The organism is Anaerobacterium chartisolvens, from assembly GCF_003337415.1.
Taxonomy (GTDB): Bacteria; Bacillota; Clostridia; order Acetivibrionales; family DSM-27016; genus Anaerobacterium; species Anaerobacterium chartisolvens.
Map to the genome: position 1 here is coordinate 1 of NZ_QPJT01000008.1, position 179263 is coordinate 179263.

158 protein-coding genes and 1 tRNA gene are annotated in these 179263 nt (G+C 42.4%); 49 read left to right on the forward strand and 110 right to left on the reverse strand.

Features of this window, described 5'->3' with window-relative positions:
- Positions 1-702: 702 nt before the first annotated feature.
- Positions 703-2796: a glycoside hydrolase family 9 protein gene (locus DFR58_RS08235; protein ID WP_114297352.1), complete on the forward strand. Its 2094-nt coding sequence runs from the start codon at positions 703-705 to the stop codon at positions 2794-2796.
- A 117-nt stretch (positions 2797-2913) separates the two neighbouring features.
- Positions 2914-5787, forward strand: a complete 2874-nt coding sequence (locus DFR58_RS08240) for a glycoside hydrolase family 9 protein (RefSeq protein WP_114297353.1) — start codon at positions 2914-2916, stop codon at positions 5785-5787.
- A gap of 280 nt (positions 5788-6067) precedes the next feature.
- Here the strand turns inward: DFR58_RS08240 and DFR58_RS21800 are convergent, their stop codons facing one another.
- From DFR58_RS21800 to DFR58_RS08265, 5 genes are all read right to left on the reverse strand, one after another.
- Positions 6068-6220, reverse strand: a complete 153-nt coding sequence (locus tag DFR58_RS21800; protein WP_170138083.1) for a hypothetical protein — start codon at positions 6218-6220, stop codon at positions 6068-6070.
- A 92-nt stretch (positions 6221-6312) separates the two neighbouring features.
- Positions 6313-7524: a polysaccharide deacetylase family protein gene (locus DFR58_RS08250; RefSeq protein ID WP_207659164.1), complete on the reverse strand. Its 1212-nt coding sequence runs from the start codon at positions 7522-7524 to the stop codon at positions 6313-6315.
- 292 nt (positions 7525-7816) lie between these two features.
- Complete coding sequence (locus DFR58_RS08255) at positions 7817-9259, reverse strand: radical SAM/SPASM domain-containing protein (protein ID WP_207659167.1); 1443 nt, start codon at positions 9257-9259, stop codon at positions 7817-7819.
- A gap of 76 nt (positions 9260-9335) precedes the next feature.
- Entirely contained in the window at positions 9336-9515 is a 180-nt protein-coding gene (locus DFR58_RS08260) for a hypothetical protein (RefSeq protein WP_114297357.1), read from the reverse strand.
- 85 nt (positions 9516-9600) lie between these two features.
- The gene (locus tag DFR58_RS08265) at positions 9601-10104 is read right to left on the reverse strand and encodes a GNAT family N-acetyltransferase (protein ID WP_114297358.1); all 504 of its coding nucleotides are present in this window, start codon (positions 10102-10104) and stop codon (positions 9601-9603) included.
- A 157-nt stretch (positions 10105-10261) separates the two neighbouring features.
- On the opposite strand from DFR58_RS08265, the gene DFR58_RS08270 reads away from it, so the two are divergent.
- Both DFR58_RS08270 and DFR58_RS08275 read left to right on the forward strand, forming a co-directional pair.
- The gene (locus DFR58_RS08270) at positions 10262-11080 is read left to right on the forward strand and encodes a hypothetical protein (protein WP_114297359.1); all 819 of its coding nucleotides are present in this window, start codon (positions 10262-10264) and stop codon (positions 11078-11080) included.
- Between the two features lie 258 nt (positions 11081-11338).
- On the forward strand, positions 11339-12106 hold the full coding sequence (locus DFR58_RS08275; RefSeq protein WP_114297360.1) for a class I SAM-dependent methyltransferase: 768 nt from the start codon (positions 11339-11341) through the stop codon (positions 12104-12106).
- A gap of 321 nt (positions 12107-12427) precedes the next feature.
- Here DFR58_RS08275 and DFR58_RS08280 read toward each other — a convergent pair whose 3' ends face one another.
- The 14 genes from DFR58_RS08280 to DFR58_RS08345 all read right to left on the reverse strand — a co-directional run bounded on the left by DFR58_RS08280 (position 12428) and on the right by DFR58_RS08345 (position 25554).
- Positions 12428-13150 carry a YetF domain-containing protein gene (locus DFR58_RS08280; RefSeq protein ID WP_341457392.1) on the reverse strand — a complete coding sequence of 241 codons (723 nt, stop codon included), beginning with the start codon at positions 13148-13150 and terminating at the stop codon, positions 12428-12430.
- A gap of 118 nt (positions 13151-13268) precedes the next feature.
- Positions 13269-13880, reverse strand: a complete 612-nt coding sequence (locus tag DFR58_RS08285; protein WP_114297361.1) for a YhcN/YlaJ family sporulation lipoprotein — start codon at positions 13878-13880, stop codon at positions 13269-13271.
- Between the two features lie 234 nt (positions 13881-14114).
- Entirely contained in the window at positions 14115-15032 is a 918-nt protein-coding gene (locus DFR58_RS08290; RefSeq protein ID WP_114297362.1) for an RluA family pseudouridine synthase, read from the reverse strand.
- A 29-nt stretch (positions 15033-15061) separates the two neighbouring features.
- Complete coding sequence (lspA, locus tag DFR58_RS08295; RefSeq protein WP_114297363.1) at positions 15062-15523, reverse strand: signal peptidase II; 462 nt, start codon at positions 15521-15523, stop codon at positions 15062-15064.
- Positions 15524-15573: 50 nt separating this feature from the next.
- Positions 15574-17238, reverse strand: coding sequence for a peptide ABC transporter substrate-binding protein (locus DFR58_RS08300; protein WP_114297364.1), 1665 nt, complete (start codon positions 17236-17238; stop codon positions 15574-15576).
- Positions 17239-17266: 28 nt separating this feature from the next.
- On the reverse strand, positions 17267-18037 hold the full coding sequence (gene pgeF / locus DFR58_RS08305) for a peptidoglycan editing factor PgeF (RefSeq protein WP_242987469.1): 771 nt from the start codon (positions 18035-18037) through the stop codon (positions 17267-17269).
- Between the two features lie 297 nt (positions 18038-18334).
- Entirely contained in the window at positions 18335-18598 is a 264-nt protein-coding gene (locus DFR58_RS08310) for a stage V sporulation protein S (RefSeq protein WP_114297365.1), read from the reverse strand.
- 122 nt (positions 18599-18720) lie between these two features.
- Positions 18721-19506, reverse strand: coding sequence for a TIGR00282 family metallophosphoesterase (locus DFR58_RS08315; protein WP_114297366.1), 786 nt, complete (start codon positions 19504-19506; stop codon positions 18721-18723).
- A 126-nt stretch (positions 19507-19632) separates the two neighbouring features.
- On the reverse strand, positions 19633-21219 hold the full coding sequence (gene rny / locus DFR58_RS08320) for a ribonuclease Y (RefSeq protein WP_479722734.1): 1587 nt from the start codon (positions 21217-21219) through the stop codon (positions 19633-19635).
- Positions 21220-21243: 24 nt separating this feature from the next.
- Positions 21244-21453, reverse strand: coding sequence for a hypothetical protein (locus tag DFR58_RS08325; RefSeq protein WP_170138084.1), 210 nt, complete (start codon positions 21451-21453; stop codon positions 21244-21246).
- Positions 21454-21786: 333 nt separating this feature from the next.
- The gene (gene folD, locus DFR58_RS08330; RefSeq protein WP_114297369.1) at positions 21787-22641 is read right to left on the reverse strand and encodes a bifunctional methylenetetrahydrofolate dehydrogenase/methenyltetrahydrofolate cyclohydrolase FolD; all 855 of its coding nucleotides are present in this window, start codon (positions 22639-22641) and stop codon (positions 21787-21789) included.
- A 77-nt stretch (positions 22642-22718) separates the two neighbouring features.
- Positions 22719-24677 carry a YgiQ family radical SAM protein gene (locus tag DFR58_RS08335; protein ID WP_114297500.1) on the reverse strand — a complete coding sequence of 653 codons (1959 nt, stop codon included), beginning with the start codon at positions 24675-24677 and terminating at the stop codon, positions 22719-22721.
- 85 nt (positions 24678-24762) lie between these two features.
- Positions 24763-25125, reverse strand: a complete 363-nt coding sequence (locus tag DFR58_RS08340) for a sulfite exporter TauE/SafE family protein (protein WP_114297370.1) — start codon at positions 25123-25125, stop codon at positions 24763-24765.
- Between the two features lie 57 nt (positions 25126-25182).
- Positions 25183-25554: a sulfite exporter TauE/SafE family protein gene (locus DFR58_RS08345; protein ID WP_114297371.1), complete on the reverse strand. Its 372-nt coding sequence runs from the start codon at positions 25552-25554 to the stop codon at positions 25183-25185.
- A gap of 239 nt (positions 25555-25793) precedes the next feature.
- Between DFR58_RS08345 and DFR58_RS08350 the strand changes: the two genes are divergently transcribed.
- Complete coding sequence (locus tag DFR58_RS08350) at positions 25794-27320, forward strand: alkaline phosphatase (protein WP_114297372.1); 1527 nt, start codon at positions 25794-25796, stop codon at positions 27318-27320.
- Between the two features lie 121 nt (positions 27321-27441).
- Positions 27442-28620, forward strand: coding sequence for a YibE/F family protein (locus DFR58_RS08355; protein ID WP_114297373.1), 1179 nt, complete (start codon positions 27442-27444; stop codon positions 28618-28620).
- Between the two features lie 7 nt (positions 28621-28627).
- Here DFR58_RS08355 and DFR58_RS08360 read toward each other — a convergent pair whose 3' ends face one another.
- The 5 genes from DFR58_RS08360 to DFR58_RS08380 form a co-directional block, all read right to left on the reverse strand.
- The gene (locus DFR58_RS08360; protein WP_114297374.1) at positions 28628-29299 is read right to left on the reverse strand and encodes a sensor domain-containing protein; all 672 of its coding nucleotides are present in this window, start codon (positions 29297-29299) and stop codon (positions 28628-28630) included.
- Positions 29300-29638: 339 nt separating this feature from the next.
- Positions 29639-30379, reverse strand: coding sequence for a PilZ domain-containing protein (locus DFR58_RS08365; protein WP_170138085.1), 741 nt, complete (start codon positions 30377-30379; stop codon positions 29639-29641).
- Between the two features lie 221 nt (positions 30380-30600).
- A complete protein-coding gene (locus DFR58_RS08370; RefSeq protein WP_114297376.1) occupies positions 30601-32337 on the reverse strand; it encodes a glycosyl hydrolase in 1737 nt (578 codons plus the stop codon).
- A gap of 364 nt (positions 32338-32701) precedes the next feature.
- Positions 32702-36469 (reverse strand): phosphoribosylformylglycinamidine synthase, encoded by a 3768-nt coding sequence (locus tag DFR58_RS08375; protein WP_114297377.1) that lies wholly within the window; start codon positions 36467-36469, stop codon positions 32702-32704.
- 193 nt (positions 36470-36662) lie between these two features.
- Positions 36663-37901: a methyl-accepting chemotaxis protein gene (locus DFR58_RS08380; protein WP_114297378.1), complete on the reverse strand. Its 1239-nt coding sequence runs from the start codon at positions 37899-37901 to the stop codon at positions 36663-36665.
- Positions 37902-38409: 508 nt separating this feature from the next.
- Here DFR58_RS08380 and DFR58_RS08385 point away from each other — a divergent pair.
- Both DFR58_RS08385 and DFR58_RS08390 read left to right on the forward strand, forming a co-directional pair.
- The gene (locus DFR58_RS08385) at positions 38410-38964 is read left to right on the forward strand and encodes a helix-turn-helix domain-containing protein (protein WP_114297379.1); all 555 of its coding nucleotides are present in this window, start codon (positions 38410-38412) and stop codon (positions 38962-38964) included.
- Between the two features lie 29 nt (positions 38965-38993).
- Positions 38994-40646 (forward strand): AMP-binding protein, encoded by a 1653-nt coding sequence (locus DFR58_RS08390; protein ID WP_114297380.1) that lies wholly within the window; start codon positions 38994-38996, stop codon positions 40644-40646.
- Positions 40647-40724: 78 nt separating this feature from the next.
- Here DFR58_RS08390 and htpG read toward each other — a convergent pair whose 3' ends face one another.
- Positions 40725-42635 carry a molecular chaperone HtpG gene (htpG, locus tag DFR58_RS08395; protein WP_114297381.1) on the reverse strand — a complete coding sequence of 637 codons (1911 nt, stop codon included), beginning with the start codon at positions 42633-42635 and terminating at the stop codon, positions 40725-40727.
- A gap of 296 nt (positions 42636-42931) precedes the next feature.
- On the opposite strand from htpG, the gene DFR58_RS08400 reads away from it, so the two are divergent.
- Positions 42932-43993, forward strand: coding sequence for an AI-2E family transporter (locus tag DFR58_RS08400; protein ID WP_114297382.1), 1062 nt, complete (start codon positions 42932-42934; stop codon positions 43991-43993).
- Positions 43993-45156 (forward strand): DUF116 domain-containing protein, encoded by a 1164-nt coding sequence (locus DFR58_RS08405; protein ID WP_114297383.1) that lies wholly within the window; start codon positions 43993-43995, stop codon positions 45154-45156. The genes DFR58_RS08400 and DFR58_RS08405 overlap by 1 nt, the downstream gene beginning before the upstream one ends.
- Positions 45157-45188: 32 nt before the next feature.
- Here the strand turns inward: DFR58_RS08405 and DFR58_RS08410 are convergent, their stop codons facing one another.
- Positions 45189-46031, reverse strand: a complete 843-nt coding sequence (locus DFR58_RS08410) for an aminotransferase class IV (protein ID WP_114297384.1) — start codon at positions 46029-46031, stop codon at positions 45189-45191.
- 243 nt (positions 46032-46274) lie between these two features.
- Here DFR58_RS08410 and DFR58_RS08415 point away from each other — a divergent pair, with 243 nt between their 5' ends.
- From DFR58_RS08415 to DFR58_RS08420, 3 genes are all read left to right on the forward strand, one after another.
- Positions 46275-46631, forward strand: coding sequence for a hypothetical protein (locus DFR58_RS08415; RefSeq protein WP_114297385.1), 357 nt, complete (start codon positions 46275-46277; stop codon positions 46629-46631).
- Positions 46632-46691: 60 nt separating this feature from the next.
- Positions 46692-46841, forward strand: coding sequence for a hypothetical protein (locus DFR58_RS21805; protein ID WP_170138086.1), 150 nt, complete (start codon positions 46692-46694; stop codon positions 46839-46841).
- Positions 46842-46994: 153 nt separating this feature from the next.
- Positions 46995-47525, forward strand: a complete 531-nt coding sequence (locus DFR58_RS08420; protein WP_114297386.1) for a C40 family peptidase — start codon at positions 46995-46997, stop codon at positions 47523-47525.
- A gap of 5 nt (positions 47526-47530) precedes the next feature.
- On the opposite strand, the gene DFR58_RS08425 is transcribed toward DFR58_RS08420, so the two are convergent.
- Positions 47531-47800 (reverse strand): hypothetical protein, encoded by a 270-nt coding sequence (locus DFR58_RS08425; RefSeq protein WP_114297387.1) that lies wholly within the window; start codon positions 47798-47800, stop codon positions 47531-47533.
- Positions 47801-48071: 271 nt separating this feature from the next.
- Here DFR58_RS08425 and DFR58_RS21810 point away from each other — a divergent pair, with 271 nt between their 5' ends.
- The 6 genes from DFR58_RS21810 to DFR58_RS08445 all read left to right on the forward strand — a co-directional run bounded on the left by DFR58_RS21810 (position 48072) and on the right by DFR58_RS08445 (position 51358).
- Entirely contained in the window at positions 48072-48218 is a 147-nt protein-coding gene (locus tag DFR58_RS21810; RefSeq protein ID WP_170138087.1) for a hypothetical protein, read from the forward strand.
- Between the two features lie 110 nt (positions 48219-48328).
- Positions 48329-48403, forward strand: a tRNA-Thr gene (locus tag DFR58_RS08430).
- Between the two features lie 196 nt (positions 48404-48599).
- Positions 48600-49457, forward strand: coding sequence for a KilA-N domain-containing protein (locus tag DFR58_RS08435; RefSeq protein ID WP_114297388.1), 858 nt, complete (start codon positions 48600-48602; stop codon positions 49455-49457).
- Entirely contained in the window at positions 49442-50026 is a 585-nt protein-coding gene (locus DFR58_RS22365) for a hypothetical protein (protein WP_242987472.1), read from the forward strand. The genes DFR58_RS08435 and DFR58_RS22365 overlap by 16 nt, the downstream gene beginning before the upstream one ends.
- A gap of 44 nt (positions 50027-50070) precedes the next feature.
- Positions 50071-50451 carry an abortive infection family protein gene (locus DFR58_RS22370; protein ID WP_242987475.1) on the forward strand — a complete coding sequence of 127 codons (381 nt, stop codon included), beginning with the start codon at positions 50071-50073 and terminating at the stop codon, positions 50449-50451.
- 67 nt (positions 50452-50518) lie between these two features.
- A complete protein-coding gene (locus DFR58_RS08445; RefSeq protein ID WP_114297389.1) occupies positions 50519-51358 on the forward strand; it encodes a Cthe_2314 family HEPN domain-containing protein in 840 nt (279 codons plus the stop codon).
- A gap of 67 nt (positions 51359-51425) precedes the next feature.
- On the opposite strand, the gene DFR58_RS08450 is transcribed toward DFR58_RS08445, so the two are convergent.
- The 3 genes from DFR58_RS08450 to DFR58_RS08460 all read right to left on the reverse strand — a co-directional run bounded on the left by DFR58_RS08450 (position 51426) and on the right by DFR58_RS08460 (position 53058).
- On the reverse strand, positions 51426-51794 hold the full coding sequence (locus DFR58_RS08450; protein WP_114297390.1) for a type II toxin-antitoxin system death-on-curing family toxin: 369 nt from the start codon (positions 51792-51794) through the stop codon (positions 51426-51428).
- Positions 51791-52033, reverse strand: coding sequence for a type II toxin-antitoxin system Phd/YefM family antitoxin (locus tag DFR58_RS08455; RefSeq protein WP_114297391.1), 243 nt, complete (start codon positions 52031-52033; stop codon positions 51791-51793). Before DFR58_RS08455 ends, DFR58_RS08450 begins: the two co-directional genes overlap by 4 nt.
- Positions 52034-52179: 146 nt before the next feature.
- Positions 52180-53058, reverse strand: a complete 879-nt coding sequence (locus tag DFR58_RS08460) for an Rpn family recombination-promoting nuclease/putative transposase (protein WP_114297392.1) — start codon at positions 53056-53058, stop codon at positions 52180-52182.
- Between the two features lie 580 nt (positions 53059-53638).
- Here DFR58_RS08460 and DFR58_RS08465 point away from each other — a divergent pair.
- The 3 genes from DFR58_RS08465 to DFR58_RS08475 all read left to right on the forward strand — a co-directional run bounded on the left by DFR58_RS08465 (position 53639) and on the right by DFR58_RS08475 (position 62423).
- Positions 53639-56032, forward strand: a complete 2394-nt coding sequence (locus DFR58_RS08465; RefSeq protein WP_170138088.1) for a LuxR C-terminal-related transcriptional regulator — start codon at positions 53639-53641, stop codon at positions 56030-56032.
- A gap of 97 nt (positions 56033-56129) precedes the next feature.
- Positions 56130-56369, forward strand: coding sequence for a DUF2442 domain-containing protein (locus DFR58_RS08470; RefSeq protein ID WP_114297394.1), 240 nt, complete (start codon positions 56130-56132; stop codon positions 56367-56369).
- A gap of 42 nt (positions 56370-56411) precedes the next feature.
- Entirely contained in the window at positions 56412-62423 is a 6012-nt protein-coding gene (locus DFR58_RS08475) for an S-layer homology domain-containing protein (RefSeq protein WP_114297395.1), read from the forward strand.
- A 109-nt stretch (positions 62424-62532) separates the two neighbouring features.
- On the opposite strand, the gene DFR58_RS08480 is transcribed toward DFR58_RS08475, so the two are convergent.
- Positions 62533-64059, reverse strand: a complete 1527-nt coding sequence (locus DFR58_RS08480; RefSeq protein WP_114297396.1) for a transcriptional regulator — start codon at positions 64057-64059, stop codon at positions 62533-62535.
- 252 nt (positions 64060-64311) lie between these two features.
- Between DFR58_RS08480 and DFR58_RS08485 the strand changes: the two genes are divergently transcribed.
- Positions 64312-68157 carry an S-layer homology domain-containing protein gene (locus DFR58_RS08485; RefSeq protein WP_114297397.1) on the forward strand — a complete coding sequence of 1282 codons (3846 nt, stop codon included), beginning with the start codon at positions 64312-64314 and terminating at the stop codon, positions 68155-68157.
- An 87-nt stretch (positions 68158-68244) separates the two neighbouring features.
- Here the strand turns inward: DFR58_RS08485 and DFR58_RS08490 are convergent, their stop codons facing one another.
- Complete coding sequence (locus DFR58_RS08490) at positions 68245-68997, reverse strand: SGNH/GDSL hydrolase family protein (protein ID WP_114297398.1); 753 nt, start codon at positions 68995-68997, stop codon at positions 68245-68247.
- A gap of 248 nt (positions 68998-69245) precedes the next feature.
- Between DFR58_RS08490 and deoC the strand changes: the two genes are divergently transcribed.
- Positions 69246-69911 carry a deoxyribose-phosphate aldolase gene (gene deoC / locus DFR58_RS08495; RefSeq protein ID WP_207659171.1) on the forward strand — a complete coding sequence of 222 codons (666 nt, stop codon included), beginning with the start codon at positions 69246-69248 and terminating at the stop codon, positions 69909-69911.
- A 106-nt stretch (positions 69912-70017) separates the two neighbouring features.
- Here the strand turns inward: deoC and DFR58_RS08500 are convergent, their stop codons facing one another.
- From DFR58_RS08500 to DFR58_RS08530, 7 genes are all read right to left on the reverse strand, one after another.
- Positions 70018-71328, reverse strand: coding sequence for an amidohydrolase family protein (locus DFR58_RS08500; protein WP_114297399.1), 1311 nt, complete (start codon positions 71326-71328; stop codon positions 70018-70020).
- Positions 71329-71383: 55 nt separating this feature from the next.
- A complete protein-coding gene (locus DFR58_RS08505) occupies positions 71384-72199 on the reverse strand; it encodes a methyltransferase domain-containing protein (RefSeq protein ID WP_114297400.1) in 816 nt (271 codons plus the stop codon).
- 37 nt (positions 72200-72236) lie between these two features.
- The gene (locus tag DFR58_RS08510; RefSeq protein WP_114297401.1) at positions 72237-73481 is read right to left on the reverse strand and encodes an adenosylhomocysteinase; all 1245 of its coding nucleotides are present in this window, start codon (positions 73479-73481) and stop codon (positions 72237-72239) included.
- 477 nt (positions 73482-73958) lie between these two features.
- Positions 73959-74795, reverse strand: a complete 837-nt coding sequence (locus DFR58_RS08515) for a purine-nucleoside phosphorylase (RefSeq protein WP_114297402.1) — start codon at positions 74793-74795, stop codon at positions 73959-73961.
- Positions 74796-74925: 130 nt separating this feature from the next.
- The gene (locus DFR58_RS08520) at positions 74926-76314 is read right to left on the reverse strand and encodes a SpoVR family protein (RefSeq protein WP_114297403.1); all 1389 of its coding nucleotides are present in this window, start codon (positions 76312-76314) and stop codon (positions 74926-74928) included.
- 35 nt (positions 76315-76349) lie between these two features.
- A complete protein-coding gene (gene yhbH, locus DFR58_RS08525) occupies positions 76350-77546 on the reverse strand; it encodes a sporulation protein YhbH (RefSeq protein WP_114297404.1) in 1197 nt (398 codons plus the stop codon).
- Positions 77547-77594: 48 nt separating this feature from the next.
- Complete coding sequence (locus tag DFR58_RS08530; protein WP_114297405.1) at positions 77595-79523, reverse strand: PrkA family serine protein kinase; 1929 nt, start codon at positions 79521-79523, stop codon at positions 77595-77597.
- Between the two features lie 380 nt (positions 79524-79903).
- Between DFR58_RS08530 and DFR58_RS08535 the strand changes: the two genes are divergently transcribed.
- Positions 79904-81502 carry an MSCRAMM family protein gene (locus DFR58_RS08535; protein WP_207659173.1) on the forward strand — a complete coding sequence of 533 codons (1599 nt, stop codon included), beginning with the start codon at positions 79904-79906 and terminating at the stop codon, positions 81500-81502.
- A 35-nt stretch (positions 81503-81537) separates the two neighbouring features.
- Here the strand turns inward: DFR58_RS08535 and DFR58_RS08540 are convergent, their stop codons facing one another.
- From DFR58_RS08540 to DFR58_RS08555, 4 genes are all read right to left on the reverse strand, one after another.
- Positions 81538-81867 (reverse strand): hypothetical protein, encoded by a 330-nt coding sequence (locus DFR58_RS08540; protein WP_114297407.1) that lies wholly within the window; start codon positions 81865-81867, stop codon positions 81538-81540.
- A gap of 106 nt (positions 81868-81973) precedes the next feature.
- Positions 81974-83341, reverse strand: coding sequence for a TrpB-like pyridoxal phosphate-dependent enzyme (locus tag DFR58_RS08545; protein ID WP_114297503.1), 1368 nt, complete (start codon positions 83339-83341; stop codon positions 81974-81976).
- Between the two features lie 113 nt (positions 83342-83454).
- Positions 83455-85248: a B12-binding domain-containing radical SAM protein gene (locus DFR58_RS08550; protein WP_114297408.1), complete on the reverse strand. Its 1794-nt coding sequence runs from the start codon at positions 85246-85248 to the stop codon at positions 83455-83457.
- Between the two features lie 54 nt (positions 85249-85302).
- Positions 85303-86508 carry a D-alanyl-D-alanine carboxypeptidase family protein gene (locus tag DFR58_RS08555; protein WP_114297409.1) on the reverse strand — a complete coding sequence of 402 codons (1206 nt, stop codon included), beginning with the start codon at positions 86506-86508 and terminating at the stop codon, positions 85303-85305.
- A gap of 394 nt (positions 86509-86902) precedes the next feature.
- Here DFR58_RS08555 and DFR58_RS08560 point away from each other — a divergent pair, with 394 nt between their 5' ends.
- Both DFR58_RS08560 and DFR58_RS08565 read left to right on the forward strand, forming a co-directional pair.
- Entirely contained in the window at positions 86903-88288 is a 1386-nt protein-coding gene (locus tag DFR58_RS08560; protein WP_114297410.1) for a DUF342 domain-containing protein, read from the forward strand.
- Positions 88289-88500: 212 nt separating this feature from the next.
- A complete protein-coding gene (locus DFR58_RS08565; protein WP_114297411.1) occupies positions 88501-89748 on the forward strand; it encodes an MGDG synthase family glycosyltransferase in 1248 nt (415 codons plus the stop codon).
- 52 nt (positions 89749-89800) lie between these two features.
- Here the strand turns inward: DFR58_RS08565 and uraA are convergent, their stop codons facing one another.
- Entirely contained in the window at positions 89801-91153 is a 1353-nt protein-coding gene (gene uraA, locus DFR58_RS08570) for a uracil permease (protein WP_114297412.1), read from the reverse strand.
- Positions 91154-91327: 174 nt separating this feature from the next.
- Between uraA and DFR58_RS08575 the strand changes: the two genes are divergently transcribed.
- Complete coding sequence (locus DFR58_RS08575; protein WP_114297413.1) at positions 91328-91501, forward strand: alpha/beta-type small acid-soluble spore protein; 174 nt, start codon at positions 91328-91330, stop codon at positions 91499-91501.
- A 61-nt stretch (positions 91502-91562) separates the two neighbouring features.
- On the opposite strand, the gene DFR58_RS21815 is transcribed toward DFR58_RS08575, so the two are convergent.
- On the reverse strand, positions 91563-91706 hold the full coding sequence (locus DFR58_RS21815) for a hypothetical protein (RefSeq protein WP_170138089.1): 144 nt from the start codon (positions 91704-91706) through the stop codon (positions 91563-91565).
- Between the two features lie 236 nt (positions 91707-91942).
- Between DFR58_RS21815 and DFR58_RS08580 the strand changes: the two genes are divergently transcribed.
- Positions 91943-93292: a TrkH family potassium uptake protein gene (locus DFR58_RS08580; RefSeq protein WP_242987477.1), complete on the forward strand. Its 1350-nt coding sequence runs from the start codon at positions 91943-91945 to the stop codon at positions 93290-93292.
- 456 nt (positions 93293-93748) lie between these two features.
- On the opposite strand, the gene DFR58_RS08585 is transcribed toward DFR58_RS08580, so the two are convergent.
- The 10 genes from DFR58_RS08585 to DFR58_RS08625 form a co-directional block, all read right to left on the reverse strand.
- On the reverse strand, positions 93749-94351 hold the full coding sequence (locus DFR58_RS08585; RefSeq protein WP_114297415.1) for a class I SAM-dependent methyltransferase: 603 nt from the start codon (positions 94349-94351) through the stop codon (positions 93749-93751).
- A 91-nt stretch (positions 94352-94442) separates the two neighbouring features.
- Entirely contained in the window at positions 94443-94742 is a 300-nt protein-coding gene (locus DFR58_RS08590; RefSeq protein WP_114297416.1) for a nitrous oxide-stimulated promoter family protein, read from the reverse strand.
- 200 nt (positions 94743-94942) lie between these two features.
- Positions 94943-95365, reverse strand: a complete 423-nt coding sequence (locus tag DFR58_RS08595; RefSeq protein WP_114297418.1) for a hypothetical protein — start codon at positions 95363-95365, stop codon at positions 94943-94945.
- Positions 95362-96885, reverse strand: coding sequence for a Y-family DNA polymerase (locus DFR58_RS08600; protein ID WP_114297419.1), 1524 nt, complete (start codon positions 96883-96885; stop codon positions 95362-95364). The genes DFR58_RS08595 and DFR58_RS08600 overlap by 4 nt, the downstream gene beginning before the upstream one ends.
- A 313-nt stretch (positions 96886-97198) precedes the next feature.
- Positions 97199-98077, reverse strand: a complete 879-nt coding sequence (locus DFR58_RS08605) for an AraC family transcriptional regulator (protein ID WP_114297420.1) — start codon at positions 98075-98077, stop codon at positions 97199-97201.
- On the reverse strand, positions 98061-98252 hold the full coding sequence (locus DFR58_RS21820; RefSeq protein ID WP_207659175.1) for a hypothetical protein: 192 nt from the start codon (positions 98250-98252) through the stop codon (positions 98061-98063). The genes DFR58_RS08605 and DFR58_RS21820 overlap by 17 nt, the downstream gene beginning before the upstream one ends.
- A 26-nt stretch (positions 98253-98278) precedes the next feature.
- Positions 98279-99610, reverse strand: coding sequence for a HAMP domain-containing sensor histidine kinase (locus DFR58_RS08610; protein ID WP_170138091.1), 1332 nt, complete (start codon positions 99608-99610; stop codon positions 98279-98281).
- Positions 99607-100302, reverse strand: coding sequence for a response regulator transcription factor (locus DFR58_RS08615; RefSeq protein WP_114297422.1), 696 nt, complete (start codon positions 100300-100302; stop codon positions 99607-99609). Before DFR58_RS08615 ends, DFR58_RS08610 begins: the two co-directional genes overlap by 4 nt.
- Positions 100303-100326: 24 nt before the next feature.
- The gene (locus DFR58_RS08620; RefSeq protein WP_114297423.1) at positions 100327-103359 is read right to left on the reverse strand and encodes an efflux RND transporter permease subunit; all 3033 of its coding nucleotides are present in this window, start codon (positions 103357-103359) and stop codon (positions 100327-100329) included.
- Positions 103359-104570: an efflux RND transporter periplasmic adaptor subunit gene (locus DFR58_RS08625; RefSeq protein ID WP_114297424.1), complete on the reverse strand. Its 1212-nt coding sequence runs from the start codon at positions 104568-104570 to the stop codon at positions 103359-103361. Before DFR58_RS08625 ends, DFR58_RS08620 begins: the two co-directional genes overlap by 1 nt.
- Before the next feature lie 333 nt (positions 104571-104903).
- On the opposite strand from DFR58_RS08625, the gene DFR58_RS08630 reads away from it, so the two are divergent.
- From DFR58_RS08630 to DFR58_RS08655, 6 genes are all read left to right on the forward strand, one after another.
- Positions 104904-106067 (forward strand): ABC transporter substrate-binding protein, encoded by a 1164-nt coding sequence (locus tag DFR58_RS08630; RefSeq protein WP_114297425.1) that lies wholly within the window; start codon positions 104904-104906, stop codon positions 106065-106067.
- Between the two features lie 208 nt (positions 106068-106275).
- Entirely contained in the window at positions 106276-107157 is an 882-nt protein-coding gene (locus DFR58_RS08635) for a branched-chain amino acid ABC transporter permease (protein ID WP_114297426.1), read from the forward strand.
- A gap of 9 nt (positions 107158-107166) precedes the next feature.
- Positions 107167-108147: a branched-chain amino acid ABC transporter permease gene (locus tag DFR58_RS08640; protein ID WP_114297427.1), complete on the forward strand. Its 981-nt coding sequence runs from the start codon at positions 107167-107169 to the stop codon at positions 108145-108147.
- Positions 108148-108151: 4 nt separating this feature from the next.
- Positions 108152-108937: an ABC transporter ATP-binding protein gene (locus tag DFR58_RS08645; protein WP_114297428.1), complete on the forward strand. Its 786-nt coding sequence runs from the start codon at positions 108152-108154 to the stop codon at positions 108935-108937.
- Positions 108930-109634, forward strand: coding sequence for an ABC transporter ATP-binding protein (locus DFR58_RS08650; protein WP_114297430.1), 705 nt, complete (start codon positions 108930-108932; stop codon positions 109632-109634). Before DFR58_RS08645 ends, DFR58_RS08650 begins: the two co-directional genes overlap by 8 nt.
- Positions 109635-109638: 4 nt before the next feature.
- Positions 109639-110286 carry a CBS and ACT domain-containing protein gene (locus DFR58_RS08655; protein ID WP_114297431.1) on the forward strand — a complete coding sequence of 216 codons (648 nt, stop codon included), beginning with the start codon at positions 109639-109641 and terminating at the stop codon, positions 110284-110286.
- A 157-nt stretch (positions 110287-110443) separates the two neighbouring features.
- On the opposite strand, the gene DFR58_RS08660 is transcribed toward DFR58_RS08655, so the two are convergent.
- From DFR58_RS08660 to DFR58_RS08675, 4 genes are read right to left on the reverse strand one after another with little or no spacing between them, the layout of a single operon-like run.
- On the reverse strand, positions 110444-111238 hold the full coding sequence (locus DFR58_RS08660; RefSeq protein WP_114297432.1) for an ABC transporter ATP-binding protein: 795 nt from the start codon (positions 111236-111238) through the stop codon (positions 110444-110446).
- Positions 111225-112151: an ABC transporter permease gene (locus DFR58_RS08665; RefSeq protein ID WP_114297433.1), complete on the reverse strand. Its 927-nt coding sequence runs from the start codon at positions 112149-112151 to the stop codon at positions 111225-111227. The genes DFR58_RS08660 and DFR58_RS08665 overlap by 14 nt, the downstream gene beginning before the upstream one ends.
- 17 nt (positions 112152-112168) lie before the next feature.
- Positions 112169-113173: an ABC transporter substrate-binding protein gene (locus tag DFR58_RS08670; RefSeq protein ID WP_114297434.1), complete on the reverse strand. Its 1005-nt coding sequence runs from the start codon at positions 113171-113173 to the stop codon at positions 112169-112171.
- Positions 113174-113230: 57 nt separating this feature from the next.
- Positions 113231-113650 carry an aminoacyl-tRNA deacylase gene (locus DFR58_RS08675; RefSeq protein ID WP_170138092.1) on the reverse strand — a complete coding sequence of 140 codons (420 nt, stop codon included), beginning with the start codon at positions 113648-113650 and terminating at the stop codon, positions 113231-113233.
- An 872-nt stretch (positions 113651-114522) separates the two neighbouring features.
- On the opposite strand from DFR58_RS08675, the gene DFR58_RS08680 reads away from it, so the two are divergent.
- Positions 114523-114714: a hypothetical protein gene (locus DFR58_RS08680; protein ID WP_114297437.1), complete on the forward strand. Its 192-nt coding sequence runs from the start codon at positions 114523-114525 to the stop codon at positions 114712-114714.
- A 6-nt stretch (positions 114715-114720) separates the two neighbouring features.
- Here DFR58_RS08680 and DFR58_RS08685 read toward each other — a convergent pair whose 3' ends face one another.
- The 3 genes from DFR58_RS08685 to DFR58_RS08700 all read right to left on the reverse strand — a co-directional run bounded on the left by DFR58_RS08685 (position 114721) and on the right by DFR58_RS08700 (position 117781).
- Complete coding sequence (locus DFR58_RS08685; protein ID WP_114297438.1) at positions 114721-115602, reverse strand: hypothetical protein; 882 nt, start codon at positions 115600-115602, stop codon at positions 114721-114723.
- A gap of 55 nt (positions 115603-115657) precedes the next feature.
- Entirely contained in the window at positions 115658-116386 is a 729-nt protein-coding gene (locus tag DFR58_RS08690) for a class I SAM-dependent methyltransferase (RefSeq protein ID WP_242987480.1), read from the reverse strand.
- 699 nt (positions 116387-117085) lie between these two features.
- On the reverse strand, positions 117086-117781 hold the full coding sequence (locus DFR58_RS08700; protein ID WP_207659178.1) for a hypothetical protein: 696 nt from the start codon (positions 117779-117781) through the stop codon (positions 117086-117088).
- A gap of 249 nt (positions 117782-118030) precedes the next feature.
- Between DFR58_RS08700 and DFR58_RS08705 the strand changes: the two genes are divergently transcribed.
- Genes DFR58_RS08705 through DFR58_RS08715 form a run of 3 tightly spaced genes read left to right on the forward strand, consistent with a single transcriptional unit; the run spans position 118031 to position 119453 of the window.
- Positions 118031-118372 carry a DUF3796 domain-containing protein gene (locus DFR58_RS08705; RefSeq protein WP_170138093.1) on the forward strand — a complete coding sequence of 114 codons (342 nt, stop codon included), beginning with the start codon at positions 118031-118033 and terminating at the stop codon, positions 118370-118372.
- Positions 118373-118374: 2 nt separating this feature from the next.
- A complete protein-coding gene (locus DFR58_RS08710) occupies positions 118375-118584 on the forward strand; it encodes a helix-turn-helix transcriptional regulator (RefSeq protein WP_114297443.1) in 210 nt (69 codons plus the stop codon).
- Entirely contained in the window at positions 118581-119453 is an 873-nt protein-coding gene (locus DFR58_RS08715; protein ID WP_242987482.1) for a M23 family metallopeptidase, read from the forward strand. The genes DFR58_RS08710 and DFR58_RS08715 overlap by 4 nt, the downstream gene beginning before the upstream one ends.
- 91 nt (positions 119454-119544) lie before the next feature.
- On the opposite strand, the gene DFR58_RS08720 is transcribed toward DFR58_RS08715, so the two are convergent.
- Together DFR58_RS08720 and DFR58_RS08725 are read right to left on the reverse strand one after the other, a co-directional pair.
- The gene (locus tag DFR58_RS08720; protein ID WP_114297445.1) at positions 119545-120384 is read right to left on the reverse strand and encodes a CvfB family protein; all 840 of its coding nucleotides are present in this window, start codon (positions 120382-120384) and stop codon (positions 119545-119547) included.
- A gap of 81 nt (positions 120385-120465) precedes the next feature.
- Positions 120466-120660: a YwbE family protein gene (locus DFR58_RS08725; protein WP_114297446.1), complete on the reverse strand. Its 195-nt coding sequence runs from the start codon at positions 120658-120660 to the stop codon at positions 120466-120468.
- A 572-nt stretch (positions 120661-121232) separates the two neighbouring features.
- Here DFR58_RS08725 and DFR58_RS08730 point away from each other — a divergent pair.
- Complete coding sequence (locus DFR58_RS08730; RefSeq protein WP_114297447.1) at positions 121233-121730, forward strand: peptidoglycan-binding domain-containing protein; 498 nt, start codon at positions 121233-121235, stop codon at positions 121728-121730.
- Between the two features lie 467 nt (positions 121731-122197).
- Positions 122198-123100 (forward strand): AraC family transcriptional regulator, encoded by a 903-nt coding sequence (locus DFR58_RS08735; protein ID WP_114297448.1) that lies wholly within the window; start codon positions 122198-122200, stop codon positions 123098-123100.
- A 124-nt stretch (positions 123101-123224) separates the two neighbouring features.
- Here the strand turns inward: DFR58_RS08735 and DFR58_RS08740 are convergent, their stop codons facing one another.
- The 3 genes from DFR58_RS08740 to DFR58_RS08750 all read right to left on the reverse strand — a co-directional run bounded on the left by DFR58_RS08740 (position 123225) and on the right by DFR58_RS08750 (position 125075).
- Entirely contained in the window at positions 123225-123815 is a 591-nt protein-coding gene (locus tag DFR58_RS08740) for a class I SAM-dependent methyltransferase (protein WP_114297449.1), read from the reverse strand.
- Positions 123805-124347: an ECF transporter S component gene (locus DFR58_RS08745; RefSeq protein ID WP_114297451.1), complete on the reverse strand. Its 543-nt coding sequence runs from the start codon at positions 124345-124347 to the stop codon at positions 123805-123807. Before DFR58_RS08745 ends, DFR58_RS08740 begins: the two co-directional genes overlap by 11 nt.
- 452 nt (positions 124348-124799) lie before the next feature.
- Entirely contained in the window at positions 124800-125075 is a 276-nt protein-coding gene (locus DFR58_RS08750; protein ID WP_114297452.1) for a DUF6794 domain-containing protein, read from the reverse strand.
- Between the two features lie 125 nt (positions 125076-125200).
- Between DFR58_RS08750 and DFR58_RS08755 the strand changes: the two genes are divergently transcribed.
- Both DFR58_RS08755 and DFR58_RS08760 read left to right on the forward strand, forming a co-directional pair.
- Positions 125201-125425: a helix-turn-helix domain-containing protein gene (locus DFR58_RS08755; RefSeq protein WP_114297453.1), complete on the forward strand. Its 225-nt coding sequence runs from the start codon at positions 125201-125203 to the stop codon at positions 125423-125425.
- Positions 125426-125757: 332 nt separating this feature from the next.
- A complete protein-coding gene (locus DFR58_RS08760; protein ID WP_114297454.1) occupies positions 125758-126231 on the forward strand; it encodes a hypothetical protein in 474 nt (157 codons plus the stop codon).
- A 173-nt stretch (positions 126232-126404) separates the two neighbouring features.
- Here the strand turns inward: DFR58_RS08760 and DFR58_RS08765 are convergent, their stop codons facing one another.
- The 10 genes from DFR58_RS08765 to cdaA all read right to left on the reverse strand — a co-directional run bounded on the left by DFR58_RS08765 (position 126405) and on the right by cdaA (position 137535).
- Positions 126405-127073: a GyrI-like domain-containing protein gene (locus tag DFR58_RS08765; protein ID WP_114297455.1), complete on the reverse strand. Its 669-nt coding sequence runs from the start codon at positions 127071-127073 to the stop codon at positions 126405-126407.
- A 52-nt stretch (positions 127074-127125) separates the two neighbouring features.
- Complete coding sequence (locus DFR58_RS08770; protein WP_114297457.1) at positions 127126-127317, reverse strand: hypothetical protein; 192 nt, start codon at positions 127315-127317, stop codon at positions 127126-127128.
- A gap of 46 nt (positions 127318-127363) precedes the next feature.
- Positions 127364-128026, reverse strand: a complete 663-nt coding sequence (locus DFR58_RS08775) for a CatA-like O-acetyltransferase (protein ID WP_114297458.1) — start codon at positions 128024-128026, stop codon at positions 127364-127366.
- On the reverse strand, positions 128026-128607 hold the full coding sequence (locus DFR58_RS08780) for a helix-turn-helix domain-containing protein (protein ID WP_114297459.1): 582 nt from the start codon (positions 128605-128607) through the stop codon (positions 128026-128028). The genes DFR58_RS08775 and DFR58_RS08780 overlap by 1 nt, the downstream gene beginning before the upstream one ends.
- 565 nt (positions 128608-129172) lie before the next feature.
- Positions 129173-129922 carry an AAA family ATPase gene (locus tag DFR58_RS08785; RefSeq protein WP_114297460.1) on the reverse strand — a complete coding sequence of 250 codons (750 nt, stop codon included), beginning with the start codon at positions 129920-129922 and terminating at the stop codon, positions 129173-129175.
- Positions 129923-129971: 49 nt separating this feature from the next.
- A complete protein-coding gene (gene glmS / locus DFR58_RS08790) occupies positions 129972-131795 on the reverse strand; it encodes a glutamine--fructose-6-phosphate transaminase (isomerizing) (protein WP_114297461.1) in 1824 nt (607 codons plus the stop codon).
- 545 nt (positions 131796-132340) lie between these two features.
- The gene (gene glmM, locus DFR58_RS08795; protein ID WP_114297462.1) at positions 132341-133690 is read right to left on the reverse strand and encodes a phosphoglucosamine mutase; all 1350 of its coding nucleotides are present in this window, start codon (positions 133688-133690) and stop codon (positions 132341-132343) included.
- Between the two features lie 92 nt (positions 133691-133782).
- Positions 133783-135375, reverse strand: coding sequence for an NAD(P)/FAD-dependent oxidoreductase (locus DFR58_RS08800; protein WP_114297463.1), 1593 nt, complete (start codon positions 135373-135375; stop codon positions 133783-133785).
- A 34-nt stretch (positions 135376-135409) separates the two neighbouring features.
- Positions 135410-136660, reverse strand: coding sequence for a CdaR family protein (locus tag DFR58_RS08805; protein ID WP_114297464.1), 1251 nt, complete (start codon positions 136658-136660; stop codon positions 135410-135412).
- Positions 136657-137535: a diadenylate cyclase CdaA gene (gene cdaA / locus DFR58_RS08810; protein WP_479722733.1), complete on the reverse strand. Its 879-nt coding sequence runs from the start codon at positions 137533-137535 to the stop codon at positions 136657-136659. Before cdaA ends, DFR58_RS08805 begins: the two co-directional genes overlap by 4 nt.
- A 609-nt stretch (positions 137536-138144) precedes the next feature.
- On the opposite strand from cdaA, the gene DFR58_RS08815 reads away from it, so the two are divergent.
- The 4 genes from DFR58_RS08815 to ylbJ all read left to right on the forward strand — a co-directional run bounded on the left by DFR58_RS08815 (position 138145) and on the right by ylbJ (position 142688).
- Positions 138145-138714: a hypothetical protein gene (locus DFR58_RS08815; protein ID WP_114297466.1), complete on the forward strand. Its 570-nt coding sequence runs from the start codon at positions 138145-138147 to the stop codon at positions 138712-138714.
- A 139-nt stretch (positions 138715-138853) separates the two neighbouring features.
- Positions 138854-138988: a hypothetical protein gene (locus DFR58_RS22485; protein ID WP_278278803.1), complete on the forward strand. Its 135-nt coding sequence runs from the start codon at positions 138854-138856 to the stop codon at positions 138986-138988.
- Between the two features lie 604 nt (positions 138989-139592).
- Positions 139593-141212: a cellulase family glycosylhydrolase gene (locus tag DFR58_RS08820; RefSeq protein ID WP_114297467.1), complete on the forward strand. Its 1620-nt coding sequence runs from the start codon at positions 139593-139595 to the stop codon at positions 141210-141212.
- Between the two features lie 297 nt (positions 141213-141509).
- Positions 141510-142688, forward strand: coding sequence for a sporulation integral membrane protein YlbJ (gene ylbJ, locus DFR58_RS08825; RefSeq protein ID WP_114297504.1), 1179 nt, complete (start codon positions 141510-141512; stop codon positions 142686-142688).
- 202 nt (positions 142689-142890) lie between these two features.
- On the opposite strand, the gene DFR58_RS08830 is transcribed toward ylbJ, so the two are convergent.
- Positions 142891-143748: an HNH endonuclease gene (locus DFR58_RS08830; RefSeq protein WP_114297468.1), complete on the reverse strand. Its 858-nt coding sequence runs from the start codon at positions 143746-143748 to the stop codon at positions 142891-142893.
- Between the two features lie 361 nt (positions 143749-144109).
- Here DFR58_RS08830 and DFR58_RS08835 point away from each other — a divergent pair, with 361 nt between their 5' ends.
- A complete protein-coding gene (locus DFR58_RS08835) occupies positions 144110-144379 on the forward strand; it encodes a recombinase family protein (RefSeq protein ID WP_170138094.1) in 270 nt (89 codons plus the stop codon).
- Between the two features lie 156 nt (positions 144380-144535).
- Here DFR58_RS08835 and DFR58_RS08840 read toward each other — a convergent pair whose 3' ends face one another.
- The 30 genes from DFR58_RS08840 to DFR58_RS08985 form a co-directional block, all read right to left on the reverse strand.
- Positions 144536-144973, reverse strand: a complete 438-nt coding sequence (locus tag DFR58_RS08840) for an ATPase (protein WP_114297470.1) — start codon at positions 144971-144973, stop codon at positions 144536-144538.
- Positions 144974-145002: 29 nt separating this feature from the next.
- The gene (gene coaD / locus DFR58_RS08845) at positions 145003-145488 is read right to left on the reverse strand and encodes a pantetheine-phosphate adenylyltransferase (RefSeq protein ID WP_114297471.1); all 486 of its coding nucleotides are present in this window, start codon (positions 145486-145488) and stop codon (positions 145003-145005) included.
- A 58-nt stretch (positions 145489-145546) separates the two neighbouring features.
- The gene (rsmD, locus tag DFR58_RS08850; protein WP_341457394.1) at positions 145547-146119 is read right to left on the reverse strand and encodes a 16S rRNA (guanine(966)-N(2))-methyltransferase RsmD; all 573 of its coding nucleotides are present in this window, start codon (positions 146117-146119) and stop codon (positions 145547-145549) included.
- A 53-nt stretch (positions 146120-146172) separates the two neighbouring features.
- A complete protein-coding gene (gene recG / locus DFR58_RS08855; protein ID WP_114297473.1) occupies positions 146173-148269 on the reverse strand; it encodes an ATP-dependent DNA helicase RecG in 2097 nt (698 codons plus the stop codon).
- A 193-nt stretch (positions 148270-148462) separates the two neighbouring features.
- Positions 148463-149071, reverse strand: a complete 609-nt coding sequence (gene vanX, locus DFR58_RS08860) for a D-Ala-D-Ala dipeptidase VanX (RefSeq protein WP_114297474.1) — start codon at positions 149069-149071, stop codon at positions 148463-148465.
- Positions 149068-150108: a D-alanine--(R)-lactate ligase VanI gene (gene vanI, locus DFR58_RS08865; RefSeq protein WP_114297475.1), complete on the reverse strand. Its 1041-nt coding sequence runs from the start codon at positions 150106-150108 to the stop codon at positions 149068-149070. The genes vanX and vanI overlap by 4 nt, the downstream gene beginning before the upstream one ends.
- Positions 150101-151069 (reverse strand): D-lactate dehydrogenase VanH, encoded by a 969-nt coding sequence (gene vanH / locus DFR58_RS08870; protein ID WP_114297476.1) that lies wholly within the window; start codon positions 151067-151069, stop codon positions 150101-150103. Before vanH ends, vanI begins: the two co-directional genes overlap by 8 nt.
- Positions 151070-151394: 325 nt before the next feature.
- Complete coding sequence (locus DFR58_RS08875; protein WP_114297477.1) at positions 151395-152369, reverse strand: D-alanyl-D-alanine carboxypeptidase family protein; 975 nt, start codon at positions 152367-152369, stop codon at positions 151395-151397.
- A gap of 110 nt (positions 152370-152479) precedes the next feature.
- Complete coding sequence (locus tag DFR58_RS08880) at positions 152480-153619, reverse strand: lipid II:glycine glycyltransferase FemX (protein WP_207659184.1); 1140 nt, start codon at positions 153617-153619, stop codon at positions 152480-152482.
- Between the two features lie 93 nt (positions 153620-153712).
- On the reverse strand, positions 153713-154849 hold the full coding sequence (gene vanS / locus DFR58_RS08885) for a vancomycin resistance histidine kinase VanS (protein WP_207659186.1): 1137 nt from the start codon (positions 154847-154849) through the stop codon (positions 153713-153715).
- A complete protein-coding gene (vanR, locus tag DFR58_RS08890) occupies positions 154827-155525 on the reverse strand; it encodes a VanR-ABDEGLN family response regulator transcription factor (protein WP_114297478.1) in 699 nt (232 codons plus the stop codon). The genes vanS and vanR overlap by 23 nt, the downstream gene beginning before the upstream one ends.
- Before the next feature lie 192 nt (positions 155526-155717).
- A complete protein-coding gene (locus tag DFR58_RS08895) occupies positions 155718-156920 on the reverse strand; it encodes a DNA-methyltransferase (RefSeq protein ID WP_114297479.1) in 1203 nt (400 codons plus the stop codon).
- 6 nt (positions 156921-156926) lie between these two features.
- Positions 156927-157643: an ApaLI family restriction endonuclease gene (locus tag DFR58_RS08900; RefSeq protein ID WP_242987485.1), complete on the reverse strand. Its 717-nt coding sequence runs from the start codon at positions 157641-157643 to the stop codon at positions 156927-156929.
- A gap of 99 nt (positions 157644-157742) precedes the next feature.
- The gene (locus DFR58_RS08905) at positions 157743-158936 is read right to left on the reverse strand and encodes a M24 family metallopeptidase (RefSeq protein WP_114297480.1); all 1194 of its coding nucleotides are present in this window, start codon (positions 158934-158936) and stop codon (positions 157743-157745) included.
- Between the two features lie 363 nt (positions 158937-159299).
- Positions 159300-159737, reverse strand: coding sequence for a VOC family protein (locus tag DFR58_RS08910; protein ID WP_114297481.1), 438 nt, complete (start codon positions 159735-159737; stop codon positions 159300-159302).
- A 235-nt stretch (positions 159738-159972) separates the two neighbouring features.
- The gene (locus DFR58_RS08915; protein ID WP_114297482.1) at positions 159973-161340 is read right to left on the reverse strand and encodes a phosphopantetheine-binding protein; all 1368 of its coding nucleotides are present in this window, start codon (positions 161338-161340) and stop codon (positions 159973-159975) included.
- Positions 161341-161607: 267 nt separating this feature from the next.
- Entirely contained in the window at positions 161608-161799 is a 192-nt protein-coding gene (locus DFR58_RS08920) for a hypothetical protein (protein ID WP_114297483.1), read from the reverse strand.
- Positions 161800-161879: 80 nt separating this feature from the next.
- Complete coding sequence (locus DFR58_RS08925; protein WP_114297484.1) at positions 161880-163613, reverse strand: sulfate adenylyltransferase subunit 1; 1734 nt, start codon at positions 163611-163613, stop codon at positions 161880-161882.
- A 73-nt stretch (positions 163614-163686) separates the two neighbouring features.
- Positions 163687-164487, reverse strand: a complete 801-nt coding sequence (cysD, locus tag DFR58_RS08930; RefSeq protein ID WP_114297485.1) for a sulfate adenylyltransferase subunit CysD — start codon at positions 164485-164487, stop codon at positions 163687-163689.
- A gap of 12 nt (positions 164488-164499) precedes the next feature.
- Positions 164500-164814 carry a 4Fe-4S dicluster domain-containing protein gene (locus DFR58_RS08935; protein ID WP_114297486.1) on the reverse strand — a complete coding sequence of 105 codons (315 nt, stop codon included), beginning with the start codon at positions 164812-164814 and terminating at the stop codon, positions 164500-164502.
- Positions 164798-166486: an adenylyl-sulfate reductase subunit alpha gene (locus DFR58_RS08940; protein WP_114297509.1), complete on the reverse strand. Its 1689-nt coding sequence runs from the start codon at positions 166484-166486 to the stop codon at positions 164798-164800. The genes DFR58_RS08935 and DFR58_RS08940 overlap by 17 nt, the downstream gene beginning before the upstream one ends.
- Before the next feature lie 46 nt (positions 166487-166532).
- On the reverse strand, positions 166533-167402 hold the full coding sequence (locus tag DFR58_RS08945; RefSeq protein WP_114297487.1) for a 4Fe-4S binding protein: 870 nt from the start codon (positions 167400-167402) through the stop codon (positions 166533-166535).
- Between the two features lie 22 nt (positions 167403-167424).
- Complete coding sequence (locus tag DFR58_RS08950) at positions 167425-168162, reverse strand: ABC transporter permease (RefSeq protein ID WP_207659187.1); 738 nt, start codon at positions 168160-168162, stop codon at positions 167425-167427.
- Entirely contained in the window at positions 168131-168970 is an 840-nt protein-coding gene (locus DFR58_RS08955; protein ID WP_114297488.1) for an ABC transporter ATP-binding protein, read from the reverse strand. The genes DFR58_RS08950 and DFR58_RS08955 overlap by 32 nt, the downstream gene beginning before the upstream one ends.
- 33 nt (positions 168971-169003) lie before the next feature.
- The gene (locus DFR58_RS08960; RefSeq protein WP_114297489.1) at positions 169004-170041 is read right to left on the reverse strand and encodes an aliphatic sulfonate ABC transporter substrate-binding protein; all 1038 of its coding nucleotides are present in this window, start codon (positions 170039-170041) and stop codon (positions 169004-169006) included.
- A gap of 149 nt (positions 170042-170190) precedes the next feature.
- A complete protein-coding gene (gene cysK, locus DFR58_RS08965; protein ID WP_114297490.1) occupies positions 170191-171126 on the reverse strand; it encodes a cysteine synthase A in 936 nt (311 codons plus the stop codon).
- Between the two features lie 134 nt (positions 171127-171260).
- Positions 171261-172400: a trans-sulfuration enzyme family protein gene (locus tag DFR58_RS08970; RefSeq protein WP_114297491.1), complete on the reverse strand. Its 1140-nt coding sequence runs from the start codon at positions 172398-172400 to the stop codon at positions 171261-171263.
- A gap of 12 nt (positions 172401-172412) precedes the next feature.
- Positions 172413-173546, reverse strand: coding sequence for a trans-sulfuration enzyme family protein (locus DFR58_RS08975; protein WP_242987488.1), 1134 nt, complete (start codon positions 173544-173546; stop codon positions 172413-172415).
- A 253-nt stretch (positions 173547-173799) separates the two neighbouring features.
- Positions 173800-175089: a homocysteine synthase gene (locus DFR58_RS08980; protein WP_114297493.1), complete on the reverse strand. Its 1290-nt coding sequence runs from the start codon at positions 175087-175089 to the stop codon at positions 173800-173802.
- 27 nt (positions 175090-175116) lie between these two features.
- The gene (locus DFR58_RS08985; protein WP_114297494.1) at positions 175117-175566 is read right to left on the reverse strand and encodes an RrF2 family transcriptional regulator; all 450 of its coding nucleotides are present in this window, start codon (positions 175564-175566) and stop codon (positions 175117-175119) included.
- Between the two features lie 700 nt (positions 175567-176266).
- On the opposite strand from DFR58_RS08985, the gene DFR58_RS08990 reads away from it, so the two are divergent.
- Entirely contained in the window at positions 176267-177364 is a 1098-nt protein-coding gene (locus DFR58_RS08990) for a CehA/McbA family metallohydrolase (protein ID WP_114297495.1), read from the forward strand.
- Between the two features lie 449 nt (positions 177365-177813).
- Here the strand turns inward: DFR58_RS08990 and DFR58_RS08995 are convergent, their stop codons facing one another.
- On the reverse strand, positions 177814-178326 hold the full coding sequence (locus DFR58_RS08995; protein WP_114297496.1) for a DUF5991 domain-containing protein: 513 nt from the start codon (positions 178324-178326) through the stop codon (positions 177814-177816).
- Positions 178327-178344: 18 nt separating this feature from the next.
- On the reverse strand, positions 178345-179178 hold the full coding sequence (locus DFR58_RS22155) for a transglycosylase SLT domain-containing protein (protein WP_207659192.1): 834 nt from the start codon (positions 179176-179178) through the stop codon (positions 178345-178347).
- Between the last annotated feature and the right edge of the window lie 85 nt (positions 179179-179263).

Here is a 179263-nt window from a genome sequence, read left to right on the forward strand (position 1 = left end):
TTATACACTAAAAATATTATTTTTTCAAGTGTTTTTGGAATAAAAAAAGCGCGTATTTGCGCCGATTTCCTGAGTTTTGTATGCTGGTTTCTCCTAAAAAATTATGGTGTTAAAGTCTAAAGACGGGAAATAGCTTTGTAGGAAAGTAAACATCCCCCCTCTGCCCAAACCTTAGTATACTCAGGTTTGGGCAGTCCTACGTATACACATCCATCATCTGAAGGATGCTGTCTTCCGTGGTTTCATAAAAATTTATTTGAAAATTTCAGCATATTAAGATATACTATCAATAGCATATAAAAATTGGAAGCGTTATGCAACTTATAATTGCTATCTGCTTCTCTGCTCTGGTTTGGGACAGGCAGTAAAAGGCGAGGAATGCCGGCAAGTTCAGTACAAGCATTATTTGAACGGAAAGAAGGTGAAAATAAAACAAAATCAAAGGATTCCCCGTTAAAATCATTTGACAAGAGCACAACATACAGCAAACGCCTCACAATTTCCATCCTTTTAAGGCCGCCGGTTCGCAACAGTTTCCGCGCAACCTGCCAGTTCTTATATTACACACACCCATATTTACATATGCACAAAATCCGCCTGATAATTCCTGCCACAGCTTAACAGCAGCCATATTGTCATTAGACGCAATTCCAGATTACAAAAGATAAAATTCACATTTCAAAAATTTAAGGGGGTTAAGAGATGAAAAGGATAGGTGTACTTATCCTGCTTATCATTTTTTTGGTAGGCATGATTCCACAATCAGTTATGTCTCAGGAGGAAACAAATTTTAACTACGTCGATGCATTCGCCAAGTCAATTCTGTTCTACGAAGCAAACTGGTGCGGTCCTGATGCAGGAAACAACAGGATAAAATGGCGCGGCCCATGTCATGTTGATGACGGCAAGGACGTTGGGCTCGATCTTACAGGAGGGTTTCACGACTGCGGAGATCATGTCAAGTTCGGGCTGCCTCAATGCGCTTCAGCTTCCACTCTTGCATGGGCTTACTATGAGTTCGAGGATGCTTTCATCGCAAAAGGTCAGGATGAGTATATGTTGAATATTTTAAAACACTTTTGCGACTACTTCATTAAATGCTTTCCAAACAAAACAACATTTTATTATCAGTTAGGTGACGGAGATGTAGACCATCAATACTGGGGTCCGCCTGAGTTGCAGACAAATGACAGGCCTGCCTACTATGTGGCAACGCCTTCAAACCCCGGTTCTGATGTGGCGGGAGATGCCGCAGCGGCACTGGCGCTCATGTACTTGAACTATAAGGACAAGGATGCCGCATACGCCGAAAAATGCCTGACTTACGCAAAGGATCTTTATACCTTCGGCATGACCTATAGGGGAAACAGTAAGGGGCAAAGCTACTACCTCCCCAGAGATTACCTGGACGAGCTTATGTGGGGCTCAATATGGCTGTATGTTGCAACAGGTGATGCCGTATACATGGATAATGTCGAAAAGCTTATGGTTGAGAAAAACATCAGCGGCGATAACTCCTTTAACGACCACTGGACACAGTGCTGGGACTATGTCATGACAGGAGTGTTCACAAAGCTTGCAACACTTTCACCCAACCCAAAATACAAGGCAATCGCAGAGGAACATATGGATTACTGGCAGAACAGGATAACAACTACTCCCGGAGGCATTAAATATCTGGACAGTTGGGGGGTTTGCAAGTATCCTGCCGCAGAAAGCATGGTTCAGCTTATATACTACAAGGAAACCGGCGAAAAGGATCAAAAATACCTTGACTTTGCAAAGGGCCAAATCGACTATATCCTTGGCAAGAACCCCAACAAAATGTCTTACATGGTGGGCTTCGGCGATAACTATCCCAAATTTCCCCACCACAGAGCGGCAAGCGGAATGCTTGAAGGCCCTCCCGCCGACGAAAAGAAGGAATCACCCGAGAGACATATACTGTATGGCGCTCTCGTTGGCGGAGCGGACATAAACGATGAATACCATGACAACGTGAACGAGTACGTCTATTCTGAAACAGGTTTGGATTACAACGCAGGGCTTGTAGGCGCACTGGCCGGAATGTCCAAATACCTTGGAGAGGATCAGCTTCCCGAACCCATTCCCGGCATTGAAGGCCAACCCACCAAATACTACACTGAAGCTAAAATATACAAGGAAAATTCAGAAGGCGTTACTATTGACCTTAATTTGTACAATATTGCCACATCCCCTCCACAATACGAAGCCGACTTGTCCTATAAGTATTTCATGGACTTATCGGAATATACTTCAATAGGAATTAATCCCTCCAAATTCACCACCAAGGTGTACTATTCGCCTGCCAACGCTCAGATATCTTCAATTAAGCCGTGGGATGAGGAGAAGAATATTTATTATGTAGAAATAACCTTCCCGAACAGCGCGCTGTATGCGAGAACCTATGTGCAATTTGCCGTTTACAATTATGAAAATAAGCTGTGGGATCCTTCAAACGACTTTTCTGCGGCAGGCTTAACCAGCACCTATACTAAAATGGAGAACATTCCTATATACAAGAACGGTGTTAAGGTCTACGGTAATGATCCATCAGGTGGGGCAGACATTTTGTATGGAGATTTAAACAATGACGGGCAGGTAAATTCAGTTGATTTTGCTCTTCTAAAGAAATACCTGTTGGGCATGGGGGATGACGGAATAATTTTGGAAAATGCAGACGTTAATAAGGACGGAACGGTAAACTCAATAGATTTTGCCAATCTAAAGCTATATTTGCTCGGTAGAATTGATAAACTACCTGTCGGTAGCTAGCTAACCGTAGGTAGTTAGCTGCCCCATAACACCTTATTTGCATTTATCGGTTTACTGGGAATTTATTGTGTTAAAAAAGCACGAGTAAAATATTGTTTTTAAAGGAGGCAGTTAAAAATGTACAGTGTGCAAAACAAAAGTAAAGGAAGGCCTATCAAAAGGCGAGGGATGCTGTCAATCCTTTTGCTGGTTGTCATGATTTTCGGACAGCTTTTTACATCGGGTGCGATAGCGGCAGAAGCATCTCCCTGGTCCTTTACACCCGCCGAGGGCTGGGAGAATTACAATCACTTTAATTTTGCCGAAGCCCTGCAAAAATCACTTTATTTTTATGATGCTGAAAAGTGCGGTGCCGCCGCCGGCTATGACAAGGGCGGAAGGCTTGAGTGGAGGGGCTCCTGCCATGAAGGGGACGCCAATATCCCATTTGAGAATACAAACCTTTCGGATGCTTTTATACAAAAGTACAGAAGCATACTTGATCCCGATGGAGACGGAACAGTGGATGTACACGGAGGCTTCCACGATGCCGGAGACCATGTGCGGTTCGGACTTCCTCAGAGCTATACCGCCGGCACCATGGGATGGGGCTTTAATGAGTTCAGGGACGCCTTCAAGGCAATAGGTGAAGAGGAGCATATGATTGAGCTTCTAAAGGAATTTACCGATACCTTCCTGCGCTGCTCCTTCCTTGATGAAAGCGGGGATATCATTGCTTTCTGCTACATGGTAGGAGAAGGAGATGAGGATCATTGCTACTGGGGCCCGCCGGAGCTGTATCCGGAACAGTTCACCAAATCCAGACCCGCGGATTTTGCTACTGCCGAAACCCCCGGGAGTGATGTTTGCGCCAGCACTTCAGCAGCACTTGCAACCTCTTATTTGAATTTTAAGGATGATGAGCCTGAATACGCAGAGAGGTGTCTGACTGTGGCAAAGGCCTTGTATGATTTTGCAAAGAAATACAGGGGTAAAGCTGCCGGTGACGGCTATTATACCTCCGATTATGATGAGGATGAGCTGGCATGGGCTGCGGCATGGCTATATGAGTGTACCGGGAACATAGACTATATAAGGGATATAGATTCGGTTGACGCCAAAGGAAACTACACAGGGTATATGAAAAGAATAATCCCGGAGACTTACAATACCAATACCTGGTATAACTCGTGGGTGCATTGCTGGGATGCCGTATGGGGAGGAACCTTCCTAAAGCTGAATCAACTGATTCCTGATAATGAATTGTTTGATTTTATCGCCAGATGGAATGTAGAGTATTTGTCGGGCGGAATGGCAAAGCACCAAGACCCCAATGACAAGAATTATGCCAAGCCGTCGCCCGCCGGGTATACGATGATTAACGGCTGGGGATCTGCCCGTTACAACACCGCGGCTCAGCTCTCGGCGCTTGTATATATGAAAAACCATCCTGAGAGGACGGACTTCGGGGCGTGGGCAAAAAACCAAATGGAATACATCATGGGAAGAAACCCCATGGGCTACTCATATATAGTGGGCTACGGCTATGAACAGGGTCTGCCTTCCGCAAAGCATCCCCACCACAGGGCGGCTCATGGTTCAAAAACAAACAGCATGAACGACCCCGAGGAGCACAGGCATATTTTATGGGGAGCCTTGTCCGGTGGACCTGATGCAAGTGATTACCATATAGATTCAACTACCGAATATGCCTACAATGAGGTTGCCGTCGACTATAACGCCGCCTTCGTCGGTGCGTGTGCAGGTCTGTACCAGTACTACGGAGAGGGGCACCAGCCGATACCAAATTTCCCGCATAAGGAAGAAAGAACCGACGATTACTATTGTGAGGCGCGTATAGAAAGGGAAACGCACGACAGTACGCAGATAGTTTTAAAAATACATAACGAATCCAGTCAGCCTCCCCATTATGAAACAGGAATGATGGTTAGATATTTCTTTAATATAAGTGAGTTCCTAAAGCACGATCAGAGTATAGATGATGTGATATTTGCTATTGAATATGACCAGCAGATTTCCATGCAGCAGGACCCTATTAAATACAGAGGGCCTTTTAAATGGGACGAAGGTGGTACATACTATTATGAATTCGACTGGAGCGGAAGCAAAATATACGGCGACAGAGAGCTGCAAATTTCGTTCAGGGCAAAGCAGGACTCCAGTTACCTTACCCACTGGGATCCTACAAACGACTACAGTAGAAAGGGCGTTACAGGAACTTATGCCTTAACTCAAAATATTCCCTTATATTTGGATGGGGTTAAGGTATACGGTGAAGAGGCGCCCAAGCTGGATCCTATCCCCGACGACGAGGACCCCGACCCTACTCCGCCATCAATCAGCGTCTCCTACAAAGGCGGAACAATTGATTCCACTAAAAATGTAATAAGGGCAACAATAAACATTAAAAACACAGGAACCTCCACTATAGATTTATCGGATATAAAGGTACGCTACTGGTTTACAAGCGACGGAAACCAGCAGAACTCCTTTACATGTGAATACGCAGTCTTCGGGGCTGAAAAGGTAAAGGGCAATTTATCGGGTATAAGCAATCCTGTTCCCAATGCCGACACGTATTGCGAAATCTCATTTGCAAATGGCGCAGGTAAGCTCGCACCGGGCGGAAGTACCGGGACAATACCATTCAGAATAGAAGGCGCATCGGACTACAATCAGAAAAATGACTACTCGTTTGATTCTGCCATGGCAGATAGCTTCGGGGATAACAACAAAATTACAGCTTATGTGAAGGGTGCTCTGAAATATGGAATTGAGCCCGTCGCATCGGGCGGAATTGCCGGCGATGTCGACAATAACGGAACTGTTGACTCAATCGACTTTGCAATTGTTAAGAAATACCTGCTTGGATCCATTGAGCTAGACCAGGAGGCTTATAGCAGAGCAGATGTGAATGGAGACGGCAATGTTAATTCCGTCGATGTCACATTACTTAAAATGTATATCCTTGGCACCATAACTTCATTTTAGTTAAATTAGGATACAAACCATCTAAAAGCGATGTAAAATAATTTCCGGAAGAATAATTTCCCCGGAATGCGTGACCGGGATATAATTTAAGCTAACTAAAATCACAAGCGCCTTCTACAGGTATATATGCTTTTATAGTTAGAGTAGAAATTATTCTGGAGGATATTATTTTACATCCTCCGTTATCCGATATGTAAAAGCCTAAACTATATAGTTTAAAAAACAAATAAGGCGCTTGCTGCCCGGCATTTTCCCGGTAACAGCAAGCGCCTTTGTCATTTTAAACGGGCCTTGCCTTTTCCTTTCCGTTCTTTGCCTTGCCCTGTATTTCAGGCACAGGCGGCAAGTCATTTTTAGGGATATGAGTTTTATGATTGCTCTCGGTTCCATGAGGATCTTTGGGGTCGGGTCTTCTCATTCCTGCTTTCGCCATTGATTCATCTCCTTTTGCTGCTTCTGAAAATATAATATAAAAATAGTTTTTCTTAAGCTTAGAATAATTATGCCCTTTTCTGTTACAGGTCACTATTTGGCTACATTGGTCCATAATCTGTACTTTACATTGGGGTTTACACCCTTTTGCTCAAACATCTCACTCACCGTCACAAAGCTAAATCCCTTGTCCAGCAATCCCTGTATAATAGCATCGAGTGCGTCAACAGTCTGTGTATTTCCGTAAAAATCGTGAAGAAGTATAATATCTCCCTCCCGGACACTATTAAGAATTGCTGCCGCTCTGGCCTCCGCACTAACTGAAGGCTCCCAATCGTTGCAGGATATTCCGCAGATAAAGGGAAGCTCAATGGTTTCATACATTGTGTTGCTTATTGACATATACGGCGGCCTGAAGAATTTTGGCCATACTCCCACAGCATGGTATATTGCGTTACTGGTTTTATTTATCTCATCCGTTATTTGAGCAGCGGTCATCCCGCTCATATAGGAATGAGTCCAAGAATGATTATTAATTTCGCATCCCAAGCTTAATTGTCTTTGCAGTATGGACTTTGTCTCGTCGTTTATATTTTGCCCGATGACAAAGAATGAGGCGGTTATGTTATATTGCTCAAGCTTGTCAAGTATAAGTGATGTTACGGGGCTTGGGCCGTCATCAAAGGTCAATGCTATAAGCTTTGCGTTGGAATTAAACTGCGTGGTAACCTGTAACGCACTGCTCGCAGGGGAGAGATTCCCGGCCGCATCTCTGGCAATCACTGTAAAGCTGTATAGAGTACCCGCATTTAAGCCTGTCACAGTATAGCTTGTTGTATAGCTTGTTCCTGCCGGTACCCCGTCCTTATAAATTTCATAGCCCGTCACACCCAAATTATCGGAGGATGCGGACCATTTAAGAGCCACGGAATTGACAGTCTTTGAAGTGCACTCAAGTGCCGTCGGTGCTGTAGGCGCCTCGGTATCGCCGGAATTGCCATAAGGCAGAGTGTCTATTATACCCAGCAGGTACTGTTTCATTATGGCAAAGTCAATCGAATTTACTGAATTGTCGATATTAAGATCCAGACTGCTGATATATGTATATCCCGGTGTAAGCAAATACTGCTTGAACCACGCAAAATCCGACGAATCAACATCTCCGTCATTGTCGCAGTCCCCGTAAATCAACGCGGCACCCAATGATGTGCCATCTGCTGAAGTACCTAAAGAAGCAGGACTGCTTAATGCAGCGGAAGCAATTCCAGAGGGTGCCGCTGCTGTCAAAATTAATGCTATGCCCATAACAAATGCTCCTATTCGCATCATTTTCCCCAACCTAAACATTTAACATACATCTCCCTTATTTTTATTAGGGGACGTCAGACTGTGTGAAAACCCTAAAATTGTTTGGAAAATTCCAGCTTGTCACCGCTGCGGCATCATGGGGTACGGTTCTTCTGCTTTCCTTTCAGTCCTACGCTGCGCTACGGAAGCATAAGAATCCGTCCCCAAGATTCCTCCGCTGTTTTTCTGCAAGGACAAAGCTTTACAATTTCATTCAAAATAGTTTTCACACAGCCTGCCGTATCCCCTGTTACGTCTGACGTATTCCATCCTTGCTCTGGTACGGGCAATCCGCCGGAGCGTCAAAAACAGTGTTAAAGTTCGATAAAGAATCCCTGTAGCAATAGCCCTTTTCAAAATGACATGTTTCAAAATAAATACATTTTTCACATGCCGTATCTTTAAACATATCTCTCGGAGCATATAAGAAATCTCTGATACTATTGGAATTCCATATTTCCACAACGCTGGAATCCAATAAATTTCCCATTGTAAATTCCGTTTTGTGGGGAATCTGTTCACATAGCATTATATCTCCATTAGGCTTCATACGCATACTTGTGCGGCCTCCGGAGCATATGGAACGGTTTTCCCACTGTTCCTTGCTTTTTCTTATGGGAGCACCGGTATTTTTATCCTCCTGAAATGTAAATTTTAATTGCGGATACTCCTTGCGCAGTGCCCCAGCAGTTTCAATCAGCCTCAGCTTATCCTCAAACGACAGGAATAGGCTGTCATCATGTCTGAAAAAGCTTCTTCCATAATGGACAAATTGAAATTCTTCAACTCCCAGAGGATAAAACTTTTCTACCAATCCTCTTGCAGCACCGGCATTGTAGCTTGTCAGAACACATTTTATTCTTGGGTATACTCCTGCTTTCACACAGTTCTTTACACTGTCCACACTTGTTTCAAGATAATTCCTTCGCTTGACAAGGAAGCTTGCAATTTCACTATCAGCACTGTCAATGCTTATTTGCAGAATTCTCTTCAAATGCGGCTTTGCATCGCGTATTCCGATACCGAGTGCTGCAAGCCTCTCCGCTGCTTCATATGTAATATGAACCTTGGTTGAAAGAAAAAAGACAAATTTATGATTAACCATTTCCTCTAATATTTGAAATGCATCCCATCGGGTAAAGACATCTGCTCCACCTACATCTACGATATATATATCATTTTCATAAAGATCCTTAATAATGCTCTTTATTTGATTAAAATCCAGCTCCCTGCAAGGCAGTCTTTCGGCGTAGCAATATATACAATCCGTTGCACAATTATTTGTTATTTCCAGACTTACAGATATTGGTCTTTCCAGGCGATTGACAGGAAAGCTGTAGCTTTTAAAATCCGGCACCAAATCACTGCCGTCGGTAAATGTAGGACTTAACTCTCCATCCTCTGAAACAAACTCGCTTTTCTCTAAAATATCCATTACTCTTGTAAAAATACAGGTAAGATCGTTGATGCTTTCCTGACTGGCATTATTAATGTCAAGCCAGTAGCGATAAATTTCAATTTTTGTATTCTGTCCGTTGAAAAACGGAACTATTATAGCCTCAACAGGAGACAAAACCTTGTATATGACTTCTGCAGTTATACATTTATATACTACCAGATTTTTAACATCATTCCTAATGCGCCAAGGTGAAATTACTTTTGGTTTGGAATCGGGACTAGAAATAGGTTCCATCCCGGCACTTAATAAACTATTATCTTTTAGCATAGCTTCCTCTTAAATAATGTCCTTTATATTACATTTTTAAACACTACTTTCCTCCGGGTATACACCCCTCCAGACAGCCTCCCGGGCAATCAACCTTACATCCGTTAGGACAATCGGAATTCATTTTCGTAATATAATCTGTATTCAGCCTAAATGCTGAGGCTTGAAAAGATTCCTTTAACCTTAAAGCAAGAAGATCCATATCGGTTGTTTTATCGTTCATGCCTTCCACCTCCCTTTCATCACATCTTTTACCATCACGCCGTATTATTTACAGTTTATTATATAAAATCCCAAATGTCAATTATCTAATCCTTATTTGCAACATGAACAACCTGTTTTTCACCAAATTTCTCAAAATATTTATAAAACTGCAATCCTATTTTATTAGCAACTTTTTGTGAGGGGGTATTCCGCACTGTGCAGTATGAAAATATTTTAGGATAATTTAAAACTTCAAATGCATATTTTTTACAGGCAAGAGCAGCTTCCGTTGCAAATCCCTTATTACAATATTCTTTAATAATATGAAAGCCGATCTCTGGTACTGCCTCATCGTCTATATTTTGCATTGTTATGCCGCAATCGCCAATAAACACATCACCTTCTCTTAATATTACACCCCATAGTCCATGCTTATATTTTTTATAGTTTTCAATATTCCATTGAATCCACCCTTCTACCTTTTCTTTACTAAACGGCGCGGGATAGTATTGCATAGACTCAGGATCAGAAAGGACTTTCATTAATTCTTTTGTGTCAGCAATTTGCAGCTCCCTCAGATACAGTCTTTCTGTTTCAATTATTTTCATTATCAATCACCGCTTTCGTCTATTATAATAATCAAATGCCTTGCAGATAAATATTATATCATAACCTTAAAAAATAGAAAAATCTTCCCATATTAAAGGAATATTGATATAATGTTTGTACTACTGTTATAATATATTTCGAATGGGGAGAGCAGATTTGAGGAAAAGTAAAGGACTTTTAACCGTCGTAGCTGCTGTTTGTTTCATCTTGGGATGTTTATCTCCACATCAAGCTTATGCACTTTCGAATACACTTACTACAGATAAAGTTTTAGTCTCTGAAAAGGATACAAAAAACAAATCCGATTCTCAGACCGAAGAGGCTGGCTTAAAAGAAGGCCAAGATACCGATGACCCCGACGACCATACTACCGGGCCGGCTGTTACGGAATCGGCAGAAAATTCAGGAAGTCCTGATGAAAACACTTCCTCGCAGAATATTGATACTGACGATAATGTCCCGAAAAGTGATGATAAAGCTGATCTCAAGGATGATACCAAAAATTCCGACAAGGTTGATGAGAATTTATGGTACAGCAAGAAGAACCCAATGCAAAAAGATCATCAGAAGCTGCTGTGGGATTGTTGCCAAAAAAGAAATATTGATTATATTGATATGCTGGCTCTTATTTATACCGAGAGCAATTTCAATGAAAAATGCACTACAGGCAAATATCACGGCTATTTTCAAATAAGCACTGGAAACTGTGCAAACCTTGCTGCCACACTTAAAACCAAAAATAAACCCCTTGACGGAACAATTAACATTAATTGGGGAACTGCCATGTACGGTTGGATATTGGCAGACAAGAGGGTTAAAGGATTGGAAGGAAAAAAGAAGCGGGACATTGCTTTGTCCATATACCAGAGAGGAACCGGAGGATATGACAAGCACGGTATCAGCACAAAATTTCTGGATATATATTATGAAAAAAGATCCATTGCGGTTCAATGGTATGAAACAAAAAATAAATAGTTGGATATTGATGAAATTTTGTTTTCATGCATTGTCCTGTGTCGGAAAAGTCATGGCTGTTCCTCAAAAAATCAACGAATTCCTTTGGGATATCCCCGTTCACACAAGATGTGATGTCAACAACTCCGTCACATTGCTATGTCGATTTTTTGTTTCTGTATCGTTTAGAAGGGAGCCTTTATAAAAGAAGTAGGGTATAATTGAATTATGATAAGGAGTAAAACAAAAGGTATAATCACAAAATAAGGAGTATGAACAATGGAAGAAATAACAATCCACGAATTTGAATTTGCCCTCATCAATGAATTTTTCACAGAGCTTGAACGGCAGGGACCCGGCAGTCCTGAAGAAACCATCAGGGCATTAGGTTTTATCGGTAACCTTTCAAACAAAACAAAAATTGCCGATTTAGGCTGCGGCACAGGCACTCAAACAATGGTTCTGGCACAAAATACAGAAGCAACCATCACCGCCCTCGACCTTTATGCCGGTTCTATTGATAAGCTTAACGCAACAGCGGGAAAGCTTGGTTTGCAGGACAGGGTAAAAGGTATTGTCGGTTCAATGGATAATTTGCCGTTTCAGAATGAAGAATTTGAGCTTATATGGTCTGAGGGGGCTATTGCCAATATAGGTTTTGAAAAGGGCTTGAATCACTGGAAGGGGTTCCTCAAAAAAGATGGTTATATTGCCGTAACATATGAGTCATGGTTTACTGACGAACGCCCTGATGAAATTGAGAAGTGGTGGGTGGACGCAGTTCCTGAAATCAGCACAATAGCGCATAATATTTCCATCATGCAAAAAACAGGCTATATTCCTGTTGCCGCATTTACGCTGCCTGAAAGTTGTTGGATAGACAATTATTTTATCCCGCAAAAAGCAAGACAAGAGGAATTTTTGAAAAAACATAGGGGGAATAAAATCGCTGAGGATATGATTGCATTTATGAAGCGTGAGGCAGACTTATATTTAAAGTACAAGCAGTATTATGGATATGTATTTTATATTGGGAAAAAGATATAAATTAATCTCTTGTAAGTGTACAGCGACATCAGACTGGGCTAAAATAGCAAAAATATTAATTTTATTTATATTAAATTTAGCAGTAGATTACCGTGCTATTTGACAATCATTTACAGTATATACATTAGAGAGGTTGAAAGAGTCCTTTAAACCTTTCAATCTCTTTAATATTTCCTTATAATTCCTTGTTCTCACTAGTTCTGTAATCTCAACTATAAAATAATCCGAAGTCTAATTTGTATAGTCAATTGTAACACATATCGATTTAATTATATTAACCAATTCTTGAAGTGTTAGCACAGTCTGGCGTACCTCCATACTCTAATGCCTAAGATTATGAATATCTTTTGTGTCTCCCAAACCTGTTGATATATAAAGCTGGCCTTCTGTATTAATGGAAGCAAAGAACACGCTCTCTAAAGAGTCGATGTTTTTTTCCTTTAATTTGGTCACCAGCCAATCCACATCGAGCTTAAGTTGACTTAGGTTCTCTTCATAAACTTCTCCTTCAACAATCAAAGGAATCGAAAGACCCTTATATTCTGTGTTTACTTTTATCTCCTTAGCAGTAATAGGCTGATACTGAGATTTTTTGAGTACGCTGATTTGTCCTGTAGATTCTACTACAGCAAATTCTACTTCATTTACATCAAAAACATTTTTTTCTCTTAGCATCATCAAAACATTATCAATACTATACTTGATTTTTTTTAGATTAGCTTTTACAAATTGTCCATTCTCTATTACAATAACAGGCTCAAAAGTTAGCATATGTCCTATTTTTTTATTTTTCATAATCACTACGCTATATACATATTGTATTCCAACCAGCAATATAACGGCATATGCAGTCGGGAGATGTTGTATCTCCGGATCCGCTATGTCTGCTCCAATAACTGCTCCTAAAGTAATGATTACGATAAAATCAAAGATTGGCAGCTCCCCCATTTTTCTTCTGCCCGCAATCAATGTTACAATTAAAGCAAGTATCATGATTGTTATTACCCTCATAGTTACTACTAAATATTCCACTTTTTTAATCACCCTCTTTTTCTTCCTTACTTACTGTTCCATACTATATTTTTGTATATAGTCAGAAAAATTTAAATAATAGGAAAATTGCAAGTTCATCACTTGCAATTTTCCTATTCGCATAACCTCTTTAATGAGCTGGCGTGGTTATTCCGCGCATAATTTGATTAAACTCGTTAGTAATATCATTCATTGGCCTGTTGTTTGTAATGTCCTCTCCAAGCCGATTCATTCTGTTCATCATGTCAGGCTGCTCGCTTACTGATACATTAGTAATAGTTCTGTCAATCTTTTTTACTTTGCTGATTATCATATTCTTAGCTGCATTGCTATCTCCCATATTTCCGGAAGGCTTATAACCAACTAAAGCAGTATTTCCCATGACTATTACATTTGCATCTGCAATTTCTGTTATATCCCTTAATTGATTTTTGATATTTTCAGCCTTTTGCCTGTCTGGAGCCATTTGTTGGTCTGGCTGGTTGACTCCTGGATTGGCTCCTTGATTAACTCCGGGGTTGGCTCCCTGATTGTTTCCTGGATTCATACCAGATGTTCCACCATCTTCAGGCTGTGGTGCAATGCCAAGCAAGTTATCTCTTTCAATCCCCTGCTGCTGCACGTTTTGTTGTTGCTGATCAGGTAAACGCGATGTTCTTCCTGCATCGCACGCACTAAGCATAGTAGTTATTAAGCAAAATCCTAAAAAAACAGTACCACCTGTTTTGACATTTTTAATCAATTTAAAACACCTCCTCTTCCCTATTTTAATCAAAATACATTTATTTATTTGAGTTAAATTTAGACAAGCATTTCAATTTAGAAAGGGGGCCGCTACTGTTTTTATACAGTAAAAGCTTAAATAAAAAAAACACGGCTATATTTTTAATAACCTTGTTTTTTATTTAAGCTTCTTTAAGCACAAAAAAATAGGCCTCTGCCCTCTGTTCATGGCCTATTTAGACAGAAGCGTCCCCTACACCCTTAAGCTTTGAAGCAATTCTTCAAAATAACCCGGGAGCCTGGCCTCAAATTCCATGTACTCGTTTTTTATAGGGTGTATAAAGCCAAGCACTCTGGCGTGCAGCATCTGTCCGCAAATGCCATATTTCTGCTTTTTCTTGCCATAAACCATATCCCCTACCAGAGGATATCCTATATACGACATGTGTACCCTAATCTGGTGGGTTCTTCCCGTTTCAAGGGTCAGCTCCACATACGTGGTGTCCCTAAACCTTTCAAGCACCTTGAAATAAGTTACCGCCCTGCGCCCATTCTTTGTGTTTACCGACATTTTTTTTCTTTCCACAGGGTGCCTCCCTATGGGCGCATCTATTTTTCCGCTGTCCTCCTTGATTACACCCTCTACAACAGCGGCATAAACCCTCTTTATATCGTGATCCTTAAGCCTTTCCGACAAGCGCTCATGGGCGTTGTTATTCTTTGCAACCACCAGCACACCCGAGGTGTCCTTGTCTATTCTGTGTACAATTCCCGGCCTTATTATTCCGTTAATATCCGACAGACTGTCCCCGCAGTAATCCATCAATGCATTTACAAGGGTCCCTGTGTGATTTCCCGCAGCGGGATGCACCACCATTCCCTTTTCTTTATTTATTATTATGATGTCCCCATCCTCATACACAACATCAAGCCGGATTTTCTCAGGCCTTACATCCAGCCTTTCAGGCTCGGGAACGCTTATTTCTATGCTGTCATCGGCCCTTAGCCTGTAATTTACCTTTACTCTTTTATCGTTGACCTTTATCAGACCGTCCTCTAGGAGCTTCTGTATATAAGTGCGTGAAAAGCCTTCCAGCCTTTCCGAAAGCCATGCATCTATTCTGATTCCCTCAGTGCCTTCATCAATTATCATCCGTTCAAGCCGCTTCATTTTTAATCCTACCACCAATCAGGCTTATTTTATGCCCCTTTCCCGGGCTTTTCCTTATATATAAACAACAAATAATACGCAAGTAAAAAGCTGCCTATAACAACACAGCAATCGGCTATATTAAAAATCGGAAAAATATATGTACCGAAATGAAATTCCAGAAAATCTACAACGCTTCCTATTAAAAGCCTGTCAATAAAATTCCCCGCAGCTCCCCCTATTATCAAGGAAAGCGCCGTCCTTAGCAGCCTGCTATCCATCTTATATAAAAAATATGCTAATACAGCCACTATTATTGGTGTCAGTATAAGAAAAAAGTATCTCCCGTTCTCCAAAATACTCCATGCAGCCCCTGTATTTCTTATGTTTGTTATATAAAAAAACTGGTCTATTACAGCAGTTGATTTGTGGTATTCAATGTTGTTTACTATAAAATATTTTGATGCCTGATCTGCTGCTATACAAAAAATAATTATTGCTATCCATAGCATATTCAAAAACCTCTTCTCTACCTTTTCTTAAATTTATTTTGATGCTTAAATCAGCCCGGTATGTACCATCTGGTAATATCATTAAACCTGTCCCATACGCAGGGCTTCATATCTCCTCTTATTTTCCTGTTATATAACACAGCATTGTTGTAAAAGTACATACCCATATAAGGAATCTCGTCCGAAAGGACTTTATGCATTTCATTAAATGCCTCACGCCTGACTTTCTCGTCGCCGTTTGTTATAATCCGCTCAAGGCAGGCATCCACCAAAGGATTTTTATAGTTTGCAATATTCATCCCCCCCGTCTGAAGGGAGGCATACATAAACGATATATCGGGAACGGATGATATCCTGCAGCCTAAGAACACCATATCAAACTTCCTGCTTTTTATAAGCCTGAATTCCTCATCCCAGTCAATCCTTTTTACCTCTATGTTTATGCCCGCTTCCCTAAGCTGCTCACCAAGCTTTACAGCGGCACGGTATCTTATTTCATTAAACTCATTTACAATAATTGTAAAATTCAAAGTCACACGCTTTCCGTCAATGCTCTTGTACATTCCCGCCGCCGATTGCTTCCAGCCATTTTGCATAAGTATATCTCTTGCCTTTGATTTATCAGGAAGATAGCTGACAGGATTATCAAAAATCCATGCATTTGGGTTTACGGGAAGCTCCGCCGCAACAGCCTGCCCCGGTATAACATCATTTATTATTCTGGCCTTGTCAGTTGCAAGAGCAATAGCCTGCCTTACGGCTTTATCCTTAAGCGCAGGATTATCAAGATTAAAGGCTATAAACTCAAAATCCCTGCTCTGATATTTCCTGGTGGTAATGTCCGGCCTTCCACTGTACTTGCTGAAGTCGCCCCTATCAGCAACTGCAATGTCTATATTCCCCTCCTGAAATGCTACAAATTCATCCTTTGGGCTGTCATATATGTTTATGTCTATTTCATTTATATATGGAATTTGAAGTCCGGAATTTTTATCCTCCCTAAGTCCCCACCACAGGTCATTGGAAATAAGCCTGTAGCCGTCAGTTCTTTGACTTTTTATAAATTTATACGGACCTGTCCCAACAGGCAGCATGTTTTTATCCGACGTCTTAACAAAGACGTCCTCTCCTTGATAATACCCTGCGGGTACTATGGGGAACGTCATTCTCTCAGGAATAAAATAGTCAGGAGCCTTCAAAAATATTCTGAAGCTGTTTCTGTCCACAGCGGTATAGACAGCAATATTGCTGATGTTATCCCTATAGACGCTTTCCGATCTGCTGTTTTGAATAACATCGAAGGTAAATTTAATGTCCTCAGCAGTTAGGGATACATTGTTGTGCCACATGGCGTTTTCCCTTACATGGAAGGTCCATATAAGTCCGTCATCCGACACGCTCCATGTGTCGCACAGCGCAGGGGTAGGCCTTTGGTTTTCATCCAGCCGTACCATTCCGTCAAATATAAAGCCTGTAAAGTTTTGGACAAAGATGTTTTTTGTCAGTATGGGATTTAAGGAATCAGGCTTTGTTGTAAACAGATTAACAACGCCCCCCTTCACAGGGCCTTTATCCACTACATTGTCATTTGCCTCAGCAGCCAGAGCAGTGCCGCTGTCCTGAGTGCCCATTCCGCCGGAATTGTCTGCTTCCGAGCAGGAGCTTAAGCTTAAAAGCATTATTATCAATGCCGTAAAAAAACATAGCTTGCGCAAATTTCATTTCTCCCCTATGGCATAATATTCATATGAGCTGCATCACGGCAGCCATACTTCCGGTTCTTCCTTCGTCCCCCCTGTAAGAGTAAAACAAATCCTTATTACATTTTGTACATACCCCCGTAAGACAAATATTTTCCTCTTTGACCCCTGCGTTGACAATAGAGCTTTTAATAATTGACTGCAAATCAATATGCCATTTATCCAAGCCTGTTTTTTTGCAATGCGGGCTGCTCCATATAAGCCTTTGCATAAACTCCGAATACACCTCTTCCCCCACCTCAAAGCAGCATTTTCCTATTGAAGGGCCAATTACTGCCTGTATATCGAAAGGATCACAGCCGTACTTATTCCTCATCCCATCAATGGTTTTTGACGCAATCTCCAGGACAGTACCCCTCCAGCCCGAATGTACCAGTGCAATTGCCTTCTTCTCCGGGTCCAATAAATATATCGGAACACAATCGGCATAAAAGGTCACAAGAGCTGTGTTCCTTTTGTTTGTCATCAGCGCATCATATCCTTTGATATCGCTTTCACAGAACAAACCCTTTCCTCTGTCCCTCTCATCCGCAGGATATATGCGGTCATCATGAACCTGTCCGGACAGCACCATATTTCGACAATCTATATCCAGGGCATCCGCTAATTTTTTGTAGTTTTCGACAACCCTCTCTCTGCTGTCCCCTCTGTTAAAGCCAAGATTAAATCCTCCGCTTCCCCCAAGCCTTGTGGTAAAACAGTGCACCAGCATATCGGAGTAGCTGTCAAGCTTTTTGAATTTAATAAAATGCAAATCCCCATTCGGTACATAAATTATATCTCCGCTGTTTAAAAGTCCACTCTTTATTTTAAAGTCCCCCCTTTAAGCCCGCACCTTCCGCAAACCAATATATGCGCATAGAAAATCATATCACATTGCAGTTTTATACTCAATAATAGTATCACCGAAAATGAATAAAAAAAAGCATTTAATGCCAAAGCCTTATATTTAATATAAATAATATGCTTTTTCATTAAATGCAATTACAGAATAAATGCAATTACAAAATTTATTTCTATTGTAGACCCTGCGTATAGCTGTTGTTTACAGTCATCTTCTGGGTTCCACTATTAATTTTATCGCCGTCCTCTCTTCCCCTTCTATAAGTATATCCGTAAATGCCGGTATACATATGAGTTCAAATCCAGAAGGTGCAACAAACCCACGTGCAATCGCCACTGCCTTCACCGCTTGATTCAGTGCCCCTGCTCCAACTGCCTGAATTTCAGCAGTTCCTCTTTCCCTTATAACTCCTGCGAGAGCACCTGCAATTGAATTTGGATTAGATTTTGCTGAGACCTTTAATACATCCATAATTTTACCCCCCAAATACATTATGGATATATTATTCTACAAAAAAATAGAAAATCCTTCTTTTTAGTTAAATTTTAGTAAAATAAGATTATTTAAACATAGCCCACATTTTTTATACACTACTATTGATGATTGATAATCTTAAATACCCTTTCCATTTTTAAGGTTTTTCCTGTTTTTTCATCTATATCCAAAACAACGGCATTAAACTGAGTACTGCCTCTGGCAAGGTCAAATTTTACGGGTATGTGCTTTAGGAACTTTTGAATAATTATGTCCTTGTCCACACCTATGATTCCCTCATAAGGCCCTGTCATTCCTACATCTGTAATATATCCCGTCCCGCAGGGAAGTATTCTTTCGTCCGCTGTCTGCACATGTGTGTGCGTACCCAGCACACAGCTTACCCTTCCGTCAAGATACCATGCCATGGCGCATTTCTCTGAGCTGGCTTCGGCGTGCATATCCACAATAATCACCCTTGCAAAGCTCTTTAAGTATTCAAGCTCCCGTTCGGCAGCCTTAAAGGGACAGTCAATAGCATCCATGTAAACGCGTCCCATTAGATTCAATACTCCAATTTTGTGATTTTCACTGCCTATTATTATAGACCCCTTGCCGGGCAAATCACATGGATAATTTGCCGGCCTCACAATCCTGCCTTCCGATTCTATGAAGCTTAATATCTCATTCTTTGCCCAGACATGGTTGCCCATTGTTATAGCGTCCGCTCCAGACTTGTATATTTCCTGAGCGGCAACATAGGTTATTCCCTTGCCGCCCGCAGAGTTTTCACCATTTACAATACAGAAGTCTATCTTCAGCTCCCTTTTCATTTTAGGAATTATCTCTTTGACTGCCTTTCTTCCCGGATTGCCGACAACATCTCCAACAAATAAAATCCTCAATTATTTGCCTCCATTCACAGTACAGCTTATAATAGGTATCAAAAACAAACATAACAAAAGCGCGCCAGCACTCTTAGTTTTATACTCTTTGTGTATTGGCACGCTTTATATTATATTGCTGTTTTACTATTTTGCATATTCAATTGCTCTGGTTTCCCTTATAACGTTTACCTTTATCTGTCCCGGATATTCAAGCTCACTTTCAATCAATTTAACGATTTCGCGAGCCTTTATTACAATTTCGTCATCAGCAACATCTTCAGGCTTTACAATTATTCTTATCTCTCTCCCCGCCTGTATGGCAAAGGATTTTTCGACTCCGGGGAAGGAATTGGCTATATCCTCAAGCTTTTCAATACGCTTTATATAAGACTCCAATGTTTCCCTTCTTGCACCGGGTCTTGCGGCAGATATTGAATCCGCTGCCTGAACCAAAACCGCCACCACCGATGAGGCTTCTACATCGCCATGGTGTGCAACTATTGCATTAATGATTTCATTGCTCTCCTTATATTTCTTAGCCAGATCTCCTCCTATTGTGACATGTGAACCTTCGATTTCATGATCTACTGCCTTACCTATGTCATGGAGCAATCCGGCCCTTTTTGCCAATGCCACGTCGGCGCCCAATTCGGCTGCCATTAATCCCGCAAGGTGCGAAACCTCAATAGAATGGTTTAACACATTCTGCCCATAGCTGGTTCTGAATTTCAGCTTGCCTATAAGCCTGATTAATTCAGGATGAAGTCCATGTACCCCTGTTTCAAATGTAGCATGATCTCCTTCTTGGCGTATTGTGTTTTCAACTTCCTTCTTTGCCTTCTCTACCATCTCTTCAATTCTTGCAGGATGAATTCTTCCGTCAAGAATGAGCTTTTCCAGAGTTATTCTGGCAATCTCTCTTCTTATTGGGTCAAAGCCCGACAAAATAACGGCTTCAGGAGTATCGTCAATAATAAGATCAATGCCGGTGAGAGTTTCAAGCGTTCTTATGTTTCTTCCTTCACGCCCTATGATTCTACCCTTCATTTCATCATTCGGAAGTGGAACCACAGAAACTGTAGCCTCTGATACATGATCTGCCGCGCATTTCTGTATTGCGGTGGCTATTATGTCCCTTGCTTTTCTGTCTGCCTCTTCCTTGGTTCTGGCTTCAATCTCCTTAATAAGAATAGCCGCCTCATGCTTTACTTCGTTTTCAACATTCTTCAGAAGGTATTCCTTAGCCTCTTCGACAGACAGCCCCGATATCCTCTCAAGCTCACCCATCTGTTTTGCATGAAGCTCCGAAATCTTGTCCTGAAGGGCTTGGGTTTCCTTGCTTTTTCTGTTAAGGACCTCTTCCTTCTGCTCCAGCGTCTCCATTTTTTTATCCAGAGACTCGTCCTTTTGCACAAGCCTTCTTTCTGTGCGCTGTATTTCATTACGCCTGTCCTTAATTTCCCTATCCAGCTCCACCCTGCTTCTGTGTATCTCTTCCTTTGCCTCGAGCAATATTTCCCGTTTCCTGCCCTCGCCTTGCTTTTGTGCCTCACTGACCAGCCTTTTGGCCTCCTGCTCGGCACTTCCTATTTCAGCCTCAGCAGTCTTTTTTCTGAATTCAACACCCTTTTTAAACATTATAATTGAAGCTATAACAGCACCAGCTACGCCACCAATTACTAGTCCTATCAAACCGCCTACAAATATAGCACACACCTCCTCAATATTCAGTTTTCAATGCTCAAATTTAAATAACTATTCTGTAGGTCCAAAACTCCTGTCAGGCCCTGCATACCCAAAGCAGCTTAAAAGCCCATTTATGACCTTGCCGACACAGGTTAATCCATAGTATCGTCTAAATGTACCGCTAAAGCAGCTTTTGGAAATTACACGCCCAACCGGCATAATATTAACCGGATACCGATTAAAGAAATAATCTGTCAATATATGGATTGGCTCATGCATAGAAAAAGCACCCTGCATCTGCAAAAAATACACCCTTCTCTACAATAGATTCCTTAAATATTGCCGCACCCAAATATTCGGAAGCTATAATGAATCCTTAATATATATCCATAATCTCTTAAATCATTCCAGTTAAATTATTACCATTTTATTAGGGAACTTTTATAAAAATTTCTATTCTTTTAATAAAAGTTCATTTTTAAGCACAGCTTAATTTTAATCTTTTTTAAATTTTATGTCAAGAATCAATTAAAATCCGCTTCTGTTCAATCGTTCCCGCCGCCCGGAATTCATTTAAAACAGGCGTTGACCTCACAGAGGAAATATATATTTTTATATTCCGTTTTGAAGCCTTGCCGCCTTTACGGTATTTCTCATCAGCATGGCTATAGTCATAGGCCCCACGCCTCCTGGCACGGGAGTAATAGCCGAAGCCACCTCACAGGCGGAAGCATACTCCACATCCCCCACCAATTTTTTATTCTCCAGCCTGTTCATTCCCACGTCAATTACTACTGCACCGGGCTTAATAAAGCTTCCCTTTATAAACTCCGGCTTTCCTATGGCAGCTACAAGTACGTCTGCGCGCCTGCATATTTCGGGAAGATCTCTTGTTTTTGAGTGGCATACCGTAACAGTTCCATTTTTCGCCAGAAGCAGCATACTCATGGGCTTTCCTACTATATTGCTTCTTCCTACGACAACACATTCCTTTCCCTGTATGTCAATACCCGTCAAGTTTATAAGCTCAATAATTCCCGCAGGAGTACACGGCATAAACATTGGATTTCCTATCATAAGCCTCCCTGCATTTGAGGGATGAAAGCAGTCGGCGTCCTTTCCTGGGTCTATGGCATAAAGGACATTTTCCTCATTTATATGCCTCGGAAGAGGAAGCTGAACAAGTATTCCGTTTACCTTGGCATCCTTATTAAGCACATTTATTAAATCAATAAGCTCTTTTTCTTTAATATTCGCATCAAGAGCGTATTCAAAGGAAGCTATGCCTATCTCCTGACATGCCTTCTTTTTATTGTTTACATATACCCGAGAAGCGGGATCGTCCCCCACAATAATAACCGCAAGCCCCGGCTGCACACCTCTTTGCACCATTTCCCGGACCTCTTCTCCAAGCTCCTGCTTCACTGCCTTCGACAGCTCTGTCCCATTTAATATTTTTGCCCCCATTATATCCAACCTTTCCTTAAGAATTTTAAATTAAGCTTTATGGCACATCAATTATTTGCAATCCTGTTAATTTTATTTTAATGCCTTGTCCTTGTCAATTTTTTTCGCTCTGCTTGCACCCTTTTATGATTTTTTCCCTTTACCGCTTTGCCGGCAGCAATGGCCTTTTGTGAGCCTCCGGCAGCCTCAGCCCTTTTTTTTGCCGCACGCCTCGGCCTTATCAGGCATTTGGGCCCAAAGCCTATTAAATCATCCCTTCCGGTTATTTTTAAAGCCTCGTAAACCAACTCGTAATTTTCAGGCCTCCTGTATTGCAATAAAGCCCTCTGCATGGCTTTTTCCTTAGGTGCCTTTGGCACATACACCTTTTTCATGTCCCTTGGATCAAGCCCCGTATAAAACATGCAGGTGGATAATGTGGCAGGGGTAGGGTAAAAATCCTGCACCTGCTCCGGCATATGCCCCAAATCTCTTAAATACTCCGCCAGCTCCACCGCCGCCTTAAGATCGCTCCCCGGATGGCTGGATATCATATACGGTACAATATACTGCTCCTTTTTTATTTTCTTGTTTATTTCGTAAAACCTTTTAACAAATTTATCATACACCCGTCTTCCGGGCTTTCCCATCCTGTCCAGCACACGGTCAACCACATGCTCCGGCGCCACCTTAAGCTGCCCGCTTATGTGATGCTTGCACAGCTCCATAAAAAATTCATCATTTTTATCAAGCATCAAATAGTCATATCTTATGCCTGACCTGATAAAAACCTTCTTAACCCCGGGGATTTCGCGCACTCTCCTCAAAAGCCCGAGATATTCGCTATGATCCACTATAAGGTTCTTGCAGGGCTCAGGGTAAAGACACTGCCTTTCCTTGCACACACCCTTATCCTTCTGCTTTGTGCATGCCTCATGTCTGAAGTTGGCGGTAGGTCCTCCGACATCATGTATATAGCCCTTAAATCCCGGAAGCCAGGTCAGCTTGACAGCCTCGCTTATTATTGACTGGCGGCTGCGGTTTTGTATTGTCCTGCCCTGATGAAAATTCAAGGCGCAAAAGGAGCAGCCCCCATAGCAGCCTCTATGGCTTGTTATGCTGAATTCAACCTCCTTTATGGCAGGTATGCCTCCATACTTTTCATATGACGGATGATATGTCCTTTCATATGGAAGAGAATACACCCTGTCCATTTCCTTTACCGTCATTGCCTGTGCGGGAGGGTTCTGCACCACATACCTGTCGCTGTGCTTTTGCACAAGAGTTCTTCCGGTTATTGCATCCTGTTCGTCATACTGCACCTTAAAGGAGCGGGCATATGCCTCTTTGTCCTCGGCTACCTCCTCAAATGATTTTAAAAGAGAATATTTCCCATCATTTCCGCCGTTGCCTTTTATGAATTCCCTGATATCTTCGGAAAGCTTGTCAAGGCCTGCCATATACGCAGTGCCGCGTACATTCCTTATTGCTTCGACAGCAATTCCTTCTCTTAACTGCCGTGCAATTTCAATAACAGGCTTTTCTCCCATGCCGTATATAAGCAAATCCGCTCTTGAATCCTGCAGAATAGAGCGTCTGACCCTATTATCCCAATAGTCGTAGTGGGCAAACCGTCTGAGGCTTGCCTCAATTCCTCCTATTATTACAGGAACCCCCTTAAAAACCTCTCTTATTTTGTTAGAGTAGGCAATAACGGCCCTGTCGGGTCTGTATCCGGCCCTGCCTCCCGGAGAATACGCATCCTCGCTCCTGCGCTTTTTACTGGCAGTGTAATGATTTACCATAGAGTCAATAACTCCCGATGAAATCAAAACAGCATATTTAGGACGTCCTAAAGTAATAAAATCATTACCTGTTTTGCAGTCAGGCTGGGCTATTATCCCCACCCTGTATCCTTCACTCTCTAAAAGCCTTGTAATAACAGCATGTCCAAAGCTTGGATGATCGACATACGCATCTCCGCTTATATATAAAAAATCAAGCTGATCCCATCCCCTGCTGTGCATATCTTCTCTTGTAACCGACAAAAAGCTCATCTGTTTATTTCCTTTCAGTATATGGCTATAACAATTGTAACATAAAAAACGGCAATTTGCGGCATGGTTTTTACTCCCCGCTCCCTCATGCCTTTTCATCCCTTCCCTTTCTCAGCATTTCCCACAGGCCTATGGCAAGAAGAAATGCTCCAAAAAGCTTTTTTAAAATATTCCCCGGCATACAAATAGCTAATGTTGACCCTAGATACGCACCCACAAGGCCGGAAATAATTATAGGAAGCGCAAGCTTAAAGTCAATGGCTTTATTTTTTGCATGGATTATAAGTGCAATGATTGCGGTGGGTATAAAAAACAGCAGATTTACACCCTGCGCTTCCTGCTGGCGAGGGTTTAGAAATATCACAAGAGCAGGTATAAGCACAGTCCCCCCTCCTATTCCCATGCCGCTTACTATTCCTGCCGCCACTCCTATAAGGAAAAGTATCATCTTTTAAGTCCTCCCTTTGTCAAATACCAATGCGCACATCATTTTTCCATACGGGCGTCAGGCTGTGAGCATCCTGAAGGATGCCAAAATCATAAATACCGCAAAAATTTTTCTCAATACCTTTGCGGGACATATATTCAAAAGCTTAGCCCCTAAATATCCCCCTGCCATTCCCCCAAGCATAACAGGCAGCGTTATTTCCCAATTTACAAGGTTGTTTGACACATACAGATACGCGCTGACCACCGTAAGAGGAAGTATAATCGATATAGCCGTTGCATGGGCCTTATGCTCCTCAACATTTAAAAGCATTATCATTGCAGGCACAACAATTGTCCCTCCGCCTGATCCGAACAAACCGTTTGCCGCTCCGGTAATCAGCCCTATAAGCATATATTTTATATGCTTCATCAGTTTTGAATGCTTCATGTTTGAATGCTTCATATCTTACAATTCAGCCCTTTAAGCTATCCAAATTTTAAATCCGTTTGCTTGCTTAAGTATATATTATTTGGTTTAAATCCCATTGTATGCATAGCTTTTATTAAGAATAAAATCCCAAGGTATGTACAAATTTTACATTTCTCTAATCTACGGTTAATATTTCTTTTATAGAATCCAGTATGTACTAAACCATATACCAAATTTTAATAAGGGGGTTTTTAAAAATGTTTACATCCAAAAAGAGACTAATCGCAGTTATTCTCTCAATTGCCGTAATTTTAACAACAGGCTTTATGATGCTTACCGCATCTGCCTCAGATGAAAATCAGGTTAAAAACAATTACTCCGGCAAAACTCCAAAGTATGTATTTTTGTTCATAGGAGACGGCATGAGTTATCCGCAGATATACTCGTCAGAAATATTTTTAGGCAAGAAGCTTTACGGAGATTCTAAAATCGGCACAAGCAAGCTCTCCTTTTCAACCTTCCCTGTTGAGGGAACCTGCGCTACCTTTGATGCCGAAACCTTTATACCCGACTCGGCATCAACGGCTACATCAATTTCAACGGGAAATAAAACTCTCGGCGGAATTATAAACATGGATACCGAAAGAAAGACATCTTTTAAAACCATAACGGAGTATGTTAAGGAAAAGGGATATAAGGTAGGAGTAATCACAAGCGTTTCACTTGATCATGCCACTCCCGCCGCATTCTATGCACACCAGCCATCCAGAAACAATTACTATGACATATCTGTAGAGCTCGCAAAGAGTAATTTTGATTTCTTCGGAGGAGGCGGCTTCAAGCAGCCTAAGGGATCAAAGGGCGATCAGACTGACGTAATTGAAATTGCAAAGCAAAATGGCTTCAAATATGTTAATACCAAAGAGGGAATATTAAGCTTAAACTCCGAGTCAGGAAGGGTAATAGCAGTAAATCCTGTTCTGGACAGGGATAAAGCACTTGCATATGAAATAGACCGCGCCTCCGATGACCTGTCACTTTCCGATTTTGTAAAAAAGGGAATCGATGTTCTTTACAACCCCAAGGGCTTCTTTATGATGGTTGAGGGCGGAAAAATAGATTGGGCCTGTCACGCAAACGATGCGGCTGCATCAATAAAGGATACTCTTGCCTTCAGCAAATCGGTAGATCAGGCATTGCAATTTTATGAAAAGCACCCCGACGACACGCTGATAATTGTAACTGGCGACCACGAAACAGGCGGTATGACAATAGGCTTTGCAGGAACTGCTTATGAAACCTTCTTTAATAAAATAGGATATCAGAAAAAATCCTTCCTTGAGTTTGACAAGGAAATAGCACAATACAGGGAAAACACCCCCGCCTCTGAAGCAAAACTTACGGACTTGCTGCCTTCTATAAAGGAATCCTTCGGGCTGATAACCTCAGAGGATGCAGATGCCTCCAAAAATGAAGGTATGGTGCTGAGCGATTATGAGCTGGAGACCCTTAAGGGTGCATTTGAGCAGACAATGATTCCCGCAAAGGAAAGGAAGTTGTCCGAAAGAGAAAGCATACTTTACGGAACATATGAACCCTTATCTGTAACTATTACCCATATATTAAACAATAAATCGGGAATAGGCTGGACTACATATTCACATACAGGCCTTCCTCTCCCTGTGTTTGCAAAGGGACTGGGACAGGAAATATTTAATGGGTACTATGACAACACCGACCTTTTCAAAAAAATGGTATCTATACTTAAAATCGATATAAAATAGCCGAAGTATCTTAATTATTAATAAAAGCAAGTCAGGCTGTCGCAAAGCAAATTCCGGCTATAAGCCATACTGCATCTGCTTTGCGGCAGCCTCTTGCTCTTAAAAAAGGGGCCGCTTATTTATGAAGAAGAAACTTTTAAACCGCGATAATATATTCGTTATATTCGTATTGCTGGCTACAGCAATACTGCTTTTTATTCCTACAGGCTTCGAAAAAATAATATATCCAAATACCGAAAGAGCGAAAGCTCTTATTGTAGATACCGATAACTTAAATATCAAGTCCGCAGGGCTTATAAAGCATGGAGATCAGCTTTGTAAAATGAAAATTCTCAGCGGTAAATTCAAAGGGCAATCAGCCGAAGGAGTAAACAGGCTTGTCGGAAAGCTTGAGATGGACAAAATATTTAACAAGGGAGACACCGCACTGGTAGTTATAGATTATACCGATGATGAAATACGCTTTGTAAACATCATAGACCATTACCGCCTAAGCATTGAGATAATACTTTTCCTCGCCTTTATACTGCTGCTTGTAATTTTTGCCGGCTGGACGGGGGTAAAGGCTCTGCTGTCTTTTGTCTTTACCATACTTATGATATGGAAAATTTTAATTCCGTTCTTCCTCAAAGGATACAACCCCATAATTTTATCACTGCTTGTAGTATCCGCAATGACTGTAGGCACCATATGCCTTGTATCGGGCATAAGCAGAAAATCCCTTGCGGCAATATTAGGCTCTCTTTCAGGCTCCCTTCTGACATGTATTCTTGCTATTACTTTTGGAAACGGTTTTAAAATACACGGCGCTGTGCTGCCATTTTCAGAAAGCCTTCTGTATTCCGGGTATATGCATTTAAATCTCACAGACATTTTCATAGCAGGCATATTTATTGCGTCGGCAGGAGCTTTAATGGATCTCGCAATGGATATATCGGCCGCGATTTATGAGATTGTGCAGAAAAAGCCCGACATATCAAAGAAGGAGGCCATTCTTTCAGGCTTTTCAATAGGGAGAGCCGTAATAGGCACCATGACGACAACCCTGCTGCTGGCCTACTCGGGAGGCTTTGTAGCACTTCTTATGGTGTTTATGGCACAGGGCACTCCCATACAAAACATACTCAATTTAAAATATGTATCGGCAGAAATTTTGCATACCATAGTGGGAAGCTTCGGGCTTGTCACCGTAGCTCCGATTACAGCGGTATTATCAGGTATTCTTATGGCTTCGCCCGAGCTCGCCGGAAAGCTCAAGGAACAAGCTTCATCTCCCTCATATACCGAGGAGGCTCCTTAAATACCGGCTACCACTCATCTGCCATAAGAGCCGTTAGTTTAACTGAAATATAGGTTACAAAATTTAATATGTGAAGTGATATAAAGGCTATAAATACTCCCGCTACCATATATATAAATGATTTTTCCATAGATGAAAAATAGCCCGGTGCAAAAAGAGAAAAGATGTCATGACTGAATATATCTATTCCCGAGCCTTGCAGTATAGACTGGTAAATAACGGGACAAAATACAAGCGCAAGGCTCACTGTTCCAAGCGTGACAGCCAAAACAAACGCAAATATCCCAAGAGGGAATTTTATTGCAACAAGGTACGTCAGGCTCTTCCATGACTGAGGGTCGGAAACATGCGCCTTAAATTTTTTCAACATTCCACCCTCACATATCTCTCCGGAATTCATTAAAGGGATATTAATCCCCGTAAAGCCTTTAGCCAGCATACACTCAAACGCCATAAGCCTTTTGGCGAAGAAAAACATAAATATAATAAGCGGAAGACCTATAAATATAGGTATAAGGCCCAAACCCAAGGATATTCCAGTTATAAAAAACACAAAATAAAATATGCCGAGCGGGAATGAAAGCAGCAAATAAAATATATTTGAATATGTTCTGGGATTTGCCGCCACTGTAAAAAAGTTATTGAAAAAATTTTGTAAAGGCTTGTTCGTCTCTTCCATTTCTTTATCTCCTTTATATATATTTGCTTGCGCAGACAGTGTTTTTTATCTGACTAAACTATATATACGGATATACTTTAAAAAAGTCTTATTTTTATTTACGTCTTAAGGATACATAAAATATAGACATATTACAGCACGCCTGCAAAATGCCCCCCCTCTATTTTCTATATGTTAAATTCTTTAAACTCCAGAATTTCTGAAAATTAAGTAATTTAACATAAATTTAATTTATTACATTAAAATACATTGTCCTGCAAGGATGCCTGTCTCACTTCCTCAGACCGGCACAGTGAATCTCAAGAGGATAAAGAACCGGCCTAGCGCTTAAAAAGTCTTTCATCTCCTGCCTCTTCCCTTTAAAAGCGAGTCCAGCTTCTGTACGGCATCATCCAGCATATGGCGTGTGGTTGAACCGAAAGCTGAGTATTCATCGGATATGCTTATTCCGTTTACGTCTTGAGTACTGCTTATGTTAACTCCCTTTAAGTATTTACCCCTGAAAAAGTCCAAAAGCTGCTCGGAGCATCTTACCGACTGGGTATCGTTTACATTCAGCCTCAGCCCATATGCAAGATACCCTGTCATGCTGTCCTTCCTGACAGCGGTAGTTTCCATAAAGGATAGCTCCCCTCCCATAAAAGCAATAACCTCAAGTCTTTCTCCCACCTTAAAATCAGCTTTAGAGTAAAGCATCATGCCATATTTACTGGCATTTTTAATTACCGCACTTGATCTTTTAGAGCCCAAAACCGCCTTTATCTCCGCCGGATAAGACGCAGGTATTCTTTCATAGAGGCGTTTATTTGCATCTGACTCCAGTTCATCCCCATCCAGCTCAATAGTGCCGTCGGAATTGAGCTTTTTTACATCAAACCCCTTTACAATTACTTCGCCTCCCGAGTTATATGCAATGACTACAGGGTCACCTTCAGAAAAATCCCTCTGTTGACTTTCATCTTCAAGCCTCATGACTATATTTTTTTCGGATAAACTTAAAACCACGGCATTGCAAGGCAAGTTTACCGTGTAATGAAAAACCAGAGCAGTAATGCTTAGGCTTTTATTATATTCCTTCACTTCCAGCACACCCCACATACAATAATTTATATATTACTCATTATATTCTATGTATTTATAATTCAAATTAATAACAACCGCCAAGTAATCCTCACTAATTATATAATAATATGTTTAATTTTTCTACCAAAAAAAGCTCCTTTCTTAAAATATGTTCTTTTTGATTTTGTAGCGGGATAAGGAGGCGGGCAGGCACGGGGGCCTGCCCCTACTGATATTTTTTAGGATTTGTAAGGAAGTGCTTCTATTTGGCCAATCAGGTATCTTTTGAGTATTGAAAAGTCCACGGAGTCAACCGTGCCGCTGGCATTTACATCTGCCGCTTCCATATTTAAGCCTGCCGATGCTTCTTCCAGCAGCACTCTTTTTAACAAAGCAAAGTCAATAGAGTTTACATTTCCATCATCATTTAAATCTCCGTATAGAATTTCAGGGTCATCGCCAGAAGATATGGGGTATGTTTTCAGGTCAGGAAGCTCGTCTAAGGTTATGCAGTATTCGCTTGTGTACATTTCAATGAGCCAGTCCACAGGGTTGTTCTGCTCTCCTGTCAGCCACCATCCGTACCACGGGCAGAAATACAGCCAGCCCGCCATTTCATTCGTAAGGTTCCCTACTCTGGGAATAGTATCGTTTTCACTCATTGCAACCATCTTTTTCCCGTCCGTAAGCTTCACCAGATTATAGAATGTAGAGGAAATAGCACTTCCATTCGGTAAGCCATCCTTTGCGTTGTACTTGTCGTAGCCTAAAATGTCAACCACATCATCCCCAGGATACCATCTTGCGGATGTTTCATAGGTGTAAGAGGTCCAGACCCATATAATGTTATTCAGTCCATACTCATTTGTGAATTTATCATATATGAGCCTGTAGAGCTGCACACAGTTCTCCGGGCCTTCCGCACCCCACCAAAACCATCCGCCCTCCGCCTCATGAAGGGGCCTGAAAAGCACAGGAACTCCTGCGTCCTGAAGCTGCTTGAATTTTCCGGCCATAATCTCAATATCTTTGAGCATGGCAATATTTTCTGCCGTCCCCACTGTCAGAGCCTTTGATATGCTGAAGGTGGTGCTTTCTGTGTAAAAGCTGTTGTCTGCCTTTTTGCCGATATCTCCCGGCGAAAACCAATGCCAGCAAACTGTGGGTATACCTCCCTTATTATTGTACCAGTCAATAACACGTTCGGCACACAAATCGTCCCACATCAGACCGTTCCCCCGGTAGTTCATAAAGTCAAAGCCCCTTACCGCAGGCAGCTCTCCCGTTTTTCCCTTTATGTAAGTAAATTCCGCCCACGCACCCTCATAGTTATGAGATCCGCACATCTCCTGCTGGCCCGAAAGTATATGCTTGCCGTAAACGTCTGCAAGATAGCTCATAAGAGATTTTGCCTCGTCGGTAGCATTGGGGTTTACCAGTGTTTTGCTGGCCTTAAGGCTTGTGATGCTTTCATCGGCAGGCTTGACAATAATGTAATCAAAGAAGGTATATCCCCAATAGCCTTCAAATTCAATGTTATTTGCGCCCTCTTTGAGCTTGACAATTCCCGCTGAAATCTCTTTCCAGCTAAGGGTGTACGTGAAGCTCACCTCTCCCTGATTCGCATTGTTTACATTAAGATACTGTACCTTTTTGGTTTTGTCAAACGGCTGCGCGTATCGTACAATTAATTCGTAAAGCCCTGCCTTGTCGATCTCCACATTGACCGAGGTACTTGTACCCTTCTGTTCTATAAAGGTGCAGGATGCCCCTGTCAGGTCAAATACCTGTCCATCGCCTGTTTCCCCCTTATAGTCGGTGTAAATTTTAGCGCCTTTTTGTACACCGTTTTCAAATTCGTACTTGACTCCCTCTCCCGCCGCAAAGGCTGACACCGTGCCGGTAAATAGCATCACAGGCATCAATGCTGCCAGTGTCAATGCCGATAGAGCCCTTTTTATTGCCTTTCCTTTCATACAATAACCCTCCCTTTTTTATAACAATATGCCTGTGCTTTTAATGTGTCATCTTCTAAAAATTTTGCCGCACTAAAAAGCACCGGCTTATTTCCTGTTTATTTTCAAAAAAAGCATTTCCATAAAGGATTAAATTTTTATGGGCATATGATGTAAGCTGCTGTAAATATTGCTTTAGACAAGAACTTTAAGATAAGTATGCATTTTTAAGGATTGTGCCCTGCGGTCAGGCTTATTTTTGAAGTATGCCTCCGCCTGTTAATTCATTATACCATAAATACTAAAAATTTTCTAAAAAATTCGCTAAAATATACCAAAAAAGGCACCTATCTTTTAAAGAAAGGCACCTTTTTTAGGTTAAATACTACTTAAAATAATTTACTCCGGCCTCAAATATCCTCTGATCCTTTTCTCCGGGAATATTTTTGGCGATGTTTGAGCCTATCCTTTCAGAATGGGCCATTTTCCCAAACACCCTTCCATCGGGGCTGGTAATGCCTTCTACAGCCTCAAAGGAGCCATTTGGGTTATACCTTATGTCATAGGTTGCCCTGCCCTCAAGGTCTACATACTGTGTGGCTATCTGCCCGTTCTTCTCAAGCAATGCAAAAACCTCCGCATTTGCGGCAAATCTTCCTTCGCCATGTGATACCGGCACGGTATGAATGTCCCCTATGCTCACATTCGACATCCACGGTGAAAGCCTTGAAACGGCCTTAGTCATCACCATGCAAGATACGTGGCGGCCTATGGTATTAAACGTAAGGGTGGGGCAAGCCTCGTCAATGTCCCTTATCTCTCCGTAAGGCACGAGGCCTAACTTTATTAGTGCCTGAAATCCGTTGCATATTCCCAGCATCAGCCCGTCCCTGTGCTTTAAAAGCTCATTGACAGCCTCCTTTACATACTCATTTCTAAAGGCAGTGGCAATAAACTTGCCCGATCCGTCAGGCTCATCTCCCCCGCTGAAGCCTCCGGGAAGCATAATTATCTGGGAGCGTTTAATTTTGTCCGCCATTATTCTGACCGACTCTTCAATGTCTTTAGAGGACATGTTTCGTATTACAAAAACATCAACCTCGGCACCGGCATTTTTGAAGGCCCTCTCAGTATCGTATTCACAATTCGTTCCGGGAAACACCGGCATGAAAACCCTTGGCCTTGCAATTGGGGAAGCAGTTCTTTTGCCGGCCTTAAAATTATCAAAAGAATACTGCTGTGCAGCCTTACTTTCTGTCTCTGCGGCAGTAGGGAAAATTTCCTCGAGAGGCTCCTGCCATTTTGCCGCGGCAGCCTCCAAAGCAATTCTTACTCCTCCCGCCTCTATATCGGCATCAGGCTTTGTAACACCCACTTCCCTGTAACTTATATCTCCAAAAAGAGCGCTTATATCTTCATTTTCCGGTATTTCAAGCAAAATTGAGCCATAGTCGGGCATAAACAGCTCTTGCGGCTTTATTTCATCCGTAAAAGCAAAGCCTATCATGTTTCCGAAGCACATCTTGCTGATTGCCTCGGAAAGCCCTCCAGCCTTTATGGTGTGCGCCGCGAGCACCTTTCCGCTGCTTATTAAGCGGTGTATTAAGGCATACCCGGCATCAAGCCTTTCAAAGTCGGGAATATCATACCTGTCTCTTATTAATGGAACCAGCACCACCTTAGAGCCTGCTTTTTTAAATTCCGTAGAAACCACGTTCCGCACATCCACCATATCAACAGCAAACGAAACAAGAGTGGGAGGAACGCTCATGTCCTTGAAGGTTCCCGACATGCTGTCCTTACCTCCTATTGCAGGTATGCCGAGCTTCATCTGGGCATAATAGGCTCCAAGCAGAGCACTTATGGGCTTTCCCCATTTTTCCGGGTCCTTCCCCAGCTTTTCAAAATACTCCTGAAGCGTAAGCCTTACGCTTTTATAGTCCCCTCCCATTGCAACGATTTTTGCCACCGACTCCACAACGGCATAAATCGCCCCATGAAACGGGCTCCAGCGTGCTATGGAAGAATTATACCCATACGCCATTGCAGTTCCCGTTACCGTTTCTCCGTCCCGCACAGGCAGCTTTGCCACCATCCCTTCCGCCGGACTTAGCTGGTGCTTTCCTCCAAAGGGCATCAGCACGGTAGAAGCTCCTATGGTACTGTCGAACCTTTCTGCCAGCCCCTTCTGACTGCAAACATTCAGATTCTGAAGGTTCTTTATCCACGCATCCTTCAAATCGCCCTCAAAAGCACAATCCTGCTTGAAAAAGCTTTTATCCCTATCCGGAATTGTAATTACCGCACTGGCATTTTGTCTCACACCATTAGTATTTAAAAATTCTCTGCCTATATTAACTATTGTGCTTCCTCTCCATACCATTTTCAGCCTTCCGTCATCAGTAACAACCGCCACCGCGACAGCCTCAAGGTTCTCCTCCCCGGCACAGCCTATGAATTTCTGCACATTACCGGCATCCACAACCACAGCCATGCGCTCCTGAGACTCGGATATAGCAAGCTCGGTACCGTCAAGGCCCTCATATTTTTTAGGTACCGCGTCGAGATTTATTTCCAGACTGTCGGCAAGCTCGCCTATTGCAACCGAAACTCCTCCCGCTCCAAAATCGTTGCATCTTTTTATCATTCTGCTTACATCAGCGTTTCTGAAAAGCCTTTGTATTTTTCTCTCGGTAGGGGGATTGCCCTTTTGAACCTCTGCCCCGCAGTTTAAAAGCGACTCCTCGGTATGCTCCTTTGATGAGCCCGTGGCTCCTCCGCAGCCGTCACGTCCCGTCCTTCCTCCCAAAAGTATTACAACATCTCCCGGACAAGGAGCCTGCCTTACCACATTCCTTCTCGGAGCCGCGCCTATTACAGCACCTATCTCCATCCTCTTTGCCACAAAGCCCTCATCATACACTTCGGCAACCTGTCCCGTAGCAAGACCTATCTGGTTTCCATACGAGCTGTACCCTGCCGCAGCCCCCGTGGTTATTTTCCTTTGCGGAAGCTTGCCGGGAATGGTATCCCGTATTCCTGTTCTGGGATCTCCGCTTCCTGTTACGCGCATAGCCTGATACACATATGATCTTCCCGACAGGGGATCTCTTATCGCTCCCCCAAGGCATGTGGCGGCTCCTCCGAACGGCTCTATCTCGGTAGGGTGGTTATGCGTCTCATTCTTAAACATAACAAGCCATTCCTCGGTTCGGCCATCTACATCCACGCTTGCTGTTATGCTGCAGGCGTTTATTTCATCCGATTCGTCAAGATCATGAAGCCGCCCCCTCTTCTTCAATTCCTTCATCGCAATAGTTGCAATATCCATAAGGCACATGTCCTTTTGCTTTTCGCCGTAGACATATTTTCTTGACTCGCTGTAGCCTTGGTAAACAGACGCTATAAAATCCGAATAATAGCCGTCCTCTATTTTCACATTATCTATATTGGTAAGAAAGGTGGTATGCCTGCAATGATCCGACCAGTACGTGTCAATAAGTCTCAGCTCGGTTACTGTTGGATCTCTCCTCTCGGTATTCTTAAAATAATCGCGGCAGAACATAAGATCCTCAAGCGACATGGCAAACCCCATATCCTTCATCATAAGCTCAAGCTTTTCCTCAGGCATTGCAGTAAAGCCTTCCAAAACCTTTACGTCAGGCGGAAGCTTCACCTCCATATCAAGGGTCAGAGGCTTGTCCGTCTGCGCCTCCTGACACTCCACAGGGTTTATGCAGTAATTTTTTATTTTATTATAATCGTCCTCGGATATGTTCCCCTGTACTATTATCAGCTTGGCCACTCTGGAAGACGGCCTTTCTCCACCTGTCAATATCTGTATGCACTGGGAGGCAGAATCGGCTCTCTGATCATACTGTCCCGGAAGATACTCAATGGCTATAAGCCTGGCCTCGCCTTGCAGCTCAAAGCTTTCGTCAAATACAACATCCACAGGCGGCTCGGAAAATATCGTGTTTTTTGATTTAATATACTCCTCCTCGGATATTCCCTCAATATCATACCTGTTTACTATCCTTACAGCTTCTAATCCTCCTACTCCGAGGTTGAATTTCAAATCCCTGTAAAGTCCCTGCGCCTCAATATCAAAGCCCTTCTTCTTTTCTACAAAAATACGCCTAACGCTGCTCATTTATTTCTACCTCACTATATATTTATTTTACTCCGCAAACCAATTTTAATTTAAGTATTTCCTTACTTGATTATACTATGATATAGTTCATTAGTAAAATTAATAACCTTAAAAAATTTAATCGCAAATTGCAGATTAAAAAGACCCCCGACAAAAAGGCAGGGGCCACTGATTCGGGTATTGTTGCAAAACACTAAAGCTTAAACTTACCTATAAGCTCATTGAGCTTTACGGCACTTTCAATGCTGATCTCGGTATTTTCCTTTACACCCTTTATATTCTGCTCAATGGTATCGGCTTTTTCATTAATATCCGATATTCCTTCCACACCCTTGTTAGATGTCTCACTTACCTGATGAATTGCCGCGGCGATTCCCGATATCGAGCTCTTAAGCTGCTGCGCCGTCGCGCTGAACTCGGTCATCATCCCGTTAAACATATTTGCATCCTCGGAGTATTGCACCGCAGTATTTATCAGCTTTTTATAATCCTCATTAACCTCTTTGTCAATAAATTCAAGCAGCTCTCCCGAGCTCTCGGCAAGATTTTCCACAGAGGAGGTGACTGGCTTAACGATATCCTTTATTGTAGACGCGGTTTTAGATGACTGCTCGGCAAGCTTCCTTATCTCATCCGCAACCACCGCAAAGCCCCTGCCGGCATCTCCTGCCCTTGCCGCTTCAATAGCGGCATTCAGCGCAAGGAGATTGGTCTGCTCCGTTATCTGAAGTATTGCCTGTGCAAGCATTTCAATTTGTGAAACCTTCCGCGACTGCTCTATCGCCAGCTTAACATGCTGCTTTTTATTAGTGTATATATCGTCTGCATTTCTGCTTGCATTTTCAGCCTCAAGCTTAAGCTTATCCGCCCTCAATACCGCATCGCTTGCAGCAGCGGCACCATCTCCCGCCCTTACGGCAATAGAGCTTACGGCCGTCTCAATTTCATGTGCCGTTGCATTTATTTCCTGCGCTGTTGCGGCAGTCTCCTCCATGCTTGAAGAAAGCTCCTGGGTTGTAGCTGCCGTTTGGCTTATTCTTGATTTAAGCTGTTCCGTCATTTCCTCGACACTTGAGGCATTTTGAGTAATACTGTGTGAGGATTCCGCTATAAGCTCAACTATCTTCCTGAGAGATCCTCTCATGGAAGACAGAGAATTGGCCGCCGCACCTATTTCATCCTTTCTGGATTTAATAAGATTATATGTGGTGTCATGGGTCAGATCATATCTTGCGGTATTATCAATTATATGTATTATTTTATTAAGCGGAAACAAAATGGATTTTGTTTCACTGAACGCAGCCAGACACGCATAAGCGACAAACACCGCCGCCACTATGGCTACAGGCACTCCAAAATAAACAGACGCTATATTCCCTCCCACTGCCAGCGCAATGTAAATAAGCATAAGCAAAACTATTCTTTTTTTCATAGACACATTCTATTCCCCCTTAAATTCCGAGACGCAGATGTAAATTTCCAAATTCATCTTAACATAACGGCGTTATAACTTCAATAATGTATAAATACTTTTTTACCCTATATAATATTTTAAAAAACATGAATTTTTTTTACGGTTTTATATCCACTATATCTAAAAACAAAAGCTTATGCTTTATTTTATGCCGCGCCTGTGCTATTATATTTTAGTAGATTTATAAGTTCGGAGACATTCCTTCTATAAGCTATATAGTTTAGGCTTTGCATATCGGATAACGGAGAATGTAAAATAATATCCTCCAGAATAATTTCTACTCTAACTATAGAAGCATGTATACCTGTAGAAGGCGCTTGTGATTTTAGTTAGCTGAAATTATATCCCGGTCACGCATTCCGGGGAAATTATCCTTGCGGAAATTATTTTACATTCTTTTTAGATAGTTTGTATCCTAATTTATATAAAAAGAGGAATGTCACCTTGATTTAGAAAGGATGGTTGTATGTCAGAGCAAATTAAACAGATTGCTGTAAGAATTAAAGAGCTCAGAGAAATTTCAGGCATTTCCCCCGATTCTCTTGCGGGGGAATTCAACATCCCCATCAAGACCTATCTTGAGTATGAAAGCGGCAATGTAGACATTCCCGTCAGCTTTCTTTATGAGGTTGCAAACAGGTTCAATGTGGAGCTTACGGCAATTCTCACAGGAGAAAACCCCAGACTTCATACCTACTGCCTTGTGCGGAAGGGCAAGGGAATGAATGTTGAGAGAAGAGAGCATTATAAATACCAAAACCTTGCCTACAACTTCATACATAAGAAGGCTGAACCCTTTATGGTGTCTGTAGAGCCTGAGTCTCCTGAATCTCCTGTACATTACAATTCTCATCCCGGTCAGGAATTCAACTATGTGCTTGAAGGCACCCTGAAGGTAATAATAAATGGGCATGAGATAATTCTTAACGAGGGAGATTCTCTGTTTTTTGATTCCGGCAGTAATCATGGAATGAAAGCAATGGGAGAAAGCACCGCAAGATTTCTTGCAGTAATTTTTTAGACTTCATTTTTATAGGAGGTATCACTCTGATGTTGGAAAAATTTGTGTCCCAAACGGAATACTCTTCCTTTGAGGATTTTGTAGAGAATTTTAAGATAAATGTCCCTGAGAATTTTAATTTTGCCTATGATGTGGTTGACGCAACAGCAAAGGAAGCTCCCGACAAGACGGCAATTGTATGGTGCGATGAAAAAGGTGACGAGGCGACATTTACATTCGGACAGCTAAAATACTACAGTGATAAGGCGGCAAGCTTTTTTAAATCGGCGGGAATAAAAAAAGGCGATCCTGTAATGCTGGTTTTAAAAAGGCGTTATGAGTTCTGGTTTTGCATACTGGCCCTTCACAAGTTAGGAGCGGTATGTATCCCCGCAACACACCTTCTTACCGCAAAGGACATTATATACAGGAATAATGCCGCCGATATAAAAATGATTGTGTGTGTCGCCGAGGAAGAGGTTATATCCCATGTTGAAGCATCTCTGGACAAGTCTCCTTCCCTTAAGGTAAAGGCTCTTGTGGGAGGAAGCCGTGAGGGCTGGTATGACTTCTGCCATGAGCTCGAAACGGCGTCTGAAAATTTCTCCCGCCCCGAAGGAGATCAGGCTCCTGTAAATGAGGACATATCTCTTCTGTATTTCACATCGGGTACGACGGGTATGCCTAAGATGGTTCAACACAACTTTACATACCCCTTAGGGCATATTCTTACGGCAAGCTACTGGCAGAACGTGCAGGACAACGGCCTGCATCTAACTGTGGCCGATACGGGGTGGGCCAAAGCAGTATGGGGCAAAATATACGGGCAGTGGATAGCGGGCTGTGCGGTATTTGTATATGATTACAACAAATTTGTTCCCAAGGATTTGTTAAATGTAATAGTAAAGTATGGAGTCACCTCCTTCTGTGCGCCTCCTACAATATACAGGTTTTTTATAAAAGAGGATTTGAGCAGGTATGATTTAAGCAAATTAAAATACTGTGCTGTTGCGGGAGAGCCTTTAAACCCCGAGGTATACAACCAGTTCCTCAAAGCTACGGGGCTTAAGCTTATGGAGGGCTACGGGCAAACAGAGCTTACCGTTACTCTGGGCACCTTTCCGTGGATGGAGCCCAAGCCCGGATCAATGGGAAAGCCCGCTCCCAATTATGATATAGACCTGATAAATGAAAACGGAAATTCCTGTGAGGTGGGAGAAGAGGGGCAAATAGTTGTGCGCACCGATAAAAAGGTACCCGTTGGCCTGTTCGGAGGCTACTACAGAGATAAGGCATTAACCGACAGTGTATGGCATGACGGAATTTATTACACAGGCGACATGGCATGGAAGGATGAAGACGGCTACTACTGGTTTGTGGGCAGATCCGATGACGTTATTAAAAGCTCGGGCTACAGGATAGGGCCCTTTGAGGTAGAGAGCGCACTGCTTGAGCATCCTGCCGTGCTGGAGTGTGCAATAACGGCGGTTCCCGACCCCGACAGGGGGCAGGTGGTGAAGGCCACTGTGGTATTGTCAAAGAACCACATCGGCAGTGAGGACTTAAAGCGCGAGCTTCAGGAGCATGTTAAAAGGGTTACCGCTCCGTATAAATATCCAAGGATAATTGAATTTGTAGAAGAACTTCCTAAAACAATAAGCGGAAAAATACGCAGGGTTGAAATAAGGGAAGGCGATAAATAGAACAGAAGTTAAAAGAGACGCCCTTTCACCTTTGAATTTATTCAGGTGAGAGGGCGTCTCCGCTTACACATATCAGTCCTACTTACCTGCCAGCTTCAGCATTATCTGGCTTGACCTCTCTATAAACCTGGTCATGGCCTCGGGCTCAAGCTGCTTATGTCCCATCATTGCCAGATCGTGCACCTGCTGGCAAATCATTTTAACGTCATCCTTGCGTGCCTCATCATCCTTTGCCTCCAGTATGAACTGCACAAGGCCGTTATTGCTGTTTAAAACCAGAGTCTCCTCCTTGGGGAACATATAGCTCATATCCGCCCCGCCGAACATCTTGCTCATTTCCTGCATTCTCCTTGACTGCTCCGATAAGAGAATCATTCCCGGAACTGCGGAAGCCTTGAGGCTCTCGACCTGTACCTTAAGCTTGTCATCCTCCATAACTTCCTTAAAGAGCTTTTCCAAGCCCTCCTTCTGTGCAGCGTCAACGGAGACTGCCTCAGTATCCTTGAGGCTGTCCGATAAATCGGAGTCAATTCGACTGAATTTCACACCGCTTTCCTTTGTCTCCAAAAAGCTTATAAAATGGCTGTCAATCATAGTGGTAAGCTTGATGGCTTCCATTTCATTATCCTTGAACAGCTTTATATACTGTGCCTGCTGCTTTTCGTCGGTAATATAAAAAACCTTGTTCTCATGCTTTTCCTTGTTGCGCTCAAGGTAATCCTTAAGCGTCGCATAGTCGTCATTTGTCGTCTTATATATAACTATATCCTTAACCCTGTCAAAGAATTTCTCCTCCTTGAGGCAGCCGTATTTTACAAAGGGATTTATATCGTCCCAGTATTTATTGTAGTTCTCCCTTTCATTCTCATACAGCGCCGAGAGCTTGTCTGCAACCTTTTTTGTTATGTGGGATGAAATTTTGGACACGTACCCGTCATTCTGAAGGAAGCTTCTCGATACATTCAGCGGGAGATCAGGGCAGTCTATCGTACCCTTCAGCAGCATCAGAAATTCGGGTATTACCTCTTTAATATTGTCTGCGACAAACACCTGATTGTAGTACAGCTTTATCTGGCCCTCATTTGTCTCAAACTCATGCTTCAGCTTGGGGAAGTACAGTATTCCCTTTAAGTTGAATGGGTAGTCCATGTTTAAATGAATCCAGAACAACGGCTCATTAAAGTCATGAAATACCTTTGTATAGAAACTTTTGTATTCCTCATCGGTGCAATCCTTTGGAGCCTTCAGCCATAACGGGCTTATGTCGTTTAGCGGCTTGGGAGCCTCTTTTTCCTTCTTCTCCTCCCCTTCTGCATTCTCCTTGTCGGCATCATCCTTTACGGGCTCCTCTTTTTTCGCCGAATCCTCAAGGTAAAGCTCGTATGGAAGGAACGAGAAGTATTTTACAAGAATTTCCCTCATTTTGTATTCATCCAAAAACTCCAGACTGTCCTCCGCCATATGTAATGTTATGACGGTTCCTCTGGTATCAAGCTCGGACTCATCCATCTCATATTCCGTACCCTCGGAGCTTACCCATTTTACCGCCTTAGCCCCCTTTTGAAAAGAAAGGGTATCTATTTGCACAGTTTCAGCCACCATGAAGGCGGAATAAAAGCCAAGCCCGAAATGTCCTATAATTTGTCCCTCGTCTGTTTTATCCTTATATTTTTCAATAAAGTCCTTAGCCCCTGAAAAAGCTATCTGGTTGATATACTTTTTCACTTCGTCCTCTGTCATTCCAATACCGTTGTCTATTATTTTTATTGTATTTTCATCCTTATTTACAACCACACGGATTAAATACCTGTTGTCCTCGCCGATCTCAGCCTCTCCTATAGAAGCAAGCTTTTTAAGCTTACTTATAGCATCACTGGCGTTGGAAACCAATTCACGAATAAATATGTCCTTTTCAGAATACAGCCATTTTTTTATAATGGGGAAAATGTTTTCAGTATTGATTGAAATACTTCCATTTTCAAGAGCCATTTTAAAACCTCCTTAAACGCAATGCTTTTAATAGTTTTAGTTTATAAGGGAGACAGCATAATTCCCAATATATATATTACAACTTCCTGAAAAAGGTTGTCAAGAGAAATTTAGCACTCTCTTAGCGTGAGTGCTAATAATTTTACATTTCCATAAACATCATTTCATTGCTAAACACTAATTTATCGGATATAATTCTTATAGCGTTCTACTGTTCTTTAACAGAATTCCTTTGTATTAGTGACCTGTTAAAAAACACCCAAGCAGCGCTACTTTAGCGAAATGAGGCTGCACCTATGGACTTAATTAAAGCATTGCTTCAAAAGGATTTGGTAAGAAGAGTTCTAATATTTTCATTCATAGGCTTTATGCTGTTTTTAATAAAGGACATGCTCAATCTTATGCTGCTGACCTTTATTTTTACTTATCTTATGTACAGGCTTCAGAATTTTTTAATTTTGAGACTTAAAAGATTCGTATATATAAAGCAAAAAATAATTGTTGTGCTGCTTTACTTAATATTTGCCTGTATTACCGCCCTTGCGCTGTTTAAATATGTGCCCGTGCTTATACAGCAGATAAAGGACGCGGTGGATCAACTGGTAGCCTTCTACCAGCGTCCCCATGAAAACCCCTTTGAGAAATATTTAATTACGCTTATCAATCAGGCGGATATCGCAAGCTATTTCAATAAGGGAGCGGACTTCCTTTTCAAATCTGCTTTTAATATAAGCAAATGGGGTATAAATATACTTATATCGGTTATTCTCAGCCTGTTTTTTCTTCTTGAAAGGAACCGCATACTTCGTTTTACTCAGAGATTTAAAACAAGTAAAATATCGGTATTTTATAATGAAATCTGCTTCTTCGGGAATAAATTTTTAAATTCCTTCGGTAAGGTTATAGAGGCTCAGATTTTAATAGCTCTGATCAACTGTATTTTATCGGTTATAGCACTGTGGATTATGGGTTTTCCTCAAATTCTGGCTCTCGGAATAATGATATTTGTGCTGGGACTAATCCCTGTCGCAGGCGTCATAATATCGCTTATTCCCCTGTGCCTTATAGCGTATAATATTGGGGCGTCCCCTTCCGACGGTATTAAAAATATAGTATATGTCCTGATTATGATTGCATTGCTCCATGCGCTTGAAAGCTATTTTTTAAATCCCAAGCTTATGTCCTCCAAAACTGAGCTCCCTGTATTTTATACATTTTTGGTATTGATATTTTCAGAGCATTTTTTTGGTGTATGGGGACTTATAATAGGACTGCCGGTATTTATCTTTGTACTGGATCTAATAGAGGTAAACAGAGATTCCGATCCATTGACGGTGGATAAGGAGGCGGGCCTGTAATGCAGGGATATACAACCTATTGCCTTGGCGGAGCTTCAGATCTGCCGGATCAATACTATAAAGATATACATGCCTTTACGGATGAGTTTTTTATTAAGGCGGAGCCTTTTTTGCCTTTCATAGAAGCATACAGCAGCTATGTAAGCGTTTCTTTTCCCCATGTATCTTATCCCGTTAAGGAATGTGCCTTTGAGTTTCTTATGCTGGGAATTCTGTGGAAGATCTACAGCGTTAATTCCCTAAGGCTTTCGCCACCGGCCGCAGGCATAATGAAAGCACTTTTAAGGCTTCGCAGGCATGGAGAGCTTATGAAGCAATGCACTGATTTTGTACGCGGTATAATGTCAACGCTTTTTCTCTTGCCCAAGAAAGCAGACGAAGTATCATATGCACAGCCTTCCAAAGACAATCTTAATAAGCTGAACAGGTGGCTTTATGCTTCGGGCGATTTTAATCAGGAGGCGGAGCGCCTGTGCTTGTGGAGCAGCTTTTTAAAGAGGCTGGAGCCTCAAGCCTCATACAATGTTATCAACTCCGCTGTTTCCCTTGCCTCATGGTTCGAGATCAGAAGCAAAGAGGTTTTGGGAGCATACACGTCACAGGTCGACAGCTTTCTGGACGGTAACCTAAAGTCCGGCCATTGGCGTGAAGACATAATATTTTGCCGCAGGAGAAGGGTAGAATACCATATGAACATGCTCGGTGCGGAAATTATGAACAGGGTCTTCCGAAGCGAATTTGTCAAGACGCAACGCAGAGCAGTGCTTTTACCTGCCTGCATGTGCATTATGGGTCATGAAAAATGCAAAGCGGCAGCGGAGGCTGACGGGCTAAAATGCACGGGCTGCACATCAGGGTGCGGAGTCAACAGCTTAAGCAGACTGGGAGAATTGCACAACTTTAGCGTTTTGATTATAAAGCATGAGTCCGATTCTCTTTCTCCGGAGTTGTCCAAAAACCCCGACGGCAGCAAAACAGGTATAGTGGGTATTGCATGTGTGCTTAATCTTATATCGGGAGGGTGGAAGGCCGGAAAACTCGGAATGCCCGCACAGTGTATTATCCTCGACTACTGCGGCTGCACAAAGCACTGGCACCCGTGTGGAATAACAACCGGGATCAACATGAAGCAATTTATGAAGATTATGGATATAGCGCATTAAAACGTTTAATCCTTGACAAAGGCTTCACACCGTCAAAGCGCAGGCGTCCATTTTTGTCTGCTTTTCTCAACATGCTCATTTATCAGTCTGTCGAATTGATCGCGTATCAGCACTACAGTAGGGTGAGTACCCGATGAGTATTTAATGCCGTCTATGCCCGACACGGGAAGCACCTTTATTGAAGTACCTGAAATAAATACGCCCTCCATTTTATCCAGCAAATCCACATCAATAAGCGTCTCTACCAAATCTAAGCCAAGCTTTATGCACACGTTTATTATATATTCTCTCGTAACCCCCTTTAGTATACACTCTCCTGGAGCCGTAAATACCTTGGTGCCTTTGACGAAAAATACGTTTGATTTGCTTCCCTCTGTTATTTTCCCCGCACTATTTACAAGCAGCAGCTCAAAATAATTTCCCTCCGCAAATTTTTCGCTTACAGCCCTCTTATATTCGGCACTTAAAAGCTTAACATTGGGGTTTTTTCTTTCCCAGTTAAACAAGGCTACCCCGACTCCCCTGCTTACTTCCTCGTTTGAAGGATAATAGCTCTTGCTTATATAAGCCAGACAATTCTGCACATCGCCCTCATAGAAAATCACAATCTTCACATTGCAGCTTACGAGGCTATTCGCCTTAACAAGCTTTTGAATGCTGTAGGCCATCTGCTGCTTTGTAAATTCAAGCTCCTTCCCAAGAATAGCCAGAGAGTTTTTTAAACGCATATAATGATCCTCAAAGAAAAGAGGAGCCAAATCAATTATGCGGATAACCTCATAAACAACACTATCGGTTATATCCGCCCCCGAAAGCTCTCTCTGCTCTATAAGCCTGTCATTTACAATATATAAACTGCCCGCATTGTCAATCATTAAATTTATCCCTCTTTTTACAATTTGAATTTTTGCTATAAAAGCTATAAAGCTTTATTTTAAGCCTATAAGCTTATTTTTTATACATAGCACAAGGATATTTTACATAAAATAAGGCCATGCTGTCAAACCTTGTTTTAAGGCATATTATTAATATCAGGGCACTGTATATATTTAAATTGGCAATTACCATGTAATTTGTTTAAAATTTACATAATTATACAATATATTTTGGAGGTATTTATGAAAAGGCATATTGTTATAGCTTTTATTGCCGTTGCTCTTGTGGTGTTAGGAGGGTGCGGAGAAAAATCAACCTATACAAAGGAATTTGAGTATCTTCCCTCATATCCGGGCATGGAAAGCGCCAATACCACTCAGGTATACCAGCAGACCTTTTCGAATGCCGTATACACAATAAAGAATGCCGCACACAAGGATATTTTTAAGAAATATAAAAGTATTCTTGAAAAGGATGGCTGGAAGATAAAGGACAGTGACAATCCCATAAGCATAAATGCCGAGAAGGGCAAGCATATGGCGGTAATCATACCCATGCAGGTGAAGAATGATGTAACTATTTTTATATTGTCAAAATAGTCTTGTATTAGTATTATTAATGGTATATAGCGATAAAGATTTTACAATGAGGAGGGTAATATGCATTTAATACTATTGGCCTTTTTTGGCCTATTCCTGTTTATGGTTATAATGTACCTTGTGGTTAAAGCGGCAGTAAATAATTCGGAGCAGCTTAAAGAAATAAAGGTTATGCTCATGAAGGCCCAGAATAATCGTTACGGAGAATAAAAAGGAAGCCTTCAGGCTACTATTTCCCGAAAGCTTTAAAATAAATGAACTATCGTGATGCTATTATATATAATGATTGCTAAGCATGTATTATAAAAGTGTTAATTTATAATGAAGGTACTATTTATTTCTCATATGGCATAAATAGTAATTATGAAAAGAAATATACGTGTAAAAGCGGCGGCAATTTTTTATATTGCTTTATTTTTGACAGGAGTTATAGTATCCTTTTTAAGCGAGCCTTCTTTCCCGGATGACACAAATATTTTAAGACAGGAATACCTTTTTGAAAAAAACTCGGGGGCTGCTGTCAAAAGCTCTGAAATGCTGTACCACACTCTTATAGGCCAGTTGGGAAAGCCCTATGCTTACGGACAAGAGGGGCCGGATTCGTTTGACTGCTCAGGTCTTACAAAATACGTGTATTCAAAAATAGGCCTGAGCCTGCCAAGGTTAGTGTCGGAGCAGGCCAAGGCCGGGGAATGGGTGGACAAAGCGGATTTGGAATTCGGAGACATAGTATTTTTTTCAAATGACAGCGAAAAAGAGCCGTCTCATGCAGGGATATACATAGGGCACAGTTATTTTATACATGCCCCAAAAACGGGAGACGTTGTTAAGGTAAGCTCTCTAAGCTCAGAGTATTACCGGCAAAAATATTTCACTGCGGCAAGGTTTTTGTAACTGCTTTAAGGCTCCTCGTCTCTGTACGTTAACATATTCTCACTGTGGAAAATATGCCCTAAAGCGGTAACACATGCAGTTCCCAAAAACGACATCACTTCACCGTCGGTGGAATTATCGCCTATAAAGACGATGCTGTTCACAAATCCATATTTATTCTGCATATCCTTCAAGAGCTCTATATATTCTTTATCGTTTATCCTCAGGCTGGGCTCTTTTCCCTTAATCAAGCTATCTATTACCTTGAACATCAGCATTTCTTTTTCTCTCTGCATATGTAAAACAACCATTCTTTCTGTGTTATTTGTAACATTTATACAAATACTGCTTAAGTGTTAATTTTATATAGCATTCCCAATAAGCAGCGAGCAAAAGCATATATATATTATAACTCTGCTGTGCCTGGTTATTCCAGACTATTTTTAATTTATCTCTACGAATATTTTCAATTTGTAACATGTCTTTAATTTTTAACATCATCTTAATTTTTTCTTAAAATACAATCTATAGAATATATTCAAATAATATATACAAGGAGTGATTAATATGGAACATCAAAGCCTTCTTTCATATGACACTGCTTCGCTTAAGAAACAGATTGCAGATAACTCAAAAAAAATTGATGAATATCTTAAACAGTTAATTGTTATAACCGGCGGCAGACTGTCCGATATCCCTGAAGCCGATTGCTAAAGCTTCTTCCAAGTTAAAAATATAAAAATTGATTTATTGACAAAGACTCTTTAAAGCAGTAAAATATTTAATACGGGTCGGGATTATCTGCCTGACCCGTTGTTTTTTTTGCCGCTGTGGCTCAGGGGTAGAGCAATTCACTCGTAATGAATAGGTCGGGGGTTCGATTCCCCCCAGCGGCTCCAAATGTAAAAAACCTCAGAATTAAGAGCGTTCTGAGGTTTTTTTGTGCAATTCATCGGGTATATAGAGATAAAAGAGATGTTCGGATTGCGAGTAAAGGTATTTTTTGGTACAATAAATCTAAATAAGTGAACTGTACTAAAAAGATGTGCAGTTCGTCTTGCTACTTTTGTTACACGTTGAATGGAGGCAAGGCCGATGCCAAAGGATAAGAACATGAAAGAAACCATTATTGCTAAAGGGACTGAAATTACTGTTATTTCTGGCGGAGATGACAACGATTATATTTCTCTGACCGATATTGCGAAATATAAAAGCGAAGATCCAAATGATGTAATTAAGAATTGGCTTCGCGGTAAAGACACGATTGAGTTTTTGGGATTATGGGAGCAACTCAATAATCCGGATTTTAAACCCGTCGAATTCGACGGGTTTAAAAATGCCGCCGGTGCAAATGCATTTACTCTGTCACCTACAAAATGGATTGAATCAACTAATGCCATTGGAATTATTTCAAAAGCTGGTCGATATGGCGGCACATTTGCTCACAAAGATATTGCTTTTGAGTTCGCATCTTGGATTTCTGCTGAATTTAAGCTTTATATCATAAAGGATTATCAACGCCTTAAAGCTGATGAAAGCAGTAGACTGTCACTTGGGTGGAACCTCAATCGAACTCTTGCAAAGATTAATTATCGTATACATACAGATGCAATAAAGGATGTATTAATCCCGCCTGATGTTACTCCGCAAAAGCAAAATATAACTTATGCCAATGAAGCTGACATTTTGAATGTTGCTCTGTTTGGAATGACAGCGAAAGAGTGGCGGAAGGCTAACCCAGATGCAAAAGGAAATATCCGTGACGAAGCATCACTACAGCAGCTTATTGTTTTGTCAAACATGGAAAGCCTGAATGCAGAGTTTATCCGTCAGGGATTGCCACAAAAGGATCGACTCTTGCGGCTTAATGCCAGCGCTAAGCAGATGATGAGATCGTTGTTGGATAGCGCGGGCATTGAACGATTGAAACAGTTGGAATGGCCAAAGGGGTAAAAAACAATGAGAGTAAATTTGCACCCGAATACTTTTTCAATTGCCTCGAATTCGAGGCAATTAACTTCTTTATTACAAGGCAGAGAGGAAAATCAATGAGCAATAAAACTGATTCCCCATTCGGGCTATTAAGAAACAAAACAATCCTTGCTATCCTTGATGGAGATACTTCCTTTGGTGAGGTTGATGATATAAGGATATCTATGCCATATTTAAGTGGCCCTACCTTGGTAGGAATTTCACAAATGTTTGGATTAGATGTTTCTTACGGAGGGAGTGGAGGTACACAAAGCCGATGGGCATATTTAGATGATCTTATTGAATATTGCATAAGAAAAAACAAAATAAATGAATTGCTTTCTTATTTATTTTCAAAGCAGCAATTTGAAGAAATACTTAGAGGAAACTCACCGGAACGGATTGAAGAACTTTATGAGCATATTATTTCTATAGTCCATGAGCAATTAATGGTGTACTTTACTTTGGCGGAAATAAACTTGCAGTTGCAAATAAAAGGTATCATATTATCCCTATTGATAGTGTTGTTGAAATCGAAGCCCCGACAGTAAAAAGCATTGATCGTGAGTACATCAAAGGATTATCAGAACGCGCTATGCAAGATGTTGTTGATGGCAATTATGATAGTGCTATTACAAAATCGAGGACTCTTCTGGAAGAAGTGTTTTGCTATGTGATTGAAAGGAAAGGCGAAACACCATCTGACAGTGGAGATATTGGGAAGCTTTACAACCAAGTCAAGCAATTACATAGTATGCACCAAGATAAGGATGTAGACAAGCGCATTAATATGCTATTGTCGGGGTTCGAAAAAATAGTATCTTCAATTGCACAAATGCGAAATGAAGGAAGCGATTCACATGGAGTAGGTGCAAGGAGAATAAATATTGCAGAACATCATGCAAGGCTTTATGTTAATTCTGCAATGGCCATGGCTGATTTTATTTTGTCAGTTAGTAACAATCATAAGTCATAATGACTGTAGAATAAATTTACAGGGTATAAAACTAACGAAAATAAGTAATGTGCGGAAGGAGAATTGTATGTCGGATGTACAAATTGAAGGTTCATTTGAATTACTTACGCAAGACGAATGGGATAATTATTTGGGGGTCAATTTCTTTGATAATATGAATATAGGTATAGAACGTTTTGGAGTGTCTATGAATGGCTTTCCCGATATATCACATCCGAGACTTGCAGAACTAATACAAGATCACAATAATAAAGTTGGGTCATTAGTAATTACCTATGCTTTGTGCAGACATTATTTTGACAAAGGGATTCCTGATGATCCTTGGTATATTTCACCTGGGAAAGAAGGGCAGTCAATTCAGTACTTCCCAAACTTTAAAGAAGAACATTGGATGCGCAGATATTGGTTTAATTATTTTTCTGATACTTTCTACATGAAACTTTCTTCTGTCTGGGATTCTATAATTGAAATTCTAAATCATTACTATTCTCTTGATTACCCTATTAAATTGGGTACAAGAAAGAAGGTCATTGACTGGCTCGATAAAAATGTAAAGCATATAGCCTCTATATTTAAAGAAATTGAGCAAAATCAGTTATATATAAATGCTAAAGATTATCGTAACCGTGCTTCACATGGTACATCAGCTGCCTCAGTTACTAATACCATAAAGAGTCAAAAAGATGTGTGGACAGAAGTTCATGATAGGGATTCCAATGGTAATTTGAGATTAGATGAAAATAATAAGCCTATTATGAAAAAAGTAAAGGCAAAGTCGGTGATTTCAATGAGCGTAGGTAACTATACTAACGTGCCTACAATTATGGAAAATATGGAGAAATATTCAGTTTATTCAGGGCTGAAAATTCAGGAAATTATTAGTTTAGTTTCAGTGAAAGGGAAATGATTTATACTACCTTACGAACAACCGCAGGTCGGGGGTTCGATTCCCCCTAGCGGCCGTATTTTTGATCTCAATCCAGAATCCAATCGAGCAGCGCTTTGTCGTCCATGCTGCCATCAGCCAGCGCTAAGCCGACACGGATAATCTCCTCGTCTGTACAATCCTTGCCAGCCCCATTGAGTTCCAAGAACAGGAGCATTGCCATCATGCCGGTACGCTTGTTACCATCAAGGAAAGCATGGTTGTTGATCAGTGAATATCCGAGCCTTGCGGCTTTCGCCTCAATGGTCTTATACAGCGGTACATCGTCAAAGGTCTGAAAAGGCGCATTGACAGCCGACTCCAAAAGGCCCTCGTCTCGAACACCGTCCATGCCTCCGGTTTCTTCTATCAACAGATGGTGAATCTGCTTGATATGTTCTACGGACAGCCTCTTCATTTGGCAAGTTCCTCAAAAGCGTGCCTATTTTTGGCGAGGATGCGCCTTGCGACCCTGTCAACTTCCTCTTCTCCGGCAATCTCCTCTTTCTGGAACTGGCTGAATTCCATAAGGACATAGCGCGGCACGTTGTTTTTTAGAATAACGGCGGCGCCGTTTTCATCCACGAGTCTTGCAACACGGGAAAAATTTTGGTTGGCCTCGGTGATAGACACCAGATTATTTGTGTTGATTTGCATAATCGACACCTCCTTCTGCTTATAGTATACGCAATAATTAGGAGGAATACAACCTAAATTTTGAACATTGAAATTATGGGACGCTCCTGCTTATTGAAGCTGCTTCAATGAGCAGGAGCGTCCCTAATTATATCCAGGTATTTTCTTTACTTTATGTTCTCTATCTCTTCCACTGTCAGTCCTGTAGCCTTTGCAATATCTGAAGCTTCCATTCCCAGAACACGCATATTTTTAACTATCTGAATATTTCTCATTTCTATTCCTTTCTGCATACCTTCCTCTATTCCTTCCTGTCTGCCTTCCTGCCGCCCTTCCTGCCTTGCTCCTGTGATCCTTGTTATCTCATCATGTACAGCCATTTCCCGTGCTTCATAATACCTTCTTATCTCATCGAAGCTTCCAAGGTACTGAAGCACCTCTTCTGCCCTTGCTATTGCAGGCTCTTCTCTCATTGCCATCTCAAGCACCTCCTCCGGCGAATCTTCAATAAACACCAGCCATCTATCCAGTGGCTTCCCTAAGTCAGGCTTTGCCCTCCTAAACTTAGGCAGTTCTATAAACCTTACCTCCATTATGTCCGTCAGCTTGCAGTCTTTATGTCTGTCTTCCCACAGGTGAAACACAGTGCTGTAGCTATCCACATCTATATAGCTGAAATCCAGTATGTTTATCGTTATTGTCTTTTTAAGCTCATTAAAGGGCTGACCTTCCTTAAGCTGCTCCGTGAATATTTTAGACCAGTAAAAAATAGTCCTCTTATCCATATTGTACTGGTTTACAAGCTGAACTTCTATATTTATATGCTCTCCAAGCATGGTTTTGGCCCTTATATCCAGTATTCCCAGCTTGTCGTTTATTCCTTCCTTTTTTAAGCGAGTGTTTTCTATTATCTCAATGTCCTCAAGCTGTTTGTTTCCTTCAAGCTCCAGTACTGCGTTTAAAAAGCTTATCAGTATTTCCTTATTTTCAGGCTGACCGAATATCCTCTGGAATATAAAGTCGTTCTTTACTTTCAGCCTTTTCATATGAATTCATCACATCCCGCATACCGTTATTTTCAATATATTATTATTTTACCAGAAATCATTATGGATTAACATAGATTTGTTTATAAATCCTTCTGCATTCTATATCCTCTCCACTGTAAGCTGTGCAGCATACCCGGCATAAAAAAATATGTCCCCTTCACAGCAGCGGCCTTGTTGTTTTTACGCCTTCTGCTGAAATTATGGGGACGCTCCTGCTTATTGAAGCAGCTTCAATGAGCAGGAGCGTCCCTAATTATATCGAAGAGTAGGATTATCTTACGAACAGCCATAGGTCTGGGGTTGGATTTCCCCCAGCGGCTCCAAATGAAAATTTAAGCAAAAGGACTTGAACAACAAGGGTTCAAGTCCTTTTGCTTGTGCAGCATTTATGATATACTTAAATTCAAAGAGAAATGGAGTATTACCGCAAGGCGGATGCAAATACTTTGTGCCCAAGCTAAAATTCATGGATCAGCAAAATATGTGAGGTGATAGGATGACCGAGAGCAGAATCTTTCAACCTAACACACATTATTATTCCCCCCGACTGCTCAAAAAACTGGGAGGAATTTTATATGTGCCGGTAACAGTGATAGAAGCACCTTCAGGCTACGGAAAGACCACAGCGGTACAGGATTATCTTAAAAATACGCTGCCGAAAGGCGTTCCCGTTCACTGGTGGAATGCTGAGGAGGACGCTCCGACAGCTTATTGGACGGCGCTTTGCAAAGAGTTTATGAGCATTGATCCTATGGTGGGAAAAGAGCTGCTCTCCTTAGGATTTCCTAAACCCATGTCCGCCTGGGAAATCGGGAAGCTGATCGGCAGTCTTAGCTGTGATGCACAAACAGTACTGGTGTTGGATGACTTTCATTTTTTACAAAAGGTGCTGTCACGGAACGTGATGTCGGCATTGCTTTCCTACGCCGGGAAGAAACTGCATCTGGTCATCATTACTCAAACCGTGCGTCCCTTTCCTCTTTCTTACTTTGAACAAAAAGATATTCATTACATACGAACAGAAGACTTACGCCTGAACAGTGAGGACATACGGCAGTATTGCCGGCTTTGCGGCATTTCTGTTTCAAAGGAGGAAGCGGGAAAAATTTATGAGTACACAGAAGGATGGATTGCAGCCGTTTACCTCACCGTACTGCAAATGCAGCGGGATGAAGGGATAGTTCCGGGCTTGAGTCTTATTCAGCTTATGGAGAACATTGTATGGAAAAACATGAGCGCTCAGGGAAAGAATTTGTTTTTTCATATTTCATTGTTCCCCAGCGTCAGCATTGAACATATTTGTTTTTTACTGCAAACCGTTCCCTTGCCGGAGGCGGTTTTTACGTTGTTGGAAGAAACTCCCTTTGTACGGTATGAGGCGGAGAAACATCAATATGTACCCCATGCGGTTTTGCGGGAGATGCTGCTGCGAAGGCTTAAGGCTGCGGACATTCAGACAAGAAACAGGTGCTATGGCAGGGCAGGGGCATGGTTTGCCAAAACTGGTGACATTCTTTACGCACTGGAATGCTTCTATAAAATATGTGATTATGAAGCCATCTTTTCCCTCCCGCTTACGGGAATGACGCTGGCAAGAATCGGCGGCATACCCTTTACTCAGATGGCTGAACGGCTTATTTGGGATTGTCCCACAGCCATTAAGCAAAAATATCCCATAGCCCTTTTGCGTATCGCTTATGCCTTTATTAGCGCGAATAGCCGCGAACAGGCAGTCATGTTGCTGGAGGAGATTAAAGGATATATTGGGAGAATGGAAAAAAGTGACGATCAAAAAGCTTTATTAGGTGAATGGATACTGATTTCCGCTTTTTTGCATTTTCCGGATATTCAAAAAATGGAACCCGCTATTCGGGAAGCGGCTGAGCAGATCGGCGGCAGATGCCGTACTTTAACTGCCGAGGAGCCCTTTGCTTTTGGACTGCCTCTCATGATTTTCTTTCACAGAACACCCGGTAAATTAGACGAGGAAATGCAAGCCCTTTCCAGTGTGATTCAAAGGCTTTCTGTTCTCACAGGTGTAAAAATCGGCGCAGATGTATTGTTTCAGGCTGAATCCGCTCTGTTTCGAGGAAATTTTTCTAAGGCGGAACGGCTTTCTTATAAGGCCGCTTACATAGCTGAAGGGAGCAGGCAGTGGACGGTAAGGATGGGAACCGTGAACTTAATGGCCCAGTTGGCTATGAAGCGCGGAAACAACAGCGATTTATCCCAATATATGAATGAATTGGAGAAAAGCGTAGATAAGGAGGATGCCATTTGTCCTTTTGTTGCACAAATGCTACAGACCGATTATTATATGTGGCTGGGTCTAACCGAACTGATTCCGCAATCGGTACGGCGAGGCAGGAGCGAGTTCGTGGACGCTCCCTCCTGGGTCAGGGTATATTTGGGATATTTTCATATCGGTATCCTTTTGCAGGAGGCGGATTATAACCGGCTTTTAGGCACTGCCGAAGCAGCCATTATGGAATGCCGGGAGGAAGGATATCTGATGGTGGAAATCTATATGTGCCTGATTGCTGCCATGGGATATTATCAAACCGAACATCGGGAAAAAGCCTTTTCCTATGTAAAGGAGGCTCTTGATAAATCTAAACCAGATGGCATATATCTTCCGTTCATGGAATTCAAGTCGGTACTAGGCGGATTGGTGGAAAAAGCGTTTTATGAACAAAACGAAAAAATGCCCGAGGAAATCGCAGAAAGCGGACAGATTATCGGAGATAACTGGAAGCTTCTGATCCGTCTTAGCTCCGAAAGCAACGTGCTGCCCTATGGCCTGACCGAACGGGAAATGGAGGTGGCAACCCTTGCTGCCAAAGGCATGAGCAACAAGGAAATTTCGTCGGTGCTGTATATCACGGAGGCCACTGTCAAATTCCATTTGCGCACGGTTTTTTCCAAGTTGGGAATTGACCGGCGCAGTAAGCTATCGAGACTGTTGGAATAAAAAACTATCCTTTCGAACGGGGCGAAAAAGAAAATTCTGCTTTATGATGTTATAGAGCAGAATTTTTTATTTTGCCAAAAAAAGGGAGGGTGTTTGCATGGGAACCATTCGTTCTGTTATTCCTTTGGAAGGGTATCGTCTGCTGATAGAACTAAATACCGGAAGCAGCATTACGGTAGATCTGTTGCCGAAGCTGAAAACCGCCCGCTTTGCAGAGCTTAAGGATCAGAGTATTTTTCAGGATGTAAAAACCGACAGTGACACAGTCATATGGGGAGACGGCGTTTTAAAAATCCCTGTGTTTGAATTGATTGATGTTGCTGTGGGAAGTATGTAGAACTTATTCAAGCAATTATTATAATGTGAGGAGTGACAGGGAATGTTTCGTGTGAGAAAAGCAGCGGGAAATTATTTAATAAAAGACAAAATCATGGCGTGGCTCATAGTTGCGGCAATTATGCTTACTTCCGTCCTTGTGCTGCCTGTTCCGGTATCGGCATATGCCTTCAGCGGCGGGAGCGGGACATTAAACGACCCTTACCGGGTGGCTACATCAGAGGATTTAAATCAGGTTCGGAATTATCTGGGCAGTTGCTTTAAGCAAACGGCAGATATCGACCTGAGCGGATATGCTAATTGGACGCCGATAGGCAGCTCAGTTATACGCTTTGCCGGTACCTATGATGGGGGCGGATATAAAATTTCCAATCTAAAAATCACTGATAATTATAGTAGAGTCGGACTATTCGGTGTTGCTAATGTTAACTCATTAATAATTAATGTTAACCTGGACAGTGTAAATATGACTATAAGTGGTATGTACAATTATTGCATAGGCGGGCTAGCGGGAGAAGTCTATGGCTCTGTCATTAAGTGCAGTGCGAGCGGAACTGTTACCGGAGCTGACCGTGTAGGCGGTTTAGTTGGATATAATTGCGGTTTAGTTGAAGGCTGTTATGCCGACGCTCAGGTGTTAGGAACTACTTATATAGGCGGATTAATAGGAAGCTCCGAAGAAGGCAGTATAGTGAGAAGAAGCTCCAGTGTAGGCGCTGTAAGCGCTACTTCGCATTCCGTCGGAGGATTGATCGGCGGGATGGTTTCTTCCCACGTTGAAAACAGCTTCAGCAGCGCAGCCGTATCCGGCACTAATACATATAAAGGCGGGCTCGTCGGCGTAATTATTAATCAATCGACAGTGAATAATTCCTACAGTACGGGTGCGGTCTCGGGCTCGGGCCCGGAAATCATAGGCGGCCTGGTGGGTTTGGTGAACAGCAGTACTGTTACCGGTAGTTACTATGACCGCGAAACCTCAGGCCAAAGCGATACCGGCAAAGGAATTCCCTTGGATACCGCCCAGATGAAGCAGCAAGCCAGCTATGCCGTATGGGACTTCGCCACGGTGTGGCAAATAACGGAAGACACCTCCTATCCTGAGCTGCTAAGGAGCAGTTCACCCTTTATGGGATTAGGCACGGCAGGCGTTCCTTATCAGGTATCCAGTGCCTATCAGCTCAACACAGTAAGAAATTACATGAGTGCATGTTTTATTCAAACGAAGGATATTAATCTAAGCGGTATTGACTGGGTGCCGATAGGAAATGTCAGCAACATGTTCTATGGAACATATAACGGAAACGATTTTACCATTGAGAATCTTAATTGCAGCAATTTGCAGAACAGCGTGGGGCTTTTCGGAGAATCTGCTTATGGCTCTGTTCTCACCGGCATAAATTTAGTAAATATAACAGTACAAGGGAATGATAATGTGGGGGGTCTGGTTGGCTCATGCAACGGAAGTGTCTCCAACTGCCATGTATCTGGCAGCGTATCGGGAATCAAATATGTAGGGGGAGTCGCAGGCTTTAGTACCAGAACTATGTATAGTTCCAGCTCCGCAGCTGTCAGCGGAACCACCGATGTCGGTGGGCTGGTCGGATATAACGGATATGAAATTAATTACTGCTATAATACCGGCAGCATAACGGGAGATACCAATGTGGGCGGCCTGACGGGGCATAACATCGGGGGTATTGTTGAAAACTCCTATAATACCGGCAATGTTTCTGGGAGCAGCTACGTTGGAGGTCTAATAGGACTGAACAAGAAACTCGTTCGATACAGCTATAATACCGGCAATGTTACGGGAACTACCACCATCGGTGGATGCATAGGCGCAAATGAGGGAAGCAACGCAGTAATCCAGAATATTTTTTATAACGCTGATAATATTACAGATCACAGTATTATCGGCAGTGAGCCCGAGCAGGGGGTTTCAAAAACAACTTCAGAAATGAAGCGGCAGAGCACCTATACCAATTGGGATTTTAACACCTACTGGAAAATTGCCGACAGCGTCGGTTATCCCCAATTGCAATGGGAAGATTTTCGGGATTTTGCGCCCCCGGAATTGGACGGTGCGGTTCCGGCATCCGGCTCCAGCGGATCAGTGCTGCTGATAAATTTTGATGAGCCGGTACAAAAGGGTACGGGAAATATTACCATAACCTCTCAGGCTGATGGCAGTGTTTTAAATATTGATGCTGCAGGCAGCCGGGTGGCGGTGAATAATAAGCAGGTCACCATTACCCTAGAGGAGAGCTTGACACGGGGCACAACCTATACTTTGACCATGGTTGAAGGGGCTTTTGTCGATACCGCCAGCAATAACTGCCGGGCTGCCACCGGATATTATGTACCGGGAAATCTGGCCTTCGCCGCCAATGGAGGTACGGTGTCCGCCTCATCAACACACAATGATTTCTTTACAATTCAAAAAATAAATGATGGGATAAGGCATTGGTATTGGAATGATGGAACACAATGGAATTACGATAATGACTGGTGTAAAGTCAGCTGGCCAGCGGTACAGGAAATCAACAGAATCGTGCTAAGACTGCCTGTCACAAGTGCTCTAACCGAAGCACAGCGTACCATAGGCCCTCTTACTCTACAGTACCTTGATGGGAATGGAGTTTATCACGATTTGACCACTATTGACAGTTGGCTAACACCGGACACATATAATGGAACCGAAATAAAGTCATTCACCTATTACCCGGCACTGAACACCCAAGCTGTACGTGTTAAATTTAGCGGAGGCAACAGTGACGGCTGGGTGTATTTAGAGGAGCTTGAAGTATACAATGATCGCAATGCCCTTGTATCCTCACAGGGTAACCAATATACAGTAAACGATGGCAACAATACCATCTCCGGCGGTTCAACAGTAATTACATCAGATACAACGGTAACGGCCTTTCTGGGCAACCTGACAAAACATAGCGGTTCGGTCTGGAAAGTGGTGGCCGCAAATGTCAGCATAACCAGTGCGGCACAATTTAACGAAGCTGCAGGGAAATCACACGGAGACAGTATGGCTGCGGGAGATAAGCTGGCAGTGCTGGCTGGAGACAATACCACTTTAAATGTCTACAGCGTTGTCATCAAATCCATATCGGTTGGCAGCCAGACAGTCACCATCACCGAAGGAACCGCAGGGTCAGTCACCTTTTCGGCAACAACGGAGAATATACCGAACGGCACAGCGGTAACAGTGAGCTGGTGTGACGCCGGCGGCAATGCCGCATCAGCCCCAACGGGACTGACAGTCGGCGGAACAAATATAGCATCCGGAGGCTCAACCATAACAGTAACAGCGAGTACTGCGGCGATAGCGGGAACGTACTACTTCAAGGCAGCAAGCAACGGAGCAGTCTCGGGCGTGGTGTCAGTGACGGTTGTTGAGGCACCATATGATGTACTTGTAAGCGTCGTTTCCCCTGAAGATATAACGGGCGTGCCCAACGGGACCGCAAAAACTGCTTCTGCTCTGGGGCTGCCCTCAACATTGACACTGGTCACCGACGATGGAAACGTCCCCGCCAATGTTACATGGGACGTGGCAGGAAGTTCCTATGACCCCGATAATACTGCGGAGCAGACCTTTACCGTAGCTGGAACCGTGACGCTGCCGGATGGCGTGGTAAACACGAACGGCGTTTCGCTGGATGTGAGCATAAACGTGACGGTTGCGGAGGCACCCTCCACGGATAAGACGCTTGTAAGCGTCATTTCCCCCGAAGATATAACGGGCGTGCCCAACGGAACCGCAAAAACTGCTTCTGCTCTGGGACTGACCTCAACATTGACACTGGTCACTGACGATGGAAACGTCCCGGCCAATGTTATATGGGACGTGGCAGGAAGCTCCTATGATCCCGATAATACTGCGGAGCAGACCTTTACCGTAGCTGGAACCGTGACGCTTCCGGATGGCGTGGTAAACACGAACGGCGTTTCGCTGGATGTGAGCATAAGCGTGACGGTTGCGGAGGCACCCTCCACGGATAAGACGCTTGTAAGCGTCATTTCCCCCGCAGATATAACCGGCGTGCCCAACGGAACCGCAAAAACTGCTTCTGCTCTGGGGCTGCCCTCAACATTGACACTGGTCACCGACAATGGAAACATCCCCGCCAATGTTACATGGGACGTGGCAGGAAGTTCCTATGACCCCGATAATACTGCGGAGCAGACCTTTACCGTAGCCGGAGCCGTGACGCTGCCGGATGGCGTGGTAAACACGAACGGCGTTTCGCTGGATGTGAGCATAAGCGTGACGGTTGCGGAGGCACCCTCCACGGATAAGACGCTTGTAAGCGTCGTTTCCCCTGAAGATATAACGGGCGTGCCCAACGGGACCGCAAAAACTGCTTCTGCTCTGGGGCTGCCCTCAGTATTGACACTGGTCACCGACGATGGAAATGTCCCGGCCAATGTTACATGGGACGTGGCAGGAAGTTCCTATGACCCCGATAATACTGCGGAGCAGACCTTTACCGTAGCTGGAACCGTGACGCTGCCGGATGGCGTGGTAAACACGAACGGCGTTTCGCTGGATGTGAGCATAAGCGTGACGGTTGTTGAGGCACCATATGTGGTAACTTATACCGTCACCTTTAGCAGTAACGGCTCGGTGTATACCATTAAAACCGTTAACGCAGGCGATAGTATCGGAAGCGCGGCTTGGCCTGCCGATCCTACAAGAAGCAGCTATACCTTCGGAGGCTGGTTCACAGGTGAAAATGGCTCAGGAAATGCGTTTACCTCTTCAACGACACTCAACTCCGACATAACCGTATACGCAAAATGGGCATCCAGCGGCGGAGGATATGGCGGTGGAAGCAACACTACGTCAACACCGGTAACCCCTGTAACACCAACCTATAAGGCAGATGTTAAAACTGGGAACGGCACTGAAACGACTCTACCCGTCACTGTTGACAAAAATACCGGAAGCGCTTTCATACATATAGGCTCTGAGAAGCTCCCTCAGGGCAGAAATATCATCACGGTACCTTCAATCTCCGACATTAATACTTATTACGTAGGCATACCAGTTCTACACCTGTCAACTATTAATGTTCAGGGTACGCTGGCTCTCAATACCGACACGGGCAGCATCACTGTTCCGTCCAATATGCTGACAGGCGTTTCGGGCATTAGCGGAAATACTGCAAAAATATCCATCGGTCAGGTCGATAAGAACGCTTTGCTGAAGGATGTGAAAGCTGCCACCGACAACAGGCCTCTCATCCAACTTATGCTATCCATTGACGGCAAGCCAATTGAATGGAACAATCCCAACGCGCCGATAACAGTGAGCATACCCTACACTCCAACAGCGGAAGAGCTTGCCAATCCCGAAAGCATCATCATTTGGTACATCGACGGCAGCGGTAAGGCAATTTCAGTACCCAACGGACATTATGACCCAGCCACAGGTACAGTTACCTTTACTACCACCCATTTCAGCTATTATGCGGTGGGCTATAATAATGTAAACTTCATAGATGTAGCGGAAAATGCATGGTATAGCAAAGCAGTGAGCTTTATCGCGGCCAGAGGGATTATACCCGGTACGGAAGACGGGTATTACAACCCTCAGTCGGAGCTGACCCGCGGCGAATTCCTTGTGTTTATGATGCGAGCCTACAATATAGCTCCCGATATAAACCCAACGGATAACTTTTCAGACGCGGGCAGAACTTATTACACAGGTTATCTGGCGGCGGCAAAGCGTCTTGGACTCGCCGGCGGTGTAGGCAATAACATGTTTGCTCCGGAAAAGGAAATTACGAGACAGGAAATGTTCACGCTTATGTATAATGTTCTGAAGAAAGCCAATAAGCTTCCGCAGGGTAATTCCGGGAAATCGCTTTCAAGCTTCAACGACGCCGGACAGATATCATCGTGGGCACAGGAAGCTATGAGTCTGCTGGTTAAAACCGGAACCATCGGAGGAAACGCCGGAAAGCTCACTCCGGTAAGTACGGCAACCAGAGCTCAAATGGCGCAGGTGTTGTATAACCTGCTGTCAAAGTAGAACAAAGAAAGTCAATAAATGCTAATGGGAGAATTCAATTTCTCCCTATTTATTGGCAAGGCGGCTCTGGAAAAAGCTGCATTTGCAAACGTTCTGCTACGGGCACGCCTCACTTTACATTGCTCAGCTTTTTTGCATATGCTCGCAAAGCGGCAGCAACAACTGTGTTGTGAGGATTCTCATATGCGTTTTCTTTAATGATACTTTTCAAAAAATCCCAATAAGATGCCGCCATATTTCCCTCGTTCATAAAAAGCAGCACCGGAGGCTGGGATGTTTTTGCAATAATAGCTCCCACATCCTCCCTGACATAGACTGAATACCGATTCTCCGTCGGCTCCTTTGCCAAGTGAACATGGTAGTTTTCACATGTATCCAGCAAATTAATAACATTATGCAAATGCAGCAGGTATTCGTCCTGCGTATAATAAACTGCACCGCCTCCTAACATATCCGAAAGGGCCATCTTCACCTTTTGGGACACCACCTCCTTCGGCTGCAGAAGTACGACAATTTCTGTAACACTATGGCTGAGCAACAGCCTTTGAAATTTTTCATTTCTTGTCTTGTGATAATCAAGAATATGAGCGTTATTTTCTTCCATCCGGCATAGCATCTGCGAAAAAAGCACTTCAGGCATCGTAAGCAAAGACAGGGATTCTGTCTTTAAAAGTACGTTGCTCTCTTCTTTTTCAAATTCCGCAAGGGTTGCCAGGCAGGCTGCCCTATCCTTTGAATTAAAAATGCGCATAAGCGGCCGGCACATGGACAGATATTGCAGGTATTCCTCTTGGAAAGATGCCACAGCGGTTGGGTTGCGGAACAAGAGATTTACGGAGTTAGCTGTTTGTTCATTCACAGATCCAGATACCACCGCTGCTGTGTCAGGGGCTATAAACAAAGAACGCCTGAAGATTCCGTCACGCTTTTTGGGGTAATAATACGGTTCGATGCTTCCTGCCATATAAAGCGGCATCCATTGACTGATGGCAGTGAGCATCTCGTCCAAATTCCGGCTGATAGTATGAATGATTTTTATAGTATGTCCCTGAGAGAGCGCTTTGATCATCAAGGCTGCGTATTGTCGTTCGTAAGCTGGATCTGCCGTCATCCAGGATGTTTCTTCGTCGCTGAAAAGCAACAGTGTTTGCTGTTTATCCTGCGCAATTATCTCATTAAGGAAATAAAGAACCGCCCGCCGTTTCCCCTCTATACCGTAATAAACCGCCAGTTCATCATTTGGGAAACCTTTGTCGTATTCCTGAATTCCCGCTGAAGGCATTGGTCTGTCCTTTATCTGGGAAAACCCATTTAAAAACTTCCCCAGCTTATGATTGCTGCTATCGTCTTTAGGCAGCATCCATAAGGCAATAGCATTTGCCAGAAGCTTGGTATCTTTCGGCATCGGGCTGAGTTCCATTATTTCTGCCACCGCTTTTTGGGGATAGCCATCACCGCAGCGGCGGGCAAAATAATCCGCCATGTTTTTTATAACATCTTCACTGCGTGGAGGCAGTCTCTTTCCGCTGCGCAGCCGACTGATATAAGAAGCGTCAAATGACATATGGCGGGACAGTACGCTGTTGGATGTTTTGGTGAGATTCATCAGAAAGTCGAGCTTTTCATAAAAATGCATGTCAATATATCCTCCAAATCTTCAAATACTTTATAATATTATATCACATAGTCCGACAGAACGAGAAAAAAGTGGCACGTTTCATGCCTCTTTTTTGTCATTGACAAATGCCTCGCTTTTGTTTCTTCAAGCTATGCTTTTTCTGTATACTTAAAAATAGGCGGTTTGTTTCCGAATTCAGTTAAAAATCAGTATTTTCTAAAATCGGATACGCTGTCATAATCATTCTTGAATATGAAGGAGGACTGAATTATGCTAAGAAAAACAGCCTCAGTAATGCTTGCTCTTATTATTATCCTTTCAATGACGGCTGTAAATCCCGTAACCACTTTCGCGGATGGCTCTTTTCAGGTTGAGGGCGGCGAACCTGAAACGGATTTTACATACGAAAGCGGCCTGCTGACGATATTGACCGATACGCCTCTGACGATATCCGGAAGCACAACCACCGATAGAATTAAGGTGACGGATGGAGTTAACGCAAACATCACTTTAAGCGATGTTAGTATTGAACCTATAGCAGACTATACCTGCGGATTCAAAATAGCAGACAACTCCACAGGCAATGTGAGCATTACCCTTGAAGGAACTAACCTTCTTAAAAGCAGTACTGACTTTGCCGGATTAGAGAAAAACGGAGTCGGCGGAGATGTTGGTACACTTACCATAAGTGGTGACGGTTCACTGACAGCCATAGGCGGTGAAAATAGCGCAGGTATTGGCGGCAGCTACAGCGGAGGCGGTTACAGCAGCAATATCACAATTGAAGGAACTACTGTCACAGCTACAGGCGGTTACGGCGGAGCGGGAATTGGCGGCGGTAACCTCGGTGGAAGCAGCAATATCATTATCAAAGGCAGTACTGTCATAGCCACTGGCGGAGTCTATGCAGCGGGAATTGGCGGTGGTAGCGGCGGCAGTGGCAGCGAGATCACTATCGATGACGGCAGCAATGTTACAGCCACGGGCGGTGAACATGGCGGAGCAGGCATCGGCGGCGGCAAAAACGGCGGCAGTAATATCACAATCATCGACAGTACTGTCACAGCTACGGCCGGTGGTGCCACTGGCAGCGGCGCAGGCATTGGCGGCGGCGGTTATAGCAATATCGGTAGTAATATCACCATCAGAGGCAGTACTGTCACAGCCAAAGGCTGGGGTCCCGGTGCAGGCATTGGAGGTGGTAATAGCGGCGGTAATGTCACCATCGATGGCAGTACTGTCACAGCCACGGGTGGCTCCTACAGCGCGGGTATCGGCGGAGGAGGTTACGGCAGTAGCGGCGGTAATATTACCATCCGCGGCGGCAATGTCACAGCCACGGGTGGCTCCTACGGCGCAGGCATTGGTGGCATCGACGGCGGCGCTGTTTCGATTTCAGGTGATGCTGTGGTATTCGTAAATGGTGATGCTTCTCACAGTGCCAATGATATCGGTTGCGGAAATGGCGGTTTTTCAGACGGAACTTTGGAAATTTTCGATACGGCGGCAGTGTTCCTTTACAATGGAAACGGGCCTGTCGAAAAGTACGTAACCTGTAATGACGGCCATATCCTTTCCGCACCGATGAGTTACGATGAAAACTTATACGGCATTGCACTTCCTGTTGGCTGGTCCGCCGCAACAAATATTTGCGCCTATGTGAGGCCGGTTGAGCTTGCTTACGATGCAAACACCGGGGGTGGAACTGTCCCTTCGCAGAAACAGCATATTGGCACCACTGGAACGATACAGCCGGGAAATAGTTTGTACCGAACAGGCTACAATCTTAACGGCTGGAATACGGAGCAATATGGGGAAGGGATGAATTATACCCCGGGCGACAGCTTTACTTTTGATACGAATACGACCCTTTACGCCAAATGGCAACCGGAAGAATACACCATCCACTATACGCTGAACGATGGCGAGGTGGGGGAAGCAAACCCGACAAGCTATGACATTGAGGACACATTTACGCTCAATAACCCGATTAAGACTGGTTATGACTTCACGGGCTGGACATCGGAAGGATACAATATCCCGATAACGACCGTAACGGTTGGACCGGGCACGATAGGTCATCTTTCGTTTATAGCCAACTGGACAGGTAGCACCTATACCATAGCCTTTAATGGCGAGGGTGTAACAGTAGAACCCGCTTCAAAGACAGTTACATACCATTCCCCCTATGGAACACTCCCGTTACCGATTAAGACAGGCTTCAACTTTGCGGGCTGGTGGACGGACAGTAACGGCACAGGCACACAGATAACCTCCGGGAACACCGTTACTACGGCAGATAACCATACGCTTTACGCAAAGTGGACGGACAAAGCTGTCATATCCATAGCACAGACGGTGCAGAGCCACACGTACGACGGCACGGCTAAGGCTTTCGCCATAACAGGCATAAGCGGCTTTGACGGCGTATCGGCAAGCGATTTTACGGTAACATATAATCAAGGTGATGGCAATATTTCTCCTGTTAATCCCGGCAGCTACAACGTTGAAATTATGAGAGGTGAGGATGAAACCTTCGCCCAATTCAGTGTAACGGTTGAAAATGGTCTTGTAATTAACGCGGCGGCGGTTGACATAGCTGCAATCTCTGGCGTTACAGCACCAATGCGTGGTGCTGTTCCTGTCAGTGCTATTGACGAAACGGATCAGTACACCGGCACGGTAACATGGAAACCATCAGTTACCGGCACTTTCGCCGCTTCTACCGAATACACGGCAACCATAACCCTAACGCCAAAAACCGGTTACACCCTGACGGGCGTTACGGCTGACTTCTTCATTGTAACCGGCGCAACAAAATACAATAACGGTGCTGATTCCGGCATTATCACGGCTGTCTTTCCCATAACAAGCGCAGCATCCGGAGTAGAGGGCGGTGGTGGCAGCAGTAAAGGAAGTAGCAGCGGCGGCTCTCCATCGTCAACTGTTAACAACGTTACATGTGAAGTAACGTCAGACAGCGGTTTTCACTCCACCTTGCAGGTCACTGTCGATACAAACAGCAGAACAGCTTCCGTTGACATCGGCTCTAAGCTCCTTAATAAGGGCAGAACAGCTATCACCATACCTTCCATCCACACTGCTGATGCTTACAAGGTCGGCATACCTGTTCGAGAGCTTTCAACGGCACGAGAACAAGGCTCGCTGACTCTTAATACCGATGTGGTAAGCGTAGCTGTCCCGTCCAATATGCTGACCGGAGTAGCGGGCATGAGCGAAAGCAAAGCGGAGATATCCATCGGTCATGGCGATAAGAACGGGCTGCCGGGCAATGTGAAGTCTGCACTAGGCGAAAAGCCTCTCGTTCAGCTCACACTTTCCATCGACGGCAAGCAGACCCGCTGGAGCAATCCCAATGCACCCATTACGGTAAGCATACCTTATACCCCCACTGCGGAGGAGCTTGTAAGTCCTGAAAGCATAATAGTGTGGTACATCGACGGAAGCGGCAATGTCGTCACCATTCCCAACGGACGCTATGATGCGGCGACGGAAACAGTTACTTTCAGAACCACGCACTTTAGCAGCTACGCGGTAGCATATAATAAGGTAAGCTTCAACGATGTAGCGGCGAGCGTATGGTATAACAAAGCCGTGAGCTTCATCGCAGCGAGAGGAATCACAACGGGCACAGGCAACGGCAATTACAGCCCCGAAGCAAAGCTCACGCGCGGTGAGTTCATCATCCTGATAATGAGAGCATATGGCATATCTCCCGAAGAAAACCCGACGGACAACTTCTCCGACGCGGGCAATACATACTACACCGGCTATCTCGCAGCGGTGAAAAAGCTGGGTATCTCCACAGGCATAGAAAACAACATGTATGCGCCTGGCAATCACATTACACGTCAGAGGATGTTCACACTGCTGTATGACATGCTGAAGGCTATTGGCCAGCTTCCCGATGGAGACTCGGGAAGATTGATTTCCGACTTTTCTGACGCAGGGCAGATTAACTCTTGGGCAAAAGAAGCCATGATGCTGCTCGTCGAAACCGGAACAATCTCCGGCAACGGCGGCAAGCTAAACCCCACGGGCACAACTACCCGTGCGGAAATAGCTCAAGTGCTGTATAATCTGTTGGGTAAGTAAAATTTCACAAAACGCCAAATAGGCTGCTAAATCCCTTGTATTCAGGGAATTAGCAGCCTATTTTAATTTGAATAAATATGCAGTACATCAGCAAACGCCGTCGGCAGCCCCATCCTGACATTTCAGAAGAGAGCTGTAATTCAGCCTTATATATTCAACCACCTTTTCCGCAATAAGCCTGTGCCCTTCCCTGTTGGGATGTATCCCGTCTATGCATATGAACTTGGTAAAGTCCGGCGAATGCAGAAACGCGCTTCTTATGTCAATCAGCCTTGTCTTAGTCTCCTCCGCAATGCTTACTATTGCAGAATTATAACGCTCCTGCCACCAGTATATCTTTGTAACGCTCCCAAGCCATGAAAAAATTCTGTGGCCTGCCGCGGTGCTGTTTTTGCTCACCCATTTAAAATAGCGGTCGGCATCTAATGGAGGAAGCGTAAATAATATGGGCACTATTCCCCTGCCCTTTAAAGAGCTTATGGTGTCCGTCAGAAGCTGCTTAAAGACATAAAAATCAGTCTTAGGTGAATGGACAGCCTCAGGGTTGTCGGCTATTTCATCCCAATTGAAATCGCAGTCGTTTCCTCCATACTCGATAATAACAATGTCGGGATCGTTTTTTGAAACATCGTTCTGCAGCCTGCTTACACCTCTGATGATTGTATTGCCAAATTTCGCCACATTGTATATAATACCCTTCAGCCTGTTTTGAACAATAGAAACATAGCTATCCTCAATTATTATATACTTGCCCCTTTCCTCGTTGTAAACAACGCCCTTTGAAATGGAATCTCCCGACACAAGTATCTTAACTTCATCCTTTTTAATAATCTCATCCATAAACATACATCCTTAAAATTTATATAACCAACCACAATCCATGTTGGTTCCGAAGGTTTTTGTTATTGGCTTTGGCCTATATTACCAGTATAATAGATTTGTATGTATAAAGCAACTTTATATATTATTAACAACATGTTAATTAATTAGTACAGGCAAATTTTTTTTTGAAACCTTATTGTTATTCGTAAAAACAAAATGGTAAAATAATACTGCATAATATAGAAAAGCTGAAAGGTGGAATTATAATGATTTCAATAGACCCTAAGAAAATGGCATCAATGATTGATCATACTCTTTTAAAGCCCGCCGCTTCAAAAGAGCAAGTTCTCCAATTCTGCAAGGAAGCTCTTGAATACCAGTTTGCGTCGGTTTGCGTAAACCCGTGCTTTGTGGGCATCGTCAGCAAAAGGCTTAAGGGCTCGGGTGTCAAAACCTGCACTGTGATAGGCTTCCCCTTAGGCGCCAACAGTACCTCCGTTAAAGTGTTCGAGGCCTCAAATGCTGTCCGCGAAGGGGCTGATGAGCTTGATATGGTCATAAATACAGGAGCGCTGAAGGACGGAGACTTAAGCTATGTTGAAAATGATATAGCTCAGGTTGTCAAGGCATCGTCAGGTGCAAAAGTAAAGGTTATACTTGAAACCTGCTTTCTAACCGACGAAGAAAAGGCCATCGCGTGCGTTCTGGCAAAAAAAGCGGGGGCGGATTTTGTAAAAACCTCCACCGGCTTCGGCACCGGCGGTGCAGTTGCCGAGGATATTATTTTAATGAGAAAAACCGTCGGCAGCTCTATGGGCATAAAGGCCTCCGGCGGAATAAGGCACCTGCAGCAGGCGCTGACAATGCTTGAATGCGGTGCAACCAGAATAGGCACCAGCTCCGGGCTGACAATTATAAATGAAATGCTGTAATACAACAGTCGGGGACACTTATTTAATTTTAAAATAAAACAGCAACACCGTTGGCAGAGGCGGAACACCACAGGGAGTGCTCCGCGTCGCAGGATTCTATGCTATATTACTTGTGTAAAATCCTTTTTGCTGTTTTTTCTACTTCATACATTGCTTTTTCCCGATCAATGGTTTTCAGCTCTCCATTCTCCATTAAAACAGTTCCATCCACTATTACGGTACATACATCCGATGCCTGTGCAGAGTATACCACGGCAGACAAAGGATTATTCATAGGACACAGGTGAGGTTTGTCGGTATCAAGTATTATTAAATCGGCCTTCATGCCCTTTTTAATACACCCTGTCTCTTCATGGAAGCCCAGAGCCGAAGCTCCGTTTACCGCAGCCATGCGCAAAGCCTCCCCTGCATTAATAAGCATGGGGTTCATGCTCCTGCCCTTATGTATAAGGGCGGCAAGATTCATTTCCTCAAACATGTTCAGGTTGTTGTTGCTGGCGGCACCGTCAGTGCCCAGACAAACATTTATTCCTCTTTCCACCATATCCGGTATTGGGGCTATTCCGCTCCCCAGCTTTAGATTGCTGGTGGGATTGTGTACCACATTAACCTTTTTGCGGCATAAAACATCAAGGTCATCGGCATCAGGGTGTACACAATGCGCAGCTATAACAGGAACATCGAAAATCCCAAACTCAAGGCACGCACCCACAGGGCTTAAGCCGTATTTCTTTATGCTGGTCTCCCTTTCCGCCAAAGTCTCAAGCACATGTATGTGTATCCCTGTGCCAAGCTGGCGTGCAAGTGCGGCGGCTTCTCTTAATGGGCCCTCGTCAAAAAGATATACCGAATGTATTTCCACATATACCTTAATACGCCCCCCCGCGTTATTGTGCCACCTATTGAAGAAGCCAGTACACCCCTCCTCGTCCACTGATATACCGGGATTTCCTCTCACCCCCGAAACGAGCGGGCCTTTAGATATGTTAGCCCTTATTCCCGATTCCATAACTGCCTGCGCAACCTCATCCATATGCAGGTACATGTCTGCAAAGCACGTAGTGCCGGATTTAATCATCTCAATAATGCCAAGCATACATCCCCAGTATATGTCCTCAGGTGACAGCAAGCCCTCGGCAGGAATAATTTTATTAAACAGCCATTCTTCAAGAGACAGGTCGTCCGCGAAATTCCGCAGCACTGTCATGGGGCTGTGTGTATGCGCATTGACAAGCCCCGGCATGGCAAGCCTGTTCTTTCCGTCAATAATCTTTTCGGGCTTAAAATCATCAGCAAGCTCCGATAGCTTACCTACGGAATATATAATTCCATCTTTTATGGCAACATTCCCGTCCTTGATACATGAGCCCAGAGCATCGCCCGTAATAATATCCATATTTTTTAATAAAATATTCATTTTTATAATTCCTCATCATTGCAATATATTTATCCCGAACCGGCAATGACTGCCGTCACTTGACCGCAGTCAGTATGAATATCTTTTTGCCGCCTTTTATTCCCTTGCCTTTGCTTGCTCCGTCACAGTCAAAATCCTTCTCAATTTTGATGTCCCTGAAACCCGCCTGCATAAACAATTCTTCCATTTCTCCCACGTCAAAGCCCGGCCACTTGTCATGCATCTTTTCCATAAGAGCACGATCCCCGTGCTGTACAAAATCTAAAACAAACACACTTCCACCGGGCTTTATTACCCTGTACATTTCCTCTATGGAGGCCTCCGGCTCTTCTATATGATGAAGCACCATGCTTGCGCATACCATATCCACGCTGGAGTCTTCCAGAGATATTTCTCCCCCGTCGGTCAAAACAGTGTCAATATTCTTCAAATTCTCCCGGAAAGCTTTTTTCTCAAGCTCCTTAAGCATACCCTGTGAGATATCCACCGCAATAACCTTTTTAACCCTTGGAGCCACAGATATTGAAATGTACCCATCTCCCGCCCCCAGATCTACAACTGTCATATCACTCTTTAAAAGCTCCATGTCCAAAAGCTTTTTCAGTATTTCGTCGTCGTAATATCCCTTCCTTAGCTCCTCCCACTGCGCCGCGACTTGGTTGAAAAACTCCTTTGTCTCTCCCTCGCTGCCCGAGTATAGCTTGGAATCTCCCGAAGACAGCCATTCTATCAGCGCCTTCCTGCTGAATCTCCATTCTCTGCCTATTTTTCTCGCGGGGACACTCTCCTCCTTAAGTAATTTTATGAAGGTTTTTACACTCACTCCGAAAAGCTCCGCAGCCTCTTCCATATTGAGTATCTCCCTGTGCATATTCACACCTCTATACCGGTATATATTTTATTTTAATTTACGCCCAGCTATCCAGATATTTTTTCTGCTGCTCGGTGAGAGCGTCTATTTCCACTCCCCATGCCGCAAGCTTCATCCCTGCAACCCTTTTGTCTATATCGTCGGGGACATCTATTACCCTTACCCCTGTGCTGCCGTGGCTTTTAAGTATATACTCCGCGCTTAACGCCTGCAGCGCAAAGCTCATATCCATTATTTCGGCAGGATGCCCGTCGCCTGCCGCAAGGTTTACCAGCCTTCCCTCGGCAAGAATATTAATCCATCTGCCGTCAGACATTTTATAGCCCATTATATTTTTCCTCTGCTCCTTTTTCTCCACTGCCATGCTCTCAAGCTCAGGGATGCAAAGCTCCACGTCAAAGTGCCCGGCATTGCAAAGCACCGCGCCGTCCTTCATAACCTTATAATGCTCTCCGTGGATAACCCTTTCACAGCCTGTAACGGTAACAAATATGTCCCCGTGCCTTGCCGCCTCGCTCATCCTCATAACCTTAAACCCGTCCATTATAGCCTCCGCGGCCTTTACTGCATCCACCTCGCACACTATAACATCCGCTCCGAAGCCCTTTGCCCTCATTGCGATACCTTTTCCGCACCATCCATACCCCGCAACCACCACATTCTTGCCCGCAACGATAAGGTTGGTGGTCCTGTTTATTCCGTCCCATACCGACTGCCCCGTGCCGTACCTGTTGTCAAAAAGATATTTGCAATACGCATTGTTTACAGCAACCATAGGGAATTTCAATATCCCTTCCCTCTCCATTGCCTTAAGCCTTATAACTCCTGTTGTCGTTTCCTCGCAGCCGCCCTTCACATGGGGCAGAAGCTCCTTGCGGCTGGTATGCAGGAGATGCACCAGATCTCCTCCGTCGTCAATTATTATATTGGGCTTGCAATCCAAAGCCTTGTTTAAGTGCTCAAAATACTCTTCCTTTGTGGAATTATACCATGCAAACACATCCAGACCGTCCGCTGCCAGTCCTGCCGCAACATCGTCCTGTGTGGACAGGGGATTGCTTCCCGTAACAGAAACCTCTCCACCCCCTGCGGCAAGAAGCTTTGCCAGGTACGCGGTTTTTGCCTCAAGGTGTACTGAAACAGTGATCCGCACGCCCTCAAACGGCTTAGATTTTGCAAATTCACTTTCAAGTGCCCTCAGCAACGGCATGTTTTTTCTTACCCATTGGATTTTTTGCCTCCCTGCTTCGGCAAGTCCGATATCTCTAATAACACTTTTCATAAAATCTACCTCCAGCTTATATCTGCTTAATATTATTTCACCCCGGGAAATTTACAATTCAAAATCCCGCAAAAAATAGCCTTTCTGTTTTTATAATATAATTATTTCCAGCCCCATTATATAATAGTTTACTTTACTTATCAACAATAAAATTCTCTTATATTTATCTCTTCTTCATCTATTTTCACTTAAATTACCGTCTATATAGGACACGATAAAGATTTTACAAACATAGAGGATATAATTGCTTGCAGAAATTTTTAATAGCGACGAAAAGATGCCTTGTGGGGAAATGTCTCACGGGTCTGTCATCAGGCACTTTTCTTAGATGTATTCCTTACGGGCCAAAAAAATTTCTTCCATCAAGTTATATCCTCCATGTAAAATCTTTATCGCTATATATATCAAAAAAGCAAAGGGACATTTCCAAATTTAAAAGGGAGAGGCTTCTCTCCCTTTAATAAAATCCCCCGTATGTTAAAGCTTTTCCACTATTGCCTTTACAAGCCGCATAAACATTCCTTCAACCTCTTTTGCCGTCTTCATTACCTCCTCATGACTGAGAGGCTGGTTTAAAATCCCCGCCGCCATGTTGGTTATGCAGGATATACCCAGCACCTTCATACCGGCATGTCGGGCCGTTATGACCTCGGGAACGGTGGACATGCCGACTGCGTCGGCGCCCAGTATTCTAAGTGCGTTTATCTCTGCCGGAGTCTCGTACATAGGTCCCTTTGTAAACGCGTATATGCCCTCTTGTATATCTGTGCCTGATACCTCCGCGGCAGCTCTTGCCAAATCAATAAGCTCCCTGCTGTAGGCCTCCGACATGTCGGGAAATCTCACTCCGAACTCATCGGCGTTTTTACCCCTTAACGGCGAGGGACTAAAAAAGCTTATGTGGTCTTTTATAAGCATCAGAGTTCCGGGCTTGAAATTCTTATTCACTCCGCCCGCCGCATTAGTAACAATAAGCTTATCCAGTCCAAGCAGCTTAAAAACTCTTATATGAAAAACAACCTGCGACACCTCATAGCCCTCATAATAGTGAAACCTTCCCTTCATTGCCAGCACCGGCCTGCCTCCAAGCCTTCCCGCTATCAGAACTCCCGAATGGCCCTCAACCGTGGTAACGGGAAAATTGGGTATATCGCTGTAAGCTATTTCAGTTGTGTCCTCCATCTCATTAACCAGAGGCCCAAGCCCCGATCCCAGCACAATGCCCGCCTCGGGCTGTACCTTAAGCTTACCCCTTATAAATTCTGCCGCCTCCAGTGCCTTCCTATAAAAGTCATCCTTTTGTATGCTCTCCATATCAAACCTCCATAAACCGGGTGTATAAAATAAAAGTGAGTATTCCATATCATCCTTCACTTAAATTAAATACATCTCCATAAACTTTATCTATAGCAATTATACCAACTTTACAATTTATTGCAACAGCCTACGTATTCATAAGAGATATTCTCTTTTGCTCATCGCATATGATTGCCTTTCTCTTATTGTCAATAAACGTCGTCATCATTATCCTGCCCTCCCATAAGTCGTTTAAGTGCTTTAGAGTCTCATACGCATAGTTGAGCTCCAGCTCCCTTCCCTCATACTGGTGCTCCAAAACAAGCGTATTATCCTTCTGCACCCACTCAACTACTCTTATGGAAGGAATTCCTCCCATCCCTGATGAGGCGGCAAGTGTGTCTCTTATTTTTTTCCAGCCCTCATCATCGGATATCTGGGAGATAAAATAAGCATTGTCACAATTTATATATTCAAACAGATTCATTTCCCTGCACAGATCATAGGTAAGATACCTTCTTAAAAAGGACTCGTCCCGCTCCACTTCTCTGACCTCAAAAATTTTCTTAGGGTTGTCGGGGTACATTTTCATAAGGCTTTCAAATATTTTAAAGCCTACATAGTATGGATTCACCTGTCCCTTATATGGACATATAACCTGATTATGCCTTTTAAGAAACTCCATATGCAGTGCCTGCGGCAATTTAAGCCTGTTTAATATGGTATAGTGCCACAGGCTGGCCCATCCCTCATTCATTATCTTTGTTTCAATCTGAGGAATAAAATAAAGGGTTTCCTCCCTTACCACATCCAGTATATCCCGTTCCCACTCGCTTAGCCTTCCATAGATTGATACAAAAAGAAGTACATCCTCCTCCGGCTCTAAGGGTATTTTTTTAATGTCAACGGGAATTTCACAGCTCTGAAGCTTAGGGTTAAGCAGAGGATATTCCTCCGCAGACCCCTGCATCTTTTTCAGCATAGCTCTTTTCTTGTCTTCTTCCGAGACTCGTCTCTCTCCTATTACCCTCACAGTTTGGTATTTTAAAGCATGTGCGGAATTTAAAAACTTCTCCACCTTCTGATATCCTATACCAGGGTCTGCAATATACTCCCGTATTCTGTCGGCGTGATTCTTAAACATTTCAACGGTGTATTCAGCTCTTGTTCCCGTCTTGAACAGCCTGTTGTTTTTAAAGAAATCATTGTGCCCATATACATGGGCAATTGTTAAAATCTGCAAAAGAAGGGTGTTATCCTTCATCAAATAAGCAATGCATGGGTCTGAATTTATAACCATCTCATAGGGCAGACCCGACATATTATACCTGTTTAACGTTTTAAGCCTTTCATATGCCTTGCCATAGCTCCAGTGGGGGTAGTGGGAGGGCATTCCTGTATAGGTTTCGTATCCCATCATGTCATCACAGCTTACTATCTCAAACTCCTGATCATAAAAATCAAGGCCTTCCTCTCTGGCAACCCTCTCTATTCTGTCATCCCATTCCTCAAGCTCTCTCATGCTGTAATCCGCCAATCATATGCACCTCCCTTCAGCTTGAAAAGCCTCCTCTATTTTTCTCCGTCCTTCTCCAAAAGCCTTTTAAGAGAATTGAGAAGCTCCTCCTTGTTGGACATTGTAACAACAACAAAGTTTTTATTTTTAATATTTTTTTGAAAATCTGTTTTTATGGTGCTTCCCGACGAGTAATAGCCGGGAATAATTTCTCCGTAGCCAAATAAATTGCACACCTCACACAGCTTTCCTGCAAACTCTATCGCCCTCTTGTTGTCCTCTGTCCAGTTGTCGCCGTCACTGCAATGAAAGGCGTAAATATTCCAGCTCGCAGGGTTATACCTCTGCTCAATTATCTCAAGAGCTTTTTCATACCCGCTGCTTATATAGGTTCCTCCCGATTCACCCTTATGAAAAAACTCATCCTCATTTACTTCCTTTGCTGTGGTCGTATGTGCCACATATGCAATCTCGACGTTGGAGTATTTGAGCCTTATAAATTGATAAAGCAAAAAATAAAAGCTTCTCGCCATATATTTTTTTGTTTGATCCATAGAACCCGATACGTCCATAATGCATATTATTACGGCATTAAAATCCTTCTTATGCTCCTCCCTCACTCTGTAGTATCTTAAATCGTCATCCATAAAAGGAAATCTTTTTGTGCAATATTCCTCGGCATTTTCATACTCGCTGTCTTCCAGTTCCTTTCCGGTGCGCTTATATGCCTGCACTCTTTTAATCTTTTCCATAACGGAGCGCCTTTTGGCAAGCCTCGGAGGAATTCCCTTCCTCTGATATCCAATCTTTTTAAGGCTTCTTACAACCTCAAGATCCGAAAGCTTTTTTTTATCTATATCGGGAAGGTTTAAGTCCTCAAACAAATAATTTACCAACTCCTCAATGGTAATCTCGGTTTCATAAATATCCTCGCCCTCCTGATTTCCCACCTGCCCGCTGCCATTGGCTCCCTTGCCTGCCTTATCCTCCCCTATTTTATCTCCCCTTTTTTCGTTTCCGTCACCTGTACCGACACCGGAGGAATTTTTCCCATATATAAATTGATATTCCTTTATACCCTTTATAGGAATCTTTATTTTCTTATCCTTGCTCTGGCCTATTATGCTTTCCTCAGCTATAATATTGCCCAGATTTTTTTTGATGGCTTCCTCTACCAACTCCTTATGCCGCCTTCTGTCTTCAAACGACCGACCCTTATCACCACTTCCACTGAACTCTTTAAACACAGCCATTATCCATCCCACCTCTTACGCCGGCTTCTCCAACAAACACACAATTCTCTAATCCTTCCACAAATTATTTGCAGCGTACTTTAAAATTACATTGCAGCAGCAATCGCAATAACCGTTTCTTTTCATCTCGTCAACCATAAGATTGAATTTTTCACTCTGCTCGTTATCTCTCACCTTAGCTTGAGTGATAACACGGCTGAGCTCCTTAACAGACGCCGTAAGCTTTTTTTCTATTGCCTCCTTTAAAGGCTCATAGCTGTAAAAATCAAGCTTTCCTCCATTGCGGAGGACAAAAAACATATACGCCGTTACATCTGATCTAAAGCCCTTTGCGGCGGAATCGGTAATCCCTATCTGCTCCTCTATGGATCTTAAGAATTTTTCATCCGGCTCAAGCTCCTGCCCTGTGTTGGCATCCTTTATCTTGGTCTTGTTCACAAACGCCTCCGCATGGTCAAGATAATTATTAAACAGGCTCTCCGCCTGCTCCCTGTATCCGTGAATAAATGCCTTTGTAACTTCCTTTTCAAGCATCTTATTATATTCCTTTTTAATTCCGTCCTGTATAAATCTTAAATATCTCTCCCTTTCCTCTTCGCTTATGGCTGTTTCCTTAACCGATTTAACAAGAGTCTCCATTACAGATATAGGATTTATGCAATTGTGCTCGGACTCAGACAGCGCAGTATCAAGCGCCTTCATTATAAATCTTGTTGAAATTCCCGTCATTCCCTCTCTCTGATTTTCATCCCTCAAATCAAATATGTCTACCTTTTTGGCCATTCCCTTCTCCACAATTTCCTCTCCGTTGTAAATTTTAAGCTTTGTAATGGGGTCAACCTTTGCGGAGGGCGCAAGCCTTGTTAGTATTGCAAACATTGAAGCTACCTCTATGGTATGGGGAGCAATATGAGCATTGAACCTGCTCTTTTTGAGCATCTTTTCATATATTTTTATTTCCTCGTCAAGCTCAAGGCAGTAAGGAACCTCAACCTTTACGATTCTATCCAGTATGGCTTCGTTGGTATGATCCGACTTAAATTTATTCCACTCTGCTTCATTAGAATGTGCCAGAATAATTCCGTCAAAATAGATCATAGCTCCCTTTCCCGGAGAGGGAACCGACTTTTCCTGTGTAGCCGTTATCATTGTGTGAAGATACTCCGTCTCATTTTTAAAAACCTCTATAAACTCTACAATTCCCCTGTTTCCTACATCGAACGCACCGTTTAGCGACAGCACCCTGGGATCGTCCTCGGGATAAAGGTCTATTTTGGAAATGTCTACACTGCCGATAAGCACGCTTGTGTCCTGATTATTCGGGTCTACGGGAGGAACAACGCCTATTCCCTTTCTTGACCTCACAGAAAACCCCACAGTCTCAACAGGAAATTTTTCATATTGCCCGTTGAGATCATTTTTAAGCCTATACCGGCAAACCGGGCACAGGTCGCCCTCAATATGCACACCGAGTATTTCTTCAAATTCACTTCTTAAATGCTTTGGTATCAGGTGCAAGGGCTCTTCTCTCATAGGGCAGCCCTTTAAAGCATATACGGGAGGACTCATCTCAAGCGCCCTCTTTACTGCCTCCATAAGGGAGGATTTCCCAGAGCCCACCGGCCCTACCAGATACAGTACCTGCCTTGCCTCCTCCCCTTCCATTGCCGCAGAGTGAAAATATCTTACTATTTTCATAATAGTCTTGTCTATCCCGAAAAAATCACCTTCAAAAAACCTGTATTTCTTAATTGTGTCATTTCCGTATATCCTCCGGAGTCTGGGGTTTTCATCAGTCTTTATAATATCTACGCCCTTTGAGGTTATAAGGTTATACATTCTCTGATGGGCAAGCATGGGTATGTCTGGATCTTCCTTCACTATATTGAGATATTCAATAAAGCTTCCTTCAAAATATCTTTTTTCACGTTCCCTTCTGTCTTTTGTTATTATGCTTGATAAATCAAGCTTTTCCATATAACTACCTCCCTCTATGCTAAGAATTTTATAAAGCTATTCATTTTTTAAAGAGCAGCACATCTACATACAGCACCTGACCGCCATACCTTTCTATATTTTCATAATATTACAAAACTTAATTTATATTACATGGTTTTGAAATTAAATTTATTTGATGCTGGCGGTGTATATTCGCACTCCGTGAGCTTGTTGATTCCTTTTTTTTACTCAGCCATAAAGATGTTTTTATGTTATAATATATACTTAATATCTCTCACTTGTTCTTAAAAGGGGTGCATTAATTGAATCTGTTTCTTTCTTTTTTTAAAAAAATTGCATTTACAGCCACCTCCTTGCTGGCAGGAATATGCCTGCTAATTATAATATTCTCGGTAAGCATGGACAAAACGCTTCTCTCTCCCGAGTTTCACAGTGCCTTGTTTAAGAAGCATAATATATATTCTCAGACATATTCGGCCATAAGCAATTCCATTGCCGACTACTTAAGCAGCTTGGAGGAAGCCTCTCCTCAGGAGTTTGAGAAGCATAAGGATTTTTTTAATCTACTGGGAAGCTCTATAACAGAGGAGATGATAAATACCAATCTTGACTCCATAAGGAAGGAAATTTTTGAATATTTCAGAGGGGAAAGAATGCTTCTTCCGGACATTTACCTGACAGCACAAAGCCGGGCTGCCACTCCCTCTGCGGAAGATGCTGCCGTTCAAAGCAGCACGCCCTCACAGCTTATTACAAATATTGACAGGGTAAATTTAAGCGCAATATTCATGTATATAAACAGGAGTGATATTTCCGACAGGCTTTTTGAAGCAAAATTCATTTACTACTCCTTAATGGCAATACCCGGCTTTTCGGCACTTTGTCTTATCCTTATGATAATCATGGGATTTTATGTGTACCGAAGGCTGCCATCCGCCTTCAGGTGGCTGGGGGTTTCTCTGGGTATATTCGGGGCTGTTGCAATCATCTTAAGCTCGGCGTTACTTATATATGAACGCAGCATAATGCCTGAAAGCATTTATCCCATTACCGCCTCCCTTCCTCTTCAAAGCGAGACTATAGCCTCTTACATATCAGACTGCATAACGCCGATATGGGCTTTTATGCTTATATCGGGAGTTTTCGCTTCCATACTGTCGATAGTGTGCCTTAACCTTCCGTTTACATTCTCGTGGGCGCAGACACCGTTAAAAAGGCTGTCCGAAAGGGCACAGAGCATATTGGTCGGCACACTGTATGCATTATCGTTTGCCATTGCATTTTCATTTATAATATACAGGGCAGACATAATAAGAAATGACTTCAACACAAACAACTTCTCTCTGGCAATCTCAAAAATGAAAAACGCAAACACAGTTACCCAGGTAATATCAGCCAAGGATGAAGCTATATACACCTTGCAGGTAAAGCTTTGCGACAGTGAAAGCGGTGAGCCGGTACCCGGCATAAGGATGAATGTGGGAGGCAAATCCTCATCTCCCGAAAATTACTATAATCTGATTTCAGAGGCAGACGATAAAGGCACCGCCAGATTTACACTTGGAAAGGGCGCCTTCCGCATAAGCTTTGTGCCGGAGAGCTTCACTTCGGAATATGTTGTTCCCGATCCCATTTACTGTGACCTGAAATCGGCAGGTACTACAATTATTACTGTCGAGCTTGAGCATGTGAAGAAAAATCCTCTGGAGGATGGAATAGCGGAAATTGAGGTGCTTGGTGCCGGTAATATTCCCGTACCCGGACTTCAGCTTACGGTAGAGGGTGCGGCTTTGCCTCCCGGCCACCCGGATAATATATTCTCCTACACCAACTCAGAGGGTATAGCGGTGTTCAAGCTTCACGAGGGAAGCTACAAAATAAGCTTTGTAGAAGCTAAATTTCCTAAAGACTATGCCGTTCCGCCTCCCCTTGATGTTGAGGTAATGAGCGGATCGGTATCGAGATATACAATAAGGATGGTTGGGGCAGGGCGATGACAGCAGAAGCTCCGAATAACCGCAGATGTTAATAATCATTCAAATTGAAAAATCTCTATAGCTTTTTCCCATGCAGTTCCTTGATTAATTTCATATGCTCCCGGCTTTAATATCAGCTTTTTTTCTTTCATGTAATTTATAAAACTATTTTTCTCACTTTCTTTCCATTTACCAAGTTCCTGATTTTTCTCAATAAAATTATAATCTCTTATATCACTTTCGTTGACTTCAATTATCAGAGTTTTGCCAAGAGTAACAATACCCGCTTTGTCAAAAGCATTTTTAAAAGTGAAATAATTATATAAATATATAGATACAACTCCAATTAAAATAATTGATAAACTAACTATTATAATCTTTTTCAAATACATTCCCCTCTTTATTAAAAACAGTTATAAGGTGCTGTTCCAAAAATATAGACATGTTTTTTTTGCAACAGCACCTTTTTAATCCTTATAAAATTATGCTTCTTTAGCCCTTAATATCAGGCAAATTAGCTATGCTTGCCTTTACCGCCTGCTCATCATAATGTATATTTTCCAGCTTTCCGCCGAAATAGCTGTCATACGCACTGAAATCAAAGTAGCCGTGTCCGCTTAAATTAAAGAGAATCACCTGCTCCCTGCCTTCCTCCTTGGCCTTTAAAGCCTCATCAATTGCCGCCCGTATGGCATGAGAGGACTCGGGTGCCGGTACAATGCCCTCCGCTCTCGCAAAGGTCACCGCAGCGTCAAATACTTCCTTCTGTCCGCAGGACTGCGCCTCTATAATGCCGTCATTATAAAGCTGACTCACAATGGAGGAGGCCCCGTGGTACCTCAGTCCCCCGGCATGTATTCCCTCAGGTATGAAATCATGCCCTAATGTATACATTTTTGCTATAGGAGCGGCCTTGGCAGTATCACCGTAGTCATAAGCAAAAACTCCCTTTGTGAGCGTAGGGCACGCTGTAGGCTCCACCGCAACGGCTCTTACTTTCTTCCCCTTAAACCTGTCCATAAGAAAAGGGAACGCTGCCCCCGCAAAATTGCTTCCCCCGCCGCAGCAGGCAAAAACAACATCGGGATACTCGTCTATCATTTCAAGCTGCTTTTTTGCTTCCTGTCCTATAATGGTCTGATGCAGGCATACATGATTCAACACGCTGCCTAACGCATAGTTTGTGTCACTGTGGGTAGCCGCATCCTCAACGGCCTCACTTATAGCAATTCCAAGGCTTCCTGAGCACTCGGGATCCTTTTCTAATATTGATCTGCCTGAATTGGTAAGATTGCTTGGGCTTGCAATTACGTTAGCCCCGAAGGTGTGCATAAACGAACGCCTGTAAGGCTTCTGCTGGTAACTGACGTTAACCATGTATACAGTGCATTCCATTCCAAAATGGTTGGAGGCAAGACTTAGAGCGCTTCCCCACTGTCCCGCCCCTGTCTCGGTCGACAGCCTTTTTATGCCGGCATTCTTATTGTAGTAGGCCTGTGGGATTGAGCTGTTGAGCTTATGGCTTCCCGTAGCATTTGTACCCTCATATTTATAGTAAATCCTCGCAGGAGTGTCTAAAACCTTCTCAAGGCCCTTTGCTCTGTAAAGAGGCGACGGCCTCCATTGGGCATACATCTCTCTCACCTCGTCGGGAATGTCTATAAATCTCTCGGAGGTCATCTCCTGCTCTATTATTTCCTTAGGAAAAATTGCAGCCATATCGTCGGCGGTGGCTATCTTGCCCGTCATTGGGCTGTAATAGGGTGCGGGCTTATTGGGCATGTCCGCTACAATGTTGTACCACTGTCTGGGTATCTCTGTCTCATCAAGAATTACCTTGGTAACATTCTTCTTGCTCATCATTCTCATCTCTCCTAATAAAATAGTATTGTTATAAAATAATTTTAATAAAAATATCATATTATATCAACTATAATTTATTTGTATAAATAGTGTAAAATTGCATCCCCTTCCTATACTTCGGTATAGAAATCTTCCGAAGCAAGCTTTGCATACCTGTACAATCCCGTAACACGGTCCCTGCTTTTATAGTCGAATAGTACCACTGTTTTGCTTTTGGCAAAGCTTCCGCTCCCATTATTATTAAACAAATCGCAGCTAAATATTTCAAAGTGAACCTGTTTAAATATCTGTTTGGCGGGAAGGTCTGAAAATAAAGGAAGATAGCGTTTTACATTGTCTTCATTCCTGAGGAATTCGAAGCACCTGTCCTTAAAGCCCTCCTCAAAAATCCTGTCCAGACCCGAGGGAAGGTTATTTGAATTGTCCGACGACAAAAAATCCAGCTTTAGTAATTGGCATAGCACTTCGGCATCCTCCTTGCCGCAAAATGATGCTATAAACTCCGAAAGTATGGTATAAAGCATTCTTCCGGGGACAGGCCTGTCCAAATACCCCTTTCCCGCGCTGAAAACCGAAAGCCTGTAATAAAGCTGGAAAGCACTGTCAAAATAATTTTCCATTATATACTGCAGCGACCGCGTAAACCTTCCGGCATTGTAATAACGATCTACCATCTGCTCAACCTGCTTGAGCCATAACATATCGTCAAACGAAATGTAATTGTTATACAGCACCTCGTACGGGGGATAGTCTCTAAACCGGTATCCGTGCTCCCCTGCCTGTTCTTTAAGTTGTGAGCCGTTCAGCAGCTTAAGAAAGCCTAACTGCAATTGATGCGGTCTTAATGAAGCGGCAGCGTCAAATGACTTTACAAAGGAAGTCATGTCCTCGTGAGGAAGCCCGGCAATCAAATCCAGATGGATATGTATATTCCCCATATCTTTAAGCTCCACCGCATTTTCAAACAGCCTTTTAAGATCTGTCTTTCTGTTCACCGCTCTGAGTGTCTTTATATTTGTCGTCTGTATTCCTATTTCAAACTGTATCAGTCCCGGAGGAGCGCCTTTAAGTATTTCAAGCATTCTTAAGTCAAAGAGGTCTGCCGCCGCCTCAAAGTGGAAATTTACCACAATGTCCTCCCTCCTCCCAAACCGCTCTATTATATGCTTAAATATCTCCTTTGCCCTGTCCTTATCGCTGTTAAAGGTGCGATCTATAAATTTCACCTGACTTACACCAGCACCAACAAGCTTGTCCAAATCACTTTTTACCCTGTCCATGCTAAAATAACGCACACCCTTAAGGACTGAAGAAAGACAATAGGAGCATGAAAATGGACAGCCCCTTGAGGACTCATAATAGACTATCTTGTTTTCCAGCATGGAGAGCATTTCAGGGGTATAGGGAGATGGTATGGAGTCTAGGTTTCCGGCTATGCCTTGGAACTTGCCGGCTGCCTCAGCTTCCCCGCCTCTGTATACAAGCTGCGGGATGTCCCTCAGCTCGCCCTTCCATTCCCCGCACAGGTACTTTACAAGCATACTGAAGGGTTTTTCTCCCTCCCCCTTTATTATATAATCCACAAAACCGTTTTCGGAAAAGATATGCCCGGCATTAAACGAAACCTCGGGCCCTCCCAGCACTATTATCACTTTCGGAGACACCTTTTTAAGATTTTCCGCAAGCTTAAGAACATATTCAATATTCCATATATAACAGGAGAACGCCGCCACATCACTTTTTTCCATATACATGGATGATAGTATAGCGTCCATGCTTTCATTAATAGTATACTCCAAAACCTTTATTTCACCCCGATGCCCTTCGCAGGCGGCTTTCAGATACCATGGAGCCAGAGAGGAATGTATATACTTTGAATTAAGCGCAGCAATAACCGTTTTCATAAAAATCCCCAAAAATTATTTTTAACACATTATAGCAAAATAATCAAAGGTTAATCAAGCCTCCAATCCATGAGGCAAACCAACCCACGTCTTAAGTATCTGTGCAAAGTAGTCCCAAAAGCCCTTTTTTCTTATGTCGGAACCTGTTTTAAGAGAGGATTCACCTATAACCTTTTCATCCAGCAAATAACGTATGCTCCCCACCTCTATATCCTTCATTACAGGTGCCCTGAAGGACTCCGGCAAATCGACCTCTCTTACAAGCCTGTCTTTTTCACTCTGGGTTAATGGGTATGCAATTTCGTCAACAGCCCTTATTGACACATAGCTTTTTACTCCTTTAATTACGAGTATATCCGTTATTTTTTCCTCATATTCCAAAAGCCTGTAGGGCTTATAGTTGGTAAAGGCATACTCAAGCATATTCTGGCTGCTCTGTGCCCTTGCCGTCCTGGTATTGCACCCTAAAACCACCGATATTATGCGCCTTCCGTCTCTGGTAGCAGACGCCACAAGGCACCTTCCGGCCTGCCCCGTATACCCCGTTTTCACCCCGTCCACACCGGGTAAAAATCCGAGCAGCTCATTTGTGTTGTATAAGCTGTGACCCGTAATTTCAGCCTTCTTGGTACCGACAATCTTTGAAAATACAGGGTTCTCCAGAGCATACCGTGTTATTATAGCCATGTCATACGCGGTGGAATAATGCTCGGGACTGTCCAGACCATGAGGAGACTTAAAGCAGGTATTCCTTGCCCCAAGGATTTCAGCCTTTTCATTCATCATTTCGCAGAAATTTTCAACGCTTCCCCCTATATGCTCCGCTACGGCTATTGCGGCATCGTTTCCCGAATTAAGCAGCAGCCCGTATAAAAGCTCCCTTAAAGGCAGCTTTTCTCCCTCAGACAGATGTATTGTCGAGCCATGTATTGCTGCCGCTCTTTTGCTGACGGCCACCTTATCGTCAAGGCTTCCGTTCTCTATGGCCACTATTGCCGTCATAATTTTAGTAGTGCTTGCCATAGCCCTTTTGGTATAAGAATTCTTTTCATATAGTACCCTTCCGCTCTTCATGTCAAGGACTATTGCAGACAAAGCATCCACTCTTGGAGGCTTTAAGCCGGCACCGGGGCTTTCACCCGACGAAACAAGCCTTACATCCCTTGCATCCTCATATATGTCGTCTGCCACACAATTTAACGGCAGCATAAAATTTATAATAAGCAAAACTTCCGCTATGCAAAGCAGCTTCTTTCTCATAAATCCCATCCCCTTTACGTGTATAAGTTCAAAAACTATATAAATTAGCCATCCTATATATGTAGCGATAAAGATTTTACATGGAGGATATAGTTTGATGGAAGAAATTTTTTTGACCCGTAAGGAATACATCTAAGAAAAGTGAATGAATGCTCGAACCCTAGAGACATTTCCCCCAAATTCATCTTTTCGTTGCTATTAAAAATTTCTGTAAGCAATTATATCCTCTATGTTTGTAAAATCTTTATCGTGTCCTATATAAAACAGGTCTATACAAATATATGAATCAATCCTTAGCTTTATTGCAAAAAAAAATCAAGCTTCGAAGGCTTTTGTAATTGTTCTAAATTTTATACATTTTTCAGCCGATATCTATATCGGGGAGGTGCATAAAATGGATACAGCTAAAGAAAGAGTCGTTATTGAAATTTCAAGCAGCCAACTGGAGGCGTATGTTACATACAATATGAGCCCGGAAGAGCTTAAAATGGAAAACCGTGAGTCTCTTGTAAGAGAGACAAGCACGAAGCTTCGTGAGGCGAGTGTGGTATTTGGCATAGTTAAGGATATTTTTATGAAAGAAATCAATAGCGGAGAAAGGTATTTAATTGCAGCAGGAGTAAAACCCGTGGATGGCACCGATTCCATAATAAAGATGTACCAGATGAAGGATTCAAAGCCCGAAATCCATAAAAACGGGAAGGCCGACTTTTATGATTTAAAGCTCATTAACAGAGTAAAGGCCGGAGATTGGCTGGGTGAGCGTATAGATGCCACTGACGGCGTGCCCGGACAAACTGTAAGTGGCACTCCCATTAATGCCTCAAGGGGTAAAACCACACCTCTTAATTACGATAAAAATACAGTGGCGGAAGCCTTTGATGAGGGCAAAACTACTCTCTATTCCAAAATTAACGGCGCCGTAAATTACGCCGACGGAAAAGTAATGGTATCTAATCATCTTGAAATAGACGGTGATGTGGATTTCAAAACGGGAAACATAAAATTCGACGGGTATATAACAATAAAAGGAACAGTGGCAGACAGTTTTTCTGTTGAAGCCACTAAGGATATTGAGATTAACGGGCAATTCGGTCTAGGACATGTAAAAGAAATAGTCAGCACACAAGGGAGCATCTTTATTAAAGGAGGAATAGCCTCTAAGGGCTTGGTAGAAATAAAGGCAGCCAAAAATGTTTTTACAAAATTTGTGGACAACACATCAATTACCTGCTTTGGAGCAGTTCATGTCGGATATTACTGCAGAAACAGTATAATCGCAGCCAGAGAGCTGGCTATGGATTCCCCCAACGGTCAAATAATCGGAGGGACAGCAACTGTTGAAATAAGAGTGGCAGCTCCCATTATAGGCTCAGAAATAGAAAAGAAAACTGTAATTGAGGTAACAGGCTTCAGCAGGAGCTTATTAAGGGAGGAGCTAACCCATGCCCTTAATAAAATTACCTGCCTTAAAAATGAACAGCAACGCGTAAGAGCCTCGCTTCTCCAGCGCAGCAGCCCTTCAAATGCTTTTCAAAGCAAGGAATACAATAAAAATCAGGAGAGGCTGTCTGCTGTAAGAGAAGAAATAAAAGAGCTGGAGGCTGCCATAAAGGATATATCGAGATATCTTAAAGCCCATGGAGAGGGAGAAATATGCATAGCAAAAAAATTGTATCCCAATTGCATACTTTGCATAAAAAAGAATATAGTCGAAGCAAGCTCCGTAGTGCCTCCTGTAACATACTATGTTGAGGACAATGAATTAAAGCATACCTGATTAACATTAAACTGTGCTTTGATTTCGGAAATAAAAAGTTAAAAATCGCTTTATTCGGGCTTTAAATCATGTGTTTTGTATTTGTTTTTTTTCTGTTATAGAGTATAATTAAAATTGATGTGAGACATGAGTTTAAAGATTATGATATTAAAATGCACAATACTTTAATATCATATAATAATTATATATTGTAGGAGGCTAAAAGAGACTATATGATTAAAAACGTAATGATAGTTTCTTCTGATTTTACGGGGCATGGTCACAAAAGCATCACAGACTCGCTTACGGAACAGCTTTCCCGCTACCCAGGTGTAAAAGTTCATGTGATTGACGGCTTTGCTCTGGCAGGGAATATGGGGGTCAAGGTGGGAAAGCTTTACGGCTCCGTGACGCGAAACGCAAAGGAGGTATGGAAATTTCTCTGGGACATCTCCTTAAAAAAGCCCTCCCTGATATGCGAGCTGGCTGAGATCTCCATACGGGACAGCTTTTTGGAGGAGCTTAACCTGATAAAGCCTGACTTGATATTATGTGTTCATCCCAATTTTAACGGTTCAATTTTGAATATACTTGAAAAGCATAAAATTAATATTCCATTTGTTACATTAATAGCCGACTTAATAAGCATTGCTCCTTTATGGGCGGATAAAAGGGCCGACTTTACTATTTGCCCTACGAAGGAATCCAAGTACAAATGCTTGGAATTTGGGGTCCCTGAGTCTAAATTAAAAGTTATAGGCTTCCCCAGCAGAGAAAAATTCTGCAAGCATTTGACAGACGACAGCTTTAATATACAGCAACTCCCTAAGCGTTATCCCGACAAGCCTCTGGAATGCCTCATAATGAGCGGAGGCGAAGGTGTGGGAAATATGCGCAGGGTGGCTCAGATTCTTCTTGCAAACTTTAATTGTAATGTCAATATAATAGCAGGGAGAAATAAGTTATTGAGAGCCAGACTGGAAGCATTCCTGACTGAAAAGTACGGGGGCAGAGTCAAGGTGTACGGCTTTGTAGAAAATGTTCAGGATCTTATGCTTGCCTCCGATATAACCTTTGCGCGAGGAAGCCCCAATGTTATGATGGAGGCTGTGCTGTGCGGTACTCCTCTTGTAATAACCGGCGCACTTCCCGGACAGGAGGCAGGAAACCCCGGCTATGCCGAAAAATATAATCTTGGGGTATCATGCCCGGATTTGAGAAAATTAAAGGGCATAGTAGCAGAGCTTCTTGAAAACAATGGGCAAAAGCTGTCCTCTGTCAGAGAAGCACAGTGCCGGTACAGAAATCCTAATATAGCAAAGGAAATTGCAGAATTCCTTTTAAGCGTTGAGAAAAACAACCTTTCCCCTCATGCGGATGAATCTGCGGCACAGCCTGTAAAGCGATATACCTTCAGGACTATCGTAATGAGAAACCGCATAAAGAGAAAAGGCATGAAAAAAGAAGAAAGCCTGAGTTAATTAACTCAAGGCTTTTTTCTTTTTTATAAACAGCTTGTCCAAAATGGGCTGTTTAAGCTTCATTTGTGAGCTTTAATCTGTCAAATATGTAGAACAGCAGGCTAAGGCTCATACCTACCAGCGCCGCGAGCGCCATACCCTTTAAATATACATCCCCAATCTTTATTGCAAGTGAGGGAAGCCCCTGCGACGGGTCGTTTGCACCAGCAATTCCGACAATAAACACCACCGCCGTAAGTATAAGGTTTTTGGATTTGCTGTAATCCACCTTTGAATCTACCAGAACCCTTATTCCCGATGCGGCAATAAGTCCGAACAAAAACAGGCTTATTCCTCCCATTACCGGGCCGGGAATGCTGTTTATTATGCCCTTAAGATTTCCGAAGAATGCAAGTATTATGGAAATGACTCCGGCTCCCCCTATTATCCATACACTGTACACCTTGGTTATCGCCATAACTCCCATATTCTCGCCATATGTTGTGGTAGGCACCGAACCCGCAGCCCCCGACAGCACAGTGGATATTCCGTCACCCAAAAGAGACCGGTGAAGTCCCGGATCCTTTACCAGATCCCTTCCCACTATCTTGCTGGTAACCATCAAATGCCCTATATGCTCCGTTACTACAACCAGAGTGGCTGGGAGTATTATCATAATTGCAGACATATTAAAAGAGGGAAAAGTAAACTGAGGCATTGAGAAAAAGCTTTCACCCGTTATTCTTGAATAGTCTACAACCCCCATAACAGCCGAAAGACCATATCCCGCTATTATAGCAACCAGCACAGGGATTATCGCCAAAAACCCTCTAAACAGCATTGAGCCTAATATTACCACTGCAAGAGTAAACAGAGATACTATTACAGCATTAATATCAAACGGAACATCCTTCATAACAATTGCACCGTTTTCTATAACCGACTGCTTGCTGGAAACAAGTCCGGCGTTTCCCGCTGCAACAATCGAAAGCTCAAGACCAATAAGGGCAACAATGGGCCCCATAGCCGCCGGCGGTAGCACCACGTCTATCCATTTAGTTCCAACTACTCCTACCAGCAGAGCCACAGCAACAAATACCAGACCTGATACTATGTATCCTCCCAAAGCCTTTGAAAAATCCCCCCCGGTAGATGCCAGCACCGCAAATGTAGGGGCCAGAAAAGCAAAGCTTGATCCAAGATAGGCAGGTGCTCTTCCCTTACATAAAACCAAATAAAGAATAGTTCCTATTCCATTCATGAGAAGCACGAGCGACGGATCAATCACTGTCTTCCCTGCAGCTCCATTAAAAAGAGCCGGTACCAGTATTGATGCGCCAAACATCGCAAACAAATGTTGAAAACTCAGAGGAAGCCCTTGAAGCAGTGAAACCTTTTGATCCACTTGTATAACCTTTTTTTGCATAACAACCTCTCCTCTATATATGATTTGCATTAATAATATAACATAAACAAATTAGCCCGTCTATAAAAGAATCGATTTAAAATTTTACTTTAACAAGCTTTTATTCGTATCCCAAAAGTTTCTATACATAAAGCCGGAGCAAAAACAAATAATATCTAACAAGGAGGTGATATTATGGCAAACTCAAACAGCAAAACAGCATTTGAAAACATGAAGTATGAAATAGCAAGAGAAGTTGGCGTTAATTTGAAGCAGGGATATAATGGAGACCTTGCAGCAAGAGATGCCGGCAGGATAGGCGGTACTATAGTAAAAAAGGTGTTTCAATCATATACTGGAACAAAATAAGGTATATACATTAATAATAAAAACGGCAGAAGAGTTCTTCTGCCGTTTTTATTGTAATTATTTATTTCTTGTTGCAATTTTCTTTGCCATTTTGCTTGGATGCCGCGCACCCTTTATTGTTGGCATTGCATTTTAACTTTGTATCTTCTAAAATCTCCTCTGCCGCCTCAATTCTTTTTCCAGGCTTAGCTCCCTTGCAGTCCATAAAAGCACCTCCTTGCCAGTTTTATTTATTATGTGCAATTCTTTAAATTGTATTATGCTAAATTTTATATCCGATTTCGGCCATATACAGGCTTCAAAGCCGGTAAATTATATTTGACTGCCCTGTTGCGCTGATATATAATTTAAAAATTAGGATAAAAATTAAATTATTGTATAATAATTTTTTATGTTCAGGCATTATAAAAATAATAAGGCAGGTTTTAAGCAATGAGGGTCATGTTTAAAAATAAAAATAACAGAATTTTGGTATTATCTCCCACAAGGCTCATAGTGTCAAGCTTTGTCGTTATCATCCTCGCCGGCACCATCCTTCTGAATCTTCCCATAGCCTCCAACGACGGTAAAAGCATAGGCTTTTTTAATGCCCTTTTTACCGCGACCTCCGCATCATGCGTAACAGGTCTTGTTATTGCAGACACTCTAACACAGTGGTCGCTGTTCGGGCAGCTTGTAATCCTGTCCCTTGTTCAAATCGGTGGTTTGGGCCTTGCTACTCTGGCTACATTTTTCTCGGTTATACTGGGAAGAAAGGTGGCCTTGAGAGAAATGATTCTGGCTAAGGAATCCATTAACTATTTCACCTTTGAAGGAGTTGCCAGAATCATAAAAAATGTAGTTATAGTAACCTTCGCAATTGAGCTCATAGGTGCGCTGCTGCTTTCAATAAGCTTTGTACCCAGATTTGGCACAAGAGGCTTTTATGTGGCTGTCTTCCATGCAATTTCCGCCTTCTGCAACGCAGGGTTTGATATTATGGGAGGATATAAAAGCCTTACAGAATATAGCAGCGATCCAATTGTGCTTTATACCGTTGCCGGTCTTGTCATAATAGGAGGACTTGGCTTTATGGTTTGGAAGGATTTGTATGAATTCAGGAAAAACAAAAGCCTTTATCTGCATACAAAGGTGGTGCTTGTCCTTTCTCTGTCTTTGATAATTTTCGGCGCCGCGTTTTTTCTTTTTTTTGAGCACAATAATCCAGCCACAATGGGAGGTCTCACTCCTTTAGAAAAAATAAGTTCAGCCATTTTTCACTCGGTATCTACCAGAACGGCGGGATACAATTCTTTGTCTCTGGACGACATGAAAGAGATCTCAAAAGTGGCTACCATAATATTCATGTTTATAGGCGCGTCACCGGGTTCAACAGGCGGCGGCGTAAAGGTAACTACCTTCGGGGTTATTCTTATGGCTATAATATCCCAAATAAAAGGCTCGTCTGAGACTATATTTTTTAAAAGGCGCGTGCCATACTACATAGTAAACAAAGCTCTGTCCATAATAGGGCTGAGCGTCATGCTTGTAGTCACGGTAACAACAATACTTCTTGCTATTGAGGGCAATCGTTTTATAAATATACTTTATGAAGTCACCTCCGCTTTCGGCACCGTAGGCCTGTCTACAGGCATAACACCCACACTTCACAGTGTAAGCAAGGCTCTTTTGATACTAACCATGTTTCTTGGGAGAGTCGGACCGTTGACCTTTGCAATTGCGCTTACCCTGCGTGCCAACAAAAAGAACCCCAACATAGTATACCCTGAGGGCAAAATAGTAGTGGGATAGTCCCTCTGAAACATTATGAACAAACATTTAAAGCATCACAGCTGCCTGATTGCTTTAAATGTTTGTCCTATAAAAAAAGAGGGGGTTTATGAAAAAGTTTTACTGCAATTATTATTATAAATCATAAATATTAACAGACTTCTTATATTATGTGAACATATTGTAAACAAATCGGGAACGATCATACTGTATTCTTCGTAGGGAATGCCCCCCGTGGCGTTCCTTACCCGTAAACTTTGATAGAGCTATTTTTGTTTTGATATTGAGGAATGTCCCCGTATAATTCGGGCTGTGGCTCCTTTCCATTTGCAATGGGCATAACATCAGGTTATCCTTTCATGTGGGCGCTATAAAATGATGCTTCTAATTTCCCCTTACATTTTTTATGAGGATCTAAAATTCCTTTGCCTGCCTTGCCTCCGGCATTGATAAGCTTAGCCCTTGGCAAAATAATTGTTATTTTTGAGAATCAAGAATAAACATAGATGCATCATGTCCCATGAATATTTTACTTCCAGTATAGAAAGTTTTAGATTGAATATTCCTGTATCCTATTTTTGCCATGATATCAGCTAACTCTATTTGTTCAAACCCATTATGAACCACATCCGAGGCTATTTGTTCATTTTTATTAAAATCTACTATTAGTAAATGTCCTCCTTCATTTAGAACCTCATATAATCTAAGCAAAACTAATTCAACATCCTTAATATGGAGCAAAACCTGAGCCATAAAAATATAATCGGCATGTAAATCCGAAAGACTGTCTTTTTCAAAATCAAAGCATAATGTAGCTGCACTCCGTATATTAGAATCAGAAATTTTTTTCTGTACTTGATTAATCATGTTTTGTGATGCATCCAGAAAAAGTATATAATTAAAATTATTTAACAGGTCCATTCCGACAAGGCCGGTTCCACTTCCAAAGTCAATAGCATTCTTGCTTTTGGCATCAACTAAATATTCACCAATTGCATCTGATGATACCTTTGCAATTTGTATTCTTTCAGAAGTATCATAACTATTTGCTATCATTTCAAACTTATCCGTATTCCCCAATATTCCATCTCCTATCTATCTTAACAAAAAATATTCCGTATCCCCGGTATGCGGAAACATATTCGCAATGCATTATTCATACCACTTAAATTTATCTATGAATCAAATGCTTTATTACCATTATTGGGTTATGTAATATCATTCTTATTCCTGAATACCTCATAACAGCCTTAATTTTTTTACGCATTTCAGGTTTAAAACAATGAGTCTTGCATTTGGAGCAGAAAGATTTATTATCTCCAAATCTGCATGCTTCAAGTCTTTGATTTGCATATTCAACAACTTCTCTACAATTGTCGCATAACTGCTTCGCATGTTTTTGACCTTTGCAGTAAATACATACCATACTATATAAAACACTTTTCTCAATTTCAATTCTACTTTTATTCATAAACCCATCCTTAATTCTTTGTTGCTGCAACAGAGGCAAGCAGGGACGGTTCTTGACTTGCTTACAGAGGCAAGCAGGGACGGTTCTTGACTTGCTTATACCTCCAAAAAGCTTACCCAACTATATTACATGTACCGAGCCAACTCACCCTTCGTTTTATTTTATCATGGCGAATAGAGCAAGTTGAGAACCGTCCCTGTTCACTTCTGAGGTTCGAATATCTGCCCATCTATGCTGATTATTTCATCAATGGGGATAGCTGTGCCATCGGTAATAACGACAACCCGTTCATATTTGTCTATCTTTTTAGCCGTACTGATAGCAGTAACATAGGCGCCGCCGCTCTTCTTCGCATCCGGCTGAAAATAGGTGATTGCAATTTCGGGATGCTCTTTAATCCGATCTGCTATGATTTGCAGCCTATCACTCAAAGCGTCCTTCACATATTCATCCAGCTTCACTCTCTCGTCAGTCAGCCTTGCGGTTTCTTTGATAGAGGCGTCATAGCCGGTCAGTGCGGCGAAGGGTGAAAACTGAGCTGCCCGGTCAATAGCGGTCATATGAGGGCGTGTCGCAGAGACATGGTGAGATAGATTGATGATGTCGTCATACGTCCTCGTCATGCCTTGTGCCCTCCAATCTGCCTGTTTCGGTCTACTGTGGTAGCGCCTTCCTCCAGATTCATACCTTTTAGAATGGCATTCTTGCCGTGTTTCTTTTTTATCTCCAGCATTGCTTGCTGCATCTTTTTTTCTCGCGCAAGCTCAGCTTCTTCATCCCATTTTTTCGCCTGTACGGCCGCGTAATCTGTAAAGAGATCAAGCTGTTCAAAGTTGTCCGTCTTTTGAACAGTTGCCTCGTCAACAACATGATTCGCTGTGATGTTGACTCTTCTAATCAGGAGATTTTTGTCAACAATGCGTTCAAACAGCTCTGTGGCCGCATCTAAGATTAGCTTTGTAGATGCGGTCTGTCTGCCAAGATTTACTGAACCATGCGCGGATTTCGGAACGGCGCGTCCGTAGTGGTCAATGGTGATTGCCCCGTGATATGATTTCTTTATCTCCGGGTTTGTTAGATTATCGATATCATATCCCACTGTCAAAACAAGCTGGTCGGTCACAAGCCTTTTATCTACCAGATCAAGTACCAGCAGATCAGTCATTTCCCGCACGATCAGCTTCGCTTTGTCATAAGTATAGGCACAGTGCAGCACCTGCCCCGATCCAATACTGTTTGTGCTTGGCTTATACGCTTTAATATCGGCAATTGTGCATGGCTCCCATCCCCACGCATGGTCAATCAGCAGCTCAGCGTTTATGCCGAACAGCTTATACAGTAAATCCTCGTTGTAGTAATCGTTAGGTTTGCCGAGAGAGCATCTTGCAATATCTCCCATTGTAAAGAGGCCTTGTTCCTCCAGTTTCTTGGTATATCCTTTTCCAACGCGCCAAAAGTCTGTTAGAGGCCGATGTGACCACAGGGAGTGTCGGTAGCTCATTTCGTCCAGCTCGGCGATCCGCATACCGTTGTTATCAGCAGGTATGTGCTTTGCCTGAATATCCATAGCGATCTTGCTAAGGTACAAATTTGTTCCAATTCCCGCCGTTGCTGTAATGCTGGTTGTTTTAAGTACATCCAGAATCATTTTCGTGGCAAGCTCACGGGCTGAAAGATTGTAGGTGTTCAGATAATCGGTGGCGTCAATAAATACCTCGTCGATGGAGTAGACATGAATATCTTCGGGCGCAATATACTTCAAATAGATATTGTAAATCTGCGTGCTGTACTCTATATAATACTCCATCCTCGGTAGAGCAACAATGTAGTCCAACGAGAGACCCGGCGAGGATTTCAATTCAGTATCGTTGCAGGAAACGCCGGAAAAGGCTCGTCCCGGTGCTTTGCGCAGCCGTACCGCATTTGCTTCCTTGACCTTCTGTACAACTTCAAACAGCCTCGCCCTACCGGGAATGCCGTATGCTTTGAGAGAGGGAGAGACAGCGAGACAGATGGTTTTTTCGGTGCGGCTTGCGTCAGCGACAACAAGGTTGGTGGTCAGTGGATCAAGCCCTCGTTCCATACACTCGACCGAAGCGTAGAAGGATTTTAAATCGATTGCGATATAGACTCTGTTCTTCATGCTTATTGTCCGGTCGCCTCCTTAAATACAAAATTATCTGCATCAGTATAAGAACAGGCGATTGGCAAATCCAACCGCACATCCTTATTTTATCCTATTTATATAAGCCTTTTCAAGACATTCGTCTGTAGCAGCCGTACATTTTTATGTCGAAGCAAGTAGGACGGCCAAAGTTTCATTTCTTAGCCCCAATGCACATCAAAAAAGATGTCTGTAGTCACAAAGGCATCAGGATTTGATGTCCTGATGCCTTTGTTTTGTACTCAATAAAAATTTTTTTGTGGGTAATCTTCAAATTTCTGTCCACATTTGCTTAATGCTCTTTTTTCTTTACCGGAATCCAGATTTCACTTCTATACTTAGGGTTTTCAGTGTTCTGGCTCTCATTCCACAAAATTTCAGGGCCTTCAATCGCCTCATATCCCGATGATGGAAACCACTCTGAGTATATCCTGCCCCACACATTTTGAAGTGTCTCTGGAAATGGCCCAATGGATTCAAATACCGCCCAAGCACCAGCATCAATTTTTAATACATCAAATTCTGCAGTTTCATTACTTGATGTTGCTACTCCGAGGTAATGATCCAATTCTCCTTTTTCCTCCATTCTCCCTTCTGAAAAATTAGTGGAAGCACTAATAATACCTGTTGGTTCTACATTTGAAATTGATTTTAATTGTTTAATAATCTCCGGGGTTAAAAGCTCAGTCATTTTTGCAATCTCTGGATTGATACCTTCAAAAATAATTGGAACTCGGGTCTTAAATCCTACTAACTTAAATGACTCTTTTTCAACAATACGATAATTCATTTCACATCCTCCTCTAATTGATAATTGAAAGGTCATTCTAGGATAAGCTTTTAATTGTGTATTCTCACTTCTCGCTTCAGAAGGGAGAATGCCATGCATAGAATGAAAAGCACGTGAGAATGAGTCAGCAGAACCATAACCGTACTTTACAGCAACATCAATTATTCTCAAATCCCTATCTTTCAAATCAAGAGCCGCCAGTGTTAGTCTTCTTCTCCGAATATATTCTGACAAACTTATGCCTGATAAAAAAGAAAACATCCGCTTAAAATGATACTCTGAACAATAGGCAATTTTAGAAATTTTACTATAATCTATATCCTCGGTTAAATGCTCTTCAATGTATGCCAATGCATTATTCATACTACTTAAAGTATCCATCAAACACCCTCCTTTCCCTATCAATATTATCAAAGGATGCATTTATCCATCCGACTATCTGTGCACAATATAATCGGCTGTCTGCTATTATATATGAATCAAATGCTTTATTACCATTATCTGCATGTTTCAAGTCTTTGATTTGCATATTCAACAACCTCTCTACAATTGCCACATAACTGCATTATGGTATTTTAAAAATCATGGGGACTCTCTCTGTATCTCCACTGCAAACGACACGCCCAATCCTCCGTGTTCCACATTATATGCCCATATCTTTCCCATATGGCTCTTCACAATGCTGCTGCATATAGCGAGCCCAAGCCCGCTTCCCCCTCTTTCAGGGGATCTGGATTTATCTAGCCTGTAGAACTTGTTGAAAATACTTGATAGTTCTTCTTCGGGTACCCCTTTTCCGTTATCCTCTACAGCAAATACAACCTGATCGCCCTTAATCTCACATGAAGCTTTAATAACTACCGGGGCTTGTGCATACTTGAGAGAATTACTGATGAGATTTGCAAATACCCTTCGTATTTTTTTATCATCCACTTCCATTACAGCATTGTCATTTACTGCGCAGTAAGTTTTAAACTCAGCATTATATGACTGGAGTTCAATAAAATACTCTCTGCAGATGGAATCAAAAAATTCTTTTACCGAAACCTTTTCCTTTTTTAGCTTCTTGCAGTCAGCCTCGTTTTTTGTGTAATCGGAAAAATCCTCGACGAGCTTTTCTATATCCTGAGATTTTTTATAGATTATTCTATAGTATTCCTGTCTTTTTTCTTCAGGCATTTTAACAGAGCCCATCAGCCTTTCAACATACCCCATTACCGATGTTAGCGGAGTCTTCAAGTCATGTGAAATGGATGAAATCATCTCAATCTGCTGTGACTGCGACATTTCCAGCCTTTGTACCATGTCCTCAAAATTCTTATAAAGCTCGCCTATCTCATCATCCTGTTTAAATTTCAATGATAATTTGTTGTTATAGTTGTTGACTGTCCCCAGACTTCTTTGTAGTATCTCAAGAGGCTTTACAATTTTAAAATGCAGATACAGGACAAGAAGCAGTCCCGATGTAAACAGAATAATAACTTCAAATATAACAACGTTTGTATTATTTATAATACTCTTAAGAAATGTAAAGGAATGTCCTATTTCTACAGTATATACAACCTTGCCGTCTATGCTCACAATATCCTTTGTATTGTATTTAAATACACCCTTTTCCCGCTCATCGGAAGCAAAGACAATTTGTTGGCCTGTGTCCCTCACCAAAACAGAAACATTCTTTTCATGGCATATTCCCGCAATAAATTCTTTTATTTTCAGGTTATCGGGATAGTATTCTTCAATTCCCTCCATAACAATCCCGCTTGTTTTCATAATATTGTTTATATATGCCTTGAAGTCATCCCTTAGTGTACTAATTGACGACATTCTAAAGAAAATTATCAGTAACAATATATTTAAAATGAATACTGCAAAAACAATAAGAGGCAGCTTGACCTTTATACTCAGCCTCATGACACACCCCCGATAAATTTGTATCCTATGCCCCATATTGTTTTTATAAACTCATTGTTTGTGTCAAGCTTGCACCTTAAGTTTTTAATATGCACCGTAACTGTGTTGACATCCCCGCATTCACTGTTCCCCCATATGGCATCGTATACCTGCTCCCTGCTTAGTACCCTGTTTCTGTTCTCAGCCAGGTATACAAGTATCTGAAACTCACGGGTCGACAGCTCAACCTTTTTATTGTTCAATAAAACCTCATAGGCATCCTTGTTTATTTCAAGATTCCCGAATTTATAGGTATTTAAAGCATTCTTTTGCAGTGAAGTGCTCCGTTTTTCCCTTCTGATGTGTGCATTAACCCTTGCCACAAGCTCATTAACGCTGAAGGGCTTTGTCATATAATCATCAGCTCCCAGTTCAAGCCCTATTACCTTGTCCTTTTCCCTGTCCTTTGCGCTAAGTATGATTATTGGTGTAACAACACTGTTCCTAACCCTCCTGCATACTTCCAGGCCGTCTACATCAGGCATCATAATATCCAGAATCATAAGGGAGACATTTGATTTGGGCAGCAATTCCAATGCCTCTGCACCGTTATATGCCTTTATAACAACATAACCCTCTTCTTCAAGGCTCTCTGCTATCAAGTTTACTATTTCATGATCATCATCTACAACCAGAATCCTTGGAGCTTCCATAACTCTTCACTCCTTTTTTATGTTTTATATCTTCTTTATTCTTCTCATAGTCAAGCTGAAAAAAACCGGAATTACCACTAAAGTAAGCAGTGTTGCAACTATCAGCCCCGACATCAAGGTAATTGACATTGGTGCAAACATGCTGCTTCCTGAAAACGCCAGCGGAATTAATCCTATAACCGTTGTTATTGTAGTAAGCATTACGGGCCGCAGCCTTTTTGCTGCCGCTGCCTTGCACGCATCATCCAGCACAGCGCCCTTTACCCTTTCACCATTTATATAATCAATAAGTATTATGGCATTGTTTACTACAATTCCAATCAAGCTAACTATACCAAACACGGCTGTAAAGGACAAGGGGTTACCAAAAACAAGCAGCCCCAATATTGAGCCGATTACAGACAGTGGAATTGTCAGCATTACTATCAGAGGCTGTACTAAAGACCCGAATTGAATCATTAGAATCATAAATATGATTAGCATGGCAAAGGCCGAGAATACTCCCAGATCACCAAAGTTACTGATTATTTCCTCTCTTTCTCCATTAAATACCACTCTGACATTATCAAGCTCCATGCTTTCCAGCCTTTTTTGAAGCTGATTCTGTATAGTGACTGAGCTGTAACCCGGCTTGACACCACTGGAAACTGAAATAGCAAGTTCCCTGTCATACTTCTTCAATTGGGGAGTTTGTGGCATTAAGCTAATGTTGGCTACCTGTTTGAGCAATACTTTGTTTCCGGTAAAAGAAGACTTTATTGCCAGATTTTCCAGCTGATCCTTGGACTTAATATCACTGGTTAGAATAATATTGGTTTCATTACCGCTTTTTCTGAATACAGATGCCTTCATCCCTTTTAAAGCTATGCTTATCTGTTTTTGTATGTCCGCCTTGGTAAATCCCATGCTGGTTGCGGTATCGTCGTCTATATCTATAAAAAATTCATATTCTTTGTCGGAGCTATCGTCATTAACATTTACCGTGCCTTCTATAGTATTTAATTCATCCTTGATATTGCGGGCATTTTCCAAAATAGCTTCCATATCATCTCCCACAACCCTGATCTGAACGGGATCCCCAATAGGTTTACCGTTTTCCAGAAGTTTTACCGTTGCATTTCCCCCTACAATTTCACTGTCAAATAACCCCTGCAAATAGTTAGCCAGCTCCTCATTGGTTTTAAATCTTTTTTCCCTTTTCAGATCTACTTGCAGCATTGTCTGGGCTACGTCCGCAGATTGGGAGCCAGGCTCAATGGAGAAGAAAAATTTTGGAAGTCCGTCCCCTATTGCAGATGTGTAGCTTAATACTTCAGGCTGAGCAGACAATATCTTTTCCATTTCAATTACCGACTTTTCTGTTTTATCAATATTCGAGGCATTTTCGGACTTGAAATTTATGTACAAAATGCTTTTGTCTGCCTTCGGGAAAAACTGCAGGCCTAAAACAGGGATTATTCTTAATGAAACGAAAAATATTAAAAGGGCCGCTATGAGTGTCATTGCTTTCTTCTTCATTGCAAGGCTGAGCAGATTGCTGAAAAAAGACCGGATTATAGACTTCTTCTCTAAGGATTTACCCTTTTTAAACAGCATATATGCCATAGTGGGGGTAACAAACAGCGCCACCAAAAATGATGCGGATAAGGCAGCAATACATATCTGAGGAATGCTCTTTAAAAACTCACCTGCCGCACCAGGTAAAAGGAGAAGTGGTACAAATACCGCTATTGTGGTTAAAGTAGAAGTAAGTATAGGAACAGCAGTTTCTTTTGTACCCCTAAGACATGCCTCCAGCTTATCTTCACCTTCATCTATCCTGACCTGTATTGCGTCACTCACCACAATGGCGTTATCAACCAGCATTCCAAGTGCAACAATTAATGCCGTGATGGAAATCTGATGAATTTCAATCTTCATAACTCCCATTGCAGCAAGAGTAACAAGTATGGACACAGGAATCGCCGTAGAAACAGCAACGGCATTTCTCCATCCCATCCCCAGAAACACAATTATTACAACAAAAAGTACTCCCTCCAGCAGATTTAATACAAAAGATTTTACTGCTTTTTCAACATCACCAGGCTGAAAAATTACTTCATCTATTTTTATATCAGACGGTAAACCGCTTTTTGCTTTGTCAAATATAGCTCTTACTTCTTTTCCGATAAAAACTATGTTTTCATTATTATTAAAATATCCGGCCAGTAAAACTGCATTTTCCCCATCCTGCCTGATTTTATAGTTTGAATCCTCCAGATCCGTGTAAACATCAGCTATATCACCCAATCTTACTACTGATCCATTCTGGCCCGATACTTCGACAATGGTATTTTTAATATCCTCCAAGGACTCGTACATGCCAGATGTTTTTACGTTTATCTTTGAGCTGCCGTCTTCAATTTTACCCGATGGGATTTCAATATTTTGAGCTTTAAGAATATTTAGTACATCATCAAGGGATAAGGCGTATTGATTGAGTTTGTCTATATCTACCTCAACTTTTATTTCCATTTCCTGTTTTCCTACAACATCAAAACGGGTTATGCCATCCACTTTTGTCAGATCCTTTTTTAAGTTCTCCGCATAGGAAGCCAGTTGCTCATAGCTGTATTTTTCTCCCGACAGGCTGATAATCATACCCGCTGTTTCAATCATGTTTGTATTCACATCTATTTTTTCACACTGCTCGGGTAAATCCCTCTGGATGTCATTCATTTTTCTTCTTAACTCATCCCATGCCTTATCAATGTCGGCGTCATCCGTCAAGTTGATAATCACCACCGAAATGCCGTTTCTGGAAAAAGATTTGCTGAAATCATAGCCCTCTATTCCTGTAAGCTCATCCTCAATTTTACTTGTTACAAGCCTTTCTACCTCTTTTGGAGATGCTCCGGGATAAATGGTTGTGATCTTGGCAGCAGGAGCGCTGACATCAGGGTTTTCCTGCCTTGGCGATATGTAAAAGCTGTAAATTCCCGCAATGGCTACAAGGATAATCATAAAAATGGTTACTGTCCTGTTTTTTATAGCTGCATGAATAATATCGTTTTTCATTAGCTGTCACCCCTTTTTATCTCTATCCTGTCGCCATCCTTCAGTGACTTCATTCCCTCCACGACCAGCATATCCCCTGAGACCAGTCCCTTGACCATGACCAGATTACCTTGGGTCTTTTCCATAGATATTTTTTTTCTGGCTGCTCTCCCGTCAACAGCAGTAAAAACATAGTCATATTCACCGTTCATAATACTTGACACAGGAATCCATATACCCTGACCAGCCTCCGCCTCAATGCCAACCTTGGCTATAGCCCCGATATAGTGTGAGCCTTCCGGTAATTCTATTTGAATGTTATACGTCCATGTCTGCTTGTCGGGAACCTGATCAATCTTGGCCACCCTACCGATAAACTGCTTGCCGTCTATTTCAATATCTGCCCTGGTATCAATGCCAATCCTGTTTATATCCTTCTGTGCAATCCCTGCATTAACTACCATCTTGCTGCTTCTAACCAATAACACAGGAGCACCGGCTGCTACCACCTCTCCCTGCTTTACCAGTACGTCAACTACATGCCCTTCCATATCAGATTTTACTTCGGTATTCTCCAGCAGGCTTTTTTTAGCATCATAATTTGTCTTTGCTGCTTCCAGCTGATTTAAAAGGTTTGTCTTATCCTCTTCGCGCGCCCCTTTTTTTACTTCCTGCTCAACCTCTTTTGCGTGATTCAAGTCGATAGCCTTTGTGTCCATATCAAGCCTTGCTTTATCCAATGCATCCCTTGATACTCCGCCATTCTCATACAGCATTTTTGTTTTTTCATATAAGTCGTTAGCATAGTTATAGACATCCTGCGCCTTTTTTACATTCAGTTCAGCCTTTTTAATATCCTCTTGCGCGGAACCGTTTAAAGCCTTATCATATTGTGCCTGAACCGAAGCCATTTGTAATCTGGTCGCTTCAACCGAAAACATGAGGTCCTTGGTATCAAGCTCCAATAGTTTTTGATTTTCGCTTATCGGCTGCCCCTTTTCCACATATATGGCTGCAATTTCTCCTGCCGATTGAAAGCTGTATTTTTTTGTTTCACTTGAATCCACCCTGCCTACATAGTTTAAGGCAAAGGGCTTGTTTTCCTCTTTTACTTCGGTTACTTTTACAGGTTTGATTTTTTCCTGCCCCACCTCTTTTTCCTGTTTTGAGCAAGCGGCAAAGCTCATGGTTAACACAGTTATCAATAACATGCTTATTATTTTTTTCAGCATAAAAAGTCCCCCTTATTTTTTTTTAATATACCAATCAAAAATGAAATAAAAAGGGGGAATTTATTAAGATTTATTAAGAGCTGTTCTTAAGGCAAGCAGGGACGGTTCTTGACTTGCTTTGAATTCCTACCCGTTTAAAGTTATTAGAATATTTTGTTGATATCATCATACTTATATTGGTATAATATAAGAAATTATATATTGTTTATTAAATTATTTATATACTCTGTTCAGAGTATATAAATAATTTAATAAAAGAAAATAATAAAAGTACTTATATCACTTTACGGCACAAGGTGTTAAAAAAAATCGAATAAGTTGGAGGTTGGCAAAATGTCAAAGGGTAAAAAATTCTTGAATATTTTTTTAGCGGCGGTAATAATTGCCTCAGTGCTTACTGCTTGCGGACAGCCCGCTGCGTCACAGGACGTAGTCAGGATCGGATTGAATTATGAGCTTTCAGGTGGTTCAGCAACCTATGGACAGGGAACCGTTGACGGTATTATGATGGCGATTGATGAGGTTAATGCTGCAGGAGGAGTGCTTGGCAAAAAAATCGAGGTTGTGAAGGCTGATAACAAAAGTGAGCCTGCGGAGGCAACAAGTGTAGCTACCAGATTTGCCACAAAGGATAAGGTAACGGCTATTCTTGGGCCTGCGACTACGGGGGCTACGAAAGCTACAATACCTGTAGGAAATAAAAACAATGTACCCATAATATCTGCTTCTGCCACGGCGGACGATGTTACAGTGGATGCAAAGGGAGTTAAGGAGTATGCCTACAGGATTTGCTTCAACGATTCCTTCCAGGGTACCGTTATGGCCAATTTTGCATCAAATAATCTTAAGGCCAAGAGCGCGGTCATAATAAAGGATAACTCAAGCGATTACGGTATAGGCCTTGCAAAGAACTTTACAGATACGTTCAAAGCAAGCGGAGGCACAATTGTCGAGGAAGAAGCCTTTGTAAAGGATGATACCGATTTCAGTGCCATTCTCACCAAGATAAAGAATAAGCAGTTTGATATCCTGTTGATTTCAGGGTACTATAATGAAGCAGGACTTATCATAAAGCAGGCTAAGGATCTTGGAATAGATAAGCCGGTACTGGGAGGAGACGGCTTTGATTCTCCCAAGCTTGCCGAGCTTGCCGGCAAGGATAAGCTGAATAACGTTTATTTCTCAAACCATTATTCATCGCTTGACCAGTCTCCTGAAATTACAAAATTCATAGAGGATTTCAAGGCTAAATACAAAAAGAGCCCCGACGCTTTTAACGCTCTGGGGTATGACCTGGGGAAATTCATAGCCGATGCTATAAAGAGAGCTGATTCTGCAGACTCTGTCAAGGTAAAGCAGGCTCTGGATGCTACTACCGATTTTAAGGGAGTTACCGGCCAGTTCAGCATAGACAAGAACCATAACCCCGTAAAAACCGCTGTTGTTATAGAGCTGAAGAACGGAGAGCAGGCAGGGGCGGTTAAGGTTCAGCCGTAGTGCTTTTTAACACAGCAAGCTTCTAATGTAAAATTTGGAAATAGACATAATAATTAATAGCATATATAATTAAGTGAGAGGAGCTTCTCCTCTCACTTGTGCTGTGTATACGTAAAATCCTGCAGCATTATATATTTTTGTATTATGCTATCTATATGTGGGGAGAAATCAATTTTTTAAAAGCACCATTAGGGGGAGTGTAGAGAAATTGGAACAGTTTTTACAGCAAATCATAAACGGCCTTTCCTTGGGCAGCATATACGCGTTGATCGCGCTTGGTTACACAATGGTTTACGGTATTATAAAGCTTATTAACTTTGCCCACGGTGACATATATATGATTGGCGCCTATGTGGGCTTCGTGTGTATAACTTACCTGAGTCTGGGCTTTGTCCCCGCACTGATTATTGCCATGGCGGTTTGTGCATTATTGGGCTTTATTATTGAAAAAATCGCTTACAAGCCTCTCAGAAATGCAACCAGGATTGCAGCCCTGATAACTGCAATAGGGGTCTCCCTTTTCCTTGAGTACAGCACTATGTTTGTGGCCAAGCCCGATGTCAGGACATACCCTGCGGTGCTGCCAGACAAGAGCTATACTCTCTTTGGTGGTGTCAGGCTGAGCTTCAAGCAGATATGCCTCTTTGCGGTTACAATAGTTTTGATGATCTTGCTTCAGTATATAGTCCGCAGAACAAAAATGGGAAAAGCTATGAGGGCCGTTTCCATGGATCAGGATGCGGCACAGCTTATGGGCATCAATGTAAACAGTGTTATTTCATTTACCTTTGCGATAGGCTCCGCACTTGCAGGTGCTGCCGGAATACTTGTGGGAATCTATTACAACACAATAAATCCTTTAATGGGTATAATACCGGGGCTTAAGGCATTTGTTGCCGCTGTTTTCGGGGGCATAGGAATTATTCCCGGCGCATTGATAGGAGGCTTCTCAATAGGCATAATAGAAACACTGGTCAGCGGCTACGGGAGTTCTTTATATAAGGATGCGGTTGCGTTTGCAATACTCATACTTATACTTATTGTGAAGCCTTCAGGGCTTTTGGGTAAGAACACCCGTGAGAAAGTATAGGTGAAGCGGATGAAGAATTTATTGACTCCTAAAAATATAAAAACTGTTGTTGGTATAGTTGCTATTTACGGGATAATACAGCTCCTGATTTCCACAAATATACTAAGTGATTATTATCAGGTTACACTTGCTATGATTTGCATAAATATAATACTGGCTGTAGGACTGAACCTCATTACAGGCTTTACGGGACAGTTTTCTCTTGGACATGCGGGCTTTATGTCCATCGGTGCATATACCTCCGCACTCATTACAATAAACATGACAGGAGAATATTCCTTCTATGTAGGAATTCTTGGGGGTGCCGGGCTTGCGGCTGTTGTAGGCTTTATAATAGGAATGCCTACCCTCAGGCTGAAGGGAGACTACCTTGCCATCGCCACATTGGGTATGGCTGAAATAATAAGAATAATGATGCTTAACCTTGATTTTACCGGGGGCGCTGCCGGACTGAGCGGAATACCTCAATACACAAACTGGCTGTGGCTGTTTGTATTTTCGGCAGGAACCGTGCTTGTAACAAGGAACTTCATAAATTCATCCCATGGACGGGCATGTATATCGATAAGAGAGGATGAAATTGCCTCGGAGGCTATGGGAGTGAATACTACAAAATATAAGGTGCTGGCTTTTGTAATAGGCGCGTTTTTCGCAGGTATCGCCGGAGCTCTGTATTCCTCTTATTTCTATTTTATCAAGCCTGACCTTTTCGGTTTCCTTAAATCGATAGACATACTTGTAATAGTAGTTCTCGGAGGAATGGGAAGCCTTACGGGCTCAATACTTGCCGCCATACTGCTGGCTATCATCTCAACCTACCTTCAGTCTTTTCCTGAACTCAGGATGGTAATATATTCACTGCTTCTGGTGATAATTATGATTTTCAGGCCCAAGGGGCTGATGGGCAGCAAGGAATTCAGCCTTGGAGGATTTCCCGGTAATCTTTCATTACCATGGAAGAAGTCGGCTAAAGTGAAGGATGAGGGGTGACAAAATGGAGATACTTTCTGTAAAAAACCTTACAAAATCTTTTGGAGGGCTGATGGCCGTATCCAATGCAAATATCGTTCTCAACAAGGGAGAGCTTGTAGGTCTTATAGGACCTAACGGTGCGGGGAAAACCACTGTTTTCAACCTCCTTACAGGAGTGTATGTCCCAAGCTCGGGGAGCGTTGAATTCAGCACAGCAAAAGGTGTAAAAAAGCTGAATGGCCTTAAGCCCTATGCCATAACCAGGCTGGGGATGGCAAGAACATTTCAGAATATAAGGCTTTTTAAGGATTTGACAGTGCTGGACAATGTGCGTATTGCAATGCACAGCAATATAAGGTATGGGTTGATGACTACATTTTTGAGGCTGCCATCCTTCTTCAGGGAAGAGATGGAAACTGTCCAAAAGGCCGAAAGGCTTCTGGAAATATTCAATCTCAACTCCAAGAAGGCTGAGCTTGCCAAGAACCTGCCATATGGAGAGCAGAGAAGGCTGGAAATCGCAAGGGCGCTTGCTACCAACCCGTCAATTTTGCTTCTGGATGAACCGGCGGCGGGTATGAATCCCAATGAAACAGCTGAGCTTACCGACCTTATACAGTGGATAAGGAAGGAGTTTGACTTAACTATTCTTTTGATTGAGCATGATATGTCCCTTGTTATGAAAATATGCGAGAGACTGTATGTTCTCGATTACGGTACTGTAATAGCGGAGGGAAAGCCGGAGGAGATAAAGATCAATAAGAGGGTTATTGAGGCTTACCTGGGTGAGGAGGTTCTGGATGCTTGAGATAAAGAATATAGATGTTTATTATGGCGTTATTCATGCACTTAAGGATATTTCCCTGACTGTCAGTCAGGGCGAGATTGTGACCCTTATTGGGGCGAACGGAGCAGGTAAAACCACTACCTTAAGGACAATATCGGGACTTATAAAGCCTGCAAATGGCAGGGTTGATTTTAATGGAGAGAGGATAAAAGGCACAAGCGCAAAGGATATAGTAAAAAAAGGACTGTCCCATGTTCCGGAGGGAAGGCGCGTTTTCCCTGAAATGACAGTCTTTGAAAACCTGGAGCTGGGGGCATACTTAAGAAAGGACAAGAAAGGCATAAAGGACGATCTTGACAGAGTTTATGCCAGCTTTCCCATACTCCAGAAAAGGAGCAGGCAAAATGCGGGTACATTAAGCGGAGGAGAGCAGCAGATGCTTGCCATAGGAAGAGCTCTGATGTCAAGACCGAAGCTGCTGCTTATGGATGAGCCATCCATGGGGCTTGCGCCGCTGCTCGTAAAGGAGATATTCTCCATTATCCGGCAAATTAACGAGCAGGGTACTACCATACTCCTGGTAGAACAAAATGCGAATATGGCACTTTCCATCGCTCACAGGGCCTATGTCATAGAAACCGGGTCCATAGTACTGGAGGGTACAGGCAAGGAGCTTGCGCAAAGTGAGGAAATAAAAAAAGCATATCTGGGGGGCTGATCTTATGTATGTAAAAAACAGAATGACTTCCAATCCGTACACTGTTTCTCCTGACAGCACCATAGCCGAGGCTCTGGAGCTTATGCGCAGGAACAAGGTAAGGCGGTTGCCTGTAATCAAAGCAGGAAGGCTTGCCGGAATAGTTACCGAGCGCGAGATGCTTGAGGTTTCCCCTTCAAAGGCAACTACTCTGAGCATATTTGAAATGAATTATCTGCTTTCAAAGACAAAGGTTTCATCAGTTATGACAAAGGACGTAATTACTGTAGATCCCGACACGCTTCTGGAGGAAGCGGCCAGAATCATGCGGGAAAATACCATAAGCTCACTTCCTGTAATGGAGGGGCAGGAGCTTGTAGGCATCATAACCGAGACGGATATTTTTGATGCGTTCATAGAGATGATGGGCCTTAGGGATACAGGAACGAGGATATCCCTGGAGGTTGAGGACGCTCCGGGGATACTGGCTAAGGTTACACAGGTCATAAAGGAATTCGGGGTAAATATAACACACATTGCTATTTACGGTGGAGAGGGCGGAATACGGGAGGTTGTCATAAGGGTAAACACGCTGAACGTTGACGAAATGCTGAAGGCTCTGGAAGGCCACGGCTACAGAGTGGCCTCCGTCCTGAAAAACGAGAACGGCTGATTTTTTGGGAGTGAATATTCTTTAATATAAATGGAATGATTAACCATTTAATTATCGATATTTACAAAAAAAATCGGGGACACTTCTCCACCATCTTTTTTTGAAGACCCGCCCTGATTCCTCAAATCAAAGAAGGCCCTGTTTGCCATATACAGGTCTAACTCAGCAGCATCCTGTCACTGTAAAGGTTTGTGCCGCTGTTTATGCTGAACTGCTTGACCAGCTTTTCCACAGTCATCTCTTCCCTTTCTTTGCCTTTAAGGTCAATAATGATCCTTCCTTCATGCATCATTATTGTCCTGACACCAAATTCCAGTGCATCCTTCATATTGTGAGTTATCATTATGGTACACAGGTTTTCCTTCTCAATAATTTCACGGGTAATTTGCAAAACCTTCTTTGCGGTTGACGGGTCAAGCGCTGCAGTATGCTCGTCCAAAAGAAGCAGCTTCGGTTTGACTATGGTTGCCATCAGAAGCGTCAGCGCCTGGCGCTGCCCTCCCGAGAGCAAGCCTACCCTGTGCTTCATCCGGTCTTCCAGCCCCAGTCCCAGATGGAACAATCGTTCTCTGAAATACCGGATATCGCTCTTTTTTAGCCCTGCTCCAAACCCTCTCGGTTTCCCTTTTGCATATGCTATCGCCAGATTTTCCTCAATGTTCATATTGAAGGCCGTACCCTTGAGTGGGTCCTGAAACACTCTGCCGATATAGCTTGAGCGCTTGTATTCCGGCATAAAGGAGATATCAATGGAGTCCAGCAAAATCCTTCCCTTTTCTATATCATACATGCCTGAAATGCAGTTTAAGAGGGTGGATTTTCCCGCTCCATTTCCGCCTATGACGGTTACAAATTCACCTTCATCAAGCGTGACACTGACATCATCGAGCGCCAATCTTTCATTTATACCGCCTTTAGAGAATATCTTGCTTACCGATTCAATCCTCAGCATCAGTCCTACTTCTCCTTTTCACGTTTACAACCGTTAACCTGCTTTTGAGTTTAGCGAAATTTTCATTGAGCGTTGGTATTGATAATGCTATAGCAACTATAGCAGCTGAAGCTAGTTTAAGGTCTGTCGGAGGCATGCCCAGTTGAAGCGCAAAGGCAATGATAAACCTATAGATTACCGAGCCGAGCGCCACAGCTATCAGCATGCGGAGAACGGATTTAACCCCAAACAGCACTTCACCCATCATTATAGACGCTAGTCCGATGACTATCATGCCGACTCCCATCCCGATATCGGTGAATGACTGGTACTGTGCCAGTATTGCACCTGACATAGCCACAAGCGCATTTGAAATCGCCAGACCTATTAGCTTGGTGAAATCGGTGTTGACCCCCTGCGCTCTGGCCATATACTCATTATTGCCCGTAGCTCTTATTGCAAAGCCGAGCTTGGTATTAAGGAACAAAAACAATGCCACAAGGCAGAATACCACTACCCCTGAAATTATTATGATTTTTGCATAATCTTTCATCACAGCGTTTTCAAACACTGTAAACATTGTGTCCTTGTTAAGAAGAGACAGGTTTGGCTTACCGCCCATTATCTTTAAGTTAATCGAGTACAGAGCCAGCATTGAGAGGATTCCGGCCAGAAGCATCTGAATCTTGAGCTTTGTATGAAGCAAAGAGGTTATTGTACCTGTGAAGCACCCCGCAATGAACGATGCGGGCAACGCCCAAAAGGGGTGGTTGTTCAGGCACAGTATCGCTGAAACAGCGGCCCCTGTCACAAAACTTCCATCCACAGTAAGGTCAGGCATATCAAGAACTCTAAACGATATGTATAGTCCTAATGCCAATATCGCATATGTAACACCCAATTCAAGGGTCCCGTAAAACATAAAGGCCGTCATTTTAATTTCCCTTTATACTACTTCCCGAATATTTGAGCTGCTTCCTTCAGAACATCTTCCGGTATTGTTACTCCTATTGCACTTGCGATGTCTTTGTTGATATAGGTATTCATTTCCTTCATTACCCTTACAGGCATGTCTCCCGGTCTTTTACCGTTAAAGATATCTACCACCATGTCTGCAGTTTCCTGTCCGAGCACTATATAGTTGACTCCACAGCCGGCAAGCCCGCCGTCCTTTACCATGGAATCGGCTCCAACATAGAGAGGCTTCTTTGCTTTGACTGCAACCTGAGAAACCACAGGCATTGACGAAGCAATGGTATTGTCTGTAGTCGAGAATATGGCATCAGCTTTGTCCACCAATGACTGAGCCGCCTGCTGAACCTCGGATGTGCTTGTAACAGTAGCTTCTACCACATTGATCCCGTTGTCCTTTGCATATGCTTTCAATTCCTTAATTACGAGCTGCGAGCTGGTTTCGCTGGAATTATATAGAAAACCGACGGTTTTCATCTGCGGAGTAATCCGTTTTGCAAGCTCCATATTTTTCGCTACAGATATAACATCAGATGTGCCTGTCACATTTTTGCCCGGCTTGTTTAAGTCCTCCACAAGCCCTGCAGAAATCGGATCGGTGCAGGCAGAGAAAACAATTGGTATTTCGCTGGTCTCACCCGCCACTGCCTGTGCCGACGGCGCTGCGATAGCTATGATCAGATCATATTTGCTACCTACAAATTTTTGGCTTATTGTTTTCAAATTCGTCTGGTCGCTCTGTGCATTCTGATAATCTATGGTTATATTCACACCGTCTTTATAGCCTTTTTCCTCCAAGCGCTTTATAACCGTTTCTCTTATGGTATTGAGAGCGGGGTGCTCTACTATCTGCACAATGCCTATTTTCTTCATATCCTTGCCAGTATCCGATGACATCTGCTTTACACCTGTTGAGCAAGCAGATAAAATCAGCATTCCAGCTATCAGGCAAACCGACATAAAGACCTCTAATATTTTCCTCATCATAACCCCTCATTCCCGCCCCGTTCTTCGGAGCAATTTTTTGTCTTTGTATTTTAATTAATCAATTTTAGCCACTATATTGCTTACCCTTTCAATTTCCCTGGGGTCGATCTTAAGGGTAAAGTTTGTTTCTCCAGCCCCGCCGTAGACAAACCGCTGAAGCAGCAGCCGGGTATCCAGAACGCTCGGGAGCAGATGTCCTACTAGCGGAACACTGCCCACTTCGCTTCCCGTGACTTCCAGAACCTCTTTTCTGCTGGCAAGCTTAACCTTTTCACATTGTAAAACCTCTTTTATCAGTTCAAAATCAACACGGCCGCGATCACCCGACATAATCAATGCAAAATAACCCTTCTCGGTTTTTACAATAAGAACAGGCGCAGTTTGAGAAATCTCATAAAAACCTTTTGCATCATTCACTGAATGAATGGGACTATCATCATGTATAATTTCGTGCGCTACATCATATTCCTGCAAAAACGCCTTTACCTTATCAACACCACTAATAAAATCACCTTCTCATCACTTTGTTTTAAATGCAAGCCTTAAGGCATACCAGCATTCTCAGCTGGCCGCCCTTTATTTCACCCTGAATCTTTATGAATTTTACACTAGTCGTTTTTGTGCCATAATAAAAAGCCTACCTCTACAAAAACAATTACAGTAAGGGTGAGCTTTTCCTTTCAACAATTTAAACCTTTATATACATGCACAAACTATATATTAAGCTATGTAGTCAAAAGTTTTTAATTAAAGAAATTAATCCCCTCAGTAGTACTTCTAAAACATCTCTTTCATCTGTCAGCCTGCGGTGTCTGATACAAAACATTGCATTTATTTACTTTATTATACTATTTTAAATTAAAATATTCTTACTGTCAATAAATAGAATTAATGTTTTTTTGAGTATAATTAATTTTTTTAATCCATGTAAAACAGATTTTTGACAGCTGAATAAAGAACAAATTCCCGAGAGCCTTGATATAGGCTTATTTTCTTGCCAAATTTTCCATTTTAGTATTTCGGAATACGTAGCAGTATGTTGTAATATAAGGATCTGGAGAGGTTGCTTTGAAGCTGACCTTCAGCCTGCCTTAAACCTATCCTATTTGAATTAATGAACTGAAAACGCTTCAATAAACAGGTGCGTCTCCTTTAATAGCACAAACATTGGCACTTACCAAATTGACAGGAAATAATAAATCGAATATAATGATTTTGTAAGGTTTTAGGGAAAATAGTCAATATTTTTGATATTTGTTAAAATTGTTGGCTGTAAGAATTTATAAATTTTGTAATATAAGTTGAAAAACAGAAGTTTTCTGCACGAGTATTGGGGAGGTAGAATAATGGGTGACATAATTGCATTTGCCGTTGTAATCTTACTTTTCTGCATCAGTATCTTAAAAATTTTAAAGGAATATTTATTAAAAAGAGAACAAATCAAAGCAGATGCCTTAGTAAAGTGTGAAGAACTCAGGCTGAAAAATCAAATTGAGCTGGAGAAGCTCATTAAAAAAGATTACAAATCAGAACAATGAGGGGAACTACTCCCTCTCATTTTTATAATACTCCATTACCTCTCTTGCTCTATTTGTAATGAATTCATTCCCATAATTCTTTTTTCCAATAGGTGTTATTAAATCCTTTATTTGTCGTTCTATTTTCCAAGTTGATCCCGGACCCATCCTACTTTCAAGCAAATTAAGAGCCCTTTGCATGTGTTCAGACTTTACCTGTTCTCTTTTCAGAAGCCACAATATTTCAAGGAAATCGCTCTGATACATGTTGGGAAATGTCAAATTCTTAATATATGTGTTAATAAATTCCGACTTATTATGGGAGCTGAAACATACTTCGTGAAGTAAGATAAAATCAATGCATTTATTTACTAAATTTTGTGCCTCCTCTGAACGCTTATCTGCCGGTATAAAGGATAATCCTTTAAGTAGCTTAATGACTCCCCAATAACATGTATGTTTCCCGTAACAGCTTCGATTGTAACGATAAGGGAATGATGAGGGTGTCACAAAATCGCCATCGTCAAACCTTTGATGCTGTGCAAAAAAGTCAACGACTTTATTAATAAGCTCCTCTTTTCCAGATTGAAAATAGGAATGTAAATAAATCATGTTCCCATTCAGGCAGGGTATTGGAAAATGACTTTTTCCTATTGTAAAAATTCCTACCTGCTTATCAAAAAAATGCTCGGTGATAATTTTTAGAGGTTTAATAAACCTATTATCTTTAGGATCAGCTTTTATATCGGCTAAAAAAACAAGTGTCCAGAGCGATGATTTGTAATTTGGAACATAATAATTCAACTGTGGAAAATATTTGTCGCCTTCTTTTAAAACATTCCAACAGCCGTTTTCATCTTGTGCTTCCAATATTTTTGATATAATCGTTTTTTTCATTTCTTCAAACATAACACCTTGCCCCCATTGAAACATTTATATTTAAAAAAATAACAACACCTTAATGTCAAATAACCTGTAAAAGCATCGTAACTCCTGATATTTCATTCTCCAGTTCATCACATTCAGCCTGTTGGCTTTGTATATAGCTTTCAAAGAGATATGCTTTATCTGGATATTTTTCTTTAATCTCATTTGCTCTCATTACTATAAATGACTGCTGCTCATTATTTAAGCTTTCCAGGTCAGCTTCTTCATTAAATATTTCATCAAGCAGCTTCACTCCTGCCTTTTGGAAAAATAAAAACCACTTTTCTCTTGTCGGATATCTCTCATCAGAATCGTTATTTCCATAAGCATCATTAATAAATATGTAGCCGCCATTTTTCACTGTGTTTTTTAGTAATTGTATTGTCTCTTCCGGATTTCCCAGCACATCTCCGACAGCACCAAGGATAACAATATCGTAGTCCTTTTCAATCTTTACCGCCTTATTGATATCTCCTGCCTTAAATTCACACAGGTTCTCTACACCATATTCTTTAGCTTTTTTATTTGCAAAATCAACAAACTCAGGAATGATGTCAATGCCCTTAATCTTACAGTCTAAAGCCTTGGCTACTTGGATACTGACAGCCCCTTTTCCGCAAGCCAAATCAAGCACCTTTGTTGTCTCTGATACTTTAATATGCTTTTGGAACATGTCAATAATATCCTTTGGTGATGAGCCAAGTTCCCATAAATCCTGCAATAGATATGGCAGGTGTGGAATCAGTTCAGTATATCCTGCAGTCAATGACTTTGCAAGCTTTTCTTCGACATTTGACATAGGCTTACTCCTTTCTGGTGTACGAGACACTTAATGTGAAAATAAAATGGCAACGTTACGGGAGCGGAACGCCACGGTGGGCGTTCCCTACCAATCGTTTTCATGTATTCTCCTGTGCAAGCCTTTTCATTCTTGTTCTCAAAAAAACAAGCAATGCAGCGTCCCTTTAAGTTCAGGTAAAAAGGCCGGACAGGCCCACTTGCTATGCGGTATTATGGCTTAAGCTTTTGGCAAGATAATCGTTGTTTTTTAAGGTAGAGGTGGGGACGCTCCTGCTTTTTTCACAGTTTTCCGGCTCTGCCTGCTCCGTGAACAGCTAAATGGAAGCCGACCTTCAGCCCTCCTTAACCCTATCCTATTTGAATTAATGAATTTGGAATGTTGAAATAAACAGGACCGTCCCCATCCCCCATCTAATTTTATAATCCGGTTTTTCTGTAATTTTATTAGCAGCGGTGACTACATTGGTAAAAACTGATGTAAAAATCAGAAACATAAAAAATAGAACAATCTTTTTCATAAATAAGCCTCCATAAAATTTCTTTGTTGTATGTATAATCATTCAATACCTTCTCTTGGCCTCACTTTTGTTATTAAGTTACCCACAATTCATCTTCATCGTCTACCTTCCATTTAAGGTAAGCAGTCACTGTTCCAAAAGTATATTTAAATGTATTTTAATACCTCATTGACAAATTGTTGAGTTCCGACTCCCTCTGGCCTTATTGTTATAATAATCTTCGATTTACCATAAAGCAAGAGACTTCTAACAATACTGTTACCGTTTATGGGCTCAGAATTCCCACCCAGGTCTTTAATAAAAGCCTCAGCCCAGCTTATATCCGTCATCATCAAAACATATTTAGGCTTAAGCTCTTCTAACTCTGCCTTAAGCAGCAGTATACATTCCTTGACTTGAGCGTCCCACTCACTGGCATTAGGATTGCCGCCTTCAAACGGAGATATTTTAAGCAGATTGCTCCAGGCTAGATAGCTTTCCCAATTATCATCATTGCAGTCTGAGACTCCTTTTAGGATTTCCTTTGAAACTCGCCAGAATGCCGACCTGTGAATGTTATAATCATCTTTATATGTTCCGTCCCATCTGTCTTTCAACCATTGCATCGGACATTCCAATCCATCGTTGGCGTCACTGATAACCTTTTTTGCAATATTCCTAACATCAATATCATCGCAAGTCCACCCATATTTCCATCCGTTGCAAGCCCTTCCTACAACCATGAGAATCGGATTTTTACCATATAAATTCCCTATAAGCGGATAGAATAATGTATACTTCTTATCCTTTTTGTAATACTTGCTTTTAATAGTGTCATATATGAAAGAGCTGACCATATCCATTACTTTGCTTTGATAATAGGGAGAAAGCTGCATTTCAAAATTCCTCCTCAAATAAAAATATTGTTTGTCACCTATTTCCTTTCCATTATTATACTACTTCGTGCTTCATTCGTCATTACTGATTATATAGAGGTGGGGACGCTCCTGTTTTTTCCACAGTTTTCTGTTTTTATTGACATTACGTACGCTTAGTGATATATTTATAACACAATGTTAGAAATATATCACTTTGAGTTCAGGGGGATTACTATGAAAATAAATAAGTTAGGATTTTTATCACTTTTTGCGCTTCTGGGCATTATAGGGCTGATTATAGATAAAAAGGCCCTTCTGGGATTATTAGGTTTTGTTTCTTATTTTCGCTATTTCTTCGTGACGCCTGATGAGATGTTTATACAAAATGTTAGGAGGGCGGCAAGCATTGGATTTTTTTCAGGTGTCGTTGTAACAACTATTGCGGTCGTACTGTGCGCACTATTACCTTCTCTTATAGCAAGTAATGTGGCTCTGGTATCCGGTTATGTTGTTTCAATATTCTTCTTTACCATAGCTCTTGTGGTGCTGGAACTAAAAGAAATGAGGGGATGCTAAACATGGCCTTGGTTACGAAAATGCACGAATACCGAGCTAAACACAGTATGACTCAGGATGAACTTGCCTCGCTTGTCGGTGTGCGACGGGAAACTATCGTCAACTTAGAAAAGGGCCGCTATAACCCATCTCTGAAGCTGGCTATGGACATTGCAAAAGTTTTCTCATGTTCAGTTGAGGATTTGTTTACATTTAATGAGGAGGAAAAATGATGAAGCGTTTTATTAGAATATGCGGAAAAATCAAGTATTTGGGGCTTTTGGGCTTACCCGGCCTTTTCCTTGAGTACAGATTGTTTGACTTCCTGTGGCTTTTCTGGCTGCTTGGCTTTGTTGAAATATTTTATAATTTCCCTGTGTTCCTTCAGTCGCTCAAGCAGCTATGGGGGATGCTGGTTGTTCCTTTACGCTATGGTTCTCTCATACCAGACGCAAATAACTATCGTTGCCAAGTAAAGTATTCTCTGCCTTTCAAAGAATCTTGGGCAGTAGTCAACGGTGGTGTGGATAAAAAATCCTCTCATTCATGGGACATCCCGACACAGCGATACGCCTACGATTTTCTAATGCTTGATGAAAGCGGAAAAAGCTGCGTAAGCGACGGAAATAAAGCATCCGATTATTATTGTTATGGAAAAGATGTTTTGGCACCAGCAGACGGAGAGGTTATTGAGGCCGTTTGCGGCTATCCCGACAGCCTCATATTGGGAAATGGTCGGGCTGATTGCTCCGCCCGTGATATACGAGGGAACCATATCCTGATTCGTCATTCACAAAGGGAATATAGCCTTTTGGCTCATTTGCAGCCCGGCAGCATCGGTGCCAAAATCGGCGACATTGTTAAGCGTGGGCAGGTCATTGCCCGCTGTGGCAATTCAGGCAATAGTTCAGAACCGCACCTGCACTTTCAGCTTCAGGACGGGCCGAGTTTTTTCAGTTCGGCAGGCCTGCCCATCGAATTTGAGAATATATCATCAGCTCCAATGTCGAGCTATTCCGCTTATGATCCACGCGCTCTTCCTTCCGCTACCGACCAGCAGGGGAACTACATAGTACGCAGTCAAAGTGTAGCGAACATGTAGCATCAAACCTGTTGCTGGAATCAACCCACTACCAAGGGCAGCAAGCAGTGAATGGGAGGTGGGGACGCCAGAGTCCCCACCCCTCTTTTTATTACCACATTCTTCTAATACCATCATCTGTTATTTTTATGGCTCCCTCTTTTAACAGTCTTCCAACGGCTCTTTTAAAGGCAGCTTTACTCATGTTAAATTCAGCTTTAATATCTTCCGGAGAGCTTTTATCATTAAGAGAAAGAGCTCCACTCCTCAATTTCAACCTATCCATAATTTTTTGAGCATCGCTCTCTATTTCATTGTATGCCTCTTCTCTCAAGCTCAATTCCAGCTTGCCATCCTGCCTTACCTTTTTAATTCTTACCTCCACACCGTCACCGTCTTTATAATTGCCGTACAGCTCTTTATTTGGAATCAGTCCCTGATACTTGTTGTCTACGGCTACAAAAGCCCCGAGCTGTTTACTGATACTATAGACGGTTCCGTGGGCTCTATCATTTTCTTTATATGGCGATTCGGTGCTTAACAGATTATATATATTCATAGTTGCACATAATCTGTTGCTACTATCTATATACAATGCAACTAAATATGAACCACCCGCTATAACCTTACCCACCTGTTCCCTGAAAGGCAAAAACAAGTCTTTTTCCAAACCCCAATCTAAAAAAGCACCAATATTTGTAGTCTCCACTACTTGTAAAACATTCAGCTCGCCAATTACAAGCTTTGGTCTTTTCACTGTACATATCATTCTGTCTTCAGAGTCCTTATAAACAAATACCTCTATTTCATCACCGACTTGAATATCCTGTGGTACATCACTTTTTGGCAGTAAAATATCATCCCTGCTTTTATCACTCTTTGAGTTCAGATAAGCCCCAATCTGGGTCTTTCTGACTATTTGCAGCTTCTGGATTTTCCCTAATTCAATCATCTTATCCCTTCTTTAATGCTTGTACTTTTTATTGATTTATTGCCTTTGGAGATTTATTGCATTTAGCAACAATTATTTGTCTCAAGGAAGTATTTGTTTTACACGGCCTACCGTTCCGTCAACAAGGCGAACTTTGATGCCATGCGGATGAGTCGAAGAATTTGTAAGAATACTCTCTACCGTTCCTTCAGTTAACTTTCCGGTAAGCTGATCATGCTTTTGTACAATCATAACATGGATACCTTGCTTTACATTTTGCCGCTTATTTCCGTCCATTGCTTATCTCCTCAATACTTGAATTGGCTGTATTTTATCATGGCTTCTCCTTTGACTTCTTTTCCTTAATAGCCTTGGGAGAAATCTTAGGCGCAAAAGTAACTTTTTTAACTATATTCTTCTTTTTCTTCAATCTGTCTGGATTTTTAAATGACATTCCATTCACACCTTTTCACTATATTATTAATTATTTTCCCACCTGTTTATTATACCTTATATTATAAGAATTAAATAGCACATGTTCGGGGACGCTCCTGCTTTTTCCACAGTTTTCTGGCTGTGCCTGCTCCGTGCACAGCGAAAAAGAAGCGACCTTCATCCTGCTTTAAATCTATCCTATTTTTAATGTATTAAAAACGCTTCGATAAACAGGTGCGTCCCTACCTCTCTATTATTCAGAGCTTACGTTAAAAATCTTTAGAAATATACCTCTTGACATTTATTTGTATTTGTTGTAATATATTTACATTAAATAGTTTTACATGTATTACTATCAAAATATTTTATGGCTTTGAATATATTTAAAGTTTTTTAAGTCATTATAAAAATTAACGCAGGAGGTATTTATTATTATGAGGCAACACAAAAAACTATTTTCAATTTTTGTTCTGGTTGTTTTTATTATGTCTGCTCTTTACATTCCGGCCTCTGCAGCCCCATCATGGCCTAGGCTGGAAAATGGCAGCAACGGGCTAGAGGTATATGCTCTGCAATATCTTTTGTTAAGCAGAGGCTATGCCATAAGCATAGTGGATGGCAGATTCGGAAGTGGGACAGAAAGTGCTGTCAGAAGCTTTCAGAGGGATAACGGTCTTACAGTGGATGGGATCGTCTACTCTGAAACTTGGCCAAAGCTGATAGTAACTGTACGTAAGGGCTCAACCGGCAATGCCGTAAAGGCAGTGCAGTATCTGCTAAAGCACAAATATGGCTACAGCATAGCAGTAGATGGTGCTTTTGGCTCTGGAACAGAAAGTACGGTCAAAGCATTTCAACGAAGCTGCAATAGCAGCGAGGTTTCCATCGATGGTATTGTCGGTGAAACAAGCTGGCGATATTTGCTTAGATGAATCGGTTCAGTTTAAAAAAACATCTTTAGGTTGTTTTCTATAGCAATTTTTCATCAAGGCTTGTGAGCCAAAATACGGCTTACAAGCCTTAATATTAAGTAGAAATTATTCTGGAGGATATTGTTTTTCATCCTCCTTTATCCGATATGCAAAAGCCTAAACTATAGTACTGCCATAAATACAGAGCATCTAAATCTTAAAGGCAGTGAAAAACGTCGCACTAGATGGTATAATAAGGATAGCCGATTTTGAAGTACTGATTACTTATATAGCCTATATAATAACTGGGTCGCTATTATTAAGTACTGGGGAAAGCTGTTCATGGATAAGAATCTCTTGCATAAGTACAGTGATTTACTACCCCTAATTCTATGGTGAAAAAATTAAAGCACCGTTAAAAAGGCATTCCCAGTCAAGCGGAATATCTTTCGGTCATGGTATTCTGCAAGAGAAGGAGGTGCTTATACATGCACGCATGGGAACAAATACAACAAACAATAGAATTTATTGAGCATCATTTGGATGATGAAATTAACATCGAAAGCCTTTCAAAAATGGCTTCTTTGTCACCCTTTTACTATCAGCGGCTGTTTAGCCGACTGGTAAAAAAACCGGTTGCCGAGTATATAAAACTCCGTCGTATGGCAAAGGCAACTGAGGCAGTACTCCAAAAGGACAAGCGCATTTTGGATATCGCATTGGATCTTGGATTTTCATCTCATGAACACTTTTCCCGTACCTTTAAAGATACCTTTGGGGTTACGCCGAATGAGTACCGTAAAAGCCCACAAGCACTTAACCGCATGACAAAGCCTGAGCTCTTGCTTCACTACACTCTGATTGACGAAGGAGTTCCTCTAATCACCGATGGTATAGTTTTAGAAGTAAACAGGCAGGAAATTACGGAGCCGGTCTATTTTACCGGCATTAAAAAGGATATGCCGGTCCAGTTTGTAAACGGACTGGGAATTGAATCAGGGGTTGACCCCCTTAACGCTCTTTGGCAAAACTTTCATGAGCAGAAACAAACAGTACTTGGTCTTGCTGAGGATAATGAAGAAATTGGTGTGGCATATCCATGTTTAAAGGAAGGGTATTTTAGCTATTTTGCGGGTGCAAAGTCCAGTCCTGTAGAAATCCCCAGCGGTTTTATGAATTGGGAACTGCCGCCAGGAAGGTATATTGTTTGTTCCTTTGAAGCTGAGAACTTCGAGGGTCTCGTCATGGATGCTCTTTATAAAGCACAGCAATATATCTACAACACATGGCTGCCAAATCACAAACTGCAAACTGAGGCGTTTTGTGCTGAAAGATATGCGAGCCATTCGCCTGAAACCACAAACATGGAAATATGGCTTAAGCTGATATAATAGACTGATACACTCCCTTGCATATCGTCATAGTGTCAAGCGCGTGGAGGGTTTGGAAAACGGGGGACATTTCGATAATCGCTATTTTTGAGGGCTGTCCCCTTACACCACCACTACCCTTCCATTAGGCCTTTTGACCAGCTAACAGGAACATTCTTTCATTATCAGCCTCAACAACGGTATTAAACCCTGAGCTTAAGAAATAGCCTTTAATTGTAGAGGCATCAGGCAGATAGTCCCCGGACACTTCCTGTGATGCGCTTTTATGGAGGTTGTTTATTTCGTCCCTGCTCTGGGAGTGGCAGATTACAATCTTTCCTCCAGGCTTTAAAAACCTGCCCAGCTTTTCTGCCGCAGTAACCTTATATTCAAGATGAGGAAATACGGAGTAGCACATCACTATATCAAAATGCTCTGCCGGAAGGCTTAGCGAAAAAACATCACCAACGGTGAAATGCACATTTGGAGAATTGAATTTGTTTTTAGCTGCCTCAATCATTTTATCCGAAATATCTACAGCAGTAATTTCGCCTGTGTCTCCGATTCTTGAAAGAAGGAAAGGGATCATAACACCCGTTCCTGTTCCGACATCAAGAATTTTTGAAGCTTTCTGTATATTAACTAAATCCATAATTTCGTTGATTTTATTTTCATCGTGATTGCAGATGGTATCCCATTTTTCCGCCATAGAGTTGAAGAACTCCTTATGATTCACTTGTAAGACCCTCCCTCGTAATCAGGTTATTCTTTGCCAGTATGAGTATTAATGGTGGAATGAGTATAAGCTGAATGACAATTCCGGGAATGCTTTTGGTAATGCTTCCAATAATGAACAAAACAGGAGCCGGCAACTGTACCATAAAGAAGGTTGCGAGTATCCAGACAATAGCACCGCACACAATTCTTCCTGCGATCATGCTTCCTATCAAGGCTATATATGCATTGAGCTTTAACTTTCTATATAGCAAATTTGCAACAGCTCCATAAGCAGCAAGCTCAAACACCATATAGAGCAAAACCGGAAAAGCGGGAGGCATTCCTGTGAGCAATGAACTCAAAACAGGTGTGGCAACCGCTGCGGCAATAGCGAAGGGTAGACTGACAATAAACCCTGCGAGCAATACCGGGATGTGCATGGGCAGGAATGTGGATCCCATACCAAAGGCATGAAAAACTATAGGTAATAGTATCCCCATAGCAATAAAAAGACCTGACATAACAATTTCCTTTACTGATTTGTTTCGCATCCGAAAATCCCCCTTAAAAATTATATAAAATAAATAAGCCATGAAAGTGCCGGTTCATCCGGCTTACCTTCATGGCAGAATTTCAAAAATAAAAACCATCAAAAGAGCTATTTCTACTCAAATATAATACCTTCGTGTCTTGTCTTTATAATGGTGTTAATGCTTTTACTGGCTGAAGCCTTCGTGGCTTCAATATTCCTTTATTAATATACCATAAGGAAATAATTGACGTCAATAAGCAGATATGATTAAATACCAAATTCCGTATCTATAGCTTTATCAAAAAACCCGGGGACCGACTCTTCCTAACAGGAGTGTCCCCCCTCCATCTAAAATATGCTCTCCGTACCTTTAAGTCCATAAGGAACCGTTGAGTATGAAGGCATGGTTACTTGGAAATACTCCTGCGTATCTCTGGTTTCAGCAATACTTATTCCATATCTCGATAATCGCTATTTTTGAGGACTGTCCCCAGCGTCCCCATCTTTACATTTATGAAACTCTTTTATGATTTCTAAGGATATTTCATCCTTATCATTAAAACCATACTGAGAAAACTTTTTAAAGAGAGCGCTTTTTGGAGTTAACAGCTTTAGTCGAATCATTGTGCCAAAACCAACGTTATATTTTTTTAAGTCCCCCTGTGGTGTATTTAAAAACTCTGCTAAATCTGCTTCTGTAAGATATTTTTCAATTTTGGGAATGTTCTTTTTTATATTTTTATACAATACTTCTTATACAATACTTCATTGAATAAACTCATAGCATTCACCTCAAAATAAATTTATACGAAAATTGCATAAAAGTCAATATGCAATTTTCGCATAAAGTAAAATTGTTTTAGGTGATCGACATGTATCAAAAAGTCAGGAATTTGCGGGAAGATAAAGATTTGACACAACAGCAAATGGCGGAGCTTTTGAATATTACACAAGCTACCTATTCCCGTTATGAAAGCGGAGATTTGGATATACCCAGCGCAGTACTGATTAAGCTATCAAAATTTCACAACGTCAGTATAGACTATCTGTTAGGACAAACCGACAACCCAAAGCCTTATGAAAGCAAACGGATTTGACAATAGCCCCGCTTCGCTAAAAATCGCCCCACGGCAATTACCTTTAACGGTAAAAGCCGTGCGGCTTTTGTCCCGTCCGCTCTGTGAAAACTCGAGGACGCTCCTGCTTTTTCCACAGTTTTTCGGCTTTGCCTGCTCCGCGCACAACGAAAAAGAAGCAGACCTTCAGCCTTCCTTAAACCTATCCTATTCGAATTAATGGATTGAGAATACTGCAATAAACAGGTGCGTCCCCACCTTTACATCAATTCTAATACACGGAAATCTTTACACTCCTAAGGATAATTTGTAGTATAATTTAATATGTAGATATATTCAAATGGAGGTACATTATGAGAAATAAAAAATTAGCAAAACTATTACCTGTAATTTTTTTTGTTGAGTTAGTAGTAATTCACCTAGTAGACTCATTATTCTACGGAGTGATAAAAACGTGGTTGTTTGATATTGCAATTATTCTTCTATTGCTTTTTTTTGTGTTTATAAAAGAGTTCGGAAAATGGAAATTTATAGGTTTTACTGTGTTATTAGTTTTAATCCCATTTCTATTTATTTTTAATTTACCATCTACTACTTACGAAGGTGGAAAGGTTATTGTCCAAAATGAAATAAGTAGTGATGAGATAACTTTTATTTCTACAAACTATAAACTAATACCGACTACTCCTCTCAAGTCCTGGTTTATTAATGATTATTACTATCATTATGAAGTTGAAGTTTCAAGAGAAATATTATTTTATACAGTAAATCCAATTACTGGAATTACGTTTCAACTTGAAGAAGATTTCTTTAGATATATCCGTTAAGATTATTCAATTAAAGGAAAACGGTAGGTTCAACTTTGTATACTTTCTTTAGGGGGACGCTCCTGCTTTTTCCACAGTTTTCCTGTTCTGCCTACTCCGCACATAGCTAAAAAAGCCAACCTTCATCCTGCCTTAAACCTATCCTGTTTGAGAATTAATGGATTGAAAACGCTTCAATAAACAGGTGCGTCCCCATATCTACCCATATCTATACGCTTTTCCACTGGATGCCTCAAAACAGTTCTTAACTTTTCTGGTGCTGTTTTTCGTGGGTCAGATAAGTATATTTCATGATGCTTTCGGTCAATACCAGTTACATCAACTAAATTACTCTCTTCCACAAATTTTCCCATCATTTCTATTGATTTCGGCTCGTCTGAATAAGGACCTGTATGCATCATCTGAACACATAAGTCTTCTGTAAATTGCTCAAACCTTGCTCGACTTATATCAAGTTCAGGTTTTTTCTTTTTGCATTCATCAAAAGCCCACTTAAACACTTCCATAGTGACAAATTCTGGTTGCCTCATCATCGAAGTCCAACGCCATATATCTCGTTTTTCAAAGTCAAATCCACCGTTTTCACACCACCATAAACCTTCAAGAGGTGGAACGACATATTCAAAATAACCTTGAGGTTGGTTTCCGCTCATTTTACTCATTTTGATTGTAAATGACAGAGCATACAAAATAGATATAGCGTTTTGATATTCTTCTTGTTGTGGGCTTCCTTTACCGTTTATCAAAATAAAATTCATAGGTGGTACATCAATTAATGACGGCTTATTCTTCGGCATATAAAGGTCTTTAAATTCTTTTTTGTAATCAAGTTTATCAGACATATTTATCAACTCCCGCTTTCAATTTTATCAAAACGAATATGACAGCACTATGTCATGTTTTAAAATATAGCGAAATTAGCACTAAAAAATATTTTGAACATGAGATGGGGACACCCCTGCTTTTCCCACAGTTTTCCGGCTCTGCCTGCTCCGCGCACAACGAAAAAGAAGCAGAAAACGCTTCAATAAGCAGGGCCGTCCCTACCTCTCTGTATATGAAAACAGAGGTATCAAGTTTTTTCATCTCAATGCCTCTGGATTTCCCTATTGTTTAGGGATACCTCATAATCTTACAGCCACTCATTAGGATGATTCATCATCCTTTGCAATTCATCAAAAAACACTTTTAAGTGGTAACCATCTGTTGTTGCATGGTGGACTGTAACGGAAAGAGGCATTGTAATCTTTCCATTCACTTCCGTAAAACCGCCTGCTTCAAAACTTGGAACATAATAATCCTTTATTCCGTGATTGTGTAATGAGAAACTGTTGAAAGTAAACCAAGGAATACACGAAATAATATACGCATTAGGCAGTGGCACTCCTTTGGACGATAGAATTCCATGGCTATTGCCATGTTGTGCAGTATCTTCAATATAATGTCTGTAAAACGCCTCAAAGTGTTCATCGTATTCTGTCCAAAGCAATGACGTTGTCTTATCGTCCTCGTGAAATTGAGGGTATGCAGGAGTAAGGTAATCCCAATATCCAAGTACACCATCCTGCAAAGCTATACGCAGCTCCTGCTGCTTACTAATAGCTTTAGTTACTAAATAAAGGTATGCAGGAAAGAATTTATATCCTTTACTTTTCAATGTTTTTCGAAGAATCGTAACATCAATTGTCACGTTGACAGTGTAGGTAGTTGGAGCCATTTGAGTATAATAATAAAACGATTGTGCCATAGGCCAAGTCTGAGTATCAATAATATGAAAAATTTTTGATTTATCCATTATCCATTCACCCACAATCCATGTTGGTTACAACAGTAATAAATTTTTCTGCCATACATCTTTGGAAAACGCACTTCACCGGTTTGTTCTGGGTATAGTTTAATTAAAAGTGCTCTGTCACAAGTAACATAGGCTATAAAACTAATATAATGTGTCTTGCTCATCTCATGCGTAAAGGTTACATAAAAATCATTCTCTACTTCTTCTACCGTTAATTTGTGAATTTCATCAGCCAGATTTGGGACAAGTGGCATAAGTTTTCGCCCACAACAAGAAACTTCCGCTTCCCCAGTGGCAGTCAGTGTATTTCCGCAGTTAGAACACACATAGAATTTTACTTTCTTCATATTTCCTCCGTCTGCATCATTAGGTTCTAAATTTCCCAATAATATTCTTTCGATATTTACGTCTAAGATCTCGGAGAGTTCACGGAGCAAGGATACATCAGGGCATCCCAATCCACGCTCCCATTTTGAGATGGCCTTGTCGCTAATGTTCATAGCGTCAGCAAGCTGCTTTTGTGTCATTCTATTCTCTTTACGCAAACTAAGTATCAGCTTTCCAACTTTGTTGCAATCCATGTTGTTCACCTCCCTGTATTAAGAATAATCGCAGACGGACTATAATTCAATAAACGCTCCGTAGAGTTTAGCTTGAGAATATATAAATATGCTTCACCTATCAGATGTATTTTTCCCTAAAAACCAGAGCAAAAAACGGCCATTTTTCAGCCTAATTTTTGCCCATTTTTTGCTTAAAACAACACTATGTTGTGGTTTAATTGGTGGGGACACTCCTGTTTTTTCCACAGTTTTCCGACTCTGCCTGTTCCGCACACAGCCAAAAAGAAGCCGCCCTTCAGCCTGCCTTAAACCTATCCTATTTGAATTAATGGATCGGGAATGCTTCAATAAACAGAAGCGTCAGACTGTGTGAAAACCCTAAAATTGTTTGGAAAATTGCAGCTTGCCACCGCTGCGGCATCATGGGGTACGGTTCTTCTGCTTTCCTTTCAGTCCTACGCTGCGCTACGGAAGCATAAGAATCCGTCCCCAAGATTCCTCCGCTGTTTTTATGCAAGGACAAAGCTTTACAATTTCATTCAAAATAGTTTTCACACAGCCTGGCGTCCCTTCCCCATTCCCTTCACTCCATTAATATATCCAGCATCCCCTGCGTATTGCTCAAAAAAGCCTTCATAATCTGATAATGCTCCGTCTCCTCATACTTCACAGCCTGTATATCCTCCTTGATTTCGTAAATAATCGAATTGGGATATGCCATGATAATGGGTGAGTGAGTTGCTATGATAAATTGGGATTCCCGCCCTACCAGCTCGTGCATCCTGCTAATCATTGACATCTGCCTCGAAGGTGACAAGGCCGCCTCCGGCTCATCCAGTATATAGACCCCTTTCCCCCCAAACCTGTTCATGAAAATCGCCAGAAAGGACTCCCCGTGAGACTGCTCGTGCAAGGAGCGGCCTCCATAGGAATTAATAATTCTCGGCCCCCGCTCCCCCTTATCCAGCTCTTCAATATTGGTAGCCACATTATACAGGCTCTCCGCCCTGAGAAAAAATCCGTCCCTCGGCTTTTTGACTCCCTTAACGAGATTTATACAGCCATATAAGTCAGAATGCGTATCCATTGATGAGAAGTTGAAGTTTTTTGTTCCGCCTTCAGGGTTAAATCCGTAGGCCACGGCAATCGCCTCCAGAATGGTCGACTTTCCCGTTCCGTTTTCCCCGACAATAAACGTCACATTGGGATGCAGGCTTAAATTATCTAAATTACGGACAGCAGGAAGGCAAAAAGGATATCGGTCAAAAGAAGAAATGCTTTCCCGGTGCAGCTCCACACTCCTTATGTATTGATTCATGCTTCCCAATTCCATTCAATGCCCTCCCCGCTTTATCCGCTGTTGTAAATATTTCTCCCCCGACCTACTCCACAGTCACACTCTTTGCCAAATTCCTCGGCTTATCCACATCGCAACCCTTTTGCAGCGCCATGTAATAGGCAAAAAGCTGCATTGGCGTTATGGCGACAATAGGCGCTATGATGGAGTCGATATCGGGTATTTCTATAACAATATCCGCCGCCTTCCAAACCTCCTCATTGCTTTGCTGGGTTATTGCCATAACCACCGCACCCCTTGCCTTGACTTCCTTGATGTTGCTTATCATCTTTTCAAGCAGCCCCTTCTGCGTCATTGAGCACACAACCAGCGTCCCCTTTTCAATAAGCGCTATTGTGCCATGCTTCAGCTCGCCTCCGGCATATGCCTCCGAGTGTATATATGAGATCTCCTTCAGCTTGAGAGATCCCTCCATGGAAAGTGCATAGTCCAGCCCCCTGCCTATAAAGAAGATGCTCTTTGCATTGTAGTGCTGTGAGGCGAATTTCTGTATTGCCTCACAGTTGCCCAGCACCTCCTCTATTGCATCGGGCGCCGCCTTTAACGAATCTATGATGCCCTTTGCTGTCTCACTGTCAATGCTCCCCTTCTTGCAGGCCAAATCAAGCGCAATAAGATACATTGCCGCAAGCTGGGTATTATAAGCCTTTGTCGAGGCCACCGCTATCTCCGGTCCCGCCCATGTGTACAGCACGTCATCCGCCTCTCTGGCAATAGAGCTTCCCACCACATTTACAACCGCCAGAGTTCTGGCACCTCTTTTTTTGGCCTCCCTGAGCGCGAAAAGAGTATCAATAGTCTCCCCTGACTGGCTTATTATAATTACAAGGTTTCTTCTGCTTATGATGGGTTCCCTGTACCTGAACTCCGAAGCCACATCCACCTCCACAGGGATTCTCGCCAGCTTCTCAATGATGTACTTCCCCACAATCCCCGCATGGCTCGCCGTGCCGCAGGCAACTATGTTTATTTTGTCAATGTCCTTTAACGCCTCCGCAGTAATCCCTGTGTTCCCAAGATTAACTCCGAAGCCCTCTATTCTGGGATTTATCGTGTCCCTCACAACCTTCGGCTCCTCACACATCTCCTTCATCATGAAATGCTCGTAGCCCGCTTTTTCAGCACACGCCACATCCCAATCCACATGGAATATCTCCTTTTTTACCTCTGCCCCGTGGATATTGAAAATGCTTACCTCATCCTTAGTCAGCGACACTATTTCCTTATCCTCAAGTATGTATATGTCCCTTGTATGCTCAAGTATCGCAGGTATATCCGAGGCTATGAAGTTTTCCCCGTTTCCAAGCCCCACTATAAGAGGACTGTCCTTTCTTGCCGCTACAAACTTATCCTGACAGTCTCTGCATATTACCCCCAGAGCATACGAGCCCTCCAGCTCATTAACGGATTCCATAACGGCCTGCACAAGATCGCCCTTATAATGGTATTCCACAAGATGCGCCACAACCTCAGTGTCGGTCTCCGACACAAATTCATAGCCCTTTGATATAAGAAACTCCTTCAGCTTCATGTAGTTTTCTATGATCCCGTTGTGAACCACCGCAATATTCCCCGATTGGCTTATGTGAGGATGTGAATTCACATCATTGGGCTCTCCGTGGGTTGCCCACCTCGTATGCCCTATCCCTATATAGCCCTCAGGCATATCTCCGTTCACTTTCTCCTCCAGTGCCGCAAGCCTTCCCTTGCACTTTACCACCTTAAGCGAGTCCCGTCCGAACAGTGCCACACCCGCAGAATCATACCCCCTGTATTCCAGCTTCTTTAACCCGTTAATGAGTACGGGTACTACATCCTTATCCCCTATATATCCAACTATTCCGCACATAGCTTAGACCTCTCCTTATATTTTAGTTTTAACGACACTTAATAAAGCTTAAAAAACGAAAAGAAATAATACTGTTGTTGCACACAGCATAAAAACCCTCACATTCAGGCCGCAAAATGCAAACCTTAATTAAGGCAATAGACTTAAAGCCCTTCATAATAAAATAAAATTTAAATTTTTGAAAATGTGTCAGACAGGATTAAATCACTTAAGAACCCGGTTTGTTTTGCGGTTGCCCGCAGTTTTTGCAAGGTTCCTGCGACTGTGATCAGCCGGAAGGTTTCCGCCGAAATCTCGATAACCTGCTTTTTTAAAGCAGCCTCCTTCTCCTCGTCAACGAAGCCCTATGCCTCGTTCTGGCGCTTTTTTACGATGCCTCTGCCAAAATTTTGCCCTCCTCTCACGGCATCCATATCAACCCTGCTTTTAAAATCACCCCCCTTCATTAAGGCTACGGCGTATTATATTAAAAATATCCGCCTAGTTAAGTATATTCATAACATTAAAGAATTGTCAAACATATTTGCGGCGTCTGAAAAACCCGCCTATCCCAGCCTTTCCTCAATAACCCTCGCAAGCTCGGCAGCTCTGCCCGTTATATAGCTCTGATCCTTTCCCTCTATCATTACCCTGACTAACGGCTCAGTGCCCGACGGCCTTATAAGAACCCTTCCCTCACCGTCAAATTCCTTTTCAAGGCTGCTGCACATAAGCGCTATTACCTCATCGTCCAAATACCTGTTTTTATTGTCGTTCTTAACCCTAGCATTCTTCAGCACCTGCGGCAGCACCTCCATAATGCTCGCAAGCTCCGAAGGCTTTTTGCCGGAGGTCTTTACCACCTGCAAAAGCTGCAATGCCGTGAGAAGTCCGTCCCCGGTGCTGTTATGCTCTAAAAAGATAATATGCCCCGACTGCTCCCCTCCAAGCACATACCCGCTGTTTAACATCTCTTCAAGCACATACCTGTCCCCAACACCGGTCTTTACTATATTCAGCCCCTCTTTCTTGGCCATTATATCAAACCCGAGGTTACTCATTACAGTGGCTACAATTGTGTCCTTGGCAAGCCTGCCCCTTCTCTTCAGCTCAAGTCCTATAACCGCCATTATACGGTCACCGTCAATAACATTTCCCTTTTCGTCTATGGCAAGCATACGGTCGGCATCCCCGTCGAAGGCAATGCCTATATCGGCTCCCGTCTCCCTTACAAGCTTTTGCAGCCCCGAAAGGTGAGTCGATCCGCAGTCCTTGTTTATGTTTATGCCGTCAGGGACATTATTTATCACAAAAAGCTGCGCCCCAAGCTCCTCCATTGTCTGAGGAGCCACCCTGTACGCCGCCCCGTTTGAACAGTCCATTGCAATTTTCAAGCCCTTTAAGTCAACCTCAAGGGTACTTTTCACATACGCCGAATAGTCTCCGAGAGCATTTTGCTTAACGCTTCTAAAGCCTACTTCCTTCCCAGACGGCTTTGGAACCTCGGCACAGCCGTTTGCAATGACCGCCTCAATTTTATCCTCTGTGGCATCAGGCAGCTTGTAGCCCTTGCTGTCAAAGAACTTTATACCGTTAAATTCATACGGGTTATGAGATGCTGATATCACCACACCTGCATCAGCATTATACAGCCTTGTGAGGTATGCCACAGCGGGAGTCGGCACCACACCCAGGCAAATTGCCTCGGCTCCGACCGAGCAAATTCCCGCGACAAGCGCCGATTCAAGCATGTCGCACGACAGTCTTGTATCGGTTCCCACAAGTATTTTAGCGTTGTGCTTTATTTCCGAGGTTAATATGTACGCGCCCGCACGGCCTAATTTGTATGCCAGCTCGGCTGTAAGCTCTATGTTTGCAACTCCTCTTACCCCATCCGTTCCAAAAAGCCTTTTCATTATATATTGATCCCCCTGTATGTTCTATATTTTTAATAAATAGTTATAACTTCCGCATATATTTCTATTATATTTATTTCCCGTCCCGGCTATCATTTCTGTATGGGTCTGTAGGTTGTCATAATCTGTTGGGCCACTCTTATTCCGTCTACCGCCGCACTTACAATTCCTCCCGCATACCCGACACCTTCTCCCGCAGGGTATATTCCCATGACTCGCGGGGTCTGCAAGGCTTCATTCCTTGGTATTCTCACCGGTGAGGATGTCCTTGTCTCAACACCCGTAAGAATTGCATCTCCCATTCCAAAGCCCTTTAGCCTGTCGTCAAAATAGCCTATGGAGCGTTTCATGGCATCAGTCACAAATAGAGGAAGGCATAAGTTCAAATCGGACATTTGCACCCTGCCGGTATAGCTGGGCCTCACAGCTCCCCATTTTTTTCCCCTTCTTCCATTTATAAAATCCTCAAGCCTTTGTGCCGGAGCCGAGCTGTTTTTGCCTCCATGGATAAAGGCCAGCCTCTCCCATTGTCGCTGGAATTCCACCCCGGCAAGAGGGTGCGCGCCTCCAAAATCCCCCGGCCCCACAGATACCACAAGTGCACTGTTTGCGTTTTCCCTGTCCCTCGCAAGCTCACTCATTCCATTTGTAACAATTGAATCAGGCTCCGAGGCCGCCGCCACCACCAGCCCTCCGGGGCACATACAAAAAGAGTACACCGTCCGGCCTCCCGTCTTATAGAAAAGCTGATAATCAGCCGCCCCAAGCCTCGCATTCGACGCAGCCTTCCCATACTGTGCATGGTTTATCATGTCCTGAGGATGCTCTATTCGTACTCCTATCGAAAAAGGCTTTTGTTCAAAATCAATACCGCTTCTAAGAAGCTCGTCGTAAGTATCCCTCGCGCTGTGCCCTATAGCCAGTACGACAACATCAGCCGGCAAATCCTCACATTCATTGATAACTACACTGCTGACCTTGGCGCCGTCATGCTTTAACGATGTCATTTTTGCCTTGAACCGAACCTCGCCTCCAAGGCCGATAATTCTTCTTCTCATGTCGGCGACCACCCTTTTTAAGACATCAGTGCCTATATGAGGCTTTGATTTATAGAGAATTTCCTCCCCCGCTCCCGATTTGTAAAGCTCCTCAAGAACCGTGTCACATCTTGCGTCATTAATTCTGGTAGTAAGCTTCCCGTCGGAAAAGGTTCCGGCGCCGCCCTCTCCAAACTGCACATTGGTTTCGGTATCGAGATTCCCGCCTTCCCAGTAGCGTGAAACTATTTCAGTCCTCTTTTCCACGCACTCCCCACGCTCAATAAGCACAGGACAATACCCGTTTTGGGCTAAAACAAGGCCGGCAAATAATCCGGCCGGCCCTGTACCCACTATCACAGGTCTGTTACTCATCCGTTTATCTCCATAAATTAAAGCCTCTTCCTTCTTCTGCTCCAAAATTCTTATGTCGCGGTTATTGGGAGTTTTCAAAACAGCGTCCGTTTCTACTATTACCGAATAAACAATGGCGATGCTGTGCTTGCGCCTCGCATCCACCGACTCCTTAGCTATTTTGAAGCCCTTAACCTCATCGGGCGAAATACCAAGCTTTATAGCGGCCAAAGTCTTTAATGAAGCCACATCCTCATCAATCGACTGCCTTATATTGTCAATAATAAACTTCACAGTTAACAGTTACCTCCGTGCATTTTGATATATCTTACTCCGTGCTTTCAACATTTTGCTCCGTTTCGGCATTTGTATCGGCAATTTTACTTATACTGATATTAACATAATAATCCCTATCCAGCCTTGCGTCATAAGGGAGTCTGACCTTCAGCGTGGCCCTATGGGCTCCCTCGGTAAAGCCGGAGGCGTCAATAAACGGGTTTAGGCTGTCTATACTTACTAAATTTAGCGCCGGCTCAGGACCCCACAGCTTTACAGTAATACTGTCGTCTTTTATTTCATATGTGAAGGAATCATCCAGCTTATTTATTATGCTGATATCGCTTTTGGGTATAGTGATTTCCTTGCTGTAGGACTGCTGTATCCCAACATTGACGGTAACTTCCTTTATTTGCGCATCTATCGCCTTAACCCCCGTCGGAAACACTATGGAGGATACCTCTTCTATATTTTTCGATGCACCGTCTATATCTACGGGGGATGTCTTAAGCTCATTTATCTTGGACAGCACTTCTGGAGAGCCTGTTATGAGCAGCTTTTCAGGAGTTGTTTTTATTTCCCCTACAACATAGTTAATAGCGGGGCTTCCCTTTATCGCGGCAGTAACGGCAACCTCTTTTCCAACATGCACCGTTACGTCAACATAAAGATCCTGACTCAGCTCGAGAATCTCCTTGCCGTTAATATCGTATACCTTGCACGGCTGCTTTTTCTGCACTATATCCCTGTCTATATTGCTTACATCTATAACGGTTTTTATTGAAGCCGCGGATTTTATTAAAGCATCGGCTCCCTGAAGTACAATGCTGTTTGGAGAAACGTCGGTATATACAACCTTGTACCCCGGCTTAGGAGAGCCCGAAATCACTCCCTCCACAACAAAAGCATCCTTTTCAAGCCTTTGCAGCTCCACTTGAACGGAAGTCTGCAAAACATCCTTTATAATAATGCCGTCCTCCTTGCCTATGTATTTAGGCCCGTCAATCTTCAGCTCGGTGTCGTATACAGAGGTTATCTTGCTAAAATCAATAGAAGCTTCAAAATCATCCCTTGTCACATTCTTGATCTTCTCGTTGTTCCCCCTTATTACGACCTCCACAGTACGGCTATAATTCTTGTTTTTAAGAATAAGGTTTTTATTCTTAAGCGTATCCTCATTTTTTACAGTGAGGTAAACAGAGATAGTTCTTGTCTGTATGGGGTTTATAACAAACCACAGCACTATTGCAAACACTACCGATAATATTTTTATAATGATATCTTTTTTTAATAATTCATTCATTTAGGCTTCACCTTCCACAAAGCAAGCTTCCTATTAGGAGTATCTCTCTCTAAAAGATTCTTATTAAGAGCTTTTCTCAAGGTATCTGTAGTCAGGTTTCTGGTCAGCCCTCCTGCAAGCGCAAAGGAAATTTTGCCGGTTTCCTCAGAAACCACCACGGTAATGGAATCCGATACCTCGGTTATTCCAAGAGCCGCCCTATGCCTCGTGCCAAGCTCCTTGCTAAGATTAGGATTATCCGTTAACGGCAAAAAGCACGCGGCGGATTTTATCTTATTGTTTCTTATTATTACCGCACCGTCATGCAGCGGAGTATTGGGAGTAAAAATATTGATAAGAAGCTCCGCCGAAACATTTGAATCCAACTGAGTCCCCGTGTTTATTATCTCACCTATTTTTGTGTCCTTTTCTATGACAATAATAGCGCCGGTGGACGTTCTTGACATTTCCCCCGCCGCCTTAACAATTTCTTCTATTACCGCCGTAGTCTTTATTATATTGTTTCCGTCATCAAAGCCAAAAAAGCTGACAATGTTGCTGCGCCCAAGCTGTTCTAACACCCTTCTCAGCTCCGGCTGAAACAAAACCACAATAGCTATACTGATTAGCTGTATAGAGTTATCAAATAAAAACTTAACGGTTCTAAGGCCTAAAAAGCCGCTGACATATGATATTACTAAAATAATAAGAATACCCTTTATAAGCTGCCACGCACGTGTCTCCTTCACCAGCTTTACTATGGTATACACAACATAGGCCACTATGCTTATATCGACAATAGCCCTGATTAAATCAATAGGACCGCTGAACCCTATATATGCAGCAAAAAAGTTTACAATCTCATTTAATTTAAACTGGTTAAATAATTCACTCAAAGCCTCACACCCTCGTATGCTTAAATGTAAAATCAGGCAGTTGATCATTTGCTAAAGCAAGAGTTTGCCAAAGCAAGAGCTTGCCGGAAGCGAAGTGCTCAAATCCACTCCTTACGGTATTTTACCTTAATAAAATTATACCCTGTTTTTTATATGTTTGTAAGTATTTCTTGAATAATGTTAATAAAAATTTAATTCAGATATAACCTACCGCTCCATAAAAAAGCTAAGTCCTATTAATCCCAATGATGTTATAAAAAAAACCAACAAAGTCACAAGAGCTATAATCCTTACAAATCTTCTGTTCATCTATCCACCACATCCATCCGTCAAATTACCGATTAGATATATAACAAGCGCCCTTAAGGCTTAAATGCTGAATTTATCTGCATGTTATTAAATATATAATAGGTTGCATTTTAATTTTATACCAAAAAATAATTTAAGGAAAGAAGCCTTGGTTATATTTTCGATATTTTTTTAAATAAAGCAATTTGCACATAAATTCTTTGACTATTTCCGCCACCCAAAAGTTCCCGGCTTTTAAAATTTGGGAAATATATAATAAACAGCCGTGCTCGCGCATACATTAAATTTGGTGAGTAATATATGATTATTATCGGAATAAGAAAAAAACCTCTTAAGTTTATCATCTGTATTATCCTTGCAGTGTCTGTAGGATTTAATATATACGGCTATGCACAGAATTTACGGCTCACAAGCAAATACAAATCACTGCTTTTTATTTCAAACCATATTGAGCAATATTATATGTCTTCTTCTCTGTTAACCGGCTTTTCACCGTCCTCCTATAAAACAGTTGAAATATTTGACATCTCCAAAGGACAGGTAATTAAAAAGGTCAGTTCCAATTCTTTTATAGAAAATGAGGCCAAAGGCTATCTGCTCAGAATAACTGGCATGTATGTAAAGGCCAATGCATTACCCGATAAGGGGTATATAATAAAAATTCCTTTAAAAAAGCCCATAACGGTAGAGAATCAATGGTTAAACGATTATGACACAGATCCTGTAAAAGAAATATTTGTTTTAATTCCCGCAAGCGGAAACCCATATCTGCTTGTTATGGACAATATGAACAGGCCTCTTTTTTATAATTTTGAAGGAAATACCGGCCGTCTGCTGGCATCTCTCAGCTTTAACCCTCACGAGATATGATTGTATCTGCCTGCGACAACAAACTCATAAAAAATATATTCTTTTTCGAGAACTTTATACTAAAAATACACTTATTACCAACAAAATTCAACATTTTTTTCATTATTCTTGATGTATACTTATATTGGGTGATGAATTTATGGATATAAAATGTGAGCTTACAAAGTGCTGTGAAATTGTACTTAGGCTTTTGACACAGCTTAAAGACGAGGGAAAAATAAGTCAGGAGGAATATAACCGGCATATAGGATTAAAAATAAAATTTTTAGAATAGAGATTTATAAAATACAAAGTTTGTTATTATTTAAAGAAAAGCCCTCCCTTATATATACGAATATATTTATAAAGGAGGCTTTTTTGTACACTAAACCGTTTAACAGACCTTAAAGCGACCTGCCTATATTTTTTTATAACGGCAATAATATTTTATTATAAATGCAAAAAATGTCAATAATTTTTTTGTCAGTCTTATACAATTTATATAAAGAATTTGTTAAAATAGATAATTTTTCTCCCGTTTTCTATAAAATAAATAATTTTCCGACTTATAATGCCTCTTTTAACGTTAATTGCAGCTTAATTTATTGCATTTATGTCAATTATATGATATTATTAATAAAAAGGCTGTCGGCTGGTTGCCTGTGGGCAAGCTGGTATTTTATGGAGGTGACCTGTTAAGCTTATATAAAAGTCCAATGTATTTGGCAATAGATTTATCAATTGTGCTTATTTAAGAATGAAGAAATAATAAAATTACCACTAATTTTTCCCACCATTTTGAAGCAGTTAAATCCAATCACATTATAATCCCTTAAATAAAAATGCTGTTTGCATGGTTTTGTTTTAATGTTAAAAAGTTAATTTTGGAGGAAGATGAGATGAAAAGGCTTATTACTTTATCTTTTTCATTAGTAATGGTTGTTGCGTTATTAATGACATCCGGTATGCAAATATTTGCAGAAGGATCGGTTGTTGCTCCAACCGATGACGATTGGCTTCATGTGGAAGGCACTAATATTGTCGACAAATACGGAAATAAGGTATGGTTGACAGGTGCCAACTGGTTTGGATTCAATTGCAGGGAGAGAATGCTTTTAGATTCGTATCACAGTAACATAATAGCGGACATAGAAATTGTTGCCGACAAGGGTATAAACGTAGTCAGGTTGCCTATTGCGACGGATTTATTGTATGCATGGAGCAGGGGTCAATACCCGCCCTCAACAGATACAAGCTATAATAACGCAGCTTTGGAGGGATTAAACAGCTTTGAATTGTTTAGCTTTATGCTGGAAAACTTTAAAAGGGTAGGAATAAAGGTTATACTTGATGTACATAGCGCAGAAACGGATAATATGGGGCATACCGCGCCGCTCTGGGTCAACGGGAACATAACGGAGGATATATTTAAAGCCGCCTGGGTATGGGCTGCCAACTATTATAAAAATGATGATACCATTATAGGTTTTGACCTTAAAAATGAGCCTCACACAAACGCCGGAACGTTGAAGATATTGTCTCAAAGCGCTATCTGGGATGACTCCTCCAGACCGACCAACTGGAAAAGAGTGGCTCAGGAAACAGCATTGGAAATATTGAAGGTACACCCCAACATACTAATATTCATTGAAGGTGTGGAGATGTACCCTAAGGACGGCCTGTGGGATGATGAAAGCTTTGATACAAGTCCGTGGACAGGAAGCAATGATTATTTCGGCAACTGGTGGGGAGGCAACTTAAGGGGAGTAAAGGATCACCCTATCCAATTGGGAAAATATCAGAGCCAGCTTGTGTATTCGCCGCATGATTACGGCCCTATGGTATTTGAGCAGGAGTGGTTTAAAGGCAATTTCATTACTGCCGGCGATGAACAGGCAAAAAATATATTATACGAGCAGTGCTGGAGAGACAACTGGGCGTTTATCATGGAAGATGGGATATCCCCTCTGCTGCTCGGCGAATGGGGAGGCTTGACGGAGGGCGAGGACAAGCTTCTTGAGCTTAACAAGAAGTATTTAAGGTCCATAAGAGACTATATAATAGAAAACAAATACACGCTTCACCACACCTTCTGGTGTATAAACATTGATTCGGCGGATACCGGCGGATTGTTTACACGCGGAGAAGGAACTGCATTTCCGGGAGGAAGGGATCTTAAATGGAATGACAACAAATACGACAATTATTTATTGCCCACTTTATGGAGAAACAGCCAAGGCAAGTTTATAGGCTTAGATCACAAAATACCTCTGGGTAAAAACGGAGTGGCGTTGGGAGGCGGCTCTGCGCCGGTAAATTATGGCGATTTGAACGGGGACGGGCAGGTCAACTCGACCGACAGTATTTTGTTAAAAAGCTACCTGCTGGGACTTAGTCAGAATATTGATACCGAAGCCGCGGATCTTAACCTTGACGGCTCAATAAATTCGATAGACTTCACAATTTTAAAGAGATATCTTTTAGGCTTGGTTACCGAGCTTCCGCTGTACGGCAATTAATAAAAATATTCCTCAAAAAAAGTACGCACTTTTTAAAAATCAATAAAATCCTGTAAGCCACTAATTCTAATGGCTTACAGGATTTTCACCTTTCTCAGCCGTCAAACAATGTCCACGTATAATTCCCAAATTTTAATAATACATATTTTAAAGGAGCGTGCGATTTTAAAGGAGCACAAATTGAGATATCCCGCGTTTGCAATTATATTATTAATATCTCTGATTCTTCTCATATGCAGATTAAAGCAGACAGCAGCCGTGCATCTGAAAGCCTATTTTCTGCCTGCCCTAACCGTAATGTTTTTGCTGTGCCTCATTATTTTTTCAGATACGGCAGTTAAATCTGCCTCTAAAGGAATAGAGCTATGGCTTAATATAGTATTCCCATCATTATTCCCTTTTTTTGTTGGCTCTGAGCTGCTGAACAAGACCGGGCTTGTTAAAACTGCGGGAACGCTTTTAGAGCCCGTAATGCGCCCTATTTTTAACGTTCCCGGCTGTGGCTCCTTTCCATTTGCAATGGGCATAACATCAGGCTATCCCATAGGCGCTAAAATCACTGCCGACATGCGCGGGCAAGAGCTTATTACAAAAACTGAAGCAGAGCGTCTTCTGGCCTTCACAAATAATTCGGGACCCTTATTCATTATGGGCGCCGTTTCAGTCGGAATGTACAATATGCCCCAAATAGGCATACTCCTGCTTTTGTGTCATGTCCTCTCATGTATAACGGTAGGAGCTGCTTTCAGATTTTATAAAAGGCATGATAAGTCCCGTTCAAAAAAAATAAAGCCTTCCGTCAAAAGCTTAAAAGCCAATACCCAGGATATCCGCAAAACCTCTTTAGGAAATGTCGGAAGCCTGTTGGGGGATGCCGTAAAAAGCTCCGTTCAGAGTATGCTGGCAATAGGAGGGTTTATTATACTTTTTTCCGTTATTATCAGCCTTCTTATGGAAACAGGTATTATAGCAACGCTTACAGACATTATATATTCAATTGCTTCACCCTTAGGAGCAGACAAGGATATAATCAAATCCGCTCTTTGCGGTTTTTTTGAAATAACCACAGGGGCAAATATAGCCAGCAAGTCCCAATCCGCCTCATTGGTGCAGCAGCTTACAGTTACAAGCATAATTATAGGCTGGGCCGGTCTTTCAGTACACTCACAGGTTATAAGCATAATAAGCAATACCGACATAAGTGCGGTTCCATATTTGCTTGGTAAGCTTGTTCAGGGAATTGTTTCGGGAATATACACCTATGCGTGCATGAAAATAGCCGGTCATTCCCTTATGAGGGCCGAACCGGCATTTAGCGCTCCTGATATATTGGGCTGCCCGACCTGGCAATACTACCTCGGCAGTTCCTGCAAATACCTTGTTATATCTATAGCAGTACTTTTGGCTTTCACTGCGGTTGTAAGGGTATTACCCCCCATATACCGCAAATTTAATCTAAACCACAAAAATTTATAGCTCCTGTTTAGCTTTATCATCTCAGGAGTTGCAAAAGGGTTCATTCCGTGGTATCAACCTCAACAGTGTAAATCCTCTTTGACGTGCTGAACTCTGCCAATACAAACCCCTCCCCTTTTGTATAAGTATATTTGTGTCATAATTTGTCCTATTACTTTTAGTCATCAGGGATATGGCTATATGTATGGTGTATATTAATTTTTTAAGTAGTAGATATACAGGGAGAACCTTTAGGATGACTGGCAGCTAGCTCCTTTTCCTTCAGTGATACAGCCTCAAGCAGTTTTTCCTTTACTAAAATTTTATTTTTCCCATAGTGCGCTTCACGGTGGCAATTTGGACAAATTGCCGAAACCCATTCAGGCTTGTCCGGTCCGCCATCAGAAAGCCTTTTTATGTGGTGCACTTCTAAGAAACGGCTCGCATCCTCTTTTTCAAACGGCCCCGGCTTCCCACAGCACTCACATATTCCTTGTGCTCGCTTCAGAGCATATTCTTTAACAGCGCTACTCCTTATATGAATTTCCTTCTGTTTTTCTTTAACAGTTCTACTCCCCCCACGGGATGCCTCTGCAAGACTTCTTAACTCATTTAAGGACTTGCTTCTCAAATCCGGTTCGTCATTAGTAGTATATACTTCTTCACGGGAGTCCAATGCATATACTGGAGTAAGCTCGAAAACTATAGCTTGCCTCATGTTACCGTTTTTATCAAGGGATTGCCTTAAATGATGCCCTGTATAAACCATATAATTAATAAAACGTACCTCTCCACTTTTTACGTATTGAAAAAGGCAAAGGTCTTTACCATTAACTTCATGATCACGGATTGCCTTATTCCCTTTTATAAACTGCATGTCATATACTTGCCCCTCGCCAGTATACTGATATATACCGTCATCGGTCCAGCCGTCTTTATACCCAAACTCATTTCCATTATCCCCAGTAAATATAATTACCATCGGGTAACTCACCGGAGTACATATTCCACCTTGCTGTTGCCCTCCATAGATTGCATGAATATCTCTTCTTCTATTATAGATTTTACCCGGAATAAACATAGCCTACCCCCTGTACCGATGTTGATTAATGATATATAAGTAAATTATACCAATTAGGTGGTATAAAGTGCAATGATGCGTGGGCATTATGACGGTAATTATAGGAAAATAGCTTTTAAATATCATTTTAAATATAATTCGTATGAAGCATTTGACAATCTATTATATATTTTTTACATATATACCTGTTTATTAATTAAGGTATATAAAATGTGAATTAAGTTTCTTCTGGACAAACTCAGGTTTATGGCAAGGTAAAGCCCTATATGGGAGACCCAAAAACACTCCTTTATTTGTATAGCTTACCTTCCATGCATATTTTTGAAAAAATACAAATAGATTTTTATATGGAGTGATTATATTGGCAAATACCAAGCCCATTAATAAAACAGCCACAATATATGTCCGCGTTAGTACCGAGGAGCAGGCAAGGGAAGGCTACTCCATACCCGCACAGATAGAGGTACTTTCCCAGTATTGCCGGCTGTATAATATTAATATTTACAAGGTGTACAAGGATCTCGGAATCTCCGGCAAACCCACCGCAAACAGGCACGACCTTCAGCAGCTCCTTGAAGACTCTGAAAAGGGGTTGTTGGAAAGCTTCGTCACGGCATACGTCACAACATAAAAAGTGAAGAGTATTTTGAAGTGGACGGAACTCACGAGCCCATCATACCTGAGGATGTTTGGCTTTCATTGCGGTTGTACGAGTATTATCCCCCATATACCGCAAATTTAATATAAACCACAAAAATTTATAGCTCCTCTTTAATCTCGCATTTAACTATTTCAGCTCTTCTCTGTTTGTCTGCACAACATTAATAGTGTCCGCCAATATCTCTTCCAGCTTGTTTAATATGCTGTCTGCATACTCTCTTGTACCAAGCCTTATTTCACGGGCATTTTTCTGAGCATTGGAAATTATCTCATTTGCCTGCTCATATGCCTTCTTTGTAATTTCATGCTCATCCACGAGTGAGGAAATTTTGCTTTCAGCATCCCTTATGATATTGTTTGCTTCCTTTTGAGCCTCCAGAAGAATTCTCTGCCTCTCCTCCTTAACCCACTTTGCCTGCTTAATGTCGTCCGGAAGCTTTAGCCGTATCTCCTTGATTATTTCAAGAATTTCTTCCTTATCTATAAGACATTTCCCAACAACAGGCACATTAACACTCTTTTCAACAACATCCTCCAATGTCTCCAAAATGGTTAATATCTCCATCTCTTTTCCTCCCCGTTTTATTGCAGCAATTATAACCCTATTTGAAATTTACGGGTAACCGCTTCCCGTATGCACTCCGGAACAAGCCCGTCAATTTTTCCACCGTTTTTAGCCAGTTCCTTTACTATGCTGGAGCTTAGAAAGGAATAATTTATGCTCGACATCATAAATAATGTTTCAATGTCAGGAGCAAAATTCTTGTTAAGGAGAGCCATTTGCAGCTCATATTCATAATCGGATACCGCTCTTAAACCCTTAATAATACATTTTGCATTCTTCCCCTTCATGAAATTAATAAGCAAGCCTGAAAAGCTTTCAATCTCTATGTCGGGCCTGTCCGCAAACACACATTTTATAAGCTCAACCCTCTCCTGCAAAGAGAATGCGGGCTGCTTGTTATTATTGACAAGAACCGCAATTATTAATTTGTCGCACAGCTTAGATGCCCTGTTAATTACATCTATATGTCCGTTTGTAATGGGGTCAAAGCTCCCCGGATATACCCATATTCTCAAAATACTTCAACCTTCCCGTTCATACGCCTTAAATAAACATAGGCTTTCTTTTATCTTTTTAATGCCCGTGCCGATAAAACGAAAGCACGGTGTCGCCGTATCGCTCTTCCCTTGCCAGCTTAATTGCCTCTATGCTTTGGGGTATTATATCGTCAATATCTCTTTCCGCTATTATTATGCTATTATCTCTAATTATATCATTTTGTACTATAAAAGTTAAAGTTTCTTCAATAAGATTTTTATTATAGGGAGGATCTAAAAAAACAATGTCAAATTTCCTGCCCTGACTGCTTAGCCTTTTTAAACATGCAAATACATCCCCCACCATGACCGAAGCCTTGTCCTCAAGCTTTGTGTGCCTGAGGTTTTCATTTATTATGCTGAAGCACTCCTGGCTCCTGTCTATAAACACCGCACTGTCAGCTCCCCTGCTCAATGCCTCAATGCCAAGATTACCCGTTCCGGCAAACAAATCCAATACCTCCGAGGCATAAATACTGTGGGAAATAATATTAAAAAGCGACTCCTTAACCCTATCCGACGTAGGACGCGTGGAAACACCCCTCGGTGCCTTAAGCTTATGCCCTTTTGCCGTTCCTGAAATAACCCGTAAAATAAATATTCCTCCAATTGAATATACTGTATACCTGTTATTTTATATTATGTTTTACAAATGTCAACACGTTAATTCAGACTTAGCTCGTCAGCCTTATCTCTAAACCTCTCCATAACCTTTTGCTTCAGCCCGGCGTTTTGATGCGAGGAAAGCAGCCTGTCCTCCTTAAGCAGGGCAAATGCCGCCTGCTGCGCCAGCCTTAATATATCCATGTCCCTGTACAGGTTGGCAATTTTTAAATCGGGTATTCCATGCTGCCTGGTACCGAAAAATTCTCCCGGCCCTCTTAGCTCCAAATCCTTTTCCGATATTAAAAAGCCGTCATTGGAGCTTGCCATAATCTTCATTCTCTCATCCGCCACCTGGCTTTTTCCGTTGTTGTATAAAACACAATACGACTGGCAGGCCCCTCTTCCAACCCTTCCTCTAAGCTGGTGAAGCTGCGCCAGTCCGAACATTTCAGCATTTTCAACAACCATTACCGTAGCATTAGGAACATTTACACCAACCTCTATGACTGTGGTAGAAACAAGTATGCTTATTTCCCCCTGAACAAACCTCCTCATTACATCTTCCTTTTCCTTAGACCGCATTCTTCCATGAATAAGCCCTACACTTAAGTCATTGAAGTCCTTTTTAGCTATTCTTTCCGCCAATCCCGAGGCCGACTCGGCATTTACTGTGTCCGAATCCTCCACCAGAGGACAAACAATATAAACCTGCCTTCCCTCCATGACCTTTTTTCTTATAAACTCATTAATCCGTCCCCTCATCCCATTATCAACACAATATGTCTTAATAGGCTTCCTTTCCGGCGGGAGTTGGTCAATTACAGATATATCCAAGTCTCCGTATAATATAAGCGCCAGAGTCCTTGGAATTGGCGTGGCAGTCATAACAAGCACATCGGGGCTGCTGCCCTTACGGGACAAAATCGCTCTCTGCCTGACACCAAAGCGGTGCTGTTCATCCGTTATTACGAGTCCCAGCTTTTGAAACTCTACATTTTCTTCTATCAGAGCATGTGTACCTATTAATATATCGGTATTTCCTTCTTTTATATTCTCAAGTATTTTACTCTTTTGCTTTTTGGTGCGGCTTCCTGTCAATATATCGACTCTTACCCCCGACATCTCAAAAAAGCTCTTAAGGGAATCAAAATGCTGCTCCGCCAGTATTTCGGTAGGCACCATAAAAGCACCCTGATACCCGCTGTTTACGGCCTTAAGCAGCGCAAGCACGGCAATAATGGTTTTGCCTGAGCCCACATCCCCTTGTATCAGCCTGTTCATTACAAAACAGCTCTCCATATCCTTCTCTACCTCGCACAATACCCTTTGCTGCGCATCGGTGAGACGGAAGGGAAGCCCGTCAATAAACCTTTGTATACCCGCCTCCTTGCAGAACTCAATGCCCTTCTTATGAGCTTCAAAGGAGCTTTTTATGCTTAAAAGCCCTATCTGCAGCAGAAGCAGTTCCTCAAAAACCAGCCTGTATCTTGCATTTTTAAAATCCTGCTCGGTAGCAGGAAAGTGAATGTTTTTTATTGAATAATTTATTTCACTGAGCTTATACCTCTCTCTCAGAGCATTGGGGATTATATCCTCCAGCCTGCCTTCAACCAGCTTCAGTGCATTGTCAACCACCGTGCGTATGGTATTTTGCGCCAGTGCGGAGGTGGAAGGATATACAGGAACAATTCTGCAGGTGTTTTTCATGTCGTCACAGCCTGTCTTGTCATAAACCGGATTATGTATTTCAAGGCTTCGATAATTTTTTCTTACAGTCCCGAAAAAAACATATTCACTTCCAGTCTCAAAAACCCTTTTAATATAGCTCTGGTTATACCACACCCCTGTTATTGTACCTGTCTCGTCCTTTATAACAGCCTTATACAGTGATAACCCTCTTCTTACGTGGCTTTCCGAAACCCTTGACATTATAATGCCTTTAACGGAGCATGTTTCGCCATCCTCCAGCTCGGCTATTTTCTTGAGCCTTGCCCTGTCCTCGTATTCTCTGGGGTAATGCGTTATTGCATCCTCAATAGTATAAACATTAAGCTTACTGAAAAGACGGGCTCTTGATTCGCCCACCCCTTTTATATTTTTAATGGATTTTTTTAATATAGTTTCTGCCTCATTCTCTATACAGCCATTTTTCATATGCTTTTCCCTTTTAACGGATATAAATATTATTTTATAATAATTTTAATATATAGATAACAAACTGTAAATAAAAAGCAGGGATAAAGCAAGGGGGACAGTTCTCAAATATATAGCATAAAGCCTGCGCTATACTTCAAGAACTGTCCCACCATAATTGCAACGCTTTTGGCAATTTCTTCGGCCGGACGGGCTATGTGATGGGAAAATCAAAATAAGTGTTTGGATAAGGCTCGTGCTTCAGTGTGTAGTGCCACCACTCGCAATGGTATGAAGCAAAGCTGCAGGCCTCCATGATAGAACAAAGGTATTGGCGGTTTCTTGCTTCGGCTTGCATGATTCCTTTTGCTCCATGATGTGACACTGAATCCATTAAATCAAAGTCGCCGCCCATTGGAACAAGTGTGCCGTCAGCTAAATGATAAAGCGTTAAGTCAACTGCGCTGCCCCGACTGTGGCCCGACTTAGCGGCTACATATCCTTTTTCAACCATATCTGTTTTGTCAATGTTGGGATAGTGTTTTAGTTTCGTCCGGCCGTCTTCCGGCTGCTTTGACCATCGCAGAAAACAATCCACGGCGCTTTGAGGGCGATAGCCATCCCAAAGAAGCAAGCCAAAGCCAAAGGCTGCGGCGTTTTCTCGGGCTTTTTCCAGGGCTGCGCATAAAGCTCTCGTACCGACAATTCGATTCGCTACATATCCGTCCACCGGCTTGCCGGTAAAATTATCCCAAGTGGCATATTTAGCATCCCAGCGTATTCCGGATACAAATTCGTCTATAAAGACAAAATCATTTTTCATCGTCCCTCCCCTTTCAATGTCAACGATACAATCCGGTCGATCATTCCGGCAAACGACAGCCCTGCGGCTGCCATCATTCTCGGATAACGGCTGTATGAGGTCATACCGGGCAAAGTATTAACCTCGTTAAGTATTACTTTTCCATCTTCCGTAAGGAACATATCCACCCGTGAAAGTCCCCTGCATCCCAAAGCTCGATATACAGCTTTTGCTGTCTCACGAACGAGCAAGCGCACTTCTGCCGGAATGTCGGCGGGAACGATTATTGTTGAGTTTTCGGAACCGTTTTCAGGCTTATTCTCCTGATGAATTCTGAAAAAACCATGCGATAGACAAATTTGATCTACCTCTCCTGCAATCAAATCCATATCGTTCCCTAATATCGCACATCCTACCTCGCTGCCGGCGACAGCCTCTTCAATCAACACCTTCGAGTCATACTGTCTTGCGATTTCCACCGCACTCAGCAACTCTTCTTTTCGACATGCCTTGCTAACTCCGAAGGAGGAGCCCGAACGGGCCGGCTTTACAAAAACGGGATAAGTAAGCCGGTCGGCATCAATATTCTTGTTCGCTGTGACAGTCCAGAATTTTGGTGTAGCAATTCCCGCGTTTCCAGCGACGATATAAGCAAGGGATTTGTCCATGCACAGAGCTGAGCTTTGGACATCGCAGCCTGCATAGGGGATGCCGGAAAGCTCCAATAAGCCTTGCATCGCGCCATCCTCGCCAAGCTTGCCGTGCAGAACGGGAAACACCATATCCAAACGGATCGTTTTGTATTGTCCCTGCTCCACAACAAGCAATCCGTGTACGCTTCTGTCCGGTGACAGTATAACCGGACGGCAATTGCCGTTTTCCCAATTTTCATCAGGGCAGGGACAAAGCTTCCAAGCACCATTTTTTGTAATCCCGATATAGAACGGTTCATACTTTTCGATATCAAGGTTTTTTGCAACCTCTTGCGCAGATTTAACGGAGATGGGATGTTCCTCGGAGCATCCTCCGAATATAATTGCGATTTTCAACCTATCCATGCTGCTTTCTCCTTTCAAATTTCAGGCAATTGATAATAGTATTTTCAACAGTATCGCTTAAGGCACGCTCTGTATAATAGGCGGTGTGCGGAGTAATAAGCACATTCGGTAATTTCTGCAATCGTAACAGCAGTTTGCTTTCAATGGGTTTGTTTCTGTAGTCAAAGTAGAATACTCCTTCCTCTCCTTCTACGACATCCAAAGCCGCACCGCCTAATTTACCGCTTTCCAACGCCGGAATAACAGCCTCGGTATCAATAAGTGAGCCGCGTCCAGTATTGATAATAAATGCGCCGTGCTTCATATTCTCGATACGTTGATGATTTAAAAGATGTTTTGTATCGGCGTTAAGTGGTATATGTAGCGTTACAATATCGCTCTGCTGTAACAAATCATCAAGAGCAACGTAATGGGCAGAGGCTATGGGATGAGGGTCATGGGCTAATGTGTGGCAGCCGAAGCCCCTCAGCCTATCCATAACTGCTGCGCCAATGCGTCCCGTTCCGATTACCCCAACGGTCATATCACGTAATTCTTTCCCGCGCACAGCATTCAATCTGAAATCATGAATATCTGCACATCTGATAATGGATTTTGCATTTCGCACCGCCATAAGCATCAGCATTAATGTGTAATCAGCCACGCTATCGGGCGAATAAGCGACATTTTCAACGGAAATACCAACGCTCTGGGCGTATTTTACATTAATATGGTTATATCCAATACTTCTTGTGGAAATATACATTACACCAGCTTGGCTGAGTGCCAGAAGATTGGAATTAGTGATTTCAGTTTTATGACCGACGCTGATGCATTTATTTCCAAGTGCCAGCTCAGTATTAGCTTCAGATACCGCTGCATCCGTGATAGTTGGCATAACGCCAAAGCGAGGCGCCATCTCCCGGAACAAAACGGCCTCGTCCTGCTCGCATCCATAAATTGTTATTCCTGCTTTTGCCATGATTTAGATTTATCCTTTCATATTTCTTATTTGCTTTTATCGCTACATATATAGGACGCGATAAAGATTTTACATGGAGGATATAACTTGGTGGAAGAAATTATATCCTCTATGTTTGTAAAATCTTTATCGCTACATATATATAAATCGCACTAATGAATTTACATCAAAGAGGATGCGATTTATAACCCTAGACAACGTCTAATCCCCCCTTTTCGGAATATAAAAGCCTGCCATGTTCGGTAATTTCATATTACCGAAACCAGACAGGCGATGTTGGATTTTTAACTTATCAAAATCTTAATAAATTCTTATGAAAAGCTTATTATTCCCCTAAGCTGTTGTACACCGCCAATGCATCAGTAACATTGTATTTCTCGGATTTGGGATTTCCCTTGGCACCCGCTGTAATCAGAATATATTCCTGCTTGCCTACTTTGGCAAGACTCGCGAGACACAGTCCGGCCTCATTGGTGTATCCTGTTTTTCCGCCTAAAATTTCCCCATTAATAATGTTTTGATGCTTAAGCTCTTCAAACATAGTGCTATTTAAGGTTATCCCGCCGGAATGCTTATTCGTAGGCTGCGTGAAATGGCAGGATGAAGTGAAAATTTCCCGGAAGGTTTCGTTTTGCAGCGCGTAACGTAAAAGAACAGCCAGATCCTTGACTGTTGTATAGTGGTTTACATTGTGAAGTCCCGTCGTATTTTCAAAATGGGTATTGTCCATACCGAGATCTGCTGCCTTTCGATTCATTATTTTTACAAAATCCCGCTCTGAGCCGGCAATCTGATCGGCAAGTGCAACACAGCACTCCGCGCCGCTCGGCAGCATTACCCCGTATAACAGATCAATTGCCCCGACCTGCTCACCCGGTTGGAAGCCTGCCATTGATGCATCTGCTCCGTACAGCCCCTGAAACGTAGAATTGGTAAGCTTGATTTCTTCCTTCAGATCAGGTAAATTTTCTATCGCAGCAATGGCTGTCATCATTTTAGTCAAAGAAGCAGGATAGATTTTTTCTTCACTATTTTTTTGCATAAGGACGGTATAATCATTTAAACGGATCAGAATCACATTAGGACTGTTCAGCTTGTCCGAAGATATAGAAACAGAGGGATCGGGTTGTATCCTTGGCGGATGAACCAATGCTGTTCTATCGTTATACTCTTTCTCAAATATTTGGTGATTTTCTGGAGTAATGACGGCTTTGTAAACAAAAGCAGTAATGACAACCATCAATAGAAGTCCTGCAAACATGCGTATCCCTGACTTTTTCTTTTGTACTTTTCGTACCATAATAAAACAACTCCTTATTTTGTGCTGATATTATTTAAACACAGAAAAAGGAGCTATTTGGGAATTCCATCTTATGAATTTCTTAAGATTTTCTTATAACGCCAGCACAATCAGCCTTTAGTGCTTGAATTTTTATCGTCACTCCTGCGGGCTGTAAGGGTAAAAATCTTTCTCCTTATTTCTCTGAACAGCTTTTCACCTTTTTCAACCGCGGTATATATCAGGGGGTTGAACACATAATCTAATTCTCCCACAAATTCTGTAAAATCGCCGTTAAAGCCTTTTTTAAACTTATAAAGGCCATACAAGGGATTGCTTTCCTCCAGATTTCCCGATACTCCTCTAAAATCATATATGCTGCAGTTGTTCTCCCGTGCCCATTTGATCATCTCCCATTGAAGCAGATAGTTGGGCATTACATTCCTGTATTGGCTGCTGCTTGCACCATACAGGTACCAACATTTATCGCCGTAAAAAATAGCGACAGCACCTGAAACCATTTTGTCGTCATAGTATGCAAGGTAAAGCCTCAAGTGTTCAGGCCCCAGACAGTCGTACATTTTTTCAAAGTATTCCGCGCTTCTTATAACAAACTTATCCCTTATACCTGTCTCAAGCATTATTTTATGGAACTCTGGTATATCCTCCCTTTTTCCTATTCTGACGGTAACACCCTTTCTTATGGCAAGGCTTATGTTATATCTGGTCTTGTGATGAAATGATTTTAATAGCTCATCTTCAGTTCTGCCGAGAAGCTTTAATCTGAAAACGAACCGCGGCTGTATTCCTTCAAAATTCAGTGCTTCATTTTTTGTGCGAAAGTTCAGGCTTTTTATAATGCTCTGGAATTCCTCGTCACTTTTTTCGATGTCGGGGTCCAGCCTCAAAACATAACTTTTATACTCTCTGGAAAGCTGTTTTGCACTGTCAAGAAGAGCCTTAAGGGTTTTAAAGTCATGAGTGTCGCACACGGGACCGCGGGGAGAGTACATTAATGTATATTTCATAAAGGGTATCTTACGGATTAAAACGCTCATTGAACCCTTTATATTTCCGGAATCATCCCTAACGGTTAAAATTCTATTTGCCCAATTCGATTTGACGGCTGCCCACTCGGGAGACTGCATAAAATGTCCTTTATGGTGTGACATTATAAACGATTTGTATTCTTCGATATCGGTATTTGCTGTAACCTCCAAATTTACAAACATGCGTATCCCCGACTTTTTCTTTTGTACTTTTCGCACCATAATAAACCATCTCCTTATTCTGTAATGATATTATTCAACCACAGAGCAAGGAGCCATATTAGAATTTCATCTTATGAATTTCTTAAGATTTTCTTATGACGGAAGCTTTATTGTAAATGTAGTACTTTCTCTGTTGCTTTCCACAGAGATTATTCCATCGTGAGCAGTGACAATTTCCTGGGCAATTGCCAAGCCTAGCCCTGCTCCACCTGTGCTTGTGGAACGTGCGGTATCTAATCGGTAAAATTTTTCAAAAATACTATCAAGCTTTCCCTGCGGGATTGGATTTCCCTGATTAGTAAAGGTTATAACAATATTTTTGTCCTGCTGCACCGCAGAAATATCAATGACGCTGTTTTCATAGCTATAGGCTACCGCGTTTTTCAGAATATTGTTGAACACACGGGCCAGCTTGTCTGCATCTCCCCACAGAGTGAGCCCGTCAGGCACATTGACCGACACCTGCTTTTCTTGCGGAGTCAGCATTGGATAGAATTCATCTGCCATCTGCTGGAGCATCAACAGTAAATTGATTTTTTCTTTATCCAAAACAATAGCTTGAAGATTAAATCTTGTGATTTCAAAAAACTCATTTATAAGCTGCTCTAATCGATAAGCTTTTTCCAAGGTAATACCGACATATTTTGCCTTCTGTTTAAGAGGCATATCAGGAGCTTCATCCAGAAGACTTAAGTATCCTATAACGGAGGTCAGAGGTGTCTTTATATCATGAGCTAAGTAAACCACCAAATCATTCTTGCGCTGTTCGGCTTCCAGCGCGGCTTTCTTTTGTTTTTGCAAGTTGTTTTTTATCTGATTCAGCTTATTTTCCATAAAAGCCAACTCCGGTGATAATGTAATTTCTTCATCGTATTCCTCAGCAAGCTTATCCATTCCGTCACTGACCTCATCGAAATATTTGGTAAACCAAGAAATTGAAAATTTAAGCAAAATAACTAAGAATATGAGAATCACAATAAGTGTAATAGCTTCTATATTATAGATAAATAGAAAATGAGTAATCATTATAGCTGTTCTGTCTGGGATATGAAATATATTCATTAAAAAGTCTGCAATAGTATCTCCAAAACTAAAGTATTTTTGAATTGCAAAACGCAGAAGGATAACAGTTGCAACTGTAGCAAAAATAACAAGTATCATTTTAAGAAATATTTTATTTTTTAATTTCGAATAATCATTTTTTCTTTTACTTTTCAATTTTATAGCCAACCCCCCATACAGTTTTTATATATTTGGGATGCTCTGCGCTGTCGTGCATTTTTTCTCTTAAATGCCGGATATGAACCATTACCGTATTGTTGCTGTTAGTGAAATACTTATCTCCCCATACCTCATGGAACAATTCTTCCGAGCTGACCACCCGTCCGCGATTGTAGCAAAGGACCCAAAGAATTGAAAACTCTGTAGGAGTGAGAGATAGCTTTTTTTCATTCAGCTTGCATTCATGGGTATCCATGTCCAATACCAAGCCGGAAAAGGCAATCAAGCGTTCTTCGTGTTTTGGCTCTGAAGAATTATATTTAGTAAATCTCCGAAGCTGCGCCTTTACACGGGCAATAAGCTCCAATGGACGGAACGGCTTGGTGATATAGTCATCCGCACCTAATGTCAGTCCGGTAATCTTATCGATTTCTTCTTCTTTGGCTGTCAGCATGATAACCGGGAAATTATACTTTTCCCGGATTTGCCGACAGATTGAAAAACCGTCTATATCGGGGAGCATGACATCCAATATTGCTAAATCTATATTTTGGTTTTCAACACAATGTAACGCATCCCGCCCATTATAGAACTTGAATACATCATAATTTTCGCTTTTCAAATATACTTCAATCAAGTCCGCAATGGACTGTTCATCGTCTACCACTAAAATATTTGCTGTCATAGTCTGCTCAACTCCCTCTTTCACAAAAGCTCATAATATTATATCAAGGAATCGAAAACGGTTTTGTGGATTTAATCTTATCAAATCCTTAAGATTATCTTAAGGAAATATAGAACGAGGACACTCCTCAAATATGCAGCACAAAGCCCACGCTATACTTGAGAACTGTCCCCCTGTGTCAGTGCAGTCATTTTAGCCTGTCTTTTGCTTTTTAGAATTTTGAGAAACCAACCATTGCTGAAGAATAACATCATACCTGTCAATTAACAGTATGTTATCCGGTAAGCTGTCAACGTGCAACGCTTCATTTGGGTTTGTTCTAACTAATATCATTAATGTGCATTTTTTTGTCTTACTTGATTTTATGAGCAGGTTTAATGAGTCAATAATATTTTCGGTTTCCCTTTGAATTTTAATTGATACGGGACCACCTGAATAATTTACTTTTAAAAAGCCATCAATCCCTTTGTTTCTTTGAACAGGGATTGCATCCAGTGCTTTTAAAATTGAAAGCTCATCGTTTGTTTTGTTTATATAACTGTTTTTACCTTCTGTCAGCAGGGCCGAATTTGTTTTAACAGGATTAGCCAGACGCTTTTTAGCCAGTTCTACAGCATCCTTTGAGATATCTATACCTGCAAACCTTCTGTTTAACAGCTTAGCAGACACCAGAGCTGTTCCGCTGCCACAAAACGGGTCCAGTACTAAATCTCCCTCATCGGTTACAAGCTTAATAATCTGTTCTAGCAACAATATGGGCTTTTGGGTAGGATAGCCCGTTCTTTCTGCTGCTTTAGGGTTTAAATATGGTATTTCCCAAACATCAGACAACGGAACTCCCCTCTTTTGCTGTGCTAAAATTATCTCTCCATCGCAGTCTCTTTTATATATTGACTTTCCATATTCATTTCTTTCTCTCAATTGAAGTATTTGATCAATGTTTGTTGTCTCTGAATACTCTGTATATATAGTATTAAATTTAAAATCATGAGACCTACTGTAAAAATATATTGTTTGGTGCCCACACATTAAACCTTTTTTAGAATTCGACCATCTCTTATAGCTCCAAATTATTTCACTTTGGAAATTGTCTTCTCCAAACAATTCATCTAATAGAACTCGTAAATGGTGTGAAGCTGACTTATCGCAATGCAGAAATATACTGCCGGTTTGCTTTAAAATTCTTCTGCATTCTATGAGCCTTTGCCGCATAAAATCAATGTACTCATGTACAGAACTCCAAGTGTCATCAAATGAGTATTCCTTTGTATTGTCTCTTGTCTTTAAATATTGGCTTTTCTGTGTAAAAAATGGAGGATCTAAATATATTAAATCAATACTGCTACTTTCCATGTCTTGTATAATGTTGAGGCAGTCTCCTAAATAAATGCTCACTATAATTCACTCTCCCAAGCTGCTTTCATTATTTGCTATCTCCAACAGTATCTCTTTTAAATTCACTCCCGTACTTTGTAAAATATACTCCCACGCTTCGTCACCAGAGTAATAGTAACCCTGAACTCCTGAATATAAAGTAGCAAGCGTATTTTGAATCTTTTGCGCCTTCTTTCTGTTGGGGTAATAGAACATAATTCTTACAGGTGTATAGCCTGCATCCTTTATTGCCTTTATTCTTGTATGCTCCTTTGTAATATGGTCACCATCAGTAGTTGCATCCCTCCATTTTATTTCATGAGCCATATTACCTACAGCGCAATCAATTTCGAAGGTCTTCGGCCTGCTTCCCAGCGTATTTGGTATTTTTAACTTCTGTGCCTGATGGAATTTATATTTAAAGCATAAAAAAGCCGCTTGTTCTAAAAATGCTCCGGCATACTTGTAAAGAAACCGGCCTTTATTTTGATTGATATCAATTAAATCGCCTTCCTTATCAGTAATGCCTAATACTCTATAAATCAGGTAGTGTGATTTATCATCCTTTTTCATTTTTCCAATACGCTCAGATACCTTTTCCTTTAATATTACAGTATAATTTGCCGATAATTCCTTTATATCAAGCTTCAGCTTTTTATAATTTACGTCTTTCATCATTTTGATGTTTAAAGTGTATACAAAAGTATACTCTTTATTCTCCCTCACAAATGTATTCTTTATCATATTATAAGGTATTAAGCTCCTCGGGTTCAACCCTAAAGAAAGCCCGAATAGGCAGATTCGTACGGAACGCCTTAGGGGGGCGTTCCGTGGGAGGCGCATTCAGTATACCGGGATCATGCCCCGGCTGTCCCCCGTAATGGATTCGCCTCCGTCAGGCGTGACTATAAAGGTATTCTCAATCCCCACCATACCAACATCCTTTATTCCCTTTTTAGGCTCAATGGCAAAAACCATCCCTTCCTTCAGCGGCTGCAAAAAGCCCTCGGCAATTACAGGAAATTCGTCTATATGCAGTCCTACTCCATGACCTATAAACTTTACCCGGCGGCTCCCAAAGCCCATAAAGTTTTCCAGAAATTCATTGTCCAGACTTTCCATAATGCTGCCGTATATATGCTCGGGTATCGCTCCGGGCTTTAGCATTGCCGCCGCACGGTGCTGTATCTCGACACACTTGTTATGGGCAGAAATAACTTCGGAAGGCAGCGGTCTGCCAAACATATATGTCATAGTCTTATCGGTATTATAGCCATCCACACAGCATCCTATATCAACAAACACCATATCCCCCTTGCGAAGCTTGCGCTCACGGCTGCCCAGCAGCGGCACCGCAGGACTCATTCCGTAGTTGCCCCCCGGCCCGTCAAAGGCCGTAGGATAAATTGAGCTTTCTCCAAAGCACACACTTCCAAGCACCACCTCGGTTTCAAACATCGAGAAGCGCGCTATGCCGTAATGCCCCTCCTCCACCATAGTAGAAAACAGACGCGTGGCAAAGGAGGCCTCGCTCATTCCTTCCTCAAGCATTCCCGGCACGAGGTCTTCAAGCACTCTGCGGTGAATTTTCCCGGCTTGTCTCATAAGCTCCAGCTCATAAACACTTTTCACGGAACGCACCGAAGCAATGCACCTGTCAAGAGACTGTGCCCTGCTAAAGGGAAAATGCTTCTGAAGCCTTTGAAATAGCGCTAATGGCACTATTTCGGTTTCCATATACACCGTATCGGAAAGCCCGCTCACAGATGCCACGGCATCCCGAAAGCTTTTCATTGGCCTTATGTCTGAAAACATAGACTCGTCAACAGCCCTCTCATAGCTTCTCCTTACCCACAGCACCGCCTCTGAGTCTCTGCGTATAAGCAGCATTCCGTCCTGCATTGTTCCTGTAAAATAATAAAGGTTTATTTTGCCGAATATTATTGCTGTCTCCCACCCGGGATTCGCCCCCTCCATTTCAGAGCGAAACCTATCCATGCGAGACTTAAGCTCCGCAACAGGCACTTTATTGTTCATAGACCGATCTCCTTACAGTTATCTAAGAGTTAATTTATTCACAAGTGATTATATCACAAAATTAAGGCGTATGTCTGTGTCCGTTTGAATAAACAGCTAACAGTAAGAGTAGAAATTGTTCCGGACGACATTATTCTACATACTTATATAAATTAGGATACAAGCTATCTAAAAAGGATGTAAAATAATTTCCGGAAGAATAATTTCCCCGGAATACGTGACCGCGCTACAATTTAGACTAACTAAAGTCACAAGCGTCTTCTACAGGTATACATGCTTCTGTAGTTAGAGTAGAAATTATTCTGGAGGATATTATTTCACATCCTCCGTTATGTGATATGTTAAAACCTAAGCTGCATAAAATCACTTGGCTTTATTTCCCACTATTTCCACAATGCCTGAGTTGATATTGAAAAGATAACAGCAGATCAGACTCTTTTCATACATAGGCTTAAATGGCTTGGTAATTATAAAGTAACCCTCTTTTTTAAAAAGCTCCACTCCCTTTAAAAAGTCATTTACCCTGTAGCATACATGGTATAGGGCAGACTCTCTTTCCTTAAGCAGGCTGTCCACAGGGCTCGGCTTTCCGGCAGGCTCTACCAGCTCAATCATGTAAGGCTCAATCTCATTATATAGATAGGAGCAATACACATTCTGGCCTTGATCAAGCTCTCTGTAAATTTTTACTTTAGGATAAATATGCTTTAATGCTTCAATTGAATTATCGGTAGATCTGGTGGCATAAGCTGTATGGTGCAGCTTAAGCTTTAACCTCACATCTCTTTCAACATTATTCATTCTTTATCACAACCCTCTACACTATGAGTCTCTTATTATCACATCCCCGGTTGTGTATTATTGTTATATTTATAAATCATCATATTATTTGTATAAACATGGAATATAAACGTATAATAGCCTTAATTTAACTCATTGTCAATACTAATGTTTATTAAAAAACAAAAGGAGCTTCTTTAAAAAACAAAGCTCCTGCAATACAATTCTCCTTCCGCCATTTAAGGCACTAGCCTGCTTACAGCACTTCCTCCAGCTTTTTCACAACATTTCTTTCCATCGCAATTATTTTATTAATGTGTTTTAAATATATCTTTCCCGCAATGAAATCCCCCTTAAAGTAGCGGTAAATAACCTTCATCCTGAACCTTTTCCACTCTTCAACAAGCTCCGACAAGTCATCGTTCAAATTTTGCCTGGAAAACTCAGGGTAAATATCCCGGTATTGCTCCAGCATTTCCTTAAGCAGCATTTTCCTCGCCAAAACAGCCCAAAGCTTCCAATCCAGAAATCCTTTTACGTCTATGTATTTGTAGTAGGAGTGCTTATGGTCAAGGCAAAGCCCCTCACTTTCAAAAATTTGCTTTAACATCTCCATAGCTTCAAACCCGCAGTATACCTTAAAACCATTATTATAATAGCAAGGCTTAAAATAATTGCTTATGCTCTTTCTCAGCAAATCCTTTATGTCAATGCCTCTGGCGAGCTTTTCTGTGTCTATGTCAACAGAAGCAAAAATTAAATCCAGATCAAACGCAGGCTTTAAGTCAGTCTTCTTTATCACTCCGACAGATTTATTTTTACCGTATGGTATAAACCTGTCGTTAAGAACAGCAGGGACTTCTATATAATACAGCATCTCATCGTCATGGGCCACAGCTATAAAGGTGTGATTGCTTTTTTCAATCTCCTCCTGAAGATCTGTAACCTCAAAATCCAGACTTATAAAGTCCTTATTAAACGGAAGCTTCTTTGTATATGTTTTTATAACTACAATCTTGCCTTGCTCAAGCAGCCGTTCTATATCCGCCATTGACTCATAGCCCTTACCGTTAACAACCTCCGCTTTAAACAACTCGTCCACCTCATCAAAATTGTCGCACCATATGTTGCACAGGCTTCCGTCAGGGTTTAACGACACATTTACAGAAATGTCCTGCATCAAAATACCGACATACTTTGCATAGTCCTTTACATATCTTTTAAGATAGAAATAATACATAAGGGAATTACAGTCTAAAAGCTGAGTAAACTCATCAAAGCTGCCGTCTCTGCAGAAATAATATTCCGCATCAAGATTTTCCCGCATCGCTCTGGGCATGTCCCCCTTTTCTATGTAGGACGTCCTTTCCCATAAAATTTGCGCCAGCCTCTCAATTGTAGGGTTTTCCAGAACATCCTGCGCTGTGAGACCTATATTCTTTATTCTTTTTGCAATGAGATCGGCCTTTATCGGATCTCCTCCCAGCTCAAAAAAGTTGTCTTTTATTCCAAGATGTCTATTTACCTGAAGCACTTCCTCCCACGCCTTCATTACAATAAACTGGGTGCCGTCCGTCACGGGAACATAAATCCCTGCAGCTTCCTTTTTATTATCCTCAAGCATAGCCGTTTCCTCCCCGAAGCATCAAGTCCGCCCAATAATGAGCGTGTACGTTTATATTTTACATATTTATATAATGCTTGTAAATATGACATCTTGGTGTTGGGTGCATAAATTATATCTGACACAGCATTTCGGAAAATCGCCATAGGGATTACAATTGAAGCACCTTTTTCACATAACAGCATAATTATCCAAAAAAAATGGTTAAAAAGAGCCAATATATTATGGCGTTTTATTCCAAATCCAGATTTTTAATAAGCTCCCTATCTATCTTCCCCTCACTTCGAGGGGAAGGAAAAGAAGGTCCATGTAGGTCTTGCAGGATGTCTCCTTATTTCTTTTGCTAGCTGCTTTACATGCGCCTGCGTTGTTCTTCTCATTTTCTTCTCCAGCGCCCTTCTTTTTCTTCCCCTCGATGTGAGGGGAAGATAGAAGGGGAGTTAAAATTTGCATTTTCATTCATATTACCACAAAATATATTCGTTGGTAACATTTTCGTCACTTAAATTAAATACACCCCTTGGTGTTTATAAAACTATCTATATTGTATATTCAGGCTGGTATAATTCAGAGCTTTCCTTATAAATGATTCTTCTTCCCTTCATTATATCAAACCATTTATTAGCAAATGCTGCAAGCTCCTTTCCGTCTCTTACGTCAATTTTGCCTAAATCCTCTTTAAATTCCTCATATAGCTTGTGAGATGATATATTTATATAAAAGCCGCTTGTGTTTATTGCAGGAATGCCTGAATACTTGTAGTCCTCAAAGTGCATAATATCGGTAAATATTCCCTTCCTTACAAGTACTGCCTTGTTCCGGCGCACATCTATTATATCGACACTGTCAGGATAAAAATACGTTTCTCCCTCTAAGGGAACCGAATCCCCCTGAACAAAAAGCCTGTGGTGGGGAGTTGCTTTTCTAACCGCTCCCTCAGGCAGCATATAAAAGTATTCGTCAAAGCAGCTTACCACAATCTCTTCATCCTCCCTGACAAACCTGCTTACCTCATTCGTTAGGGCTTCTACTCCCGAAACTATTCCCCCTCCGCACACATCATAGCCGTCCACTATTACAAACCGTCCTGTGTTCTGGTTGCTTTTAAACTGATCAAAGCACAGCTTTTCTTTCGTCCGTATGGTTACCTCCGCCACATCGTTTGTTTTGACCCGAGATGCATCCTCAATTGCCTCAAGCGTTGTTGCGTCAATAACCCTGTCAATTGAAACAACCTCACATTCCATCTCCTGAGTTACTGCCTTTATTTTATACTTTTTGTCCTTTACAAGGTTATTCCTTCCCATCCAGAACAGGTTGACCTTAAAAACATCGGATATCACAGGAGCTTCATCCTTATGGGTTATGATCTCCCCCCTCTTATTAAAAAACTCATCCTCCACCGTAATACCCACAGACATACCCGCCTCCGCGGTGTCCCTTTTGTCATTGTCCGTCCAGTATTCTATCGTCTTTATGCGTGTGAGCTTCCGACTGGGAGAAATAAGTATCTCATCTCCCACCCGAAGCCTTCCCGATTCGATTCTGCCTGCGATAATCCTCCTGTTGTCAAACTTATAGACATCCTGTATGGGAAGCCTCAGCGGCTTTTCCTCAAGCCCCTTATCCTTCTCAAACATATCTATGGACTCAAGTATGGGAGATCCGTCATACCAAGGCATTTTATCCGACTTAAGCGCAATGTTTTCTCCAAGGAAGGCTGAAACAGGTATATATCTTAATGGATAAACCTTCAGGCTGTTTAAAAATTGGTTCATTTCAAGCTTTATTGCATTGAACCTCTGCTCGGAATAGTCAATGAGATCCATTTTGTTGACTATTACATATACCTTCTGTATTCCAAGAAGCGAAAGGATATATCCATGTCTTTTGGATTGCTCCTGTATGCCCTCATTGGCGTCAATAATAACAAGAGCCGCCTCCGCGTTTGCCGCCCCCGATATCATGTTTTTGAGGAATTCCTTGTGCCCCGGGGCGTCAATAATTACATACTCCCTTTTTTCTGTATGGAACTGAAGCTGAGTGGTGTCAATTGTAATACCCTGCTTCTGCTCCTCCTCAAAGGCATCCAGAAGATATGCATACTCGAAGGGCTTTCCCTTTTCCTTTGAAATCCTCTTAACCCTGTCTATCGCGCCCTCCGGCAGAGATTTGGTGTCATAAAGCAGCCTTCCTATTACGGTGGACTTTCCATGATCCACATGCCCCACTACTACTATTTTAAGAATTTCCTTAACGTTTTCCTCTGTCATATATTTGCACCCTCTTTTCCTCACAGAATAAATTTAGCCCGTCTTTAGAAGAAACCTTCTTTAGCTCCCAGCCTTACATATAGCCGTCCTTCCTGAGCTTCTGCATTGCATAGGCATCCTCCTGATCCTGAGCCCGCCCGGCTCTTTCACTTACCTTTGTGTTTTTAAGCTCCTCAATTATCTCCTCTATGCTGGATGCCTCTGAGTCGATTTTCCCGGTACACGGAGCGCAGCCAAGGCTTCTGTACCTCTTTCCATCCTTGGAAAAGTACAGGTCTACAAGGGGTATATTTTCGCGGCCTATATACGCCCATATGTCAATCTCATTCCAGTGCAGAATGGGATGCACCCTTATATGGTTTCCCTTGGGGAAGTCTGTCTTAAACTGATCCCACAGCTCGGGAGGCTGATTTGTATAATCCCATTCGGAATCCTTGTTCCTTTCGCTGAATACCCTCTCCTTTGACCGTGAGCCCTCTTCATCCCTTCTTATACCGAGAATAAGGCCCTCAAATTCATATCTTGCAACAACCTGCTGAAGCCCGTCGGTCTTCAGTGCCTTGCAGCATACCAGCCTGCCATGCCCGGGGCCCATTCCCTGCTCTAACGCCTCCCGGTTTGTGTGTACAATGAGATCCAAGTTATACTCCTTTGCTATCCTGTCCCTGTACTCAATCATTTCAGGTATTTTATAGGTTGTATCCACATGTATGAACGGGAAAGGGCAGTGCCCGAAAAACGCTTTCTTTGCCAGCCACAGAAGCACCGTGGAGTCCTTTCCTATAGACCACAGCATTCCCAGCTTTCCAAACTTCTTATAGGCCTCTCTCAATATAAATATGCTCTGTGCCTCCAGCCTGTCTAAATGATCCATTTAAAACCCCTCCTAATACTTGTTCGATTCCTTTTGATTAATTGTAATTACCCTTTCCTCTCCTTCGGCTCCGGCAATGTGCCAGTGCAGAAAATGCCCGTCCCTTTTTGTATGCAGTGTTGAGCCCATTCCCCCTATATCCGCACCCAGAAAGTAGCTCACAGCTCCGTACAGGCATTCCTTAAGGCAGGCGGTGCAGCCCCAGCAGTCCCTTGGGTACCTGCTTTCCGCCTTTCCGTTTTTGTCTTTATACAGAAGCGTCCCTGGGCATACCCTGATGCATTTTCCGCAGCCCGTGCATTTTGAGGTATCAATTGTTATGCTCATAAGCCTCATCCCTCTTTACCAAATCTCTTAAAATTATTTTTACCTCTCCGTCCTCAAAGCGAGAGTTTACATACTTAAGCCAGTTTTTGTCATCCCTTGCGGGGTAGTCGGCATTTTCATGAAAGCTGTGCCACCGCGTTTCCTTTCTCGCCTCAAGGTGCTTTATGAGTACCCTGCACACCCACAGCCGGTCTATAAGCTCATAAATAAGCTTAAGCCCGTGCAGATCGGAAGCCCTGAGCGATGCGCCGAGTTCCATCAATTGGGCAATGCGCTCCTCAGCAAGCTTAAGCTTGCCGGAATTCACTGTATAGCCCGAGGATATTCCTCCCGCATAGTCATCCATAGCCTTTTGCATGGCCTCCTCCAGCTCTTCAACGCTATACAGAGGCAATTCGCCTCCTAAAAATGTGTTGACACCGTCCAGTATTTCAGCAACCCTTTTGCCGCAAATTGCAGTGCCGCTTTTCCCCTTTATATGGTTCAAAGCCGACAAGGCCGCTATTTCCGCTTCCGCAAAGCATCCCGTAACATATTTCTGCGGGCTTCCTCCCGCCACATCTCCCGCGGCATAAAGCCCCTCTATTGTAGAAGCCCTTTCTGTATCCACCCAGTACCCGCTCCCGGTATGCCCGCCGACAATATACGGCTCGGTGCCCTCAATCTCAACATTCTGCCGCGCTGGGCCCCGTCCTGCTTCGATCCATTTTAACGTCTGTGCGGGAGCCATGTTCAAATAGGCCTTTAACAGCTCCTCCTCCTGCTCCTCTGTAATTCCCTCCGTTTTAAGGTAGCACGGGCCTCTCCCGCTCCTGTTCTCCATGACTGTCGAATACAGGCGCATGGATGTCTTAGGAGTGCCGTAGCTGCTTTCGTACTCTTTTCCCAAGCCATTTATCTGCTCGGCACCCACGCCCTGAGAAATAGTGCCTGTAGGAGCAATTGTATCCTTACACCTTAGGGCAATAAAGCGCATTTCAAAGGTTGTCATCTCGGCTCCCGCCCTTATGCCCATAGCGTATCCCGCTCCGGTATTGAAGGGGCAGTACCACATCTTATGCCTTGAAAAGCCGGGATTATTAGGCTTATACAGGCCCGCGGCACCCCCGGCGGCACATATTACCGCCTTTGATGAAATTACATACAGTATGTTTTTTTCGATAGAGAATCCGTACGCTCCTACTGCTTTACCGTTTTCAACAATATAGTCAACCACGTTTACCCGGTTTAAAACCTGTATATTTTCCTCGCTCTCCACAGCGTCAGCCAAAAGCGTCTTAATATTTTCCCCGTTTATTTTTATATTCCGCCTGCCCCGTGAGGCATACTCCCCGTTTTCATCCTTCAGTATAACGAGTCCCAGCCTTTCCATATTTCGGGTTACTCTGTTCAAGCCCTTCGCCATGCTGTAGACAAGATCCTCCCGTAATATTCCCGCAGCATCATTTCTTGCATAGTCCAAATACGTGTCCGGTGTTTCTCCCTTTACAATATAGGCATTGAGAGCATTGACTCCCGCGGCAAGGCACCCGCTCCGGCTTATATGCGCCTTTTCGGCTATAATAACCCTTGCGCCGGAGCTCCCGGCAATTGTCAGTGCGGCATAGCACCCCGCGGTGCCCCCTCCTATAATAAGCACATCCGTTTCCAATATCTCTGCTTCCAGCTTTATACCTCTGCCCACTCCACTGCCCTCCCCCTAAAATCCATACAATGTATCACTTCAACGCCTCCTTCAGCGTATCGTCAAAAAGCTCCCATCCCACCCTGTCCAGTGTATTGCGAAACCTTTCTCCCTTTTTGGCATGATCTCCGAAAAACTTAAGAGTAACCTCAACAATTTTGTGCAGCTCCTTCTTTGCAAATATGATGGGAAGCAGCCGCCTTCCTATAGCTATCCTGTTTCCGAACAGTCCCCCGAAATATATAATAAATCCCGGCTTCCCCTCCCATGCATTTACGGGACATGCCTTGACACACCTTCCGCAGTACAGGCAGTTACCTTCATTAAAATTAAGCAGTCTATCTTTTTTAGAAACCTTTATTGCCTTTGCCGGGCAGATATTCATGCACAGCCCGCAAAAGCTGCACCCTTCCTCATTCCATAGCGGCTTCATTCCTCCCTTTACCCCAAGGTCATTCTCCTCCGCCTTAAGGCAGTTGTTCCTGCAGCCTGTAATTCCAAGCTTGAATTTATGAGGAAGCTCTCTGGCATAATACCTAAGGTTGAATTCGTCGGCAATATCAGCCGTATCAATAAGCCCGCTCCGGCATACCGCATTTCCCTGACACGCTGTAATTGTTCTTACCCTCGCCCCCCCGGCTCCGGGCTCTAAGCCCGCCTCAGTCAGCTCACGCTTCACCGCGTCTATATCTTGAAGCTTGATAAAGGGTATCTCAATGCTCTGCCTTGACGTCATATGCACATACCCCGCTCCATACCTTTCTGCAAGCTCATACACCTTTTTCAGCGCTTCAGCCTTTACCCTTCCTCCTGCAACTCTCAGCCTGAGGGAAAAACGGTCCTTCTGCACCTGATTTAAAAATCCCTGCTTTTTAAGCTCCTTAACGTAATCCGATTGTTTCACCCGTTCATTCCCCCTTATCCTTCTAAGCCCTGTCAAGACCCCATTTCTGCCTTACATTAGCCTCAAGCCGTCCGAAAGCAAGCTTATCAACCGCAAGCCCCAGAACTATTATTACAACCATAACCGCCATAACCTGGCTTATATCCGCCAGATCCCTTCCAACCATAAGCACCTGGCCCAAGCCCTTTGTGGCAGACATCATTTCACCTGCCATTAACGCCCTCCATGCAAAAGACCAGCCCTGCTTAAGGCCTGAAATAACGCCCGGAAGCGCGGCGGGGATTATGACATTCCAATATGCCTTGAGCCCGCTTGCGCCCATAGTTCTGGCCGCTCTTACGTACAGGGGATTGACATTTTTTATCCCCGACTCTATTGCAATGGTTACGGCAAAGGTCGAGCCCACTGCTATGACAAATATTATGGCGCTTTCATTAAGCCCGTACCACAGTATTGCAAAGGGCAGCCAGCAAATGCTCGGCAGTGTCTGAAGGCCCAGTATGATTGCGCTGAGGTTTTCATCAAGATACTTAAAGCGTACTATTACAAGACCCATAGCCATCCCTATTACAACAGAAATAAAATACCCTGCCGCAATTCTTTTTAAGCTGGCGGCTATGGCAATTCCCAGCGTGTTGTCGCCTATCAGCTCAACAAGCGTAGTGAATACTGAAAAAGGTGAGGGAAAAGTGTACGGCTTCCATATTCCCAGCACCCCTACACCTATCCTATAAGCCAGCTCCCATATTACTATCAGCATCAGGTAAAACAGAATCCTTTTCAATATGCCAATCGCTGTCGTACTCAGATTTCGCAACCTTTTCTACCTCCTCCTTCAATTCTTTTAATATATACCCCACCATATATGACAAGTCCTGGCTCTCAATATGCCTTGGCCTTGCAAGCTGGATATCAAACTCCTTTTTTACCCTTCCGGGGTTTGCGGACATTACTATTACCCTGTCGGCAAGTAGGACAGCCTCCTCTACATTGTGTGTGACAAATATTACCGTCTTCTTTGTCTCCCACCATATCTGCTGAAGCTCAAGCTGCAAAATGTTTTTAGTCTGGCTGTCAAGTGCCGCAAACGGTTCATCCATAAGAAGAATTTTTGAGTCCAGCGTAAGCGCCCTTGCAAGCGACACCCTTTGCTTCATTCCGCCCGACAGCTCATGTATAAAGGATTTTTGGAATTTAGTAAGATGAACCATTTTAAGATATTTCAAAGCCTTTTGTCTGCGCTGCTGCTTTGGTATGCCGGCCATCTTCATGCCAAACTCGACATTATCCACCACCCGCAGCCACGGAAACAGCGCCGATTCCTGAAACATAACCGCCCTGTCGGGGCCCGCTCCCTTAACCTCACAGCCGTTCAGCAAAATCCGGCCCCGGCTTGCCCCCTCTAGGCCCGCTATAATATTGAGCAGCGTTGATTTGCCGCAGCCCGAAGGCCCAAGAATGCAAACAAATTCCCCTTCCTTTATTTCAAGATTTATATTATCAAGGGTATGCGTCTTTTTATGTCTTGCAGCAAACTCTTTCCCCACATTTTCAATAACCAAGCTCAAAATACACACCTCTCTCTGTTAAATACTGTCCGCTCATTGTGCATAAATGCCCTTCTCTTTTAAAACCTTATTTAAAATGTCCAGATTGAACAAATTCCCCGTGTCAGGACTTTGCTTAAGAAATCCTGAATCCACCGACAATTCTACAAATTCATATACCGACTGCTTCTGTGGATCGTTTGTTATTATCAGTCTGTTAAAGGCTTGATTAAGCACCTCCTGCGAAAGGGGCTTCTTTGTAAGCTCCTCTATCTGGGAATTTACGGCAGTCTTTGCGGCGTCCTGATTTTTGTTGATATAGTCTGTAAGCTCGACATGAGCCGTCAGAAACCTTTCTACTATGTCGGGGTGATCCTTCAAAAATTCCGTTCTTGCCACCACCACCGCAGTTGTATATTTGCCTTCCCTCCATACCTCGTTGTAGTCCAGCACCACATTGGCCTGCACCTCATTGATAAGCCTTGAGCCCCAAGGCTCGGGCACCAGAGCCGCGTCAATCTCCCCTGCGTCCAGCAGCGTCTTTATGTCAGCGTTTTCCGCCTGCCTTATTTCAACAGTACCGCCCTTTGCAGAATCCGCCAGCCCGTTTTCCCTTAAAAGATTCCTGAGCGACAGATCCTGAGTATTGCCGAACTGAGGCACCGCTACCCTTTTACCGCTCAGTTCCTTAACATCGCTTATTACAAGATCCCTTCTTGAAACAAGAACCGCGCCTGCGTCGGTAGCTCCGGCAATGATTTGCAGCTCTCCTCCCGATTTTGAATAACCGTTGATTGCAGGCCCCGGACCTATGTACCCTATGTCTATCTCACCTGCAAAAAACGCCTCAATTTCAGAAGGCCCCGCATTAAAAACCTTCCACTCAATTGACGCCAAATCTCCCAGAGCCTTTTGAAACTGGCCCCCGGCCCTCCCCACCAGCGCTTGGGAATGCGTTATATTGGGAAAGTGAGCAATCCTTACCGAAAGAGCCTTTTGCTGTCCACTAGATTCGCAGGCTGCAAAAATACCCGCTAGAAAAATAGCCGACAAAAATACCCCGGCAGCCTTTACAAATTTATACCCCCCCATTTTTCAGCCCCCTTAACATTAAATTCAAAGCAAAAACACATTTATAGAGCCTAAAGCTTTAGGCTAATATAGTATTCATATCGTTTTTGTAGGTTTTATGGGTAATCAAAAAGGAGAGGATCTCCCCTCCTTTAAACGTCATGCTTACATTATGACTCTTGAAAAAGCGGCGTAGACAAATATCTTTCTCCTGTATCGGGCAGAAGCACAACTATTGTCTTGCCCTTATTTTCAGGCCTCTTTGCAACCTGTGTGGCAGCAAAAGCCGCAGCGCCTGACGATATACCCACTAAAAGCCCCTCTGATCTGGAAATCTTTCTGGAGGTTTCAAACGCCTCTTCATTCTTAACCTTAAATATTTCATCCGCTATTTCCTTATTGAAAACATCGGGTATAAAGCCGGCGCCTATTCCCTGTATCTTATGAGGTCCGGGATTCCCTCCCGACAGCACGGGGGAATCATTGGGCTCTACGGCTATGATCTGAACTCCCGGCTTTCTCTGCTTAAGCACCTCTCCTACGCCTGTAATAGTGCCGCCTGTGCCGACACCTCCTATAAATATGTCCACCTCACCGTCGGTATCCCTCCATATTTCCTCTGCCGTCGTTCTCCTGTGTATTTCAGGATTGGCGGGATTTTTAAACTGCTGGGGCATATATGAGGATGGAGTCTGGGCAACTAACTCCTCCGCTTTTCTGATAGCCCCCTTCATGCCTTCACTTCCGGGAGTCAAAACAAGCTCGGCTCCTAAAGCCTTCAAAAGATTTCTTCTCTCAACACTCATTGTATCAGGCATTGTAAGTATAAGCCTATAGCCCTTGGCAGCGGCAACAAAAGCCAGGCCTATTCCGGTATTCCCGCTGGTGGGCTCAATTATTACCGTGTCCTTGTTTATCAGTCCCTTGTCCTCGGCATCCTTAATCATTGCATAGCCTATTCTGTCCTTAACGCTCGACGCAGGGTTGAAGTACTCAAGCTTGGCTATCAGCCTTGCTTCCAAGCCCTCGGATTTATTGTAATTTGACAGCTCCAGAAGTGGGGTATTGCCGATTAAATCAGTCAGGTTTTTAGCAATCTTTGACATAGTATCGCCTCCAAAATTTTATTTCCTATTATTCTTATCTGTTTTATATTAATTAAATATTAATGCTTTTAGCATAGTATGTCAATAGGTTTTGTAGATATTTTTTAATTTTCATATATGTTTAGTAGGTATTATTAATCCTGCACAAGCGAGGACTGAAAATCCTCCATTAAATCCTCCATTTCCTCAAGCCCAACAGACACCCTTATAAGGTCGTCAGTGATGCCTAATCTTTCCCTTTCATTTTGCGGAATTGACGCGTGAGACATTTTTACAGGGTATGAAACTATAGTCTCCACCCCTCCAAGGCTTACCGCGACAGCAGCCATTTTTATCTTTTTCATAAAGCTCGCCGCACTGTTCCTGTCGCCTGTTTTAAAGGACAATACCGCGCCCGCCCCGTCTGCCTGTGAAAAATGCACATCCCTGTCCTTATGGCTGGAAATTCCGGGATAGAAAACCTGCCGGACATTTGGCAGGCTATCCAGCCACTCCGCAAGCCTTTGCGCGTTTCTTTGCTGGTAGTCCAGCCTGACCTTGAGGGTTTTTAAGCCCCTCAGCAAAAGCCAGCTGTCCTGAGGGCCTAATATGGCTCCAAATCCGTTTTGGACACTGTAAACCTTTGCCGCCAGCTCTCTGCCCTTAACCACCGCCAGTCCCGCCACAACATCGCTGTGCCCCCCTATAAATTTGGTGGCACTGTGAATAACTATATCTATTCCCAGCTCAATAGGCCTTTGAAGGTAGGGAGACATAAAGGTGTTGTCAATTATAGTTATAAGCTCCCTTTCCTTGGCTATTTTCACCGCTTCTCTGATGTTGGTTATTTTGAGAAGAGGATTTGACGGAGTTTCCAGAAAAAGCGCTTTAGTATTGGATCTTATCGCGCTCCTTACGGCATCTAAGTCAGATGCGTCTACAAAGGTCACCTCCACATTGAACCGGCTGAAAAAGCCCGACCCTATTCTGTAGGTGCCTCCGTAAACATCCTCACAAACAATAATGTGATCCCCCGAGGAAAAAATGGACAAAACAGAGGACGTGGCCGCCATTCCCGAAGAAAATGCAAAGCCCCTGTCCCCTCCCTCCAAAATAGCTATGGTTTCCTCCAAAGCCTTTCTGGTGGGATTGCCCGAGCGTGAATAATCAAATTCCTGAGGCCTGTCAACATCCTCCTGATGATAGGTGGATGCATGGTAAATGGGTATGCTCAGCGCTCCCGTATTTTTATCTATTTCATTTCCGTTATGAATCAGCTTTGAACCGAATCTCATTTTATTATCACCTCATCCTAATGCCTGTTCTAAATCGTTAATTATATCCTCTGCAGCTTCAATTCCCACCGACAGCCTCAAAAGCCTGTCATTTACGCCAAGCCTTTCCCTCATATTGTCAGGTATAGCAGAATGAGTCTGGACTATCGGGTATGTAATCAGGCTCTCCACACCTCCCAAGCTCTCTGCAAAAATGATTGTCTTGACACTTCCCAGCACCCTTTCAACCAGAGAGGCTTCCCTCACTGTAAAGGACACCATTGCCCCAAAGCCGGAGGCTTGACGCTTTGAAAGCTCATAGCCTTCATGCTCGGGAAGGCCCGCATAATACACCCTGTCAACCAGCCGGTGTCCGCAAAGCCACCTCGCAACCTTAAAAGCATTTTCCTGCTGCTTTTCAAGCCTGACACTCAAGGTTTTTATTCCCCTTAACATAAGCCAGCAGTCAAAAGGGGCAAGCACAGCTCCTTCCGACTTCTGTACAAGCTTAAGGCTGTCTGAAAGCCCCGCATCCTTCACTGCTATAAGTCCGGCAAGCGTGTCGTTATGCCCTCCGAGATATTTTGTCCCGCTGTGTACAACTATGTCGGCACCTAAGTCTAAAGGTCTCTGAAAATACGGGGTAAGAAAGGTGTTATCAACAATCAGCAGAGCTCTCAGGGCTTTGGCAAGCTCAGACAGTGCCGCTATATCCGACACCTTCATCATGGGATTTGAAGGAGTTTCGATAAACATCGCCGCGGTATTGCTCCTTATGCTTGCCTTAACAGCCTCAATATCGCTTGTATCAACATACGAAAACTCCATTCCATATTTTCTGTACACCTCTTCAAAAAGGCGGTAGGTTCCTCCGTAAAGGTCGTCCGAGACAATAATGTGGTCTCCCGGAGCAAATAGGGAAAGTATTGTTGAAACGGCTGCCATGCCGCTTGAAAAAGCAAATCCCCATTCACCGTTCTCCAATATAGCTATTGTATTCTCAAGCTCCTCCCGTGTCGGGTTCTGAAGCCGGGAATAGTCATAGCCTGTAGTTTGCTTAAGCCCGGGGTGCCTGAAGGTCGCGCTCTGGTATATGGGAAAGCTGACAGCCCCGGTGTTGGAATCATAGCCCTTACACCCATGAACCACTTTTGTACGAATATCCAATATATATCACATCCTTATAAAGCAAATCCATAACGTCCTTAAGCTGCTATATACTTAGCGATAAAGATTTTACATAGAGGATATAGTTTGACGGAAGAAATTTTTTTGACCCGTAAGGAATACATCTAAGAAAAGCGCCTGATGACATACCCGTGAGACATTTCCCCGCAAGGCGTCTTTTCGTTGTAGTTAAAAATTTCTGTAGGCAATTATATCCTCTATATTTGCAAAATCTTTATTGCCTCCTATACACTTAGCCCTCCGACTTTTTCAACGCCTGATCCAAATCATAAATAAGATCCTCAACATCCTCAATTCCGATGGACAGCCTTATCATGTCAGGCGTTACACCGGCTGCCTTATGCTCCTCCTCCGAAAGCTGGGAATGCGTTGTGCTTGCTGGGTGTATAACCAGAGACTTTGCATCAGCCACATTCGCAAGCAGAGAGAATATCTCAAGGCTGTCTATAAACTTCTTTCCGGCCTCAATTCCTCCCTTAATGCCAAATGTAAATATTGACCCGGCACCCTTGGGAAGATATTTATTAGCCAGTTCATAATATTTATTCCCCTCAACACTGGGGTAGTTGACCCATGCCACATTTGGATGGCCTAAAAGAAATTCAACCACCTTTTTGGAATTGGACACATGTCTCTCAACCCTGAGCGACAGAGTTTCCAGCCCCTGCAAAAGAAGAAAGGCATTGAACGGGCTTAAAGCGGCTCCCATGTCTCTTAGGATTTGTACCCGAGCCTTGGTTATATACGCTGCGGCCCCAACATCCCGTGCATAGCTTATGCCGTGGTAGCTGGAATCAGGTTCTGTAAGTCCGGGAAATTTCCCTCCGGCAGCCCAGTCAAAATTCCCGGCATCTACTATAACTCCTCCTATGGAATTGCCGTGGCCCCCTATAAACTTTGTGGCGGAATGCACCACAATATCGGCGCCAAACTCTATCGGCCTTATGAGGTACGGGGTTCCGAAGGTATTGTCTATAATGAGTGGTATGTTATTTTTATGGGCAATGGCGGAAACAGCCTCAATATCTATAATGTTAATCCCCGGATTCCCTATAGACTCTATGTATAAAGCCTTTGTCCTCTCGTTTATCGCTTTTCTGAAATTTTCAGGATCATCGGGATCGACAAACGCGGTGTTTATTCCAAGCCTTGGCAGGGTTGTGGAAAAAAGGTTATAGGTTCCCCCGTATAACGTGCTGGCCGAAACAATTTCATCTCCCGTTCCAGCTATATTCAATATAGAATAGGTAATAGCGGCGGAGCCGGATGCAACAGCCAGAGCACCCACGCCTCCTTCAAGGGCGGCAACCCTCTGCTCAAAAACGTCGCTTGTAGGATTCATAATCCTCGTATAAATATTTCCGGCTTCCTTCAGCGCAAATAAATTTGCGGCATGCTCAACATTATTAAACACGTATGAGGTAGTCTGGTATATGGGAACCGCTCTGGAGCCCGTAGCAGGATCGGGCTTTTGTCCCCCGTGAACCTGCAATGTATCAAATGCTAATTTTCTCTCACTCATTTTAGCCTCTCCTTTCAAAATAAAGCTTTAAATATAAAACATAAGAGCACTATCACCGCTTAACCTTTTATGCTCGTTTACCAGATCCTCCAGCGTCATAGAATCGACAACGCTGTTGATGCTTTCATTAATTTTGTCCCACACGTTGACCTTTATGCAATACTGTACACTTCGCGCGGACTGTTCGGAATTTTCAACCTCCTCATCCGCAATCAGCAGCTCTCCCTCAAGCGCTCTTAAAACCGTCCCCACCTTTATGGCAGAAGGGTCTGAAGCTAATATATAGCCCCCCTGAGCCCCCTTAACACTCCTTACAAGCCCCGCCTTTCTGAGTGTTGAAAAAACCTGCTCAAGATAATTTTCAGATATGCCCTGCCTTTCGGCAATGCTGTAAAGAGCCACATGATCTCCTCCGGAATTAACCGCAAGATCGACCATTGCCCTTAATCCATACCTGCCTTTGGTAGAAAGCTTCAATATCAACACCCCCTATTCCAAGTAAACCAATAAGATTAGTATAATGATACAGCCAGTTGCACACATTTGTCAAGTAAATTCAAAAATAGTGGGTGCATAAATTATATCTGACACAGCATTTCGGAAAATCTCCATAGGGATTACAATTGAGGCACCTTTTTCATATAACAGCATAATTATCTAAAAAAAATGGTTAAAAAGACCCAATATATTAAGGCGTTTTATTCCAAATCCAGATTTTTAATAAGCTCCCTATCTATCTTCCCCTCACTTCGAGGGGAAGGAAAAGAAGGTCTATGTAGGTTTTGCTGGTCTTCTAAGTAGCAATTATGTCTTCAACATTTCTCCATAAAGCACTTTCAAATTTTGCTCTTAAAGCAGCAATTACCCTCCCAACTGTTTATTTCAGATTTTATCCCACAACTCCTGTTCTCCACTTGTAGGATGTCTCCTCATTTTCTTCTCCAGTGCCCTTCTTTTTCTTCCCCTCAATGTGAGGGGAAGATAGAAGGGGAGTTAAAATTTGCATTTTCGTCACTTAAATTAAATACACCCAAAAATAGTATGCCTAAAAAATGCAATACCATTCACTACATACGTATGGATTCAATACATATAATGTAAAATTTACCCTTTCTTAATTCTCTCTTATAAAAGCTTATATAAAATTCAATAGACATTAAATTATAAGGAGGTCTTTATGACTAAAAACAAAAATTTTGCTTCAGGGAGGCTGCTGTGGATCAGTGTTATCCTTGCTGTTTTGATGCTGTGCTGCATACCGGCACTTTCTTCTGCATCCTCTTCCATAGGAGGCTACAATGTATATTACGGTATACTTCATAACCATTCAAACGTTTCCGACGGAAAAGGCACCCCCGCACAGGCATACGCGTATGCCAGAGATACCGCAGGGCTGGACTTCTTCAGTCTGGCCGATCACGCAGAGCAAATAAGCTCATCGGAGTGGACAAATATAAAAAACACCGCCAACAGCTATAACGCGGACGGAAAATTTGTAACCTTCTGGGGCTTTGAGTGGTCTTCCCCGATATACGGACATGTTTCGGTATTCAATACGCAGGATTACTGCATGTACAACCCCTTAAATCTGAACACAAACACCTTCAGAAGGCTTTGCAACTGGCTCAACTCAAGGGACTGCATAGCCTTTATGAACCATCCGGGCAGGGAAGACACCTTCGGGCAGGAATTTTACAACTTTGAAAGAGGGCCATACAGCGATAAAGTTGTAGGAATGGAGCTGTGGAATAAAAACAACGGGTTTGACGAATATTACTATAACGACGGCTATAAATCAAATGACGGAAATAAGGGATACTATGACGAGGCTCTCACCCTTGGCTGGAAAATAGGAGCGGCAGGCTCCGACGATAACCATGATGCAACCTGGGGCACCAGAAACGACTACAGGCTTGCTGTTTTAGCAGCAGAAAAGACAAGGGCCTCAATATATGAGGCGCTGAAATCAAGGAGATTCTTTTCAACCCTGGACAAAAACATATCTCTTTCCTTTAAAATAGGAGGCAATGAAATGGGTTCGGTAATACCCGAAGGCACATATGTGCTTGAAATAAGTGCCTCAGATGCCGATTCCGAGATTTTTACACAAATCCAGCTTATAAAAAACGGAGCGGTCGCAGAGATCTGGAACCCAGGCGATACCTCCCCCGTAATATCATCCGATATTACGACAGGTCCTGAGGAATATTACTATGTTAAGGTTACACAGGCAGACGGAGACGAAGCAATATCCTCACCGATATTTGTGGAATAATTGTATTGCGGCAGAAAACAAGGGCAGACACATAAGGTCTGCCCCTACATTAAACGGCTCAAGGCGGGTGCACCTTTGGGCGCACCCGCCGGTTCACAGCGGTCGGCAATGCCGACCGCTTAGGTGTTTTTGCAATCGATAACGGATTTCTTTTAGGTGGCTGTAAATTGAGCAGGATACACCTTTGAGGTAGCTGTGATTGCTGTAAAACAGCCAAACTATAAGCCTTTCAAGGTGTCCGTCAATGTGATTTGCCCTACTGTGTTTGGGAACGGGGCACTTTTCGTATCATTATCGCCCCTACTCCTACAATAATTGTACATTTATTGCCCCGTCCCCAAACCTTTCCCAATTACTTCCCGGCAACCATGTTTTGTGGCAACCGGGTTTTTTTCAAATCATATTTCACGCATCTTTAATACTATGAACGATTTTATAATCAACTAACCTTAAGACTCAAGTTCAAAGTAAATCTCACCTGATTTAGTATTTTGCTCAAGAATTGGCTGGATTTTTCCCCAAAAAGTATACAGCTTTGAGTTCTTTTTTTCAAAGCTCAAAAGAACATCTCCTTCCATGAACTGTTCAGATATGTTATCAGGCAAATACTTGTAGAATGCTAATTTAATAGCTTCCTCATCTCCTAATACTTTTGCTTTAAGCCTTATAATTGTCTGAAATCCGTCAATATTTATATCCGCATAGTACTCTCCATTCTCTTCGTAAACCGAAAATCTATAAAACATATTTTGATTTGGAGGAGCAAATTCAGAGAATACATAGTTTCCAGCCCATGATTTTAATAACAAATTATCTTGCTGCTTACTGGCATTGTTAGAGTTATTTGAAATCTTATCTTCAGCAGAATTTTCAGGAACAACCGTTCTTGAGCATCCTATCATTAACATACTAATAGTTATCGTAATAGCCATAATTATCGATAATTTTTTTAAAATATACATTTCGTCACCACCTATTATTTAATTTATTTTTTTATATGTATTTCTTTTATCTACAACTTTCTGTGCTGCCTCCTCTTTAGTGATAATACCATCACCATTTTTATCAAGGCCTGCATTCTGCTTATATACTATGCCATAGCTTAAACCCTTTGCAAGTTCTTCTTTAGAGTCTTTTATGCCTAGTACAAAGTCATTACTTTTCCCCACTGCTATTGGCATAAATACCGCCATATATGCATCCTGCACAGTATTCAATTTTCCTGTATAAGGCTCCAAGTATTGATATACATAGTCTAATTGTTCTACATCTGACATTTTAGCTAAAGCCTCTGTCGTTGTTTCTAAACTTCGAGCTGTAGAAGGCATAAATTGTATTAACCCCGTCGCTCCAGAGTCCTTATTAACTGCTGCTGGATTTATACCTCCTGATTCAAAAGCCATAACCGCCATTAAATCATCAGGATTCATTTTTAATTTTGCACATATCTCAAGTACTTTTGCCTTAAACTCCGGTGTAACATGAGTGCCAGTCCATTCATAAGCAAATCCGTCGTTAGTTTTACCCGTCCCCTGACCAGTCCACCCTGATGGAGGCGGCCCGTAGTATCCCCAGGGTGGAAGATTACCCGTCCCCTGATCAACTCCATTTATCGTATCTAGACTAGGCGAACTCGCCCCCTGACCAGTCCACCCTGATGGAGGCGGCCCGTAGTATCCCCAGGGTGGGAGATTACCCGTCACCTCAATTAGGCTTTTGGCTGTTTTAGCGCCCTCCGTAAACCACCCCAGCACTACCTGCTTTACTGAGGAAAGCAAATAATCCCCCACAGGGCTAGCCTCGCTTTCATTCATCTCAAGCGACACATTACGATAAAACTGCTGCATAGCGCTCCCGCTGGCACACATTCTTGTATTGTCAGATGAATTGAGCCATGCA

What these genes read in the sequence shown, in the direction of transcription:
- DFR58_RS08355 (WP_114297373.1), top strand. Translation starts at nt 27,442, where the DNA reads ATGAAGAAGAAACTTTTAAACCGCGATAATATATTCGTTATATTCGTA.
- DFR58_RS08575 (WP_114297413.1), top strand. Translation starts at nt 91,328, where the DNA reads ATGGCAAACTCAAACAGCAAAACAGCATTTGAAAACATGAAGTATGAA.
- DFR58_RS08960 (WP_114297489.1), bottom strand. Translation starts at nt 170,041, where the DNA reads ATGGGGGGGTATAAATTTGTAAAGGCTGCCGGGGTATTTTTGTCGGCT.
- DFR58_RS08995 (WP_114297496.1), bottom strand. Translation starts at nt 178,326, where the DNA reads ATGTATATTTTAAAAAAATTATCGATAATTATGGCTATTACGATAACT.
- DFR58_RS08830 (WP_114297468.1), bottom strand. Translation starts at nt 143,748, where the DNA reads ATGTTTATTCCGGGTAAAATCTATAATAGAAGAAGAGATATTCATGCA.
- DFR58_RS08805 (WP_114297464.1), bottom strand. Translation starts at nt 136,660, where the DNA reads ATGAATGAATTATTAAAAAAAGATATCATTATAAAAATATTATCGGTA.
- yhbH (WP_114297404.1), bottom strand. Translation starts at nt 77,546, where the DNA reads ATGGCTGTGTTTAAAGAGTTCAGTGGAAGTGGTGATAAGGGTCGGTCG.
- DFR58_RS08310 (WP_114297365.1), bottom strand. Translation starts at nt 18,598, where the DNA reads ATGGATGTATTAAAGGTCTCAGCAAAATCTAATCCAAATTCAATTGCA.
- DFR58_RS08595 (WP_114297418.1), bottom strand. Translation starts at nt 95,365, where the DNA reads ATGACGAGGACGTATGACGACATCATCAATCTATCTCACCATGTCTCT.
- DFR58_RS08405 (WP_114297383.1), top strand. Translation starts at nt 43,993, where the DNA reads ATGCAGGGATATACAACCTATTGCCTTGGCGGAGCTTCAGATCTGCCG.
- deoC (WP_207659171.1), top strand. Translation starts at nt 69,246, where the DNA reads ATGATTTCAATAGACCCTAAGAAAATGGCATCAATGATTGATCATACT.
- DFR58_RS08590 (WP_114297416.1), bottom strand. Translation starts at nt 94,742, where the DNA reads ATGAATAAAAGTAGAATTGAAATTGAGAAAAGTGTTTTATATAGTATG.
- DFR58_RS08915 (WP_114297482.1), bottom strand. Translation starts at nt 161,340, where the DNA reads ATGCTTGAGGATAATAAAAAGGAAGCTGCAGGGATTTATGTTCCCGTG.
- DFR58_RS08545 (WP_114297503.1), bottom strand. Translation starts at nt 83,341, where the DNA reads ATGAGCAAGAAGAATGTTACCAAGGTAATTCTTGATGAGACAGAGATA.
- DFR58_RS08665 (WP_114297433.1), bottom strand. Translation starts at nt 112,151, where the DNA reads ATGACGGCCTTTATGTTTTACGGGACCCTTGAATTGGGTGTTACATAT.
- DFR58_RS08775 (WP_114297458.1), bottom strand. Translation starts at nt 128,026, where the DNA reads ATGGATAAATCAAAAATTTTTCATATTATTGATACTCAGACTTGGCCT.
- DFR58_RS08490 (WP_114297398.1), bottom strand. Translation starts at nt 68,997, where the DNA reads ATGGATGAGATTATTAAAAAGGATGAAGTTAAGATACTTGTGTCGGGA.
- DFR58_RS08680 (WP_114297437.1), top strand. Translation starts at nt 114,523, where the DNA reads ATGGGTGACATAATTGCATTTGCCGTTGTAATCTTACTTTTCTGCATC.
- DFR58_RS08685 (WP_114297438.1), bottom strand. Translation starts at nt 115,602, where the DNA reads ATGTTTGAAGAAATGAAAAAAACGATTATATCAAAAATATTGGAAGCA.
- DFR58_RS08325 (WP_170138084.1), bottom strand. Translation starts at nt 21,453, where the DNA reads ATGCATGAGCCAATCCATATATTGACAGATTATTTCTTTAATCGGTAT.
- DFR58_RS08670 (WP_114297434.1), bottom strand. Translation starts at nt 113,173, where the DNA reads ATGAGGAAAATATTAGAGGTCTTTATGTCGGTTTGCCTGATAGCTGGA.
- DFR58_RS08455 (WP_114297391.1), bottom strand. Translation starts at nt 52,033, where the DNA reads ATGCAAATCAACACAAATAATCTGGTGTCTATCACCGAGGCCAACCAA.
- DFR58_RS08345 (WP_114297371.1), bottom strand. Translation starts at nt 25,554, where the DNA reads ATGAAGCATTCAAAACTGATGAAGCATATAAAATATATGCTTATAGGG.
- cysK (WP_114297490.1), bottom strand. Translation starts at nt 171,126, where the DNA reads ATGTCAAAGATTGCTAAAAACCTGACTGATTTAATCGGCAATACCCCA.
- DFR58_RS08620 (WP_114297423.1), bottom strand. Translation starts at nt 103,359, where the DNA reads ATGAAAAACGATATTATTCATGCAGCTATAAAAAACAGGACAGTAACC.
- DFR58_RS08460 (WP_114297392.1), bottom strand. Translation starts at nt 53,058, where the DNA reads ATGAAAAGGCTGAAAGTAAAGAACGACTTTATATTCCAGAGGATATTC.
- cysD (WP_114297485.1), bottom strand. Translation starts at nt 164,487, where the DNA reads ATGGATCATTTAGACAGGCTGGAGGCACAGAGCATATTTATATTGAGA.
- DFR58_RS08350 (WP_114297372.1), top strand. Translation starts at nt 25,794, where the DNA reads ATGTTTACATCCAAAAAGAGACTAATCGCAGTTATTCTCTCAATTGCC.
- DFR58_RS08660 (WP_114297432.1), bottom strand. Translation starts at nt 111,238, where the DNA reads ATGCTGAGGATTGAATCGGTAAGCAAGATATTCTCTAAAGGCGGTATA.
- DFR58_RS08645 (WP_114297428.1), top strand. Translation starts at nt 108,152, where the DNA reads ATGGAGATACTTTCTGTAAAAAACCTTACAAAATCTTTTGGAGGGCTG.
- DFR58_RS08275 (WP_114297360.1), top strand. Translation starts at nt 11,339, where the DNA reads ATGGAAGAAATAACAATCCACGAATTTGAATTTGCCCTCATCAATGAA.
- DFR58_RS08900 (WP_242987485.1), bottom strand. Translation starts at nt 157,643, where the DNA reads ATGATAAAGAATACATTTGTGAGGGAGAATAAAGAGTATACTTTTGTA.
- glmM (WP_114297462.1), bottom strand. Translation starts at nt 133,690, where the DNA reads ATGAAAAGGCTTTTTGGAACGGATGGGGTAAGAGGAGTTGCAAACATA.
- recG (WP_114297473.1), bottom strand. Translation starts at nt 148,269, where the DNA reads ATGAAAAATGGCTGTATAGAGAATGAGGCAGAAACTATATTAAAAAAA.
- DFR58_RS08515 (WP_114297402.1), bottom strand. Translation starts at nt 74,795, where the DNA reads ATGGAGAGCATACAAAAGGATGACTTTTATAGGAAGGCACTGGAGGCG.
- DFR58_RS08950 (WP_207659187.1), bottom strand. Translation starts at nt 168,162, where the DNA reads ATGCTGATAGTAATATGGGAGCTGGCTTATAGGATAGGTGTAGGGGTG.
- lspA (WP_114297363.1), bottom strand. Translation starts at nt 15,523, where the DNA reads ATGCTATGGATAGCAATAATTATTTTTTGTATAGCAGCAGATCAGGCA.
- DFR58_RS08450 (WP_114297390.1), bottom strand. Translation starts at nt 51,794, where the DNA reads ATGAAGAGGCTGTCCGTAGAACATATCAAGCAGATTCACCATCTGTTG.
- DFR58_RS08925 (WP_114297484.1), bottom strand. Translation starts at nt 163,613, where the DNA reads ATGACAGAGGAAAACGTTAAGGAAATTCTTAAAATAGTAGTAGTGGGG.
- DFR58_RS08785 (WP_114297460.1), bottom strand. Translation starts at nt 129,922, where the DNA reads ATGGAATTGGGAAGCATGAATCAATACATAAGGAGTGTGGAGCTGCAC.
- DFR58_RS08820 (WP_114297467.1), top strand. Translation starts at nt 139,593, where the DNA reads ATGAAAAGGCTTATTACTTTATCTTTTTCATTAGTAATGGTTGTTGCG.
- DFR58_RS08710 (WP_114297443.1), top strand. Translation starts at nt 118,375, where the DNA reads ATGGCCTTGGTTACGAAAATGCACGAATACCGAGCTAAACACAGTATG.
- DFR58_RS08550 (WP_114297408.1), bottom strand. Translation starts at nt 85,248, where the DNA reads ATGAAAACGGTTATTGCTGCGCTTAATTCAAAGTATATACATTCCTCT.
- DFR58_RS08535 (WP_207659173.1), top strand. Translation starts at nt 79,904, where the DNA reads ATGGACAAAACGCTTCTCTCTCCCGAGTTTCACAGTGCCTTGTTTAAG.
- vanX (WP_114297474.1), bottom strand. Translation starts at nt 149,071, where the DNA reads ATGAAAAATGATTTTGTCTTTATAGACGAATTTGTATCCGGAATACGC.
- DFR58_RS08435 (WP_114297388.1), top strand. Translation starts at nt 48,600, where the DNA reads ATGCCAAAGGATAAGAACATGAAAGAAACCATTATTGCTAAAGGGACT.
- DFR58_RS08640 (WP_114297427.1), top strand. Translation starts at nt 107,167, where the DNA reads ATGAAGAATTTATTGACTCCTAAAAATATAAAAACTGTTGTTGGTATA.
- DFR58_RS08840 (WP_114297470.1), bottom strand. Translation starts at nt 144,973, where the DNA reads ATGGAGATATTAACCATTTTGGAGACATTGGAGGATGTTGTTGAAAAG.
- ylbJ (WP_114297504.1), top strand. Translation starts at nt 141,510, where the DNA reads ATGTTTTTGCTGTGCCTCATTATTTTTTCAGATACGGCAGTTAAATCT.
- DFR58_RS08250 (WP_207659164.1), bottom strand. Translation starts at nt 7,524, where the DNA reads ATGGGCATAGCATTAATTTTGACAGCAGCGGCACCCTCTGGAATTGCT.
- DFR58_RS08235 (WP_114297352.1), top strand. Translation starts at nt 703, where the DNA reads ATGAAAAGGATAGGTGTACTTATCCTGCTTATCATTTTTTTGGTAGGC.
- DFR58_RS08340 (WP_114297370.1), bottom strand. Translation starts at nt 25,125, where the DNA reads ATGATACTTTTCCTTATAGGAGTGGCGGCAGGAATAGTAAGCGGCATG.
- DFR58_RS08605 (WP_114297420.1), bottom strand. Translation starts at nt 98,077, where the DNA reads ATGGATACTTTAAGTAGTATGAATAATGCATTGGCATACATTGAAGAG.
- DFR58_RS08780 (WP_114297459.1), bottom strand. Translation starts at nt 128,607, where the DNA reads ATGGATTGCAACAAAGTTGGAAAGCTGATACTTAGTTTGCGTAAAGAG.
- DFR58_RS08380 (WP_114297378.1), bottom strand. Translation starts at nt 37,901, where the DNA reads ATGAAAAAAAGAATAGTTTTGCTTATGCTTATTTACATTGCGCTGGCA.
- DFR58_RS08400 (WP_114297382.1), top strand. Translation starts at nt 42,932, where the DNA reads ATGGACTTAATTAAAGCATTGCTTCAAAAGGATTTGGTAAGAAGAGTT.
- DFR58_RS22365 (WP_242987472.1), top strand. Translation starts at nt 49,442, where the DNA reads ATGGCCAAAGGGGTAAAAAACAATGAGAGTAAATTTGCACCCGAATAC.
- DFR58_RS08715 (WP_242987482.1), top strand. Translation starts at nt 118,581, where the DNA reads ATGATGAAGCGTTTTATTAGAATATGCGGAAAAATCAAGTATTTGGGG.
- DFR58_RS08480 (WP_114297396.1), bottom strand. Translation starts at nt 64,059, where the DNA reads ATGCATTTTTATGAAAAGCTCGACTTTCTGATGAATCTCACCAAAACA.
- DFR58_RS08905 (WP_114297480.1), bottom strand. Translation starts at nt 158,936, where the DNA reads ATGAACAATAAAGTGCCTGTTGCGGAGCTTAAGTCTCGCATGGATAGG.
- DFR58_RS08745 (WP_114297451.1), bottom strand. Translation starts at nt 124,347, where the DNA reads ATGCGAAACAAATCAGTAAAGGAAATTGTTATGTCAGGTCTTTTTATT.
- DFR58_RS08580 (WP_242987477.1), top strand. Translation starts at nt 91,943, where the DNA reads ATGTTTAAAAATAAAAATAACAGAATTTTGGTATTATCTCCCACAAGG.
- DFR58_RS08615 (WP_114297422.1), bottom strand. Translation starts at nt 100,302, where the DNA reads ATGGAAGCTCCAAGGATTCTGGTTGTAGATGATGATCATGAAATAGTA.
- vanR (WP_114297478.1), bottom strand. Translation starts at nt 155,525, where the DNA reads ATGACAGCAAATATTTTAGTGGTAGACGATGAACAGTCCATTGCGGAC.
- DFR58_RS08650 (WP_114297430.1), top strand. Translation starts at nt 108,930, where the DNA reads ATGCTTGAGATAAAGAATATAGATGTTTATTATGGCGTTATTCATGCA.
- DFR58_RS08920 (WP_114297483.1), bottom strand. Translation starts at nt 161,799, where the DNA reads ATGAAAATGCAAATTTTAACTCCCCTTCTATCTTCCCCTCACATCGAG.
- DFR58_RS08560 (WP_114297410.1), top strand. Translation starts at nt 86,903, where the DNA reads ATGGATACAGCTAAAGAAAGAGTCGTTATTGAAATTTCAAGCAGCCAA.
- glmS (WP_114297461.1), bottom strand. Translation starts at nt 131,795, where the DNA reads ATGTGCGGAATAGTTGGATATATAGGGGATAAGGATGTAGTACCCGTA.
- DFR58_RS08420 (WP_114297386.1), top strand. Translation starts at nt 46,995, where the DNA reads ATGAAAAGAAATATACGTGTAAAAGCGGCGGCAATTTTTTATATTGCT.
- DFR58_RS08630 (WP_114297425.1), top strand. Translation starts at nt 104,904, where the DNA reads ATGTCAAAGGGTAAAAAATTCTTGAATATTTTTTTAGCGGCGGTAATA.
- DFR58_RS08610 (WP_170138091.1), bottom strand. Translation starts at nt 99,610, where the DNA reads ATGAGGCTGAGTATAAAGGTCAAGCTGCCTCTTATTGTTTTTGCAGTA.
- htpG (WP_114297381.1), bottom strand. Translation starts at nt 42,635, where the DNA reads ATGGCTCTTGAAAATGGAAGTATTTCAATCAATACTGAAAACATTTTC.
- DFR58_RS08390 (WP_114297380.1), top strand. Translation starts at nt 38,994, where the DNA reads ATGTTGGAAAAATTTGTGTCCCAAACGGAATACTCTTCCTTTGAGGAT.
- DFR58_RS08770 (WP_114297457.1), bottom strand. Translation starts at nt 127,317, where the DNA reads ATGAAAAAACTTGATACCTCTGTTTTCATATACAGAGAGGTAGGGACG.
- DFR58_RS21805 (WP_170138086.1), top strand. Translation starts at nt 46,692, where the DNA reads ATGCATTTAATACTATTGGCCTTTTTTGGCCTATTCCTGTTTATGGTT.
- DFR58_RS08565 (WP_114297411.1), top strand. Translation starts at nt 88,501, where the DNA reads ATGATTAAAAACGTAATGATAGTTTCTTCTGATTTTACGGGGCATGGT.
- DFR58_RS21800 (WP_170138083.1), bottom strand. Translation starts at nt 6,220, where the DNA reads ATGGCGAAAGCAGGAATGAGAAGACCCGACCCCAAAGATCCTCATGGA.
- DFR58_RS08555 (WP_114297409.1), bottom strand. Translation starts at nt 86,508, where the DNA reads ATGAGAAAGAAGCTGCTTTGCATAGCGGAAGTTTTGCTTATTATAAAT.
- DFR58_RS08815 (WP_114297466.1), top strand. Translation starts at nt 138,145, where the DNA reads ATGATTATTATCGGAATAAGAAAAAAACCTCTTAAGTTTATCATCTGT.
- vanI (WP_114297475.1), bottom strand. Translation starts at nt 150,108, where the DNA reads ATGGATAGGTTGAAAATCGCAATTATATTCGGAGGATGCTCCGAGGAA.
- DFR58_RS08760 (WP_114297454.1), top strand. Translation starts at nt 125,758, where the DNA reads ATGAGAAATAAAAAATTAGCAAAACTATTACCTGTAATTTTTTTTGTT.
- DFR58_RS08980 (WP_114297493.1), bottom strand. Translation starts at nt 175,089, where the DNA reads ATGAGTGAGAGAAAATTAGCATTTGATACATTGCAGGTTCACGGGGGA.
- DFR58_RS22155 (WP_207659192.1), bottom strand. Translation starts at nt 179,178, where the DNA reads ATGAATGAAAGCGAGGCTAGCCCTGTGGGGGATTATTTGCTTTCCTCA.
- DFR58_RS08530 (WP_114297405.1), bottom strand. Translation starts at nt 79,523, where the DNA reads ATGGAAAAGCTTGATTTATCAAGCATAATAACAAAAGACAGAAGGGAA.
- DFR58_RS08720 (WP_114297445.1), bottom strand. Translation starts at nt 120,384, where the DNA reads ATGATTGAATTAGGGAAAATCCAGAAGCTGCAAATAGTCAGAAAGACC.
- DFR58_RS08425 (WP_114297387.1), bottom strand. Translation starts at nt 47,800, where the DNA reads ATGCAGAGAGAAAAAGAAATGCTGATGTTCAAGGTAATAGATAGCTTG.
- DFR58_RS08910 (WP_114297481.1), bottom strand. Translation starts at nt 159,737, where the DNA reads ATGAATAATGTTGAAAGAGATGTGAGGTTAAAGCTTAAGCTGCACCAT.
- DFR58_RS08625 (WP_114297424.1), bottom strand. Translation starts at nt 104,570, where the DNA reads ATGCTGAAAAAAATAATAAGCATGTTATTGATAACTGTGTTAACCATG.
- vanH (WP_114297476.1), bottom strand. Translation starts at nt 151,069, where the DNA reads ATGGCAAAAGCAGGAATAACAATTTATGGATGCGAGCAGGACGAGGCC.
- DFR58_RS08470 (WP_114297394.1), top strand. Translation starts at nt 56,130, where the DNA reads ATGGGAACCATTCGTTCTGTTATTCCTTTGGAAGGGTATCGTCTGCTG.
- DFR58_RS08375 (WP_114297377.1), bottom strand. Translation starts at nt 36,469, where the DNA reads ATGAGCAGCGTTAGGCGTATTTTTGTAGAAAAGAAGAAGGGCTTTGAT.
- folD (WP_114297369.1), bottom strand. Translation starts at nt 22,641, where the DNA reads ATGGGGGCAAAAATATTAAATGGGACAGAGCTGTCGAAGGCAGTGAAG.
- DFR58_RS08335 (WP_114297500.1), bottom strand. Translation starts at nt 24,677, where the DNA reads ATGAGCTTTTTGTCGGTTACAAGAGAAGATATGCACAGCAGGGGATGG.
- DFR58_RS08700 (WP_207659178.1), bottom strand. Translation starts at nt 117,781, where the DNA reads ATGGATATGGTCAGCTCTTTCATATATGACACTATTAAAAGCAAGTAT.
- DFR58_RS08875 (WP_114297477.1), bottom strand. Translation starts at nt 152,369, where the DNA reads ATGGTACGAAAAGTACAAAAGAAAAAGTCAGGGATACGCATGTTTGCA.
- DFR58_RS08735 (WP_114297448.1), top strand. Translation starts at nt 122,198, where the DNA reads ATGCACGCATGGGAACAAATACAACAAACAATAGAATTTATTGAGCAT.
- DFR58_RS22370 (WP_242987475.1), top strand. Translation starts at nt 50,071, where the DNA reads ATGCAAGATGTTGTTGATGGCAATTATGATAGTGCTATTACAAAATCG.
- DFR58_RS08730 (WP_114297447.1), top strand. Translation starts at nt 121,233, where the DNA reads ATGAGGCAACACAAAAAACTATTTTCAATTTTTGTTCTGGTTGTTTTT.
- DFR58_RS08265 (WP_114297358.1), bottom strand. Translation starts at nt 10,104, where the DNA reads ATGAAAATAATTGAAACAGAAAGACTGTATCTGAGGGAGCTGCAAATT.
- DFR58_RS08410 (WP_114297384.1), bottom strand. Translation starts at nt 46,031, where the DNA reads ATGATTGACAATGCGGGCAGTTTATATATTGTAAATGACAGGCTTATA.
- DFR58_RS08600 (WP_114297419.1), bottom strand. Translation starts at nt 96,885, where the DNA reads ATGAAGAACAGAGTCTATATCGCAATCGATTTAAAATCCTTCTACGCT.
- DFR58_RS08755 (WP_114297453.1), top strand. Translation starts at nt 125,201, where the DNA reads ATGTATCAAAAAGTCAGGAATTTGCGGGAAGATAAAGATTTGACACAA.
- DFR58_RS08370 (WP_114297376.1), bottom strand. Translation starts at nt 32,337, where the DNA reads ATGAAAGGAAAGGCAATAAAAAGGGCTCTATCGGCATTGACACTGGCA.
- DFR58_RS08765 (WP_114297455.1), bottom strand. Translation starts at nt 127,073, where the DNA reads ATGTCTGATAAACTTGATTACAAAAAAGAATTTAAAGACCTTTATATG.
- DFR58_RS08705 (WP_170138093.1), top strand. Translation starts at nt 118,031, where the DNA reads ATGAAAATAAATAAGTTAGGATTTTTATCACTTTTTGCGCTTCTGGGC.
- DFR58_RS21815 (WP_170138089.1), bottom strand. Translation starts at nt 91,706, where the DNA reads ATGGACTGCAAGGGAGCTAAGCCTGGAAAAAGAATTGAGGCGGCAGAG.
- DFR58_RS08360 (WP_114297374.1), bottom strand. Translation starts at nt 29,299, where the DNA reads ATGGAAGAGACGAACAAGCCTTTACAAAATTTTTTCAATAACTTTTTT.
- DFR58_RS21810 (WP_170138087.1), top strand. Translation starts at nt 48,072, where the DNA reads ATGGAACATCAAAGCCTTCTTTCATATGACACTGCTTCGCTTAAGAAA.
- DFR58_RS08935 (WP_114297486.1), bottom strand. Translation starts at nt 164,814, where the DNA reads ATGAGCATAACAATTGATACCTCAAAATGCACGGGCTGCGGAAAATGC.
- DFR58_RS08990 (WP_114297495.1), top strand. Translation starts at nt 176,267, where the DNA reads ATGACTAAAAACAAAAATTTTGCTTCAGGGAGGCTGCTGTGGATCAGT.
- uraA (WP_114297412.1), bottom strand. Translation starts at nt 91,153, where the DNA reads ATGCAAAAAAAGGTTATACAAGTGGATCAAAAGGTTTCACTGCTTCAA.
- DFR58_RS22485 (WP_278278803.1), top strand. Translation starts at nt 138,854, where the DNA reads ATGGATATAAAATGTGAGCTTACAAAGTGCTGTGAAATTGTACTTAGG.
- DFR58_RS08240 (WP_114297353.1), top strand. Translation starts at nt 2,914, where the DNA reads ATGTACAGTGTGCAAAACAAAAGTAAAGGAAGGCCTATCAAAAGGCGA.
- DFR58_RS08725 (WP_114297446.1), bottom strand. Translation starts at nt 120,660, where the DNA reads ATGGACGGAAATAAGCGGCAAAATGTAAAGCAAGGTATCCATGTTATG.
- DFR58_RS08500 (WP_114297399.1), bottom strand. Translation starts at nt 71,328, where the DNA reads ATGAATATTTTATTAAAAAATATGGATATTATTACGGGCGATGCTCTG.
- DFR58_RS08505 (WP_114297400.1), bottom strand. Translation starts at nt 72,199, where the DNA reads ATGCACAGGGAGATACTCAATATGGAAGAGGCTGCGGAGCTTTTCGGA.
- DFR58_RS08290 (WP_114297362.1), bottom strand. Translation starts at nt 15,032, where the DNA reads ATGAAGCGGCTTGAACGGATGATAATTGATGAAGGCACTGAGGGAATC.
- DFR58_RS08475 (WP_114297395.1), top strand. Translation starts at nt 56,412, where the DNA reads ATGTTTCGTGTGAGAAAAGCAGCGGGAAATTATTTAATAAAAGACAAA.
- DFR58_RS08655 (WP_114297431.1), top strand. Translation starts at nt 109,639, where the DNA reads ATGTATGTAAAAAACAGAATGACTTCCAATCCGTACACTGTTTCTCCT.
- DFR58_RS08415 (WP_114297385.1), top strand. Translation starts at nt 46,275, where the DNA reads ATGAAAAGGCATATTGTTATAGCTTTTATTGCCGTTGCTCTTGTGGTG.
- DFR58_RS08970 (WP_114297491.1), bottom strand. Translation starts at nt 172,400, where the DNA reads ATGAGATTCGGTTCAAAGCTGATTCATAACGGAAATGAAATAGATAAA.
- DFR58_RS08880 (WP_207659184.1), bottom strand. Translation starts at nt 153,619, where the DNA reads ATGGTGCGAAAAGTACAAAAGAAAAAGTCGGGGATACGCATGTTTGTA.
- DFR58_RS08385 (WP_114297379.1), top strand. Translation starts at nt 38,410, where the DNA reads ATGTCAGAGCAAATTAAACAGATTGCTGTAAGAATTAAAGAGCTCAGA.
- DFR58_RS08260 (WP_114297357.1), bottom strand. Translation starts at nt 9,515, where the DNA reads ATGAACGATAAAACAACCGATATGGATCTTCTTGCTTTAAGGTTAAAG.
- DFR58_RS08510 (WP_114297401.1), bottom strand. Translation starts at nt 73,481, where the DNA reads ATGAAAAGTGTTATTAGAGATATCGGACTTGCCGAAGCAGGGAGGCAA.
- DFR58_RS08485 (WP_114297397.1), top strand. Translation starts at nt 64,312, where the DNA reads ATGCTAAGAAAAACAGCCTCAGTAATGCTTGCTCTTATTATTATCCTT.
- DFR58_RS08445 (WP_114297389.1), top strand. Translation starts at nt 50,519, where the DNA reads ATGTCGGATGTACAAATTGAAGGTTCATTTGAATTACTTACGCAAGAC.
- DFR58_RS08255 (WP_207659167.1), bottom strand. Translation starts at nt 9,259, where the DNA reads ATGGAACCTATTTCTAGTCCCGATTCCAAACCAAAAGTAATTTCACCT.